214 protein-coding genes and 1 riboswitch (1 of these 215 cut by a window edge) are annotated in these 225,415 nt (G+C 65.5%); of the genes, 133 read left to right on the forward strand and 81 right to left on the reverse strand.

Translation table 11 applies throughout. The features are described from left to right. Positions 1–100: 100 nt before the first annotated feature. Positions 101–448, reverse strand: a complete 348-nt coding sequence (locus tag ASC94_RS18060; protein WP_056398157.1) for a DUF1840 domain-containing protein — start codon at positions 446–448, stop codon at positions 101–103. A gap of 61 nt (positions 449–509) precedes the next feature. Then, positions 510–1,064: a hypothetical protein gene (locus ASC94_RS18065; protein WP_056399606.1), complete on the reverse strand. Its 555-nt coding sequence runs from the start codon at positions 1,062–1,064 to the stop codon at positions 510–512. A 137-nt stretch (positions 1,065–1,201) separates the two neighbouring features. Between ASC94_RS18065 and ASC94_RS18070 the strand changes: the two genes are divergently transcribed. Next, positions 1,202–2,272, forward strand: coding sequence for a hypothetical protein (locus ASC94_RS18070; protein ID WP_056398161.1), 1,071 nt, complete (start codon positions 1,202–1,204; stop codon positions 2,270–2,272). A 9-nt stretch (positions 2,273–2,281) separates the two neighbouring features. Here the strand turns inward: ASC94_RS18070 and ASC94_RS18075 are convergent, their stop codons facing one another. Further along, positions 2,282–3,817 carry a YifB family Mg chelatase-like AAA ATPase gene (locus ASC94_RS18075; RefSeq protein ID WP_056398164.1) on the reverse strand — a complete coding sequence of 512 codons (1,536 nt, stop codon included), beginning with the start codon at positions 3,815–3,817 and terminating at the stop codon, positions 2,282–2,284. A gap of 85 nt (positions 3,818–3,902) precedes the next feature. Further along, positions 3,903–4,148, reverse strand: coding sequence for an accessory factor UbiK family protein (locus tag ASC94_RS18080; RefSeq protein ID WP_056398167.1), 246 nt, complete (start codon positions 4,146–4,148; stop codon positions 3,903–3,905). Positions 4,149–4,390: 242 nt separating this feature from the next. Here ASC94_RS18080 and ASC94_RS18085 point away from each other — a divergent pair, with 242 nt between their 5' ends. From ASC94_RS18085 to ASC94_RS18145, 13 genes are all read left to right on the forward strand, one after another. Then, complete coding sequence (locus ASC94_RS18085; protein ID WP_056398170.1) at positions 4,391–5,149, forward strand: TorF family putative porin; 759 nt, start codon at positions 4,391–4,393, stop codon at positions 5,147–5,149. An 11-nt stretch (positions 5,150–5,160) separates the two neighbouring features. Beyond that, entirely contained in the window at positions 5,161–5,499 is a 339-nt protein-coding gene (locus ASC94_RS18090; protein WP_056398174.1) for a P-II family nitrogen regulator, read from the forward strand. Positions 5,500–5,519: 20 nt separating this feature from the next. Next, the gene (locus ASC94_RS18095; protein WP_056398178.1) at positions 5,520–7,070 is read left to right on the forward strand and encodes an ammonium transporter; all 1,551 of its coding nucleotides are present in this window, start codon (positions 5,520–5,522) and stop codon (positions 7,068–7,070) included. Positions 7,071–7,218: 148 nt separating this feature from the next. Then, on the forward strand, positions 7,219–8,520 hold the full coding sequence (gene gshA / locus ASC94_RS18100; protein ID WP_056398182.1) for a glutamate--cysteine ligase: 1,302 nt from the start codon (positions 7,219–7,221) through the stop codon (positions 8,518–8,520). A 72-nt stretch (positions 8,521–8,592) separates the two neighbouring features. Continuing rightward, positions 8,593–9,546, forward strand: a complete 954-nt coding sequence (gene gshB / locus ASC94_RS18105) for a glutathione synthase (RefSeq protein ID WP_056398185.1) — start codon at positions 8,593–8,595, stop codon at positions 9,544–9,546. Between the two features lie 10 nt (positions 9,547–9,556). Then, positions 9,557–9,958 (forward strand): PTS sugar transporter subunit IIA, encoded by a 402-nt coding sequence (locus ASC94_RS18110; protein ID WP_056398188.1) that lies wholly within the window; start codon positions 9,557–9,559, stop codon positions 9,956–9,958. A gap of 25 nt (positions 9,959–9,983) precedes the next feature. After that, positions 9,984–10,253, forward strand: coding sequence for an HPr family phosphocarrier protein (locus ASC94_RS18115; RefSeq protein WP_056398190.1), 270 nt, complete (start codon positions 9,984–9,986; stop codon positions 10,251–10,253). 45 nt (positions 10,254–10,298) lie between these two features. Next, positions 10,299–12,044: a phosphoenolpyruvate--protein phosphotransferase gene (gene ptsP / locus ASC94_RS18120; RefSeq protein ID WP_056398194.1), complete on the forward strand. Its 1,746-nt coding sequence runs from the start codon at positions 10,299–10,301 to the stop codon at positions 12,042–12,044. Between the two features lie 123 nt (positions 12,045–12,167). Continuing rightward, the gene (locus tag ASC94_RS18125; protein WP_056398197.1) at positions 12,168–13,277 is read left to right on the forward strand and encodes a homoserine O-acetyltransferase; all 1,110 of its coding nucleotides are present in this window, start codon (positions 12,168–12,170) and stop codon (positions 13,275–13,277) included. Beyond that, a complete protein-coding gene (metW, locus tag ASC94_RS18130) occupies positions 13,274–13,882 on the forward strand; it encodes a methionine biosynthesis protein MetW (protein ID WP_056398200.1) in 609 nt (202 codons plus the stop codon). Before ASC94_RS18125 ends, metW begins: the two co-directional genes overlap by 4 nt. Beyond that, complete coding sequence (locus ASC94_RS18135) at positions 13,882–15,144, forward strand: AmpG family muropeptide MFS transporter (protein ID WP_056398202.1); 1,263 nt, start codon at positions 13,882–13,884, stop codon at positions 15,142–15,144. Before metW ends, ASC94_RS18135 begins: the two co-directional genes overlap by 1 nt. Beyond that, positions 15,141–16,043, forward strand: a complete 903-nt coding sequence (locus ASC94_RS18140; RefSeq protein WP_056398205.1) for a M48 family metallopeptidase — start codon at positions 15,141–15,143, stop codon at positions 16,041–16,043. The genes ASC94_RS18135 and ASC94_RS18140 overlap by 4 nt, the downstream gene beginning before the upstream one ends. 1 nt (position 16,044) lies before the next feature. Next, complete coding sequence (locus tag ASC94_RS18145; protein ID WP_056398209.1) at positions 16,045–16,971, forward strand: pseudouridine synthase; 927 nt, start codon at positions 16,045–16,047, stop codon at positions 16,969–16,971. Positions 16,972–16,977: 6 nt separating this feature from the next. Here ASC94_RS18145 and ASC94_RS18150 read toward each other — a convergent pair whose 3' ends face one another. Then, positions 16,978–19,785, reverse strand: coding sequence for an Ig-like domain-containing protein (locus ASC94_RS18150; RefSeq protein WP_056398211.1), 2,808 nt, complete (start codon positions 19,783–19,785; stop codon positions 16,978–16,980). A gap of 86 nt (positions 19,786–19,871) precedes the next feature. Next, on the reverse strand, positions 19,872–20,645 hold the full coding sequence (locus ASC94_RS18155; protein WP_056398214.1) for an exodeoxyribonuclease III: 774 nt from the start codon (positions 20,643–20,645) through the stop codon (positions 19,872–19,874). 47 nt (positions 20,646–20,692) lie between these two features. Between ASC94_RS18155 and pyrE the strand changes: the two genes are divergently transcribed. The 3 genes from pyrE (at position 20,693) to ASC94_RS18170 (ending at position 22,684) form a co-directional block, all read left to right on the forward strand. Further along, positions 20,693–21,358 (forward strand): orotate phosphoribosyltransferase, encoded by a 666-nt coding sequence (pyrE, locus tag ASC94_RS18160; RefSeq protein ID WP_056398217.1) that lies wholly within the window; start codon positions 20,693–20,695, stop codon positions 21,356–21,358. A gap of 97 nt (positions 21,359–21,455) precedes the next feature. Further along, the gene (locus ASC94_RS18165) at positions 21,456–21,827 is read left to right on the forward strand and encodes a hypothetical protein (protein ID WP_056398225.1); all 372 of its coding nucleotides are present in this window, start codon (positions 21,456–21,458) and stop codon (positions 21,825–21,827) included. Beyond that, the gene (locus ASC94_RS18170) at positions 21,827–22,684 is read left to right on the forward strand and encodes an alpha/beta fold hydrolase (protein ID WP_056398228.1); all 858 of its coding nucleotides are present in this window, start codon (positions 21,827–21,829) and stop codon (positions 22,682–22,684) included. Before ASC94_RS18165 ends, ASC94_RS18170 begins: the two co-directional genes overlap by 1 nt. Positions 22,685–22,906: 222 nt before the next feature. Here the strand turns inward: ASC94_RS18170 and gatB are convergent, their stop codons facing one another. The 3 genes from gatB to gatC are packed head-to-tail and all read right to left on the reverse strand — an operon-like array spanning position 22,907 to position 26,200. Next, positions 22,907–24,367, reverse strand: coding sequence for an Asp-tRNA(Asn)/Glu-tRNA(Gln) amidotransferase subunit GatB (gene gatB / locus ASC94_RS18175; protein ID WP_056398232.1), 1,461 nt, complete (start codon positions 24,365–24,367; stop codon positions 22,907–22,909). Positions 24,368–24,392: 25 nt separating this feature from the next. Then, a complete protein-coding gene (gene gatA, locus ASC94_RS18180; RefSeq protein WP_056399620.1) occupies positions 24,393–25,874 on the reverse strand; it encodes an Asp-tRNA(Asn)/Glu-tRNA(Gln) amidotransferase subunit GatA in 1,482 nt (493 codons plus the stop codon). 23 nt (positions 25,875–25,897) lie between these two features. After that, the gene (gene gatC, locus ASC94_RS18185) at positions 25,898–26,200 is read right to left on the reverse strand and encodes an Asp-tRNA(Asn)/Glu-tRNA(Gln) amidotransferase subunit GatC (protein ID WP_056398235.1); all 303 of its coding nucleotides are present in this window, start codon (positions 26,198–26,200) and stop codon (positions 25,898–25,900) included. 275 nt (positions 26,201–26,475) lie between these two features. On the opposite strand from gatC, the gene ASC94_RS18190 reads away from it, so the two are divergent. From ASC94_RS18190 to ASC94_RS18215, 6 genes are all read left to right on the forward strand, one after another. Continuing rightward, positions 26,476–27,519, forward strand: coding sequence for a rod shape-determining protein (locus tag ASC94_RS18190; RefSeq protein WP_056398240.1), 1,044 nt, complete (start codon positions 26,476–26,478; stop codon positions 27,517–27,519). A gap of 102 nt (positions 27,520–27,621) precedes the next feature. Further along, entirely contained in the window at positions 27,622–28,713 is a 1,092-nt protein-coding gene (gene mreC / locus ASC94_RS18195; RefSeq protein ID WP_056398242.1) for a rod shape-determining protein MreC, read from the forward strand. Beyond that, a complete protein-coding gene (mreD, locus tag ASC94_RS18200) occupies positions 28,710–29,222 on the forward strand; it encodes a rod shape-determining protein MreD (RefSeq protein WP_056398245.1) in 513 nt (170 codons plus the stop codon). Before mreC ends, mreD begins: the two co-directional genes overlap by 4 nt. A 19-nt stretch (positions 29,223–29,241) precedes the next feature. Next, positions 29,242–31,398, forward strand: coding sequence for a penicillin-binding protein 2 (gene mrdA, locus ASC94_RS18205; protein ID WP_056398249.1), 2,157 nt, complete (start codon positions 29,242–29,244; stop codon positions 31,396–31,398). A 9-nt stretch (positions 31,399–31,407) separates the two neighbouring features. Further along, positions 31,408–32,523: a rod shape-determining protein RodA gene (gene rodA / locus ASC94_RS18210; protein WP_056398252.1), complete on the forward strand. Its 1,116-nt coding sequence runs from the start codon at positions 31,408–31,410 to the stop codon at positions 32,521–32,523. Next, positions 32,520–33,722 carry a septal ring lytic transglycosylase RlpA family protein gene (locus ASC94_RS18215; RefSeq protein WP_229417331.1) on the forward strand — a complete coding sequence of 401 codons (1,203 nt, stop codon included), beginning with the start codon at positions 32,520–32,522 and terminating at the stop codon, positions 33,720–33,722. Before rodA ends, ASC94_RS18215 begins: the two co-directional genes overlap by 4 nt. A 42-nt stretch (positions 33,723–33,764) precedes the next feature. Here the strand turns inward: ASC94_RS18215 and ASC94_RS18220 are convergent, their stop codons facing one another. The 7 genes from ASC94_RS18220 to argS are packed head-to-tail and all read right to left on the reverse strand — an operon-like array spanning position 33,765 to position 40,060. Continuing rightward, entirely contained in the window at positions 33,765–34,451 is a 687-nt protein-coding gene (locus ASC94_RS18220) for an SPOR domain-containing protein (protein ID WP_056398255.1), read from the reverse strand. A 19-nt stretch (positions 34,452–34,470) separates the two neighbouring features. Further along, on the reverse strand, positions 34,471–35,355 hold the full coding sequence (locus ASC94_RS18225; RefSeq protein WP_056398258.1) for a type III pantothenate kinase: 885 nt from the start codon (positions 35,353–35,355) through the stop codon (positions 34,471–34,473). Beyond that, positions 35,352–36,137, reverse strand: a complete 786-nt coding sequence (locus tag ASC94_RS18230) for a biotin--[acetyl-CoA-carboxylase] ligase (RefSeq protein ID WP_056398260.1) — start codon at positions 36,135–36,137, stop codon at positions 35,352–35,354. Before ASC94_RS18230 ends, ASC94_RS18225 begins: the two co-directional genes overlap by 4 nt. After that, on the reverse strand, positions 36,134–36,913 hold the full coding sequence (locus ASC94_RS18235; RefSeq protein ID WP_056398263.1) for an SDR family oxidoreductase: 780 nt from the start codon (positions 36,911–36,913) through the stop codon (positions 36,134–36,136). The genes ASC94_RS18230 and ASC94_RS18235 overlap by 4 nt, the downstream gene beginning before the upstream one ends. Positions 36,914–36,926: 13 nt before the next feature. Then, positions 36,927–37,598, reverse strand: a complete 672-nt coding sequence (locus ASC94_RS18240; protein WP_056398266.1) for a thiol:disulfide interchange protein DsbA/DsbL — start codon at positions 37,596–37,598, stop codon at positions 36,927–36,929. A 38-nt stretch (positions 37,599–37,636) separates the two neighbouring features. After that, complete coding sequence (locus ASC94_RS18245; RefSeq protein ID WP_056398269.1) at positions 37,637–38,329, reverse strand: SPOR domain-containing protein; 693 nt, start codon at positions 38,327–38,329, stop codon at positions 37,637–37,639. 21 nt (positions 38,330–38,350) lie between these two features. Beyond that, a complete protein-coding gene (gene argS, locus ASC94_RS18250; RefSeq protein WP_056398271.1) occupies positions 38,351–40,060 on the reverse strand; it encodes an arginine--tRNA ligase in 1,710 nt (569 codons plus the stop codon). Between the two features lie 284 nt (positions 40,061–40,344). On the opposite strand from argS, the gene rsmB reads away from it, so the two are divergent. From rsmB to ASC94_RS18300, 10 genes are all read left to right on the forward strand, one after another. Beyond that, positions 40,345–42,015: a 16S rRNA (cytosine(967)-C(5))-methyltransferase RsmB gene (gene rsmB, locus ASC94_RS18255; protein ID WP_082616655.1), complete on the forward strand. Its 1,671-nt coding sequence runs from the start codon at positions 40,345–40,347 to the stop codon at positions 42,013–42,015. 46 nt (positions 42,016–42,061) lie between these two features. Then, a complete protein-coding gene (locus ASC94_RS18260) occupies positions 42,062–42,634 on the forward strand; it encodes a DUF4390 domain-containing protein (protein WP_229417332.1) in 573 nt (190 codons plus the stop codon). Continuing rightward, complete coding sequence (locus tag ASC94_RS18265; RefSeq protein ID WP_056398274.1) at positions 42,635–44,938, forward strand: ATP-binding protein; 2,304 nt, start codon at positions 42,635–42,637, stop codon at positions 44,936–44,938. An 82-nt stretch (positions 44,939–45,020) separates the two neighbouring features. Continuing rightward, positions 45,021–45,740: a response regulator gene (locus ASC94_RS18270; protein WP_056398278.1), complete on the forward strand. Its 720-nt coding sequence runs from the start codon at positions 45,021–45,023 to the stop codon at positions 45,738–45,740. Further along, positions 45,740–46,189: a hypothetical protein gene (locus ASC94_RS18275; RefSeq protein ID WP_056398281.1), complete on the forward strand. Its 450-nt coding sequence runs from the start codon at positions 45,740–45,742 to the stop codon at positions 46,187–46,189. The genes ASC94_RS18270 and ASC94_RS18275 overlap by 1 nt, the downstream gene beginning before the upstream one ends. Before the next feature lie 77 nt (positions 46,190–46,266). Beyond that, entirely contained in the window at positions 46,267–46,524 is a 258-nt protein-coding gene (locus ASC94_RS18280; RefSeq protein WP_056398284.1) for a DUF3567 domain-containing protein, read from the forward strand. 49 nt (positions 46,525–46,573) lie between these two features. Next, positions 46,574–47,407, forward strand: coding sequence for a class II glutamine amidotransferase (locus tag ASC94_RS18285; protein ID WP_082616656.1), 834 nt, complete (start codon positions 46,574–46,576; stop codon positions 47,405–47,407). 59 nt (positions 47,408–47,466) lie between these two features. Next, positions 47,467–48,747: an EAL and HDOD domain-containing protein gene (locus tag ASC94_RS18290; protein ID WP_056398287.1), complete on the forward strand. Its 1,281-nt coding sequence runs from the start codon at positions 47,467–47,469 to the stop codon at positions 48,745–48,747. A 99-nt stretch (positions 48,748–48,846) separates the two neighbouring features. Further along, on the forward strand, positions 48,847–49,908 hold the full coding sequence (locus ASC94_RS18295) for an ABC transporter ATP-binding protein (RefSeq protein WP_056398295.1): 1,062 nt from the start codon (positions 48,847–48,849) through the stop codon (positions 49,906–49,908). Between the two features lies 1 nt (position 49,909). Next, positions 49,910–51,202, forward strand: a complete 1,293-nt coding sequence (locus ASC94_RS18300) for an ABC transporter permease (RefSeq protein WP_056398298.1) — start codon at positions 49,910–49,912, stop codon at positions 51,200–51,202. Between the two features lie 143 nt (positions 51,203–51,345). Here ASC94_RS18300 and ASC94_RS18305 read toward each other — a convergent pair whose 3' ends face one another. Then, entirely contained in the window at positions 51,346–51,732 is a 387-nt protein-coding gene (locus tag ASC94_RS18305; protein ID WP_056398301.1) for an SPW repeat protein, read from the reverse strand. A 66-nt stretch (positions 51,733–51,798) separates the two neighbouring features. Then, positions 51,799–55,581 carry a methionine synthase gene (gene metH, locus ASC94_RS18310; protein WP_056398304.1) on the reverse strand — a complete coding sequence of 1,261 codons (3,783 nt, stop codon included), beginning with the start codon at positions 55,579–55,581 and terminating at the stop codon, positions 51,799–51,801. Positions 55,582–55,708: 127 nt separating this feature from the next. Here metH and ASC94_RS18315 point away from each other — a divergent pair, with 127 nt between their 5' ends. Next, positions 55,709–56,527, forward strand: a complete 819-nt coding sequence (locus tag ASC94_RS18315; protein ID WP_056398310.1) for a glycosyltransferase — start codon at positions 55,709–55,711, stop codon at positions 56,525–56,527. Positions 56,528–56,626: 99 nt separating this feature from the next. After that, a complete protein-coding gene (locus ASC94_RS18320; protein ID WP_056398313.1) occupies positions 56,627–57,034 on the forward strand; it encodes a 4-oxalocrotonate tautomerase in 408 nt (135 codons plus the stop codon). A 20-nt stretch (positions 57,035–57,054) separates the two neighbouring features. Here the strand turns inward: ASC94_RS18320 and ASC94_RS18325 are convergent, their stop codons facing one another. The 3 genes from ASC94_RS18325 to def all read right to left on the reverse strand — a co-directional run bounded on the left by ASC94_RS18325 (position 57,055) and on the right by def (position 59,647). After that, positions 57,055–57,975, reverse strand: a complete 921-nt coding sequence (locus tag ASC94_RS18325; protein ID WP_307718847.1) for a LysR family transcriptional regulator — start codon at positions 57,973–57,975, stop codon at positions 57,055–57,057. A 98-nt stretch (positions 57,976–58,073) separates the two neighbouring features. Next, positions 58,074–59,033, reverse strand: coding sequence for a methionyl-tRNA formyltransferase (gene fmt / locus ASC94_RS18330; protein ID WP_056398317.1), 960 nt, complete (start codon positions 59,031–59,033; stop codon positions 58,074–58,076). A 71-nt stretch (positions 59,034–59,104) separates the two neighbouring features. Further along, on the reverse strand, positions 59,105–59,647 hold the full coding sequence (gene def, locus ASC94_RS18335; protein ID WP_056398321.1) for a peptide deformylase: 543 nt from the start codon (positions 59,645–59,647) through the stop codon (positions 59,105–59,107). A 162-nt stretch (positions 59,648–59,809) separates the two neighbouring features. Here def and ASC94_RS18340 point away from each other — a divergent pair, with 162 nt between their 5' ends. The 5 genes from ASC94_RS18340 (at position 59,810) to ASC94_RS18360 (ending at position 66,056) form a co-directional block, all read left to right on the forward strand. Next, positions 59,810–60,913, forward strand: coding sequence for a LysM peptidoglycan-binding domain-containing protein (locus tag ASC94_RS18340; RefSeq protein WP_056398323.1), 1,104 nt, complete (start codon positions 59,810–59,812; stop codon positions 60,911–60,913). Positions 60,914–60,921: 8 nt separating this feature from the next. Continuing rightward, positions 60,922–62,124, forward strand: a complete 1,203-nt coding sequence (gene dprA / locus ASC94_RS18345) for a DNA-processing protein DprA (RefSeq protein WP_056398326.1) — start codon at positions 60,922–60,924, stop codon at positions 62,122–62,124. 52 nt (positions 62,125–62,176) lie between these two features. Next, positions 62,177–62,641: a DUF494 family protein gene (locus tag ASC94_RS18350; protein WP_056398329.1), complete on the forward strand. Its 465-nt coding sequence runs from the start codon at positions 62,177–62,179 to the stop codon at positions 62,639–62,641. Between the two features lie 187 nt (positions 62,642–62,828). Next, positions 62,829–65,519, forward strand: a complete 2,691-nt coding sequence (locus tag ASC94_RS18355; RefSeq protein ID WP_056398332.1) for a DNA topoisomerase III — start codon at positions 62,829–62,831, stop codon at positions 65,517–65,519. Between the two features lie 120 nt (positions 65,520–65,639). Further along, on the forward strand, positions 65,640–66,056 hold the full coding sequence (locus ASC94_RS18360; protein ID WP_056398335.1) for a hypothetical protein: 417 nt from the start codon (positions 65,640–65,642) through the stop codon (positions 66,054–66,056). On the opposite strand, the gene ASC94_RS18365 is transcribed toward ASC94_RS18360, so the two are convergent. Beyond that, positions 66,040–66,759, reverse strand: coding sequence for a hypothetical protein (locus ASC94_RS18365; protein WP_157201511.1), 720 nt, complete (start codon positions 66,757–66,759; stop codon positions 66,040–66,042). The two genes, ASC94_RS18360 and ASC94_RS18365, sit on opposite strands and share 17 nt — an antisense overlap. Further along, the gene (locus tag ASC94_RS18370; RefSeq protein WP_229417333.1) at positions 66,759–67,349 is read right to left on the reverse strand and encodes a hypothetical protein; all 591 of its coding nucleotides are present in this window, start codon (positions 67,347–67,349) and stop codon (positions 66,759–66,761) included. Before ASC94_RS18370 ends, ASC94_RS18365 begins: the two co-directional genes overlap by 1 nt. Before the next feature lie 122 nt (positions 67,350–67,471). Here ASC94_RS18370 and ASC94_RS32715 point away from each other — a divergent pair, with 122 nt between their 5' ends. The 3 genes from ASC94_RS32715 (at position 67,472) to ASC94_RS18380 (ending at position 70,047) form a co-directional block, all read left to right on the forward strand. After that, entirely contained in the window at positions 67,472–67,639 is a 168-nt protein-coding gene (locus ASC94_RS32715) for a hypothetical protein (RefSeq protein ID WP_157201512.1), read from the forward strand. Positions 67,640–67,850: 211 nt separating this feature from the next. Then, positions 67,851–69,458, forward strand: a complete 1,608-nt coding sequence (locus ASC94_RS18375) for a methyl-accepting chemotaxis protein (protein WP_082616657.1) — start codon at positions 67,851–67,853, stop codon at positions 69,456–69,458. A gap of 169 nt (positions 69,459–69,627) precedes the next feature. Then, positions 69,628–70,047, forward strand: a complete 420-nt coding sequence (locus ASC94_RS18380) for a hypothetical protein (protein ID WP_056399642.1) — start codon at positions 69,628–69,630, stop codon at positions 70,045–70,047. A gap of 10 nt (positions 70,048–70,057) precedes the next feature. Here the strand turns inward: ASC94_RS18380 and ASC94_RS18385 are convergent, their stop codons facing one another. From ASC94_RS18385 to ASC94_RS18400, 4 genes are all read right to left on the reverse strand, one after another. Beyond that, a complete protein-coding gene (locus tag ASC94_RS18385) occupies positions 70,058–73,630 on the reverse strand; it encodes an ABC transporter permease (protein WP_056398345.1) in 3,573 nt (1,190 codons plus the stop codon). Positions 73,631–73,640: 10 nt separating this feature from the next. Next, a complete protein-coding gene (locus ASC94_RS18390; RefSeq protein ID WP_056398349.1) occupies positions 73,641–74,534 on the reverse strand; it encodes an ABC transporter ATP-binding protein in 894 nt (297 codons plus the stop codon). Positions 74,535–74,688: 154 nt separating this feature from the next. Continuing rightward, the gene (locus ASC94_RS18395) at positions 74,689–75,885 is read right to left on the reverse strand and encodes an ABC transporter permease (RefSeq protein WP_056398353.1); all 1,197 of its coding nucleotides are present in this window, start codon (positions 75,883–75,885) and stop codon (positions 74,689–74,691) included. 3 nt (positions 75,886–75,888) lie between these two features. Next, entirely contained in the window at positions 75,889–76,668 is a 780-nt protein-coding gene (locus ASC94_RS18400) for an ATP-binding cassette domain-containing protein (RefSeq protein WP_056398355.1), read from the reverse strand. 98 nt (positions 76,669–76,766) lie between these two features. Between ASC94_RS18400 and ASC94_RS18405 the strand changes: the two genes are divergently transcribed. Then, complete coding sequence (locus tag ASC94_RS18405) at positions 76,767–77,222, forward strand: hypothetical protein (protein ID WP_082616658.1); 456 nt, start codon at positions 76,767–76,769, stop codon at positions 77,220–77,222. Between the two features lie 54 nt (positions 77,223–77,276). Continuing rightward, positions 77,277–77,921, forward strand: a complete 645-nt coding sequence (gene coq7 / locus ASC94_RS18410) for a 2-polyprenyl-3-methyl-6-methoxy-1,4-benzoquinone monooxygenase (RefSeq protein ID WP_056398359.1) — start codon at positions 77,277–77,279, stop codon at positions 77,919–77,921. 62 nt (positions 77,922–77,983) lie between these two features. Here coq7 and ASC94_RS18415 read toward each other — a convergent pair whose 3' ends face one another. After that, entirely contained in the window at positions 77,984–78,406 is a 423-nt protein-coding gene (locus tag ASC94_RS18415) for an OsmC family protein (protein ID WP_056398361.1), read from the reverse strand. Between the two features lie 254 nt (positions 78,407–78,660). Between ASC94_RS18415 and ASC94_RS18420 the strand changes: the two genes are divergently transcribed. The 6 genes from ASC94_RS18420 to erpA all read left to right on the forward strand — a co-directional run bounded on the left by ASC94_RS18420 (position 78,661) and on the right by erpA (position 83,864). Next, positions 78,661–80,850 carry an NHL repeat-containing protein gene (locus tag ASC94_RS18420; RefSeq protein ID WP_056398363.1) on the forward strand — a complete coding sequence of 730 codons (2,190 nt, stop codon included), beginning with the start codon at positions 78,661–78,663 and terminating at the stop codon, positions 80,848–80,850. Between the two features lie 271 nt (positions 80,851–81,121). Next, positions 81,122–81,550: a 50S ribosomal protein L13 gene (gene rplM / locus ASC94_RS18425; protein WP_056398365.1), complete on the forward strand. Its 429-nt coding sequence runs from the start codon at positions 81,122–81,124 to the stop codon at positions 81,548–81,550. Positions 81,551–81,559: 9 nt separating this feature from the next. Further along, positions 81,560–81,952: a 30S ribosomal protein S9 gene (rpsI, locus tag ASC94_RS18430; RefSeq protein WP_056398368.1), complete on the forward strand. Its 393-nt coding sequence runs from the start codon at positions 81,560–81,562 to the stop codon at positions 81,950–81,952. A gap of 123 nt (positions 81,953–82,075) precedes the next feature. Next, positions 82,076–83,113, forward strand: coding sequence for an N-acetyl-gamma-glutamyl-phosphate reductase (gene argC / locus ASC94_RS18435; protein ID WP_056398371.1), 1,038 nt, complete (start codon positions 82,076–82,078; stop codon positions 83,111–83,113). An 18-nt stretch (positions 83,114–83,131) separates the two neighbouring features. Beyond that, complete coding sequence (locus ASC94_RS18440) at positions 83,132–83,461, forward strand: hypothetical protein (RefSeq protein ID WP_056398374.1); 330 nt, start codon at positions 83,132–83,134, stop codon at positions 83,459–83,461. A 37-nt stretch (positions 83,462–83,498) separates the two neighbouring features. Further along, positions 83,499–83,864: an iron-sulfur cluster insertion protein ErpA gene (erpA, locus tag ASC94_RS18445; protein WP_056398376.1), complete on the forward strand. Its 366-nt coding sequence runs from the start codon at positions 83,499–83,501 to the stop codon at positions 83,862–83,864. Between the two features lie 103 nt (positions 83,865–83,967). Here erpA and ASC94_RS18450 read toward each other — a convergent pair whose 3' ends face one another. Next, positions 83,968–85,059, reverse strand: coding sequence for an anhydro-N-acetylmuramic acid kinase (locus ASC94_RS18450; protein ID WP_056398379.1), 1,092 nt, complete (start codon positions 85,057–85,059; stop codon positions 83,968–83,970). Between the two features lie 136 nt (positions 85,060–85,195). Next, on the reverse strand, positions 85,196–86,581 hold the full coding sequence (locus tag ASC94_RS18455) for a M23 family metallopeptidase (protein ID WP_056398381.1): 1,386 nt from the start codon (positions 86,579–86,581) through the stop codon (positions 85,196–85,198). 156 nt (positions 86,582–86,737) lie between these two features. On the opposite strand from ASC94_RS18455, the gene tyrS reads away from it, so the two are divergent. From tyrS to ASC94_RS18520, 13 genes are all read left to right on the forward strand, one after another. Beyond that, positions 86,738–87,973 carry a tyrosine--tRNA ligase gene (tyrS, locus tag ASC94_RS18460; protein WP_056398385.1) on the forward strand — a complete coding sequence of 412 codons (1,236 nt, stop codon included), beginning with the start codon at positions 86,738–86,740 and terminating at the stop codon, positions 87,971–87,973. Continuing rightward, entirely contained in the window at positions 87,970–88,422 is a 453-nt protein-coding gene (gene dtd, locus ASC94_RS18465) for a D-aminoacyl-tRNA deacylase (RefSeq protein ID WP_056398388.1), read from the forward strand. The genes tyrS and dtd overlap by 4 nt, the downstream gene beginning before the upstream one ends. A 13-nt stretch (positions 88,423–88,435) precedes the next feature. Continuing rightward, the gene (locus ASC94_RS18470; RefSeq protein WP_056398389.1) at positions 88,436–89,095 is read left to right on the forward strand and encodes a YbhB/YbcL family Raf kinase inhibitor-like protein; all 660 of its coding nucleotides are present in this window, start codon (positions 88,436–88,438) and stop codon (positions 89,093–89,095) included. A gap of 11 nt (positions 89,096–89,106) precedes the next feature. Further along, positions 89,107–89,748 carry a histidine phosphatase family protein gene (locus ASC94_RS18475; protein WP_056398393.1) on the forward strand — a complete coding sequence of 214 codons (642 nt, stop codon included), beginning with the start codon at positions 89,107–89,109 and terminating at the stop codon, positions 89,746–89,748. Between the two features lie 172 nt (positions 89,749–89,920). Next, positions 89,921–90,937 (forward strand): tRNA dihydrouridine synthase DusB, encoded by a 1,017-nt coding sequence (gene dusB / locus ASC94_RS18480; protein WP_082616659.1) that lies wholly within the window; start codon positions 89,921–89,923, stop codon positions 90,935–90,937. 42 nt (positions 90,938–90,979) lie between these two features. After that, positions 90,980–91,213 carry a helix-turn-helix domain-containing protein gene (locus ASC94_RS18485; protein WP_056398400.1) on the forward strand — a complete coding sequence of 78 codons (234 nt, stop codon included), beginning with the start codon at positions 90,980–90,982 and terminating at the stop codon, positions 91,211–91,213. 98 nt (positions 91,214–91,311) lie between these two features. Further along, on the forward strand, positions 91,312–92,898 hold the full coding sequence (gene purH / locus ASC94_RS18490) for a bifunctional phosphoribosylaminoimidazolecarboxamide formyltransferase/IMP cyclohydrolase (protein WP_056398402.1): 1,587 nt from the start codon (positions 91,312–91,314) through the stop codon (positions 92,896–92,898). 123 nt (positions 92,899–93,021) lie between these two features. Beyond that, the gene (gene ruvC / locus ASC94_RS18495) at positions 93,022–93,570 is read left to right on the forward strand and encodes a crossover junction endodeoxyribonuclease RuvC (protein ID WP_056399647.1); all 549 of its coding nucleotides are present in this window, start codon (positions 93,022–93,024) and stop codon (positions 93,568–93,570) included. A 20-nt stretch (positions 93,571–93,590) separates the two neighbouring features. Further along, positions 93,591–94,169 (forward strand): Holliday junction branch migration protein RuvA, encoded by a 579-nt coding sequence (gene ruvA / locus ASC94_RS18500; protein ID WP_056398405.1) that lies wholly within the window; start codon positions 93,591–93,593, stop codon positions 94,167–94,169. Positions 94,170–94,175: 6 nt separating this feature from the next. After that, positions 94,176–95,231: a Holliday junction branch migration DNA helicase RuvB gene (ruvB, locus tag ASC94_RS18505; RefSeq protein ID WP_056398412.1), complete on the forward strand. Its 1,056-nt coding sequence runs from the start codon at positions 94,176–94,178 to the stop codon at positions 95,229–95,231. Beyond that, positions 95,231–96,013, forward strand: a complete 783-nt coding sequence (locus tag ASC94_RS18510) for a glutaminyl-peptide cyclotransferase (protein WP_056398413.1) — start codon at positions 95,231–95,233, stop codon at positions 96,011–96,013. The genes ruvB and ASC94_RS18510 overlap by 1 nt, the downstream gene beginning before the upstream one ends. A 220-nt stretch (positions 96,014–96,233) precedes the next feature. Continuing rightward, on the forward strand, positions 96,234–97,601 hold the full coding sequence (locus ASC94_RS18515; protein WP_157201513.1) for a DUF4214 domain-containing protein: 1,368 nt from the start codon (positions 96,234–96,236) through the stop codon (positions 97,599–97,601). Positions 97,602–97,613: 12 nt separating this feature from the next. Beyond that, positions 97,614–98,108 (forward strand): YaiI/YqxD family protein, encoded by a 495-nt coding sequence (locus tag ASC94_RS18520; protein WP_056398420.1) that lies wholly within the window; start codon positions 97,614–97,616, stop codon positions 98,106–98,108. Here the strand turns inward: ASC94_RS18520 and ASC94_RS18525 are convergent, their stop codons facing one another. Continuing rightward, positions 98,109–99,029, reverse strand: coding sequence for an OmpA family protein (locus tag ASC94_RS18525; protein ID WP_056398423.1), 921 nt, complete (start codon positions 99,027–99,029; stop codon positions 98,109–98,111). Between the two features lie 200 nt (positions 99,030–99,229). Here ASC94_RS18525 and pqqA point away from each other — a divergent pair, with 200 nt between their 5' ends. Genes pqqA through pqqE form a run of 5 tightly spaced genes read left to right on the forward strand, consistent with a single transcriptional unit; the run spans position 99,230 to position 102,398 of the window. Next, positions 99,230–99,304, forward strand: coding sequence for a pyrroloquinoline quinone precursor peptide PqqA (gene pqqA / locus ASC94_RS34350; protein ID WP_093552962.1), 75 nt, complete (start codon positions 99,230–99,232; stop codon positions 99,302–99,304). Positions 99,305–99,355: 51 nt separating this feature from the next. Further along, the gene (gene pqqB / locus ASC94_RS18530; RefSeq protein ID WP_056399650.1) at positions 99,356–100,276 is read left to right on the forward strand and encodes a pyrroloquinoline quinone biosynthesis protein PqqB; all 921 of its coding nucleotides are present in this window, start codon (positions 99,356–99,358) and stop codon (positions 100,274–100,276) included. Continuing rightward, complete coding sequence (gene pqqC / locus ASC94_RS18535; RefSeq protein WP_056398426.1) at positions 100,273–100,965, forward strand: pyrroloquinoline-quinone synthase PqqC; 693 nt, start codon at positions 100,273–100,275, stop codon at positions 100,963–100,965. Before pqqB ends, pqqC begins: the two co-directional genes overlap by 4 nt. A gap of 19 nt (positions 100,966–100,984) precedes the next feature. Continuing rightward, the gene (pqqD, locus tag ASC94_RS18540) at positions 100,985–101,248 is read left to right on the forward strand and encodes a pyrroloquinoline quinone biosynthesis peptide chaperone PqqD (protein WP_056398430.1); all 264 of its coding nucleotides are present in this window, start codon (positions 100,985–100,987) and stop codon (positions 101,246–101,248) included. Then, a complete protein-coding gene (gene pqqE / locus ASC94_RS18545; protein WP_056398433.1) occupies positions 101,241–102,398 on the forward strand; it encodes a pyrroloquinoline quinone biosynthesis protein PqqE in 1,158 nt (385 codons plus the stop codon). Before pqqD ends, pqqE begins: the two co-directional genes overlap by 8 nt. A 31-nt stretch (positions 102,399–102,429) precedes the next feature. Here the strand turns inward: pqqE and ASC94_RS18550 are convergent, their stop codons facing one another. Together ASC94_RS18550 and ASC94_RS18555 are read right to left on the reverse strand one after the other, a co-directional pair. Further along, on the reverse strand, positions 102,430–102,882 hold the full coding sequence (locus tag ASC94_RS18550; RefSeq protein ID WP_056398436.1) for a DUF2147 domain-containing protein: 453 nt from the start codon (positions 102,880–102,882) through the stop codon (positions 102,430–102,432). A 148-nt stretch (positions 102,883–103,030) separates the two neighbouring features. Next, positions 103,031–105,829 carry a valine--tRNA ligase gene (locus ASC94_RS18555; protein ID WP_056398443.1) on the reverse strand — a complete coding sequence of 933 codons (2,799 nt, stop codon included), beginning with the start codon at positions 105,827–105,829 and terminating at the stop codon, positions 103,031–103,033. A gap of 168 nt (positions 105,830–105,997) precedes the next feature. Here ASC94_RS18555 and ASC94_RS18560 point away from each other — a divergent pair, with 168 nt between their 5' ends. From ASC94_RS18560 to ASC94_RS18570, 3 genes are all read left to right on the forward strand, one after another. Then, a complete protein-coding gene (locus ASC94_RS18560; protein WP_162251440.1) occupies positions 105,998–106,786 on the forward strand; it encodes an alpha/beta hydrolase in 789 nt (262 codons plus the stop codon). Positions 106,787–106,812: 26 nt separating this feature from the next. Continuing rightward, positions 106,813–107,220, forward strand: coding sequence for a hypothetical protein (locus tag ASC94_RS18565; protein WP_056398449.1), 408 nt, complete (start codon positions 106,813–106,815; stop codon positions 107,218–107,220). 121 nt (positions 107,221–107,341) lie between these two features. Further along, a complete protein-coding gene (locus ASC94_RS18570) occupies positions 107,342–107,710 on the forward strand; it encodes a hypothetical protein (RefSeq protein WP_056398452.1) in 369 nt (122 codons plus the stop codon). 124 nt (positions 107,711–107,834) lie between these two features. Here ASC94_RS18570 and cysS read toward each other — a convergent pair whose 3' ends face one another. Next, positions 107,835–109,208 carry a cysteine--tRNA ligase gene (cysS, locus tag ASC94_RS18575; RefSeq protein ID WP_056398455.1) on the reverse strand — a complete coding sequence of 458 codons (1,374 nt, stop codon included), beginning with the start codon at positions 109,206–109,208 and terminating at the stop codon, positions 107,835–107,837. A 372-nt stretch (positions 109,209–109,580) separates the two neighbouring features. Between cysS and ASC94_RS18580 the strand changes: the two genes are divergently transcribed. The 14 genes from ASC94_RS18580 to ASC94_RS18650 all read left to right on the forward strand — a co-directional run bounded on the left by ASC94_RS18580 (position 109,581) and on the right by ASC94_RS18650 (position 124,589). After that, the gene (locus ASC94_RS18580; protein ID WP_056398457.1) at positions 109,581–109,931 is read left to right on the forward strand and encodes a hypothetical protein; all 351 of its coding nucleotides are present in this window, start codon (positions 109,581–109,583) and stop codon (positions 109,929–109,931) included. Positions 109,932–109,977: 46 nt separating this feature from the next. Next, a complete protein-coding gene (locus tag ASC94_RS18585) occupies positions 109,978–110,334 on the forward strand; it encodes a hypothetical protein (RefSeq protein ID WP_056398461.1) in 357 nt (118 codons plus the stop codon). Between the two features lie 200 nt (positions 110,335–110,534). Continuing rightward, positions 110,535–112,100 carry a M20/M25/M40 family metallo-hydrolase gene (locus ASC94_RS18590; RefSeq protein WP_056398463.1) on the forward strand — a complete coding sequence of 522 codons (1,566 nt, stop codon included), beginning with the start codon at positions 110,535–110,537 and terminating at the stop codon, positions 112,098–112,100. Between the two features lie 70 nt (positions 112,101–112,170). Beyond that, positions 112,171–112,272, forward strand: a riboswitch (TPP riboswitch). A gap of 94 nt (positions 112,273–112,366) precedes the next feature. Beyond that, on the forward strand, positions 112,367–114,259 hold the full coding sequence (gene thiC / locus ASC94_RS18595) for a phosphomethylpyrimidine synthase ThiC (protein ID WP_056398466.1): 1,893 nt from the start codon (positions 112,367–112,369) through the stop codon (positions 114,257–114,259). Positions 114,260–114,264: 5 nt separating this feature from the next. After that, positions 114,265–114,468: a sulfur carrier protein ThiS gene (gene thiS, locus ASC94_RS18600; protein WP_056398469.1), complete on the forward strand. Its 204-nt coding sequence runs from the start codon at positions 114,265–114,267 to the stop codon at positions 114,466–114,468. Between the two features lie 90 nt (positions 114,469–114,558). After that, positions 114,559–115,368 carry a thiazole synthase gene (locus tag ASC94_RS18605; protein ID WP_157201514.1) on the forward strand — a complete coding sequence of 270 codons (810 nt, stop codon included), beginning with the start codon at positions 114,559–114,561 and terminating at the stop codon, positions 115,366–115,368. Positions 115,369–115,388: 20 nt separating this feature from the next. Next, positions 115,389–116,312: a hydroxymethylpyrimidine/phosphomethylpyrimidine kinase gene (locus ASC94_RS18610; RefSeq protein ID WP_056398474.1), complete on the forward strand. Its 924-nt coding sequence runs from the start codon at positions 115,389–115,391 to the stop codon at positions 116,310–116,312. Between the two features lie 32 nt (positions 116,313–116,344). Next, complete coding sequence (gene thiE / locus ASC94_RS18615) at positions 116,345–116,980, forward strand: thiamine phosphate synthase (RefSeq protein ID WP_056398476.1); 636 nt, start codon at positions 116,345–116,347, stop codon at positions 116,978–116,980. A 45-nt stretch (positions 116,981–117,025) separates the two neighbouring features. Next, positions 117,026–117,655, forward strand: a complete 630-nt coding sequence (locus ASC94_RS18620) for an ANTAR domain-containing response regulator (RefSeq protein WP_056398479.1) — start codon at positions 117,026–117,028, stop codon at positions 117,653–117,655. 274 nt (positions 117,656–117,929) lie between these two features. Next, on the forward strand, positions 117,930–118,364 hold the full coding sequence (locus ASC94_RS18630; protein ID WP_056398490.1) for a response regulator: 435 nt from the start codon (positions 117,930–117,932) through the stop codon (positions 118,362–118,364). Then, positions 118,361–118,765 (forward strand): response regulator, encoded by a 405-nt coding sequence (locus ASC94_RS18635; protein WP_056398492.1) that lies wholly within the window; start codon positions 118,361–118,363, stop codon positions 118,763–118,765. The genes ASC94_RS18630 and ASC94_RS18635 overlap by 4 nt, the downstream gene beginning before the upstream one ends. A gap of 73 nt (positions 118,766–118,838) precedes the next feature. After that, positions 118,839–119,945: an S-(hydroxymethyl)glutathione dehydrogenase/class III alcohol dehydrogenase gene (locus ASC94_RS18640; RefSeq protein WP_056398494.1), complete on the forward strand. Its 1,107-nt coding sequence runs from the start codon at positions 118,839–118,841 to the stop codon at positions 119,943–119,945. Positions 119,946–120,140: 195 nt separating this feature from the next. Beyond that, a complete protein-coding gene (locus ASC94_RS18645) occupies positions 120,141–122,225 on the forward strand; it encodes a M56 family metallopeptidase (protein WP_056398498.1) in 2,085 nt (694 codons plus the stop codon). Between the two features lie 54 nt (positions 122,226–122,279). Beyond that, on the forward strand, positions 122,280–124,589 hold the full coding sequence (locus ASC94_RS18650; RefSeq protein WP_056398501.1) for a UvrD-helicase domain-containing protein: 2,310 nt from the start codon (positions 122,280–122,282) through the stop codon (positions 124,587–124,589). Positions 124,590–124,595: 6 nt separating this feature from the next. On the opposite strand, the gene ASC94_RS18655 is transcribed toward ASC94_RS18650, so the two are convergent. The 4 genes from ASC94_RS18655 to ASC94_RS18670 are packed head-to-tail and all read right to left on the reverse strand — an operon-like array spanning position 124,596 to position 127,920. Then, positions 124,596–125,696 carry an acyltransferase gene (locus ASC94_RS18655; RefSeq protein WP_229417351.1) on the reverse strand — a complete coding sequence of 367 codons (1,101 nt, stop codon included), beginning with the start codon at positions 125,694–125,696 and terminating at the stop codon, positions 124,596–124,598. Between the two features lie 5 nt (positions 125,697–125,701). Next, on the reverse strand, positions 125,702–126,496 hold the full coding sequence (locus tag ASC94_RS18660) for a BPSS1780 family membrane protein (protein ID WP_056398506.1): 795 nt from the start codon (positions 126,494–126,496) through the stop codon (positions 125,702–125,704). A 9-nt stretch (positions 126,497–126,505) separates the two neighbouring features. Then, positions 126,506–127,462, reverse strand: coding sequence for a homoserine kinase (locus tag ASC94_RS18665; RefSeq protein ID WP_056398509.1), 957 nt, complete (start codon positions 127,460–127,462; stop codon positions 126,506–126,508). 59 nt (positions 127,463–127,521) lie between these two features. Next, positions 127,522–127,920 carry a hypothetical protein gene (locus tag ASC94_RS18670; RefSeq protein ID WP_229417334.1) on the reverse strand — a complete coding sequence of 133 codons (399 nt, stop codon included), beginning with the start codon at positions 127,918–127,920 and terminating at the stop codon, positions 127,522–127,524. Positions 127,921–128,059: 139 nt separating this feature from the next. On the opposite strand from ASC94_RS18670, the gene polA reads away from it, so the two are divergent. The 3 genes from polA to ASC94_RS18685 all read left to right on the forward strand — a co-directional run bounded on the left by polA (position 128,060) and on the right by ASC94_RS18685 (position 132,775). Then, complete coding sequence (gene polA, locus ASC94_RS18675; protein ID WP_056398512.1) at positions 128,060–130,861, forward strand: DNA polymerase I; 2,802 nt, start codon at positions 128,060–128,062, stop codon at positions 130,859–130,861. Between the two features lie 134 nt (positions 130,862–130,995). Then, on the forward strand, positions 130,996–131,880 hold the full coding sequence (locus tag ASC94_RS18680; protein ID WP_056398514.1) for a dienelactone hydrolase family protein: 885 nt from the start codon (positions 130,996–130,998) through the stop codon (positions 131,878–131,880). A 142-nt stretch (positions 131,881–132,022) separates the two neighbouring features. After that, positions 132,023–132,775: a ZIP family metal transporter gene (locus tag ASC94_RS18685; protein WP_056398517.1), complete on the forward strand. Its 753-nt coding sequence runs from the start codon at positions 132,023–132,025 to the stop codon at positions 132,773–132,775. 181 nt (positions 132,776–132,956) lie between these two features. Here ASC94_RS18685 and ASC94_RS18690 read toward each other — a convergent pair whose 3' ends face one another. Genes ASC94_RS18690 through ASC94_RS18700 form a run of 3 tightly spaced genes read right to left on the reverse strand, consistent with a single transcriptional unit; the run spans position 132,957 to position 135,886 of the window. Next, positions 132,957–133,808, reverse strand: a complete 852-nt coding sequence (locus ASC94_RS18690; protein WP_056398521.1) for a sulfurtransferase — start codon at positions 133,806–133,808, stop codon at positions 132,957–132,959. Positions 133,809–133,828: 20 nt separating this feature from the next. After that, positions 133,829–134,752 carry a DMT family transporter gene (locus ASC94_RS18695; RefSeq protein WP_056398523.1) on the reverse strand — a complete coding sequence of 308 codons (924 nt, stop codon included), beginning with the start codon at positions 134,750–134,752 and terminating at the stop codon, positions 133,829–133,831. 33 nt (positions 134,753–134,785) lie between these two features. Next, positions 134,786–135,886, reverse strand: coding sequence for an aromatic ring-hydroxylating dioxygenase subunit alpha (locus ASC94_RS18700; RefSeq protein ID WP_056398526.1), 1,101 nt, complete (start codon positions 135,884–135,886; stop codon positions 134,786–134,788). A 325-nt stretch (positions 135,887–136,211) separates the two neighbouring features. Between ASC94_RS18700 and ASC94_RS18705 the strand changes: the two genes are divergently transcribed. From ASC94_RS18705 to ASC94_RS18730, 6 genes are all read left to right on the forward strand, one after another. Next, complete coding sequence (locus tag ASC94_RS18705) at positions 136,212–136,472, forward strand: exodeoxyribonuclease VII small subunit (protein ID WP_056398529.1); 261 nt, start codon at positions 136,212–136,214, stop codon at positions 136,470–136,472. Further along, entirely contained in the window at positions 136,469–137,362 is an 894-nt protein-coding gene (locus ASC94_RS18710; protein ID WP_056398532.1) for a polyprenyl synthetase family protein, read from the forward strand. The genes ASC94_RS18705 and ASC94_RS18710 overlap by 4 nt, the downstream gene beginning before the upstream one ends. A gap of 2 nt (positions 137,363–137,364) precedes the next feature. Beyond that, the gene (gene dxs, locus ASC94_RS18715) at positions 137,365–139,245 is read left to right on the forward strand and encodes a 1-deoxy-D-xylulose-5-phosphate synthase (protein ID WP_056398535.1); all 1,881 of its coding nucleotides are present in this window, start codon (positions 137,365–137,367) and stop codon (positions 139,243–139,245) included. A gap of 13 nt (positions 139,246–139,258) precedes the next feature. Continuing rightward, positions 139,259–139,786: a gamma carbonic anhydrase family protein gene (locus ASC94_RS18720; RefSeq protein ID WP_056398537.1), complete on the forward strand. Its 528-nt coding sequence runs from the start codon at positions 139,259–139,261 to the stop codon at positions 139,784–139,786. 72 nt (positions 139,787–139,858) lie between these two features. Then, complete coding sequence (locus ASC94_RS18725; protein ID WP_056398540.1) at positions 139,859–140,608, forward strand: M48 family metalloprotease; 750 nt, start codon at positions 139,859–139,861, stop codon at positions 140,606–140,608. 103 nt (positions 140,609–140,711) lie between these two features. Further along, the gene (locus ASC94_RS18730; protein WP_157201515.1) at positions 140,712–141,134 is read left to right on the forward strand and encodes a hypothetical protein; all 423 of its coding nucleotides are present in this window, start codon (positions 140,712–140,714) and stop codon (positions 141,132–141,134) included. A gap of 138 nt (positions 141,135–141,272) precedes the next feature. On the opposite strand, the gene ASC94_RS18735 is transcribed toward ASC94_RS18730, so the two are convergent. Beyond that, complete coding sequence (locus ASC94_RS18735; RefSeq protein ID WP_056398545.1) at positions 141,273–142,508, reverse strand: SGNH/GDSL hydrolase family protein; 1,236 nt, start codon at positions 142,506–142,508, stop codon at positions 141,273–141,275. Between the two features lie 107 nt (positions 142,509–142,615). Here ASC94_RS18735 and ASC94_RS18740 point away from each other — a divergent pair, with 107 nt between their 5' ends. Further along, a complete protein-coding gene (locus ASC94_RS18740; RefSeq protein WP_056398548.1) occupies positions 142,616–143,518 on the forward strand; it encodes a LysR family transcriptional regulator in 903 nt (300 codons plus the stop codon). On the opposite strand, the gene ASC94_RS18745 is transcribed toward ASC94_RS18740, so the two are convergent. Continuing rightward, a complete protein-coding gene (locus tag ASC94_RS18745; RefSeq protein ID WP_056398552.1) occupies positions 143,515–144,075 on the reverse strand; it encodes a cob(I)yrinic acid a,c-diamide adenosyltransferase in 561 nt (186 codons plus the stop codon). The two genes, ASC94_RS18740 and ASC94_RS18745, sit on opposite strands and share 4 nt — an antisense overlap. Before the next feature lie 97 nt (positions 144,076–144,172). On the opposite strand from ASC94_RS18745, the gene ASC94_RS18750 reads away from it, so the two are divergent. The 3 genes from ASC94_RS18750 to glcF are packed head-to-tail and all read left to right on the forward strand — an operon-like array spanning position 144,173 to position 148,090. After that, the gene (locus ASC94_RS18750) at positions 144,173–145,696 is read left to right on the forward strand and encodes an FAD-linked oxidase C-terminal domain-containing protein (RefSeq protein ID WP_056398556.1); all 1,524 of its coding nucleotides are present in this window, start codon (positions 144,173–144,175) and stop codon (positions 145,694–145,696) included. Positions 145,697–145,707: 11 nt separating this feature from the next. Further along, entirely contained in the window at positions 145,708–146,799 is a 1,092-nt protein-coding gene (gene glcE, locus ASC94_RS18755; protein WP_056398559.1) for a glycolate oxidase subunit GlcE, read from the forward strand. Positions 146,800–146,803: 4 nt separating this feature from the next. Beyond that, complete coding sequence (glcF, locus tag ASC94_RS18760; RefSeq protein ID WP_056398563.1) at positions 146,804–148,090, forward strand: glycolate oxidase subunit GlcF; 1,287 nt, start codon at positions 146,804–146,806, stop codon at positions 148,088–148,090. Here the strand turns inward: glcF and ASC94_RS18765 are convergent. The 6 genes from ASC94_RS18765 to ASC94_RS18790 form a co-directional block, all read right to left on the reverse strand. Then, positions 148,060–150,558, reverse strand: a complete 2,499-nt coding sequence (locus tag ASC94_RS18765; RefSeq protein ID WP_229417336.1) for a bifunctional diguanylate cyclase/phosphodiesterase — start codon at positions 150,556–150,558, stop codon at positions 148,060–148,062. The genes glcF and ASC94_RS18765 overlap by 31 nt on opposite strands. A 147-nt stretch (positions 150,559–150,705) precedes the next feature. Beyond that, on the reverse strand, positions 150,706–151,701 hold the full coding sequence (locus ASC94_RS18770) for an HD-GYP domain-containing protein (protein ID WP_056398568.1): 996 nt from the start codon (positions 151,699–151,701) through the stop codon (positions 150,706–150,708). Then, positions 151,698–155,159, reverse strand: a complete 3,462-nt coding sequence (locus tag ASC94_RS18775; protein ID WP_056398570.1) for an MHYT domain-containing protein — start codon at positions 155,157–155,159, stop codon at positions 151,698–151,700. The genes ASC94_RS18770 and ASC94_RS18775 overlap by 4 nt, the downstream gene beginning before the upstream one ends. 47 nt (positions 155,160–155,206) lie before the next feature. Continuing rightward, positions 155,207–155,692: a glutathione peroxidase gene (locus ASC94_RS18780; RefSeq protein ID WP_056398573.1), complete on the reverse strand. Its 486-nt coding sequence runs from the start codon at positions 155,690–155,692 to the stop codon at positions 155,207–155,209. 22 nt (positions 155,693–155,714) lie between these two features. Continuing rightward, entirely contained in the window at positions 155,715–156,851 is a 1,137-nt protein-coding gene (locus ASC94_RS18785) for a PilT/PilU family type 4a pilus ATPase (protein ID WP_056398577.1), read from the reverse strand. Between the two features lie 14 nt (positions 156,852–156,865). After that, positions 156,866–157,909, reverse strand: coding sequence for a type IV pilus twitching motility protein PilT (locus ASC94_RS18790; protein ID WP_056398579.1), 1,044 nt, complete (start codon positions 157,907–157,909; stop codon positions 156,866–156,868). Between the two features lie 68 nt (positions 157,910–157,977). On the opposite strand from ASC94_RS18790, the gene ASC94_RS18795 reads away from it, so the two are divergent. Both ASC94_RS18795 and proC read left to right on the forward strand, forming a co-directional pair. Next, entirely contained in the window at positions 157,978–158,688 is a 711-nt protein-coding gene (locus tag ASC94_RS18795; protein WP_056399658.1) for a YggS family pyridoxal phosphate-dependent enzyme, read from the forward strand. A 15-nt stretch (positions 158,689–158,703) separates the two neighbouring features. Next, positions 158,704–159,609, forward strand: coding sequence for a pyrroline-5-carboxylate reductase (proC, locus tag ASC94_RS18800; RefSeq protein WP_056398582.1), 906 nt, complete (start codon positions 158,704–158,706; stop codon positions 159,607–159,609). An 86-nt stretch (positions 159,610–159,695) separates the two neighbouring features. Here proC and ASC94_RS18805 read toward each other — a convergent pair whose 3' ends face one another. From ASC94_RS18805 to ASC94_RS18815, 3 genes are all read right to left on the reverse strand, one after another. Continuing rightward, a complete protein-coding gene (locus tag ASC94_RS18805) occupies positions 159,696–160,049 on the reverse strand; it encodes a YqjD family protein (RefSeq protein ID WP_056398590.1) in 354 nt (117 codons plus the stop codon). Positions 160,050–160,114: 65 nt separating this feature from the next. Beyond that, complete coding sequence (gene ubiA / locus ASC94_RS18810) at positions 160,115–160,969, reverse strand: 4-hydroxybenzoate octaprenyltransferase (protein ID WP_056398593.1); 855 nt, start codon at positions 160,967–160,969, stop codon at positions 160,115–160,117. Between the two features lie 36 nt (positions 160,970–161,005). Further along, a complete protein-coding gene (locus tag ASC94_RS18815; RefSeq protein ID WP_056398596.1) occupies positions 161,006–161,950 on the reverse strand; it encodes a hydrogen peroxide-inducible genes activator in 945 nt (314 codons plus the stop codon). Positions 161,951–162,097: 147 nt separating this feature from the next. Here ASC94_RS18815 and ASC94_RS18820 point away from each other — a divergent pair, with 147 nt between their 5' ends. Beyond that, a complete protein-coding gene (locus tag ASC94_RS18820) occupies positions 162,098–163,291 on the forward strand; it encodes a PilT/PilU family type 4a pilus ATPase (protein WP_056398602.1) in 1,194 nt (397 codons plus the stop codon). A 12-nt stretch (positions 163,292–163,303) separates the two neighbouring features. Further along, positions 163,304–163,786, forward strand: a complete 483-nt coding sequence (gene rfaE2, locus ASC94_RS18825; RefSeq protein ID WP_056398607.1) for a D-glycero-beta-D-manno-heptose 1-phosphate adenylyltransferase — start codon at positions 163,304–163,306, stop codon at positions 163,784–163,786. Position 163,787: 1 nt separating this feature from the next. On the opposite strand, the gene ASC94_RS18830 is transcribed toward rfaE2, so the two are convergent. The 4 genes from ASC94_RS18830 to ASC94_RS18845 form a co-directional block, all read right to left on the reverse strand. After that, complete coding sequence (locus tag ASC94_RS18830) at positions 163,788–164,249, reverse strand: DUF421 domain-containing protein (RefSeq protein WP_056398608.1); 462 nt, start codon at positions 164,247–164,249, stop codon at positions 163,788–163,790. A 163-nt stretch (positions 164,250–164,412) separates the two neighbouring features. Next, complete coding sequence (locus ASC94_RS18835; protein WP_056398611.1) at positions 164,413–165,204, reverse strand: transposase; 792 nt, start codon at positions 165,202–165,204, stop codon at positions 164,413–164,415. Positions 165,205–165,339: 135 nt separating this feature from the next. After that, complete coding sequence (gene trmL / locus ASC94_RS18840; RefSeq protein WP_056398614.1) at positions 165,340–165,810, reverse strand: tRNA (uridine(34)/cytosine(34)/5-carboxymethylaminomethyluridine(34)-2'-O)-methyltransferase TrmL; 471 nt, start codon at positions 165,808–165,810, stop codon at positions 165,340–165,342. A gap of 35 nt (positions 165,811–165,845) precedes the next feature. Then, positions 165,846–166,715, reverse strand: coding sequence for a ComF family protein (locus ASC94_RS18845; protein ID WP_082616663.1), 870 nt, complete (start codon positions 166,713–166,715; stop codon positions 165,846–165,848). Between the two features lie 58 nt (positions 166,716–166,773). On the opposite strand from ASC94_RS18845, the gene ASC94_RS18850 reads away from it, so the two are divergent. The 7 genes from ASC94_RS18850 (at position 166,774) to ASC94_RS18875 (ending at position 172,577) form a co-directional block, all read left to right on the forward strand. Further along, the gene (locus ASC94_RS18850; RefSeq protein ID WP_056399669.1) at positions 166,774–167,706 is read left to right on the forward strand and encodes a methyltransferase domain-containing protein; all 933 of its coding nucleotides are present in this window, start codon (positions 166,774–166,776) and stop codon (positions 167,704–167,706) included. A gap of 267 nt (positions 167,707–167,973) precedes the next feature. Next, complete coding sequence (gene coxB / locus ASC94_RS18855) at positions 167,974–169,197, forward strand: cytochrome c oxidase subunit II (RefSeq protein ID WP_082616664.1); 1,224 nt, start codon at positions 167,974–167,976, stop codon at positions 169,195–169,197. Between the two features lie 16 nt (positions 169,198–169,213). Further along, positions 169,214–170,824 (forward strand): cytochrome c oxidase subunit I, encoded by a 1,611-nt coding sequence (ctaD, locus tag ASC94_RS18860; RefSeq protein ID WP_056398621.1) that lies wholly within the window; start codon positions 169,214–169,216, stop codon positions 170,822–170,824. Between the two features lie 2 nt (positions 170,825–170,826). Next, the gene (locus ASC94_RS33790) at positions 170,827–170,934 is read left to right on the forward strand and encodes a cytochrome oxidase small assembly protein (RefSeq protein ID WP_229417337.1); all 108 of its coding nucleotides are present in this window, start codon (positions 170,827–170,829) and stop codon (positions 170,932–170,934) included. Positions 170,935–170,941: 7 nt separating this feature from the next. After that, positions 170,942–171,493, forward strand: coding sequence for a cytochrome c oxidase assembly protein (locus ASC94_RS18865; RefSeq protein WP_157201516.1), 552 nt, complete (start codon positions 170,942–170,944; stop codon positions 171,491–171,493). A gap of 10 nt (positions 171,494–171,503) precedes the next feature. Beyond that, positions 171,504–171,707: a DUF2970 domain-containing protein gene (locus tag ASC94_RS18870; RefSeq protein ID WP_056398627.1), complete on the forward strand. Its 204-nt coding sequence runs from the start codon at positions 171,504–171,506 to the stop codon at positions 171,705–171,707. Between the two features lie 9 nt (positions 171,708–171,716). Next, a complete protein-coding gene (locus ASC94_RS18875; protein WP_373888122.1) occupies positions 171,717–172,577 on the forward strand; it encodes a cytochrome c oxidase subunit 3 in 861 nt (286 codons plus the stop codon). Positions 172,578–172,743: 166 nt separating this feature from the next. On the opposite strand, the gene ASC94_RS18880 is transcribed toward ASC94_RS18875, so the two are convergent. After that, positions 172,744–172,947 carry a twin transmembrane helix small protein gene (locus tag ASC94_RS18880; RefSeq protein ID WP_056398640.1) on the reverse strand — a complete coding sequence of 68 codons (204 nt, stop codon included), beginning with the start codon at positions 172,945–172,947 and terminating at the stop codon, positions 172,744–172,746. Between the two features lie 48 nt (positions 172,948–172,995). On the opposite strand from ASC94_RS18880, the gene ASC94_RS18885 reads away from it, so the two are divergent. From ASC94_RS18885 to ASC94_RS18915, 7 genes are read left to right on the forward strand one after another with little or no spacing between them, the layout of a single operon-like run. Further along, entirely contained in the window at positions 172,996–173,730 is a 735-nt protein-coding gene (locus ASC94_RS18885) for an SURF1 family protein (protein ID WP_056398643.1), read from the forward strand. Positions 173,731–173,761: 31 nt separating this feature from the next. Further along, complete coding sequence (locus ASC94_RS18890; RefSeq protein WP_373888125.1) at positions 173,762–174,310, forward strand: SCO family protein; 549 nt, start codon at positions 173,762–173,764, stop codon at positions 174,308–174,310. Positions 174,311–174,319: 9 nt separating this feature from the next. Beyond that, positions 174,320–175,657 carry a heme A synthase gene (locus tag ASC94_RS33795; protein ID WP_056398649.1) on the forward strand — a complete coding sequence of 446 codons (1,338 nt, stop codon included), beginning with the start codon at positions 174,320–174,322 and terminating at the stop codon, positions 175,655–175,657. Then, entirely contained in the window at positions 175,654–176,547 is an 894-nt protein-coding gene (gene cyoE / locus ASC94_RS18900) for a heme o synthase (protein ID WP_056398653.1), read from the forward strand. The genes ASC94_RS33795 and cyoE overlap by 4 nt, the downstream gene beginning before the upstream one ends. Before the next feature lies 1 nt (position 176,548). After that, positions 176,549–177,136 carry an SCO family protein gene (locus tag ASC94_RS18905; RefSeq protein ID WP_056398657.1) on the forward strand — a complete coding sequence of 196 codons (588 nt, stop codon included), beginning with the start codon at positions 176,549–176,551 and terminating at the stop codon, positions 177,134–177,136. A 35-nt stretch (positions 177,137–177,171) separates the two neighbouring features. Next, entirely contained in the window at positions 177,172–178,209 is a 1,038-nt protein-coding gene (locus ASC94_RS18910) for an AI-2E family transporter (protein ID WP_056398660.1), read from the forward strand. Beyond that, on the forward strand, positions 178,209–179,945 hold the full coding sequence (locus ASC94_RS18915; RefSeq protein WP_056398662.1) for a bifunctional diguanylate cyclase/phosphodiesterase: 1,737 nt from the start codon (positions 178,209–178,211) through the stop codon (positions 179,943–179,945). Before ASC94_RS18910 ends, ASC94_RS18915 begins: the two co-directional genes overlap by 1 nt. Here the strand turns inward: ASC94_RS18915 and ASC94_RS18920 are convergent. The 5 genes from ASC94_RS18920 to ASC94_RS18940 all read right to left on the reverse strand — a co-directional run bounded on the left by ASC94_RS18920 (position 179,942) and on the right by ASC94_RS18940 (position 186,644). Further along, complete coding sequence (locus tag ASC94_RS18920; RefSeq protein WP_056398665.1) at positions 179,942–181,282, reverse strand: hemolysin family protein; 1,341 nt, start codon at positions 181,280–181,282, stop codon at positions 179,942–179,944. The two genes, ASC94_RS18915 and ASC94_RS18920, sit on opposite strands and share 4 nt — an antisense overlap. Positions 181,283–181,368: 86 nt before the next feature. Further along, a complete protein-coding gene (locus ASC94_RS18925; protein ID WP_200955784.1) occupies positions 181,369–182,499 on the reverse strand; it encodes an ABC transporter permease in 1,131 nt (376 codons plus the stop codon). Positions 182,500–182,506: 7 nt separating this feature from the next. Then, a complete protein-coding gene (locus ASC94_RS18930; RefSeq protein WP_082616665.1) occupies positions 182,507–183,745 on the reverse strand; it encodes an ABC transporter permease in 1,239 nt (412 codons plus the stop codon). Next, a complete protein-coding gene (locus tag ASC94_RS18935) occupies positions 183,742–185,559 on the reverse strand; it encodes an ATP-binding cassette domain-containing protein (RefSeq protein ID WP_157201531.1) in 1,818 nt (605 codons plus the stop codon). The genes ASC94_RS18930 and ASC94_RS18935 overlap by 4 nt, the downstream gene beginning before the upstream one ends. A gap of 59 nt (positions 185,560–185,618) precedes the next feature. Further along, a complete protein-coding gene (locus tag ASC94_RS18940) occupies positions 185,619–186,644 on the reverse strand; it encodes an HlyD family efflux transporter periplasmic adaptor subunit (RefSeq protein WP_056399677.1) in 1,026 nt (341 codons plus the stop codon). Positions 186,645–186,734: 90 nt separating this feature from the next. Between ASC94_RS18940 and ASC94_RS18945 the strand changes: the two genes are divergently transcribed. Continuing rightward, a complete protein-coding gene (locus ASC94_RS18945) occupies positions 186,735–187,409 on the forward strand; it encodes a CerR family C-terminal domain-containing protein (RefSeq protein WP_056398671.1) in 675 nt (224 codons plus the stop codon). 14 nt (positions 187,410–187,423) lie between these two features. Here the strand turns inward: ASC94_RS18945 and ASC94_RS18950 are convergent, their stop codons facing one another. After that, a complete protein-coding gene (locus ASC94_RS18950; protein ID WP_056398675.1) occupies positions 187,424–188,587 on the reverse strand; it encodes an MFS transporter in 1,164 nt (387 codons plus the stop codon). Between the two features lie 118 nt (positions 188,588–188,705). Between ASC94_RS18950 and ASC94_RS18955 the strand changes: the two genes are divergently transcribed. Then, positions 188,706–189,605: a LysR family transcriptional regulator gene (locus tag ASC94_RS18955; protein WP_056398684.1), complete on the forward strand. Its 900-nt coding sequence runs from the start codon at positions 188,706–188,708 to the stop codon at positions 189,603–189,605. 17 nt (positions 189,606–189,622) lie between these two features. Here the strand turns inward: ASC94_RS18955 and nhaR are convergent, their stop codons facing one another. Then, complete coding sequence (gene nhaR, locus ASC94_RS18960; protein WP_056398685.1) at positions 189,623–190,534, reverse strand: transcriptional activator NhaR; 912 nt, start codon at positions 190,532–190,534, stop codon at positions 189,623–189,625. Positions 190,535–190,646: 112 nt separating this feature from the next. On the opposite strand from nhaR, the gene ASC94_RS18965 reads away from it, so the two are divergent. From ASC94_RS18965 to ASC94_RS19000, 8 genes are all read left to right on the forward strand, one after another. Further along, entirely contained in the window at positions 190,647–191,693 is a 1,047-nt protein-coding gene (locus tag ASC94_RS18965; RefSeq protein WP_056398688.1) for a DUF475 domain-containing protein, read from the forward strand. Positions 191,694–191,781: 88 nt separating this feature from the next. Next, positions 191,782–192,357: a TerD family protein gene (locus tag ASC94_RS18970; RefSeq protein WP_056398692.1), complete on the forward strand. Its 576-nt coding sequence runs from the start codon at positions 191,782–191,784 to the stop codon at positions 192,355–192,357. 2 nt (positions 192,358–192,359) lie between these two features. Continuing rightward, on the forward strand, positions 192,360–193,055 hold the full coding sequence (locus ASC94_RS18975) for a TIGR00266 family protein (protein WP_056398695.1): 696 nt from the start codon (positions 192,360–192,362) through the stop codon (positions 193,053–193,055). A gap of 27 nt (positions 193,056–193,082) precedes the next feature. Beyond that, entirely contained in the window at positions 193,083–193,664 is a 582-nt protein-coding gene (locus ASC94_RS18980; RefSeq protein WP_056398697.1) for a TerD family protein, read from the forward strand. A 298-nt stretch (positions 193,665–193,962) separates the two neighbouring features. After that, positions 193,963–194,694 (forward strand): FadR/GntR family transcriptional regulator, encoded by a 732-nt coding sequence (locus ASC94_RS18985; protein ID WP_056398701.1) that lies wholly within the window; start codon positions 193,963–193,965, stop codon positions 194,692–194,694. Positions 194,695–194,817: 123 nt separating this feature from the next. Further along, on the forward strand, positions 194,818–195,729 hold the full coding sequence (kdgD, locus tag ASC94_RS18990) for a 5-dehydro-4-deoxyglucarate dehydratase (RefSeq protein ID WP_056398704.1): 912 nt from the start codon (positions 194,818–194,820) through the stop codon (positions 195,727–195,729). Between the two features lie 14 nt (positions 195,730–195,743). After that, positions 195,744–197,318, forward strand: coding sequence for an aldehyde dehydrogenase (NADP(+)) (locus ASC94_RS18995; protein WP_056398705.1), 1,575 nt, complete (start codon positions 195,744–195,746; stop codon positions 197,316–197,318). Beyond that, a complete protein-coding gene (locus ASC94_RS19000) occupies positions 197,306–198,190 on the forward strand; it encodes an SMP-30/gluconolactonase/LRE family protein (protein ID WP_056398708.1) in 885 nt (294 codons plus the stop codon). Before ASC94_RS18995 ends, ASC94_RS19000 begins: the two co-directional genes overlap by 13 nt. Before the next feature lie 143 nt (positions 198,191–198,333). Here the strand turns inward: ASC94_RS19000 and ASC94_RS19005 are convergent, their stop codons facing one another. The 5 genes from ASC94_RS19005 to ASC94_RS19025 all read right to left on the reverse strand — a co-directional run bounded on the left by ASC94_RS19005 (position 198,334) and on the right by ASC94_RS19025 (position 206,273). Next, on the reverse strand, positions 198,334–200,193 hold the full coding sequence (locus tag ASC94_RS19005; RefSeq protein ID WP_056398710.1) for a glycoside hydrolase family 28 protein: 1,860 nt from the start codon (positions 200,191–200,193) through the stop codon (positions 198,334–198,336). Positions 200,194–200,215: 22 nt separating this feature from the next. Then, positions 200,216–201,772 (reverse strand): pectinesterase family protein, encoded by a 1,557-nt coding sequence (locus ASC94_RS19010; protein ID WP_082616666.1) that lies wholly within the window; start codon positions 201,770–201,772, stop codon positions 200,216–200,218. Then, positions 201,769–202,659, reverse strand: a complete 891-nt coding sequence (locus ASC94_RS19015; RefSeq protein WP_056398715.1) for a rhamnogalacturonan acetylesterase — start codon at positions 202,657–202,659, stop codon at positions 201,769–201,771. Before ASC94_RS19015 ends, ASC94_RS19010 begins: the two co-directional genes overlap by 4 nt. 15 nt (positions 202,660–202,674) lie before the next feature. Then, positions 202,675–205,365 carry a TonB-dependent receptor gene (locus ASC94_RS19020; RefSeq protein ID WP_056398718.1) on the reverse strand — a complete coding sequence of 897 codons (2,691 nt, stop codon included), beginning with the start codon at positions 205,363–205,365 and terminating at the stop codon, positions 202,675–202,677. Positions 205,366–205,571: 206 nt separating this feature from the next. Then, positions 205,572–206,273 (reverse strand): FadR/GntR family transcriptional regulator, encoded by a 702-nt coding sequence (locus ASC94_RS19025; RefSeq protein WP_056399680.1) that lies wholly within the window; start codon positions 206,271–206,273, stop codon positions 205,572–205,574. Between the two features lie 135 nt (positions 206,274–206,408). Here ASC94_RS19025 and garD point away from each other — a divergent pair, with 135 nt between their 5' ends. Next, positions 206,409–207,971: a galactarate dehydratase gene (gene garD, locus ASC94_RS19030; protein WP_056398723.1), complete on the forward strand. Its 1,563-nt coding sequence runs from the start codon at positions 206,409–206,411 to the stop codon at positions 207,969–207,971. 49 nt (positions 207,972–208,020) lie between these two features. Beyond that, positions 208,021–208,827: an NAD(P)-dependent oxidoreductase gene (locus ASC94_RS19035; protein ID WP_056398725.1), complete on the forward strand. Its 807-nt coding sequence runs from the start codon at positions 208,021–208,023 to the stop codon at positions 208,825–208,827. 6 nt (positions 208,828–208,833) lie between these two features. Here the strand turns inward: ASC94_RS19035 and ASC94_RS19040 are convergent, their stop codons facing one another. The 4 genes from ASC94_RS19040 to ASC94_RS19055 are packed head-to-tail and all read right to left on the reverse strand — an operon-like array spanning position 208,834 to position 213,416. Continuing rightward, on the reverse strand, positions 208,834–211,269 hold the full coding sequence (locus ASC94_RS19040) for a CPBP family intramembrane glutamic endopeptidase (RefSeq protein WP_056398728.1): 2,436 nt from the start codon (positions 211,267–211,269) through the stop codon (positions 208,834–208,836). Then, the gene (locus tag ASC94_RS19045; protein ID WP_056398731.1) at positions 211,266–212,000 is read right to left on the reverse strand and encodes an ABC transporter ATP-binding protein; all 735 of its coding nucleotides are present in this window, start codon (positions 211,998–212,000) and stop codon (positions 211,266–211,268) included. Before ASC94_RS19045 ends, ASC94_RS19040 begins: the two co-directional genes overlap by 4 nt. Then, complete coding sequence (gene lepB, locus ASC94_RS19050) at positions 211,997–212,674, reverse strand: signal peptidase I (RefSeq protein ID WP_056398732.1); 678 nt, start codon at positions 212,672–212,674, stop codon at positions 211,997–211,999. The genes ASC94_RS19045 and lepB overlap by 4 nt, the downstream gene beginning before the upstream one ends. Before the next feature lie 58 nt (positions 212,675–212,732). Continuing rightward, entirely contained in the window at positions 212,733–213,416 is a 684-nt protein-coding gene (locus ASC94_RS19055) for a helix-turn-helix transcriptional regulator (RefSeq protein WP_056398735.1), read from the reverse strand. Positions 213,417–213,492: 76 nt separating this feature from the next. Between ASC94_RS19055 and ASC94_RS19060 the strand changes: the two genes are divergently transcribed. Both ASC94_RS19060 and ASC94_RS19065 read left to right on the forward strand, forming a co-directional pair. Then, positions 213,493–214,641 carry a cytochrome P450 gene (locus ASC94_RS19060; RefSeq protein WP_056398745.1) on the forward strand — a complete coding sequence of 383 codons (1,149 nt, stop codon included), beginning with the start codon at positions 213,493–213,495 and terminating at the stop codon, positions 214,639–214,641. Next, positions 214,638–214,994 carry an antibiotic biosynthesis monooxygenase gene (locus ASC94_RS19065; RefSeq protein WP_056398748.1) on the forward strand — a complete coding sequence of 119 codons (357 nt, stop codon included), beginning with the start codon at positions 214,638–214,640 and terminating at the stop codon, positions 214,992–214,994. The genes ASC94_RS19060 and ASC94_RS19065 overlap by 4 nt, the downstream gene beginning before the upstream one ends. A gap of 101 nt (positions 214,995–215,095) precedes the next feature. Here ASC94_RS19065 and ggt read toward each other — a convergent pair whose 3' ends face one another. The 7 genes from ggt to ASC94_RS19100 form a co-directional block, all read right to left on the reverse strand. Beyond that, positions 215,096–216,847, reverse strand: coding sequence for a gamma-glutamyltransferase (gene ggt, locus ASC94_RS19070; RefSeq protein WP_056398752.1), 1,752 nt, complete (start codon positions 216,845–216,847; stop codon positions 215,096–215,098). 31 nt (positions 216,848–216,878) lie between these two features. Beyond that, positions 216,879–217,319: a hypothetical protein gene (locus tag ASC94_RS19075; RefSeq protein ID WP_157201517.1), complete on the reverse strand. Its 441-nt coding sequence runs from the start codon at positions 217,317–217,319 to the stop codon at positions 216,879–216,881. A gap of 119 nt (positions 217,320–217,438) precedes the next feature. Continuing rightward, positions 217,439–218,338, reverse strand: coding sequence for an RNA polymerase sigma factor RpoH (gene rpoH / locus ASC94_RS19080; RefSeq protein ID WP_056398755.1), 900 nt, complete (start codon positions 218,336–218,338; stop codon positions 217,439–217,441). Positions 218,339–218,752: 414 nt separating this feature from the next. Then, positions 218,753–219,667, reverse strand: a complete 915-nt coding sequence (ftsX, locus tag ASC94_RS19085) for a permease-like cell division protein FtsX (RefSeq protein ID WP_056398758.1) — start codon at positions 219,665–219,667, stop codon at positions 218,753–218,755. Then, positions 219,664–220,347, reverse strand: coding sequence for a cell division ATP-binding protein FtsE (locus tag ASC94_RS19090; protein WP_056398761.1), 684 nt, complete (start codon positions 220,345–220,347; stop codon positions 219,664–219,666). Before ASC94_RS19090 ends, ftsX begins: the two co-directional genes overlap by 4 nt. 22 nt (positions 220,348–220,369) lie before the next feature. Continuing rightward, positions 220,370–221,425, reverse strand: coding sequence for a signal recognition particle-docking protein FtsY (gene ftsY, locus ASC94_RS19095; protein WP_056398764.1), 1,056 nt, complete (start codon positions 221,423–221,425; stop codon positions 220,370–220,372). 110 nt (positions 221,426–221,535) lie between these two features. Beyond that, a complete protein-coding gene (locus tag ASC94_RS19100; RefSeq protein WP_229417338.1) occupies positions 221,536–222,477 on the reverse strand; it encodes a MerR family transcriptional regulator in 942 nt (313 codons plus the stop codon). Between the two features lie 794 nt (positions 222,478–223,271). On the opposite strand from ASC94_RS19100, the gene ASC94_RS19105 reads away from it, so the two are divergent. Together ASC94_RS19105 and ASC94_RS19110 are read left to right on the forward strand one after the other, a co-directional pair. Further along, positions 223,272–224,348 (forward strand): porin, encoded by a 1,077-nt coding sequence (locus tag ASC94_RS19105; RefSeq protein ID WP_056398772.1) that lies wholly within the window; start codon positions 223,272–223,274, stop codon positions 224,346–224,348. Positions 224,349–224,428: 80 nt separating this feature from the next. Further along, positions 224,429–225,004, forward strand: a complete 576-nt coding sequence (locus ASC94_RS19110; RefSeq protein WP_056398773.1) for a hypothetical protein — start codon at positions 224,429–224,431, stop codon at positions 225,002–225,004. A gap of 64 nt (positions 225,005–225,068) precedes the next feature. Here ASC94_RS19110 and ASC94_RS19115 read toward each other — a convergent pair whose 3' ends face one another. Continuing rightward, positions 225,069–225,415: the 3' end of a thiamine pyrophosphate-binding protein gene (locus tag ASC94_RS19115; protein ID WP_056398776.1), read on the reverse strand. 1,354 nt of this gene lie beyond the right edge of the window; 347 of the gene's 1,701 nt are visible here — the last part of the coding sequence; its start codon lies beyond the right edge, outside the window; its stop codon occupies positions 225,069–225,071.

Genomic DNA, 225,415 nt, shown 5'->3' on the forward strand with positions numbered 1-225,415 from the left:
TTGCGCCGATGATAGTGCTGCAACCAGTGTGAAAGTAGGTTATCGTCAGGCTAGTTATAAGCAAAACCCCGCTCAGTGATCTGAGCGGGGTTTTTTGCGTTCAGACGCCCCAAACGATATCGTGGCCGTCCGAGACGGCGGCGCGCAGCATTTCCAGCAGGGGAAACACGCGCGTTGCAAAGCCGACGTGCTGTTTTTCCACCAGCGCCGCGTCGCCTTCAAGCGCGTCGGCGGAGTGGGTGGTGTCTTGGTGGTGCTCGATGTCCTGGTCGGGATGCAGCTTGCTGAGTTCGATTTCATGCTCCAGCGCCGCCAGGGCGCCGGCCGCTTCGGCAGCTGTGATCACACCGCGCGTGGGACTCTTGTTCAACAGCTCAAGAATGCGCTCGGCATGCTCCTTGTACATCATGACCGCAGGAGAGGATTTGGATTTGAATGTGATCAACATGGCGCTTTCCCCACTCTTGTTGTGCGTGTTCAAACGATAACACGACTTCCATCCTTGCACATCAGTTCAGCTTGAATGAACGCATGAACGTTTCGATCTCGTCGTTCACCATGTGCTGGTCCTTGCCTATCACGATCAGCTGATAGACCCGTTTGTCCTTGGCGATAAAGCGGCCCACCAGGCGCAGCGCTTCGCCGTTGCGCGTGCCCTTGGCTTCCACGTCGATGGACTGCTGCTGCTGGCTCACGCCGCCGCTGGCGGCGGCCGCACTGGCCTGTTTCTCCGAGGTGACCGTGCCCCCGATATTGGCCACCATGGTGTTTTTCATCGCCGCGATGGCGGCCTGGGCGTGGGCGGCATCGGCCATTTCGGCGGCCCCCACGGCAAAGGTGACGCCGTCGACTTCGGCGGCGGCCATCTGCATTTTTACGGTTTCGCCGCCCAGGCTGATGCTGCGCGTGTGCGTGGCCGGCTTGCCCGGGAACAGCACGGCGTAAGGCGCCTCGGCGCTGCGGAAGTCGCGCCAATCGAACTTCGGGCTGCAGCCACTGAATGCGGCGGCGGCAACGGCGGCACCCACTGTGGTGCGCAATAGCGTGATGATCTTGGTATGCATGATGCGATGGTAGCAGGCGGCAAGCGCCGGCGCTATCGCCGCCACATATCGCGTAGTGAGATTGCAGGAAGTGGCCAGACGATCCGTGATAGCATTGCAAAAATGCAATTCTTTCTGGTAAAACAAAAGGGACGGCGATGGCGACATATCATGACAAACCACTGGACGAAGTCTGCCGGCGAGGGCAGGTGAATGTGCTGCCGTTTCTCTCGTGGAGCCCGGCGGAGCGGTTCTTCGTTGGCGGACGCGAGGCGTTGCGGACGCTTGGCGACGGCAAGCGTATCGTTGACGAGGAGACGTGCCAGCAGCTGCTTTCCGCCTTGGCGTCCATCAGCATGGCTTCGGACGCCGCGCTGCGCAAGGCCCGGTCGATCACGGTGGGGACCTTCCGCGACTACACCGACCAGCAGCGGCTCAATTTTATCAACGAGCTGTGGGACTTGATCGCGACGCCATATCATTTCGACACGCCTTCGACGGCCATGTACACGCCTGCGGACCGCTCCGGCAGCGGCACCCTGCCGCTGCCCAGCAGCTGGTGCCCGCGCCCGCAGCATCCCGGCAGCTATTACATGCGAACCGCCGGCGACGGCAGGCCCGATCCCTGGATGCATCTGGGGGTAGGGTTCCGGGTCGACGGCACCAAGGAGGAGTCCGCGTTGCGGATCAAGCGTGACGGCATGACGCAGCAGAGCCTCAACGTCAACTTCATGCGCAATACCCGCGGCCTGGTGTTGGAGGGAACGGTCGCGGCCAATCCGGACCGGCCACGCTTCTGGACCGGTAACCAGGACATCTGGAACGAAACCGCGGTCTGCGTCAGCCGCAACTTCTTCGGCGGCACCGCGTTTCCCGAGCGCAGCACGTACCATCGTTCCAATGAGTTCGCGATCTTGTGGGCGGTCGACTGCCGCGGCTTGGTCGGTTTTGACACGGAGGCGGTACAACTGAGCTTTCCGAACGCCCGCAATTGGCGCCCGGGAGAAAAAGCATTCAAGGCGATTCCACCGGACCGCTTGCTGGGATTCGTGAAGATTCGAAAACTGGGGGCGCCCGCCAGAGGGGGCTGGACCTTTGATATTCCTGAAGACGCGGCATGGACACTGGAGGCGGCCCGCTCGCCCGACCAGATCGCCTACATGCAGGCCGAACTGGACGCGTGGCGCGGCTGTCACCACATCAGCGCCGCCTACGATTTCGCCACGTGAGCGCTGCGGCTAGAAATCGAGCAGCGCGCGGCGGAACTGGACGGCTTGCTGGACGTGATGGGCGGTGATGGCCTTCGACCCGTCGAGGTCGGCCACCGTGCGGGCAACCCGCAGCACGCGGTGATAGGCCCGGGCCGACCAGTGAAACTGCAGCATGCTGGCGCGCAGCACGGCTTTGCCTTCCCGGTCGAGCTTGCAATGCCGCTCAATGTCGCGCGTGCCCATCAGCTGGTTGCTCTTGCCCTGCCGTGCCTGCTGGATGTCCCAGGCCTGCTGCACGCGCGCGGCGATCACGGGCGAGGTCTCGCCGTCCGGCGCGGCTTCCAGTTCGTCCAGCGTCAGCGGGTTGACGGAAATCAGCAGGTCCATGCGGTCCAGCAGCGGACCGGAAATGCGGCCCTGGTAGCGCAGGATAACGTCGTGGGGGCAGCGGCACTTGCCGTTGGGATGGCCGTTATAACCGCAGGGGCAGCCGTTCATGGCCGCCAGCAGCTGGAAGCGGGCCGGAAAGTCGGCCCGGTGGGCCGCCCGCGAAATGGTCACCCGGCCGGACTCCATCGGCTCGCGCAGCACTTCCAGTACGCGCCGGTCGAATTCGGGCAGCTCGTCCAGGAACAGTACGCCCTGGTGCGCCATGGAGATTTCGCCCGGATGGGGCACGCTGCCCCCGCCCACCAGTGCAACACCGGAGGAAGTATGGTGCGGCGAGCGGAATGGCCGCGCCTTCCACGTCGCTGCATTGAATTGCCCGCCGAGCGACTGCACCGCCGCCGCTTCCAGCGCTTCCTCGTCCGTCATGGCCGGCAGCAGGCCGGGAAAGCGTGCCGCCAGCATGCTCTTGCCGGTGCCTGGCGGGCCCACCAGCAGCACGCTGTGGCAGCCGGCAGCGGCTACTTCCAGCGCCCGCTTGACCGAGCCCTGGCCCTTGACGTCCGAGAAGTCCGGGTAATCCGGCGGTAGTGCGGGTTCCGCGCCCAGGTGGCGCTGCAGCGTTCCGGGGCCGTTGTCATCGCCCCGCACGGCGAGGTGGGCGCACACTTGCGTGAGCGTGGTGGCAGGGTAGATCCGTGCGTCGCGCACCAGCGCGGCTTCGTCCGCGTTGGCCAGCGGCAGGATGAAGGCACGCCGGCCCTGGCCGTTGCCGCGCGCGGCGCGGTGCATGGCGTAGGTCATGGCCAGCGCGCCGCGGATCGGCCGCAGCTCGCCCGACAGCGAGAGCTCGCCGGCGAATTCATAGTCGCGCAAGGGGGAGGTGGGAATCTGGCCGGAGGCGGCCAGGATGCCGAGTGCGATCGGCAGGTCGAAACGGCCGGATTCCTTGGGCAGGTCGGCCGGGGCCAGATTGACGGTGATGCGCTGGGCCGGCATGTCGTAGCCGGCGTTCTGGATCGCTGCGCGGACGCGGTCGCGCGCTTCCTTCACTTCGGTTTCCGGCAGGCCGACCATGGCGAAGGCGGGCAGTCCGTTGGCCAGGTGCACTTCAACGCTGACTTCAGGCGCTTCCATGCCCGCCAGCGCGCGGCTTCTCAGAACGGCAAGGCTCATGGCGTCCCCCCCCTGCGGCAAAGCGCGATCAGCCATCTTAGCGCGCGGACCGGAGGGCGTTTTGACGCCACTCAAGCGCGAAGTCCTATTTTGGTGCGGCCGATTTCGCTTCCAGATCCGCCAGGCGCATTTCCAGCAGTTCCAGCTTGGCGCGCGTCTTGGCCAGCACTTGCGCCTGGATGTCGAACTCTTCGCGGGTGACCAGGTCCAGCTTGGCGAAACCCTGGGTCATCATCGATTTCACATTTTTCTCGATGTCTTTGGCTGGCGAGTTTTCGATCGCCTGGTTGATCTTGCTTTGCAAGTCGTTGAAGAAATTGTTCATGTCCATGGTATTTCCTAGGTTTTTACGCCGGACCGCACCATTTCGGTGCGATGCCTGCAAATTAAGCATTAATATGGTGCGGAACTGTCGCCGCGCCATGCCGCCGTGCGGGTAATTGCAGCTAACTATCTTACAAGTTTGCAAGAAGTCGGCTGGCACGCATTCTGCTAAAGAGGTGTGGAACGCTTAGGCTTAGCCTGGATTTTAAACCGCAACCGCTACAAAAGTTCAAACTAAAGGATATCGCCATGAATTACATGACCAAGCACCTGACTCTTGCGGCAGCAATCACACTCGCGATGGCTACGCTGGGGGCCGGTGCGGCCCGCGCGGAAGACGCGCCAGCGGCGAAACCGGATAACGAAGTGTCCTTCAATGCGGCGCTGACCACCGACTACCGCTATCGCGGCATTTCGCAGACCCGCCTCAAGCCGGCCCTGCAAGGCGGCGCCGACTGGACGCACAACCCGAGCGGCTTCTACGCCGGCACCTGGCTGTCGACCATCAAGTGGATCGACGACGCGGGCGGCGATGCCAAGGTGGAGTGGGACGTGTACGGCGGCAAGCGCGGCGATCTCGGCGGCGGTTTCAGCTACGACGTGGGCGGCCTGTACTACTTCTACCCGTCCAACGACCTGCATCCGAGCGCAAACACCTTCGAACTGTACGGTGCGGTCAGCTACGGTCCGGCCACGCTCAAGTATTCGCACTCGACCACCAATCTGTTCGGCTTTGCCGACAGCAAGAACAGCGGCTACTTTGATGCGTCGGTGAACCAGGAAATCCAGGACGGCTACATCCTGAACCTGCACGTTGGCCGCCAGAACGTGAAAAACAACAGCGCCTTCAGCTACACCGACTGGAAAGTGGGCGTGACCAAGGATTACGGCGTGGTCACCGTGTCGCTGGCGGCTGTCAAGGCCACCACCGACGTCTACACCTCGCCGCGCAACGGCAAGGATCTGGCCAAGATGGGCGCCGTGCTGACCGTTTCCAAAATTTTCTAAGCGAGGCTTCCATGAAACTCATTACCGCCATTATCAAGCCCTTCAAGCTGGATGAGGTCCGCGAGGCCTTGTCCGCGATTAACGTGCAAGGCATCACCGTGACCGAGGTGAAGGGCTTCGGCCGCCAGAAGGGCCATACCGAGCTGTACCGCGGCGCAGAATACGTGGTCGACTTCCTGCCCAAGACCAAGATCGAGGCGGCGGTGGACGATGCTGTCGTCGAGCAGGCCATCGAAGCGATCGAGGGCGCGGCCCGCACCGGCAAGATCGGCGACGGCAAGATTTTTGTCTACAACCTGGAACAGGTTGTCCGTATCCGTACCGGCGAGACCGGCAACGACGCTCTCTAAGTCCAAGGGGAACTTTTAAAATGAACAAAACTATAACAAAACTGCTGGCTGGGGCCGCTGTCCTGTTTGCCTTTAGCTCGGCCCTGCCCAGCTACGCGCAAGATGCCAAGCCCGCCGAAGCACCGGCCGCCAGCGCACCTGCCGCCGCTGCTCCTGCTGCCGCTGCACCGGCCGCCGCGCCTGCCGCTGCACCGGCCGCAGCTGCCGCCGCCGCGCCTGCGGATGCGCCGGCCGCGCCGGCGCCGGTAGCCAACAAGGGCGACACCGCCTGGATGTTCGTCGCCACGCTGCTGGTGATCCTGATGACCATTCCCGGCCTGGCCCTGTTCTACGGCGGCCTGGTGCGTTCGAAAAACATGCTGTCCGTGCTGCTGCAGGTGTTCATGATCTTCTCGGTCATCATCGTACTGTGGTGCATCTACGGCTACTCGCTGGCCTTCACCGAAGGCGGTTCCTTCTATGGCAAGTTCGACCGCCTGTTCCTGAACGGCATCTGGGATCCGGTCAAGGGCGCCTTCAGCGTTGCCGCCACCTTCAGCAAAGGCGTCGTGATTCCTGAATTCATCTTCGTGGCCTTCCAGGGCACCTTCGCCGCCATCACCTGCGGCCTGATCGTCGGCGCCTTTGCCGAACGCGCCAAGTTCACCGCCGTGCTGGCCTTCATGGTGCTGTGGTTCACCTTCTCCTACCTGCCTATCGCCCACATGGTCTGGTTCTGGACCGGCCCGGACGCCATCAAGGACGCCGCCACCGCCGCTGCTGAAGGCGCGAAAGCCGGCTTCATCTTCCAGAAGGGCGCGCTGGACTTCGCCGGAGGCACCGTGGTGCACATCAACGCCGCAGTGGCAGGCCTGGTCGGCGCCATCATGATCGGCAAGCGCGTCGGCTACGGCCGCGAATCCATGGCGCCGCACTCGCTGACCATGACCATGGTCGGCGCCTCGCTGCTGTGGGTGGGCTGGTTCGGCTTCAACGCCGGTTCGGCACTGGAAGCGGGCGATATCGCTGCGCTGGCCTTCATCAACACCCTGCTGGCCACTGCCTGCGCCACCGTGTCGTGGGTCTTCGGCGAGTGGATCGCCAAGGGCAAGCCTTCCATGCTGGGCGGCGCCTCCGGCGCGGTAGCCGGCCTGGTTGCCATCACCCCGGCCGCCGGTTTCGTCGGCCCGATGGGCGCACTGGTGATCGGCCTGCTGGCCGGCATCGTCTGCCTGTGGGGCGTGAACGGCCTGAAACGCCTGATCGGCGCCGATGACTCGCTGGACGTGTTCGGCGTGCACGGCGTGGGCGGCATCCTGGGCGCCATCCTGACCGGCGTGTTCGCAGCGCCGTCGCTGGGCGGCCAGGGCATCTTCGACTACGTGGCCAACAAGGCGTCGGCCGACTACTCGATCAGCGGCCAGGTGATCACCCAGCTGACCGCCGTGGGCATTACCATCGCCTGGTCCGCCATCGTGTCCGTCATCGCCTACAAACTGGTGGACATCGCCATCGGCCTGCGCGTGCCGGAAGAAGAGGAACGCGAAGGCCTGGACATCACCAGCCACGGCGAATCGGCGTACCACGCTTAAACGCTGTTTTTTCCGCAAAAGTGACGCAAAAGGCACCCTTCGGGGTGCCTTTTTCCATTTCCCGGCCTTTAAATTGGCGTTTTCGCCCCGATTTGGGGAGCTCGCACGGTAAGATTAGACAGTTTCCCCAGTTGTTAAGGATGTAGCCATGGTTCCCCACCTCGTCACGGCCCTGACCGGACCGCTGCTCGACCTCGAAGAAAAAATCCTGGCCGCCACGCCGGCCATTGAGCGCTGGTTCCGCCTGGAGTGGCAGGAACATACGCCGCCGTTTTATTGCTCGGTGGACTTGCGCAACGCCGGCTACAAGCTGGCCCCGGTCGACACCAACCTGTTCCCGGGCGGCTTTAACCACCTGGCCAGCGAAATGCTGCCGCTGTCCGTGCAGGCGGCCATGGCCGCCATCGACAAGTACTGCCCGGACGCGCGCAACCTGCTCTTGATCCCCGAGGTGCACGAGCGCCACCCGACCTACCTGGACAACGTGGCGCGCCTGATGCAGATCTTCCGCCAGACCGGCTTGCACGTGCGCCTGGGTTCGCTGTCCCCGGAAATCACCCAGCCGACCCCGTTGGCGCTGCCTGACGGCAACATGCTGGTGATCGAGCCGCTGGTGCGCTCGGCCAACGGCCGCCGCCTGGGACTGAAAGATTTCGATCCGTGCACCATCCTGGTGAACAACGACCTGTCGGCCGGCATCCCGGACATTTTGCAGAACATCCACGAGCAGAGCCTGCTGCCGCCGCTGCACGCGGGCTGGGCGCTGCGCCGCAAGAGCAACCATTTCACCGCCTACGACGAGGTGGTCAAGAAGTTCGGCAAGCTGATCGGCGTGGACCCGTGGATGCTCAATCCCTTCCACGCCAAGTGCGGCGAGGTGGACTTCCACAGCGGTGAAGGGCTGGACTGCCTGGCCACCAACGTGGACGCGGTGCTGGCCAAGATCCGCAAGAAGTACAAGGAATACGGCATCAAGGACCAGAAACCGTTCGTCATCATCAAGCCGGACGCGGGCACCTACGGCAAAGGCATCATTTCGATCCGCGACGCGGCCGAGCTGAAGGACCTGTCGGCGGCGCAGCGCGACAAGATGGCCGTGATCAAGGACGGGCGCGTGGTGTCGGACCTGAACATCCAGGAGGGCGTGCCCACCTTCGAGAGCATCAAGGACGCGGTGGCCGAGCCGGTGGTCTACATGATAGACCGCTACGTGGTGGGCGGTTACTACCGCGTGCACGCCGAGCGCGGCGTGGACCAGAACCTGAACGCGCCCGGTTCGCAGTACGTGCCGCTGGCGTTCGCGCAGCAGCACGCGGTGCCGGACCTGCGCGCCAAGCCGGGGACGGCCGCGCCGAACCGCTTCTACGTGTACGGCGTGGTGGCGCGCCTGGCGCTGCTGGCCGCGTCGCTGGAGATGGAGCGCACGGATCCGAATCCCGAGGTGTATTGATGTGTAGGGCCGCCGGTCTCGCCATTTTGCAAACTCGGCTAAAATCAGGCATTACCTCGACTGGACGCGCCCATGAAAATTGCATTCCTTGCCGATCCGCTGGCAGGCTTCAAGACCTACAAGGATTCGACTTACGCCATGATGGCGGAGGCGGCCCGCCGCGGCCACGCGGTGTATGCCTTTGAACAGAAAGACCTGGCGCTGTCCGGGGGCAAGGTGACGGCACTGGTGTCGCACATCACGCTCACCGGCGACGCCTACGACTGGTTCCGCGCCGCGCCGCAGGAAGAAACCGGCCTGGACGCCTTCGACGCCGTGATCCAGCGCAAGGATCCGCCGTTCGACATGGAATACGTGTACGGCACCTATCTGCTGCAGCTGGCGGAAAAGCAGGGCGCGCGCGTGTTCAACAAGCCGTCCGCCATCCGCGACCACAACGAAAAGCTGTCCATCGCGCAGTTCTCGGAGTTCACCGCGCCCACCCTGGTCACCTCCAGCGAGGCGCGCCTGCGCGCTTTCCACGCCGAGCATCAGGACGTCATCCTCAAGCCGCTGGACGGCATGGGCGGCACTGGCGTGTTCCGCATCAAGGCCGACGGCCTGAACCTGGGCGCCATCATCGAGACGCTCACCGCCAACGGCAAGACCACCATCATGGCCCAGCGCTACATTCCCGAGATCGTCAAAGGCGACAAGCGCATCCTGGTCATCGACGGCAAACCGGTGCCGTATTCGCTGGCGCGCATTCCGCAGGCCGGCGAGGTGCGCGGCAACCTGGCCGCCGGCGGCACCGGCGTGGCCCAGCCCCTGACCGCGCGCGACCTGGAAATTGCCGAAACCCTCGGTCCGGTACTGGCGGCGCGTGGACTGTTGCTGGTAGGATTAGATGTCATTGGCGATAACCTGACCGAAGTCAACGTCACCAGCCCGACCTGCTTCCAGGAGATCACGCAGCAGACCGGATTCCAGGTAGCGGCCATGTTCATCGACGCGGTCGAAGCCCACAGCCAGGCGGCACAGGTATAAGAAAGCGCATATGGTAGGCATATTGCTTATGACGCACGCGCCGCTGGGGCAGGCCTTTATCGCCGCCTGCAACCACGTGTTTCGCGGCGTGACGGAAAGGCTGGAAGCGATCGATGTGGTGGCCGACCAGGATCTGGAGGAAGTGCAGGTATTGGCGGGCGCCGCGATCAAGCGCCTGGACGAGGGCGACGGCGTGCTGGTGATCACGGACGTGAAGGGCGGCACGCCCGCCAATTGCTGCAACAAGCTGGCCGACGCGGGCCGGGTCGAGGTGATAGCGGGCATCAGCCTGCCGATGCTGCTGCGCGCCATCACCTACCGCCGCGACACGCTGGACGTGGTAGTGGAAATGGCCCTGGCCGGTGCGCAGAGCGGCGCCGTCAGGGTGGACAACCGGATCAGGGTGGTATAGCCCTATTTTGAGACGACTATAAAAAATGATTCAGCAAGAACTCGAAATTATCAACAAGCTCGGTCTGCACGCGCGCGCTTCCGCCAAATTCACCCAGCTGGCAGCAAAGTACAAGAGCGATGTCTGGCTCACCCGTAACGCCCGCCGCATCAACGCCAAGTCCATCATGGGCGTGATGATGCTGGCCGCCGGCAAGGGCGCAAAAGTGACGCTGGAGGCCGACGGCGCCGACGAGAGCGATTGCATCGCCGCCCTGTCCGCGCTGGTCAACGACAAGTTCGGCGAAGGCGAGTAAATGCCGGATGACCGCAGCCATCTCCGCACTCTGACAGGTCCGCCCATGGCATCGTTTACCCTCCACGGCATTCCCGTTTCACGCGGCATCGCGATTGGCCGTGCGCACCTGCTGGCGCCCGCCGCGCTGGACGTCAAGCACTACCTGGTGCCCGAAGAGCAGCTGGAGGCCGAAGTGGTGCGCCTGCAGCAGGCGCTGGCCGCCGTGCACCGCGAGCTGCAGACGCTGTGGAACGAGCTGCCCAAGGACGCGCCGACCGAACTGGGCGCCTTCATCGACGTGCATGCGCTGATCCTGTCCGACCCCCTGATCTCCGAAGCGCCGCTGGACATCATTCGCACCCGCCACTACAACGCCGAATGGGCGCTGCTGACCCAGATCGACGAATTGTCGGCGCAGTTCGACGAAATCGAAGACCCCTACCTGCGCGAGCGCAAGGCCGACATCCAGCAGGTGGCCGAGCGCGTGCTGAAGGTGCTGATGGGCAGCGAGCCGCTGCAGGCGCCGGCCCCCGCAGGCGCAGACGACTTCCAGGCGCAGATGATCGTGGTCGCGCACGACATCTCGCCGGCCGACATGCTCAAGTTCCGCGACCGCTCCTTCATCGGCTTCGTCACCGACGTGGGCGGCCAGAACTCGCACACCGCCATCGTGGCGCGCAGCCTGGACATTCCGGCGGCGGTCGGCATGTCGCAGGCCTCCACCCTGATCGAGCAGGACGACTGGATCATCATCGACGGCGACGCCGGCGTGGTGATCGCCAACCCGAGCGCGCTGGTGCTGGAGCAGTACCGCGAACGCCAGGCCACGCAGGCACGCGCGCGCAAAAAACTCAACAAGCTGCGCAAAACCGCCGCCGTCACCATGGACGGCACCGCCATCACGCTGCTGGCCAATATCGAGCTGCCGGAGGACACGGCGGCCGCCATGGAAGCCGGCGCCAACGGCGTGGGTTTGTTCCGCTCCGAGTTCCTGTTCATGGGGCGCGACGCGCGCATCCCGTCCGAGGACGAGCAGTTCGAACAGTACAAGAAGGCCGTGATGGCCATGAAGGGCCGCCCGGTCACCATCCGCACGCTGGACATCGGCGCCGACAAGCCGCTGGACCAGAGCGAGCACACCGCCCTCAATCCGGCGCTGGGCCTGCGCGCCATCCGCTACTGCCTGGCCGAGCCGCAGATCTTCCTCAGCCAGCTGCGCGCCATCCTGCGCGCTTCCGCCTTCGGCAAGGTGCGCATCCTGATTCCGATGCTGGCGCACGCCTTCGAGATCGACCAGTCGCTGGCGATGATAGAGCAGGCCAAGGCCCAGCTGCGCGAGGCCGGCGTGAAGTTCGACGCCAACGTGGACGTGGGCGCCATGATAGAGATCCCGGCTGCCGCCCTGGCGCTGCCGATGTTCGTCAAGCGCATGGACTTCCTGTCCATCGGCACCAATGACCTGATCCAGTACACGCTGGCGATCGACCGGGTTGATTATGAGGTGGCGCACCTTTACAATCCCCTGCATCCCGCAGTGCTGCAGCTGATCGCCATGACCATTTCGGCGGGCCACAAGGCCGGCATCGACGTGGCCGTTTGCGGCGAAATGGCGGGCGACGTGAAGCTCACCCGGCTGCTGCTGGGCATGGGGCTGCGCGAGTTCTCCATGCACCCGGCGCAGCTGCTGTCGGTCAAGCAGGAGATCCTGAACAGCGATCTCGGGCTGATCGTGCCGCAGACCCGCAAGGTGCTGCGCGCGATGGAGCCGAACGCCATCGCCGACGCTGTCGCCGCGCTGCAGGCGCTGTAAGAAAACCAACGCTAGCCTGCGGAACCCATCCTCGCGGTTCCGCATTGATTATTGGCCCGTGGGGCCGCGCAGTATTTATTCTGACCACCCATGCCTTCCATAGGAATCGTATCGCCGAAAACCATGCATTTCGCGGAGCCGCTGCAGCTGCAAAGCGGCGCGCAGCTGCGCGACTATATGCTCATGTATGAAACCTACGGCACCCTGAACGCGGACAAATCGAACGCGGTCCTGGTGTGCCACGCACTGAACGCCTCCCACCACGTGGCCGGCGTGTATGCCGACCAGCCCAAGAACGTGGGCTGGTGGGACAATATGGTCGGCCCCGGCAAGCCGCTCGACACCGACCGCTTCTTCGTCATCGGCGTCAACAACCTCGGCTCCTGCTTCGGCTCGACCGGCCCGATGCACAACAACCCGGCCACCGGCAAGCCCTACGGCGCCGCCTTCCCCGTGGTGACGGTGGAGGACTGGGTGGCCGCGCAGGCGCGCCTGGCCGACCAGCTGGGCATCGTGCAGTTCGCCGCCGTGATGGGCGGCTCGCTGGGCGGCATGCAGGCGCTGGCCTGGTCCATCATGCACCCGGACCGCCTGCGCCACTGCGTGGTGATCGCCTCCACGCCCAAGCTGTCGGCGCAGAACATCGCCTTCAACGACGTGGCGCGCACCGCCATCCTGACCGACCCGGACTACCGCGGCGGCGACTTCTACGAACACGGCGTGGTGCCCAGGAACGGGCTGAAAGTGGCGCGCATGATAGGCCACATCACCTATCTGTCGGACGACGACATGGCCGAGAAATTCGGCCGCAAGCTGCGCGGCGTGGAGGACTACAAGTTCGGCTTCGGCATCGATTTCGAAATCGAGTCCTACCTGCGCTACCAGGGCGACAAGTTCTCCGAGTACTTCGACGCCAACACCTATCTGCTCATTACCAAGGCGCTGGACTACTTCGACCCGGCGCGCCGCCACGGCGGCGACCTGGCCAAGACCCTGGCCGGCACCAAGGCCAAGTTCTTCCTGGCTTCCTTCACCACCGACTGGCGCTTTTCGCCGGAACGCAGCCGTGAAATCGTGCAGGCCCTGATCAGCAACCGGCGCGAAGTGACCTACGCCGAGATCGACGCGCCGCACGGCCACGACGCCTTCCTGCTGGAGGACGAGCGCTACATGAGCATGGTGCGCGCCTACTACGAGCGCGTCTGGAACGAACAGCAGAAGGAACTGGCATGACATTCGATGATTTGAGCAGCGCGCGGCCGGACCTGGCCTTCATCGCCCATTGGGTAGGGCAGGGCGCGCACGTGCTGGACGTGGGCTGCGGCGACGGCGTCATGATGGACTACCTGCAAAGCGACAAGCGCTGCAGCGGCTACGGCATCGAGATTGCCGACGACGAGGTGCTGGAGAGCACCCGGCGCGGCGTGCAGGTGATCCAGCAGGACATGGAGAACGGCCTGGGCCTGTTCGGCGACAATTCCTTCGACACCGTGCTGTGCCTGTCCTCGCTGCAGATGATGAAGCACGTGGAGCCGCTGCTGCGCGACATCGTGCGGGTTGGCAAGGAGGCCATCGTGTCCTTCCCCAACTTCGCCTACTGGCCGCACCGGGTGGCGCTGCTGAAGGGCCGCATGCCGGTGTCCGAGTCGCTGCCCTACGAGTGGTACGACACGCCCAACGTGCGCTGCGCCACCATCAGCGACTTCCGCGAGCTGGCCGAGGAGCTGGGCCTGGAAGTGATGGAGTGCGTGGCGCTGGCCGAAGGCAAGATCGTCACCGTGCTGCCCAACCTGCGCGGCGAGCTGGCCGTGTTCCGCCTGCGTAAAAAGGCCCACTGATGGCGCACGCCGGCCCGGACCCCAAGGACACGCCGGGCTGGCGCGCCTACTTCAACACGCGCGTGCTGGCGGTGCTGTTCCTGGGCTTCAGCTCGGGCCTGCCGCTGTACACCCTGCTGTACCTCACCCAGGCCTGGCTGGCCAAGTCTGGCCTGGGGCTGAAGGAGCTGGGCCTGTTCGCGGTGGTGATGTTCCCCTACACCTTCAAATTCCTGTGGGCGCCGTTCATGGACCGCTACACGCTGTGGCGCGCCCTCGGGCGCCGGCGCGGCTGGATGGCGCTGACCCAGCTGGGGCTGTTCCTGTGCATGGGCGCCATGGGCATGCTGGACCCGCGCGAACAGCTGGCGCTGGTGGCCGTCGCCGTGGTGGCGGTGGCTTTCCTCTCGGCCAGCCAGGACGTGGTGATCGACGCCTACCGGCGCGAAATCCTGTCCGACAGCGAACAGGGCCTGGGCGCGGCGGTCATCGTCAACGCCTACAAGGCGGCCAGCCTGGTGCCCAGCGCCATCGGCCTGGTGCTGGCCGACAGCCTGCCGTGGGCCACCGTGTTCTGGATCGTGGCCGCCTTCATGCTGCCCGGCCTGGCCTGCACCCTGCTGGCGAAGGAGCCGGCGGTGTACGGCGAGCCGCCGCGCAACCTGCAGCAAGCCATCGTGCTGCCGTTCCGCGAATTCATCCAGCGCGACGGCTGGCGCAAGGCGCTCCTGATTGTCGGCTTCATCCTGCTCTACAAGCTGGGCGACAGCATGGCCACCGCGCTGTCCACCAAGTTCTTCCTCGACCTGGGCTTTTCCACCAAGCAGATCGGCCTGGCGGCCAATGCCACCGGCTTGTGGGCCAGCCTGGCCGGCGGCGTCGTCGGCGGGGTGTGGATGGTCAAGCTGGGCATCAACCGCGCACTGTGGGTGTTCGGCGTGCTGCAGGCGGTGGCCATCCTGGGCTTCGCCTGGCTGGCCAAGGCCGGGCCGGACACCACCTTGCTGGCCGCCGTGTTCGGTTTTGAAGCCTTCGCCAGCCTGGGGCTGGGATCGGCCGCGCTGGTGGCCTTCATTTCGCGTTCCACCGACCCGCGCTACACTGCCACCCAGTACGCGCTGTTTTCCAGCCTGGCCGCCGTGCCGCGCACCTTCATCAACGCCTCCGTTGGGTTCGTTGTATCACAGACCGGCTGGTTTAATTTCTTTATACTGTGCTTCGTGCTGGCGGCGCCTGCGATGATGATGCTGCCTAAAATAGCCCCATGGAATAGTAGAAAATGAAATACCTGAACTTCAAACCCTTTGTGCTGGCGCTGGCCTTCTCCGGTTTCGGCCTGGGCGCCGGCCTGCCGGCCCTTGCTGCGGCCCCCGCGCCTGCGCAGGACGGCATCCCCGTCACCAGCATGTCCAGGCTGCGCGGCCTGGCCAGCGCCGAGGAATTCGACGCCCAGTCCAGGCAGCAATACTTGCAGCTGATGAGCGAAGCCCAGAAAAAGGGCGCGCTGGTGCCCGACAGCGACCCGCAGGTGGTGCGCCTGCGCGCCATCGCGCGCCGCATCGTACCCTTCGCCACGCGCTGGAACCCGGACGCGGCCAACTGGAAATGGCAGGTCAACCTGCTCGACGCGCCCACCGTGAACGCCTTCTGCATGCCCGGCGGCCGCATCGCCTTCTACAGCGGCATCCTCACCAAGCTGAACCTGACCGACGATGAAGTGGCCATGGTCATGGGCCACGAAATCGCCCACGCGCTGCGCGAACACGCGCGCGCGCAGGCCGGCAAGACCGCCACCACGTCCGCGCTGTCGCGCCTGGCGGGCGCCGGCCTGTCGGCATATTTCGGCGTCGATCCGCGCCTGGGCGAAGTGGGCAGCAGCGTGCTGACGCAGGGCCTGTCGCTGAAGTATTCGCGCGACGACGAGCGCGAGGCCGACCTGGTCGGCATGGACCTGGCGGCCCGCGCCGGCTACGATCCGCGCGCCGGCGAAGTGCTGTGGCAAAAGATGGGCCAGCAGAGTTCCGGCGCGCCGCCGGTGTTCATGTCCACCCACCCGGCGGGCAAGGAGCGCATCCAGCGCATGAAAGAATCGCTGCCGCTGGTGATGCCGGTGTACGCGCGCGCCAAGGGCGTGCAGCAGGCCTCGCTGCCGCCGTACCGCACCTCGCCCGCGCCGAACTGACATGCCGCCGCACGACAAGGCGCAGCGCCAGCCGGCGCTGCCGTTGCCGATCCGGGACGGGGTCGCCCCCAGCTATCTGTGGCTGCCGGAAGGGCAGTGGACCAATATGCTGGACTTCCTGGTGGAGCGCTACCCGGCCGTGAGCGCGGACGCGTGGCGCGAGCGCATGGCGCGCGGCGACGTGGTGGACGGCGAGGGCCGCCCGCTGCAGCCGTCCAGCCGCTACCGGCGCGGCCTGCGCATTTTCTATTACCGTGAGCTGGAGCAGGCCGAAACGCCGATTCCGTTCCAGGAAGAGATCCTGTTCCAGGACGAGCACCTGGTGGTGGTGGACAAGCCGCACTTCCTGCCCATGATACCCACCGGGCGCTTCCTGCACGAGACGCTGCTGGTGCGGCTGAAAAAGAAGCTGGACCTGCCCGAGCTCACGCCCATCCACCGCCTGGACCGCGAAACGGCCGGCGTGGTGGTGTTCTCGTCCAATATCGCCAGCCGCGGCGCGTTCCAGTCGCTGTTCCAGAAGCGCGAAGTGCAGAAGGAATACGAGGCGCTGGCACCGCGCCTGCACGGGCGCAGTTTTCCCTTCACCTACCGCAGCCGCATGGTCGATGGCGACAAGTTTTTCGTCATGAAGGAGGAGCAGGGCGAGCCGAACTCGGAAACCGTGATCGACGTGATCGAGCACGGCTACGCGGGCGGAGAGCACACCCTGTACCGGTTGTGGCCGCACACCGGGCGCAAGCACCAGCTGCGCCTGCATCTGGCCTCGCTCGGCATTCCCATCGTGAACGACGCCTTTTATCCGGTAGCCCTGCCGTGCAAGCAGGACGACGTGTCGCAGCCGCTCAAGCTGCTGGCGCGTTCCATCACTTTCCCCGATCCCGTGGGCGGCGGCATCCGCCACTACGAAAGCCGCCGCAGCCTGTAAGCCGCCTTAGAGCAGGCCGGCGATATTATCGACCTGGGGCGAGCCGACCATCATGATGACGTGCGCGTCGGTATTGACGTAGATGTTGTGCCAGCCCAGCAGTTCGCTGAGCAGGTTGAGGCCGAGGCCGAATATATTGTCCGAGTTGACTGCGCGCCAGCCGCTGGTGCCGGCCAGGTCGATATGCGCGCTGCTGGAGCCTTCGACGGTCAGCAGGCTGAAGCCCGAAATCAAGGACCCGGGCAGATCCAGCGCCGCCACGGCCGCCATGCTGCCCAGCGTGAGCGTAACGCCGCTGCCCAGCGCAATGTTCTCGAAGTTCTTGATCTGGCCTGCGGCGCTGGCCAGGTTGAGCGAATTGACCAGCATTAGCGTGTCGTCGCCGGCGCCGCCGTCGAGGTAGCCGGCCACGCCGCCCACCAGGCCCACGCCGTCGTTGCCCGCACCGGCCACCAGCACCGTGCTGGCGGTGGCGGTATAGGAGCCGCCGCTGCTGCTGCCGAACCAGGTCGGAAGCGTGTCCGGGACGTGCGGGTTATCCGCCACGTTGCCCGCCAGGTCGGCCACGCGCAGCGCAATCTTGCCGCTGTCGCCCAGCGCCACGCCGCTCACGCTCCAGGTGCCGTTGGCGGCCGTTGCCGCGCTCCAGTCGGTGCCGTTGAGCGAATACTGGATCACTTCGCCGCTCCGCAGCGTGCCCTGGTAGCTGCCGCTGATGGCGGTGGCGCCCTGGCTGAAACTGCCGGCGCTCAGCACGGCAGCTTCCGGTGCAACGCGGTCCACCGTCAGATTGATTGCCAGGCTGCCGGCGCTGCTTTCCTGGCCTGCGGTGTTGTACTGCTTGACCAGGATTTGGCCGGCCTCATAGCTGCCGTCGTTCGGAATGTCGAAGGTCACGTTGCCGCCGTCCGCATTGCGCTCATCGGAATAGCTTGCGCCGCCGTCCAGCGAATATTTCCAGTGGCTGGCGGTCATGCCGCTGACCGTGATGGTGCCGTTGCTGGTCACGCCGTCGCCGGCCGCGCCGGTGTCGGTGATGGCCAGCGTCGGCGCCAGCGGGATGGCCTGGCCTTCGCCGTTGATCAGGAAGCCCAGCAACTGGGTGTTGCCGGCGTAGGCATTATGCGCCAGGTCCTTGATCTCGCCGACGCTGTACACGCCGTAGCCCTTGCCGGCAGCCAGCGGCGTATGCAGCTTGATGGTCAGCACATGGGTTTCGCTGTCGTAGGACAGGTAGCTGTAGCTGGGGACTTCCTCGCCGGCTGGCGGCGGGGTTTCGAACGTGAGGTCCAGCACAGGATTGTCCTGGTCGTCCACGATGGCGATGCCGTCGCTGGACGACCAGTCGATGTCTTCGCTGAAGGTGAGCGTGATGGTCTGCAGGCCGGGATCGACCGCCGGGCCGTTGGCCGGGGACGTATTGGTGATGGCCGGTCCGGTGGTATCCACTGTCACCTCAAGCGCGGTGCCGGTGGTGGCGCCGCGCACGCCGGCGGCGTCGCTGGCATAGGCCACCAGCTGGTGCGTGCCTTCGGCAAGCGCATGTTCGGCATCGATGTCGATATCGATGCTGCCGCCGTACATGCCGAGGTCGTAGGCGGTCACCGTATGCGTGCCCACCACCTTCTCGCTGGCTTCGTCGTAGATCTTGATGATGTCGCCCGCCAGCAGGCCGGCCACGTGGCCGATGTCAAGGTGTACGGTCGGCGTGTCGTCCTTGGTCAGGCCGTCGTCCGTGTGCTGGCCGGTGTCGCTGCCTGCCTTCAGCGTCACGCTGGTTTCGGCCAGCGAGCCGGGTTTGCGCGTGTAGGTGACGGTATTCCAGTCGCCCGTGCCATAGTTGCCGGCGCCGTCTTTCACGGCGGACGGGTTGAGCGCCACGTCGCCACCCAGCAGGCCTTCGCTGCCCATGGTGACGATGGCGGTCCAGGTCTTGCCGTCGGCGGACGCTTCCAGGCCGCGCAGCAGGCTGTTGTGCTTGCCGAACGCGTCCAGCGTCAGGCCGGTCACTTTTTCCGAGAACACCACGGTCAGCGTGGCCGATTCGCCCACGCTCAGCGCTTCCTTGCTCAGCGAAATGCTGGAAATGACGGGGCCGGTGGTGTCGTAGGTGTAAGCCTGGCTCAGCGGCTCAGTGCTGACGCCCGCGCTGTTGCTCACGCGCGCGCGCAGCGTGCCGCTGGCGGCGATGGTGGCGTCGTAGCTCCAGTTGCCGCCGCTCACGGTGGCGCTGTGCCAGGTGGTGCCGTCGATCGACACTTCCACTTTTTCGCCGCTGTTGAGCGCGCCATTGATGGTGCCGCTGAAATGCTGGGCCGCGATATTGGTCACGAACGGGCCCTCGCTGCCCCAGCTGTACATGGACAGCGAATCGACCACGGCCGTCGGTGCCGGCACGGTTGCCGCGCCGACGGCGAAGTTCAGCTTGGTGGCGTCGGCCAGCCCGGCATAGCTCAGGTTCGATTCGCCCAGCAGCACGCCGCTGCCCATCTGCACACTGTAGCTGACCCCGGCTTTCAGGTCCGAGCTCAGGTTGATGGTCACCTGGCTGCCGCTGATCGTGACCTGGCTGGCGTCGGCGATGCTGATGGTGCGGGTGTCGGTCGCCCCCACCAGGCGCGTGTGCAGCAGGCCGTCGCGGCCCATATAGGTCTGCGTGGCGCCGTCGCTGATGGTGATATAGCCGCTGCCCGCATGCACCGCGCCGCTGAAGTTCAGCACGATATTGGCGCTGGCGCTGACGGCGCCGGAGTTGTCGGCAGGCGTGGCGGAGGTCAGCACCGGTGCGGTGGCCGTGGAGGTAGCGAGGGTCATAGGAATAGAAAAGGCAGAGGCAGGAGCGCTACCGTATAGTATCAATAAAGTAGCGCCACGGCATCATATTTTTCATATGAGAAATATCAATGCGGGTGATAGTCGATGATGAGCGGGGCGTGATCCGAGAAGCGCTCATCCTTGTAGATCGCCACCTGGTGCGCCTTGCTGGCGATGCCCTTGGTTGCCACGTGGTAGTCGATGCGCCAGCCCACGTTCTTCGCGTAGGCCTGGCCGCGGTTGCTCCACCAGGTATATTGTTCTTCGCGCTTGTCCAGGCCGCGGTGCACGTCCACAAAACCCACTTCGTCGAACACGCGGGTCAGCCATGCGCGTTCTTCGGGCAGGAAGCCGGAGTTCTTCTTGTTGCCTTTCCAGTTCTTCAGGTCGATCTCGTGGTGCGCGATATTCCAGTCGCCGCAGATCACCACTTCGCGGCCTTCCGCGTGCAGCGCCTTCAGGTGCTCGATGAAAGACTCCATGAAGCGGAACTTGGCTTCCTGGCGCTCCGGGCCGGACGAGCCGGAAGGGCAGTACACGGAAATCACCGTCAGCGGGCCGAAATCGCAGCGCACGTAGCGGCCTTCCGCGTCGAACTCCGGATTGCCGAAGCCTATCATCACCGCATCCGGCGCGATCTTGCTATAAATGCCAGTACCGGAATAACCTTTCTTCTCCGCGTAGTGGAAGTGTCCATGGTAGCCGCCGGGGTTCAGGAACTCGGGCGTCATATCGGTGGCGACGGCTTTTAGCTCCTGTACGCAGACGAAGTCGGCATCTTGCGTTGCCATCCAGTTGAAGAAGCCTTTGGTGGCGGCGGAACGGATACCGTTCAGATTTGCGGAAATGATTTTTGGCATAGAGGCACAGGGATTAAAATACAGGCACTTACCACTTACGAGGCAATATGAAAAATTTACGGCAAGAGTTTATCGCGTTTTCCGTGGCAACGGGAGTTTTGCGCTTTGGCGAGTTCACCACCAAGGCAGGGCGCCAGTCGCCGTATTTCTTCAACGCCGGCCTGTTCCACGAAGGCGCCACGCTGGCCCAGCTGGCCCAGTTCTACGCGCAGACCCTGCTGGATTCCGGCGTCGAGTTCGACATGTTGTTCGGTCCCGCCTACAAAGGCATCACCCTGGCGTCCGCCACGGCGGTGGCGCTGGCCGGCAAGGGCCGCAACACCTCGTTCGCCTTCAACCGCAAGGAAGCCAAGGACCACGGCGAGGGCGGCACCATCGTTGGCGCCAAGCTCCAGGGCAAGGTCGTCATCATTGACGACGTGATCTCCGCCGGCACCTCGGTGCGCGAATCGGTGGCCATGATACGCGCCGCCGGCGCCGAACCGGCTGCCGTGCTGATCGCCCTGGACCGCATGGAGCGCGGCGCCAAGGATGGCGTGATGTCGGACCTGTCGGCGGTGCAGGAAGTGGCGCAGACCTATGGCATCCCGGTCATCTCCATTGGCAACCTGGACGACCTGTTCACCTATCTGTCCGGCGCGGCGGCCGACCCGGCGCTGCAGCAATACAAGGAAAAAGTGGCGGCCTACCGCGCCCAGTACGGCGTGGCCTGAATATGGAAGAGCGCTGCGCAGGGGCGCGGCGCTCACCTGCCGGTGAGCCTATGCTAGACTGTATTTTCTTTGCTGTAACATTGACGCAGGAGCAACAATGAATATCGCAACACTGAAAGTATATGGCGACGCCGGCGCGCTGGCCGACGTCCGCGACGGCCTGCCGGCCGAGCCGGACAGTGACTGGGAGAAGGGCGATGTGCGGCCGGATGGCCGGGTGCGCATCGATTCCGGCTTTTACGTCAACCTGGCCACCGACAAAAATCCCATGGCCTTGCTCAAGCAAGTGCACGGTTTCCTGATGGAATGCCAGGCGCGTGGCATTTCGTTCAACGCACCGAATATCGAGGCGGAACTGCGCATCGCCTATGTCTGCGATCCCGCACCGGGCTCGCCGACACTGGATTTCTCATTGGCGGAATTGACGCTGCTGATAGAAATGGGCATCACCCTCAGCATTACCTCCTGATGCGTTTCTCCGAAGACCGGCTGGCGCGTTTTAAAGGACGGGACGCAGCCGAGCGCACCATCCACATATGGGAGCCTTCCCAGCCGCGCGCCGTCATCATGGCGCTGCATGGCGCCCTGGCGCATGCGGGCGATTATGTCACGCCGGCCCTGTATTTCCGCAACCACGGTATCGCCACCGCCAGTTTCGATATGTGCGGACATGACGGAAAGCGTCGCGCCGATATTCCCGATTTCGATATTTTCCTGGACGAGGCCGAATTATTCCTGGCCTGGGTGAAGAAGAATTATCCCGACCTGCCGATATTTGTCATGGGCCATTCCATGGGGGCGCTGATTGCCACCCGGTTCGGCCTGGAACGCTTGCGGCGCAGTGATGAAGTGCAGGGCTTTATTCTTTCTTCTCCTTATTATGTTAACGCGGTGAAGATCTCGCCGCTGCTCCAGAAAATGTCGGGCCTGCTGGCGCGGCTGCTGCCGGAAATGAAAGTGCCGCTGGCTTCTTTCACCGATGTGTTAACGCATGATGCCGCTATTACCGCGCGCCATCACGTTGATGAAAGCGATGGCACGCGCGCCACGGAATTAACCGTGCGTTTCGGCCATGCGCTGGCCGAGGCGCAAAAAGGCTTGGCCGAGAAAATGTCCGGCTGGCGCCATCCGATATTTGCAGTGGTGGCCGGCGACGATAAACTGGCGGATGCCCAAGCGGCTGAAGCCATGCTGATGGCGATAGACAGCAACCTGCTGCGCTACAGTTATCAGCTGAAGAATTACCACGAGAATTTCAACGAGACAAACCGCGAAGCAATCTTCGCCGATATCCTCGCCTGGATGCAGCCTCGCATCGGTTCCTGAATCTCTTAGCAGTAAACGGCCCTAAATGGCGGTTTTCGGCCAGTTCATGCCAGATGTTGGCGCGATCGTGCTCATAGATGGCGGGTTACGCTGCGCTAACCCGCCCTACGTGTGCTACGTGAAGGCATCCGTAGGGCGGGTTAGGCGCAAGCCGTAACCCGCCGCGCGCCGCCAATAAAAAAGGCGCCCGAAGGCGCCTTATCACATGACCGCTGAAAGATATCAGCCGGCCAGTTTCTTCTTCAACAGCTCCGTCAGCTGCGCCGGATTGGCTTTACCCTTGGATGCTTTCATGGCCTGGCCAATCAGCGCATTAATTGCCGCTTCCTTGCCTGCTCGATATTGCTCCACCGATTTCTCGTTGGCCGCCAATACATCGTTAACGATGGCTTCCAGCGCGCCGGTATCCGAGATTTGTTTCAAGCCCTTGGCGTCGATAATCGCGTCCACCAGGTTTTCATCGGCCGAATTGGCTTCCCACATGGCGCCGAAAATTTCCTTGGCGATCTTGTTGGAAATAGTGCCGTCCGCGATACGCTTCAGCATGGCGGCCAATTGCTCCGGCTTGACCGGTGCAGCGCCGATGTCGGTATTTTCGCGATTCAAGGTAGAAGAAACATCACCCATCAGCCAGTTGGCGGCGGCTTTTGCATTTTCCTTGCCGGCTTTTGCCACCACGGCTTCAAAATACAGCGCCATGGCTTTGGACGAAGTCAACACAAGTGCATCGTATTCCGGCAGCGCGTATTCTTCGATAAAGCGCGTGCGCATTACGCCCGGCAATTCCGGCATGTCCGCTTTAACGCGCGAAATCCAGTCTTCCGAAATCGCCAGCGGCGGCAGATCCGGGTCAGGGAAATAACGGTAATCCTGCGCGTCTTCCTTGCTGCGCATCTGGCGGGTTTCTTTTTTATCCGGATCGTACAAGCGGGTGGCCTGCACTACGCTGCCGCCGTCTTCGATCAATTCGATCTGGCGGCGTACTTCAACGTGAACCGCCTCTTCAATAAAGCGGAAGGAGTTCAGGTTTTTAATTTCGCAGCGGGTGCCGAATTCGGTGGCGCCTTTTGGACGCACGGACACGTTAATATCGCAGCGGAAAGAACCTTCCTGCATATTGCCGTCGCAAACGCCCAGCCACATCACCAGGCCGTGCAGCGCCTTGCAATAAGCTACCGCTTCGGCCGCGCTGCGGATTTCCGGCTCGGACACGATCTCCAGCAGAGGGGTGCCTGCGCGGTTCAGGTCGATGCCCGACATGCCGTGGTAGTCCTCGTGCAGCGACTTGCCAGCGTCCTCTTCGAGGTGGGCGCGGGTCAGGTTGACGGTCTTGGTGACGAACTTGCCGTCCTTTTCGTAACCGAAGGTCAGCGAACCGCCCTGGACCACCGGATCCTCGAACTGGCTGATCTGATAACCTTTCGGCAAGTCCGGGTAGAAGTAGTTCTTGCGCGCGAAGATGGACTGCGGCGCAATCTTGCCGCCCACGGCCAGGCCGAAGCGGATGGCGCGGTCCACGGCCATTTTGTTCATCACCGGCAGCACGCCGGGCAGCGCCAGGTCCACCGGGCTGGCTTGCGTGTTCGGCTCGGCGCCGAACTTGATCGGCGAGCCGCTGAAAATTTTCGATTCGGTAGTGAGTTGCACGTGGTTCTCAATACCGATGACGACTTCCCATTCCATGTTTCTGTTCTCTCTGTATAAGGGATTAGATGCCGCTCGGGGCTTGCTTGTGCCACTCGGTTGCTTGCTGGAACTGGTGTGCCACGTTCAGCAGCTTGGCTTCCGCGAAATAGTTGCCGATGATCTGCAGGCCGACCGGGCGCTTGCCGTTCTTGTCGCCCTGGCCGAAGCCGCAGGGAATGGACATGCCGGGCAGGCCGGCCAGGCTGGTGGACAGGGTGTAGATGTCGGCCAGGTAGTTGGCCACCGGGTCGGACTTGGAGCCCAGGTCCCAGGCCACGGTGGGGGCCACCGGCCCCATGATCACGTCGCATACCGCATCCGGGCCGTTCAGCACCGCTTCGAAGTCCTGCGCGATCAAGCGGCGGATACGCTGCGCCTTCAGGTAGTAGGCGTCGTAGTAGCCGTGGCACAGCACGTAGGTGCCCACCATGATGCGGCGCTGCACTTCCGGGCCGAAGCCTTCGGCGCGGGTCTTCTTGTACATGTCCTGCAAGTCCTTGTAGCCGTCGGCGCGGTGGCCGAAGCGTACGCCGTCGAAGCGCGACAGGTTGGACGAGGCTTCCGCAGGGGCGATCATGTAGTAGGCGGGGATGGACAGGGCGGTGTTGGGCAGCGAAATGTCGACCAGGCTGGCGCCCAGTTCCACGTATTTCGCCAGCGCGGCGCGTACGGCCGCTTCCACGTCGGCTGCCAGGCCTTCGCCGAAGTACTCTTTCGGCACGCCGATGCGCAGGCCGGCTAGCGGCTGGTTCAGGTCACGCGAGAAATCTTCTTCCACGCCGCCCTGCTCGGGCGTCAGGCTGGTGGAGTCGCGCTCGTCGAAGCCGGCCATGGCGTTCAGCAGCAGGGCGCAGTCTTCAGCGGTCTGGGCCATCGGGCCGCCCTGGTCGAGCGAGGAGGCGAACGCGATCATGCCGAAGCGCGACACACGGCCGTAGGTCGGCTTGATGCCGGTGATGCCGCAGAAGGCGGCCGGCTGGCGGATCGAGCCGCCGGTGTCGGTGCCGGTCACGCCCGGCGCCAGGCGCGCGGCCACGGCGGCGGCGGACCCGCCCGAGGAGCCGCCCGGCACGGCCGCGTGGTCCCAGGGGTTTTTCACAGGGCCGAAGGCCGAGTTTTCATTGGCCGAGCCCATGGCGAATTCGTCGCAGTTCAGCTTGCCCAGCGTGACCATGCCGGCCGCGTTGAACTTCTGCACCACGGTGGCGTCGAAGGGGCTGACGTAGTTGGCCAGCATTTTCGAGCCGGCGGTGGAGCGCCAGCCCTGGGTGACGAAGATGTCCTTGTGCGCGATCGGCACGCCGGTCAGCGGAGTGGCGGTGCCGGCGGCGATGCGCGCGTCCGCTTCGGCCGCTTGCGCCAGCGTCAGCGCGCGGTCCACGTGCAGGAAGGCGTTCAGCTCGCTTTTCTCGATGCGGTCCAGGAAATGCGTCGCCAATTCAGTGGCGGAAATGTCTTTGTTCTGCAGGAGCGTGGACAGCTCCTTAATGGTTTTGGTATGCATGGACATTATTTCTTAATCAATCACTAATCAATTACTTTGGGTACCAGATACAGGCCGTCTTCGGTCTTCGGCGCCACTTTCTGATAGTGCTCTCGTCGGTTTGGCTCGGTAGCCACGTCCTCGCGCAGGCGCAGGGCGATGTTGTTCATATGGGCCGCCAGCGGGTGGCTCAGCGGCGCAACGCCGGCGGTGTCCACGGCCTGCATCTGCTCGGCCAGCGCGAAAATACCGTTCAGCTGGTCCAGGGCGGTTCCCGCCTGGGTTTCGCTCATTTCCAGTTGTGCCAGGTTGGCGATGCGTTTTACGTCGGATAGTGTCAGGGACATGGCGAGAAGCGCGGCGGACCGCGCGGTTGTAGTATTGATAAAGAACTTGTAATTCCGGCTATTTAACCTTGAAAATCCTGCAATTGCCGCGTAATTTACGCGTTGCAGCGTCGCACTTTAGAGCGGATTAATGGTAAATAACATTCGAATTATAAGGTAGAATGGCGGGTTGATGCGTAGCTGGCGCCATGCACATAAATGCACAGGCTGCCGCCGCCTCCACGGATACTCCCTATAACTGCCCGCGCGTGCGGGCAACGCGCCACAGGATACTCATGTTTGGTTTTTTACGCAGGTATATTTCCACCGATCTGGCCATTGACTTGGGCACGGCCAACACCCTGATTTATGTACGCGGTTCCGGCATCGTGCTGGACGAACCGTCGGTAGTAGCGATCCGCCAGGAAGGCGGCCCCAACGGCAAGAAGACGATCCAGGCGGTGGGCAAGGAAGCCAAGCAGATGCTGGGTAAAGTGCCTGGCAACATCGAGGCGATCCGCCCGATGAAGGACGGCGTGATTGCCGACTTCACCGTCACCGAGCAGATGCTCAAGCAGTTCATCCGCATGGTGCACGATTCCAAGTTCTTCCGCCCGTCGCCGCGCATCATCATTTGCGTGCCCTGCGGTTCGACCCAGGTGGAGCGCCGCGCGATCCGCGAATCGGCGCTGGGCGCAGGCGCCTCGCAGGTGTACCTGATTGAAGAGCCGATGGCGGCCGCCATCGGCGCCGGCCTGCCGGTCTCCGACGCTACCGGTTCGATGGTGGTCGACATTGGCGGCGGCACCACCGAAGTGGGCATCATCTCGCTGGGCGGCATGGTGTACAAGGGTTCGGTACGCGTGGGCGGCGACAAGTTCGACGAAGCCATCGTCAACTACATCCGCCGCAACTACGGCATGCTGATCGGCGAACAGACCGCCGAGGCCATCAAGAAGGCCATCGGTTCGGCATTCCCGGGCTCCGAAGTGAAAGAGATGGAAGTCAAGGGCCGCAACCTGTCCGAAGGCATCCCGCGCTCCTTCACCATCTCGTCCAACGAGATCCTGGAAGCGCTGACCGACCCGCTGAACAACATCGTCTCGGCCGTGAAGAATGCGCTGGAACAGACCCCGCCGGAACTGGGCGCCGACATTGCCGAAAAAGGCATGATGCTGACCGGCGGCGGCGCTTTGCTGCGCGACCTGGATCGCCTGCTGATGGAGGAAACCGGCCTGCCGGTGCTGGTGGCCGAAGATCCGCTCACCTGCGTGGTGCGCGGCTCCGGCATGGCGCTGGAGCGGATGGACCAGCTGGGCTCCATCTTCTCCTACGAATGATCTGAGTAAGCGGGGCGGCCAGGAGCCGCCCCGCTGCTTTATAAGCTGGTTTTTCAGGCTAAGGCCGTTCGGTGGCGCGCGAGCGCCGGATTATTGGAAGTCATGGAATACAGTCCTCCGCCACTCTTCAAACAAGGCGCGTCCGCCCGCGTCAAGATGACGCTGTTCGCCTGCATTTCGATTGCACTGCTGTTGGCCGATGCGCGCATGCACGCGCTGACCACGGTGCGGCAGGTGGTCGGCACGGTGCTTTACCCGCTGCAGATGGCGGCGCTGATGCCGCGCGACGCGATCTACGGCGTCGGCGATTACTTCTCTTCGCTGTCCTCGCTGGAAAAGCAGGTGCGCGACCTGCGCCAGCAGCAGATCGTGACCGCGCAAGCCTTGCAGCAGGCGCAGCTCCACAGTACCGAGAACGCGCAGCTGCGCAAGCTGCTGGACGCGCGCGAGCACGTGCCCGGCAAGTCCATGCTGGCCGAAATCCTGTACGACGCGCGTGACAGCGCCAGCCGCAAGGTGGTGCTGGACCGCGGCGCGCAGGCAGGCGTGCAGCTCGGCTTGCCGGTCATCGACAACCAGGGCGTGGTGGGGCAGGTGACGCGGGTGTTCCCGTTCACCTCCGAAGTCACACTGCTGACGGACAAGGAACAGGCCATCCCGGTGCAGTTGCTGCGCAACGGCTTGCGCAGCGTGGCCTATGGACGCGGCCAGAGCGGCCAGCTGGACCTGCGCTTCATGGCGCCCAACGCGGACGTGCAGGTGGGCGACATCCTGATCACCTCCGGCATCGACGGCGTGTATCCCGCCGGCCTGGCGGTGGCGCGCGTGTCGCAGGTGGAGAGCAACGGCAACGGCGCTTTCGGGCGCGTGGTGTGCCAGCCGCTGGCCGGCATCCAGAACCACCGCCAGCTGCTGATCCTGATGTCGCCGCCGGACCTGCCGCCGCGGCCGCCGGAGGAAGAACCGATCAAGCCGGGCAAGAAGGGCAAGGCTGCCAGGGAGGCCGCTGCAGCTGCGGCCACCGCCGCTCCCGCGCCTGCCGCTCCTCCGGGCGCCGCGCCGGCCGCCATCCCCGGTGCCGCAGCTGCGGCCGCCACGGGCGCTGCCCCCGCTGCCGTCCCCGGTGCTGCCATTGCACCCGCCGCACCCGCCGCCAAGCCGGCCGCCGCCGAACCCAAGAAAGACACGCGATGAATCGCCCACATTACATCCTGCTGCCGGTCAGCCCGCTGTTCATCGCGTTCAGCCTGCTGTGCGCCTTCCTGCTCAACCTGCTGCCATGGGGGCACTTCGTCGGCGCGCCGGACTTCGTGGCGCTGACGCTGGTGTTCTGGGGCGTGCACCAGCCGCGCAAGGTCGGCATCGGCACCGCCTTCTTCCTCGGCCTGCTGATGGACGTGCACGACGCCACCCTGCTGGGCGAGAACGCGCTGGCCTATACGCTGCTGTCCTACTTCGCCATCATGATGCACCGCCGCGTGCTGTGGTTCCCCATGATGACGCAAGCCATCCACGTGTTCCCGCTGCTGCTGATGGCGCAGCTGGTACAGCTGATGGTGCGCTTCTTCGTGTCCGGCAAGTTCCCCAGCTTCTGGTACTTCATCGAGAGCGCGGTGGCGGTGGTGCTGTGGCCGGTGATCTCCATGCTGCTGCTGGCGCCGCAGCGCCGCGCGGTGGACAAAGACCACACGCGCCCGATCTAGGGCCTGGATTTACCCTGCAATGACTGAACTTAAGAATACCGAACGCGAACTGCACCTGTTCCGCCTGCGCCTGTCCGCGCTTGGCCTGCTGGTGTTCATTTGCTTTGCGCTGCTGCTGGCGCGCTTTGTCTGGCTGCAGGTGCTACACCATGACCACTACATGACGCAGGCGGAGGAAAACCGCATTGCCTTCGTGCCGGTGGTGCCGAACCGCGGCCTGATCGTGGACCGCAACGGCGTGGTCCTGGCCAGCAATTACTCGGCCTATACGCTGGAGATCACGCCGTCCAAGCTGCGCGTGCCGCTGGAGCAGGTGATCGACGACCTGTCCAAACTGGTGTCGGTGGAGGCCAAGGACCGCAAGCGCTTCAGGCGCCTGCTGGAGGAAACCAAGAGCTTCGAGGGCGTGCCGCTGCGCACCCGGTTGACGGACGAGGAAGTGGCGCGCTTCTCGGCGCAGCGCTTCCGTTTCCCCGGCGTGGAAATCCAGGCGCGCCTGTTCCGCCAGTACCCGCTGGGCGAAACGGCATCGCACGTGCTGGGCTATATCGGCCGCATCAACCAGAGCGAAGCAAAGGTGATCGAGGCCGGCGACGACGCGCGCAACTACAAGGGCACCGAACATATCGGCAAGGAAGGCCTGGAGAAGAGCTACGAGAAGCAGCTCCACGGCATCACCGGCTACGAGGAAGTGGAAGTGTCGGCCGGCGGACGCGCGGTGCGCACCTTGTCGCGCACGCCCGCCACGCCGGGCAACAACCTGATCCTGTCGATCGACATCAAGCTGCAGCAGGTGGTGGAGGAAGCGTTCGGCGAATGGCGCGGCGCGCTGGTGGCCATCGAACCGGAAACCGGCGACATCCTGGCTTACGTGTCGCGCCCCGGCTACGACCCCAACCTGTTCGTGGACGGCATCGACACGCAAAGCTGGAATGAGCTGAATACCTCGCTCGACAAGCCGATGGTGAACCGTCCGCTGTCCGGCACCTACGCTCCCGGCTCGACCTTCAAGCCCTTCATGGCGCTGGCCGCGCTGGAGCTGGGCAAGCGCACGCCGAGCCAGGCGATCGGCGATCCAGGCTTCTTCTACCTCGGCACCCACAAGTTCCGCGACGACGTGGTGGGCGGGCACGGCACGGTGGACATGCGCAAATCCATCGTCGTGTCCTGCAACACCTACTACTACGTGCTTGGCCGCGACATGGGCATCGATGCGATCCACGACTTCATGAAGCCGTTCGGGTTCGGCCAGCCGACCGGCATCGACCTGGACAACGAGAAGACCGGTGTGCTGCCGTCGCAGGAATGGAAGCGCAACCGCTTCAAGAAGAATCCGCAGGCCGGCAAGTGGGTGGGCGGCGACACCATTTCCATCGCCAACGGTTCCGGCTACAACGCCTATACGCCGCTGCAGGTGGCGCAGGCCGTGTCGATCCTGGCCAATAACGGCGTGGTGATGAAGCCCCACCTGGTCAAGATCGTGGAAGACGGCGCCACCCGCGCGCGCACGCTCACGGTGCCCAAGGAAAGCTACCGCATTCCGCTCAAGCAGGAGAACGTGGACTTCATCAAGAACGCCATGGTGGGCGTGACCAGCGAACCTGGCGGCACCGCATACCGCGCCTTTACCAACGCCGGCTACGCGGTGGGCGGCAAGACCGGTACCGCGCAGGTGGTGGCGATCAAGGCCAATGAGAAGTACAACGCAGCCAAGATCGACGAGCGCCTGCGCGACAATGCGTGGTTCACCGCCTTTGCGCCAGCGGAAAAGCCGAAGATCGTGCTGGCCATGATCGTGGAGAACGCGGGCTTCGGCGGCGCGGTCGCCGCGCCCATCGCGCGCAAGGTGCTGGACTACTATTTGCTGGGCAAGCTGCCCGAGAAGGACACCACCAAGGTGCCGAAGGAAGATGCCGAAGCCTTCGAGCCGGTGCTGGATCCGGCCGATGAGGAAGCGGCCGCCGTCGTCAATGAACAGCGCCGCGCCGCGGACGGCGCCGCGGCGCCGGCAGCCGGCGCTGCTGCCGCCCCGGCCAAACCGCAGCCGCTGCAGAACCCGCCGCTGATCCAGACCCCGCCGCCGCAGGCGCCCGTGGCGCCGCGCAAGCATGCCACCGTGGTGCCGCCGGGCGCGCAGCCGCCTGCGCCGCCCGCGCAGCCGCGCAAGAAAGAATAAGGGACGCGTATGCGCATTAACGAAAGGCGTTCGCTGTGGCGCCGCATGAAACCCTATCTGACCGTGTTCGACGGTCCGCTGATGCTGATCATCACCTTCCTGCTGGGCACCAGCCTGGTCACGCTGGTGTCGGCCAGCATGGGCATACCCGGCAAGATCGAGGACCAGGTGCGCAATATCTGCATGTCCTTCCTCATGATGTGGATGGTGGCCAACGTCTCGCCGCAGATGATGATGCGCATCGCGCTGCCGGCCTACGTGGTCACGCTGGCGCTGCTGGTGGCGGTGGCGGCGGTCGGCACCATCAAGCTCGGTGCGCGGCGCTGGCTGCACATCGGCGTGATCGACATCCAGCCGTCCGAGTTCGCCAAGATCGCCGTGCCGCTGATGCTGGCCTGGTTCTTCCAGCAGCGCCAGGGCACGCTGCGCTGGCATTCCTACGCCATCGCGGCGGTGCTGCTGCTGCTGCCGGTGTTCCTGATCGCGCGCCAGCCCGACCTGGGCACCGCGCTGCTGGTGGTCATGGCCGGCTTCTGCGTGATCTTCCTGGCAGGCCTGTCCTGGAAGGCCATCCTGGCCCTGGCCATTGCGGCCGGCGCCAGCCTGCCGGTGGCCTGGTCCATGATGCACGACTACCAGCGCGAACGCATCATGACCCTGATCGACCCCACCACCGACCCGCTGGGCAAGGGTTTCCACATCATCCAGGCCACCATCGCGGTCGGCTCCGGCGGCATGATGGGCAAGGGCTGGAAAGAGGGCACGCAAGCCCACCTCGAATTCATCCCCGAGCGCACCACCGACTTCATTTTCGCGGTCTACTCGGAAGAGTTCGGACTGATGGGCAACCTGTTCCTGATGCTGCTGTACCTGCTGCTGATCGGGCGCGGGCTGATGATCGCCGCCAACGCCCCCAACTTCTTTACGCGCCTGCTGGCAGGCGCTGTCACCATGATTTTCTTCACCTATGCATTCGTCAACATGGGCATGGTCAGCGGCATCCTGCCGGTGGTCGGCGTGCCGCTGCCGTTCATGAGCTATGGCGGCACGGCGCTGCTCACGCTGGGCCTGGCGTCGGGTATCCTGATGAGTATCCAGCGCCACCGCAAGCTGGTGCAGACATGATGCGCCGCCTGAACCTGCAAGGCGCGCTGCCGGCGGCGGTCCTGGCCGCGTTGCTGGCGCTGGCCGGCTGCGGCACCACGCCGCTGGAACCGGCGCCGTCCGGCCGTCCCGCCCCTGCCGGCAAGCCGCCAGCAAAGCCCCAGGAGCCCGGCGTGCCGGTGCTGCCGCCAGCGAACTCCGGCCGCGGCGGCTACTACCAGGACGATGGCCCGGGCGAAAACCCGCCGCCCAACCTGATGGCCACGCCGGACGCGGAGGTACGCAACGAACCGCCCAATCCCCGCAACAACAAGCCCTACGTCGTTTTCGGCAAGACCTATACGCCGATCACGGACTTGAATAAGCCCTTTGTGCAGCGCGGGCTCGGCACCTGGTATGGCAAAAAATTCCACGGCCAGCGCACCTCGTCGGGCGAGATCTATGACATGTACAAGATGTCCGCCGCCCATCCGACGCTGCCGATTCCGTCCTATGCCAAGGTGACGAACCTGGACAACGGCAACCAGGTGGTGGTGCGCATCAACGACCGCGGCCCGTTCCACTCGACGCGGGTGATCGACGTTTCCTATACGGCCGCCTTGAAGCTGGGATTGCTGGGCAAGGGCAGCCACCAGCTGGAGGTGGAGCGCATCCTGCCGGCGGACGTGGAGCGTTTCAATGCCGCGAAATCCCAGGACGGCGGCAAGGAGAAGCCGGCCGCTGCCGCCGCCGCGCCGCTGCCGGCGGCACCGCCCAAGCCGCGCGCGGCTGCGGAGACGGCGGCCATGCTGTACCCTGCGCCGCCTGCCGGCCCCGCTCCTGCCTCCGCCCCTGCACCGGATCCGGCGGCGGCCACCGGCCTGTCCTTGCAGCCCTTGCAGGCGATGCCGCGCGCGGCGCCGCTGATCCTCACGCCGGTGGCCGGGTCCGAAACCTCGGCGTCGCCGGCGGCGGTGACCGTGCCGGGAGCCGGCGCGGCTGCAGCCGTCGCCGCCAGCGGCTTCTATCTTCAACTGGGTGCCTATGGCCGCAAGGAGAATGCCGAAGCGGTGCGCGCCAGGCTGGCCATGGACGGCGGCCTGAGTGGCCTGGAAATTGTGCCGTCGGGCGAGGTGCACCGCCTGTACGCCGGCCCCTACGCCACCCGGCAGGAGGCGGCGCAAGCCATTCCGGCTCTGCCGTCCTCGATGGGCCTAAAGCCGCTGATTATCCAGCGCTAGCCGGCGCTATCAACGCCATCGACGCCATCAACGCTACCTGAGTTACTTGCAGCTGCGGCCTTCCTGGTTCGGGAAGGCTTGCAGCTGCTCGTCCAGTTTTGCTTTCACGTCGCTGCCAATGTCGCGGAACTGGAAGGCCAGCAGCTTGCTCGCGCTCATGCGCGGCGCCACGCGGGCGCTGTGCACGCCTTGCTTCTGCAGCATGGCCAGCTGGGTCTGCGCCGCCGCTTCGGACTTGAACACGCCCAGGGAAATGGCGTAGCGCATGGCGGGGTTGTCCGACATGACGAAGTAATTCGTCACGCCCAGCGCGCGCAGCTCGGCGGTTTTCTTGTCGGCCGCTTCCTTGCTGCCCTGCGAGGGGATGTGCACGATATAGCTGGAGATTTCCGTGCCCGGCAGATTGCGGCGCGCCTGGCGGTCGCCCAGCTCCAGCGGCGCCACGGCCGCTTCGAAGCGGCGTGCCTCGGCCAGCACGAAGTTGCCCACTTCATAGCAGGCCACGGTGCCGGTCTGCTTCTCGTCGGGCGCGCCGGTCTCGGACTTGAGCGCAGCGGCTGCGGCATTGGCCTTGGCGGCCGGGATCACCACCAGCTTGTCGCCGTTCTGCTGGTTCTTCAGGCGCGCCGGTTCGCGCTCGTTGCCGCTGAAATGGCCGAGATAGCCCTGTCCGTAGGCGTACAGGACGCCGTTCACAGCAAGCAGCAACCAGAAGATGAGTTTCAGCACGGGTGTTCCTGGAAGTCGGTTAAGGCCGCGCGCTGGCGGCGGCAGCCTGCAAGCCGATCAGCACGATATTGTCCACCAGGCGGTGCGGGAGGTGTGCCGGCAGGGCAGGGGCGATATATGCCGCCGCCCCGCCTGAAATTAGGCAGGCCTGGGCCTGGTGCAGCGCGCACGCGTGTTCAATGGCGCCCGCCTGCGCCGCCAGCAGGCCGCTCAGGATGGCGTCGTCCGTGTTGTCGGCGAATCCTGAGGGCAGCTTACCGCCTTGCGCTATCTGCGGCAACTGCGCCGTGTTGCGCGCCAGCGAAGTGGCCATCAGGCCCAGGCCGGGCAGGATCATGCCGCCCAGGAAGCGGCCGTCGGCAGTCACCGCGTCGATGGTGGTGGCGGTGCCGCAATTGGCCACGATGACGGCGTGGCCGGGCGCCAGCGCGTGCGCGCCGATGGCGGCGGCGAAGCGGTCGCAGCCCAGCTGGGCGGGGTTGCGGTAGCCGTTCTTCACGCCCGCGCGCTCGGGCACGGAGGCGAACCATTCGATGGCGTCCGGCGCCACCCGCAGCGCGGCGGCGGGCGTGCTTTCCGATGGCAAGGCAGCGGCGCCCGCGCCCGCGGGACCGGTGGCGGCGCCGGCGCCGGGCGCGTCGGCGCCCGTGGCCAGCATGTGCGTGAGGCGGTCGCGCAGCGCGGCGCCGGCCACGTTGGCGGCCAGCACGCGGCTCACGGCAGCGTGGCCGGCGGCCACCAGCGCGGCATGTGCGGCGTGCCAGGCGGCGGGCAGCCGGGCGGCGTCGGCATGCATCACCGCGCCGTAGTCCAGCCACGTGCCCAGCGCGGCGGCCGGTGCGGGCGGGGAGGCAAGCAGCGCCCATTTGATGCGGGTGTTGCCGGCGTCGATCAGCAGGATCATGGCGCCAGCCTCAGCGACACGTCGCCCGACAGCACCGCCACCTGGCCCTGCGCGGTGTCGAGCAGCAGGCGCCCCGAGCCGTCCACGCCGGCGCTCAGGCCCTCGTGCAGCGTGTCGCCGTGGTCCAGGATGCGCACGGCCTGGCCGCGCCAGGCCTGCAGGCGGTTCCAGCGCTCCGTGAAGGCCGCGAAACCGGTGTCGTCGAATTCGGCCAGCACCGAGGCCAGGCGGTTCAGCAGCGCGGCCAGCAGTGCGTTGCGGTCCATCTGCGCCAGCCAGGGCGCGGACGCCACGTCGCGGCCGATGTCCGCCTCCAGCTGGTCCGGCATCAGCAGGTTGATGCCGGCGCCGATCACCGCCCAGATGGCGCCGTCCTGCGCGGCCTGGGTTTCAACCAGGATGCCGGCCAGCTTGGCGCCGTCCTTCAGCAAGTCGTTGGGCCACTTCAGCTGCACCGGCACGCCCAGCGCCGTCATGGCTTCGGCCAGCGCCACGCCCACCGCGAGCGGCAGGCCGACCAGGTTGTGCAGCGGCCCCTTGAAGCGCCAGGCCAGCGAGAAGGTGAGGCTGGAGCCGGGCTGGGACAGCCACGTGCGCCCGGCGCGGCCACGGCCGGCGGTCTGGCGCTCGGCAATCAGCAGCACCGGGCCGCGCATGGCGTTCACGCGCTGCAGCAGGTCGATATTGGTGGAGCCGGTTTCGGCCACCACTTCGATCGCCACGTGGCTGGCGCACTCGGCGCAGTGGCGCGCGATGGCGGCCGGGGTGATATGCAAGGTCATGGTGCTTTGTTGTTCAGCCGGGCCTTGTGCGGCGCCCTGGCAAAGGCGGCATCGTACACGGCGTTGGGCAGCAGGCGCAGCACCTTGGCCACCACGCCCATCTGCCAGGGGATGACGGCGTAGCTGTCGCCGCGCTCGATGGTGCGCATTGCCGCCGCCGCGAACTTGTCCGGCGCCATCAGGAAGGGCATGGGGTAAGCATTACGCTGGGTCATGGGGGTGTCGATATAGCCGGGTGAAATCGTCACCACGCCGATGCCGTGTGGTTTCATTTCCAGCCGCAGCGATTCGCAGTAGCTGATCACCGCCGCCTTCGAGGCGCTGTAGGCCGCCGCGCCGGGCAGGCCGCGGATGCCCGCCACGCTGCCGATGCCCACCAGCCGCGTGGGCGTCTTCTGCAGCTTCATCGCGGCGATGAAGGGCGCGAACGTGGCCACGGTGGCGTTCAGGTTGGTGGCGATGATGGATTCGAACACCGGCAGGTCTTCCGCGTATTCGGTGAGCGTGCCGTGCGAGATGCCAGCGTTGGCGATCACGATGTCGGCGCCGCCGGTGTGTTCGATGAAGTCCATGGCGGCCGCGCGGATGGCCGCGTGGTCGCGCACGTCCACCGCGTAGGCGCGGTGTTTTTCAGGGTAGGGCAGGGTGGCGATCAGCGCCTGCAGGGATTCTCCGCGCCGGGCCAGCAGCCCGAGCGTGGCGCCGTGCTGCGCATAACGCAGCGCCAGCGCGGCGCCGATGCCGCTCGACGCGCCGGTGATGAATACGCGTTTCAACGGCGGCCCATGCTTATTTCTTTTCCGCTTTCGCCTTGGCGACGAGGAAGTCCATCACTTGCAGCGCGGCGGCCTGCAGCTCGGCTTCAGTGGGATTGCCCTGCATGCCGGCGGCTGCCAGGTGCGGCGAGGCCTGGAAACGGCCGTCGACGACCAGCGTCGGCCAGGAGTCGATCTTGTAGGAGTCCATCATGCCTTCGGTGCGCTTGACCTTGGCCTGTACGCCGAAGGAGCGGTAAGTGTCGATGAACTTCTGGCGGTCGATGCCGTTGGCGGCCACCCAGTCAAACACCTGCTCGTCGCGGTTCAGGCGGTTGCGCTCCACGTGCATCGCGTGGAACACCTTCTTGTGGTATTGCGGCAGCAGGCCCATGGCATCGAGCGTGTAGAACAGCTTCTGCTGCGGCAGCACGCTCTCGTCGCGCGACACGTGCACGCGCTTGAAGACGATGTTGTCGCCCTGTTTCTTGACCCAGGCTTCCAGCATGGGCTCCAGGTTGTTGCAATGCGGGCAGTAGTAAGCGAAGAATTCGATCACCTCGATCTTCTTGCCGGTGTCGGTCGGCTGGGCCGTGGCCAGCGTCTGGTATTCCACGCCGCTGATGGGCGCGGCCGGGGACGCGGCGGCGGTAAAAGCCACGCTGCACAGTGCTACCACGCTCAACAGCTGCTTCAGGATACGCATGCGGTTTTCCTTGTTTTTGCTTGTTTACTTGTGCTTGCTTACTTTTGATTACGCACCACTGCCACGTCGATGCCGTTCTCGGACAGTTTGCTGCGCACCTTGTTCATCGTTTCCACCTGATTGTATGGACCCATGCGCACGCGGTGCAGCACGCCGGTATCGGTGGTGCGGTCGGACACGGTGGCCTCGAAGCCCAGCAGGGCCAGCTTGGCGCGCGTGTTCTCGGCGTCCGCCACTTCGCGGAAAGCGCCAGCCTGCAGATAATATACAAACTTGTCTTCGCCCGCTGCCGCCCCCGGTCCCGCCGGCGTCGGCTGCACATTGGTGGCGCCCGGCTTGGCCTTGCTGGCCGCCTCGATCTTGTCCACCACCTGCTGCAGCTCGTCCACCGCAGGCTTGGACGGCGCGGCCGGCACCGGCACTGCCGGCGCTGCCGGCGCGGCAGGGGCAGCCGGAGCAGCCGCCGAGTCGCGCGACAGGTCGCGCGCCGCTTCGCGCGCGGCGTCCTTGTTGCCGTACATCGGCTTGTTGGGATCGGACACTTGCCCCGCCGTCGGCTCCGTCGACTTGCCCACCTTGCCGGATTTGTCGGTGAACGGCGTGGCGCCCTTGGTAATCACCAGTGCCACGACGACCGCGATAACCAGGCCGATCACGAGGCCGATGATGATGCCCACCAGCGTGTTGCCCTGCTGGCGGTCCAAAGAGATGGGACGGGAACGGAAACTCATTGTGCGGGATATCCTTCGCAATTACATTTTGTTTGGCGCCGAGACGCCGATCAGCGCCAGGCCGTTGCGCAGCACCTGGCGGGTCGCCACCATCAGCGCCAGGCGCGCCAGCTTGGTCGCTTCGTCGTCCACCAGCACCTTTTCGGCGAAGTAGAAGCTGTGCAGCGCGGCGGCCAGGTCGCGCAAATAGAAGGCCACCTGGTGCGGGCCCAGTTCGGCCTGCGCGCGCGCCAGCGCTTCAGGGTAGGCCGACAGCGCGGCCAGCAGCGTCGCTTCGGACGGCGCGGTCAGCGGCGACAGGTCCACGTTGGCCAGCGATGCTTCGTCGCCGTTCCACAGCTCCAGCATGCGGCAGATGCGCGCATGGGCGTACTGCACGTAATAGACCGGATTCTCGTCCGAGGTCTTCAGCGCCACGTCCACGTCGAACACGAATTCGGTGTCGGCCTTACGCGAGATGAGGAAGAAGCGCACCGCGTCGCGGCCCTTGGTGATGTCGCCGCCGCCGGACCATTCAATCAGGTCGCGCACGGTAACGTAGGAGCCGGCACGCTTGGAGATCTTCACCTCGGCGCCGTCCTTCATCACGGTGACCATCTTGTGCAGCACATAGTCGGGGTAGCCCTGCGGGATGCCCAGGTTCACCGCCTGCAGGCCGGCGCGCACGCGCGCGATGGTGCCGTGGTGGTCGGAGCCCTGGATGTTGATGGCCTGGTCGTAGCCGCGCTGGAACTTGACGATGTGGTAAGCCACGTCCGGCACGAAGTAAGTATAGGTGCCGTCGGACTTGCGCATCACGCGGTCCTTGTCGTCGCCGTAGTCGGTGGTTTTCAGCCACAGCGCGCCTTCCTGTTCGTAGGTCACGCCGGCCTTCACCAGCGATTCCACGGCGGCGTTCACCTTGCCGTCCTTGTACAGGGATGATTCGAGGTAGTAATTGTCGAACTTCACGCCGAAGGCTTGCAGGTCGATGTCCTGCTCGTTGCGCAGATAGGTCACGGCGAAGGCGCGGATCGATTCGATGTCGTCGACGTTGCCCGAGGCGGTGGCCGGCGCGCCGTCCGAGGCGGACACGGTTTTTTTCGCCAGGAAGTCGTCGGCGATGTCCTGGATGTAGTCGCCGTTGTAGGCCGATTCGGGCCATTCGGCGTCGCCCGGCTTGAAGCCGCGCGCGCGCGCCTGGACCGAGGTGGCCAGGGTCTGGATCTGCACGCCGGCGTCGTTGTAGTAGAACTCGCGGGTGACCTTGTAGCCCTGCGAGCCGAACAGCGACGACAGCGCGTCGCCCAGGGCCGCCTGGCGGCCGTGGCCCACGTGCAGCGGTCCGGTCGGGTTGGCGGACACGAATTCGATGATCACTTGCTTGCCGCTGCCGGCCTCGCTGCTGCCGAACTGCGCGCCCTGCGCCAGCACGGACTTGACCACGGCCTGCTTGGCCGCGTCGGTCACGCGCAGGTTGATGAAGCCGGGGCCGGCGATCTCGGCCGCAGCAACGATGTGCTTGCCGGCCGGGTTGTCCAGCAGCGCGGCGACCAGTTTGGTGGCCAGTTCGCGCGGGTTCATCTTCAGCTGCTTGGCGAGCTGCATGGCGATATTGCAGGCGACGTCGCCGTGCGAAGCGTCGCGCGGGCGTTCCAGCACGACGTTGGCGTTCACGCCGGAACCGTCGAGGATGGGCGCCAGGGCGGCGTTGAACAGGGCGATGATCTCTTGTTTCTGTTGGGCGAGCATGTGCGTGGGTGGCGGCCGGGCCGCGCTAAGTATCTTGTAAAAGCGCTTCTGAAAGCGAAACGGCCGGCAGCTTTGCGCCGGCCAAACAGCGGTAATTATACTGGTTTGCAAGAGTGATGAAACGTTTGCCCGGCGCACGCGCGGCGACAGGGGCGTACTTTGCTGCGGGAGTTGTCCACAACCCGGTTACAATCTCACCTTTATAGAATTTCCGCGATTTTTGCGGCCCGGCGGGCCGCTCGGCCCTGCCATGGGCTGACGCGAGCCATTACGGATACAACAAGATGACCAAAGAGCGCCCTGTCCTGAAACTGAAAACCCCTGCCGCGCCGGCTAAATCCGCCGCCGGCAAGGCGCCCTACAAGGGTGCTGCGGGCAAGGCGCCATACAAGGGGGCGGCAGGCAAACCGGCATACGCCAAGCCGGCCGGCGCAGTGGGAGCAGGAGCGGGAGCGGGCCCGGCGGCAGCCAAGCCGCGCCCGGCGCAGGAGCGCCGTCCGGTCACCGAGGATGCGACCAGCGCAGCGGCAGTGTGGGCCAAGGCCGCCCCGAAACAGCGCAAGGCGCCCGAGCCCAAATTCGCGCCGCCGCGTGCCAAGCCCGAGTTTCGCGAAAGCCACCACCGCGACCTGAAGCCGGCGCTGCAAATCGGCTTCAAGACCGACCTGCCGCCCGATTCGCTGGCCTTTTCGCTGCTGGGCGCGGCCCTTGCCGTGGCCCAGGTGCGCACCGGCACGGCCCTGCCGCAGGCGCTGGCCGGCGTATTCGCCAGCACCAACGCGTTGCCGCAGGCGCGCGGCGCGATGCAGGACATCGCCTACCGCGCCATGCGCGCCCTCGGCCACAGCGATGCGCTGATCGCCCTGATGGCGCCGAAGGCGCCCGAACCGCTGGTCGCGGCCTTGCTGGCCTGCGCGCTGCCGCTGATGCAGCCGGACGCCGACGGCAGCCTGGCCTATGAACAGTTCACCCTGGTCGACCAGACCGTGTGGGCGGCCTGGGCCCATCCGGACACCGAACGCGCCAAGCCCATGGTGAATGCGGTGCTGCGCCGCTTCCAGCGCGAGCGGCAACAGCTGCTGGAGGCGGCCGCGCTGCAGCCGGTGGCCAAGTGGAATTACCCACAGTGGTGGATCGACGCCGTGCGCGCGGCCTACCCGGACCAGTGGCAGGCCGTGCTGGCCACCGGTAACCAGCCGCCGCCGCTGACGCTGCGCGTGAACGCGCGCCGCAGCTCGGTGGCCGACTATCTGGCAACGCTGGAGCAGGCCGGCATCGCCGCCGCCCAGATCGGCCCGCAGGCGGTGCGCCTGGCCAAGCCGGTCGGCGTGCACCTGATCCCCGGTTTCGACGCCGGCGTGGTGTCGGTGCAGGACGCGGCGGCCCAGCTGGCCGCGCAGCTGCTCGATGTCCAGGACGGCATGCGCGTGCTGGATGCCTGCGCCGCGCCCGGTGGTAAAACCTGCAACATCCTGGAGCTGGCCGACGCCGACGTGACCGCGCTGGACGCGGACGCCAAGCGCCTGGCGCGCGTGGGCGAAAACCTGGAGCGCCTGGGCCTGCACGCCACCCTGAAAGCGGCCGACGCCCAGCACCTGGACTGGTGGGACGGCCAGGCCTACGACCGCATCCTGGCCGACGTGCCGTGCACGGCGTCCGGCATCGTGCGCCGCCATCCGGACATCCGCTGGCTGCGCCGCAAGGGCGACGCGCTCCAACTTGCAACACTTTCCGGCAAAATACTAGACAACCTTTGGCAGATGCTTGCCCCCAATGGTAAATTGCTATTCGTGACATGTTCGTTGTGGCCGCAAGAATCCGAGGCGCAGGCGGCCGCTTTCGCGGTGCGCCATGGCGCCACCCGTCTCGATGCGCCCGGTCAGTTGCTGCCCACCGGCAGTGCCGAACAGGATCACGATGGATTGTTTTACGCGTTATTCCAGAAAAATGCGTAATCGATGTGTGAAAACCCCATGCGTGCAAACTAGTACCGGCCCACTCGTGACGCGACGATTTTTTCGACTCCTCGCCTGGCAGTTGCTGCTGATGTTCGCGTGCGCGCTGACGCCGGCGCGCGCCTCGGACGAGACGGTTGAAATCACCCGCGCCACCATCGAAGCGGCCGAAGAGGGCTACCGCCTGTCGGCCGCGTATTCCTTCGAACTGAACCACGGCCTGGAGGACGCGCTGCAGTTCGGCGTGACCCTGTACTTCACCACCGAAGTCGAATTCACGCGTCCGCGCTGGTACTGGGTGGACGAGAAGGCCGTCAAGGTCAAGCGCACCTTCAGCATCAACTACAACGTGCTCACGCGGCAGTACCATGTGGGGCCGGTCAGCGGCGTGCGCCAGAGTTTCTCCACGCTGGAAGACGCGCTGTTCCTGCTGCGCCGCCCCAGCCGCTGGGTGGTGGCGCCGCGCGGCGCGCTCAAGGTGGGCGAGGTCTACAACGTCACCCTGCGCATGGGCATGGACCGCGACTACCTGCCCAAGCCGATCCAGGTCAACGCTTTCAACAACAGCGAATGGCGCCTGGCGTCGAATAAAAAAACCTTCCTGTACAGGGCTGAATAAGTGACGCCGGCTTTGCGGTATCTGTTTGTCGTTGCCGGCGCCACGGTCAGCATCCTGCTGTTCCTGCTCGCTTCCGCGTCGGACAACTCCGGCCTGTTCGACCGCTATTACGGCTGGCTGCTGGGGCTGAACGCGGCCGTGGCGCTGGCGCTGCTGATCCTGGTGGGCGTGTCGCTGTTCCGCCTGTATTCGCGCTACCGGGCCGGCAAGTTCGGCTCCAAGCTCATGACGCGGCTGGTGCTGCTGTTTGCCGCCATCGGCGTGCTGCCTGGCCTGGTGATCTTCCTGGTGTCGGTGCAGTTCGTGTCGCACTCCATCGATTCCTGGTTCAACGTGCGCATCGAGGAAGCGCTGGACGCCGGCCTGAACCTGGGCCGCGACGCGCTCGACAAGGCGGTGGCCGACCTCAACGCGCAAACCAAAAAGACCGCCGGCGTGCTGGCCGAGGAACAGTTCTACACCGCGCCAGCCATCCTGGCGCGTTTCGTGAAAACGCATCCGGGCACACAAAGCGCCATCATTGTCGACGCCGAGGGCGGGCTGATCGTCTCGGCCACCGGCCCGCAGCGCATCAACCTGTCGGCCGACCTGCCCAACGCACCCATGCTGGCGGTGGCCAAGAGCGAGGAATCCTACGCCCAGGCCGAAGGCGGCAGCGAACTGCGCGACGACCGCGTGGGCGCGCCGCCGCCGCCGTTGCCGGACGCCTCCAACGTGCTGCGCGTGCGCGTGCTGATGGCGATACCGGACCCGGTACAGCCCAACGGCGCCCACCTGGCGCCGCGCTTCCTGCAGATCATCCAGGCGGTGCCGCCCAAGCTGGCCGCCAACGGCGAAATGCTGCGCACCGCCTACAGCGAATACAAGGAGCGCTTCGTGGCCCGCGTGGGCCTGCGCAAGATGTACATCGAAACCCTGACGCTGACCTTGCTGCTGGCCGTATTTGGCGCCATCGCGGCCGCCTTCCTGATCGCCAACGACCTGGCCCAGCCGCTGCTGCTGCTGGCCGAGGGCACGCGCGCGGTGGCTGGCGGCGACCTGTCGCCGCGCCCCATCGTGGCCAGCTCGGACGAGCTGGGCACCCTGACGCAATCGTTCAACACCATGACGCGCCAGCTGTCGGACGCGCGCATCGCGGTGGACAAGAACCGCGCCGCGCTGCAGAACGCCAAGGCCCACCTGGAATCGGTGCTGGCCAATATGTCGGCCGGCGTGATGGTGCTGGATGGCGAATTCCGCCTGGTCAGCTGCAACGACTCGGTCGAGCGCATCCTGCAGCATGCGGGCGTGACCATGATAGGCCAGCAGCTCACCGAGATCGAAGGCTTGCAGGAATTCGCCAACGCCATCGTGGCCGCGTTCTCGGCGCAAAGCGCGCACTCGGCTGCCGGCCGCAACGTGCAGCGCCTGCACTGGCAGCGCCAGATCGAAATTCCGCGCCCGGCCAACAGCGCCAATCCGGACGAGCACGACCTGACCCTGCTCACGCGCGGCTCGCGCCTGCCGGTGGAAAACGGCAGCGGCTACATCGTGGTGTTCGATGACATTACCGACGTGATCTCGGCCCAGCGCTCGGTGGCCTGGGGCGAGGTGGCGCGCCGCCTGGCGCACGAGATCAAGAACCCGCTGACGCCCATCCAGCTGTCGGCCGAGCGGCTGCAGATGAAGCTGGAATCCAAGCTGGACCAGCAGAACGACATCGACCTGCTCAACAAGGCCACCGGCACCATCGTCAACCAGGTGGCAGCCATGAAGCGCATGGTGGACGACTTCCGCGACTATGCGCGCACCCCGCCGGCCGTGCTCGATCCCCTGGACGTGAACGCGCTGGTGGAGGAAATCCTGAACCTGTACCTGACCGGCGAGGGCAGCGACATCATCCACCTGGCGCTGGCGCCGCAGCTGCCGCTGGTGATGGGCGATGCCACCCAGCTGCGCCAGGTGATCCACAATTTATTGCAGAACGCGCAGGACGCGCTGCTGGACCACCCGCCGGCCGGCGCGCTGCCGCGCATCGACGTGATCACCGAGGCCATCCATTACCAGAGCGCCGACGGCGGCACCCGTGTCGCGGTGCGCCTGGCGATTTCGGACAATGGCCCCGGTTTCGCCCCCAAGATCCTGGCGCGCGCCTTCGAGCCCTACGTGACTTCCAAGGCGCGCGGCACCGGTCTCGGGCTGGCGATGGTGAAAAAAATTATCGACGAACATGGGGGCCGGATTGATATCCAGAACCATGTCGATAGAAGTGGCGCTTCGGTACTGATTTTGCTGTTAAAGTTGGCACCGGTGCAGTTGGCATAATATTGGAAGACTAATAAAATTATTGCTAGCATGCAGGCTTACAATGCCGGCATGACCGGCAGATGAAAAAAGGCAGGGATAGATGGCAAACATTCTGGTAGTGGATGATGAAATGGGTATCCGCGAGTTGCTCTCGGAAATTTTGAGCGACGAAGGACACGCAATACAGCTTGCCGAAAACGCGCAGCAGGCGCGCGAGGCGCGTGCACAAGGCGCGCCGGATCTGGTCCTGCTCGACATTTGGATGCCGGACACGGACGGCGTCACGCTGCTGAAGGAATGGCAGCGCGACGGCTTGCTGACCATGCCCGTCATCATGATGTCCGGCCACGCCACCATCGATACGGCGGTGGAAGCCACGCGCATCGGCGCGCTGAATTTCCTGGAAAAGCCGATTGCCATGCAGAAACTGCTGAAGGCAGTGCAAGCCGGCCTGACGCGCGCGCAGGAAACCGTGCGTTCGCCGGCGCTGGCGCCGCGCCCGGCAGTGGCGCCGCCGCCCGAAGACGGCGCCGTGGCTGCCGGTGCGCCGTTCAGCGCCGCCCTGCCGCAAGCCCACGCCTTGGTGCGCGGCGCGGGCGCCACGGTGGGCGAGGGCCATACGTTCAGCCTGTCGTTCGACCTGCCGCTGCGCGAAGCGCGCGACGCTTTCGAGCGCATGTATTTCGAACACCACCTGGGCCGCGAAGGCGGCAGCATGACCCGGGTGGCCGAAAAAACCGGCCTTGAGCGTACCCACTTGTACCGCAAGCTCAAGCAACTGGGCGTGGAGCCGGGCAAGCTGGCCAAGAAGAACCAGTAATGGCCGCCGCTGGAGCCGATCCCGGCGCTGCCGGGATCGGCGCCGGCGCTTCCCCCTCCGCCCGCACCCGCACCACGCTGGTCACCGGCCCGCGCGCGGCCGTGCGCGAAGCGGCCGTTGCCGCTGCGCTGGCCGCCCTGGGCGGTGGGGCGCAAACTCCGCCGCAGTCCGCCGCCGTCATCCTCGAAGGCCTGGCGGACGCCAATTCCCCCCTTGAATCCGACCCCGGCACAGGCTTGCAGGTGCTCCGGATTGCCCCCGGCTGCCTTTGCTGCGCGGGAAATCTCGTATTGCGGGTAACATTGAATCGACTGCTGCGCCGTCCGCCAGCGCAGTTGTTCATCAGCCTGGCAAGTGCGGAGCACGTGGATCAGTTGCGCAGCATGCTGCTGGCAGCTCCGTATGGCGATTTGCTGGACCTGGCTGCCGATTTGCAAGCCGAGGCTTGAAAAGCGGCGCCCGGTCCCCACTTCAATATGGACCGGCGGAACAACCCAGCTTCCGCCCCAAGCGTGAAGGAAGCAATATGAACCTGATCTACAACAGCGAGCAGTACAGCGTGGTTGAATTCGGTGCGGACCGCGACCTGGAAGCCCTGCGCTTTGGCGGCTATGAAATTGTCGATAAAGGCTGCAAGCGCGAGATCTTCATCGCGGGCGTGCTGGCGCAAAGCTTCCGGCGCGACGTCAACCAGCTGATCGCCAGCGAGCCGACCATGGAGGAAATCGATGAATTCCTTGGCAGCTACGAGTCCCTGATGAGCCAGCCCGTCCTGCTGCATTAAAGCCCGCAAGCATGGTAAGGTGGGAGTCTGTCGCAGATTTCCCCTTATTATGTGCCAATTACTTGGAATGAACTGCAATGTCCCGACCGACATTGTGTTCAGCTTCACCGGCTTTGCCCTGCGCGGCGGCCGCACCGATACCCACCATGATGGCTGGGGCATTGCCTTTTTCGAGGGCGCCGGCGTGCGCCATTTCGTCGACCACCAGGCCGCCGTCGAATCGCCGATTGCCGAGCTGATCAAACGCTACCCGATCAAGTCGCGCAACGTCATCGCCCATATCCGCAAGGCCACGCAGGGCCAGGTGGCGCTGGAAAACTGCCATCCCTTCGTGCGCGAGCTGTGGGGGCGCTACTGGGTGTTCGCCCATAATGGCGACCTGAAGGAATTCCATCCGGCGCTGGACGGCGCCTTCCGCCCGGTGGGCAACACCGACAGCGAACGCGCTTTTTGCTACATCCTGCAGTCGCTGCGCGCGCGCTTCGGCGACCTGCAGCCGGAGCGCGAGGCATTGCGCGCCGTGCTGCAGGAACTGGTGCATGGCATCGCCGCGCACGGCACCTTCAATATGATGCTCTCCAGCGGCAACGAGCTGTACGCGCATTGCTCTACCCATCTGTACTACCTGGTGCGCCAGTATCCCTTCCTCACCGCCGAGCTGTCCGACGAGGACATGAGCGTGGACTTTTCCGAGGTGACCACGCCCGACGACCGGGTCGCCATCATTGTCACCCAGCCGCTCACCACCAATGAACAATGGACTGCGTTCGCGCCGGGAGAACTGAAAGTATTTCTGGATGGCATACCCGATGCCCAGGGTTCACAAAAATTGTCCGCGACAATGTCGCTGAATGATGCCAAAATATCAGGTAAAACCGCGTAAAAACAGCGGGTTAGTTGCCCATCGGCACCACCGCATGACAAAACAGAGATGACGCTTCCATGATCGACCTTTCGACCAACGATACAACTTCCAAGAGCTTGCGCGTGCGCGAGTTCTACCTTGGCCGTCAGCCGATGCTGGACCGAAATCAGGCACTGTTCGGTTACGAGCTGCTGTTCCGCAACGCGCCCGTGGGGCCCGCCAACATCACCAGCGACATAGGCGCCACCGCCTCGGTCATCGCCCATGCCTCGCAGCTGGGCATGGAAAAGGTGATCGGCGACGCGCTCGGTTTCGTCAATGTCGATGCCGACGTCATCATGAGCGACATCTTCCGTTTCCTGCCGCGCGAAAAAGTGGTGCTGGAGATTGTCGAAACCATGGAGGCAACGCCGCCGGTACTGGCCCGCATGGCCGATCTGGTGAGCCACGGCTTCAGCTTCGCGCTGGACGACGTGACCGCCGAAACCGGCAACGTGCAAACCCTGCTGCCGATGATCGACTACGTGAAGATGAGCATGCGCAGCATGCCGCTGCCCACGCTGATGAAGCTGGCGCCGCGTTTCAAGCAGGACGGCAAGAAGCTGGTGGCGGAAAAGGTGGAAACGCGCGACGAGTTCAAGAATTGCCTGGACCTGGGCTTCGATTACTTCCAGGGCTATTACTTCGCCAAGCCGGTCATCATGAGCGGCAAGAAGCTGTCGCCCTCGCAGCTGGCCGTCATGGAGCTGATGACCCTGGTCACCTCCGAGGCGGACAACCTGGAAATCGAGCGCGCCATCAAGCGCGACGTGTCGCTGGCGCTGAACCTGCTGCGCCTGGTGAACACGCCTGCCGTGGGGGCGCGCCAGCGTATCGACTCGCTGAGCCAGGCGGTCACCATTTTGGGCCGCCGCCAGCTGCAGCGCTGGCTGCAGATCATGCTGTACGCCGAACCGAGCAAGCGCGGCCACAGCATGACGCCGCTGCTGATGCTGGCCACCACCCGCGGCCGCCTGCTGGAGCTGCTGGCGCACAAGCTGCGCCCAAGCCAGCACCATGCGGCCGATATCGCCTTCACGGTCGGCATCATGTCGCTGATGGACACGCTGTTCGGCATCCCCATGTCCGAAATCCTGGCGCAGATCCCGGTCATCGACGAAGTGCAGGACGCGCTGATGTTCCGCAGCGGCTTCTTCGGCGACCTGCTCAAGCTGGCCGAATGCATCGAGCAGATCGAGGATATGGAACACAAGATCGTGCCCACGCTGCGCGACCTGGCCGTGTCCACCGACGAGCTGGTGGAACTGGAAATGGCGGCTTTCGAGTGGAGCGACAACGTGGTGCGCTACGCTTTGTAACCGGCACAACAAGTCGCACCAAGTCATGACACTTGTCACTTGCTAGAAGGCTAACAGACGCGATACGCTTGCGATTCTTTCAACGGATCGCAACGCGCCATGTCCACAGTCCTGCTCAGTGTCAATCAACTCAGTAAATCCTACGGCGGCCGCCAGGCCGTTGATGGCGTCTCCTTCCAGGTGAAGCACGGCCAGACCGTGGGCCTGATCGGCCCCAACGGCGCCGGCAAATCCAGCACGGTCAGCATGATCTGCGGCCTGCTGCGCAGCGACGGCGGCAGTGTCGAGCTGGAAGGGCAGGTCATGGCCCAGGGCCAGAATGGCGCCAAGCTCAAGATCGGCCTGGTGCCGCAGGACCTGGCGCTGTACGAAGACCTGTCCGCCATCGAAAACCTCAAGCTGTTCGGCGCGCTGTACGGGCTGAAGGGCGCGCTGCTCAAGGAGCGCTGCACGCAGGCGCTGGACATGGTGCGCCTGGCCGACCGCGCCGGCGACAAGCCCGCCACTTTCTCTGGCGGCATGAAGCGCCGGCTGAACATCGCCGCGGCGCTGCTGCACCAGCCCAAGCTGCTGATCCTGGACGAACCCACGGTCGGCGTCGATCCGCAAAGCCGCAACGCCATCTTCGACACGCTGGAAGCGCTCAAGGCCAAGGGCATGGCGCTGATCTACACCAGCCACTACATGGAAGAAGTGGAGCGGCTGGCGGACCATATCGTGATCATCGACCACGGCAAGGTGCTGGCCGACGAGAGCCCGGCCGACCTGTACCGCCGCCTGCCTGCGCAAGCCGCGTTGCGCGCCGAGCTGGCGCAAGCGCTGCCGCCGGCGCGCATGGCCGAGCTGCTGGCGGGCCTGCGCGGCCTGCCGGGCGTGAGCGCCGTGCGCGAGCTGGGCCGCGCAGCGGCCGCTACCGCTGCCGGCACGGCCAACGCCATCGCTGCCACTGCTGCCGCCGGTGCGGATCGTGCCTCCTTCGGTGCGGACGATGCCGCCGGCGCCGGCGCCGTGCTTGAAATCGGCCTTGCCGCCACTGCGCACGCCGCGCCCGTGCTGGCCTGGCTGGACGCCCAGGGCTGCGCGCTGCAGCACTTCGCCACCGCCAAGACCAATCTCGAAGACATCTTCCTCAACCTCACCGGCCGCAGCCTGCGCGATTAACATGACAGCCTTCCTCGCACTGGTCCGCAAAGACCTCATCCTCTACCTCGGCGACAAGCGCGCGCTGCTGATCAACCTGATGCTGCCCATCGTGCTGGCGGCCTTCTTCGGCTCGCTGTTCGGCGGCGGCGGCGAAGGCAACACCGGCAAGATCGACGTCGGCCTGGTGCTGCAGGACAGCAGCACCGCAGGCGTCAAGATCGCCGAGGGCCTGAAGGCGGACGCCGCGCTGCGCATCGTCGAACTGCCGCTGGAAGAAGCGCAAGCCAGGGTTCGCTCCGGCAAGCTGACGGTGGCGGTGGTCATCCCGCCGGGCTTCGGCGACGCCGCAGGCAAGGCCCTGTTCAATGCGGCCGCCAAGCCGGACATCCCGCTGTTTTACGATCCCTCGCAGTCCACCACGCTGGCCATGGTGAAGGGCATGCTCACGCAGCAGGTGATGCAGATCGTCAGCGCCGAAATGTTCGGCGGACAGACCGGTGAAAAATTCATGGACAGCAGCCTGCAAGAGCTGGAACGGGAAGCGGCACATGGCAAGGACAGGCCTGCGCTGCGCGACATGCTGGCCAGCGTGCGCAAGTTCCAGCAGGCGCAGCAGACCACTCCGGCCAAGGCCGGCGCGGAAGGCGGGCAGGCCAAGGCCGGCCTCAGCATGCCTTTCGCCACACGCGACGAGGCGCTCAGTTCGGGGCCCAAGTACAACGCCTACGCGCACTCCTTTGCCGGCATGAGCGTGCAATTCATCCTGTTCATGGGAGTGGACATGGGCATCGGCATCCTGCTGGCGCGCCGTTTGGGCATCTGGAACCGCTTGCTGGCCGCACCGGTATCGCTGACGTCCGTGCTGCTGGCGCGCGCCGTCTCGGCCGCCGTGATCGCCTGCGGCCTGCTGGTGGCCATCTTCCTGTGCGCCATGCTGATCTTCAAGGTGCAGATCGCCAATCCGCTGGGCTTTGTTGGCGTGGGGTTGTGCTTCGCGCTGATGACGGCCGGTTTCGGCCTGCTGGTTGCGGCCTTCGGCAAAACCCCGGAAGCGGCGCGCGGCATCGCGGTGTTCGCGACGCTGATCATGGTGATGCTGGGCGGAGCGTGGGTGCCGTCTTTTGTCTTCCCGGCCTGGATGCAGCAGTTGACGTTCGCCATCCCCACCCGCTGGGCGGTGGATGGCTTTGACGCGGTGACGTGGCGCGGCCTGGGCATGGAGGGCGCGCTTGCGCCGATGGCGGTGCAGCTGGCTTTTGCGCTCGCCTTCGCCGGCCTGGCGATCTGGAAATTCCGCAGCGATCAGCGCTAGCGGTGCGGCGGGTTACGCGCGCTGCGCGCTAACCCGCCCTACGGCCCACAGGCGGCCCACGTAGGGCGGGTTAGCGCGCAGCGCCTAACCCGCCAAGAGCGCCGCCAAGAGCGCCGCCAAGAGCGCCGCAAGAGCGCCGCCGATCAAGTCTGCGCCGCCCCCGGCCAATGCGTGCGCAGTTCCGGATCGGTGCGCATTTCCCACAGCGCCAGCACCGCAACCGCCACGCCGACCACGACGTTGTTCCACATCGCCGTCTGCGGCACGGTGACTTGCTCGGCCCGCGCCAGCACCCAGGGCGATACGGCCACCCAGATCCCGACCAGCAGGTTCAGCACCACGGCCCAGAAATAGGTTTTGTACAGGTCAAACGCCGCCAGCGCCGCCATGACCGCGCCGGTAACGAAGGCATTCCACGCCAGCTGCGAAGGAACGCCGTATTCAAATACCCAGGGCGTGATGAACTGCCACAAGCCGAGCAGCAGGATCAGCTGATCCTGCCAGCGTTTGATTGCGACTTTGATTTCCATATGGCCTCCATGATGTAGTGAGTCACACCATGCTTAGGCCATCGCAGCGCGCGAAGGTTCCGTTTTTTACAGGTTGGGCGCCAGGTAGCGTTCCAGTTCCACCTTGTCGATATTGCGGCGCGCCGCCATGTCTTCGAACTGGTCGCTGCCGATTTTTCCAACCGTGAAATACTTCGATTGCGGATGCGCGAAATAGAAGCCGGACACGGCCGCGCCAGGGAACATGGCGAACGACTCGGTCAGCTCCATGCCGATCTCTTCCGCCTGCAGCACCTTGAACATATCGGCTTTCACCGTGTGCTCGGGGCAGGCCGGGTAGCCCGGTGCCGGGCGGATGCCGGCATATTCTTCGGCGATCATCTGCTCGTTGCTCAGCGTTTCGGCGGCGGCATAGCCCCACAGGTCCTTGCGCACGCGCTCGTGCATGTACTCGGCGAAGGCCTCGGCCAGGCGGTCGGCCAGGGCCTTCAGCATGATGGACGAGTAGTCGTCGTGCGCGTCTTCAAAGCGCTGCTCGTATTTCTCGATGCCCAGGCCCGAAGTCACGGCGAACATGCCGATGTAGTCCTTGATACCGGACTCCTTCGGCGCGATGAAATCGGCCAGGCACTGGTTGGGGCGCTGCACGCCGTCGATAATCGGCTTCACGCCCTGCTGGCGCAGGCCGTAGTAGGTGAAGGCCACGGTGTCGCGCTGGTCGTCGGTATAAACCTCGATGTCGTCGTCGTTCACGCTGTTGGCGGGCAGCAGCGAGACCACGCCGTTGGCGGTGAGCCAGCGGCCGTCGATCAGTTTTTTCAGCAGCGCCTGGCCTTCTTCGAACACCTTGGAAGCGGCTTCGCCCACCACGTCATCGGTGAGGATGGCAGGGAAGGGGCCGGCCAGGTCCCAGGTCTGGAAGAACGGGCCCCAGTCGATGTAGTTGGCCAGCAGCGCCAGGTCCACGTTCTTGAACACGCGGCGGCCGATGAACTTCGGCTTGACCGGCTTGAATTCCAGCTTGGCCTTGTTGGCGCGCGCGGCGGCCAGCGAGACGGTGGGCAGCGCCTTCTTGTTGGCGTGCTGCTCGCGGATGCGCACGTAGTCCTGCTCGATCTCGGCGATGTACTGGTCGCGGCTCTCCGGCGTCAGCAGCGACTGCGCTACCGACACGGAACGCGACGCGTCCGGCACGTACACCACGGGGCCCTCGTAGTTGTGCGAAATCTTCACCGCCGTGTGGGCGCGGCTGGTGGTGGCGCCGCCGATCAGCAGCGGGATCTTCAGCATGCGGAAGTGCTCGTCGCGCTGCATTTCCTTGGCCACGTGGGCCATTTCTTCCAGCGACGGCGTGATCAGGCCGGACAAGCCGATGATGTCGGCATTTTCCAGCTTGGCGCGCGCCAGGATCTCGGAGCAGGGCACCATCACACCCATGTTCACCACTTCGAAGTTATTGCACTGCAGGACCACCGAGACGATGTTCTTGCCGATGTCGTGCACGTCGCCTTTGACGGTGGCGATCACGATCTTGCCCTTCGGTTTGGCGACGATGCCGGTGCGCTTTTCCTCGGCCAGCTTTTCCTCTTCGATATAGGGGATCAGGTGGGCCACGGCCTGCTTCATCACGCGCGCCGATTTCACCACCTGCGGCAGGAACATCTTGCCCTGGCCGAACAGGTCGCCGACGATGTTCATGCCGTCCATCAGCGGGCCTTCGATCACGTGGATCGGGCGGCCGCCCGAAGCCAGCACCTGCTGGCGCATCTCTTCGGTGTCGTCGGTGATGAACTGGGTGATGCCGTGCACCAGCGCGTGCGCCAGGCGCTTCTCGACGATGGCGTTGCGCCACTCCAGGTTCTGTTCCTGCGCCTTGCCGCCGGCCTTCAGCGTGCCGGCGATTTCGATCATGCGCTCGGTGGCGTCGTCGCGGCGGTTCAGCACCACGTCTTCCACGCGCTCGCGCAGCTCGGCCGGCAGGTCGTCATACACGCCCACCATGCCGGCGTTGACGATACCCATGGTCATGCCGGCCTTGATGGCGTGGTACAGGAACACGGTGTGGATCGCTTCGCGCGCCGGGTCGTTGCCGCGGAAGGAGAAGGACACGTTGGACACGCCGCCCGAGATCTTCGCGTGCGGCAGGTTGTCCTTGATCCAGCGCGTGGCGTTGATGAAGTCCACCGCGTAGTTGTTGTGCTCTTCGATGCCGGTGGCGATGGCGAAGATGTTCGGGTCGAAGATGATGTCTTCCGGCGGGAAGCCGACCTGCTCGGTCAGCACCTTGTAGGCGCGTTCGCAGATCTCGATCTTGCGCTCGAAGGTATCGGCCTGGCCCTTCTCGTCGAAGGCCATGACGATGACGGCGGCGCCGTAGCGGCGGCACAGTTTGGCCTGGCGGATGAATTCCTCCAGGCCTTCCTTCATCGAGATGGAGTTGACGATGGATTTGCCCTGCACGCATTTCAGGCCTGCTTCGATCACGCTCCACTTGGAGGAGTCGATCATGATGGGCACGCGCGAGATGTCCGGTTCCGACGCGATCAGGTTGAGGAAGCGGGTCATGGCGGCCAGCGAGTCCAGCATCGCCTCGTCCATGTTGATGTCGATCACCTGGGCGCCGTTCTCCACCTGCTGGCGCGCCACCGACAGCGCTTCGTCGTACTGCTCGTTCAGGATCATGCGCGCAAACGCTTTCGAGCCGGTGACGTTGGTGCGCTCGCCCACGTTGACGAACAGCGAGTCGTCGTCGATGGTGAACGGCTCCAGGCCGGACAGGCGTTGCGCTACTTTCACTTCCGGCAGCACGCGCGGCTTGGTGTCCTTCAGCAGCGCGGCGATGGCGGCGATATGGTCCGGCGTAGTGCCGCAGCAGCCGCCGGCCACGTTGATGAAGCCCGCGTCGGCGAACTCGCGCAGCAGGGCCGAGGTGTCGGCCGGCAGTTCGTCGAAGCCGGTGTCACTCATCGGGTTGGGCAGGCCGGCGTTGGGGTAGATGCAGACGAAGGTGTCGGCGATCTGCGACAGCTCTTCGGCGTAAGGGCGCATCAGTGCAGCGCCCAGCGCGCAGTTCAGGCCAATGGTCAGCGGGCGCGCGTGGCGCACCGAGTTCCAGAACGCAGGCACGGTCTGGCCGGACAGGATGCGGCCGGATGCATCGGTCACGGTGCCGGAGATCATCAGCGGCAGGCGCTCCTGCTCCGGGCGCTCTTCGAAGTACTGGTCGATGGCGAACAGCGCGGCCTTGCAGTTCAGGGTGTCGAAGATGGTTTCCACCAGCAGCACGTCGGAGCCGCCGTCCACCAGGCCGCGCACTTGCTCGTAGTAGGCGGCGACCAGCTGGTCGAAGGTCACGTTGCGGGCTGCGGGGTCGTTCACGTCGGGCGAGATCGACGCGGTCTTGGGCGTCGGTCCCAGGGCGCCGGCCACGAAGCGCGGCTTGTCGGCGCTGCTGTACTTGGCGGTGGCGGCTTTCGCCAGCTTGGCCGCTTCCACGTTCATCTCGTAGGCCAGGTGGCCCATGTGGTAGTCGTCCTGCGCGATGGAGGTGGCGCCGAAGGTGTTGGTTTCGATCAGGTCCGCGCCGGCTGCCAGGTAGCGTTCGTGGATTTCCTGGATCACCTGCGGCTGCGTCAGCGTCAGCAGCTCGTTGTTCCCCTTCACGAACAGCTCGCGCGCACCGCTGCCGGCAGGCGCGGCGAAGTCGGCAAAGCGGCCGGTGGGGCCGCCGCGGTAAGCCATTTCATCCAGCTTGTACTGCTGGATGATGGTGCCCATCGCGCCGTCCAGGAACATGATGCGCTTGGCGAGCATGTCGCGCAATTGGGCTTCGGTCTTGGAATAGCGTGGCTGGCTGGCTTTGTTGTTCATTTCGTACTTTCGCGACGTGGCTGGGTGGAGGCCGGGTGATGCGATACCGGGTCTAAAATTATACGGCATTGCAGCATCGGCGGCATAAGCTGGAGCAATACCGCCGTTGTTCCGGTAACATTGCGCCATGAAGATCACCGTTATCATCTCCGCGCACAAAAAGCGCCGCGAAATGGAGTTTGTCCTCACCGGCTACGCCGCCCAGACCCGCATGCCGGACGAAATCATCGTTTCCCAGGACGGCGAGTTCCCCGAGATCGCCGAAGCGGTGGAGAGCTGCCGCCACCTGGACCTGCCGCTGATCCACCTGACCCAGGAACACCGGGGCTTCGGCAAGTGCCGCGCCCTGAACAAAGCCATTTTGCGCGCCAGCGGCGACCTGTTGCTGTTTACCGACGGCGACTGCATTCCGCGCGATGATTTCGTCGAAACCTACCTGCGCCTGAGCCGCCCGGGGGCCTTCCTGGCCGGCGGCAGCCATATCAGCGTGCCGGAACCATACCATTTGCATAACGACCTGCGGCCCGCAATCCTGGACCAGAGCCTGTTCGACTATGCCTTCCTGAGCACCATCCCCGGTTTCGACAAGAGCCGTAACCGGCTGCTGCGCAACCCGCGCCTGCAGCGCTTCTACGATTTCCTCTCCCCGCGCAACGCCTTCAGCGGGGCCAACAGCTGCGCCTTCCGGCACGACGTGCTGGAAGTGGGCGGCTTCGACGAGAGCATGGCCTACGGCGGCGAGGACCTGAACATGGGCCTGCGGCTCAACAACATCGGCGTGCGCGGCGTGCGCGCGCGGCACTCCATCGTCAGCCTGCACCTGGACCACGGGCGCGGCTACTACGACGCCGCCCTGCACCAGGCCAACCAGGACTGGAACAAGGAAGTGCGCAGCCAGCGCCACGTGTTCCCGCGCGTGTCTCCGATCCGCCAGCTCAAGCCCTGACTGTGCGCGGCGCGCACAAATCCTGTGCGCCTGGACGGCTGGTGCGGGCAGGGCGGGCGGCCTACCATGGGTTCACTGTCAACCCACCGGAGATCCGAAATGCCCATCCTGAACCTCACCCTGTCCACCGCCCCGAGCGCCGAACAATCGCAGCGCGCCGCCGCCATCCTGCTGCGCCTGACCAACGACATCCTGCACAAGGCGAAGCCGCTGACGTCCATCGCCATTTCGCACGTGCCGCAGCAGCACTGGTACATCGGCGAGCAATCGCTGGCGCAGCAGGAGCGGGCCAGCTTCTTCCTCGACATCAAGATCACCGACGAGACCAACACGGCGATAGAAAAGGCGGCCTACATCAAGGCCGTGTTTGACGAAATGGCCGGCCTGCTTGGCCCGCTGCATGACGTCAGCTATGTCCACATCGACGACGCCCGCCCCGCCGCCTGGGGCTACGGCGGCCTCACCCAGCAATACCGCGCGGTGAAGAAAATGGAGCAGGCTGCGTAGTTGCAGCCGCAGCCGCAGCCTCAGGCCCAGCCGCGCTCGCGGTAGTGGGCGGCGGCGAAGTCCACGAAGGCGCGCACTTTCGGCGACAGGTGGCGGCTCTGCGGATAGAGCGCGTACAGTTCGCGCGGGCGTTGCGGGTAGCCCGGCAACAGCGCGGTCAAGGCGCCGCGCTGCACGTCCTCATGCACGATGAAGGCGGCGGCGCTGATGATGCCGAGGCCCGCCAGCGCGGCCGCGCGCAGGGCGACGCTGGTGTTGGCTTGCAGGCTGCCCTGCACGCTGACCGTCTCAGGCGCGCCATCCGGGCCGTTGAACGTCCATTCGCGCGGGTCCCGGGCCTGCGTGTAGGCCAGGCAGTTGTGCCCGCGCAGCTCGGCCGGCGTGGCGGGCGTGCCGTGCTGTTTCAGGTAGGCCGGGCTGGCGGCCAGCAGCAGCGGGCTGTCGGCCAGTTTTTTGGCCACCAGCGTTGAATCGGGCAGGCCGCGCGTCAGGCGCAGCGCCACGTCGAAACCGTCTTCGATCAGGTCGACGATGCGGTCGTTGCAGACCAGGTCCACCTTCAGTTCCGGGTATTGCGCGATGAAGGCGGGCAGCCAGCCGGCCAGTTCCAGGGTGCCGAACGCCATCGGCGCGTTGATGCGCAGGCTGCCGGAGGGCCGCGCCTGGTGCCGGCCGACGGCGCGGTCGGCGTCGTCCAGGGCGTCGAGGATCTGGCGGCTGGCTTCGTAGTACTGCTTGCCCGCGTCGGTGAGCGCGAAGCGGCGCGTGGTGCGGTTCAGCAGCTGGGCGCCCAGGTGGGCTTCGAGCTGCTTGATCTGGCGCGAAACGGCGGTGTGGCTGAGGTCCAGCGCCTCGGCGGCAGCCGTGAAGCTGCCCAGTTCGACCACGCGGCGCAGCGCGCGCAGCGCAGCCAGCTGGTCGATGCGGGCCGGCTCAGCCAAGCGAAGTGCCCGCTGCGCACCGTGCGGGTAACCGGGCCGGAATGCGCGCCGCAGCCGGCGACTGGCGGCGCAGCGGGCGCATGCGGCGCATTGCCGCCTCAGGCGAAGCGCAAGCCATCCAGCGCGAAGCCCTTGATGAACTCGGCCGCCGGCAGGCGCTTGCCGCCCGGCTTTTGCAGCTCGGTCAGGCGCAGCGAGCCGCCGCCACCACAGGCCACCACGATGCCGTGCTGCGCGTCCGCCGCCAGCACCTGGCCGGCCGGGGCCGGGCTGTCGGCGTCCAGCACCTCGGCGCCCCACAGCTTGACGGTCACGCCGTTCACGTCGCTGTGCGCGCCGGGGAAGGGATTGAAGGCGCGGATCTTGCGGCCGATCTCGCGCGCGGACTGGCTGAAGTCCAGCGCCGCCTCTTCCTTGCTGATCTTGGCGGCGTAGGTGACGCCCGCTTCGGGCTGCGGCACCGCCTCGACGATGCCGTGCTCCATCTTCTGCATCACCTTGACGATCATGCGCGCGCCCATGGCGGCCAGCTTGTCGTGCAGCACGCCGGTGCTGTCCTGCGGGCCGATGGGCAGGCGCTCGATCAGCAGCATGGGGCCGGTGTCCAGGCCTTCTTCCATCTGCATGATGGTGACGCCGGTTTCCGCGTCGCCCGCTTCGATGGCGCGGTGGATGGGCGCGGCGCCGCGCCAGCGCGGCAGCAGCGAACCGTGGATGTTGATGCAGGGCTTGATGTCGAGCGTGCTGCGCGGCAGGATCAGGCCGTAGGCGGCCACCACCATGGCGTCGTAGTCGGTGGCCAGCAGCAGCTCATGGGCTTGTTTGGCTTCGGCGGCGCGCTGCGGGTCCTTGCTGTCCATGCGCAGCGACAGGGGCTGCGCCACGGGAATGTTGTGCGCCAGGGCGTACTGCTTCACGGCGGAAGGGTGCAGGTGCATGCCGCGTCCGGCCGGGCGGTCGGGCTGGGTCAGCACCAGGGGGATCTCGAAGCCCGCTTCGTGCAGGCTTTGCAGCGCAACGGCTGCGAATTCGGGTGTGCCCGCGAAGATTATTTTCATTTTTTTCCTCTTGAGTTGGCACTAAGCCGCATGGCCGGGCGGTGCCGGCCTTGCAGGGTCCATCAGCTGCGTCAGATACGGCGGCCCTGCTCGCACAGCGCTTTCTCGCGCGCCATGCCGCGCTCTTCCTTCATCATGCGCGTCTTGATGCGGTTGCGCTTCAGCGGCGACAGGTATTCCACGAACACCTTGCCCATCAGGTGATCCATTTCGTGCTGGATGCACACGGCCAGCAGGCCGTCCGCTTCCAGCTCGAATTGCTCGCCCTTGACGTCGAAGGCGCGCACTTTCACCTGGGAAGGGCGTTCCACGCCGTCGTACACGCCGGGCACCGACAGGCAGCCCTCATCGTACACCTGGCGCTCTTCACTGGCCCAGGTGATTTCCGGGTTGATGAGGGCGATCAGGTTGCTCTTGTCTTCGGTAATGTCGATGACAACAATGCGCTCATGGACGTCCACCTGGGTGGCGGCCAGGCCGACGCCCGGTGCGTCGTACATGGTTTCAGCCATGTCGCCGACCAGCTTGGCCAGGCGTGCATCGAAGGCGGTGACGGGCTTGGCGATCTTGTGCAGGCGCGGGTCGGGATAGCGGAGGATATTCAGTATGGACATGCGGATTAGTCGTGTGACTTAAAAATGCAACAGGCGCACCCTGCTGCGCAGCGTGGTTTCTCTTGCTAGTTCAGGGTATTATGGGCAGAATTTGATTCAGCAGGGCAACCTTCAGGTCGCGATCCAGCCTTTCGTCCATGCCCGCCTTTAACGGACATCTCAATGAAAAATTTTAGCACAGTCGGCGCACGCCTGTTGATCGCGACACTCATTTCCAGTGCGGCCGCCGCGTCGGCGCAGACCATGCACTGCGAATTCCGGCCCAACGCGCCGGACCAGCACGTGGTGGTCAAGGGCGATACCCTGTGGGATATTTCCGGCAAATTCCTGGAACGGCCCTGGTGCTGGCCCCAGGTGTGGGGCATGAACCGCGAGGAAATCCGCAATCCGCACTGGATCTATCCGGGCCAGATCGTCTACCTGGACCGCGCAGCGGGGCGCTTGCGCCTGGGCAACCGTGTCGGCGGGGCCGGCGCCGGTTCGGGCGACCCTTCCGCCTTGCGCCTGTCGCCGCAGCTGCGCATGGAAGGCCTGGGCAAGGATGCCGTGCAATCGATCCCGACCGGCGACATCGAGCCCTTCCTGACCCAGCCGCTGATCATCGAGGACGATGAGCTGAAGAACGCGCCCCGCATCATCGCGGCGCAGGAAGGCCACGTGTTCCTCGGCAAGGATGAAAAAGCCTATGTGCGCGGCGACCTCAAGGGCGGCACCTCCTTCCAGGTGTTCCGCCCGGGCAAGCCGCTGAAGGACCCGGTCACCAAGGCCGTGATCGGCCAGGAAGCTTTCTATTTAGGCACGCTCAAGCTGGTGGCGCCCGCCAAGGCCGGTTCGGAAGTGCACACCTTCACGGTGGCCACGTCCAAGGAAGAAATGGGCAAGGGCGACCTGCTGATGCAGGCGCCGCCCACGCCCCTGCAGAACTACGTGCCGCACCCGCCCGAGCGCCAGGTGCAGGCTGCCGTGGTGGCCATCTACGGCGGCGTGAGCCACGCGGGCCAGAACCAGGTTGTCAGTATTAATCGCGGAAAGCTTGACGGACTCGATATCGGATCCGTGCTGCAGCTGTACCATAAAGGGCAGACGGTGACCGATCCAGGCGCCAGCAAAGGCTGGCACAACCTGGGGAAACCGCAGGTCAAGCTGCCGGACGAGGAAGTCGGCAGCTTGTTTATCTTCCGCGTGTTCAAGCATATTTCGTACGGCCTGATCATGCAGGTGACCGCGCCAGTGGAAGTGGGCGACGTCGCCAAGTCGCCGGAGTAAGCCCCGCCGTGCAAGCCACGGATACCCCCGCCCCCGCCCCGCAGCCTGTGGGCCGCGCGGCACTCGCCAGTTGGCTGCGCCTGCAGCTGACGCCCGGCGTCGGCGTGACTGCCGGCGCCGCGCTGATCGCTGAACTGCGCCATCCCGACCGCGTGTTCGATGCCGGCCCCGACCGGCTGGGCGGCATCTTGTCCGAGGTGCTGGCCGACAGCCTGGTGCCAGCCGCCGTGCAGGCCCTGCGGGCGCCTTCCGCCGCCTTGCTCGATGAGGCGGCGCGCCTGGCGGACGCCGCGCTGGGCTGGCTGGCGCAGCCCGGCCACCAGCTCATGGCGCTGGACGATCCGGCCTTTCCGCCGCTGCTGCGCGAAATCCCCGCCGCGCCGCTGCTACTGTATACAAGAGGGCGGCGCGAACTGCTGTACCGGCCTGCCGTGGCCATAGTCGGCAGCCGCAACGCCAGCGCCCAGGGCGTGGCCAACGCGGACCGTTTCGCCGAGGCGCTGGCCGCTGCCGGGCTGACCGTGGTGTCCGGGCTGGCGCTGGGCATCGACGCGGCCGCCCACGCGGGCGGCCTGGCGGGCGGCGGCGGCCAGGGCGGCGCCGGCACGGTGGCTGTGGTCGGCACCGGCATCGACCGCCTGTATCCGGCCCGCAACCGCGAGCTGGCGCTGCGGATCGCCGCCGAGGGCTGCGTGGTCAGCGAGTATCCCCTGGGCACGGCGCCGCTGCCGGACAACTTCCCGCGCCGCAACCGCATCATCAGCGGCCTGGCGCGCGGCGTGCTGGTGATCGAGGCTGCCGCGCAGTCCGGTTCGCTGATCACGGCGCGCTACGCGCTCAACCAGGGGCGCGACGTGTTCGCCGTGCCCGGTTCCATCCATGCCACCCTGAGCAAGGGCTGCAACGCGCTGATCCGCGAAGGCAAGGCCAAGCTGACCGAGTGCGCCGCCGACGTGCTGGTGGATTTGCTGCCCGAGGCGCCGTCCGGCGCCGGCGCCGAGCGCCTGCAGGCCACCGCCCAGGTGCGCGCCGAGCTGGAAGCGGTGCTCAGCGCGCTTGGCCACGACCCGGCCCATGCCGACACCCTGGCCCGGCGCGCCGGCCTGTCCGCGGCGGACGCCCAAAGCCATTTGCTGGCGCTGGAACTGGCCGGCCTGGTCGAACGATTGCCGGGAGGCATTTTCCAGCGCCTGAGCCGGGCGGCCCGGTAAGGATGCGGTGCAGGGCTTGTGTTTCGCCGTTCTTAACTGTTAGAGTAGCGCCATGTTCGACATCCTTGTTTATCTCTACGAGACGTATTACCGCCCCGACGCGTGCCCGGAACCGGCCGCATTGGCGAGGAAACTGTCGGCCGTCGGTTTCGACGATGAAGAGATATCCGAAGCGCTGGTGTGGCTGACCGACCTCAATGAAATGGCCGGTGTCGAGCAGACGCTGACAGCCGCCTCCACCGGCACCCGCTACTACGTGGAAGAGGAGCAGGACGCGCTGGGCACGGCCGCCATCGGCTTTATCCAGTTCCTTGAAAGCGCTCAGGTGCTGTCGCCGCTGCAGCGGGAAATCGTGATTGAGCGCGCGCTGGCGCTGGATGAAATTCCAGTATCGCTGGGCAAGCTGAAGGTCATCGTCCTGATGCTGCTGTGGAGCCAGGGCAAGGAGCCCGACGCCCTGATGTTCGACGACCTGTTCGGTTCCGACGAAGATCAGATGCCGCGCCTGCTGCACTGAGCCCGCTTCCCGTTTGTTCCCCGCTTGCATGCCGCAAGACGACCAGATTACCCTATGCAGTGCCAGGCCGCCATACGGCGGCAACCATGCCGGGATTGCAAAAGTTCAGCATGCGGTATAAAAATTGTCTGTATGATGCGCATGCTGCGCCAAATCCAGAGTAAAAAAACAAGAGAATACGAAAACTATGAGCAAAACCCTCATCATCGCCGAGAAGCCATCTGTCGCGAACGACATCGCGAAGTCGCTGGGCGGCTTTACCAAGCACGATGAGTACTTTGAGTCGGACGAATACGTGCTGTCCTCGGCCGTGGGTCACCTGCTGGAAATCGCGGTCCCCGAAGAGCACGACGTCAAGCGCGGCAAATGGAGCTTCGCGCACCTGCCGATGATCCCGCCGTACTTCGCGCTGAACCCGATCGCCAAGACCGAGTCGCGCCTGAAAGTGCTCAACAAGCTGATCAAGCGCAAGGACGTCACCGGCCTGATCAACGCATGCGACGCGGGCCGCGAAGGAGAACTGATCTTCCGCCTGATCGCGCAGAACGCCAAGGCCAAGCAGCCGGTGCAGCGCCTGTGGCTGCAGTCGATGACGCCCAACGCGATCCGCGAAGGCTTCAACAACCTGCGCTCGGACGATGAAATGCTGCCGCTGGCCGATGCCGCACGCTGCCGTTCGGAAGCGGACTGGCTGATCGGCATCAACGGCACCCGCGCCATGACCGCGTTCAACTCGAAAGAGGGCGGCTTCTACCTGACCACCGTGGGCCGCGTGCAGACGCCGACCCTGTCGATCGTGGTCGAGCGTGAAGAGAAAATCAAGAAATTCGTCTCGCGCGACTACTGGGAAGTGCGTGCCGAGTTCATCTGCGCGGCCGGCGTGTACGAAGGCCGCTGGATGGATTCCAGCTTCAAGAAGGACGAGAACGATCCCGAGAAGCGCGCCGAGCGCCTGTGGTCCAAGGCCGCCGCCGACAGCATCGCACTGGCCTGCAAGGGCAAGCAGGGCAACGTCACCGAAGAATCCAAGCCGACCACCTCGATGGCGCCTGGCCTGTTCGACCTGACCAGCCTGCAGCGCGAGGCCAACGGACGCTTCGGCTTCTCGGCCAAGAACACGCTGGGCCTGGCCCAGGCGCTGTACGAGAAGCACAAGGTGCTGACCTATCCGCGTACCGATTCGCGCCACCTGCCGGAAGACTACCTGGACACCGTCAAGGAAGTGCTGGGCGTGCTGGGCCAGAACAATAACTACCATACCTTTGCCAAGCAGATCCTGGCCAAGGGCTGGGTCAAGCCGAACAAGCGCATCTTTGACAACAGCAAGATCTCGGACCACTTTGCCATCATTCCGACCGGCATCGCCCCGAAGAACCTGTCCGAGCCGGAGCAGAAGCTGTACGACCTGGTGACGCGCCGCTTCATGGCCGTGTTCTTCCCGGCCGCCGAGTTCCAGGTCACCACCCGCTACACCGAAGTGTCCGGCCACCAGTTCAAGACCGAGGGCAAGGTCATGACCAACGCCGGCTGGATGGCCATCTACGGCAAGGACGTGGCCGGCGACGACGACAAGGAAGGCAGCGGCATGCTGGTGCCGGTGGCCAAGGGCGAGAAGGTGCACACCGAGAAAGTCACGCCCAACGGCCTGGTCACCAAGCCGCCTGCCCGCTACACGGAAGCGACGCTGCTGTCCGCCATGGAAGGCGCCGGCAAGCTGGTCGATTCCGACGAGCTGCGCGACGCCATGGCCGGCAAGGGCCTGGGCACGCCGGCCACGCGCGCGGCCATCATCGAGGGCCTGCTGGGCGAGAAATACCTGCTGCGCGAAGGCCGCGAACTGATGCCGACCGCGAAAGCGTCGCAGCTGATGACCTTGCTGCGCGGCCTGGGCGTGAACGAACTGACCGCCCCGGAGCTGACCGGCGAATGGGAATACAAGCTGTCGCAGATGGAAAAGGGCCGCATCTCGCGTGAAGAATTCATGCGCGAAATCGCCCAGATGACGCAGATCATCGTCAAGCGCGCCAAGGAATACGACAACGACACCATCCCCGGCGACTACGCCACCCTGACCACGCCGTGCCCGAACTGCGCCGGGGTGGTGAAGGAGAACTACCGCCGTTTCGCCTGCACCAAGTGCGAATTCTCGATGAGCAAAACGCCGGGCAGCCGCCAGTTCGAGATCGCCGAAGTGGAGCAGCTGCTGAAGGACCGCACCATCGGCCCGCTGCAGGGCTTCCGCTCCAAGATGGGCCGTCCGTTCGCGGCCATCCTGCGCATCGTGCGCGACGAGGACATCAGCAATTTCAAGCTGGAGTTCGACTTCGGCCAGAACGACGAGGAAGGCGAAGATGGCGAGGGCGTGGACTTCACCGGCCAGACCCCGGTCGGCCCCTGCCCGAAATGCGCGGCCAACGTGTATGAGATGGGCCTGGCCTACGTGTGCGAGCACAGCGTGGCCAAACCCAAGACCTGCGACTTCCGCAGCGGCCGCATCATCCTGCAGCAGGAAATCCTGCCTGAGCAGATGAGCAAGCTGCTCAACGAGGGCAAGACCGACTTGCTGCCGGGCTTCGTTTCGCAGCGCACGCGCCGTCCGTTCAAGGCCTTCCTGGTCAAGGGCAAGGACGGCAAGATCAGCTTCGAGTTCGAAGAGCGCAAAGCCAAGCCGGGCGCCAAGCCGAAAGCCGGCAAGGCCGACGCGGCGGAAGGCGCCGAGGGGGCGGAAGGCGAAGCGGCAGCGGCAGCGCCGGCCAAGAAAGCCGCCGCCAAGCCGGCAGCGAAAAAAGCCGCAGCGAAGCCGGCAGCCAAAAAAGCTGCAGCCAAGCCGGCAGCGAAAAAAGCACCGGCCAAGAAAGCCGCCGCCACCGTGGAGTAAGCGGCGGCACAAGCGAACGGGACCTTCGGGTCCCGTTTTTATTTCAGGTTTCACAGCAAGCGCATCGCCGCTTCACATTCCTTTTCTATGCTTGGCTGATTGTCGTCATGGGGAACTGGTATGAAAGTCTTCGCTTCGGTGGTTGGCCTCTTCACGCGCTTGAGCTGTCTGCTGCTCGGCTTCGGCATTCCGCTTGTCTCCATTCCGCTGGCGCTGCTGGCAGGCGCGGTTCCGCAGGGAGAACCGTTCACGCCGGCCTGGCAGCTGGCGCTGTTTGTCATCGGCTGTGCCGGGCTGATCGGGGCTGGCTTTGCGATGTTCGCCGTGGGTTGGGGCGGGCGCTTCGATCGGCCGCTGTATCGCGGTGTGACCTTCGTGCTGCTGCTGATTCCGTTTGCGCTGGGGTGGGAGCTGATGGGGAGCCCGGTTCAGTTTCCGCCGACGCAGCTGGCTGTGGCGCTGACCGTCTTCACCGGGTGGGTGCTGCTGCTGTGCGTGCGTCCGGCCTTGCTGGCGCCGTCTAAGCCAGCGCTGTGACGCGCCAGTGGCCCGGTGCAAAGGGCAGGGTGGTGATCTCCGCCAGCGCGAAAGGCTGCGCCGCCAGGGCATCCGCATCGGGCACGTCCAGGCCCTCCTGCCAGGCGTGGTTGGAGCCTGCAACGCGCCAGCCGCCGCCCTTGTGCAGCACGGTGAATTCGCCCCAGGAGCCGGCGTCCGGCGCGGCCGGGGAAAAAGCGTCGCCAGGTCTACCGCAAGCCCAGGCCATCCAGCGTTCGCCGATGATCAGGTAGGCAACCGGTCCGCCTGCCGCCGAGCTTGCCGACTCCAGCCGCACGCCGCGCATGGGTGCCGAGGCCATGCGCACCCAGTCTTCCTCATAGCTGTTGTCGATGCCGGTTTCATGGACGGCGTCCTCGCTGTCGAAGCGCATCCAGCCCGCGTCCAGGTCGGCACTCAGGGCAGGGAAGGCGATCTCGGGCCGCCATTCGCAGCGTTCGCCAGCCACCATGGTCTTGCCAGCAAAGCCGGTCTGCGCGCTGAAACGCGCTTGTTGGACAGGCGACAGCGTGGCCAGCTGGGCGCGGCTGTCCATGGAAGGGCGGTCGATGGGGACACGCAAATCGATGTGGAAACTTGCTGACTGGAACCACCAGACTTGCGTGCTCAGGTCACTGGTGCCATTGCTGCGCCAGATACCGGTGCGTCGCCACAAGCCTTGATAGATCGCAGGAACTGTCATCACCGCAAGTCTTCGGTATAGAAGTAGACCGTGCCGCGTATGGCGGACGGAACTGCCTGCAGCGCGGCGGCTAGCGCCCTGGCGTCCGGTTCGGCCATGCCGCTCTTGGCGATGGTAACCGGTGCATAAGGCGCATGCGATGCTGCACGGTAAGAAACAATATGATCGAAATCAGGCCGGCTGTCGATCTCCTTGATGAGATATCGCTGTTTTCCGTTGCCTATTTGCACATAAGTTGCTCTAGGGTTTAGTTTTTCGGCCGGAGACAGCTGTCGGAACAGTAGAACTTTGTCCACCACCAACGTTGCATCGCTGTATTGCGTCTTGCCGCCTTGCTCGAAATGGCCTAGTACCAGCTGGGCTTTGAACTGCCGCAGCGGGTCGGCCGCGCCGGGCGCCAGCCGGTCCAGTTCGAACTTTTCCGGGTCCACCGTCCACAGCGCCGTCTTGCCGTCCAGCCGGCTTCGCAGCGCGGCGTCCAGCCTGGCGTCCGCCACATGCAGTTGTAGTACCACCTGGTAATCGTGCGGCGCATGGAACATGGGCAAATGCGAGGCATACAAGCCCTCCTTGCCGCCGAACAGTGCCATGCCGTGCACGCCGAAAGTAGGGCCGGCGGCCATTGCCGAAGCGGCAAGCGACCAGGCCACAGCCGTCATGGCTGCTGCGCGCGGCCACATTGTATGGATGAGTGTTTTCATGCCGCCATGGTATGCCGGTTCGCCCGTCCGTGCACAGCCTGTGCAAAGGCGCCTTCCATCCTGTCGTCCTGTCGTCCTACTGGGGCGGCACCCTCAAGACCCTGCCCAACCGCGCCGGCGTGGCCGCCAGCGCCAGTTTCGACGGCGCCGTGCCGGGCGCGTTGGAGGCTTATGCATAAAACTACGTAGTTTCCACTAGGCATTTTTTTGTGACTTCGTGTTAGAATCGTGGTCTTCCCTAGTAGTTCAGTCAATACCAAGTGCACCTGCGCAGGCTGCACGCTGTCACATCGTAGCAATCGTCACTTTCCCATGGACGCACTGGCACCAGTTCTCAGCCGGGGCGCGGTTGATCCGCCTGTGTCCCATACGTAGTTTTTGAGAGAAAAAATGAAAAACTTGAAAATCGGCACCCGCCTGGCCGGCGGCTTTGGACTCGTGCTGCTCCTCACTATGTTGATGACCTGGATAGGCTTGAGCCATATGCGCTCGGTCGCCGACGCCACCAGCGACATGATGCAGCAGCCCTTGGCCAAAGAACGCATGATTTCGGACTGGTATCGCCTGATCCACACCAGCGTGCGCCGCACCACCGCCATTTCCAAGTCCAGCGACCCCAGCCTGGGCCCCTTCTTCGCTGCCGACACCGCCGCTTCCACCAGCGAAGTGAACGAGTTGCAGAAGAAGGTCGAGCCGCTGCTGGAAAGCGACGCGGAAAAGAAGCTGTTCGCCGACATGGTGGCGGCGCGCAAACGCTACATTGCTTCACGCGACGCGATTGTGGCCTTGAAGAAGGAAGACAAGTTCGAGGAGGCGGCCGCCGTCCTGGAACAGCGTTTCATCCCCGACGGCAAGGCTTACCTGGACGCCCTCCACGGCCTGCTGACCATGCAGCGCCAGAGCATCGATGCCAATGCGGCCGGCATCAACGCCGACTACCAGGCCAACCGCCGCTTCATGCTGGCCTTCGCCGCCGTGGTGCTGGCGCTGGGCGGCATTTGCGCCTGGCGCCTGACGCGCGGCATCACCCAGCCGCTGGGCCGCGCTGTGGAAATCGCGTGTGCCGTGGCATCCAACGACCTGCGCAGCCATATCGTGGTCGACAGCACCGATGAAACCGGCCGCCTGCTGCAGGCGCTGAAGACCATGAACGACGGCCTGGCCCGCATCGTGGGCGAAGTGCGCGCGGGCACCGACCAGATCGCCACCGCGTCCGGCCAGATCGCCGCCGGCAACCAGGACTTGTCGGCCCGCACCGAACAGCAGGCGGGCAGCCTGGAAGAGACCGCTTCGTCCATGGAAGAACTCACCGCCACCGTGAAGCAGAACGCCGACAACGCGCGCCAGGCCAATCAGCTGGCCGCGGCCGCCGCGCATGTCGCCGAGCGCGGCGGGGCGGTGGTGGGGCAGGTGGTGGACACCATGGAATCGATCAACGCTTCGTCGCGCAAGATCGTGGACATCATCAGCGTGATCGACGGCATTGCTTTCCAGACCAATATCCTGGCGCTGAACGCGGCAGTGGAAGCGGCGCGGGCAGGCGAGCAGGGCCGTGGCTTTGCCGTGGTGGCCACCGAAGTGCGCAACCTGGCGCACCGCAGCGCTGCTGCCGCCAAGGAAATCAAGCTGCTCATCGACGACTCGGTGGGCAAGGTCGGCGCGGGCAGCCAGCTGGTTGAGCAGGCCGGCATGACCATGAGCGAAGTGGTGGACAGCATCAAGCGCGTGACCGGCATCATGGGCGGCATCACTACCGCCAGCGTGGAGCAGAGCGCCGGCATCGAGCAGGTGAACGAGGCGATGATACAGATGGATCATGTGACCCAGCAGAACGCCGCACTGGTGGAGGAAGCGGCCGCTGCGGCCACCGCGTTGCAGGAGCAGGCGGAATCGCTGGCGGACGTGGTGAGCGTGTTCAAGCTGTCGGAAGGGTACAGTCATGCGCCTGGGCTGGCTGTGCGCGGCACCGGCGTGCAGGCTTTGCGTCTGCGGGCCTGAGGCTTGGCGGGTTACGCACTGCGTGCTAACCCGCCCTACGGAACAATGTCCCTGGGCGGCGTAGGGCGGGTTAGCGCGTCAGCGCGTAACCCGCCAGCTCTGCAGTGTGCGCTGCAAATTTCCGAAAATGTGTAGAGTGTGACAACAACTACATGCTTTGGGAGAAATGATGCGAAATACCTTACTGAAACTGAGCGCCCTGTGCGCCGCGCTGCTGCTGTCTGCCTGCCAGACCTCGCCCACCTCCAACACCGCCGCCCAGGATGAGGCGCCTTCGCCGAAGAACCCCGAGTTCACCTCCGAGATGGCGAAATTCAACGCCCAGTTCCCGAATCCGAAAGTCAGCAAGTACGAGGACGAATCGATCGCCTACAACAATGCGCAGAAGTTTGACGAGCGCGGCAATTGCCACGGCAAGTCCAAGTACCCGGTCACCATCATGCTGCTGCTGGACGCGAACGGCAAAGTCACCAACACCGTCACCGACGTGGAGAACAGCAAGGCGGCCTGCTTCCGCCAGACCTACGCCGCCGTGCAGTTCCCCAAGCCGCCCATCGCGCCTTACCGCAAGGCGATCTTGCTGAAATAAACCCCGCCGCCTACTGCTCGACGGCGATCATATTGTCGTCGGGCTTGCGGTCGATCAGCTTGTTGTCCGGGTCGATGCCGGCCTTCGCCGGCCGGCCATTCACCACCAGCGTATACACGCCTTCCTTCTGCGCCATCAGCTTGCGTTCGCGCAGCAGGCTGTTGCCGTCCTTGTCGTCCACGCCCACGTCGATCAGGTCGCGGATCGGCACTTCCTTCTCGGCCCCCAGTTCATCCGCCCGCAGCTTGCTGGCGTGGACTTTCAGGGTGACCTCATACTTGCCGTCGGCCCGCTTGCGCGCGGTGGCGCTCAGCGCGCGGTTGTCGTGCAGCACGATGGAATTGAACAGGTCGTCGATCAGATAGGCCTGCTCGGGCGGGGCGATGCGGCGCAGCGCGTCCACCAGCACCGTCACGCTCGGATAGGGCGCGGTGTTGAATGCGTGCTTGGCCAGCAAGCCCTTCAGCACGGCGTTCACCTTGTCCTCGCCCAGGATGTCCTGCAGCTGGTACATGGCCAGGCTGCCCTTGCGGTAATGGATGTAGGGCTGGTTCTCGTTGTCCGCCAGCGGCAGCTCCTTCTTGTTCTCCAGCGCGCGGCCCAGCAGGTATTTGTTCAGGTCGTAGCGCAGGAAGCGGCGCATCTTGTCCGGGCCGTACTGCTTTTTCATCACCATCAGCGCCGAGTATTCCGACAGGGTTTCGCTCAGCACGGTGGCGCCGCGCGTGTCGCCGCCCACCAGCTGGTGCGCCCACCACTGGTGCGCCACTTCATGCGCCGTGATGTAGAAGGGATAGTCGATGTCCTTCGGATTCTTGTCGTCCACCTTGGCGATGAAACCCACGCTTTCCGAATACGGTATCGTGTTCGGGAACGATTGCGCAAACTTGGCGTAGCGCGGAAACTCGACGATGCGCACCACCTTGTGCTGGTAGGGGCTGTAGTTCTTGCTGTAGTAGTCCAGCGCATCCTTCACGCCCTTGGCCATGCGGTCCAGGTTGTATTCGTGGCCCGGGTGGTAGTAGATCTCGATGCCCACGTCCTGCCACCAGTCGTGCTTGACCGCGTAGCGCGCCGACTGGAAGGCGTAGAAGTTGAGGATGGGCTTGTCCATCTTGTAGTGGAAGTAGCGCCGGCCCTTGGCTTTCCATTCTTTCTCCAGGCTGCCCGGCGCCACGGCGATCTGGTCGGCGCTGGTGCTGATGGTGGCATCGAAGGTGACCCAGTCGGCGTCGTTGCCGAGGTAGTTGTTGGCCAGGCCCTTGGGATCGTCGCGCGGCAGTGCCCGCTCCTGCGCCGGCAAGCCGTGGCGCTTGCGGTCGCGCGGGTCGGTCAGCTCGGCCTGGCGCTGGTAGCCGATGTGCGGCAGCACGGTGTTGTTGAAGAAGGTGCCGTTGCCCACCACCGGCGTGTCCTGGCCCAGGCCGAGCATGCCCTTGGGCGCGTACTCGAGCTCGAATTCCAGCGGCATGCGGGCGCCCGCGGCCAGCGGCGTGGACAGGGTGTAGCGGTATACGCCCAGGTCTTCGTCTTTCATTTTCAGGTGCGCCACCTGGCCGAAGCGCAGCGGCCGCAGGTCGGCCGTGGTGTCCTGGGTGATGTAGATGTCGGTGATGGGCTGGCCGCTCTTGTTCTCCAGCATGTAGCGGCCCTTCACTTGCAGGCTGCGCTTTTCCGGCTCGATGGCCACGCCCAGCTGCACGTCGGTGATGCGCGGCTGCGCCAGGCCCGCCAGCTGCTTGTATTTGCGCTCGTAGTCCGCGCGGTCGGCCAGTTTCTGGTAGGTGGATTTATAGCAGTTGGCGATGTGCAGGTTGTAGAACAGCACGCCGCCCGCGCCCAGCACGATGCTGGCGCCCAGGGCCAGGGCAGCCAGCACCGGCATGGTCAGCGCATGGCGCGCGAGGGAGATGCGCTGGCGCCATTCATCGTTGTTGCCGCGCGCCCAGAACAGCAGCGACAGCACCACCAGGATCAGCGCGGCGCCACCCCAGTACAGCTCGAACCAGCGTTCGCGCACCAGGTAGTGGCCGTAGCCGTTCATGGCCGAGTAGACGAAGCTGGGCGAGGTGCCATACACCAGCAGCGGGTGCTCGATGCCCAGCGAGGGCAGGGTGATGCTGGCCACGTAGTACACGATCATGGCAAAGTGGGCCATGTACTTGTGGTTGATCAGCACTTGCGCGGCAATAGCCAGCACGGCCACTGCCGCGTAGGCCGGCAGCTGGATGGTGAACAGGTGCTGGAAATACAGGCCGGGCTCGAACTGGAAATAGCCGTTGAAGACCTGGATCGCCATGCCGCACAACATCACCACCAGCATCAGCAGGGCCTGCAGGCCGATCAGCGCGAACAGCTTGGACAGCATGGGCAGCCAGCTTGGCACCGGCAGCGCATCCAGCATTTGCGCCATGCGGTTCTCGCGCTCGCGCCACACCAGCTCGCCCGCGTAAAACGTGGTGATCACCAGCATGAACAGGGCGAAAGTATCGGTCACCATTTCCAGCACCATGTAGGTCACCGGGTAAGTCTTGGTGCCGTACATGGAACCCATGTCCAGCGCGCCGGCGAACATGGTTAGCACGCCGGCCAGCACGATCACCAGGAAATAGACGTTCTTCACCGTTTCGCGCAGGTTCAGCCAGCTCATCTTGGCCAGCAGCAGGCCCAGGCTGCGCGACTTGAAGTCCGGCGCCTCGTGCGTGTGGCTGGCCGAGTGGCTGATGCGCAGCGCCGGTTCTGCGTCGCCGCGCGCGTCGGCCTTGCCGCTGTCGATGCTGCTGACGAAGCGGAAGCGCCAGTAGCCCAGCAGCAGAACCACCAGCGAGAACGAGGTCCAGATCACGCGATTCAGCAGGTACACGCCTTCCGGCAGCACCAGGCGCGTGTTGCGCTCGGCGATGGGCCAGTATTCGGTGAGATTGATGGCGGCTGCCGTGCCGAAGGGGTCGATCAGCGCGGCCAGGGTCTTGTAGTCCAGGTCGCGCGCCAGGCCGGGCGCGACGATGTAGCCGATCAGCATCACCACGCTGGAGATATAGACCGGCAGCATGCGCCGCGTCAGCGCGGCCAGCACGAAAAAGATGGCGCCGAAGATGAACAGGTTGGGCAGCAGTGTGGTGAAGTAGGGGATCAGCCAGGCCGCCAGCGGCGGGTTGCCCAGCCGCTCGGGATCGATGCCGGGGATGAACGTACCCAGCCAGGCGCCCAGCAGGATGGAGGAGAACACCACGGCCAAGGTCAGGTAGGCGCCGATGAAGCGGCCCAGCATGTACTGGTATTTGCGGATCGGCGCGCTGAAGAAGAAGTGGTGCATGTCGTATTCAAAGTCCTGCTGCACCGAGCGGCCCATCATGGCGGCCACCACGATCACGCCCAGGCAGCCGAGGAAACTGGCCGTGAACATGATGGAGCGCGGCGCGTTGATGAAGACGCGGCCGCCGAAGGTGACGGTGGCTTCCTTGAATACGCCGCCGGCGGCCGCCATCCACAGCAGGGCCAGCAGCAAGAACATGCCGAAATAAACCCAGGTGGACAGCATTTTCAGGCGCTGGCGCGCTTCGAACAGGGCGATGGCGAACATGGCGGCCGCCTTAATCGCAGCGGTCGGCTGCGCTGTGGCGGCCGGCGATGGTGGCGAAGTAGAGGTCTTCCAGGTCGCCGATGGCTTCCTCGAAGCCGTCGCCCGGATCGTCGTCGCTGTAGACGTGGATCAGGGTGCGGCCGGACAGCAAACGGGTGGAGATGACGGCGTGGCGGGTCTGGAACTGCTGCAGGTCTTTCTTGTCCACGAAGCGCGCCCAGATCTTGCAGCTGACATCGTCGATCAGCTGCTGGGTCTGGCCGGCCAGCAGCAGATGGCCTTTGTTGATGATGGCCATGTTGGCGCACAGGTCGGCCACGTCGCTCACGATGTGGGTGGACAGGATCACGGTGCGGTCTTCGCCGATGTCCGACAGCAGGTTGTGGAAGCGCACGCGCTCCTGCGGATCCAGGCCGGCGGTGGGTTCATCGACGATGATCAGCTTGGGGTCGCCCAGCAGGGCCTGGGCAATGCCGAAACGCTGGCGCATGCCGCCCGAATACGTGCCCAGCTTCTGGTGGCGCACTTCGAACAGGTTGGTCTGCTGCAGCAGGCCGTCCACCACTTCGCGCCGGCGGGCGCGGTTGGACAAGCCTTTCAGCACGGCGAAGTGGTCCAGCATTTCGTAGGCCGACACCTTGGGGTAGACGCCGAAGTCCTGCGGCAGGTAGCCCAGCAGGCGGCGGATCTCGTCCTTTTCGTCCAGCACGTCCAGCTCGCCCAGGAACACCGAACCCGAATCGCATTCCTGCAGCGTCGCCAGCGTCCGCATCAGGGTGGACTTGCCGGCCCCGTTAGGGCCCAGCAAGCCGAACATCCCGGCCGGTATCGTGAGCGAAATATTGTCCAGCGCCACCACCCCGTTGGCGTAAGTCTTGGACAAGTTGCGGATGCGTAATTCCATGCTGACTCCTATTGTGTCCTGCTGCGCTGCAACAGGACATACCACTATTCAATGTTGGCATTGTATTGAAATTGCGGCTGAGCGGTGGCTTCATTGCGACAGTCGGCAAAATCGGGGTTCCAGATTGCCGAATGCAGGCGCTTTGCCATGGAGATTAATTTCGAAACAGCACCTGTTCACGGCTGAACCACCAGCGGCACAGGGCCAGCAGGGCGCCGGCCGTCAAGGTGGTCGAGACCAGGATCACGGCGAACATGCGGTAGTCCATGGTGCCTTTCACCAGTTCCTTCATGGCCAGCGACACATTGGTGAGCGGCACCATGGCCCAGAACCAGTTCAGCTCCACGCCCGGCAGCAGGGCCACCATCACCGGCAGCAGGGACAGCAGCATCAGCGGCGAGATCAGCCCGGCCGCCTCCTTGTAGCTCTTGGCGTAGATCGACAGCGACAGCAGCACCGAGGCGAAGATGGCGGCCGTGGGCGCCAGCATCAGCGCCAGCATGGCCATGTCCAGCACGCCGATCGCGCGCACCATGGCGGCCAGGTCGGGCGAGGCGGTGGCGCCGAAGATGAACAGCAGCACGCTCATGCTGGCCACCATCAGCACCGACGAGGTCAGGCCGACCGTAAACAGCACCAGGAACTTGGCCAGCACGATGGCGCTGCGCGGCACCGGTGCCAGCAGCAGCGTTTCCAGTGTGCCGCGCTCCTTTTCGCCGGCGCCCAGGTCGATGGCGGGATACATGGCGGCCATCAGGCAGCCCATCAGCAGCAGATAGGGCAGGATGCCGCCCAGCATGGCGCCCATTTTCTCGCGCTTGCCGGCGGTGGAGCGCTCTTCCAGCGTGACCGGGCTGAGCGCGAAGCGCAGCTGGTTCTTGCTCAGGTTGAGCGCCGACAGTTCCTGTTCGCGCAGCTCGGCGTTCAGCGCATCGAGCTCGGCCGAGACGCGCTTGCGGATGACGTCCACCATCACCGCGCTGTTGTAATGCAGCACCACGCCGGCTTGCTGCTTGCGGTCCAGCTGCTGCTGGAACTGGGGCGGGATCACCAGCGCGAACTTGATCACGTCCTTGTCGATGGCGTTGCGGATCTCGTCCGGCGAGCTTAGCGCCACTTCGCGGAAGCCGCGCTCGGCGGTGAAGCGCTGGCTCAGGCCGGGCGCGTGCTGCTTGCCGAACACCGCGTACGTCAGCTCGGCGGTGCGCGCCTTGTTGAACATATTGGTGGACAGGTAGCTGAAGCCGCCCAGTATCAGCGGCATGGCCAGCACCGGGATCAGCACGGTGAAGATGAAGGTCTTGCGGTCGCGCGCCAGCTCCAGGATTTCCTTCAGATAAATGGTCCACATGGCTCAGCCCTCGCGGTTGATGACGTCGATGAAGGCGTCGTACAGGTCGGCGCTGCCGCCCAGGTGGCGCAGCTGGTCGACCGTGCCGTTGAAGGCGGTCTTGCCGTGGTTGATGATGCAGACCCGGTCGCACAGCTTTTCCACTTCGTGCAGGTGGTGGGTGGAAAACACCAGCGGGATGCGCAGCGCCTTGTAGCTGGCAATGAAGTCCAGCAGGATCTTGGACGACATCACGTCCAGCCCGGTGGTCGGCTCGTCCAGGATCACGATCTGCGGGTTGTGCACCACCGTGCGGGCGATGGCGCACTTCTGCTTCATGCCGGTGGACAGCTGGTCTGCGCGCTTGCCGCCGTAGTCCTGCATCTGCAGCAGCTCGAACAGCTCGTCGCAGCGGCGCTTCAGGTGGGCCGCGTCCATGCCGTGCAGGCGGCCGAAGTACTCGACGTTTTCGCGCGCCGTCAGGCGCCCGTACAGGCCGGTGGAGCCGGACAGGAAGCCGATCTGCTGGCGCGCCAGCAGCGGGTTCTGCAGCAGGTCCACCCCGTTCACCAGGGCCTTGCCCGCGTCCGCCGTCAGCGCGGTCGACAGCAGGCGCAGGGTGGTGGTCTTGCCGGCGCCGTTGGGCCCGAGCAGGCCCAGCACTTCGCCGGGGGCGCAACTGAAGCTCACGTCGCGCACCGCGTGGAACCAGCCGTCGTGGCCGCGCGGATCACGCGTTGCCGGCGCCTGCCCCTTGTTTCCATGCAGAGGAAAGCGCTTGGCCAAGCCCTGAACTTCGAGCATTTTGTTATCCTGTTGTAAAGATGGTGAGCAAGGGTAGCATGCCAAAATTCTGGCGTGCAAGGTACAAAAGCGTTTTGTCTTGCTATAGTCAAACCACCATGAAAAACAGCCAGCTGATCGATAGCGCAACCAAAGAAAAAATCCTCGCCGTTACGCGCAGCGGCACCACCGTGTCCGAGGCCACCGGCTTTTTCCGCGTGGCGCTCGGCCTGCATTATCTGTCCGGCCTGATGACCAAGGAAACCCTGGATTTCAAGAAGCTGGACAAGGAATACAACCGCTTCATCTACCACGCCATCGGCAAGGGCCACAGCATCACCAGCATCCTGCAGTACATGAGCGGCGAGAAAGTGATCAAGGTCGTCGATTCGCCGCGTTTCCTGCGCGCCTTTGGCGAGCACTGCGACGGGGTGCCGGTGGACAGCATTCCCTTCCTGCTGGGGCTGAACCTGGGCGTGGCCAAGGACCTGTCGGGTATTGACGTGCGCGGGCCGGTGGCCGACTGGATCGAACGCCAGCGCATCCTGCGCGAAGAGCGGGAAGGCGCGGCCTGAGGCCAGGCATGAGGCTTATAATGATGTCTTCTGAACCAGCAAGAGCAGAACATCATGGCAGCAAACCATTTCCACACTCCCCTGGACCGTTTCATTGCCGGCGCCGACAAGGCGCTGCGCGTCATGGCCGGCGTGGCATCGGCCTCGCGCCCCAACCCGGCCGCGCACGCGGCGGACGCCGCGCTGACGGAAGCCGAGCAGCGCCATGCCGCCGGCCTGATGCGGGTAAACCACGTGGGCGAAGTGATGGCGCAAGCGCTCTACAACTCGCAAGCCCGCTTTGCGCGCAGCGACGACATCCGCCGCCAGTTCGAGCACGCATCGCGTGAAGAAGAAGACCACCTGGCGTGGACTGCGCAGCGGCTGGGCGAGCTGGGCTCGCGGATCAGCGTGCTCAACCCCTTGTTTTACGCCGGTGCCTACGCGCTGGGCACCGTGGCTGCCGTGATGGGCGACGCGCGCAGCCTCGGCTTTGTGGTGGAAACGGAACGCCAGGTGGAAAAGCACCTGAGCAGCCACCTGGACAAGCTGCCGCCGCAGGACGCCAAGTCGCGCGCGATTGTCGAGCAGATGCGGGTGGATGAAGTGGCGCACGGCGCGGCGGCGCAGCAGATGGGGGCGGAAACCGCGCCGCTGCCGGCGCGGCTGGCCATGACCGCCATGGGCAAGCTCATGACCGGCACCGCGTATTACATTTGAACGCGGACAAGGGATCGAAGTACCGTAGGGCGGGTTAGTGCGCAGCACGTAACCCGCCAATCTCAGCCTTCCACAATCTCGTAAGAATGCGTGATTTCGGCCGTCTTCGCCAGCATGATGGACGCCGAGCAGTACTTGTCGTGCGACAGCGACACCGCGCGCTCCACCGTGGTCTGCTTCAGATTCTTGCCGGTGACGGTAAAGTGGAAATGAATCTTGGTAAATACCTTGGGATCGGTGTCCGCCCGCTCGGCCTTCAAGGTCACCTCGCAGCCGCGCACGTCTTCCCGGCCGCGCTTGAGGATCAGCACCACGTCATACGCGGTGCAGCCGCCCGTGCCCAGCAACACCATCTCCATCGGGCGCGGCGCCAGGTTGTGGCCGCCGCCATCCGGCGCGCCGTCCATGGTCACCAGGTGGCCGGAGCCGGTCTGGGCCAAAAAGCTCATCCCTGACGGGCCGTTCCAGCTGACTTTGCATTCCATTTCATCTCTCCGTAAAAAATCTTCGCCACTATTGTAATGGAGCAAAGCCTGCCGCGCTGCGCGCCGGCCGCCGCGTGCTGGTGCGGCGCAGCATGTTTGCATGCTGCAGTGCGCGCTACGAGTGGATTGCCGTGGGTAGCCGCATGCAACGCACTGCAACATAAACATTGCTCCCTGCCACGCAATCTCGCATACTTGAGGGCTGGGTTTCCCCTTTTGCTTCGTGTCCATCCCTTTCAAACAGGTAGGTACAAATGAGCCACATCGCTGCCCCCGAGACCAATTTCAAGCACCTGTGCCATTACGGCGAGCTGGCGTTGCCCGGCACGACCCAGAGCGGCCAGCTGCCCGACAACTTCACCTTAAACTCGCCGGTCGGCGTTGCGCGCGACAACTACAACCACGTATGGGTGTGCGATACCGGCAACAGCCGCGTGCTGGTGTTCACCGCGGACTTTGAAACGCTGCTGCACGTGATAGACGGCGTGCCCGGCAGCACCGGCCTGGACCAGCGCCTGCTGATGCCTTTCCACCTGTGCCCGCACCCCACCGACGACATCATGTACTGCACCGACATGGGCAACGGCCGCGTGGTGGCGTTCGAGTACGACGAGCACAGCGCCGGCTTCCAGTTCGCCTTCGGCAACGTGGCCAGCAAGAGCTTCATGCCGCTGTCCGACCCGAACGGCATCACCATCGTCAAGGAAGCCGACGGCGAGCACTACCTCTACGTGGCCGACGAGTTCTTCCATACCGAAGGCGACGTGCGCAGCCGCTGCGTGAAATTCACGCTGGAAGGCGAGTTCGTGCTGCAGTTCCGCTCGGTGAAAGACCTGGACAGCACCCACGACCTGCTGTGGCCGCAAGGCTTGGCCAGCGACTCGAAAGGCAACCTCTACCTGGCCAATACCGGCTACTACGAGATCCTCAAGATCAACACCGCCTGGCCCGTCAAGAACGACACCGTGCAGGCCACCAGGGAAACCGCCTTGCTGCACGGCTTCGGCCAGCCCACCGGCATCGGCAAGTTCAACGTGATGCGTTCAGTGTGCGTGATCGACGACTACGTTTTCGTGCCGGGCCAGGTGGAAAACGCCATCATGATCTACAACCCGGAAGGCAAGCTGCAGGAAAAGGTGATGGGCATGCTGCCCATGTGGAACCACGAACCCGAACCCGTGCATTCCTACACCGACCTGATCTACGGCGCGCTGGAAGACAGGGTCTTCGTCGGCCCCTACCAGATCTGCGCCGGCAAGGAAAAGAACACCTATTACATCAGCGAACCCTTTGCCTCGACGGTGCTGCACGTGAGCATCAACATCATCGACGACAGCCTGCCCACCGTGGCGGTGCTGCTTGATTCGGTCGGCCACCGCCGCGACAACGCCTCGCACGCGCTCTCCACCTCGCAGTTCAACTGCATGACCTCGGTGATCCGGGTCGACCCCAACCGCAAGGGCTCGGGCGTGCTGCCGGTCAAGAACTGGTGGGACGGCTGGGCCAAGACCACGGCCGGCGCCTACCAGTACTGGTACGACCACGTGCTCAAGCCCGCCGGGCTGGACCCGCTGGCCCACGTCGGCACCGCCTCGTACAACATCGATTCCGGCAACTGGTGCCTGAAGACCTTCAACACCGCCGTCAATCCCTACGCCCAGCTGCAGGACATGGTGCGCGGCTTCTTCACGCCGGGCGACATCGCCATGACGGCCTACTATCCGTCCCAGCCGCTGCTGGGCCAGGTCTGCCCCGGGACGCCGCTGATCTTCATCACCAACTTCAATATGTGCACGGTGTCCATGTACCAGTACGGTCCCAACGGGCATTTGCTGAACTACGGCATGCCCTTCGGCCGCGAAGGCGTGGGCGGCGACGGTACCTTGAAGGCGCCCCAGGGCATCACCGTCAACAGCCATGGCGAAATCTACATCGCCGACTCGCTCAACAACCGTATCTCCATGTGGCAGCTGCAAGCGACCGGCATCGTTACCTTCGTCAAGAACTTCGTGTGGGAAGAGGGCGGCAAGCCGCTGGCCTCCTTCACCCCGTGCGACATGGACGTGGACTCGCAGGACCGCCTGTTCGTGTGCGACCAGTTCAACAACTGCATCCGCGTGTTCGACCGCCGGGGCAAGAGCCTGTGGAGCTACGGCCAGGCCGGCTACTGCGACGACCTGGAAAAGGACTATGAAAACTTCTACCTGCCGGCCAGCCTGTGCATCGACGAGGACGACAACCTCATCGTCAACGACCTGGTGAACCGGGCGCTGAAGGTGTTCAAGATCACCGGCAACACGCTGGCCTACAAGACCGGCGACCTGGTGTTCAAGAAATACCCGGAAGCGGGCGGCGTGTGGATGCCCTTCTTCATCTACGCGCACAAGGGCAACGTGTACGTGCCCGACACCACTTTCAACGTGGTCAATGTGTACAGCTATTGATCCGGCGGGTTACGCGCGTGCCGCGCTAACCCGCCCTACGGCAGCGTGGCAGGCGCGGTTGGCACGGTGGGTGCGGTGGGTGCGGTGGGCGTAGGGCGGGTTAGGCGGCACGCCGTAACCCGCCAAACGGCTTGACCGCAGCACGCAAGCCGGGCTATAATTGCCGGCTTTCCCATTCGCTCAGGGAAAGTAAACAACAAGGATGCGTCCGCTGCAACACCGGGGCGGAACCACCAGATGAGCGTTTTTATCTTTCACAGAAAGTCATAACATGAAAACTTTTTCCGCTAAGGGCCATGAAGTCCAGCGCGATTGGTTCGTGATTGACGCGACGGACAAAGTCCTCGGCCGTGTTGCCAGCGAAGTGGCACGCCGACTGCGCGGCAAGCATAAGCCAGAGTTCACCCCGCACGTCGACACCGGTGACTTCATCGTCATCATCAACGCAGGCAAACTGCGCGTGACCGGCACCAAAGCAACCGAGAAGACCTACTACCGTCACTCGGGCTACCCAGGTGGCATCTACGAGACGAACTTCCTGAAAATGCAACAGCGTTTCCCAGGCCGCGCTCTGGAAAAAGCCGTCAAAGGCATGCTGCCAAAAGGCCCACTGGGCTACGCAATGATCAAGAAGCTGAAAGTGTACGCCGAGGGTTCGCACCCGCACGCTGCTCAGCAACCTAAAGCACTCGAAATCTAAGGAACTGACATGATCGGTAACTACAACTACGGCACCGGCCGTCGCAAGAGTGCAGTGGCTCGCGTGTTCATCAAGGCAGGCACTGGCCAAATCATCGTTAACGGCAAGCCAGCGGCTGAGTACTTCTCCCGCGAAACCGGCCTGATGGTGATCCGTCAACCACTGGAACTGACCGGCAACGTTGAGCGTTTTGACATCAAAGTCAACGTCCACGGCGGCGGCGAGTCCGGCCAGGCGGGTGCTGTGCGCCACGGCATCACCCGCGCACTGATCGACTACGATGCAGCTCTGAAGGGCGACCTGGCACGTGCCGGCTTCGTCACTCGCGATGCGCGCGAAGTTGAACGTAAAAAAGTTGGTCTGCGCAAAGCACGTCGCGCAAAGCAATTCTCGAAGCGTTAATTTGCTTCGTACAGCGTGCGCTGCGGCGCATGCTGGCCAGAAAGCCGCCCGGTACGCCGGGCGGCTTTTTTTCAGCCCTGCTAAAATGGGCGTCCCCTCTTCATTTACTCCCAAGGAAAGAACATGATCAAAGTTGGCATCGTCGGCGGCACCGGATACACCGGAGTGGAACTGCTGCGATTGTTGGCCGTCCACCCTCAAGTGCAGCTGACGGCAATCACGTCGCGCAAGGAGGATGGTGTGCCGGTGGCTGACATGTATCCTTCCCTGCGCGGCCGCGTGAACCTGGCGTTTTCCGCACCGGACAAGGTCGACCTGGCCCAGTGCGACGTGGTGTTCTTCGCTACCCCGCACGGCGTGGCGATGGAGCAGGCGCCGGCGCTGCTGAAAGCGGGCGTGAAAGTGATCGACCTGGCGGCGGACTTCCGCATCAAGGACCAGGCCGTATTTGAAAAGACCTACAAGATTCCCCACACCGCGCCGCAGCTGATCGAGGAGGCGGTGTACGGCCTGCCGGAGCTGAACCGCGAAGACATCAAGGGCGCCAGGCTGATCGCCAACCCTGGCTGCTACCCGACCACCATGCAGCTGGGCTTCGTGCCGCTGCTGAAGGCCGGCATCATCGACGCCGGCAACCTGATCGCCGACTGCAAGTCCGGCGTGTCCGGCGCCGGTCGCAAGGCCGAGATCGGCATCCTGTTCTCCGAGTCCAGCGACAACTTCAAGGCCTACGGCGTGTCCGGCCACCGCCACACCCCGGAAACGGTAGCCCAGCTGCAACGTTTCAGCAACGACAAGGTCAACCTGATCTTCTCGCCGCATCTGGTGCCGATGATACGCGGCATGCATTCCACGCTGTACGCGCGCCTGACCAAGGACGTGAGCAACGAGGAACTGCAGGGCCTGTTCGAAGACGCCTACAAGGATCAGCCCTTCGTGGACGTGATGCCGTTCGGCTCGCACCCGGAAACCCGCAGCACGCGCGGCGCCAACATGCTGCGCCTGGCGCTGCACCGTCCGGACAACGGCAACACCGTCATCGTGCTGGTGGTGCAGGACAACCTCGTCAAAGGCGCGTCCGGCCAGGCCGTGCAGTGCATGAACCTGATGTTCGGCCTGGAAGAAGGCATGGGCCTGGACAACATCGCGCTGCTGCCGTAATCCGGGCTTGAAAAACGCGTGAAAAGCGGCAAATGGAAGGGACGCGGCGCATCGGCGCCGGAAACCGTACTGGTGGAGCAAAAAGCGCCGCTGCTCAAGCGCCTGGGCGCGATTGCCGTGGTGCTGGCGCTGGCCGGCGTGCTGGTGGTGTGGGGCGTGGACCTGGGCGGGCGCATCTTCGGCGCCAGCCGGGGCGCACCCACGGCGCAACAGCAGCTGGAACTGGTGCAGGCCGAACTGGTCCGCGTCACCGCCGAGCGGGACGCGCTGCTGGAGGCGGCGAAGAAGGCCGGGCAACAACAGTCTGAACCGCCAAAATCGCCACCCGACAGCGCGAGTCCCCACTAAGGTCTATAATGGCCGTATGAATTTTTAGGAGTAGCACATGAATGCAGTAGCCGAAGTGCAAGACGAAGTCATCCCGGCCCCTATCGTGTTCACCGACAGCGCCGCGCAGAAAGTTGCGCAGCTGATCGAAGAAGAGGGTAATCCAGACCTGAAACTGCGCGTGTTCGTGCAGGGTGGCGGCTGCTCGGGCTTCCAGTACGGTTTCACCTTCGATGAAATCGTCAACGAAGACGACACCACCATGGACAAGAACGGCGTGCAGCTGCTGATCGACTCCATGAGCTACCAGTACCTGATCGGTGCCGAAATCGACTACAAGGACGACCTGGAAGGCGCGCAGTTCGTCATCAAGAACCCGAACGCCCAGTCCACCTGCGGCTGCGGTTCCTCGTTCTCGGCTTAAGCCAGCGATGGCGGGTTACGGCTACGCCTGACCCGCCCTACGTTCCTACGTGCCCGCTTGCGGCGCATTGTAGGGCGGGTTAGCGCAGCGTAACCCGCCAGCCTCAGCGCGGATACAGCGCCCCCAGCACGCGCTCCCCGCGCGCACCCGTCACCGCCGGCAGATTGCCTGCCAGCCGCTCATTGAAGCGGAACGCCAGCCACGCAAACGCCAGCGCCTCCATCCGGTTCGGCTCCACACCCAGCGCAGCGGTCGACTCCACCGGCACGCCCAGCGCCGCCGCCAGGCTGCGCATCAGCAGCCCGTTATACGCCCCGCCGCCGCAGATATACACCGCCTCGGTCTTCGGCGCGTGCTCCCTGATTGCATCCGCCAGCGACGCCACCGTCAGCTGCGTCAGTGTCGCCTGCACATCCTGCGGCGAGGCCGACGCGTACGGCGCCAGCTGCGCATCCAGCCAGTCTGCGTGGAACAGGTCGCGGCCCGTGCTTTTCGGCGCCGGCAACGCAAAATACGGCGCGCGCAGCATGGCGTCCAGCAGCGGCTGGATCACCTGGCCGGACGCCGCCCAGGCGCCGTCCTCGTCGTATGCCTTGCCCTGGTGGCGGGCGATCCACGCATCCATCAGCACATTGCCGGGGCCGGTATCGAAGCCGGTCGCCTTGCCGTCGCCGCGCAGCACGCTGATATTGGCGATGCCGCCGATATTGGCCACCACCCGCGTCTTGCCCGGTTGGCTGAACATCGCCTGGTGAAAAGCCGGCACCAGCGGCGCGCCCTGGCCGCCGGCCGCCACGTCGCGGCTGCGGAAGTCCGCCACCACATCGATGCCGCACAGCTCCGCCAGCAGTGCCGGGTTGCCGGTCTGGCGCGTAAAGCCCAGCTCAGGCCGGTGCCGTATGGTCTGCCCGTGCGAACCGACGGCGCGCACATCGGCCGGCTTCATATCGGTCTGCGCCAGCACGTCCGCCACGCACTGTGCGTAAAACTCGGCCAGCCTGTTGGCCGCCAGCGCCTCGCGTTCCAGCTCGTTCGGGCTGGCCGCCTGCAGCGCCATCAGCTCCTCGCGCAGCGCCGGCGGGAAGGGCACATACGCCGCCGCCAGGGTGCGCGCCGCGCCGGCCCAAAAATCCACCAGCACCCCATCCACCCCATCCAGGCTGGTCCCCGACATCAAGCCGATATACAAGCTCATACGCTCCTCCCACATAGATTCCCCTATTGTGCCTCACCACAGCGAAAATGGGGTCAGGGTTAATTTTCCAGGCAATATTTCCGGGAAAATTAACCCTGACCCCATTTTCGGGTTGGGCTGGGCCGCGCGCGGCGGCTTATTTGGCGGCCAGGCTGGAGGCGTTGGCGTTGGTGGGGCGCAGCAGGGCGAAGCGGTGCATCATGTCGCCGGAGACCATCTTGAAGCGCGACAGCTCGGCTGCGGTCAGTGGCGCTTGCGCTTGCACGTTCAGCTTGCTCGGGTCCTTGGCTTCGCCGCCGACGCGGAATTCGTAGTGCAGGTGGGCGCCGGTGGACCAGCCGGTGCTGCCGACGTAGCCGATCACGTCGCCCTGGCTGACCTTGCTGCCCTTTTTGATGCCGGGAGCGAAACGGCTCATGTGCGCGTAGGCGGTGGTGTAGTTGGACCAGTGCTTCAGCACCACCAGGTTGCCGTAGCCGCCCTGGGTGCCGGCGAAGTCCACCACGCCGTCGCCGGAGGCGCGGATCGGGGTGCCGGTGGCGGCCGCGAAGTCGATGCCCTTGTGGGCTTTCCAGTTGCCCGAAATCGGGTGCACCCGCATCGAGAAGCCGGACGAGATGCGCGAGAACTCCAGCGGCGATTTCAGGAAGGCCTTTTTCAGCGATTTGCCGTCGAAGCTGTAGTAGCCGCCGCCCTGGCTGCTGTTCGGGTCTTCAAACCACACCGACTGGTAGGTCACGCCGCGGTTGGTGAACTCGCCGGCCAGGATGCGGCCTGCGCGGATGAACTCGCCATCCTGCCAGAAGGTTTCGTAGACCACGTTGAAATGGTCTCCGCGCTTCAGGTCGGAGCGGAAGTCGATATTGGTGGAGAACATTTCCACGATCTGGCGCACCACGGAGTCGGGCAGCTTGGCGCCGTCGTTGCTGGCGTCGGTGGCCGCGTACAGCGAGGAGGAGTTGATGGTGCGCGCGTGCATTTCCACGCGGCGCTCGAGCTTGGCCGCCTCTTCGCTGGCGGTGAAGCCTTCGCCCTTGCGGCTGACCAGGATGTTCTTGACCGGGGTGTCCTGGCTGTCAACCACGGTGGCGCGCAGCCACACGAGGTTGCCGTTCTCGTCCGTCTGCGCCTGGACGCGCTTGCCGGTTTTCAGCTGCATGACACCTTTGGCGACCTTGTCCTTCTTGATGAAGGTTTCGGCTGCGTCATCCTCCACGCCGAGACGGGTCATCAGCGTGGCGAGCGTGTCGCCGGCGCGGATGCGTTCTTCGTGGACGTATTTTTCGGTGGATTCTTGCTGTTCGAGGGCGCCGATTTGCGCGGAGATGTTCGGAAGTTCGAGGGCGGTGGAGACAGACTTGACCGGTAGATCCGCCGCGTCGGGCGCGAGCGGCGCGACGCCGGCCGCACCAAAGGCGCACACAGCAAGGAAAATTGCCGATGCACTCATGATGCGCGCCTTGCGCGTCGAACCTAGCAAGTTGACCAAGCCTTGGCTTGTGAATTTGTTTATAGGGTTCATGCAATCAGTTAAAATTTACCGCTTGAACTGTTCCGAACTTTGATGTTTTTGTAATTGTCGTCTTATCGAGTTTTCATGCGGCAAGATTGATGGGATCGCGAATTATATCAAACTATCGGACTCATCCTACATTTTCACGAGAATTGTGCCTCCCTTATGGTAACTGCAACCCCCACCGCTCTGCCGCTGTCCGACCGCGTGCAGGAAGCGCTCGCCATCACCAAACGCGGTGTCGATGAGCTGCTGATCGAATCCGAATTCGCGCAAAAGCTGGCGCGTTCCGAACAGAGCGGCGTGCCGCTGCGCATCAAGCTGGGCCTGGACCCGACCGCGCCGGATTTGCACCTGGGCCATACCGTGGTGCTCAACAAGATGCGCCAGCTGCAAAACCTGGGTCACCAGGTGATTTTCCTGATCGGCGATTTCACCTCCATGATCGGTGACCCGTCCGGGCGCAACGCCACCCGTCCGCCGCTCACGCGCGAGCAGATCGAAGCGAACGCCGCCACCTACTTCAAGCAAGCCTCGCTGGTGCTGGACCCGGCCAAGACCGAAATCCGCTACAACTCCGAGTGGTGCGACCCGCTCGGCGCGCGCGGCATGATCCAGCTGGCCTCGCGCTACACCGTGGCGCGCATGATGGAGCGCGACGATTTCACCAAGCGCTTCAAGAACGGCACGCCGATTTCCGTGCATGAGTTCCTGTACCCGCTGATGCAGGGCTACGACTCGGTGGCCCTGAAGGCCGACCTGGAACTTGGCGGCACCGACCAGAAATTCAACCTGCTGGTGGGCCGCGAACTGCAAAAAGACTGGGACCAGGAGCCTCAGTGCATTTTGACCATGCCGCTGCTGGAAGGTTTGGACGGCGTTGAAAAAATGTCGAAATCGAAGAACAATTACATCGGCATTACCGAGCCGGGCAACACCATGTTCGCCAAGATCATGAGTATTTCCGACGTGATGATGTGGCGCTACTATGAACTCCTGTCCTGGAAATCGATCGAAGACGTTGCGGCACTGAAGCGCGCCGTGGAGCAGGGCGGCAACCCGCGCGACGCCAAGGTGGCGCTGGCGCAGGAAATCGTCGAGCGCTTCCATTCGCGCCAGGCGGCCGAGGATGCGCTGGCCGACTTCGTGAATCGCTCCAAGGGCGGCATCCCGGACGACGTGCCGGAAATTACGCTGGCCGGCGCCCCGGCCGGCATCGCCCAGCTGCTCAAGCAATCCAACCTGTGCGCCTCGGTGTCGGAAGCGACGCGCATGGTGGACCAGGGCGGCGTGCGCGTGGACGGCACCGTCATCAGCGATAAGGCGCTGAAGCTGGAAGCCGGCACCTTCGTGCTGCAGGTGGGCAAGCGCAAGTTCGCGCGCGTGACCCTGACCGCATGATAGGGCTGCTGCAACGCGTCAGCAGCGCTGCCGTGGTGGTCGACGGCGAGCGGATCGGCGCCATCGATGCCGGCCTGGTGGTGCTGGTGTGCGCCGAGCGCGGCGACAGCGAGAAGGAAGCGGACGCCCTGCTGCACAAGCTGCTGGGCTACCGCGTGTTTGCCGACGAGGCGGGCAAGATGAACCGCAGCGTGACGGACGTGGCCGGCGGCCTGCTGCTGGTGCCGCAGTTCACGCTGGCGGCCGACACCAAGTCCGGCACCCGCCCCTCGTTCACGCCGGCGGCGGCGCCGGCGGACGGCGCGCGGCTGTTCGACTATTTCGTGCGCCAGGCGCGCCTCAAGCACCCGCAGGTGGCCACCGGGCGCTTTGGCGCCGACATGAAGGTGTCGCTGACCAACGACGGCCCTGTCACGTTCTGGCTGCAGGTGGAGCCCAAACAATCATGAAACGGAGGCGGCGGTGAAACTGTGGAGCGATTCATTCAAGAAAGGCGGCAGGATCCCGGCCGAGTTCGCGTTTGCCGAAGCCGATCCGCTCAGCCCGCAAAGCCGCATCCGCCTGGCCGCCAACCGCAACCCGCACCTGGCCTGGAGCGAGGTGCCGAACGGCACCGAGTCGCTGGTGCTGCTGTGCATAGACGGCGATGCGCCGGCCCAGGCGGCCAAGGTCAACCAGGAAGGCCAGACGCTGGACGCTTCCGACGAGCGCGCCGACTTCTACCACTGGGCGCTGGTGGACATCCCGCCCGCGCTGGCGTCCATTGCCGCCGGCCAGCTGGCCGACGGTGTCGTGCCGAAGGGGAAACCGGGCCCGGAGTCGGCCCTGCGCATGCCGGACGGCGCGCTGCACCGCGTGCGCCAGGGCGTGAACGACTATACCGGCTGGTTCGCGGGCGACCCGGGCATGGCGGGCGATTATTTCGGTTATGATGGCCCCTGCCCACCGTGGAACGACTTGCTGGCGCACCACTACGTGTTCCGCCTGTACGCGCTGGACGTGGCGCGCCTGCCGGTCGACGGCCGTTTCACCTGCCTGCAGGCGTGCGAAGCCATGCGCGGCCACATATTGGACGAAGCACAAATCATCGGCGCCTACAGCCTGAATCCCCAGGCGCGCTAGACCAGGGTTACATGACTACCAGCATCCTACTGATACGCCACGGCGAAACGGCGTGGAACGCCGTGCGCCGCCTGCAAGGCCACATTGACATCCCCTTGAACGAAGAAGGGCAGCGCCAGGCCGAGGCCCTGGCGCGCGCGCTGGCCGCCGAGCCGCTGCACGCCATCATCTCCAGCGACCTGCAGCGCGCGCTGCAAACCGCGCAGGCAGTGGCCGGGCCGCAGCGCAAGGTGCAGCAGGACGCGCAGCTGCGCGAGCGCTGCTACGGCGTGTTCGAAGGCATGCTGTACGCCGACATCGAACGCAGCTACCCGGCCGAATTCGCCGCCTGGCAGGCGCGCGACATCGACGCCGTGATGCCGGCCGGCGAGCGCGTGGCCGAGAGCTTTCGCCAGTTCTTCCAGCGCAGCACGGGCGCCATTGCCGCCTGGGGCGCGCGCCATCCGGGCCAGGCCATCGCCATCGTGGCCCACGGCGGCGTGCTTGAATGTGCCTACCGCGCCGCCACCGGCATGACCCTGGACAGCCCGCGCGACTTTCAGGTGAAGAACGCCAGCATCAACCGTTTTACTTTTGCCAATGGCAAACTTACGCTGCAAAGCTGGGGCGAAACCGCCCACCTCGAACAGCTCGTCCTGGACGATATTATCTAAGTGGCAAGCTCAGGCTCCCTGGCACGTCCGTGCACATAAATTCCCACCGGAAACTGAGTTTCATAACTGCCAAGCTGCACAAGCGTGGGAATCAGAATAAATAGTGCTTATTATTTGTGCACACCTTCGGTTAGAATACACGGTTTCCCCGCTCCATTTTCAGGCTCACCCAGTGCAAATCGGTCCCCACATCCTCCGCAACAATGTGTTCGTCGCCCCTATGGCGGGCGTGACGGACAGGCCTTACCGCCAGCTGTGCAAGGAGCTGGGCGCGGGCTACGCGGTGTCGGAGATGGCGGCCTCGAACCCGCGCGTGTGGGCCTCGGAAAAGAGTGCGCGCCGCCTCGACCATGCCGGCGAAATGGAGCCGAAAGCCGTGCAGATCGCCGGCTCGGACCCGCAGGAACTGGCCGATTGCGCAAAATACAACGTTGACAAGGGTGCCCAGATCATCGATATCAACATGGGCTGCCCGGTGAAAAAGGTCTGCAACAACTGGTGCGGGTCGGCCTTGCTGCCGCACGAAGACCTGGTGGCGCGCATCCTGCACGCCGTGGTGGGCGCGGTGGACGTGCCCGTCACGCTGAAATTCCGCACCGGCTGGGACCGCGAAAACAAGAATGCGCTGCGCATTGCGCGCATCGCCGAGCAGGCCGGCATCCAGATGCTGACCCTGCACGGCCGCACCCGCGCCGACGGCTACACCGGCGACGCCGAATACGACACCATCGCCGCCGTGAAGGCCTCGGTCGGCATTCCCGTGGTCGCCAACGGCGACATCACTTCGCCCGAGAAAGCCCGCTTCGTTCTGGACAAGACCGGCGCGGACGCCGTCATGGTCGGCCGCGCAGCCCAGGGCCGCCCGTGGATTTTCCGCGAGATCGACCATTACCTGCGCACCGGCACGCATCTGCCCGCGCCGCTGGTGGCCGAGGTGGCCGAACTGATGGACGAGCACCTGCAGGCGCACTACGCCTTCTACGGCGAGCGCAAGGGCATGCTGACTGCGCGCAAGCACATCGGCTGGTATGTGCGCGACCTCGAAGGCGGCGAGGAATTCCGCCAGCGCATGAACCGCCTGGAGTCCACGCAGGAACAGTTGCTCTCGGTAAAAGAATTTTTCGAATCCCAATGGAAGTATGGCGAGCGGTTACAATACCGCCTCGCCGAAGAAAAGCTGGCCGCCTGAACGGCGCCCACGTGGCAGATCAATTAGCAGAAATATATAAAAATGAGCAAAGAAAGCATTCAGGAAGTCGTCCAGAAATCGCTGGAAGATTACTTCAACGATTTGGGCGAGCAGCAGGCGTCGAACATCTATGACATGGTCGTGCTGACCGTGGAACGTCCGATCCTCGAAGTGGTCATGACCCGCGCCGACGGCAACCAGTCGCATGCCGCGCAGATGCTGGGCATCAACCGCAACACCCTGCGAAAGAAATTGCAGGAGCACGGCCTGCTGTAAGGTCCGCTGACGTCCCGGCTTGCATGGCTGTGACCGGCCAATGCGGCCGGTGAGTTGTCCTTTGTCTCCACAGAACATTCAACAACCTAGCCACAGCCATGATTAAACAAGCTCTCATCTCCGTTTCCGACAAGACCGGCGTCCTGGACTTCGCCCGTGCCCTGTCCGCCATGGGCGTCAACATCCTGTCCACCGGCGGCACCGCCAAGCTGCTCGCCGACAACGGCGTTGCCGTGACCGAAGTGGCCGACTACACCGGCTTCCCGGAAATGCTGGATGGCCGCGTGAAGACGCTGCACCCGAAAGTGCACGGCGGCATCCTGGCGCGCCGCGACTTCCCTGAGCACATGGCCAAGCTGGAAGAGCACGGCATTCCGACCATCGACATGGTGGTGGTGAACCTGTACCCGTTCCAGGCCACCGTGGCCAAGGACAGCTGCACCCTGGACGACGCGATCGAGAACATCGACATCGGCGGCCCGGCCATGCTGCGCTCGTCGGCCAAGAACCACAAGGACGTGGTGGTGATCTGCGACCCGTCCGACTACGGCCACGTGCTGGCCGAGATGAAGACCACCGACAACGCGCCTGGCTACGTGTCCTACGAAACCCGCTTCATGCTGGCCAAGAAGGTGTACGCGCACACCGCGCAGTACGACGGCGCCATCGCCAACTACCTGTCCAGCCTGGGCCCGGACCGCGAGCACGCCACCCGCGCGGCTTACCCGCAAACGCTGAACGCGCACTTTGAAAAAGTGCAGGACATGCGCTACGGCGAAAACCCGCACCAGTCGGCCGCGTTCTACCGCGACCTCGCGCCGGTGGCCGGCGCGCTGGCGAACTACACCCAGCTGCAGGGCAAGGAACTGTCGTACAACAACATCGCCGACGCGGACGCCGCGTGGGAATGCGTGAAATCGATGGGCGGCTTCGACCAGAGCGCCGCGTGTGTGATCGTCAAGCACGCCAACCCGTGCGGCGTGGCGCTGGGCGCCAACGCGGCCGACGCCTACAAGCGCGCGCTGCAGACCGACCCGACCTCGGCCTTCGGCGGCATCATTGCCTTCAACGTGGAAGTGGACGGCACCGCCGCCACCGAACTGGCCAAGCTGTTCGTGGAAGTGCTGATCGCGCCGTCCTTCACCGCCGAAGCCAAGCAGATCCTGTCGGCCAAGCAGAACGTGCGCCTGCTGGAAATCCCGCTCGGCAACGGCGTAAACGCCATGGACTTCAAGCGCGTGGGCGGCGGCCTGCTGGTGCAGTCTGCCGACTCGAAAAACGTGCTGCTGGCCGACCTGAAAGTGGTGACCAAGCTGCAGCCAACCCAGCAGCAGCTGCAGGACCTGATGTTCGCCTGGCGCGTGGCCAAGTACGTCAAGTCCAACGCCATCGTCTTCTGCGGCAACAACATGACCCTGGGCGTGGGCGCCGGCCAGATGAGCCGCATCGACTCCGCGCGTATCGCTTCCATCAAGGCGCAGAACGCCGGCCTGGCCCTGGCCGGTTCGGTGGTGGCGTCCGACGCCTTCTTCCCGTTCCGCGACGGCCTGGACGTGGTGGTGGACGCGGGCGCGACCTGCGTGATCCAGCCGGGCGGCTCCATGCGCGACCAGGAAGTGATTGACGCCGCCGACGAGCGCGGCGTGGTGATGCTGTACACCGGCACCCGCCACTTCCGCCATTAATTCAGTCTAGCGTCCCGGAAACGGGGCCGGACGGGGAAACCTGTCCGGCCCCGTTTTTATTGCACTGTGCATATGTACAGCTTTTGCTGCTTGTCAGCCATGTTGTTGATGTACAATCCGAGCATGATTATTCTCGGCATCGACCCTGGCTTGCGCACCACCGGCTTCGGCGTCATCCACAAGCAAGGCGCGAAGCTGCGCTATATCGCGTCCGGCACCATCAAGTCCGGCGAAGGCGACCTGCCGGCCCGGCTCAAGGTCATCCTGGACGGGGTGGGTGAAGTGGCCGCCACCTACCAGCCGGACTGTTCGGCCATCGAAAAAGTTTTCGTCAACGTCAATCCCCAATCGACCCTGCTGCTGGGCCAGGCCCGCGGCGCGGCCATCTGCGCGCTGGTGAGCAATGGCCTGTCCGTGGCGGAGTATTCGCCCACCCAGCTCAAGCAGGCCGTGGTCGGCACCGGCAAGGCCGCCAAGGCCCAGGTGCAGGACATGGTGGCGCGCCTGCTGGCGCTGCCGGGCCTGCCCGGTTCGGACGCGGCCGACGCGCTTGGCGTGGCCATCTGCCACGCCAACAGCCATGATGCGCTGGCGCTGATCAGCCTGGCCGGCGGCACCGCCGCCAGCCCGCTGGCCGGCCTGCGTATGCGCCGCGGCCGCCTGGTCGATTAAACCCTACTGAAGGTTCCCACATGATCGGACGTCTCTCCGGCATCCTGCTTGAAAAAAATCCCCCGCAACTGCTGGTCGACGTGCAAGGCGTGGGCTACGAGGTTGACGTTCCCATGAGTACGTTCTACAACCTGCCCGGCGTGGGCGAGAAGGTAGTACTGTTCACCCACCAGGCCATCCGCGAGGACGCGCACCTGCTGTTCGGCTTCGGCAACGCCGAGGAGCGCGCCGTGTTCCGCCAGCTGATCAAGATCAGCGGCGTGGGCGCACGCACCGCGCTGTCCATCCTCTCCGGCATGTCGATCGCCGACCTGGCGCAAGCGGTCACGCTGCAGGAATCGGGCCGCCTGGTGAAGGTGCCCGGCATCGGCAAGAAGACCGCCGAGCGGTTGCTGCTGGAGCTGAAGGGCAAGCTGGGCGCGGACATCGGCGCCGGCCACGCCCACCCGGTGCACGACGCGCAAGCGGACATCCTGAACGCGCTGATCGCTTTGGGGTATTCTGACAAGGAAGCGCTGCTGGCGCTGAAGACCGTTCCCGCCGGCGCCGGCGTGTCCGACGGCATCAAGCAAGCGTTGAAAGCGCTGTCCAAAGGTTAATCAGGCATGAGCATCCAGACCGATAATTTCACCGAGCAGCGCATCATCGACGCCGCCCCTTCTTCGCCGAACGAGGAGGCGATTGAACGGGCGCTGCGCCCCAAGCACCTCGATGAATATGTCGGGCAGGCCAAGATCCGCGACCAGCTGGAAATCTTCATCGCCGCCGCGCGCGGGCGCAAGGAGGCGCTGGACCACACCCTGCTGTTCGGCCCTCCCGGCCTGGGCAAGACCACCCTGGCCAACATCATCGCGCGCGAAATGGGCGTGAACCTGCGCCAGACCTCCGGCCCGGTGCTGGAGCGCCCGGGCGACCTGGCCGCCATCCTGACCAACCTGGAAGCGAACGATGTACTGTTCATCGACGAGATCCACCGCCTGTCGCCGGTGGTCGAGGAGATCCTGTACCCGGCGCTGGAAGACTACCAGATCGACATCATGATAGGCGAGGGCCCGGCGGCGCGTTCCGTGAAGCTGGACCTGCAGCCGTTCACGCTGGTGGGCGCCACCACCCGCGCCGGCATGCTGACCAATCCGCTGCGCGACCGCTTCGGCATCGTGGCGCGGCTGGAGTTCTACACCGTGCCGGAATTGACCAAAATCGTCAGCCGCAGCGCCGCGCTGCTCAAGGCCAGCATCGACGTGGAAGGCGCGGCCGAAATCGCGCGCCGCGCGCGCGGCACGCCGCGTATCGCCAACCGCCTGCTGCGCCGCGTGCGCGACTTCGCGGAAGTGAAGGGCAACGGCGACATTACGCGCGACGTGGCCGCCGCCGCGCTGGTGATGCTGGACGTGGACACTGTCGGCTTCGACGTGATGGACCGCAAGCTGCTGGAAGCGGTGCTGTACAAATTCGGCGGCGGCCCGGTCGGCATCGGCAACCTGGCCGCCGCCATCGGCGAAGCGGCCGACACCATCGAGGATGTGCTGGAGCCGTATTTGATCCAGCAGGGCTACCTGCAGCGTACGCCGCGCGGCCGCGTCGCCACGGCAACGGCCTACCAGCACTTTGGCGTAACCCCGCCGCGCACCAATCCAACCGGCGACTTGTGGGATCAATAATGCGTAACGCAACTTTCAATACGGCGGCGCGCCTGGCCGCCGCGCTGGCGCTCGGTTTGGCGCCCTTGGCCGCGCAGGCTGCCGTGCCCGTGTACGGCTACGAAATCAAGCGCAGCTACCCGCACGATCCGCAGGCCTTCACGCAAGGCTTGCTGTTCCAGAACGGCATCCTGTACGAGAGCACCGGGCTGAACGGCCGCTCCTCGGTGCGCAAGGTGGCGCTGGAAACCGGCAAAGTGCTGCTGAAGACCGACATTCCCCAGCAGTTCTTCGGCGAAGGCATCACGGCAGTGGGCAACGTCATCATCGGCCTGACGTGGACCAGCCAGACCGGCTTCATCTTCGACAGCGAAACCCTGCAGCTCAAGCAGACGTTCAGCTATCCCGGCGAGGGCTGGGCCCTCGCCACCGACGGCGAGCGGCTCTACATGAGCGACGGCACCGCCACCATCCGCGTGCTGGACCCGAAAACCATGCAGCAGACGCGCCGCATCCGCGTGACCGCCGACGGCGAGCCGGTGACCCAGATTAACGAGCTGGAATGGGTGGAAGGCCAGATCTACGCCAACATCTGGCAGACCGACAAAATCGCCCGCATTGACCCCTTCAGTGGCCGCGTGCTGGGCTGGATCGACCTGAGCGGCCTGGCTGCCAAGGCCGGCATTGAGGCGGGCAGCGACAACGTCCTGAACGGCATCGCCTACGACAGCGCTAAGCGCCGGTTGTTTGTAACCGGAAAGCTATGGCCCAAGTTGTTTGAAATTGAACTGAAACGCAAATAACGAAGTGGCAACAGGCGATAACACGTCGCCAACACCTTGCCAGCACTGGGCGTACGTGCGCCCGGTCGCGTTGTGGATGCGTTGCGACAGTAACTAATGGTAATTCCCGTGCGTCATTGAATGTTGCGGGGCAGCCGGTTAACCTGATGAATATTGCCGTACGGCACTACCTGGCTCAGCCAGCTGCCGCCACTTCTTCAGTTCGATCGGATACTCCCCCATGGACATTACCGTACCCCGTCTCGTCAGCTTTTCCATGTCATCCACGCTGGACCTCAGCCTCGGCCAGCGCAACCTGTCGCTGCGCGTCGACGCGCGCGACGAACTTGGCGGCTCCGGCCCCGGCTGGGCGCAGGTGTGGATGCAGCAGGCCGTGATTTCGCCGCTCGGCCCCAGCCAGGTCATCAGCATCGGCCTGCCGGGCAGTGCCGATCCGTTGAGCGACGGCTCGGCCAGCAGCGTGTTCGCCGTCAGCACCGCCACGCCGCCAGGCGTGTACCGCATCTATGAAGTTGCCGTGTTCGATATGGCGGGCAACGTCAAGCACTACTTCGACACCGACCTGGTTGCCATGGGCTACAACACCGCCGTGACCGTCACCGGCGGCGTGCCCGACACCACGGCGCCCGTGCTCACCGGACTGGTGCTGCCGGCCGTGATCGACCTGAGCAGCGGCGCCAAGGAACTCAGTTTCACCGCCCATGCGCAGGATGGCGCCGGCAGCGGCGTGGCGGGCGTGGACCTGTTCTTCGACCATGACTTCTATCTCGACACCTTCACCGGCCCGGCCGTCTCCATCGGCGGCATCGCCGGCGGCAGCGACACCTTCTTCGACGGCACCCTGAACAGCGGCGCCTACACCGGCACCCTGTCTGCGGACACCGAGCGGGGCACCTACAACCTGCTGAGCGCCGTGGTTACCGACCAGAGCGGCAACGCCACCGAATACACGGCGGCCCAGCTGGCCGCCATGGGCATTTCGACCCAGTTCGTGGTGCAGGACGGCGCGCCGATGGGTGGCCCGGCGCCCAGCGCCGCCATCATCCAGGGCAGCGACGGCCTGGACGAGGTGACGTATGCCAAGGCCAGCACCGAGTTCACGCTGCGCAAGTCGGGCGGCAGCTTTATCGCCACCGACGGCCAGGGCATCAACAACACGCTGGTCAATGTAGAACGCGTGGCGTTTTCCGACCAGACTATCGCGCTGGACGTGGACGGCACGGCCGGCCAGGCTTACCGCCTGTACCAGGCCGCGTTCGACCGCCAGCCCGACCTGCCTGGGCTGGGCTTCTGGATTTCCCATCTCGATGAAGGCTGGACGCTGCTCGATGTTGCCGGCCGCTTCCTGAACAGCGCCGAATACGGGCGGCTGTACGGTACTGGCTTGCAGAACCAGCAGTTCGTCACGGAGCTGTATCATAACGTGCTGCACCGGGACCCGGAGCAGGCCGGCCTCGCGCACTGGATGACGAAACTGGACCAGGGCGCCACGCGCGCCGAGCTGCTGGTTGGCTTCAGCGAAAGCGCGGAAAACATGGCACAGGTGATAGGCGCCATCGAGAACGGCATGGCCTATATTCCTTTTTAAAGAAAGCAGTACATGCAAATTTGGGTGGACGCGGACGCTTGTCCGGCCGTGATCAAGGAGATCCTGTACCGCGTGGCCGAGCGCGCGCAGATGAATGTGACCCTGGTGGCAAACCAGCTGCTGCGCGTGCCGCCGTCGCGCTTCATCCGCTCGGTCCAGGTGCCGTCCGGCGCGGACGTGGCGGACCAGGAAATCGTGCGCCTGCTGGCGCCCGGCGACCTGGTCGTCACGGGCGATATCCCGCTGGCGTCGGACGTGCTGAAGAAGGGCGGCCTGGCGCTCAACCCGCGCGGCGAGTTCTACACCAATGACAACATCGCGCAGATGCTGACCATGCGCGCCTTCATGGACGAGCTGCGCAGCGGCGGCGTCGATACCGGCGGCCCGGCGCCGTTCAGCCAGTCGGACCGCCAGAGCTTTGCCAACGCGCTGGACCGGCACCTGGCCAAGGTCAAGGCGGCCAGCCTGCGCAGCCCCGGCCCCGGTTCCGATCCCGCTTCCACGTAGTTACTGCTCCACCAGCTCCACGCGCCGGTTCCTGGCGCGTCCGGCCTCCGTGCCGTTGGACGCGACCGGCGCCAGGCTGGCCACGCCGCGCGCCATTAGCCGCTTGCTGTCGATCTTATAGGTGCCCGCCAGCGCCGCCACCACCGCCTCGGCGCGTTTTTGCGAAAGCGTGCCGTTCGCTTCCAGGCTGCCCTGGTTGTCCGTGTGGCCGACGATGGCCACCTTCAGCTGCTTGTTCTGCGTCAGCAGCTTGCCCATCTCGTCCAGCTGCGTTTTCGACTCCGGCTTAAGTTCGGCCTTGCCGGTGTCGAAGTACACGCCGTACAGCGCGATCTTGCCCTCCGCCGCCAGGCCCTTGCCCAGCTCATCCGCACTGACCGTCACGTTGCCGGCTTTCATGCCGCCCGATTCAATCACCTGCAGGAAATACGGGCTGCCGACGCCGTTGTCCTTTTGCGTGCTGGAGGGCGGCTGGACCGTGAGGATGGCCGTCACATTGCCTTCCGGCCGCGCCAGCTGCGCCACCAGGTAGCGCGGCGGGTAATTGCCGTTCTCGCCCAGGCGCGTAATGGACGAGTAGCCGCCCACGAACGATTGTGGTTTCTCCGACCAGCTGGCCGCGTAGGCGCCCAGCTTCTGGCGGGCGCACTGTTCCGGCGCGTCGCAGGCGTAGAGGATTTTGAACCGGCTGCGTTCCAGCGCCGCCTGGTAGCTGCGGAATACTTCCAGATCGCCGATGTTCGCCGGCGCCACATAATAATAGTTATGGAACTTGCCTTCCAGCGTGATGGTCTTGCCGTCGCCGAGCGGCACCTGGGCCTGCTCGAAATTGATGGTGCCGGCGTTGGCCAGGATGGAGCCCTGGAAGCGGCTGAGCAGCGGATAGTCCTTGGCGCCGGGTTTGCGCCGCCCGCCGCGCACGGCTGGGCTGCTTCACTGCGGTGTTTCACTGCGCTGTCCCATCCTGGAACAACTGTTTCGAAACGTCTCACTGCGCAGAGGAAGGATGGGGCGTCTGCGCCGCGCAACTGCACGGCACGGAAGTTGCGAGGATAAGGAGGAACGTTCCGGGGCAGCACGCTGCGGGACTTCAATCCATCCCTATCCATAAGGAGACTGTCATGCAATGGAGCAAACCTGAGTTCATCGACTTCCGTTTCGGCTTTGAAATCACCCTGTACGTGTTCAATCGCTAAGCCTTGCTGCGGCTGCCGGCTTCGGCAGCCGCAGCGTCATCGGAAGCCATCATGAAAATCATCGTACTCGGCTCGGCAGCGGGCGGCGGCTATCCGCAGTGGAACTGCAACTGCCGCAACTGTGCCGGCCTGCGCCGGGGCACCCTCCGCAGCAGCCCACGCACCCAATCGTCCATCGCCATCTCGGCCAACGGCAGCGACTGGCTGCTGGTCAATGCCTCGCCCGACATCCTCACCCAGATCCGCGCCACGCCCGCCCTGCAGCCGGCCCGCGCCGCGCGTGACAGCGGCATTGCCGCCGTGCTGTTGATGGACGCGCAAGTGGACCACGTAACCGGCTTGATGATGCTGCGCGAAGGGCGCCGTATCCCGCTGTACTGCAGCGCGCCGGTGTGGCAAGACCTGCAGGGCGGCTTTCCGCTGGCGAAGGTGCTGGCGCACTACTGCGGCGTGGACTGGCGCGAGCTGGCCGTGGCGGACGGCGAGCGTTGCAGCTTCGCCGTGCCGCAACTGGAAGGCATCCGCTTCACGGCGGTGGCGCTCGACAGCAAGGCGCCGCCTTATTCGCCGCACCGCGGGCAGCCCGAAGCCGGCGATAACATCGGCCTGCTGGTGCACGACCAGATCACCGGCAAAAAACTGTTCTACGCGCCCGGCCTGGGCGCCATCGCGCCGCACACCGCCGCCGCCATGCGCGAGGCCGACTGCCTGCTGGTGGACGGCACCTTCTGGAGCGAGGATGAAATGATCGCGCTGGGCTTCTCCGGCAAGCCCGCCGCCGCCATGGGCCATCTGCCGCAATCCGGACCCGGCGGCATGATGGACGTGCTGGACGGCCTGCCTGCCAGCCGCAAAATCCTTGTCCACATCAACAACACCAATCCCATCCTCGATGAAGACTCGCCCCAGCATGCCGCGCTGCGCGGGCGCGGCATCGAGCTGGCCCACGACGGCATGGAGATACTGCTATGAACATGGCGCCCCGCTGGGACCAGGCCACCTTCCAGGCGCAATTGCTGGCCAAGGAAAAGCACTACCACATCCACCATCCCTTCAACGTGCGGATGCAGGAAGGCAGCCTGGCGCCGGAGCAGATCCGCGGCTGGGTGGCCAACCGCTTCTACTACCAGCTCCGTATTCCGCAAAAGGACGCCGCCATCCTGGCCAACTGCCCGGACCGCGAAACGCGCCGCCGCTGGCTGCTGCGCATACTCGACCACGACGGCTGGGGCGACAACGCGGGCGGCATCGAAGCCTGGTCGCGGCTGGGCGAGGCGGTCGGCATCCCGCGCGCCGAACTGTGGTCCCTGCAGCACGTGCTGCCGGGCGTGCGCTTCGCGGTGGACGCCTACGTCAACTTCGCGCGCCAGGCTCCCTGGCAGGAGGGTGTGTGCTCCTCGCTGACCGAGATGTTCGCGCCCAGGATCCACAAGGACAGGCTGGCCAGCTGGCCGCGCAACTACCCGTGGATCGACTCCGAGGGCCTGAACTACTTCCGCAGCCGGATCTCGCTGGCCGAGCGCGACGTGGAGCACGGCCTGCAGGTCACGCTGTCGCACTTCGCCACCCGCCTGCAGCAGGAGCGGGCGCTGGAGATATTGCAGTTCAAGCTTGATGTGCTGTGGTCGATGATGGACGCCATCGACCGCGCCTACGGCTAATTTACCAGGTGAGGCAAGCATGGAAACGATGATGGAGCACCCCAGGCTGTCGCGCCTGTACCGGCTGCAGTGGGAAGCGGCGCAGCACGCGCACGTGCTGCTGTACCCGGAAGGCATGGTGAAGCTGAACGGCAGCGCCGCCGAGATCCTCAAGCGCTGCGACGGCCGCAGCAGCCTGCCGGACATCGTGGCGCAGCTGGAGCAGGCCTTTAGCGCCAGCGGGCTGGCAGCGGACGTGCAGGCCTTCGTGGCCGACGCGCGGCAGCGGGGCTGGCTTGTCTGACGCGGCCCTCCGGCAGGCTGGCGAGGCGCCGGTGGCGCCGCCCTTGTGGTTGCTGGCCGAGCTGACCTACCGCTGCCCCCTGCATTGCGCGTTCTGCTACAACCCGGTGGACTACGCCGCCAACCGCGCGGAGCTGAGCACCGCGCAATGGCTGGACGTGCTGCGCCAGGGGCGCGAGCTGGGCGCCGCGCAGCTGGGCTTCTCGGGCGGCGAGCCGCTGCTGCGCGATGACCTGGAAGAGCTGGTTGCCGAAGGGCGCCGGCTGGGCTACTACACCAACCTGATCACCTCCGGCATCGGCCTGACCGAGGCGCGGCTGCGGCGCCTGTCCGAAGCGGGGCTGGACCACATCCAGCTGTCGTTCCAGGATTCCACGCGCGAGATGAACGACTTCCTCAGCAGCACCCGCACCTACGAACTGAAGTCGCGCGTGGCCGCGCTGATCAAGCGCTTCGACTACCCGATGGTGCTGAACGTGGTGCTGCACCGCTACAACCTCGACCACGTGGACCGCATCATCGACATGGCGCTGGAGATGGGGGCCGAATACCTGGAGCTGGCCAACACGCAGTACTACGGCTGGGGCCTGGTGAACCGCGCGCAGCTGATGCCGACGCAGGAGCAGCTGCGCCGGGCGGAGGCGGTGGTGCAAGGCTACCGCGCGCGGGTGGGCAACCGTTTGCGCATCCTGTTCGTAGTGCCGGACTATTTCGAGGGCCGGCCCAAGGCCTGCGTGAACGGCTGGGGCTCGATGTTCATGGCGGTGGCGGCGGACGGCGCCGCGCTGCCCTGCCATGCGGCGCGCAGCATACCGGGGCTGGCGTTCCCGCACGTGGCCGAGAGCAGCCTGCGCGAGATCTGGTATCGCAGCGAAGCGTTCAACAAGTTCAGGGGCGAGGCATGGATGAAGGAGCCTTGCCGCAGCTGCGACGACAGGCACAAGGACTTCGGCGGCTGCCGCTGCCAGGCGCTGGCGCTGACCGGCGACGCGGCCAACGCCGATCCGGTGTGCGCCAAATCGCCCCGGCACGGCGAGCTGAAAGAGATTGTGGTGCACGCCCACCGCGCGCAGGCGCAGGGGACGCTGCAGCCGCTGGTGTTCCGCAGCGACGCCAATTCGCTGCGGCTGTCCGGCAAGGCCAAGGCCTAGCGCGGCGGGCTGGCTGGGTGGCTGTTGTGGCTTACTCCTGGCGCACCCAGGTCTGCGAGCGGCCCAGCATCGGTACGCCGATATAGCCGCGCACCTTCAGCTTCTTGCCGCCATCGGCCAGCTCCATCTTGCTCTTGTAGACCTTGCCGTTGTCCGGGTCCAGGATCTCGCCGCCGGTGTATTCATCGCCGTCCTTCTTGAGGCCGGACATGAAGACCATGCCGAGGATGGGCTGGTCCTTGCGCGCGTCGGTGCACTTGTCGCACTTGGGATTCTGGTCCTGGTCGGCGGGGCGGAACAGCTTCTCGATCTTGCCCTGCAGGACGCCGTTGCTCTCGCTGATGCGGATCAGCGCCTTCGGCTTGCCGGACACATCGTCGATATTCTTCCACAGGCCGACCGGCGAGCTGTCGTCGGCGAAGGCAGGGGCCATGGCCATGGCGGCGGCAGCGGCCAGGGCGCCGGCTTTGATCCAGTTTTTCATCAGGTGGTCTCCAGAGTTATGGTTGTCTCCGGAGTGTAGCCGTAAAAAATAGAGTAGTCGTTCGATTTTGTAACTGAAAATGGGGTCAGGGTTAGTATTTCGCACAGCGAAATACTAACCCTGACCCCATTTTCGGGGCCGGGAGGCTTTAGGCAGGCAGCTTGGCCAGCTGTTCGCGCATCTTGTCGATGGTGGCGGTGAAGTTGGCCAGGCGGTCTTTTTCCTGGGCCACGACGGCCGCCGGGGCGCGCGCGACGAAGCTTTCGCTGGACAGCTTGGTGCTGGCCTTGGCGATTTCCGCGTCGATGCGGGCGATTTCCTTCGACAGGCGCTCGCGCTCGGCCGCCACGTCGATCTCCACTTTCAGCATCAGCTTGGTGGTGCCGACGATGGATACCGCCGCCGTGGTTTCCGGCAGCGCGTCGACGATGCTCACGTCGGCCAGCTTGCCCAGCGCCTGGATGTAGGGCGCGTACACCGCCAGGCGCTCCTTGTCGGCAGCGGACGACGCTTCCACGATCAGCGGCACGCGCAGCGACGGCGCCAGCTTCATTTCGCCGCGCAGGTTGCGGGTGGCGTCGGTCAGCGTTTTCAGCTCGCCCATCCAGGCTTCGGCCGCTTCGTCGATGCAGGCCAGGTTCGGCAGCGGGTATTGCTGGGTCATGATCGATTTGCCGGCGCTGTCCTTGCCGGCCAGCGGCGCCACGGCCTGCCACAGTTCTTCGGTCACGAACGGGATGATCGGGTGCGCCATGCGCAGCACCACTTCCAGCACGCGCAGCAGCGTGTGGCGGGTGGCGCGCCGCTGGCCTTCGGTGCCGTTCTGCACCTGCACCTTGGCCAGTTCCAGATACCAGTCGCAGTACTCGTCCCACACGAACTTGTAGATGGTGCTGGCGATGTTGTCGAAGCGGTAGTCTTCAAAGCCCTTGACCACGTCCGCCTCGGCCTTCTGCAGCAGCGAGATGATCCACTTGTCGGCCTGCGACAGGTCCGCTTCGCTGGCGCTGCAATCCTTGCCTTCGGTGTTCATCATCACGAAGCGGGTCGCGTTCCACAGCTTGTTGCTGAAGTTGCGGTAGCCTTCGCAGCGGCCCAGGTCGAAGTTGATGTTGCGGCCCAGCGAGGCGTAGGACGCCATCGTGAAGCGCACCGCGTCGGTGCCGTAGGCGGCGATCCCTTCGGGGAATTCCTTGCGCGTGGCCTTGGCGATCTTTTCGGCCGCTTTCGGGTTCATCAGGCCGGTGGTGCGTTTTTCCACCAGCGCGTCGATGCCGATGCCGTCGATCAGGTCGATCGGGTCCAGCGTGTTGCCCTTGGACTTGGACATCTTCTGGCCGGTCGAGTCGCGCACCAGGCCGTGCACGTACACGGTGTTGAACGGCACCTTGCCGGTGAAGTGCGCGGTCATCATGACCATGCGCGCCACCCAGAAGAAGATGATGTCGAAACCGGTCACCAGCACGGACGATGGCAGGAAGGCCTTCAGGTCAGGCGTTTCTTCCGGCCAGCCGAGGGTGGAGAAGGGTACCAGCGCGGACGAGAACCAGGTGTCGAGCACGTCGTTGTCGCGGTGCAGGGCGCCGGTGCTCCCGGCCGCCTGCTGCTTGGCCACGGCGTCGGCTTCGGTGCGCGCCACGAAGATGTTGCCCTGCTCGTCGTACCACGCAGGGATCTGGTGGCCCCACCACAGCTGGCGCGAGATGCACCAGTCCTGGATGTTGTTGAGCCACTGGTTGTAGGTGGTGTTCCAGTTTTCGGGCACGAACTTGATTTCGCCGCTGGCCACTTTTTCCAGCGCCACGTCGGTGATCGATTTGCCCGGGTTGAACGTGCCTTCAGGCGCCGGCTTGCTCATGGCGACGAACCACTGGTCGGTCAGCATCGGTTCGATCACGACGCCGGTGCGGTCGCCGCGCGGCACCATCAGCTTGTGCGGCTTGACCTGCTCCAGCAGGCCTTGCGCGTCCAGGTCGGCCACGATCTGCTTGCGGGCGGCGAAGCGGTCCATGCCCACATAGGCGGCCGGCGCGTTGTCGGCGATCTTCGCGTCCAGGGTCAGGATGGTGATCATTTCCAGCTTGTGGCGCTGGCCCACTGCGTAGTCGTTGAAATCGTGCGCGGGGGTGATCTTCACGCAGCCGGTGCCGAAGGCCTTGTCGACGTAGGAGTCGGCGATGACGGGGATTTCGCGGCCGCTCAGCGGCAGCTTCAGCATCTTGCCCACCAGCGCTTCATAGCGCTCGTCGGTCGGGTCCACGGCCACGGCCACGTCGCCCAGCATGGTTTCAGGACGGGTGGTGGCCACGGTCAGCGAGCCGCTGCCGTCGGCCAGCGGGTACTTGATGTACCACATGGAGCCGTCTTCTTCTTCCGACACCACTTCCAGGTCCGACACGGCCGTGCCCAGCACCGGATCCCAGTTCACCAGGCGCTTGCCGCGGTAGATCAGGCCCTGCTCGAACAGGCGCACGAACACTTCGGACACCACTTTCGAGCGCGGTTCGTCCATGGTGAAGTATTCGCGGGCCCAGTCCGGGGAGGTGCCCATGCGGCGCATCTGGCCGGTGATGGTGGAGCCGGATTTCTCTTTCCACTCCCAGACTTTTTCGATGAACTTTTCGCGGCCCAGGTCATGGCGGGACACCTTCTGCGCGTCCAGCTGGCGCTCCACCACGATCTGGGTGGCGATGCCGGCGTGGTCGGTGCCCGGGATCCAGGCGGTGTTATGGCCCAGCATGCGGTGGTAGCGGGTCAGGCCGTCCATGATGGTCTGGTTGAACGCGTGGCCCATGTGCAGCGTGCCGGTCACGTTCGGCGGCGGCAGCTGGATGCTGAAGGAAGGCTTGGACAGGTCGAGGGAGGCGGCGTAGTAACCGCGCTTCTCCCACTCGCTGCGCCAGAACTGTTCAATGTCGGCGGGCTCGAAAGACTTGGCTAATTCCATGATGTTGGGCTGTGTTGTAGGCGAAAACGACCATTATAAAGGGGCAATGCCCCCTGCGCATGCCGCCGGCACCGCAGTGCACAATTTTTTCGCCATATAATGCTGTCATATTGATAATCAGGGTGCGGTATGGGCTTGCTTGGTCCGGGAAGTGCAGTTGACTCCGGTATGGCGAGGCGGCGTTCTGCCGCGCTGCGCTGGATTCGGCGCGCTTTCCTGGTCTGGGCGGCCGCTTCAAGCCTCTGGCTGGCCAATTCCTACCGTACCCAGGGGGTGGACAGCCATGATCTGCGGGCGGACGCGCGCGTTGCGCTGCGCGAGGACGCGGCTACGCTGGCGTTCCAGCCAGCCGCCCCGGGCGCCGCAGCCGCACTGCTGTTCTTTTGCGGCTCGGGCGTGGCGGCGCAGGCCTACGCGCCCTTGCTGCGGCCCGTGGCCGAGGCGGGCTTCCCTGTTTACGTCGTCAAGCTGCCTTACCGCTTCGCGCCGCTGGAATCGCACAGGCTGGAAGCGCTGGCGCGCGCCGCCCGCACGATGGCGGCGCATCCGGACATTACGCGCTGGGTGGTGGCCGGGCATTCCCAGGGCGGTGCCCTGGCGGCGCGCTTTGCCAGCGGCGAAGGGGCGGGCGCTGCGGCACTGGTGCTGATTGGTACCACGCATCCGAAAGCGCGCAGCCTGGCCGCATTGCCGATCCCGGTGGCCAAGATATACGCCACTAATGACGAGGTGGCGCCGCCAAGCCGGGTGCTGGCCAACAAGGCCTTGCTGCCGCCGCAAACGGAATGGGTGGAGGTTGTGGGCGGCAACCATGCGCAGTTCGGTCACTATGGCCGCCAGCTGGGCGACGGCGCAGCATCGATTACGCGCGAGGCGCAGCAGGAGCAGGCGCGTGCGGTGTTGCTGAGGGTACTGCAGGGCGTGCAAGCGGCAGCGCGGCGGCCGGGCGCCACCTGAGGCGCTCGCGGTGCTAAGATCCGGCCATGTCCACCCCGCGTTTTGTTCCCCGCTTGCTGCGCTACGCCTGGGCTTCTCCCTGCACGGCGCTGGGTTTGTGCCTGGCCGCTCCCGCCTTCCTGGTCGGTGCCAGGGCGCGCATCGCGGACGGCGTGGTGGAGGTTTCGCTGTCGCGGCACGGGCAGGAGGCCTGGCTGAGCAAGCTGCCGTTTGTCGCCATCACCTTCGGCCATGCCGTCATCGGCACCACGGCGCAGGAACTGGAGCGCCTGCGGGCGCACGAGCATGAGCACGTGCGCCAATATGAAAGGTGGGGGCCGGCCTTTCTCGCCGCCTATCCCCTGGAAAGCCTGTGGCAGATGCTGCGCGGCCGCCGCGCCTATTTCGATAACCGCTTCGAGCAGCAGGCGCGCGCCAGGGAAGGCCACCTGTAAGCAAATACAGCAAGTTGTAAGCACGTGTAAGGTTCGTCAACTGCATCGATGCGGCGCGCGTTTTTCGCTCAGTGACACGGCAAACGTGCCCGACCCAACAACTTGATAGAGGACTCTGAACATGAAAAACGTAATCGCTACCCTGATCGCCGGCCTGTTCGCTACCGCAGCATTTGCTCAGACCCCAGCTCCTGCCGCTACGCCTGCAACGCCAGCCACCCCGGCTACCGCGGCAGTACCGGCCGCCAAGGCTGAAGCCAAAGCGGTGAAGGCCGACGCCAAAGAGCACAAGGAAGTGGTGAAGGCCGATGCCAAGGAAGCCAAGGCAGTGGCCAGCGCCCACGAAGAAGTGGCTAGCGCGAAAGCCGATGCCAAGGTAGAGAAAGCCAAGGCGCACGAGAAGTCGGCAAAAACCAAGGCCAAAGCCAAAGCCAAGGCCGACAAGGAAGTGAAGCCGGCCGACGTTGCTGCCGCCCCAGCCGCCAAGTAATCAGGCCCCGCTTCAAACGAATCCCCGCTGCTGCGGGGATTTTTTTTGCCGGTACGGTCGGCATCAACGCCGGCAGCCGGTCATGATGCCTCCCAATCTGCGCGTTTCCGGCGGCGCGCCGTGGCTATCTCGGCTCGACTATCGTTCCAGCCGCCGTGTCGCGCACCGTGTATCCCGCCGCCTCGATGGCCAGGCGCGTGGCATCGGCGTCAGCCCAGCGCCTCTCCGACCGCGCCAGGTCGCGCGCGGCGGCCAGCCCACGGATCGGTTCCGGTATCGCGTGCCGTGGCGGCGCCCACGCATCCAGGCCCAGGCCCAGTACCTGGTCCAGCCAGCGCAGGGTGGCTTTCTGCACGTCGCCTGGCAGCCGCGATTTCAGCAGCTCCCACATCAGGGCCAATACCCTGGCGGTGTTCAGGTCCTGGTTCAATTCGGCCTGCATGGCTTGCCGGTAGCCGGCGTCGGCCTGGCCGCCGTCCGGCAGGCGGTGATAGGCCTGGCGCAAACGGCCCAGTGCCGTCTGCGCGGCGTCGAGCGCGTGCCACGAAAAGGCCAGCGGCGAGCGGTAGTGGGCGGACAGCACCAGGTAGCGGTAGGCCAGCGGGTCGTAGTCACGATCCCCCAGCGCGGCTAGCCGAAGGAAACTGCCGTCGGACTTCGACATCTTGTCGCTGCCTTCGAGCTTCAGGAAGGCGCCGTGCAGCCAGTAGCGTGCCGGCGGGTGGCTGTGGCAGGCCTCGTGCTGGGCGATCTCGTTGGTATGGTGGACCGGTATATGGTCTTCGCCGCCGATATGGATATCGAACAGCGCACCCAGGTAGCGGGTCGACATGGCGGAGCACTCGATGTGCCAGCCGGGGAAGCCGCGGCCCCAGGGGCTGTCCCATTCCATCTGGCGCTGTTCCGGACCGCTGAATTTCCATAGCGCGAAATCGGTCGCGGAGCGCTTGTCGCGTATGTCCACGCGGTGCCCGGACTGCTGCCCGGCGATGTTAAGGCGCGCCAGGTGGCCGTAGCGCTCCAGGCGCTGCGTGTCGAAGTAGATGCCGTCCGCCGTGCGGTAGGTGTAGCCGTTGCGCTCGATGTCGGCAATGAACGCGATCTGTTCCTGGATGTGCTCCGTGGCGCGCGCCCACACACCCGGCGCCTGGATGTGCAACTGCGCGAGGTCGTGCTGAAAGGCCCTGGTGTAGAACTCGGCGATATCCCACGCGGACTGGCTGGTGCGGCGGCTGCCTTTTTCCATCTTGTCTTCGCCGGTGTCGGCGTCCGACGTGAGGTGGCCGACGTCTGTGATGCACAGAACGTGCGCGACTTCATAACCGTTCAGCGCAAGCACGCGGCGCAGGATGTCGCCGAACAGGTAGGTGCGCAGGTTGCCGATGTGGGCGTAGTCGTAGACGGTCGGGCCGCACGCGTACAGGCCGGCCTTGCCGGGTTGGAGAGGCTCGAAGGGGCGCAGCTTGCGCTCGTAGGTGTCGTACAGCATTAGCTCCATGGTGGACTCCAAAAAGACAAAAGGCCACAGGAGCAAAGACTCGCTGTGGCCGATAGAAAACTGAGGATGTGTGGGGTGAACGCGATCAGCAGGCTTCTATGGCCTGCGGCGACATGCTGCAAAGTGAGGGGATGTCTTGAACATGCCTGGATACTAGCACGAGTCGCGGCGAGGGTGCCAACTGTAAGCAATTACAGCGAGTTGTAAGCACGTGTAAAGGCCGTCAACTGCCGGGATGCGGGGCGCGTTTTCTGCTCAGTGACACGGCAAATGTGCACGAGATAGAGGAAGCAGCAAAGCCAGCTGCCCCTGCAGTGAAGTAAGCAGTAAAAACACACTAAACCGTTTATATCATTACAGAGGAAATACATCATGACCAAGACCATCGCTACCCTGATCGCCGGCCTGTTCGCTACCGCAGCTTTCGCTCAAACCCCGGCTCCAGCGGCCGCACCAGCACCTTCGGCCAAGACCGAAGCGGTTGCCGCCAAGGCTGAAGTGAAGGAAGCGGCCAAGACCGATGTCAAGGCGGAAGCCAAGGCCGAGCCAGCGAAGGAACACAAGAAGGCCGTGAAGAAGGCGCAGCACGCCAAGACCGGTAAGGAAGCCAAGCCTGCAGAAAAAACCGCGAGCGCCCCGGCTGCAACTCCGGCAACCCCGGCCGCTCCGGCCACGCCAGCAGCACCGGCAGTCGCAGCGGCCACCGCGCCGGCAGCGAAGTAATCGCAGCACAGAATACATACCCCAACACTGAACAAGGAAAACTATCATGACCAAGACCATCGCTACCCTGATCGCCGGCCTGTTTGCTACCGCTGCATTCGCTCAATCGCCAGCCCCTGCCGCCGCAGCAGCGCCTTCGGCCAAGACCGAAGCCAAAGCTGTCAAGGCTGAAGCCAAGGAAACCAAGGAAGCCGTGAAAGCGGAAGCCAAAGCGGAGAAGGCCGACAAGCCGAAAGAGACGACGCATGCCAAGGACGGCAAGCATGCCGAGAAAGCTGCGCACGCGGCCACCCCGGCGACTCCGGCCATCCCGGCGACGCCTGCATCGGCCGGCACGGCTGCCGTGCCCGCAACGGCTGCGACGCCGGCCGCACCTGCCGCGCCTGCGCACGTCAAGAAGTAATTCCCGGCGCTTCGCGTCAGCCCCGCTTCGGCGGGGCTTTTTCGTTTCAGGATGGCGCCCGCGCCCGCAGCCTCCAAGCCTGTCAAGCCTGTTAAGCCTGAGACATCGCGCGCGGGCGTGTCTATTTTTGTAATTTTTTTGACTCCGCCACCGCCACTGTTTAACTTGGGCCGCCTGAAAACGGACCCTTGGAGACAGACATGGCAGCTCGTATCAACGCATTGATCGTGGCCGGCTTGCTGGCCGGCGCAACCGCCAGCGCCTGCGCGCAGAACGGCACGATCTGGATCACCGTGGGCGACGCCGCCTACGCACAGCTCAAGAAGGACGCGCCACAACTGGTCAAGCGCGAGAGCCGCGCCACCATGGTCACCAGCTCCGCAGCCGCCAACGGCATCGCCGCCGCGCAGGAAAAGGTGCACCTGGTGGAAGTGAGCGAGCAGCAGATGCTGGCCCTGTCGGCAGCGGTGCACAAGGAACTGCACCGCTGCGGCGGCTTCATGGCGCACGCCAGCGAAGCGGCCGGCATCACCGCGCTGGCGCCCAAGGCCACGCTGGCCGCGCTGGCGGTGCCGCGTCCGTCCTACGTGATCGACCAGCAGACCGTCATCAATCCGCTGCTGCCGCAGATGCAGGGCTCCAACATCGCCCAGACCATCATCGACCTGTCCGCGCACACCAACCGTTACTACACCACCGCCAGCGGCGTGGCGGCGTCGAACTGGCTCAAGCAGAAGTGGGCCAGCATGGCCGCCGGCCGCAGCGACATCAGCGTGACCCAGTTCACGCACGCGGCCTATCCGCAGAAATCGGTGATCGCCACCATCGCCGGCACGGACAACGCCGCCGAAGTGGTGGTGCTGGGCGGCCACCTTGATTCGATCAACGGCAGCGGCACCGGCGAGACGACCCGCGCGCCCGGCGCGGACGACGACGCATCCGGCATCGCCAGCATGACCGAGGTGCTGCGCGTGATCATCGCCAGCGGCTACAAGCCGCGCCGCACCATCAAGCTGATCGGCTACGCGGCCGAGGAAGTGGGCCTGCGCGGATCGCAGGAAATCGCGCAGTACCACAAGAACAACAACGTCAACGTGGTGGGCGTGATGCAGCTGGACATGACCAACTACAAGGGTTCGCCGTCCGACATCTACCTCTACACCGACTACACCGACAGCCAGCAGAACAGCTTCGTCGCCAACCTGATCACCACCTACCAGCCCACGCTGACCATCGGCTACGACAAGTGCGGCTACGGCTGCTCGGACCACGCTTCCTGGACCGCGCAGGGCTACTGGGCCTCGATGCCGTTCGAGACCTCCTTCACCCAGGACAACCCCTACATCCACACCGCCAACGATACCTACGCCAACAGCGGCAACCAGGCCGACCACGCACTCAAGTTCGCGCGCCTGGGTCTGAGCTTCGCGGTGGAGCTGGGCAGCGACGGTCCCGGCGTGGTGCCGCTGCCCGACAAGGTGGAGACTTTCAGCGGCAGCCTGACGCGCGGCCAGACCCGCAGCTTCGGTCCCTTCAAGGCCGGCGCCGGCAGCTTCAAGGCGTCCACCACCGGCAGCGGCGACGCCGACCTGTACGTGCGCAAGGCCAGCGTGCCCACCACCGGGACCTATGACTGCAAATCGGACGGCGCCACCAGTACCGAGAGCTGCACCATCACCATGGCCGCCAGCGGCGACGTGTACGTGCTGCTGAACGGCTACGCCGCCTCCAGCTATACGCTGACGGTAACGTACCGCCCGCAATAAGGACTATTGTTTCAAATATAAGTTGAACGCGGCGATGGGAGATGTATAATTCGATTCGCTGCCGCAAGGCGGCACACGCTAGGGGTCCTGCGTCGCGAAAGCGCGCGGGTGAGAAATACCCTCCGAACCTGATCTGGATAATGCCAGCGAAGGGAAGCTTTAGGCCTCCATCCGCCACGCCGCGCGCCCGCACTTTGGGTGGTCCGGCGCTGCACGGATTTGCCGAACCCTCCTTTGCTGGCTCCTGTAGCCAACAAAGGAGCCAAATGAACGCCAATCCGAAATTCCTGTCCGCCACCGCCGAAGTGGACAGCGCAGCCATCGCGCCGCTTCCTAATTCCCGCAAGATCTACGTCGAGGGCAGCCGCCCGGATATCCGCGTGCCCATGCGCGAGATCTCGCAGTCCGACACGTCCGCTTCGTTCGGCCACGAGAAAAATCCGCCCATCTACGTCTACGACACCTCCGGCCCGTACACGGACCCGGACGTGCAGATCGATATCCGCTCCGGGCTGGCCACGCCGCGCCTGCCGTGGATACTGGACCGCGACGACACCGAGGAACTGGACGGCCCGACTTCCGACTACGGCAAGGAGCGCCTGGAAGATGCTTCCCTGGCCGAGCTGCGCTTCAACCTCACGCGCAAGCCGCGCCGCGCCAAGGCTGGCCCGAACGGGGTAGGCAACGTCTCGCAGATGCACTACGCGCGCAAGGGCATCATTACGCCCGAGATGGAATTCGTCGCCATCCGGGAGAACCTGCGCCGCAAGGAATATCTGGAAGAGCTGAAGGCGTCCGGCCCGATGGGCGAACGCATGGCCGAGATGATGGGCCGCCAGCACCCTGGCCAGAACTATGGCGCTTCCATCCCTGCCGAGATCACGCCTGAATTCGTACGCGAGGAAATCGCCCGCGGCCGCGCCATCATCCCCGCCAACATCAACCACCCGGAAGTGGAGCCGATGATCATCGGCCGCAATTTCCTGGTCAAGATCAACGCCAACATCGGCAACTCCGCCGTCACCTCGTCCATCGGCGAGGAAGTGGAGAAGATGACCTGGGCCATCCGCTGGGGCGGCGACAACGTGATGGATCTGTCGACCGGCAAGCATATCCACGAAACGCGCGAATGGATCATCCGCAACAGCCCGGTCCCGATCGGCACCGTGCCGATCTACCAGGCGCTGGAAAAGGTGAACGGCAAGGCCGAGGACCTGACCTGGGAGATCTTCCGCGACACCTTGATCGAACAGGCGGAGCAGGGCGTGGACTACTTCACCATCCACGCCGGCGTGCTGCTGCGCTACGTGCCGCTGACGGCCAAGCGCCTGACCGGCATCGTCTCGCGCGGCGGTTCCATCATGGCCAAGTGGTGCCTGGCGCACCACAAGGAATCCTTCCTGTACACGCACTTCGAAGAGATCTGCGAAATCATGAAGGCCTACGACGTGTCCTTCAGCCTGGGCGACGGCCTGCGTCCCGGTTCGATCTACGACGCCAATGACGAGGCCCAGCTGGGCGAATTGAAAACCCTGGGCGAGCTGACCCAGATCGCCTGGAAGCACGACGTGCAGGTGATGATCGAAGGTCCGGGACACGTGCCGATGCAGCTGATCAAGGAGAACATGGACCTGCAGCTGGAGCAGTGCAGCGAGGCGCCGTTCTACACGCTGGGCCCCCTGACCACCGACATCGCGCCGGGCTACGACCACATCACCTCCGGTATCGGCGCAGCGCTGATCGGCTGGTACGGCACCGCCATGCTGTGCTACGTCACGCCGAAAGAGCACCTGGGCCTGCCGAACAAGGACGATGTGAAGGACGGCATCATCACCTACAAGATCGCGGCCCACGCGGCCGACCTGGCCAAGGGCCATCCGGGGGCGCAGATCCGCGACAACGCCCTGTCCAAGGCGCGCTTCGAGTTCCGCTGGGAAGACCAGTTCAACATCGGCCTGGACCCGGACAAGGCGCGCTCCTTCCACGACGAGACGCTGCCGAAAGACAGCGCCAAGGTGGCGCATTTCTGTTCCATGTGCGGTCCGCATTTCTGCTCCATGAAGATCACCCAGGAAGTGCGCGACTACGCTGCCCAGGGCATGCAGGAGAAGGCGGTGGAGTTCGTGAAGAAGGGCGCGCAGCTCTACAGCAAGGCGTGAGCGCGATGATCCCGATTGAACTGAACGGCGAGCCGCGCAGCGTGCCGCCGCAGCACAGCCTGCAGGCGCTGGTGGAGGAGCTGGGGCTGGCGCACCAGGCGCTGGCGCTGGCGGTGAACCGCACCGTGGTGCCGCGCCAGGCGTGGGGCGAGCGCGCCCTGCAGGCGCAGGACAAGGTGGACATCGTGCGCGCCATCGGCGGCGGCTGAGTTCGGCGGACCGATGCCTGTTTCGTAGGGCGGGTTAGCGCAGCGTAACCCGCCATTGCGCGGCCTACCAATACAACTTGGAGAATGAATATGCGTGACCAGAACCAGAATCAGAACGTCAGCGACGACCTGCTGACCATCGCAGGAAAAAGCTACAACTCGCGCCTGTTGGTAGGCAGCGGCAAGTACAAGGACCTGCAGCAGACCCGCGAGGCGACCGACGCCGCGGCGGCGGAAATCATCACCGTGGCGATCCGCCGCGTGAACATCGGCCAGGACCCGAAGGCGCCCAGCCTGCTGGACGTGCTGCCGCCGTCGCAGTACACCATCCTGCCCAACACGGCCGGCTGCTACACGGCCAGGGACGCGGTCTACACGCTGCAAATGGCGCGCGAGCTGCTGAACGGCCACAAGCTGGTGAAGCTGGAAGTGCTGGGCGACGAGAAGACCCTGTTCCCCAACATGCCGGAAACGCTGGTGGCGGCGAAGGAGCTGGTGCAGGACGGCTTCGACGTGATGGTGTACTGCAGCGATGATCCGATCCAGGCGCGCATGCTGGAGGACATCGGCTGCGTGGCGGTGATGCCGCTGGCGTCGCTGATCGGCTCCGGCATGGGCATCCTCAATCCCTGGAACCTGTCGCTCATCATCGAGCAGGCCCGGGTGCCGGTGCTGGTGGACGCGGGCGTGGGCACGGCCTCGGACGCAGCCATCGCCATGGAACTGGGCTGCGACGGCGTGCTGATGAACACCGCCATCGCCGGCGCGCAGGACCCCGTGCGCATGGCGCGCGCCATGAAGCTGGGCGTGCAGGCCGGCCGCGAGGCCTTCCTGGCCGGCCGCATCGCGCGCAAGTTCGCTGCCTCGCCGTCGTCGCCGATGGCGGGCCGCATGGTATGACGGCGGGCGCGGCTAGCCCCATGCAGGACGGACCCGTCGGCGACGCCGGGCCGCGGCAGCGCTGCGTGCTGGTGTTTTCAGGCGCCGACCCGTCCGGCGGCGCCGGCATCGCGGCCGACATCCTGGCCATCCACGCGCAGGGGGCGCATGCGCTGCCCGTGATTACCGCGCTCACGGTGCAGGACAACGACCGCGTCTACGAGGTGCTGCCGGTGGAGCCAGAGCTGGTGCTGCGCCAGGCCCGCGCGCTGGCGGCCAAGGGCAGCATCGACGCGGTGAAGATCGGCATTCCCGGCAGCGCCGCCAACGCGCGTGCCATCGCGCAGCTGATCCGGGAGCTGCGCGCGCTGCCTGGCGGGCGCGCGGCCAGCCTGCCCGTCGTGCTCGATCCGGTGCTGGCCAGCGGTCACGGCGACCTGCTCTCGCGCGGCGACGCGGTGCAGGCGCTGGCGCCGCTGCTGCCGCTGGTCACGCTGCTCACGCCCAACGGGCTGGAAGCGGCGGCGCTGGCGTCGGCCTACGGCAGCGCCGGCGCCGTAGCCGAAGCTGCAGCCCACGCCCACGCCGGCGACGAGGCGTCGGCCCGGCACGCGGCGCAGGTGTTGCTGGAGCAGGGCTGCCGCCACGTGCTGGTCACCGGCGGCCATGGCAGCGGCGACATCGTCATCAACCGCTGGTTCAGCGCGGCCGCAGGGCAGGGCGGCGCCGGCCCGTTCCAGGGCCATGCTTACAACCAGGGCCAGGGCCAGGGCCACGGCTGGAGCTGGGCGCGCCTGCCGGGCGGATTCCACGGCAGCGGCTGCACGCTGGCCGCCGCCATTGCCGGCCTGCTGGCGCACGGCTTCCCCATGCAGCAGGCGCTGGCGCGCGCGCAGGGCTACACCCACCGCGCGCTGGCCGCCGCCTTTGCCATCGCCCCCGGCCAGCGCATCCCGCAGCGCTAGCCGCCACATCATCCAAGAAAGTGAGACACGCCATGCAAGGACTTTATCTGGTAACCCCCGACTGGGACGACACTTCCCGCCTGCTCGACGTGAGCGAGCAGGCGCTGGCCGAAGGCGTGGCACTGCTGCAGTACCGCCACAAGGAAGCCTGCGCCGAGCTGCGCATGGAGCAGAGCGTGGCGCTGCTGGCGCTGTGCCGCCGCTACCGAGTGCCGTTCATCGTCAACGACCACGTTGACCTGTGCCTGCTGATCGGCGCCGACGGCGTGCACCTGGGCGGCACCGACGCGCGCATCGGCCAGACCCGCGCGCTGCTGGGGCCGGGCGCCATCATCGGCGCTTCCTGCTACGGCGAGATGCAGCTGGCGCTGGACGCGCAGGACGCGGGCGCCACCTATGTGGCCTTCGGCGGCTTCTATCCTTCGCGCGTGAAGCAGTACGCCGTCACCACCCAGCCGGCCATCCTGGACGAGGCGCGCCGGCGCATCGCGCTGCCGCGCGTGGTCATCGGCGGCATGACGCCGCAGAACGCCGCGCCGCTGGTGGCGCGCGGGGCGCAGATGGTGGCCTGCGTGAGCGGCGTCTACATGGCGCCGGAGCCGGCCCGCGCCGTGCGCGATTTCAACGCCCTGTTCGCGTCGGAAGAAATTCGCTCCAACGCGGCGTGATCGTTTTATAATCGGTCGCATTATCTTCCGCTCAAGGTTGCGACCATGAATGCACCCACCCCGGCGAAGCGCCTCATCCTGATAGTCGACGACGACCAGCTGCTGGCCGCCTTCCTCAGCGAAGTGCTGCGCCACGCCGGTTACGACACGGTGCAGGCGTATTCGGCAGACCAGGCGCTGGCCCAGGTGGCCGAGCGCGAACCCGACATGGCGCTGCTCGACATCCACATGCCCGGCATGTCCGGCCTGGAACTGGCCAAGCAGCTCAACCGCAACACCTCGGTGCCGTTCATGTTCCTGTCGGGCCGCGGCGACAGCGACGCGGCCAAGCAGGCCGCCGCCTATGGCGCGGTGGGCTTCGTGGTCAAGCCGGTGGACGAGCAGCACCTGATGCCGGCCTTCGAAGCCGGCCTGGCGCGCGCCGACGAGATCCGCCAGTTGCGGCGCACCGAACTCAACCTGAACGCCGCGCTGGCGGCCGGGCGGGAAACCAGCCTGGCGGTGGGCTTGTTGATGTGCAAATTCCAGACCGACCGCAACACCGCTTTCGAAGTGCTGCGCGACCATGCGCGTTCCAGCCGCCGCAAGATCAACGAAATCGCCGACCAGTTGCTTACCGCCGAGGAAACCTTGAATGGATTGCATGCGGCGTTTAATACACGGTTAAAAAAATAAGATCTGCTTCTTTTCGGAAATACGCTAAACTAGCAATACAGTAACGAGCAACACAGTAACTAGCAACATCGCCCCGGGGTCCTGAACCGCCCCGCCGGCTTTCCCCTTCAGCGCGCCCTTCCCCTGCCGCTGTATCAGAATTTCGGCCCAGCTCCGCCGACCCTGCACCCTGAACCCATCGATCCGGCAGCGCCTTGTTGCGCGCGCCACATCCGGTTCCAGGCTCTGCGCCATAAAAACACCGCGGCCACAGCGGCCGCAGGCGGAGAAAAAGATGAAAGACGATCTGAACACCCTGGACGACGTCCTGGTAGAACTGGCAGCCGTGTACCAGGAAGTGCCGCGCGTGCTGCACGTCGACGGCGACGGCGATTCGGCCCTGGTGCTGGCCACCTTGCTGGTGCCGGAAACCGAAGTGCACCACGCGGCCACCCTGGCCGACGCCGTGCGCGCCGTGGAGCAGGCCAGCTTTGCGCTGGTGGTGCTCGATCCGGACCTGCCCGACGGCGACGGCAACGACCTGCTGCTGCGCCTGAAGCAGCAGCCCGACAGCACCCCGGTGCTGCTGTATTCTGCCCGCCATCCCGGCCTGCGCACGCAGGCGCATGCCTTTCTGCCCAAGCCCTGGACTTCGCCGCGCCAGCTGTGGCGCACCGTGTCGCACATGCTGGGCATCGAGCCGGCGGTGATGCAGGACGACGCCACATGAGCGGCGAGCTCAGCAGCATCCTGTATGTGGAGGACGACCCGCATCTGCGCGGCGTAGCCAAGATGGCGCTGGAAGTGATGGGCCGTTTCACGGTGCGTGAATGCGCTTCCGGCCAGACGGCGCTGCTGGCGGCGGCCGATTTCCAGCCCGACCTGATCCTGCTCGACGTGCAGGCGCCGGGCAGCGGCGGCGTGGCCACGCTGGCGCAGCTGCGCAGCCTGCCGCACCTGTGCCGCATCCCGGCCATGTTTGTCACCGGCCGCGTGTCGGGCGCCGACATGGCGCTGTACGTGGCGGCCGGCGCGGCCGGCATCATCGCCAAGCCGCTGGAACCGCTGCGCCTCGCGGGCCAGGTGCGCCGGCTGTGGGATGAGCAGATCGCAAACTTGCTGCCGGTGTAAGCTTGTAATCCTTGTTATGATGCGGGTATCCCGATTATCACGGTAACCCCCCCGACATACACAGGACACAAGCATGAAAACCAAAGCAGCCGTTGCATGGAAATCCGGCGCACCGCTGACCATTGAGGAAGTGGAACTGGGCGGCCCTCGCGAAGGCGAGGTGCTGGTGGAAATCAAGGCCACCGGCATTTGCCATACCGACTACTACACCCTGTCCGGCGCCGACCCGGAAGGCATCTTCCCGGCCATTCTCGGCCACGAAGGCGCCGGCGTGGTGGTGGACGTCGGCCCCGGCGTGAAAACGCTCAAGAAGGACGACCACGTCATTCCGCTGTACACGCCGGAATGCCGCCAGTGCAAATTCTGCCTGTCGCAAAAAACCAACTTGTGCCAGTCGATCCGCTCGACCCAGGGCCGCGGCCTGATGCCGGACGCCACCAGCCGCTTCTCCATCGACGGCAAGCCCATCTTCCACTACATGGGCACCTCCACCTTCTCCAACTACATCGTGGTGCCGGAAATCGCGCTGGCCAAGATCCGGTCGGACGCGCCGTTCGACAAGGTCTGCTACATCGGCTGCGGCGTCACCACCGGCGTGGGCGCCGTGCTGTTCACCGCCAAGGTGGAGGCGGGCGCCAATGTGGTGGTGTTCGGCCTGGGCGGCATCGGCCTGAACGTGATCCAGGCGGCCAAGATGGTGGGCGCGGACAAGATCATCGGGGTGGACATCAACCCGGCGCGCGAAGAGATGGCGCGCAAGTTCGGCATGACGCACTTCGTCAACCCGACCAAGGTGGAGAATGTGGTGGACGCCATCGTCCAGCTCACCGACGGCGGGGCCGACTACAGCTTCGAGTGCATCGGCAACACCACCACCATGCGCCAGGCGCTGGAGTGCTGCCACAAGGGCTGGGGCCAGTCCATCATCATCGGCGTGGCGGCGGCCGGACAGGAAATTTCCACCCGTCCGTTCCAGCTGGTGACCGGCCGGGTGTGGAAGGGCTCCGCCTTCGGCGGCGCGCGCGGCCGCACCGACGTGCCGAAGATTGTCGACTGGTACATGGAAGGCAAGCTCAACATCGATGACCTGATCACCCACAAGCTCAAGCTGGAAGACATCAACCAGGGCTTCGACCTGATGAAGTCCGGCGAATCGATCCGCTCCGTGGTCGAGTTCTAAGCGCCGCAGTTCCCCCGCCATTCCGCCGCCTGCTCCGCGCAGGCGGCATTCTGTCGCAAATCCCTCGCTCCTGCGCCTGCCGTGCGCTACCTTCAAGCTCCGCCACCTTTCCTGCACGGCTGGAAGTAGAAAAAAAGTTCTAGACAGTGCGTTCTAGATCATTTAATCTACATTGCATATTTCAAGGAGTTCTCCATGGCCGAGTTGCTGTCCCTGCTGATGCCTGCCATAGGCTGGTCGCTGCTGCACTTTGTCTGGCAGGGCCTGCTGGTCGGCTGGGCGGCCTCGCTGGCGCTGCAGCTGCTGCGCAACGCCCGCCCGCAGGCGCGCTACGCCGTGGCGTGCGGCGCCTTGCTGCTGTGCGCGGCCTTGCCGCTGGCCGGCATCATCTGGCGCGTGCTGGACGCTGCCGGCGGGGCGCCCGCCGCCGACCCGGCAGTGCTGCTGATGGCCGGCTCGGGCATGCTGGACGGCTCTGCCGTGGCGGTGCCCGCGCTGATGGACGACGGCTGGCTGGTGTCGTGGCAGTACCTGCTGCAGCGCCAGCTGCCTTGGCTGGTGCTGCTGTGGGCCAGCGGCGCGGCCTTTATGACGGTGCGCCTGTCGCTCGGCCTGATGTGGGTGCGCGAACGCACGCTGGAGGCGCAGCAGATGCCGAATGCGCATTGGCAGCAGCACCTGGACCGCCTGGCGCTGCGCCTCGGCCTGGAGCGGCCCGTGCGGCTGGCGGTGGCCGAGCACCTGGAGTCGCCCATGACGGCGGGGTGCTGGAAGCCGGTGGTACTGGTGCCGGCCTCGCTGTTGACCGGCATGCCGGCGGACTTGCTGGAGGCGCTGCTGGCGCACGAGCTGGCCCACATCAAGCGCCACGACTACCTGGTGAACCTGGTGCAGAGCGCGATCGAGATTTTGTTGTTTTACCACCCGAGCGTGTGGATGCTGTCACGGCATATCCGCAACGAGCGGGAACAGATTGCAGATGATTTAGCCGCAAGCATGCTTGGCGAACCGCGGCGCCTGGCCCTTGCATTGTCCGAACTGGACCGCTTCCAGTTCGCTACCCCCCAGCCCGCGCTGGGGGCTCAAGGAGGAAACCTCATGTCCCGTATCAAACGCCTGGTCCGTCCGGACAGCCAGCCACTGAGCTGGAAGATCGCCGCGCCCCTGTTCGGCCTGTGCACCGCGTGCGCCATGCTGTACGCCCACGCCGCGCCGCAGCCGCCCGCCGTGCCGCCTGTCCCTGCCGCCCCTGCAGCCATGGCCGCGCCGCCAGCGCCGCCAGCCCCGGCCGCGCCTGCAGCGCCCGTAGCCCCGGCCGCGCCGCCAGCCCCGGCTGTGCCCGCAGCGGCCGCAGCCCCCGCAGCCCCCGCAGCCCCCGCAGCCCCCGCAGCCCCCGCAGCCCCCGCAGCCCCCGCAGCCCCCGCAGCCATGGCCGCGCCGCCGGCCCCGCCAGCCCCCACGCTGTCCAGTGACGCCACCACGGCCCGTACTCCCGGCCGCGTCCGCATGACCTTTGGCCGCTTGACCATGAACGACAACGCCAAGGACGCCTACGGCATCAGGCGCGGCGACGGCTACACCGCGATTTACTCCGGCCGCAAAGACATGGCCGAACTGAGCCGCCTGGAAAACGCCGTGAAGGGTGATTTCATCTGGTATCGCGACGGCGACCACGCTTGGCTGATCAAGGACCCCGCCTTGCTGGCCAAGGTCAGCGCCGCCTGGGCGCCCGCCGACGCCCTGAACCTGCAAATGAAAGAACACAACAAAGCCATGGAGCAGCACAGCAAGGCCATGGAAGCGCTGGGCGACAAGATGCAGGCAGCGTCCGAGCAGTCCGAACGCGCCGGGCGCGGCTTACAACACGACAAAATCGACCAGGTAGCGCGGCAGCAGGAAGCCGTCGCGCGCAGGATCGAAGCGGTGGCGCGCAGGATGGAGCGCAGCCGCGACGCCGGGGGCACCGACCGCGAAGCGCTGCAGCGTGAAATGGACGCCCTAAAGACGCAAATGGAGCCGTTCAAGCAGCAAATGAAGGAATTGACCGCCGAATTCGCGAAAACGCACGCCGAGGTGGCCGCCAAAAGCGCGCCCATGGAGGCACTGAGCGCGCAAATGCGCGAGGCCAGCAAACCCATGAAGGAGCTGGGACGCAAGCTGGGTGAGCTGGGCCGCGAGCAGGGCAGGCTGAGCCGGGAAGCCGACCGTACCGTGCGCGAACTGATCCAGAAAGCCGTGCGCAACGGCCAGGCCGAGGCGATGCCAGCGCCCAAGGGCTGATTGGATATCCAGTGTTTTATACCGGGCCGCCAGCGGCCCCGGTATAATCACGGGATGCAAAATCTCCTCCACAACCTCAATCCCGAGCAACTTGCCGCCGTCACGCTGCCCGCGCAGAGCGCCCTGATCCTGGCCGGCGCCGGCTCCGGCAAGACCCGCGTCCTGACCACGCGCATCGCCTGGCTGATCCAGACCGGGCAGGTGTCGCCGGCCGGCATCCTGGCGGTCACGTTCACCAACAAGGCGGCGAAGGAAATGCTGACGCGTTTGTCGGCCATGTTGCCGATCAATACACGCGGCATGTGGATCGGCACCTTCCACGGCCTGTGCAACCGCCTGCTGCGCACCCATTACCGCGACGCCGCGCTGCCGCAGACTTTCCAGATCCTCGATTCCCAGGACCAGCTGTCGGCCATCAAGCGCCTGCTGAAGGCGTTCAATATCGACGACGAGAAGTTCCCGGCCAAGTCGGTGATGTATTTCATCAACAGCGCCAAGGACGCCGGCCTGCGCGCCGCCGACGTGGAAGCGTACGACGCCAACGAGCGCAAGATGGTGGAGCTGTACGGCCTGTACGACGACCAGTGCCAGCGCGAAGGCGTGGTGGATTTTGCCGAACTGCTGCTGCGCAGCTACGAGCTGCTGAGCCGCAACCAGCCGCTGCGCGAGCACTACCAGCAGCGCTTCAAGCACATCCTGGTGGACGAGTTCCAGGACACCAACGACCTGCAGTACAAGTGGCTCAAGCTGCTGTCCGGCCAGGGGCAGAGCCAGGGCAGCAGCGCGCTGTTCGCGGTGGGTGACGACGACCAGAGCATCTACGCTTTCCGCGGCGCCAACGTGGGCAATATGCGTGCCTTCGAGCAAGAGTTCAACGTCAAGAACCTGATCAAGCTGGAGCAGAACTACCGCTCGCACGGCCACATCCTGGACGCGGCCAATATGCTGATCGCCAACAACAGCAAGCGCCTGGGCAAGAACCTGCGCACCGACGCCGGGCACGGCGAGCCGGTGCGCGTGTACGAAGCCAGTTCCGACCTGCAGGAAGCGCAGTGGATCATCGAGGAGACCAAGAGCCTGATCGCCGAGGGCGCGTCGCGCAGCGAGATCGCGGTGCTGTACCGCTCCAACGCGCAGTCGCGCGTGATCGAGCACGCCTTGTTCTCGGCCGGCATTCCCTACCACGTGTACGGCGGCCTGCGCTACTTCCAGCGCGCCGAGGTCAAGCACGCCATCGCCTACTTGCAGCTGATGGACAACCCGCACAACGACTCGGCCTTCCTGCGCGTGGTGAACTTCCCCACGCGCGGCATCGGCGTGCGCACCATCGAGAATTTGCAGGGCGCGGCGCAGCAGTACGGCATTTCGCTGTACGCGGCCGTGCCTTATATGACGGGCAAGGCCGGCTCATCGCTGGCCGGCTTCGTCAAGATGATCGAAGGCATGCGCTTTGAAACGCAGCAGATGGCGCTGCCCGAACTGGTGCGCGTGGTGCTGGAGGGCAGTACCCTGCTGACCCACTACGCCACCGAGAAAGAGGGCGCGGACCGCATCGAGAACTTGGAGCAGATGGTCAGCGCGGCCACGCAGTTCGTGTCCGAGGAAGGATACGGCCAGGGCGCCCCGGCGCACCTCGGCCCGCGCGCGGACGCGCAGGCCGGCGCGCCCATCGTCAACCAGGACGGCATCGAGATCCTGGACGCGGACGCGCCCCTGGCCACCGTCATGTCGCCGCTGTCGGCCTTCCTGTCGCACGCCTCGCTGGAAGCGGGCGACAACCAGGCGCAAGCCGGCCAGGACGCGCTGCAGATGATGACGGTGCACTCGGCCAAGGGCCTGGAGTTCGACAACGTCTTCATCACCGGCCTGGAAGAGGGCCTGTTCCCGCACGAGAGCAGTTCGAAAGAGGAGGGGGGCGTGGAAGAGGAACGGCGCCTGATGTACGTGGCCATCACGCGCGCGCGCAAGCGCCTGTACATGTGCTTCTCGCAGACCCGCATGCTGCACGGCCAGACCCGCTACAACATGAAGTCGCGCTTCTTCGACGAGCTGCCGGAAGAGTCCTTGAAGTGGCTCTCGCCCAAGGTGCAGTCGCACTGGTTCGCCAACAAGAAGTCGGCCTGGGACGAGGCGCCGCTCAACCTGGGCAGCGACAACGCGCTGGCCCAGCGCATGGCGCAGAAGACCGCCGGCGGCAGCGGCTGGCGCATCGGCGAATCGGTCGCGCACGGCAAGTTCGGCGAAGGCGTGATCGTCAACATCGAAGGCAGCGGCACCAACTGCCGCGCGCAGATCAACTTCGGCAGTTGCGGCATGAAGGTGCTGGACCTGAGCGTGGCCAAGCTGGAGCGGCTGGGCCGCTAGCGGACGCTAGGCCCGCAGAGCCGACTCGCCGGCCGGGCGGCGGGCGGCGAGCCAGCGCTGCGCCATTTTCATGGCGGGCGCTTCAACGTAGTGCCAGCTGAGCATGGCCAGGGGCGCGGCCAGCAGCAGCGACAGGGCCAGCAGCTGCAGGGCGGCTAGCTGCGGCAGCGCCGTCTTCAGCATCAGCATGATGGGCCAGTGGCACAGGTAGAGGCCGTAGGAGTAGTCGTGATGGCGCAGGTGCCGCCAGCCGCGCAGCTGCGCGCTCCCCGCCCACAGCGCGACGGCGCCGGCGGCCAGGGCGATGCCGAACCAAGTGAAGCTGTTGCCCGCCTGATCCGCTCCGCGCGTAAAATTTAACGCTACGAGGGTACAGGCGCTGGCCGCCTGCACGGGGCCGATGCGCAGTCGCGCCGCCAGCGTGCAGCACAGCATACCGGCCAGGAACATCGACCACAGCCGTTGTTCCCAAATGTAGTTGCCCGCCACGTCCGGAAACAGGCTGGCTGCCAGCAGCAGGAAGGCGGCCGTTCCCATCAGCCACTGCCGCAAGGGCAGGGCGGCGGCCACGCCCAGCAGGGCCACCATCACGTACATGCGGCCCTCCCAGTACAGAGTCCACAGCGAGCCGTTCAGCGACTGGCCACCCAGCACGCCGGCAATCTGCCATTCCGTGTCCGGTATCGCGTAGCGCAGGCCGTGCAGCGAGACATTGCCCAATATATATTGCCAAGTCGGCAGGCTGAACAGGCCGCCCGCGCCGGGACTTGAAAACCATAGCACTGCGGGGACGGTGGTCAGCAGCACCATTGCTATCAGGCCCGGCAGGATGCGGGCGGCGCGGCGCACCGCGAAGCGCAGCAGGTGCGGATCGTGCATCCAGCTGCGGGTGATGAAGAAGCCGCTGATCAGGAAGAACACGGCCACCATCAGGAGGCCAAGGTTGGTGACCGGCTTGAGCAGGCGGCTGACGGGGTCGTCGCCGGGAGAAACGGGCGCCAGCAGGTAGGCATGGTGGACCACCACGCCCAAGGCGGCAGCCAGCCGCACCAGGTTAAAACCGTTGTCGCGGGCTGCTGCCGCGTCAGCGAGGGTGCGCGGCGGCACCAGCGTCAAGGCGCATCTTCCGGGCGCACATCCCGCGGCGTGTCTTTTGCTGCAGCAGGGTTACCGAAGATCTGCCTATAGCTGGCGTAAAAGGCGCAGTGGAACAGCACCGAGAACAGCACCAGTACGATCTGCATCACCATTACCTGCAGGGTCGGACTGCGGCCGAAGACCAGGGTGACGATCTGTGTCAGCAGCAGCATCAGGCCGAACTGGCTGACGGCAAACACCACGAAGGTCTTGAAGGCGCGCAGCACGCCGAAGAAGCTGAAGAAGATGGCTTTGCCCACGCCCATGTTCTGGAAGTAGACCAGCGGCGCGGCAAAGCAGAAGGCCATGGCGGCAGGCAGGCCGATGGCCATGATCAGCATCAGCGAGCTGCCCAGGCTGGCATTGCGCGCCTCCGCGGAATCGTGCGCCACCTTGCCGGTGAGTAGCTTGACCAGCATGCCGTCGCTGGCCAGCGAGGCCAGGCCGATCGCCAGCGCAGCGGCCGACACGTACAGCAGCCCCACCGCCAGCAGCTTGGGGAAGGCCGGCTTGCGGAAGCCGGACAGCAACAGCGCCGGCATCACCCGCTTGCCCTGTTCCACGTCCGCGCAGCCCTGCATGAAGGCCACCGAGAAAGCCGGAATCAGCACGATGGCGGCCAGCTGCCCGACCAGCGGAATAATGCTGAGCACCAGGTTGAGCATGGCGTACAGCATGGCCAGCGAGGTCAGGCCGCCAGGCTGCTGCCTGAACAATTCAAAGCCCTGTTTGATCCAGAGCCAGCCGGTGCTTGCGGGGAGTTTGCCCATGTCGGTTTTTCAGTACAGTGCGGGTGCCGCAACGGCGATGCGCTCGCGCAGGATGCGTTCAAAGTGGGTGGGATCGTGCGGCGTGAGCATTTCCGCTTCGCGCGGCAGGTGCAGGTCGTACAGGCGCGAGAGCCAGAAGCGCAGGGCGCCGGCGCGCAGCATGGGCTGCCACGCGGTCTGCTCCGCTGCGGTGAAGGGGCGCACGGCGTGGTAGGCGTCCAGCATGGCGCGTACGCGCGCCGTGTCCAGCACGCCGGTGTCGAGGTCGATGCACCAGTCGTTGACCGTCACCGCCACGTCGAACAGCCAGCTATCGCAGCCAGCAAAGTAGAAGTCGAAGAAGCCGGTGAGCTTGTCGCCGTCGAACATCACGTTGTTGCGGAACAGGTCGGCGTGCACCGGGCCTTGCTGCAGCAGCTTGTAGGTGTCGCAGCCGTAGAACGCTTCCTGGAAATGCATCTCCGCGCGCAGCAGGTGGGCTTCGGCGTCGGACAAGAACGGCAGCACTTGCGGCGTGGCCCAGTTCCACCAGTCCAGGCCGCGCAGATTGGGCTGCTGCGCCGGGTAGTCCAGCGCGGCCACGTGCATTTTCGCCAGCATGGCGCCCACTTCGGCGCAATGCACCGGCTGCGGGTCCATCTGCGACTTGCCGACCAGCTTGGTGACGATGGAGGCGGGCTTGCCGTGCAAGGCCACCACCAGCTCGCCTTGCGCGTTGGCGACCGGGGCGGGCACGGCCACGCCGCGCTCGGCCAGGTGGCGCATCAGGTTCAAATAGAAGGGAAGCTGCTCGAAAGACAGGTTCTCAAAAATCGTGAGGACGTAGTCGCCGCTCTCGGTAGTGAGAAAGAAGTTGCTGTTTTCGATGCCGGAGGCGATGCCTTTGATCGCCACCGGTTTGCCGAGAGGAAATTGCGTGATCCACTGGCTGACGTCATCCAGGCTGACCGGGGTAAAAACTGCCATGAGAAGCGATTAAGTTGAATTAAGCTGCGGAAGCAAGAAGCTGCTGACTCAGCGCAGGCTCAGCGTTTGGCTGGCGGTGGCGGGGCGGGCGTGTCGTCGGCCGCCTCGTCTTCCTTCTGCTTGGTCTTCTTCTTGCCGATGTCGAATTCCATCACGGTCCACTGCGGGCCGCGGTTGGCCTGGCCGGCGGCGTCGCCGGGCAGGGCCGTGGTGCTGGTGGTGTTTTGCGCCTTGACGGTGTAGGTGCTGGGGCCGCTCTTGACCTTGGCCTCCGTCACCCGCCCGCCTTCGCGCTTTTCCGTGACCTTGCGTTCGTTGGCCGGCTTGGTGGTAACCGTGATCGGCGTATCAACTTCTTCGATTTTGTCGAGTTTGGGGGGCGCGGCCGAAGGCGTTTGTGCCTGGGCGACGCTGCTCAGGGCGAGAACGAGAACTGGCCAGATTATGGATGCACGCATGATGAATACCGCCCTGTTAGGTGAATTGCTAGTTTCTGTATGTGCCCATTGTAACAAACCGACACGGTTCCGGTTTTAAAATAGTCTGCGATAATGGCCGACTACTTAGTGATAACGCCGCAACGCTTAATTTTCTCATATGCAAAAGACCCTGCTGCTGGTTGACGGTTCCAGCTACCTCTACCGAGCCTTCCACGCGCTGCCCGACCTGCGCAGCCCGGACGGCCATCCGACCGGTGCCATGCACGGCATGGTCAACATGCTGCGCCGCCTGCGCGCCGATTTCCCCGCCGCCTACATTGCCTGCGTGTTCGACGCCAAGGGCAAGACCTTCCGCGACGATATGTATCCGGAATACAAGGCCACGCGCGCCTCCATGCCGGACGACCTGCGCCTGCAGATCGAGCCCATCCACGAGGCGGTGCGCGCCATGGGCTGGCCCATCCTGATGGTGGAGGGCGTGGAGGCGGACGACGTGATCGGCACCTTGTGCGTGGACGCGGTGAAGGCGGGCCTGGACGTGGTGGTGTCCACCGGCGACAAGGATCTGGCCCAGCTGGTCAACCCGCACGTCATGCTGATCAACACCATGACCAACGAGAAGATGGACGAGCCGGGCGTGCTGGCCAAGTTCGGCGTGCCGCCCAACCGCATCATCGATTACCTGACCCTGATCGGCGACACGGTCGACAACGTGCCTGGCGTGGCCAAGTGCGGCCCGAAAACCGCGCTCAAGTGGCTTACCGCCTACGATAGCCTGGACGGCGTGATGGCCAACGCGGACAAGATCACCGGCGCGGTCGGCGAGAACCTGCGCGCCGCGCTGCCCTGGCTGCCGAAGGGCCGCGAGCTGATCACCGTGAAGACCGACTGCGACCTGAGCGCGCACATGATGTCGATCTCGGAAACCCTGGTGGCGCGCGGCGAGGACAAGGAATCACTGCTGGCCTTCTTCTCGAAGTACGGCTTCAAGACGCTGCTGCGCGAACTGGGCGGCCTGACGCCGGCTGCGCCCATCGGCGCCGGCGGGGCGGGCGCGCCGTCCGCAGCCACCGGCGCAGGCGCAGCGGGCGCGCCGTCGGGCGCGATCGCCGCCGGCGGTGCGAATGGGGACTTGTTTGCCGCCGCACCGGCCAGCGTCAGCTACGAAACCGTGCTCACCGAGGCGGACCTGGACCGCTGGATTGCCCGTATCGAAGCGGCCGAACTGACGGCGGTGGACACCGAAACCACCTCGCTGGAGCCGATGACGGCGGAAATGGTGGGCATCTCGCTGGCCACCGAGCCGGGCCAGGCCTGCTACATCCCGGTGGCGCACCGCTACCAGGGCGTGCCGGAGCAGCTGAGCCGCGAACTGGTGCTGGAGAAGCTCAAGCCCTGGCTGGAGGACGGTTCCAAGCCCAAGGTCGGCCAGAACCTGAAGTACGACGCGCACATCTTCGCCAACCACGGCGTGGCGCTGCGCGGCATCGTGCACGACACGCTGCTGCAGTCCTACGTGTTTGAATCGCACCGCACCCATGACATGGACAGCCTGGCCCTGCGCCACCTGAACCACACCACGATTCCCTTCGTGGACGTGTGCGGCAAGGGCGCCAAGCAGATCACCTTCGACCAGGTGGAAATCGGCCGTGCCACCGAGTACGCGGCGGAAGACGCCGACATCACGCTGCGCCTGCACCTGGCCATGCACGGCAACGTCTCGTCCGACGACAAGCTGACCCACATCTACAGCAAGATCGAGCTGCCGACCGCCATCGTGCTGCAGAAGATCGAGCGCAACGGCGTGATGATCGACGCGGCCCTGCTCAAGACGCAGTCCGAGGAACTGGGCGCGCGCATCGTCGAGCTGGAAGCCAAGGCGCACGAGCTGGCCGAGCAGCCCTTCAACCTCGGCTCGCCCAAGCAGATCGGCGAAATCTTCTTCGAGAAGCTGAAGCTGCCGGTGGTGAAAAAGACCCCCAGCGGCGCCCCCTCCACCGACGAGGAAGTGCTGCAAAAGCTGGCCGAGGATTATCCGCTGCCGAAAGTGCTGCTGGAATACCGCGGCATGGCCAAGCTGAAGTCCACCTACACCGACAAGCTGCCGCTGATGATCAACAAGGCCACCGGCCGCGTGCACACCAATTACGCGCAGGCGGTGGCGGTGACGGGCCGCCTGGCCTCCAACGACCCGAACCTGCAGAACATCCCGATCCGCACGGCCGAAGGGCGCCGCATCCGCGAAGCCTTCGTGGCGCCGCCTGGCAGCCATATCGTCTCGGCCGACTATTCGCAGATCGAGCTGCGCATCATGGCGCACATCTCGGAAGACGAGAACATGCTGCGCGCGTTCGCCGAAGGCGAGGACATCCACCGCGCCACCGCCGCCGAGATCTTCGGCGTGGCGCCGGCCGAAGTCACCAGCGAGCAGCGGCGCTACGCCAAGGTGATCAACTTCGGCCTGATCTACGGCATGAGCGCCTTCGGCCTGGCCGCCAACCTGGGCATCGACCGCACCGCCGCGCAGAACTATATCGACCGCTACTTCGCGCGCTTCTCCGGCGTGAAGGCCTATATGGACGACACCCGCCTGCAGGCCAAGGCCAAGGGCTACGTGGAGACCGTGTTCGGCCGCCGCCTGTGGCTGCCCGAGATCAATTCGCCGAACGGCCCGCGCCGCCAGGGCGCCGAGCGCGCGGCGATCAACGCGCCGATGCAGGGCACGGCGGCCGACCTGATCAAGCTGGCCATGATCGCGGTGCAGGACTGGCTGGAGCAGGACGGCCTGAAAACCCGCATGATCATGCAGGTGCACGACGAACTGGTGCTGGAGGTGCCGGACGACGAGCTGGCGCTGGTGCGCGAAAAGCTGCCGCAGCTGATGGCCGGCGTGGCGCAGCTGAAGGTGCCGCTGCTGGCGGAGGTCGGCGTGGGCAAGAATTGGGAGGAGGCGCACTGACGGCGGGTTACGCGCTGCGCGCTAACCCGCCCTACGGTCCGCCGCCGCAACAGGGGGCCGTAGGGCGGGTTAGGCGCAGCCGTAACCCGCCGTGGTCCGCCGCACACTGTGACGTAACCACTGGAGGGAAACAGATGAAAGATTTGTTGAACGACGCGGCAAGCCTGAACGAAAAACACCTGAACGACGGCGTACCCCGCCGCGATTTCCTGAAAGTGGCGCTGGGCACCGGCTTCGCTGCCGCCGCGCTGCCGGTGATGGCGCAGAACGTCGTCAAGACCGACACCGAGGGCCTGACCGCCGGCACCGTCACGGTCACCGTGAACGGCACCGCCGTGCCGGTCTACCGCGCCCAGCCGGCCGGCAAGACCGGCCTGCCCGTGATCCTGGTGATCTCCGAAATCTTCGGCGTGCACGAGCATATCGCCGATGTGGCGCGCCGCTTCGCCAAGCTGGGCTACCTGGCGCTGGCGCCGGACCTGTTCGTGCGCCAGGGCGACGCCACCAAGGCGCCGTCGCAGGCCGAGCTGATGAAGAACATCGTCGGCAAGACGCCGGACAGCGAAGTGCTGGCCGACCTGGACGCCGTGGTGGCCTGGGCCAAGGCCAACGGCGGCAACACGGACAAGCTGGGCGTCACCGGCTTCTGCTGGGGCGGCCGTCAGACCTGGCTGTACGCCGCGCACAACCCGAACGTGAAGGCCGGCGTGGCCTGGTATGGCCGCGTGGTGGGCGAGAAAAGCGCCATCAGCCCCGTGCATCCGATCGACGTGGCCGACAAGATCAAGGCTCCCATACTGGGCCTGTACGGCGCCAAGGACACCGGCATCCCGGTGGAATCGCTGGACAAGCTGAAGGCGGCGCTGGCGGCGGCCGGCAACACCAAGTCCACCATCGTGGTCTACCCCAACTCGGGCCACGCCTTCCACGCCGACTACCGTCCCAGCTACAACGAAGCCGACGCCAAGGACGGTTTTGCGCGCGCCGTGGCCTGGTTCAAGGCCAATGGCGTTGCATAACTGAGCAGAAAATCGGGCCGGGCGGTAAAATGCCCGGTTTGCGCCGGCATCCAGGCGCGGAACGCGGCAGGCGCCGGGCCCCGGCTGCGTTCCCAGGCAGTGCTCAAGAGGCAATAAAATCGATTCCACACTCATCTCCATCCTGCTGGCCACCACTATCGGCGGCGTGATCAGCCTGACGGCCGCGGCCATCTTCTCGTTTACCCTGCTGTCCAAGGTGGTCGAGCGCATGGTCAGCCTGTCGGTGGGCATCATGCTGTCCACGTCGCTGCTGCACGCGCTGCCGGAAGCGTTCGAGTCGAGTGCCGACCCGCGCACCCTGTTTGCCACCCTGCTGGGCGGGCTGCTGGCTTTCTTCATGCTGGAAAAGCTGGCCATCCTGCGCCATTCGCACCACCACGAGCACGACGGCCACCACCACCACCATGGGCACGACAAGCGCGAGGCGGGCAAGGCGGGCTGGATGATCCTGGTGGGCGACGGCATGCACAACTTCACCGACGGCATCCTGATCGCGGCGGCCTTCCTGGCCGACCCGGGCCTGGGCCTGGTGACCGGCCTGGCCATCATCGCGCACGAGATCCCGCAGGAGATCGGCGACTTCATCGTGCTGCTCAACGCGGGCTTCTCGCGCACGCGGGCCTATGTCTACAATCTGCTGTGCAGCATGATGGCGATCGCCGGCGGCCTGCTGGGCTACTACACGCTGGACCAGGCCAGCAACCTGATTCCCTACGTGCTGGTGTTCGCCTCGTCGGGCTTCATCTACATCGCCGTGAGCGACCTGATGCCGCAGATGCAGCGCCGCGCCACGCTGCGCGAAACCATCCCCCAGGTGCTGCTGATCGCCGCCGGCGTGGCGATCGTGCTGTTCCTCACCGCCCACCGCCACTAAGCGCCGCCAGGCCGCCTTGTGGCCGCGCAAACCGCGCGCGCCGGCCTTGGGCGCCTGGCGGAACTGTGCGAGCGCACGCCCCTGGAAACCCTGTATTTCGTTCAGCGGGACGGGTTCGACGAGACTGAAGACAGCATCCGTGAAACCCTGCTAGCCGAGCCCGTGGCGCCAGCGGGACTGATCAGGCGCCGGTGGCGACCGGGCGGGCCGGGTTGGCGCACCATTCGCTCCAGGAACCGGGGTACAGCGAGGCGCCGTGCAGGCCCGCCACTTCCATTGCCAGCAGGTTGTGGCAGGCCGTGACGCCCGAGCCGCATTGCATGATGGCGGTGCCCGGGTTGCTCAGCAGCGGCGCGAATTCCTGCTTCAGCTGCGGTCCCGGCTTGAAGCGCCCGTCCGGCAGCAGGTTGTCCTTGAAGAAGCGGTTTTTGGCGCCCGGGATATGGCCGCCCACCGGATCGATGGTTTCGTTCTCGCCGCGGAAACGGTCCGGCGCGCGTGCGTCCAGCACGGTGCGGCGGTGGGTGCTCAGATTTTCCACCACGTCCGCCACACTCGCGGTATGCGCCAGGCTGGGGCGCTCGGTGATGTGGCCGCGCGCGCGCTGCGCCACCGGCGTCACCAGCGGCAGGCCCTGCGACTGCCACGCGGCCAGGCCGCCGTCCAGCACCGCTACGGCCGGGTGGCCGATCCAGCGCAGCAGCCACCACACACGCGCCGCGAACATGCCGCCGTGCGCGTCGTAGGCCACCACTTGCGTGTTGTCGTTGATGCCCCAGCCACGCAGCGTGTCGATCAGCGCGCCGCGCTCGGGCAGCGGATGGCGGCCCGTGAACTGCGCACCCGGCGCTGCCTTGGCGCCGGACAGGTCGTCGTCGATGCTGGCGAACTGCGCGTTCTGGATGTGGCCGATGGCGTAGCCGTCGCGGCCCGCGTTCGGATTCATCAGGTCATGGCGGCAGTCCAGGATGACCCAGTCCGGGTCGGTCAGGTGCTGCGCGAGGTCGGCGGCGTTGATCAGGGTGGTGTGCATGGCGCTCCTCTACTGGTTTTTTACACTTCGCTGGCGATCGGATCGGTGGTGGCAATGGCCTTGCCGCGCTCCGTACTGCGGGTATTGTAAAACGTTGCGGCCACGCCGGAGGCGAGAATGACGGCAATGCCCAGCCAGCTGTGCCAGTCGAAGGAATCGCTGAACACCACCACGCCCCAGAAGCTGGAAAACACGATGCCGGTGTACTGCAGGTTGGCCACCACCAGCGTCTTGCCGACCCGGTAGGCGCGCGTCATGGCCATCTGGGCGGCGGTGGCGGACAGGCCGATCCCCAGCAGCAGGAAGAATTTATACCACGTGTCGACCGCATGCCAGACCACCGGCCCGGCGCCCGCTTCCAGGATATTGCCGCCCACGCCGGCCAGCAGGTTGCCGATCGAGAAATAGAACACCACGCGGTATTCGGGCTCGCCGGCCAGGCCCAGCTTGCGCACCTGCATATAGGCCATGGCCGACAGCATGCTGGAGATCAGCGCCACCAGCGCGGGACGGAACTGGTTGGAATCGAAGGCCGGCTGCAGCAGCAGCGTGACGCCGACAAAGCTCATGAACACGGCCAGGATCAGTGGCCACTCGACGCGGTTCTTGGCGTGCCACCAGCCGTGCATGAACAGCCATAGCGCGATCCAGATGGGCGCCATGTAGTTCAGCGTCATGGCGGTGGCCAGGGGCAGGTTGGCGATGGCGTAGAACCACAGCCAGAGGGAGACCACGCCAATGAAGCCGCGCCACAGGTGGGCCAGCGGCATGGTGGTCTTGAAGCTGCCGCCCTGGAGGCGGATCATGCAGAACAGGACTGAAACCCCGATCACGCCCCGGCACAGCACAATCTCGGAGGTAGTGTAGATTTCCGAGGCCAGTTTCACGCAAACGCCCATGGCGGCGAACATGAAACTGGCGAACAACATCCAAAGCGATTGCATTACATTCCTGTTTCTGCCGCCCTGGCGGCTGGGTTACAAGGCTACTTTACTGCGGTACCACTCGTGGAAGTGCTGCATGCCGTCTTCCATCGGCGACTGGTAGGGCCCGGCGTCGGTTTCGCCGCGCTGCATCAGGATCTTGCGGCCGGCGTCCATGCGCAGGGCGATTTCATCGTCCTCCACGCAGGTTTCCATGTAGGCCGCGCGCTCGGCGTCGACAAAGTCGCGCTCGAACAGCACGATTTCCTCGGGATAGTAGAACTCCACCACGTTGCGGGTCTTCTGCGGGCCGTCCGGCCACAGGGTGGACACCACCAGCACGTGCGGATACCACTCGACCATGATGTTGGGGTACAGCGTGAGCCAGATGGCGCCGAATTCCGGCGGCTCGCCGCCGCGGAACTTGAGCACCTGCTCGTGCCATTTCTGGTAGACCGGCGAGCCGGACTTGCGCAGGCTGCGGTTTACGCCCACGGTCTGCACGCTGTAGTCGGCGCCGAATTCCCAGCGCAGGTCTTCACAGTTGACGAAGCCGCCCAGGCCGGGGTGGAAGGGCTCGACGTGGTAGTCCTCCAGGTAGACCTCGATGAAGGTCTTCCAGTTGTAGTCGCACTGGTGCACTTCCACGTGGTCGAACATATAGCCGCTGAAGTCCAGGTCCTTGGAGACCGACATCTGCTTGAGCTTTTCCATGACGTTGTAGCCGTTCTGTTCGAACAGCAGGCCGTTCCAGCTTTGCAGCCCGGTCTTGGGCAGGTTCAGGCAGGGCGTCTCGGGGAAGTGCGGCGCGCCGATCAGCTCCCCCTTCAAGTCATAGGTCCAGCGGTGCAGCGGGCACACGATGGTATTGCTGTTGCCGCGCCCATTGAACATGAGCGCCTGGCGGTGACGGCAGACGTTGGACAGGAGCTCAAGGCCATTGGCGTTGCGCACCAGCATGCGCCCTTCGTTTTCGGAAACAAGGGTCGCAAAGTCACCGGCGTTCGGCACCATCAGTTCATGCCCGACATAGCGCGGGCCTGGCTTAAACAGTTGCTGCATTTCACGCTGCAGTAGCGTTTCGTCAAAATAGACGTTAACCGGAAGTTGCGCGTTGGAGCGCGCTAGCTTGGCGTGGGTAGCCAGATCGGACATCCCAACCCCCCTTAATTAATGTGCCGCAAACCAAGAAGAGACAGAATCCGTAAAGACCTGAATTCAATTTTTGAAACGGTATTTCGGACAGAACCGGAGATTATACCGTGAAACGCCTATATTAGACCGGCTTTCCTGAGGAATCATTCACCCCTGCGCCCAATTGCCGCGCCGACAGGGTAGACTTGTTTGCAACGGTGTAAGTGCCGGTGGCGCTTGTGCTGGACTGTTAATTCCACTGCATTGGTTGGTTTGATCTAAAATAACGGGCTACACTGGGCTGGCGGCCCCCGAACGCCGCCTGGCCTTACCGATTTGAGTGCATATGTCTAAGAAATTGAATGCTGAATCCGCGAGTGCGCTGCCGGCCCCCGCTTCCTTCGAGGAAGCGATGGCGGAGCTTGCGCAACTGGTAACGCAAATGGAAGCGGGCCAGCTGCCGCTGGAAGCGTCGGTTGCGGCCTACGCGCGCGGTTCGGAACTGGTGAAATACTGCGCCGGCCAGCTCGACAAGGTGGAAGCCCAGGTCAAGGTGCTGGAAGGCGGCATGCTCAAGCCGTTCAACGACACCGAGGAGCTGGCATGAGCGCCTTCCACGACTGGATGAAGACCATCCAGGCCGGCATGGAGCAGGACATGGGCGGATACCTGCCTGCCGCCGGCGCCGTGCCCGCCAAGCTGCATGACGCCATGCGCTACGCCCTGCTGGGCGGCGGCAAGCGCGTGCGCCCGCTGCTGGTGTACGCGGCCGGCGCGCTGTTCGGCGCGGACGCCGCTGTGCTCAGCCGCGCCGCCGCCGCCGTTGAAATGATCCACGCCTATTCCCTGGTGCACGACGACATGCCCTGCATGGACGACGACGCACTGCGCCGCGGCAAGCCGACCGTGCACGTTGCCTACGACGAGGCCACCGCGCTGCTGGTCGGCGACGCGCTGCAGTCGCAGGCCTTCCTGGTGCTGGCCGACGCTGCCGGCGCAGCGCTGCCGCCGGCGCGCCTGGCGGCCATGCTGCGCCTGCTGGCGCACGCGTCCGGCTCGGCCGGCATGTGCGGCGGCCAGGCCATCGACCTGGACAGCGTGGGCCTCAGCCTGACGCTGGAACAGCTCGAACGCATGCACCAGCTCAAGACGGGCGCCTTGCTGCGCGCGTCCGTGGTGCTGGGCGCGCTGGCCGGCAAGGACCTGGACGGCGCCGAACTGGCCGCCCTGGACGATTACGCGCGCGCCATCGGCCTGGCTTTCCAGGTGGTGGACGACGTGCTGGACGCCACCGCCGATTCGGCCACGCTGGGCAAAACCGCCGGCAAGGACGCGGCCGACAACAAGCCGACCTATGTGTCCATCCTGGGCCTGGAACCGTCGCGCGCGCTGGCGGAAAAATTGCGGCTCGACGCGCACGCAGCGCTCGCGCCGTTTGGAGAAAAAGCTCTGCGGTTACGCGAACTCGCGGATCTGATCGTGCAGCGGAAGGCATAAGAATGAACTTGCTAGACAATATCAATGACCCGGCGGACCTGCGCAAGCTGCCGCGCACCCAGCTCACGCCGCTGGCGCACGAACTGCGCAACTACCTGCTCGATTCCGTGTCCAAGACCGGCGGCCACCTGTCGTCCAACCTGGGCACGGTGGAGCTGACCGTCGCGTTGCACTACGTCTTCAACACGCCGCACGATCGCATCGTGTGGGACGTGGGCCACCAGACCTACACCCACAAGATCCTGACCGGCCGCCGCAACAAGATGCATACGCTGCGCCAGCTGGACGGCATCTCGGGCTTCCCGCGCCGCGTGGAAAGCGACTACGACACCTTCGGCACGGCGCACTCCTCGACCTCGATTTCGGCCGCACTGGGCATGGCGCAGGCGGCCAAGATCAAGGGCGAGCACCGCCACGCCATCGCCGTCATCGGCGACGGCTCCATGACCGCCGGCATGGCCTTCGAGGCCCTCAACAACGCCGGCGTGCAGGACGACGTGAACCTGCTGGTGATCCTGAACGACAACGACATGTCGATCTCGCCGCCGGTGGGCGCGCTGAACCGCTACCTGGCGCGCCTGATGTCGGGCCAGTTCTACGCGGCCGCCAAGAACGTCGGCAAGCAGGTGCTGCCCGGCCCCGTGCTGGAGCTGGCCAAGCGTTTCGAGGAACACGCTAAGGGCATGGTGGTCCCGGCCACCATGTTCGAGGAGTTCGGCTTCAATTACATCGGCCCGATCGACGGCCACGACCTCGATTCGCTGATCCCGACGCTGGAAAACATCAAGAAGCTCAAGGGCCCGCAGTTCCTGCACGTGGTGACCAAGAAGGGCCAGGGCTATAAGCTGGCCGAGGCCGAGCCGGTGCTGTACCACGGCACGCCGAAATTTAATCCGGCCGAAGGCATCAAGCCTGCCCCGGCCGGCAAGATCACCTACACCGAAGTGTTCGGCAACTGGCTGTGCGACATGGCCAAGGCCGACAAGCGCCTGGTGGGCATCACGCCGGCCATGCGCGAAGGCTCGGGCATGGTGCGCTTCGAGCAGGAATACCCGGACCGCTATTTCGACGTCGGCATCGCCGAGCAGCACTCGGTCACCTTCGGCGCCGGCCTTGCCTGCGAAGGCCTCAAGCCGGTGGTGGCGATCTACTCCACCTTCCTGCAGCGCGGCTACGACCAGATGATCCACGACGTGGCGCTGCAAAACCTGGACGTGACGTTTGCGCTGGACCGCGCGGGACTGGTGGGTGCCGACGGCGCCACCCACGCCGGCAATTACGACCTGGCGTTCATGCGCTGCATTCCTAACATGGTGGTGATGGCGGCCTCGGACGAAAACGAATGCCGCCAGATGCTCACCACCGGCTACCAGTACCCGGGCCCTGCCGCGATCCGCTATCCGCGCGGCGCGGGCATCGGCGCGGCCATCGATCCGGCGCTGTCGGCCATCGAAATCGGCAAGGGCGAGATCAAGCGCAAGGGCGAAAAGATCGCCATCCTGGCTTTCGGTTCGATGGTGGCGCCATCGGTGGCGGCGGGCGCCCAGCTGGACGCCACCGTGGCCAATATGCGCTTCGTCAAGCCGCTGGACGTGGCGCTGGTGAAGCAGCTGGCCGCCGAACACGACTACCTGGTGACGGTGGAAGAGGGCTGCATCATGGGCGGCGCCGGTTCGGCCGTGGCGGAAGCGCTGGCCGAGGAAGGCATCGTCAAGCCGGTGCTGATGCTGGGCCTGCCGGACAAGTTCATCGACCATGGCGACCCGGCCAAGCTGCTGGCCAGCGTGGGCCTGGATGCGGCCGGCATCGCCGCCTCCATCAGGGCGCGCTTCGGCGCCGACGCCGCCGGCGAGCCGCGCCTGGTGGTGGTCAACAAGGGCTGAGGGTAAGCGCACCATGCCAGTCAGTTCCTACCTCGACACCGCGCCCGAGCTGGGCGAGGGCGTTTACCTGCACGACACCGCGCAAGTGATCGGCGACGTGCGCATCGGCCGCGATTCCTCCGTGTGGTGCAACACCGTGCTGCGCGGGGACGTGAACCGCATCACCATCGGCGAGTGCAGCAATGTGCAGGACTTCGCCATGGGCCACGTGTCGCACAAGAACGCGGCCAAGCCGGACGGCTCACCGCTCAAGATCGGCAACTACGTCACCGTCGGCCACTCGGTGATCCTGCACGGCTGCGAGATCGGCGACGAGTGCCTGATCGGCATGGGCTCCATCGTCATGGACGACGTGGTGGTGAAAAAGCACGTCATGATCGGCGCGGGCAGCCTGGTATCGCCCGGCAAGGTGCTGGAAAGCGGTTACCTGTACGTTGGCCGCCCGGTCAAGCGCGTGCGCAAGCTCAGCGACGAAGAAATCGCCTACCTGAAGTATTCGGCCGAACACTACGTCCGCGTCAAAAACAACCACGCGAAGTAAGTCCGCCTTGCGGCGGCGCATGCGCTCTCCTATATTGGTATAAACGATTTATGCCAATGTGGGGAGGTTGCCATGCGCCATCCGGCCTGCTCTGCGGTGCTGCTTGCCGCCTGTTTCCTGCCGCAAGCCGCCCCGGCCCAGGTGCCCGATTCCGGGCGCTGGCAGGAGCTGCGCTTTGGCGCGGAGGAAGTCGGCCGGCACATGGAGGACCGCTACATCGAGCAAGTGGTGGACCTTGCCGCCGCCGGCAGGCTCGATGCGGACCGCGCGCTGCTGCACCGCTTGCGCTACGTGAGCGCCGAGCTGATTGCCGCCGCTGTCGGGCTGAAGCCGGAGGCGGCGTCCTGGGCGTGGGAAGTGCACCTGGCCGCCGGGCCGGATATCGACGCGGTGTGCCTGGCGGGCGGCAAGCTGCTGGTCGGCGCGGACTTCGTGCGGCGCCTGGACCTGACGGACGACGAACTGGCCGTGCTGCTCGCGCACGAAGTGGCGCACGCCATCGCCGAACATACGCGCGAGTTCCTGTCCGAAGCGCAGCTGGCGTACCGCCCGCTGGTGCCGGTGGAGGTGGTGATGCTGCGGCTCGACAGCGACCTGTCCCTGCAACTGCGCCTGTCCTCGCTGTCCCGCATGCAGGAGCGCGAGGCGGATCAACTGGGCATGGTGATCGCGCACCGGGCAGGGTGGCCGGTATCTGCCATGCTCAGCTTCTACCGCAAGCTGGCGGAAGCCGAAGACGGCGAGCCCTTGATCGCCAGCCATCCCTCCCACGCCTCGCGCATCAGCATGTCGCGCGGCATGGCGCGGCTGCTGGAACCGTGAACCGCTGCCGGTGAGCTGGCATCATGGCGGCATCACTGGGGAGATGTTAAATTGATACTATCTTCATCGCTAAGGCATGCAGGGAATACAAGTGATAAAAAAAATGATGGCATCGATTGCCGCAGCCACCTTCATCTGCTCCCCATGCGTCGGCGAGGAAGGCTCACGAGCGCAATATCAAGCGGTGTGCAATTTTATTGGTGCCCACCTGTATCAGGTGGAGACTCAGCTTGATGAGAAAGAGCAGCCGAATACTGGCGAGAGCAACGTCAATTCGTACCTGGGCAGGTCCTTGGAAGTCAAATTTGCGGTACGGGGAAAAAAGAAAATCATCCTGTCGGCCAGGTTCAGCAAGGATCACTTCGACAGCGAAATCAGGAAAAAGGACGTTTTCCTATCGATCCTCTTAAGGGATCATTGGGCGGGACATGAGTTCAGCAGCGCATGTGATGGCAACAGTCTAAGAGTGAAATTCGAGCGTGGCGAAGTTCGCGAGGTATTGATCACCTCCGATTATGTAGATTAGCTTGATGAGGCAGGGTGGCGGCGGCTCTGCAATGGCGCCAATCGCCCGGCATGGCGCTGCTGCTCGGACCGCAGGCCGTAGGGCGGGTTAGCGCAGCGTAACCCGCCGCGAGCCGCCATGGACCATCGCGCCGGCGGGTTACGGCGTGCCGAGCACGTCATACGCAGCCTTGGCCATCGCTTCGTAGCCGGCGTCGCCAGGGTGCAGGTGGTCGCCGGAGTCGAAGGCGGGCAGCAGGCGCGAGGGATGCGCCGGATCGCGCAGCACGGCGTCGAAGTCCACCACCGCATCAAAGGCGCCGCTAGCGCGTATCCAGTCGTTCACCTTGCGCCGCACCGCATCCTTGGCGGGACTGTAATGGTCCGACAGCGGCGTGCCTTGCAGCGCGTTCTCGAACGGCGCCATGGTCGCCCCGATCACCCTCAGCTTGCGCTCCCTGGCGCGGTCGATCAGCTTGCGGTAGCCGGCGATCAGCGTCTCCGCTTCCATAGCCGGGTCGTGCGGCGCAAACGCGCTGCCGGGCCAGCCGATATCGTTGATGCCCAGCGCGATAATCACGCTGCGCGCGCCGGGTTGCGCCAGCACGTCCTGCTCAAAGCGCGCCGCCGCCCGTTCGCCCATGCGGTCCGCCAGCACGCGCGCCCCGGAGATCCCCGCGTTCGCCACGCCCATGCCGCGCGCTGCCGCCAGTGCCGCCAGGTAGTCCGGCCAGCGGCGGTCCTGGTCCGGGGTGGAGCCATTGCCGTCCGTGATCGAGTCGCCCAGCGTGACCACGGTGCCGGGCACGGTGCCTGCGCCCGCCGCTGCCGTGCCGCCGCTCACATGCACCGCGCTCAGGAACACACGCCCGTGCAGCGCTTCGGCTCCTGAGAGTTCACGCGCGGCGGTCTGGTTGCCGGCGGCGATATAGCCGGTCTGCTGCGCGCCCCAGTGGAAGGTGGACGGGACCGCACGCCGCGGGAAATAAGTCGATACGCTGAGCCGCTCAAGCGGCTGCACGCTGAAATCGAGCGCATCGCTGACCGCCTGCCGGCCTGGCGCCACCGTCACCGAGCGCTTGCCGCCGAAGGACAACAGCGCGCCCTCCGTAGCGCCGGTCCGGACCCGCGCCAGCCGCGCCTCCCCGATCACCAGCGGCTCCAGGCCGTAGCGGTTCGACAGCACCACCCGCACGCGCTGCCCGCCCGCGCTGAGACGCAACGTCTCCCGCACGGTCTGATCCTGCAAGCCAGCCGGCATATTGGTCGGCAGCGCGAAGCCCGCGTCCCAGCCCGGCTGCGGCGCCGCATACCAGCTGGCCTGCCATTGCTCCGATGCCGTGGCGGGCGCTGCGACCGCAGCGGCCAGGGCCAGGGTGGAAATCGTCTTGAACATGGTCTGCTCCTTGAATGAAGTGTGCAGCCATCTTCATTCATTCCACAGTTGAGCGGAAGACGGGAAAATGGACTATGCTTCATTCCAATATCGAATGAGATACCGCCATGGACACGATCCGCTCCCTGCAATACTTTGTGCGCGCTGTGGAACTGGGCAGCCTGTCGGCCGCCGCGCGCGAACTCGGCACCACGCAGCCCACCGTCAGCAAGGCCGTCGCCGCGCTGGAAGACAGCCTCGGCGTGCGCCTGCTTGAGCGCAGCACATCCAGCCTGTCGCCCACCGTGCAGGGTCAGCGCTTCTACGAGCGCAGCAAGGGCGTACTGGAAGACTACGCCGAAGCCGTGGCGGACGCGCGCGGGGAAACCCAGGCAGCGGCCGGCCTGCTTCGCGTGAACGCCCCGGTCGCGCTGGGGCAGTTCCTGCTCAACGCGCTGGTGCAGGAATTTCTCGCGCAATACCCGCAAATGGAAATCGAACTGATACTGAACGACCGCATGGTCGACCTGGTGGAAGAGGGCGTCGATGTCGCGCTGCGGCTGGGCAGCGAACTGCCGCCCAACGCCATCGCCCGCAAGATCGCCCGTTCGCCGCGCTGGCTGGTGGCCGCGCCGGCGTATCTGAAGCGCCACGCCAGGCTGCGCCAGCCCGAAGACCTGGCCGCGCACAACTACGTGCGCTTCGCCTGGCTCAGCACCGGCGGCACGGTGGAACTGCACAATGGCGACCGTTATGTACAGGTGCAAACGCAGGGCCGCTACCGCGTCAACAACGCCCTGGCCATCCGTGAAAGCCTGGCTACGGGCGGCGGCGTTGGCTTGTGTCCCGCCTGGCTGGTGCAAGACCTGCTGGCAAGCCGCAAGCTCACCCGCGTGCTGCCCGAATGGCAAGGCGCAACGCAAGACCTCAGCCTGATCTACCCCTCCCGCCGCCACCAGCCCCTGCGCGCCCGCCTGTTCATGGACTTCCTTCAGGTGCAGCTGGCGCAACTCGACGGCTTCGAAACCTAGCCCTTCTTGCTCTTGCGCTCATGCTGCCATAGCACGTCGCTGCCGCCGGCGAAGCGGTTCAGGACGCGGGCCAGCACGAACATCAGGTCGGACAGGCGGTTGACGTACTGGCGCGGGTGTTCGTGCAGCGCTTCGGCCTTGCCCAGGGTGACGATGCTGCGCTCGGCGCGGCGGCAGACGGTGCGGCAGACGTGGGCGATCGCGGCGGCGCGCGAGCCGGCCGGCAGGATGAACTCGGTCAGCGCGGGCAGGGTGGCGTTGTACTTGGCCAGCAGCGCGTCCAGCTTTTCCACGTGCTCCTCCTTAATCATCTGGTAACCCGGGATGCACAGCTCGCCCCCCAGGTCGAACAGGTCGTGCTGGATGCCGACCAGCTCGTCGCGCAGGTCGTCCGGCATGGCTTCGCTGAGCAGCAGGCCGAGGTTGGAGTTGAGCTCATCCACGTCGCCAATGGCGTGGATGCGCAGGCTGTCCTTGTCGGTGCGGCTGCCGTCGCCCAGGCCGGTGGTGCCGTTGTCGCCGGTGCGGGTGGCGATTTTCGAGAGTCGGTTGCCCATGGTATTGCCCCTTATTCCTTGAATGACAGCGAGCATACGATAAATTCAGCCGGGGTGCCTTACAATCAGTACTTCATCGGCGATATGCTCTACTCCCATGACCACAGCCACCCAAGCAGCTCCGCAGGCAACCCCGCAGGCAGCCACGCCGCCGGCCTTCACGGCCGCGCGCCAGCACAGCGTGGCCGCAGCCCTGCGCGCGGCGCTGCCGGCAGCCAGCATCCTGTCCGAACTGGAAGACACCCGGCCCTATGAATGCGACGGCCTGTCGGCCTACCGCCAGCCGCCCATGATCGTGGCGCTGCCGGCGGACGAGGCGCAGGTGCTGGCGGTGCTCAAGGTGTGCCGCGAGATGAACGTGCCCATCGTGCCGCGCGGCGCCGGCACCGGCCTGTCCGGCGGTGCCATGCCGATTGCCGACGGCGTAGTGCTGTCCACGGCGCGCATGAACCAGATTGTGCGCATGGACGCGTACTCGCGCACGGCCGTGGTACAGCCCGGGGTGCGCAACCTGGCCATTTCGGAGGCGGCGGCGCAGCACGCACTGTATTACGCGCCCGATCCGTCCTCGCAGATCGCCTGCACCATCGGCGGCAACGTGGCGGAGAACTCCGGCGGCGTGCATTGCCTGAAGTACGGGCTGACGGTGCACAACGTGCTGCGCGTGCGCATGGCCACCATCGAGGGCGACGTGGTGGAACTGGGCAGCGAGGCGCTCGACGCGCCTGGCCTGGACCTGCTGTCGGCCTTCATCGGCTCGGAAGGCATGCTGGGCATCGTCACGGAAGTGGCGGTCAAGCTGGTGCCCAAGCCGGCGTGCGCGCGCGTGATCATGGCCTCGTTCGGCGACGTGGTCACCGGCGGTAACGCGGTCGCCAAGGTGATCGCGGCGGGCATCATCCCGGCCGGGCTGGAGATGATGGACCGCACCTCCTCGCGCATGGTGGAGCCATTCGTGAAGGCGGGCTACGACACGGACGCCGCCGCCATCCTGCTGTGCGAGGCGGACGGCACGCTGGAGGAAGTGGAGGAAGAGATCGCGCGCATGACGGCGGTGCTGGAGGCGGCAGGCGCCAGCGCCATCCAGGTGTCGCAGAGCGAGGCGGAGCGCCTGAAGTTCTGGTCCGGCCGCAAGAACGCCTTCCCGGCTGCGGGCCGCATTTCGCCGGACTACTACTGCATGGACGGCACCATCCCGCGCAAGCACCTGGCGCAGGTGTTGACCGGCATCGAGCAGATGGAAGCGAAGTACGGCCTGCGCTGCGCCAACGTGTTCCACGCGGGCGACGGCAACCTGCATCCGCTGATCCTGTTCGACGCGAACCAGCCGGATGAGCTGGAGCGCGCGGAAGCCTTCGGCGCGGAGATCCTGGCGCTGTGCGTGGAAGTGGGCGGCACCATCACCGGGGAGCATGGCGTAGGCATCGAGAAGATCGATTCCATGTGCGTGCAGTTCAAGCCTGCCGAGCTGGCGGCCTTCTTCAGCGTCAAGCGCGCGTTCGACCCGGCCATGCTGCTCAATCCGAACAAGGCCATCCCCACCCTGAACCGCTGCGCGGAATTCGGCAAGATGCGCGTGACGGCGGGGCTGTTGCCGCATGCCGGCCTGCCGCGTTTTTGAATCGGAGCCTCATGCAAACCATGGTAGAACAATTCCGCAGCCAGGTGCTGGCGGCAGTCGAGACGGGAAAGCCCTTGCGCTTGCGCGGCGGCGGCACCAAGGACTGGTACGGCAACGCGCAGGGCCCGGCTTCGCAAGCGGCCGTGCTGGATACGCACGCTTATACCGGCGTGGTGGATTACGAGCCGACCGAGCTGGTGATCACGGTGCGCTGCGGCACGCCGCTGGCGGAGGTGGAGGCGCTGCTGGCGGCCCATGGGCAGATGCTGGCGTTCGAGCCGCCGCGCTACGGTGCGGCGTCGACCATCGGCGGCGTGGTGGCCAGCGGCCTGGCGGGGCCGCGCCGCGCCAGCGCCGGCGGCGTGCGCGATTTCGTGCTGGGCGCTACGCTCATGGACGGCAAGGGCGAGGTGCTGCGCTTTGGCGGGCAGGTGATGAAGAACGTGGCGGGCTACGACGTGTCGCGCCTGCTGGCGGGATCGATGGGCACGCTGGGGCTGATACTGGAGGTGTCGCTCAAGGTGTTGCCGCTGCCGGTGTGCGAGGCAACGCTGCGTTTCGGAATGAGCGAGATCGATGCGCTGCGCCGCCTGAATGAATGGGCCGGGCAGCCATTGCCGCTGTCGGCCAGCTGCTGGCACCAGGACGTGCTGACGGTGCGCTTGTCGGGCGCGGACGCGGCCGTGCGTGCCGCGCTGGCCCGCATGGGGGCGGCAAGCGCTTCCGGCGTTCGCCTCGGCGAGGCGGAGGCAGCCGGGTTCTGGGCCGGCCTGCGCGACCAGTCGCACGGCTATTTCGATGGCGGCGCGCTGTGGCGGCTGTCCGTGCCGCCGGCGGCCAGCGCCATCGTCCTGAAAGGCGAGCAGCTGATCGAATGGGGCGGCGCGCAGCGCTGGCTGAAGCTCGACGCGGCGGCGGGCGCCGGCGCGGCGCAGGATATCCGCCGCGCGGTGGCGGCGGCGGGCGGCCACGCCACGCTGTTCCGCGCGCAGGACAAGGGCCCGGGCGCGTTCCATCCGCTGGCGCCCGCCGTGGCCAAGATCAACCAGCGGCTCAAACAGGCTTTCGACCCGGCCGGGATTTTCAATCCGGGCCGCATGTAAAACTATGCAAACCAACCTGGCAGACTTCATCAAGAATACGCGCGACGGCGACGAGGCCGAAGCCATCCTGCGCGCCTGCGTGCACTGCGGCTTTTGCACGGCCACCTGTCCCACCTACCAGCTGCTGGGCGACGAGCTCGATGGCCCGCGCGGACGCATCTACCTGATCAAGCAGGTGCTGGAAGGTGCGCCCGTCACGCAGAAAACCCAGACCCACCTGGACCGCTGCCTCACCTGCCGCAACTGCGAGAGCACCTGTCCGTCCGGCGTGCAGTACGGGCGCCTGGCCGACATCGGCCGCAAGGTGGTCGAGCAGCGCGTGCGGCGGCCGCTGGCCGACCGCGTGAAGCGCTATGTGCTGAAGGAGGCCTTGCCGCGCCGCTGGCTGTTCACGCCTGCGCTGGCCATGGGGCGCCTGTTCAAGCCGGTGCTGTCGCCGGCCTTGCAGGACAAGCTGCCGCCGGCTGCGGCGGCCGGGCGCCGCCCTTCGCGCAGCCACGCGCGCAAGATGCTGGTGCTGGAGGGCTGCGTGCAGCCCGGCATGGCACCGAACATCAACGCGGCCGCCGCGCGCGTGCTGGACGCGCTGGGCGTGCAGCTGATCGCCGCGCCCAAGGCTGGCTGCTGCGGCGCGTTGCGCTACCACCTGAACGACCAGGATGGCGGGCTGGATGACATGCGCCGCAATGTCGAAGCGTGGTGGCCCTATGTGTCGGGCGAGACCGGCGGGGCCGGTAGCGAGCAGGTCGAAGCGATCGTAATGACCGCATCCGGCTGCGGCGTCACCGTCAAGGAATATGGCCACTTGCTGGCGCATGATCCGGCCTACGCGGAGAAGGCGCGGCGCATTTCGGAACTGACCAGGGACTTGAGCGAGGTGCTGCCGGCCTTCGAGGCGGAACTGGTGCAGCGCCTGGGCGAACGCCATGGGCGGCCGGCTGGCCAGCCCGCCGGCGAGCGCGTCGTCTACCATCCGCCCTGCACCTTGCAGCATGGGCAGCAGATACGCGGCAAGGTGGAGGAGGTGTTGCGCGCCGTGGGCGTGGACGTGGTGCTGTGCGCGGAAAGCCATCTGTGCTGCGGCTCGGCAGGCACCTATTCCATGCTGCAGCCTGAGCTGTCCAGGCAACTGCGCGACCGCAAGCTCGAAAGCCTGGAAGCAGCGGGGGCGGCGAAGATCGTGTCGGCCAACATCGGCTGCCTGGCGCACCTGCAATCTGGCACCGAGATGTCGGTGCAGCACTGGATAGAACTGCTGGATCAGTTGCTGGCCGCCGGCAGGGCGGGGTAAGGGCTGGGGGCGCCGTCCAAGGCGCCCACGCCGCTCACGCCGCTCACGCCGCTCACGCCGTCCACCGGCAGCAAGCCGGCCCGCTGCCAGGCCGGCGCGACGGCGAAGCTGGCGGTCCAGGGCAGCACCTCGCCGGCCGGCATGGGCCGCGCAATGCCATAGCCTTGCGCCAGGTCGCAGCCCAGGCGCATCAGCTGGGCGCCGTGTTCCACCGTCTCCACCCCTTCCGCGATCACGCTGCGGTTGAAGGCGCGCGCCAGGCCGATCACGGCCGACACCAGGTGCAAATCGTCGCGGTCCACCAGCATGTTGCGCACGAAGCTCTGGTCTATCTTCAGCACTTCGGCCGGCAGCCGCTTCAGGTAGGACATGGACGAGTAACCGGTGCCGAAATCGTCCAGCGCGAAGCGGATGCCGAGCGCCTGGCATTCCAGCATGATGCTGCGCACGTGGCCGATGTCCGCCAGCGCCGACGATTCCAGGATTTCCAGCTCCAGCATGCGCGGCGGCACGCCGGGGAATTCGGCCAGGATGGCGGTCAGGCGCGCCACGAAATCGGTGCGCTGGAAATGGCGCGCGGCGATGTTCACGCTCACCACCCAGTGCGGATGGCTGGCGCGCCACAGCTCCAGCTGGCGCAGCGCGTGGCGCAGCACCATGTCGCCGATTTCCACGATCAGGTCGGTGTGCTCCACCACCGGCAGGAACTCCATCGGCCCGACGATGCCGCGCTGCGGATGGCGCCAGCGCAGCAGCGCCTCCATGCCGATGATGCGGCCGGCGCGCATGTCCAGCTTGGGCTGGTAGTACAAGCACAGTTCCTCGGCGCGCAGCGCATTGCGGATCTCGGTGCGGCGGTTGTGGTGGGTGCGCACCTGCTCGTCCAGGTGCGCGTCGAAGTAGTGCACCTTGTTGCGGCCGGTGAGCTTGGCCTGGTACAGCGCCTGGTCGGCGTGGCGCAGCAGGTTGTCGGCGCTGATGTCGCCGCCCTGGTAGAGCGTGACGCCGGCGCTGGCCGGCACCGAGATGGTCTGGGTCTCGCAATGGTAGGGCCGCGCCAGCAGCGCGAGCAGCTGCGCCAGGGTGCGCTCGACGGCCGCCTGGCCCGGCTGGTCCGGCAGCAGCAGCGCGAATTCGTCGCCGCCCAGGCGCGCGGCGTAGTGGCGCGGCCCGGCAAAGCTGTGCAGACGGCCGGCGGCCTGCTTGAGGATTTCGTCGCCCAGCGCATGGCCGCCGCGCTCGTTTACCTGCTGGAAGTGGTCCAGGTCCAGCATGCACACGGCCAGCATGGCATTGCCGTCGCCGCCCTGGCGCGCCAGTTCCAGTTCGTGCTCGAAGCGCGCCGCCAGCGCGCTGCGGTTGGGCAGGCCGGTCAGCAGGTCATGCTGGCTTTGCCAGGACATCTGCTGGATCAGCTGCTTCTTCTCGCTCACGTCGCGGAACACCAGCACCGCGCCCTGCACCGCGCCTTCGCGGCCTTTCTCGTTGCGGCGGATGGCCGCCACCGTGTACTCGATGACGAAACTGGCGCCGGACTGCTGGCGCAAGGTCTGGTTCTTCGCGCGCACCACCGGACCGCCGGCGTAGATGCTCTGCATGGTGCGCTTGAGCGCCTGGTGGCCGAAGTTGTTGGCCAGCGTGAACACGGCGTGCAGCTGCTTGCCGCGCGCCTGCTCTTCGCTGTAGCCGGTGAGCTGCTGCGCCGCCTCGTTCATGCTGCCGATGCGGCCATCGAGGCCGGTGGCAATGACGGCTTCGCCGATCGACGACAGCGTCACTTCGATGCGCTCCTTCTGGTCCTGCAGCGATTGCACCAGCGCCTGCACCTGGCTGGCCATGCTGTTGAAGGTGCTGGCCATGGTGCGCGCTTCGGGCGAACCGCTGACCGGCATGCGCACGCCCAGGTCGCCGTTCTGGAAGCGGCCGGTAGCGCTCTCAAGGCGCAGCTGCATGCGCCGGTTCAGGAAGATCAGCAGGCCAAGCAGCACGTAGATGGTGATGATGTTCAGCGCGGAGATTACCGCCTGCTGGCGCAGGGCGCGCCACACGCGGTTCAGCGGCTGGGTGGGGTGGAACCACAGCGACAGCGTGCCCGGGGGCAGGGCGGCGCTGCCGGTTCCAACCTCATGCAGCGGCACGCGCAGGTTCAGGTAGAGCGGCTCGATGGCGGTCAGCCTGCCCAGCCAGGCGGGGGGCATGGTGTCCTGCTGGGGCGGGACGCCGGCCGAGGCGGCCACCGCGCCGGCATGCTCCCAGCGCACCATGGCCAGGTCCGGGTCGTGCGCGGCGGCGCCGGCCAGCAGGGCGGCGATGGCGACGTCGTTGCGTTCGCGCTGCAGGGGCTTGAGGGCGGCGGCCAGATATTGGCCCAATTGCTGGGCCTCGATTTCGTAGCGCTGGCGCGCGGCGGCCGATTCGGATTCGGTCATCAGCGTGTAGCGCACGCTGACGATGATAGTTACTAGCAATAGAATAGGGATGAAAAGCCTGGCATAAATCCCCATGCGCATCCACAAAGACAGCAATTTCCCCAACAGTGGCATAGGTTTCCGTCCAGCCCTAAATCGTTCCCATTCACATTATTACGTAAAAGGCACAATGCCAAGCCCATTATTTTAACGTTCGGCCCATTTTTCCATGATTTCAGCGACAGCGGGCAGCTGGGTCAGGAACAAATCCACCAGATGCGGATCGAAGTGCAGGCCGCGCTGGGCGCGCAGATAGTCGCAGGCTTGCTCCACGCTCCAGGCCTGCTTGTAGGGGCGCACCGAGGTGAGCGCGTCGAACACGTCGGCCACGGCCACGATGCGGCCGGCCAGCGGAATCTGTTCGCCCTGCAGGCCATGCGGGTAACCGCTGCCGTCCCATTTCTCATGGTGGTTCTGCGCCACCTGGCAGGCCACGGCCAGCATGCCGGTGGCGTGCCGGCCGATGATGTCGGCGCCGATGGTGGGGTGGCCCTGCATCACGCGCCATTCCTCCTCGTCCAGCTTGGCCGGTTTTTGCAGGATGCGGTCGGGGATGCCGATCTTGCCGATGTCGTGCATGGGCGCGGCGTTGAACAGGTCGTCCACGTCGTCCTCGTCCAGGCCGCAGGCGATGGCGAGCAGGCGCGTGTAGTGGCTCATGCGGATCACGTGCAGGCCGGTTTCATTGTCCTTGTATTCGGCCGCCAGGCCCAGGCGCTGCACGATTTCCAGCCGGCTCGCCTTCAGTTCGTCCAGCCGCACCAGGGACAGGTGCAGGCGCACGCGTGCCTTCACTACGGCCGGGCTGACCGGCTTGGTGATGTAGTCCACCGCGCCCGCTTCGAAGCCGTCCACTTCGTCGGTGCTGTCGGTGAGCGCGGTGACGAAGATGACGGGAATGCCTTCCGTGGCCGGATCGGCTTTCAGGCGGCGGCAGACTTCATAGCCGGTCATGTCCGGCATCATCACGTCCAGCAGGATCAGGTCGGGCTGCTCCTTGGCGGCCAGCTCCAGCGCGCGCGGGCCGTCCTTGGCGAACAGCAGGCTATAGCGGTCCTGCAGGATCTGGCGCAGCAGCTGGAGGTTGGTCGATTCATCGTCCACGGCGAGGATGACGGGAAGGCGTTTGGCGGGCTGGTTCATGGTGTGCTCCCGGCCGGGGCGGACAGGCAGGAGGCCAATAGTGCCTCCAGCCGCGCCTGGGCCGTGCTGAAATCGAAATCGTTAATGGCTTGCTGCAGTTCCTGCAGGTGCCGGGGCGCGGCATGCGCGTCCAGGGCCTGCGCCAGCTGCTCCATGGCCGCTTCGTCGAAGGCGCCGCTGTCGATGGAGCGCGCCAGCGTGGCGCCCAGGCGGCGCACCAGCGCGTCGTCCAGCGGGGCGGGGGCGGCTGCGCCGGCCGTGGACGAGGGCGCATCGGCGGCGTCGGCGGCAGCGGCGGCATCCCCGGCGCCAGCGCCGGCGGGCGCCGCTGCAGGCGTGACGGCCAGCAGCGCGTCGATGGCCGCGATGGCCGCGCCCAGGCGCTGCTCCACGGCGTGCAGCAGCGGGGCTGTTTCGGCGGGCGTGGCCGCACCGCCGCGCCATTTGTACTCGAGCCGGTCCAGTGCCATGGCCAGCTGCTCCAGGCCCAGGTTGCCGGCCGCGCCCTTGAGCTGGTGCGCCAGCGCCGCAGCGGCGGCCAGGTCGTCATCCGGTCCGTCGTGGCTGCCGGCCAGCTGGCGCAGCTCGGCGGTGGCATTGGCGCGCTCGGCCGCGAAGCTGCGCAGCGCGCGGTGATACACGCGCTCGTCGCCGGCCCAGCGGTGCAGCGCGTGCGCGTGGTTCAGCACCTGCAGCAGGGTGTCGCTGCTTTCCTGCACGGGCTCGTCGATGGCAATGCCCAGCACCGCAGCCAGCTCGCGGCCCAGCACGTGCATGTCCACCGGCTTGGGCGCGAAGCCCTCCATGCCGGCCGCGCTGGTTGCTTCGCGGTCCTTTTCCAGTACGCTGGCCGTCATGGCAATGATGGGCACGCGCGGACGGCCCAGCTGCACTTCCTGGGCGCGGATGCGGCGGGTGGCCTCCAGGCCGTCCATGCCGGGCATTTGCACGTCCATCAGGATCACATCGAAGCGGCCCTCGGCGGCCAGCTGCACGGCGATGACGCCGTCGCTGGCGCCGGTGATCCTGTGGCCCTGCTTGCCGAGCAGCAGGGTGAGCAGCTCCAGGTTCTGCGGTACGTCGTCGGCCGCCAGGATGTTCAGCGGCGGCAGCTTGATGGACGGCGCGGCACGCTGCTGCGCCGGCTGGCTGACGGCCGGCGCGAGCGGCAGCACCACGTGGAAGGCGCTGCCGTGGCCCTCGGTGCTGGTGGCCCAGATCTGGCCGCCCATCAGTTCGGCCAGCTGCTTGCAGATGGTGGTGCCCAGGCCGGTGCCGCCGAAGCGCCGGTTCATCGAGGCGTCGGCCTGGGTGAAGGGTTCAAAAATGGCGGCCAGGCGGTCGGCCGGAATGCCGATGCCGGTGTCGCTCACCATGAAGTGCACGCTGTCGCCGTCCGGGCCGTTCTCGCGCGTCACCGCCAGCGTGACGCTGCCCTTGGCGGTGAACTTGATGGCGTTGCCCAGCAAATTGCTGAGCACCTGGCGCACCCGCAGCTCGTCGCCGTGCAGGCAGTGCGGCATGGCCGGGTCGTAGGCGACGGCCAGCTTCAGCCCTTTCGCGCTGGCGTTGCTGCCCATGGTGGAGGACAGCTCGTCGATCAGGGCCAGCAGGTTGTAGTCGGACAGCTCCAGTTCCACCGCGCCCTTGTCCAGCTTGGCCGTGTCGAGGATTTCATTGAGCAGGCGCAGCAGCGAACGGGCCGAGTTGCGCACCGTGTTCAGGTGGCGCCGCTGGTCGCTGGCCAGTTCGCCCTGCAGCAGCACGTCGGTGAAGCCGAGAATGGCATTCATCGGCGTGCGGATTTCGTGGCTCATATTGGCCAGGAAGGCGGCGCGCGCGGCGGCGGCCTGCTCGGCGCGCTCCTTGGCCGCGCGCAGCTCCTCTTCCATGGTGCGGCGCCCGCTGATGTCCAGGATCACCCCGTCCAGCCACTGCACCTTGCCCTGCTCGTTGAAGATGGCGCTGCCGTTTTCCCACATCCAGCGCGTGCTGCCGTCCTTGTGCAGCAGGCGGTATTCGAGGATGAAGGGCTGGCCCAGTTCCACCGCCGCGTCCAGGCCGCGCGCCACCTGCTCATGGTCGTCCGGGTGGATCAGGTCGCCGAAGCAGCGCGCGGGCGGCGAGCCGAGGAAGTCGGCGGCCGGATAGCCGGTCAGGTTCTCGACCGCCGCGCTGACGAACACCATGGGCCAGCCCGGCGCCATCAGGCTGCGGTAGGAAATGCCGGGGATGTTGCCGATCAGGGAGCGGAACTGCTGTTCGCTGGCGCGCAGCTGCTGCTCCATGGCCTTGCGCTCGCTGATGTCGGTGACGAAGCAGACGTATAAATCCTTGTCGGCCAGGCGCGCGTGGCCGTAGGCGTTGCGGATGGGGACGTGGGCGCCGCTCTTGTGCAGGCCCAGCACGTCCTGGCTTTCGCCGATCACGCCTTCGGTGCCGTCGTTCAGGTGGCTGAGCAGGCCGTCGCGCTGCGAGCGCGCCGGGTCGGCAATCAGCAGGCGCACGTTGCGGCCCAGGATGTCGGCGCGGCGCCAGCCGAAGATGCGCTCGGCCGCCGCGTTGAATTCGCGGATGGTGCCGTCCGCCTCCAGGGTGATGACGCCATCCACCGCCGTGGCTAGCAGCGCGCGCATCCACGATTCGCTCTGGCTCAGCTGGAAGAACAGCGCGCGGTAGCGCAGCATGCCGTTGGCCGACAGCACCAGCAAGGTGAAGGACACCGTGATCAGGGTGATGGCCAATGCCAGGAAGTTGGCGTTGCTGACGCCGCCGGCCGAGCCGGGCGGCACGGTGCCGACGAAGCGCGCGGCGGCCATGCCGGTGTAGTGCATGCCGGCGATGGCGCAGCCCATGATCACGCCGGCAATCACCAGCCGCGTGGTGCCGCTGAGGCGGCCGCGCAGCGCGCTCAGGCCGTAGCGCACCCACAGCGCCAGGGTGGCCAGCGCCACCGCCACCACGATGGACAGCGCGAACATGGCCGGGTCGTAGCGCAGTTCCAGCGCGGTGCGCATGGCGGCCATGCCGGTGTAGTGCATGGCGCCGATGCCGGCCCCCACCAGCACGCCGCCCGCCAGCAGCTGCCAGCGGCCGATTTCCTGGCGGCTGATGACGGCCAGCGCCACGAAGGATGCCGCCACGCTGGGCAGCATGGACCAGATGGTGATGACGCGGTCGTAGTCGACGCTGGTGCACAGGTCGAAGGCCAGCATGCCGATGAAGTGCATGGCCCAGACCCCGCTGCCCAACGCCAGGCTGCCGGTCAGCAGGGCGGCGCGGCGCAGGCGCGTGCTGGTGGCGGCGGCCGCCTGGCCCGCCATCTGCAGGCCCATCCAGGAAGAGAAGGAGGCCACCAGCACGGACAGCGCCACCAGCCACGGATCGTAGATCCCGTAGCTCAGCATGCTGGGATCGGTGGGGGGCGAGAACAGCTGCGCCAGGTAGTCAGTAAACATGATGTGCGGGCGGGGGCGGGCCCCGCCGGGGTAAAGCCGGGACGGACCTATTCGGCCAGCAGGCGCGCGATGTCGTCCGCCAGTTCTTCCGGCTTGGTGGTGGGGGCGTAGCGCTTGTAGACGGTGCCGTTCTTGCGGATCAGGAACTTGGTGAAGTTCCACTTGATGCCTTCGGTGCCCAGCAGGCCGGGCGATTCCTTTTTCAGGTACTGGTACAGGGGATGGGCGCCGCTGCCGTTCACGTCCACCTTGGCGAACATGGGGAAGCTCACGCCGTAGTTCTTTTCGCAAAAGGCGCCGATCTCGTCGGCCGAGCCGGGCTCCTGGGCGCCGAACTGGTTGCAGGGGAAGCCCAGCACCACCGCGCCCTGGTCCTTGAACTGCTGGTACACCGCTTCCAGGCCCTGGTACTGCGGCGTGAAACCGCACTTGCTGGCGGTGTTCACGATCAGCAGCACCTTGCCCCGGTACTGCGCCAGGTCGGCGGGCGCGCCGGCCAGGGTGTCGGCCTTGAAATCGAATACCGTGCTCATGTGCTTCCTTTCATGTGCTTCCTTAAATGATGTTCAGGTGCTCGGTGCCGGCCGACAGGTCGCGCGTCTTGGCGGCCTTGCCTTCCAGCTTGATGGCCAGGCGCAGGTCGTTGACGGAATCGGCATTGCGCAGCGCGTCCTCGTAGCTGATCACGTCCGCCTCGTACAGGTCGAACAGCGACTGGTCGAAGGTCTGCATGCCCAGCTCGCGCGACTTTTTCATCAGCTCCTTGATCTCGTGCACCTGGCCCTTGAAGATCATGTCCGAGATCAGCGGCGAATTGAGCATGATCTCGATGGCCACCGCGCGGCCCTTGGTTTCCTTGCGCGGCACCAGGCGCTGCGACACCATGCCTTTCAGGTTGAGCGACAAGTCCATCAGCAGCTGCTGGCGGCGCTCCTCGGGGAAGAAATTGATGATGCGGTCGAGCGCCTGGTTGGCGCTGTTGGCGTGCAGGGTGGCCAGGCACAGGTGGCCGGTTTCGGCGAAGGCGATGGCGTGGTCCATGGTCTGGCGGTCGCGGATCTCGCCGATCTGGATCACGTCCGGCGCCTGGCGCAGCGTGTTCTTCAGCGCCACCTCCCAGTCGTCCGTGTCCACCCCCACTTCGCGCTGCGTAATGATGCAGTTGCGGTGCGGATGCACGAATTCCACCGGGTCCTCGATGGTGATGATGTGGCCGTAGCTGTTCTCGTTGCGGTAGCCCACCATGGCCGCCAGGGTGGTCGACTTGCCCGAACCGGTGGCGCCCACCATGATCACCAGGCCGCGCTTGGACATTACCACGTCCTTTAGCACTTCCGGCAGGCCCAGTTCCTCCAGCTTGGGAATCGCGGAGTTAATCGTGCGCAGCACCATGCCCACGGCGCTCATCTGCACGAAGGCCGACACGCGGAAGCGCCCCAGGTCGCCGGGGCTGATGGCGAAGTTGGCCTCCTTGGTCAGCTCGAAGCCGGCGGTCTGCTTGTCGTTCATGATGGAGCGGGCCAGGTCCGAGGTGTGGGCCGCGGTCAGCGGCTGGGCCGACACCGGGGTCATCTTGCCGTCGATCTTCATGGCCGGCGGGAAGCCGGCCGTGATGAACAAGTCCGAACCGTTCTTGCTGACCATCAGGCGCAGCAGGTCGAACATGAATTTTGAAGCCTGGTCGCGTTCCATCTCGTGTGCTTTCGTCAGCCCGGGAAGTTGTCGGGGATCTTGGCGGCGTTGCGCGCGGCGGCCGGCGAGATCAGGTTGCGGCGCACCAGGTCGGTCAGGTTCTGGTCGAGGGTCTGCATGCCGACGTTGCTGCCGGTCTGGATGGCCGAGTACATCTGCGCGATCTTCGCTTCGCGGATCAGGTTGCGGATGGCCGGCGTGCCGACCATGATCTCGTGCGCGGCCACGCGGCCGGAGCCGTCCTTGGTCTTGAGCAGGGTCTGCGAAATGACCGCCTGCAGCGATTCCGACAGCATGGCCCGCACCATCTCCTTTTCCTCGGCCGGGAACACGTCCACGATGCGGTCGATGGTCTTGGCGGCGGACGAGGTGTGCAGCGTGCCGAACACCAGGTGGCCGGTTTCGGCGGCCGACAGCGCCAGGCGGATGGTTTCCAGGTCGCGCAGCTCGCCCACCAGGATGGCGTCCGGGTCTTCCCGCAGCGCCGAGCGCAGCGCGTTGTTGAACGACAGCGTGTGCGGTCCCACCTCGCGCTGGTTGATCAGGCATTTTTTCGAATCGTGCACGAACTCGATCGGGTCTTCGATGGTGAGGATGTGGCCGTACTCGTTTTCGTTGAGGTGGTTGACCATGGCCGCCAGGGTGGTGGACTTGCCCGAGCCGGTCGGCCCCGTCACCAGCACCAGGCCGCGCGGCTTGAGCGCGAACTCGGCGAAGATCTTGGGCGCGTTCAGTTCTTCCAGGCTGAGGATCTTGGACGGAATCGTGCGCAGCACGGCGGCCGCGCCGCGTTCCTGGTTGTAGGCGTTGACGCGGAAGCGCGCCAGGCCGGGAATGGCGAAGGAAAAATCGCACTCCAGCATTTCCTCGTAGGCCTTGCGCTGGCCGTCATTCATGATGTCATAGATCATGCCGTGCACGTCCTTGTGCTCCAGCGGCGGCAGGTTGATGCGGCGCACGTCGCCGTGCACGCGGATCATGGGCGGCAGGCCGGCGGACAGGTGCAAATCGGAGGCTTTGTTCTTGACGGAGAATGCGAGTAATTCGGAGATGTCCATTTATAATCCCAGTGCTGCGTTTCGGGGGAAGGCCTGCGGAACCGGCCCAACCAGCCAGCCCGATGATTATGTCCAGAATAGCCCAGAACTTGCAAGCAGTGATCAGTACAATTGTTGCCTCCGAGCACGAGGCGGGCCGCCCGGCGCAGTCCGTGCGCCTGCTGGCCGTGTCCAAGACGTTCGGGCCGGAGGCGGTACTGGAAGCGGTGCAGGCGGGGCAGCGCGCCTTTGGCGAAAACTACCTGCAGGAGGGCGTGGACAAGATCCGCGCGCTGGCTGCGGCCACGCCCATGCCGGACCAGGCACTGGAGTGGCATTTCATCGGGCCTATACAAAGTAACAAGACGCGGCCCATCGCCGAGCATTTCGACTGGGTGCACACGGTGGAGCGCGAGAAGATCGCGCTGCGCCTGAACGAGCAGCGCCCGGCCGGGCTGGCGCCGTTGAATATATGTTTGCAAGTGAACATCAGCGGCGAAGCGAGCAAGAGCGGCGCGGCGCCGGACCAGGTGCTGGCGCTGGCGCAAGCGGTGGCCGGGCTGCCGAACCTGCGCCTGCGCGGGCTGATGGCCATCCCGGAGCCGGAAGACGATTTCGACAAGCAGCGCGCGGCATTCCGCCGCGTGCGCGAACTGTGTGACGCGCTGCGCGCGCAGGGCCTGGCGCTCGACACGCTGTCCATGGGCATGTCCGGCGATTTGCGGGCGGCGGTGCTGGAAGGCGCCACCATCGTGCGGGTGGGCAGCGCCATTTTCGGCGCGCGCAACTACGCTATCTAAAAGGACAGGACAAGTATGAAAATTGCATTCATCGGCGGCGGCAATATGGCCGCCGCACTGATCTCCGGCCTGGCCGGCAAGCTGACCGCCGGCGCCAACATCCACGTGGTGGACCCGAACGCGGCGGCGCTGGACAAGCTGCGCGCGCAGTTCGGCGTGAGCACCTCGGCTGCGCTGCCGGGCGCGCCGCATGCGCCGGACGCCGGCGTGGCGGCAAGCGACGAGGCCGCAGCCGCAGCTGCGGCGGCCTACCAGGCCGTGGCCAGCGCGGACGTGATTGTGCTGGCGGTGAAGCCGCAGAGCATGCGCGAAGTGGCGGAGCAGCTGCGGCCGCTGCTGCCGGCCAAGGGTGTGGAAGGCGGGCCGCTGCTGGTGTCGATTGCGGCGGGCATCCGCGCGGCCGACCTGTCGCGCTGGCTGGGCGGCTATGCGGCCATCGTGCGCTGCATGCCGAACACGCCGGCGCTGATCGGCATGGGCATTACCGGCATGGCGGCGTCGGACGGCGTGAGCGCGCAGCAGCAGGCGGCGGCCGATGCCATCATGAAAGCGGTGGGCGGCACGGTGTGGCTGGACGATGAAAGCAAGATCGACGCGGTGACGGCGGTCTCGGGCAGCGGTCCGGCGTATGTGTTCTATTTTATCGAGGCGATGCAGAAGGCGGCCGAAGAACTGGGCCTGAGCGCGCAGCAGGGCAAGGAGCTGGCGCTGGCCACCTTCGCCGGCGCGGCGCAGCTCGCGGCGCAGTCGGACGAGCCGGTGTCGCTGCTGCGCGAGCGGGTGACGTCGAAGGGCGGCACCACGTACGCGGCGCTGAGCAGCATGGCCAGCGACGGGGTGGCCGAGGCGATCGGACGCGCCATGCAGGCCGCGGCCGCGCGCGGACAGGAGCTGGGCCGCGAGTTTGGCGGGGGAGGTTAGGCCGGTTGCGGCGCTGGCGGGTTACGCGTGGCGTGCCACGCTAACCCGCCCTACATGGGACGTGACGCTGGGACGTGACGCGCGGGTTAGCGCTGGGTGGCGCCGATCAGCAGGCCGGCCAGCACGCCGACTGCGGCGCCCACCGCCACCGCGCCCCATGGATGGTCGTGGACATAGGTGTCGGTGGCCTTGGCGGCCAGCTTGCTGCGCGCCAGCATGCTGTCTTCCAGCCGCAGCAGGTCGGTCTTGGCGGTCTGCAGGGTTTCCTTGAAGGCCGTCTTGGCGTGTTCGATCTCGGCGCTGCCGTCCTTGACGGCCGTGTTCAGCCATTGTTCGGCGTCGGTGACGGCGTCGCGCAGGTGGCTCAACAGGCGTTCGCGGTCGGCGCTGGTGTCATCGCGCAAGGTGCTGCCGCTGGCGTGCTTGGTAGTCTGGTCCATGGATAGCCTCTATGCTGTGGTGGATAAGCCAGGGATGGCCTGCCTGCCTGTCGCGGTCCCGGCGCCTACCTCAGCGCGTAGTCCAGCGCGATGCCCGCAAACACTGCCGCCCCCAGCCAGTTATTGTGCCGGAACGCGGCAAAGCAGGGCGCACGTTCGCGGCCGCGTATCAGCGTGTAATGGTAGGCCGCGATGCCGGCCGCCACCGCCAGGCCCAGGTGGAAGGGCCAGCCCAGGCCGAACTGGCGGCCCGCCACCAGCAGCATGCCCAGGTTCACCGCGTAGCACAGCATGACGATGGCCACGTCGTAGCTGCCGAAAGTGATGGCCGAGGTCTTGATGCCGATCTTCAGGTCGTCGTCGCGGTCCACCATGGCGTATTCGGTGTCGTACGCCACGGCCCAGAACACATTGGCCGCCAGCAGCCACCACGCCACGGCCGGCACCGCGCCCTGCACGGCGGCAAACGACATCGGAATGCCGAAGCCGAAGGCGATGCCCAGGTAGGCTTGCGGGATGGCGAAGAAGCGCTTGAAATAGGGGTAAGTGCCGGCAATGACGACGGCTGCCACGCTGAGCTGCTTGGTCAGCGCGTTGAGCGGCAGGATCAGCAGGAAGGCCAGCACGGCCAGGGTGGCGGCCACGGCCAGCGCTTCCTTGCCGCTGATGCGCCCGCTGGTGATGGGGCGTTCCGCGGTGCGCTTGACGTGGCGGTCGAAATCCTGGTCGGCGTAGTCGTTGACGGCGCAGCCGGCCGAACGCATCAGCAGGGTGCCCAGCGAGAAGATCAGCAGCAGGCGCCAGTCCGGCACGCCGCCGCTGGCCAGCCATAGCGCACTCAAAGTGGGCCACAGCAGCAGCACCGTGCCGATGGGTTTGTCGAGGCGTACCAGGCGGAAGTAGAGCTGCAGCTTGTTCATCGCGTTCACGTCAGGGCAAAAGCGCGATTATAGACCTTAAGCGGACGGCTCATCCTGGCAAAGCGGCGTGACGCCCGACAGCTCGCACTGGGCCACGGCGCTGCAGATGGCGTCGATGGCGGCCTTGCGCGTAAAACTCTTGCGCCACAGGATGACCACGCGGCGCGAGGGCTCGGGCTGGTCGAAATGGCGGAACTGCAGCATGCCGTCCTTCACGCCCATGTCCGGCACCGAGGCGCGCGGCAGCACGGTCAGGCCGATGCCGCTGGCCACCATGTGGCGGATGGTCTCCAGGGACGAGCCCTCGAAGGTGCGCTGCATGCCGTTGCCCGGCGAGGAAAAGCGCGCCATCTCCGGGCACACTTCCAGTACCTGGTCGCGGAAGCAGTGGCCGTTGCCCAGCAGGAGCATGGTTTCGGTTTTCAAGTCTTCGGCCGGAATGCTGTTGCGCGCGGCCCACGGATGGGCGCGTGGCATGGCCACCACAAACGGTTCGTCGTACAGCACCTGCATGGCCATGCCATGGTCGGGCAGGGGCAAGGCCATGATGGCGGCGTCCAGCTCGCCCTGGCGCAGCATCTCCAGCAGCTTGACCGTGAAGTTTTCCTGAAGGATGAGCGGCATTTGCGGCACATTCTCTATCATTGCCTTCACCAGCGGCGGCAGCAGATAGGGGCCGATGGTGTAGATCACACCCAGGCGCAGGGGGCCGGCCAGCGGGTCCTTGTTCTGCTTGGCCAGTTCCTTGATGGCGGCAGTCTGTTCCAGCACCCGCTCGGCCTGGGCCACGATCTGCGCGCCCAGCGGGGTGACGGAAATTTCGGCGCCGCCGCGTTCAAACAGGACGACACCCAGCTCGTCTTCGAGCTTCTTGATGGCAACCGAGAGCGTGGGCTGGGCGACGTAACAGGCTTCGGCGGCGTGTCCGAAGTGTTTCGCTCGCGCAACAGCGACGATGTATTTCAGTTCGGTCAGTGTCATAAATGTATTTGAACACAGGCAATGAATGGGTGCAATGCCGAAATCTGGCCGGCTGTTCAGCCAACAATTGGTATTGTAGCGTAAGGGCATGGCTATAATTGCCCGACCGGCCGCGGCCAGCGGGCCGGATAACCAGGCGAGGCAAGCATGTCATCCACTTTTGGCCACGAAGAAGCGCAGGCCTACATCCACAAACTGCTCAAGGTGATGCACCAGACCGGCGGTTCGGACTTGTTCATCTCCGCGGATTTCCCGCCCAGCATCAAGTCGCAGGGCGCCATGAAGCCGCTCAGCCAGCAGCGGCTGACGGGCGAAGTCACGCGCGCGCTGGCCATGGCCATCATGAACGACAAGCAGCGCAACGAGTTCGCCGCCGAGATGGAATGCAATTTCGCCATTGCGCTGCCGGACGTGTGCCGCTTCCGCGTCAACGTCTTCGTGCAGCAGCAGAACGTGGCCATGGTGATCCGCACCATCGCCTCCGAAATCCCGAACTTCGAGAAACTGGACCTGCCCGAGGTGCTCAAGGAAGTCATCATGACCAAGCGCGGGCTGGTGCTGGTGGTGGGCGGCACCGGGTCCGGCAAGTCGACCACCCTGGCGGCCATGATCGACTACCGCAACAGCAACTCGGCCGGCCACATCATCACGGTGGAAGACCCGGTCGAGTACGTGCACAAGAACAAGGGCTGCCTGGTGACGCACCGCGAAGTGGGAGTGGACACGCATTCCTGGCACAACGCGCTGAAGAACACCCTGCGCCAGGCGCCGGACGTGATCCTGATCGGCGAGATCCGCGACACCGAGACCATGGAGCACGCCATCGCCTTCGCCGAAACCGGCCACCTGTGCCTGGGCACGCTGCACGCCAACAACGCCAACCAGACCATGGACCGCATCATCAACTTCTTCCCGGAAGAGCGGCGCAACCAGCTGCTGATGGATTTGTCGTCCAACCTGAAAGCCATCGTGTCGCAGCGCCTGGTACGCACCGAGGACGGCAAGGGGCGCAAGGCCGCGATTGAAATCCTGCTCAACACGCCGACCATTGCCGAGATGATCTTCAAGGGCAATTTCCACTCGATCAAGGAAATCATGGCCAAGTCGCGCGAGCTGGGCATGTGCACGTTCGACCAGGCGCTGTACGAGCTCTATAATAAGGGCTACATCTCCTACGAAGAGGCGCTGCGCAATGCCGACTCGGCCAACGGGCTGCGGCTGCAGATCAAGCTGCGCGGCGACCGCAAGGAACCGGGCGAGGGCGGCGGCACCAGCCGCGCTGCCGGCGAGCTGAGCATGCAAATCGACGAGGAAGAAGAAGACGCCGAGCCCGGCCATTAACCGACGGAACCCATGCCCCAATTCGAAGAAAAAATCTGCAGCCGCGCCGACCTGAAGGCGCGCGTGGCTGCCCTGCCCAAGCCGGTGGTGCTCACCAACGGCGTGTTCGACATCCTGCACCGCGGCCATGTCACCTACCTCGCGCAGGCGCGCGCGCTGGGCGCCTCGCTGGTGGTGGCGGCCAATACCGACGCATCCGTGAAGCGCCTGGGCAAGGGCGACGACCGCCCGCTGAACGCCTGCGCAGACCGCATGGCGGTGCTGGCCGCGCTGGAAGCGGTGAGCCTGGTGGTGCCGTTCGACGAAGACACGGCGCTGGAAGTGGTGCAGGAAGCGCGGCCCGACATCTACGCCAAAGGCGGCGACTACGACATGACGGCCATCCCCGAAGGCAAGGCCGTGATTGCCTACGGCGGGCAGGCGGTGGCGATCGACTTCGAGCACGACCGCTCCACCACCAAGCTGCTGGCCAAGGTGCGCACCTTCGGCGGCTGAGTTATTTTTTCTTGAGGATGGTGATCTTGCCGTCCGCTTCCAGAAAGGCGCATTGCATCTCGCCGAGGTCGCAGTCCTGCTCGCGCATGGCCTGCTCGACGTCGCCCTCGGCCACGCGGTTTTTCTTTACCACCTCATTGAAGATCTTGCCGTCGCGGCCCAGCAGGACCGGGGTGCCGTCGATCAGCTCGGCCGCCTTGCGGCTGCGCGAGGTCAAAAAGGCGATGACGATGTTCAGGCCGATCAGCGTGGCCGCGATCAGCAAGCCGCCGGGAATGGACTCATCGCCGCCGGACAGGGCGTTGGACACGGACTCGCTCAGCAGCATGACGACCAGCAGATCGAACGGCGTGAACTGCCCGACGGTGCGCTTGCCGGCCACGCGCACCATTACCAGCAGCACGGCGTAGATAATCGCCCCGCGCGCCACCAGCTCCCACCACGGCAACTCCATCTCAAACATACGTCCTCCCTGCGGCGACCGATACGTCCTTATACGACGAAGCGCTCAGCCACGCCAACACCTTAGGGCCGAGCAAGCTGAGCCGCATTTTCCCCCACTTCGGGGTCTGACCCCGAATGAAGGCAAAATGCGGCTCAGCTTGCTTGTAGGATGCCGGGTGGTGCTATGGGAGTTTTCTGAGCCGGCGGAGCAAACGCATCAGTGTGCGCGGGGAAAGGTGGAGATACGACGCGATGGCGCGGATCGAATAGCTGGATGATAAATAGGCGCGCAGGGCCGCTTCCTGCCAACTGGTGAAGCGGGCGAAGTAGTGTTCGATGGGTTCGGGTTGCGGGCTTGCCGCAGCGGGGCGGCGGCGAGCAGCCTTGGCTGCTGCGCGCGCTGGGGCAAGTGGATCCGGCAGGCCGCGCCCCTGTTCGACAAATTCGGCATACGCGTCGACACGCCGATCGCCGCTGCCGTTTCCAAACTGGCTCAGTACCCAGTCCGCGTGCAGCCAGTCCGGCGTGCTGACCAGACCCAGCATGGCCCGGTGGCTGCTCCATTCCCACGACGCTGCGGCTGCGGCCAGCTCGGCCCTGACCGGGTTCAGAACAATGTAACGGGCCAGCTCCAGCAGATATTCCTCGCGTCGCACCAACTCCGAGTGATATCTGCTTTGCGAAACGTAGCCGAGGTGGCGGTATTTGCGGTTGAAGTACTGGAAATACTTGCCGTTCAGGTAGCGCATGCCGGCAGCGATATTGCCAAGCGGGGTTTCCACCGCCAGGTGGAAATGGTTTGGCATCTGGCAGTAGGCATGGATGATGAGCTGAAACCGCGCGGCCGCCTCGCCGAGGATGCCGAGCCACACCCGGTAATCGTTGCTGTCCACGTAAATCGTGCTGCGGCGCACGCCGCGCGCCGTGACGTGGTAGATGGCGCCGCATGCCTGGGTACGAAGTGGTCTGCTCATCACCGCAATATACCGCCTTGGTCCGGCAATATATTGACGACGCTCAACGCCCCCGCTCAGCGAGCTGAGCCGCATTTTCCCCACCCCGGGGTCTGACCCCGAAGTGGGCGAAATGCGGCTCAGGCTGCCTCATTATTAGGCGCCGCCGGCGTAGCCGTTTTGGCGCCAGGCTTCGAAGACGACCACGGCGACCGTGTTGGAGAGGTTGAGGCTGCGGTTGTCGGGGCGCATGGGCAGGCGGATGCGCTGGCTTTCCGGGAAGCGGTTGCGCAACGCGGGGTCCAGACCGCGTGTCTCCGAGCCGAATACGAAGTAGTCGCCGGGCTGGAAGCGGCATTGCGCGAACGGCGACGAGCCGTGCGTGGTCATGGCGTACATGCGCGCGGGGTCGGGTTGCTCGGCCGACAGGAAGTCGTCCCAGCTTTTGTGCACTTGCATGCTGGCGTATTCATGGTAGTCGAGGCCGGCGCGCTTCAGTTTGCTGTCTTCCAGCGGGAAGCCGAGCGGTTCGATCAGGTGCAACTGGGCGCCGGTGTTGGCGCACAGGCGGATCACGTTGCCGGTGTTGGGGGGGATTTCGGGGTTGACCAGGACTACATGGAACACAGTTGCTTCTCCTTTTATACGTGTTGCTTGGTGCTTTAATGCGGCGGCGTGCGCGCGAAGACCAGGCAGGTGACGCGGGCGGCGCCGTGCCGCTTGAATGTGGCGGCCAGTTCATCCAGCGTCTGGCCGCTGGTCATGACGTCGTCGACGATGCCGACGTGGCGCCCTTCGACCTGCGCCCGGTCCGGCACCGCGAACGCATGCGCGATGTTGGCGCGCCGCGCGGACGGCTGCACCAGGCTTTGCGCCAGCGTGTCGTGCACGCGGACCGCCAGGCGCGGGGCGACCGCGATGTCCAGCCTGCGCCCCAGCGCGCGGGCGATTTCCAGCGCCTGGTTGAAGCCGCGCCCGGCCAGGCGCTGCGGACCCAGCGGCACCGGGCACAGCAGGGCGGGACGCGTGAAGCCGGGCGCGGCCTGGGTCGCGTCGGCCAGCGCGCGGCCGAACAGCGCCGCCAGCGCCAGGCGGCCGCCGAATTTTAACTGCAGCACCAGCTGGTCTTGCGGCATGGCGTAGTCCACGGCGGCTACCGTGGCGTCGAACGCGGGCGGGTGCGCCAGGCAGCGGCCGCAGATTTCGCTGCCCCCGGGCTGTCCTGCGGCGCCGTCTCCGTGCCAGGCGCCGGGCAGCGGGTTGGCGCATGTCCGGCATCGCGGGCGCGCCGCACCGAACACCTGCGCGTGGCAGCCCGGGCACGTTTGCGCGCCAGCCCCGGCCTCGCCGCCGCACAGCACGCAGGCGCCCGGCAGCAGCGCGTGGCCGGCGCGCGCCAGCAGCGACGACAGCCGGGCCAGCGTCGACAGCGGCGCGGCCGGCGGCTGCACCGCGCCGGCAGCCGCGGGGACAGCGCTAGCAGTCGCCGCGGCTGCAGCAGGTATGTCCGGTCCGGATTGGGCGCCAGGCATCGCACTTTCCCTTAACCATGTAAACTGCCGCCATTATCTCACCCATCCTGCCATGACCATGCAAGTTCCCGCCAAGCCGCCTAAACTGAGCGCGCCCATCGATATCGAGCGCGTGCGCGCGCTGTTTTCCCGTCCCGGGCGCATCGCGCCGTCCGATTTCCTGCGCCGCGAGATTGCGTCGCGCATGCAGGACCGCCTGCAGCTGGTGAAAATCGTGCCGCAGCGGGTGCTGGACGCGGGCTGCGGCGCCGGGGCGGATTTGCCGATGTTGCAAAAATTGTATGCCGCCGCGCAGATCCTGGGCGTGGACGCGTCCGAGCCCATGGCGCGCGTGGCCGCGGCGGCCGCCGGCACGGCGCCCCGGGGCGGCTTCAACCAGCTGATCAGCAAGCTGTTGCCGTCGAAAACCGGGGTCGACCTGGTGTGCGGCGATTTCGCCGAGCTGCCGCTGGCGCTGCACAGCATGGACCTGGTGTGGTCCAACCTGGCGCTGCACTGGCATCCGCAGCCGGACCGCGTGTTCGCCGAGTGGCGCCGGGTGCTGCGGGTGGAGGGCTTGCTGATGTTTTCCTGCTTCGGCCCGGATACCTTCTCCGAGCTGCGCACCGCCTTTGCCGAGGTGGACCTGTTCCCGCACGCGCTGCCTTTCGTGGACATGCACGACTTCGGCGACCAGCTGGTGGAGGCGGGCTTTTCCACCCCCGTGCTGGACATGGAGAAGATCACCGTCACCTACGACACGCCGCAGGCCCTGCTGGCCGACGTGCGCGCCTGGGGCGGCAATCCGCTGGCGACCCGCCGCCCCGGCCTGCTGGGCCGCGCGGGGCAGGCGCGGCTGCTGGCCGGCCTGGAGCGCCAGCGCCGTCCGGACGGCAAGCTGGGACTGACGTTCGAAGTGCTGTACGGACATGCTTTCCGCCCGGCACCACGCACCACCAGCCAGGGCGAGTCGATTATCCGCTTCGACCTGCCGCGCAAGCCGCCTAAATAAGCAAGCTCATGTGAAATAGCCTCCGGCATATGTGGCAAATAACGCCAAAGCACTGAAGTTTGGGCTTGCGTAACAGATAATTTCCTTGATGCCCCTAGGGGTGTTGACTATAATCCTTGACTAATTTTGCCATCATTTCGTCTTGTATAAGTATCACCAAAATACAGGGTGGGGGGACTTTAGGTGTTGTAGCGTACGGCGGCTATTCAGAACATCGGACGGCTGCCTTTAAAAATATTAATTATTTCTTGGGTGGTTGGGGAAAACATGAAACATGCAAAGCGATTTCAATCGTTGATGCTCGCGCTGTCGATGACAGCCGCCGCGGTCCCGTCCTGGGCAGCGGAGACGGCTGGAGCGGTTACTGAATACTCGAAGGCCACCGGCGGTACCGGCGGTCCCATGGTCAACCAGCTGAACCTGCAGGCGCCTGCCACCGCCATCGCGTCGGAAATCTACAGCCTGCACAACCTGATGATGTACATCTGCCTGGCGATCTTCATCGCCGTGTTCGGCGTGATGTTCTACTCCATCCTCAAGCACCGTAAATCGCTGGGCCACAAATCGGCCTCCTTCCACGAGTCCACCGCAGTGGAAATCGCCTGGACCGTGGTGCCTTTCCTGATCGTGATCGGCATGGCGCTGCCGGCCACCAAGACCGTGGTGGCCATGAAGGACACCTCCAACGCCGACATCACCATCAAAGCCACCGGCATGCAGTGGAAATGGGGCTACGACTACCTGAAGGGCGAGGGCGAGGGCATCACCTTCATCTCCAACCTGACCACCCCGCGCTCGCAAGTGGGCGCGCCCGGCGTGGCGCCGACCGAGAAGCGCAGCGACACCTACCTGATGGAAGTCGACAATGAAGTGGTGGTGCCGGTCAACAAGAAGATCCGCATCGTCACCACCGCCAACGACGTGATCCACGCCTGGACCATCCCGGCCTTCGGCGTGAAGCAGGACGCCATCCCCGGCTTCGTGCGCGACACCTGGTTCAAGGCGCAGCACACCGGCGTCTACCGCGGCACCTGCGTGGAACTGTGCGGCAAGGACCACGCCTTCATGCCTATCGTGGTGCGCGTGGTCACCGCCGAGGAGTACACCGCCTGGGCCGACAAGAAGAAAAAGGAACTGGCCGCACTGGCGGACGATCCCAACAAGACCTGGACCATCGATGAACTGAAGACCAAGGGCGAGAAAGTGTACTCGGCCAACTGCGCGGTGTGCCACCAGGCCAACGGCAAGGGCGTGCCGGGCGCGTTCGCCGCGCTGGACGCCTCGCCTGTGGTGAACGGCGAGAAGGCAGCGCAGATCCACGTGCTGCTGAACGGCCAGAAGAGCGGCAAGTTCCCGGCCGAGATGCCGGCCTGGAAGCAGCTGTCGGACACCGACATTGCCGCCGTTATCACCTACACGCGCAACAGCTGGTCGAACAAGCCGGCCGAAAACATCGTTCAACCGGCCGAAGTCCTGGCTGCACGCAAGTAATTAGGAGTTGCACATCATGAGCACGACTATCGATCACGCACACGATCACGCGCACGGCCACGACCACGGTCATGACCACGCCCACGATCACCCAAGCGGCTATCAGCGCTGGCTGTTCGCCACCAACCACAAGGATATCGGCACGCTGTACCTGTGGTTCTCCTTCATCATGCTGCTGTCCGGCGGCGTGCTGGCGCTGATGATACGCACCGAGCTGTTCCAGCCCGGCCTGCAGTTCTTCCAGCCCGAGTTCTTCAACCAGCTCACCACCATGCACGGCCTGGTGATGGTGTTCGGCGCCATCATGCCGGCCTTCGTCGGCTTCGCCAACTGGATGATTCCGCTGCAGATCGGCGCCTCCGACATGGCCTTTGCGCGCATGAACAACTTCTCGTTCTGGCTGCTGCCGCCTGCCGCGCTGCTGCTGGCCGGCTCGTTCTTCGTGCCGGGCGGCGCCACCGCCGCCGGCTGGACGCTGTACGCACCGCTGTCGACCCAGATGGGCCCCGGCATGGACATGGGCATCTTCGCCATGCACATCATGGGCGCGTCCTCGATCATGGGTTCGATCAACATCATCGTCACCATCCTGAACATGCGCGCGCCCGGCATGACCCTGATGAAGATGCCGATGTTCTGCTGGACCTGGCTGATCACCGCCTACCTGCTGATCGCCGTGATGCCGGTGCTGGCAGGCGCCATCACCATGACCCTGACCGACCGCCACTTCGGGACCTCGTTCTTCAACGCCGCCGGCGGCGGCGACCCGGTCATGTACCAGCACATCTTCTGGTTCTTCGGCCACCCCGAGGTGTACATCATGATCCTGCCGGCCTTCGGCATCGTCTCGCAGATCATCCCGGCCTTCGCCCGCAAGACCCTGTTCGGCTACCACTCGATGGTGTACGCCACCGCGTCCATCGCCATCCTGTCCTTCATCGTCTGGGCGCACCACATGTTCACCACCGGCATGCCGGTGACCTCGCAGCTGTTCTTCATGTACGCCACCATGCTGATCGCGGTGCCGACCGGCGTGAAAGTGTTCAACTGGATCGCCACCATGTGGAAGGGCTCGATGACCTTTGAAACCCCGATGCTGTTCGCCGTGGGCTTCATCTTCGTGTTCACCATCGGCGGCTTCACCGGCCTGATCCTGGCCGTGACCCCGATCGACATCCAGCTGCAGGACACCTACTACGTGGTGGCGCACTTCCACTACGTGCTGGTGGCAGGTTCGCTGTTCGCGCTGTTCGCCGGCTTCTACTACTGGGCCCCGAAGTGGACCGGCCATATGTACAACGAAACCATGGGCAAGACCCACTTCTGGCTGTCGCTGGTGACCTTCAACGTCACCTTCTTCCCGATGCACTTCCTGGGCCTGGCCGGCATGCCGCGCCGCTACGCCGACTACGCGGCGCAGTTCACGGACTTCAATGCGATTGCCTCGATCGGTGCCTTCGGCTTCGGCCTGAGCCAGGTGTTCTTCCTGTTCTTCGTGGTGCTGCCGACCATCCGCGGCGGCAAGCCTGCGGCCGACAAGCCATGGGAAGGCGCGGAAGGCCTGGAGTGGACCGTGCCGTCGCCGGCGCCGTTCCACACCTTTGAAACGCCACCGCAAGTGAAGTAATCATGGCCACCCCGAAAAAGCAGGGCAATCTGCGGCTGGCGCTGATCCTGGGGGCGATCGCCCTGGTGTTCTTCCTGTCCGTGTTCGTCAAGCGCGGCTGGCTGGGCTGAGATGAGCATGGGCAGCGTCAAGGCCGAGAATCTGCGCATGCTGCGCAAGCTGATCATCATCGCGGTGATGATGTTCGGCTTCGGCTACCTGCTAATCCCGGTGTACAAGCATATTTGCGAAGTACTCGGGATTAACGTGATCACGCAGAAGGACGGCACGGCCGCGCTGGACCCGAAGAATACCCAGGTCGACAGCAGCCGGCTGGTGACGGTGGAACTGGACAGCAATGCGCACGGCCCGTGGCGTTTCCGCGCCACCCAGCGCAGCATCCAGGTCCACCCGGGCGAGCTGGCCACGGTGGTGTACGAGGTGGTGAACACCCAGCCGCGCACGGTGAACGCGCAAGCGATCCCGAGCTACGCGCCGAACAGCGCCACGCCGTACTTCAAGAAAGTGGAATGCTTCTGCTTCCAGCAGCAGACCATGAAGGCCAACGAGGCGCGGCAGATGCCGGTGGTGTTCTTCATCGATCCGGCGCTGCCGAAGGATGTGAAGACCATTACGCTGTCGTACACCTTCTTCGAGATCGCGGGATTGGACAAGACTGCCTCAAACTAAGGGGGGCGAGATGGAAGAGAAGAAGCAAACAGCTTCTTTCATGTATTCGATGAAAGCGGTGATCTGGTCGTTTTTCGGCCTGCGCAGGAAGAAGGATTTTGACCAGGACGGGGCCAGGCTGAATCCCTTCCACGTCATCATCGCTGCCCTGATAGGCGTGGCGCTGTTCATCGGCTTGCTGATAACAATAGTGAAGTTCGTAGTTTCACAGTAATTTTAGGAGATGAAGATGAGTTCACATAACGCGGCACCGTACTATTTCGTGCCTGGTCCGTCCCGCTGGCCCATGCTGGCCGGCATTTCGCTGCTTATCACCATGATAGGCGCGTCGGCCTGGGTCAACGACGCCTCCTGGGGTTCCACCGTCAACATCATCGGCATCCTGGCCACGCTGACGGTGCTGTACTTCTGGTTTGGCGACGCCATCAAGGAATCCGAGGGCGGCTTGTACAGCAAGCGCATCGACCATTCGTACCGCTGGTCCATGGGCTGGTTCATCTTCTCCGAGGTGATGTTCTTCGGCGCCTTCTTCGGCGCGCTGTTCTACGCCCGCACCATCACGCTGCCATGGCTGGGTGACCTGGACCATAAATTCATCTGGCCGGATTTCGCTGCGCAGTGGGGCAACACCCCCGCCGGCGTGGTGGAATCGTTCACCGCCATGGGCCCGTTCCCCATCCCGACCATCAACACCGCGCTGCTGCTGCTGTCCGGCCTGACCCTGACCATCGCCCACCACGCGCTGATCGCGGGCAAGCGCAGCAAGACCGTCGGCTGGCTGGCCGCCACCGTGGCGCTGGGCGCTGTCTTCATGTGCTTCCAGGTGTACGAATACATGCACGCGTACAGCGAGCTGAACCTGAAGCTGACCTCGGGCATCTACGGTTCCACCTTCTTCATGCTGACCGGTTTCCACGGCTTCCACGTGACCATGGGCGCCATCATGCTGGCGGTGGTGATGGTGCGCGTCATGAAGGGCCACTTCACGCCCGAGCACCACTTCGGCTTCGAAGGCGCGGCCTGGTACTGGCACTTTGTGGACGTGGTCTGGCTCGGCCTGTACGTGGTGGTGTACTGGCTGTAAGCGCTATAATCTGCGGCGGACGGGGCTTCGGCCTCCTGCCGCCGCAATGAAAAAAGCCGTGCGCAGGTGAACCCGCGCACGGCTTTTTTCTTGGCGCCGGATCGCCCGACGGAATACCGGCGCACCGTAGGGCGGGTTAGCGCGGAACGCGCGTAACCCGCCGCTGCTAGCGGATCCCGGTCGGCTGGATATACCCCAGCTTGTGCGCCACCAGGATGGCGATGAACAGCGCGATCGAGAAGCCCACGCGCATGGCCAGCGAACGCACCATGCGCTGGTCGTTCTTGCCCTTTTGGCGCATCATGTAATACAGGGCCGAACCCAGGCTGGCGAGGATCAGGATGAAGGCAATGGCAACGAGGATTTTCATGGAATTGGCAGCACCGCAGGTCGGGGCGCAGGTCGGTAATAAGGCACCATTGTAATGGCCTTCCGCTTCAAATGGATTCCCTTCGCCGCCACCGTGCTGGTGGTGGCGCTGGGCGTATCGCTGGGCCGCTGGCAGGACCGCCGCGCCGCCGGGAAGAGCGCGGCCGAGGCGCGCCTGCAGGCCGGCCAGGCCGGCGCGCCGCTGGTGCTGGGCGCAGCCGCGCTGCCGGCCGCCGAGGCCGCGCAGATCGAGTATCGCCGCGTGCGCGTCACCGGCGAGTTCGTGGCGAACTGGCCGCTCTACCTGGACAACCGCCCGTCCCCGAAAGGCGTGGGCTTCTACCTGCTGATGCCGTTCCGCATTGCCGGATCCGACCAGCACGTGCTGGTGGCGCGCGGCTGGCTGCCGCGCAATATGGCGGTGCGCGAGCAGCTGCCGCCCTACGGCACGCCGGCCGGCACCGTCACGCTGGAAGGCGTGGCGCGCCTGCACCCGGGCCACGTGATGCAGCTGGGGACCGCGCCCGCGCTCGCGCCGGGCGCCATCGTGCAGAACGCCACGGCGGCCGAGGTGGCCGCCGCCAGCGGCTTGCGCATGCAGCCCTTCATCATCGAACAAAGCGCGCCCGCCAATGCGCAGGACAGCGGCCTGTCGCGCGACTGGCCGGCCCCGGCATCGGGCGTGGACAAGCACCGCGGCTATGCCTTCCAGTGGTATGCACTGGCGGCCATGGCCGCTCTCTTTTTCGTCGTAACAGGATTCAGACGTGGAAAACAAAACTGAACAATCGCGCGCCCGCGGCCGCTGGAAGCTGATGGCCGTGCTGGCCGTGTGCGCGGCGCCGCTGATCGCCTCCTACATCACCTATTATTTCATCAAGCCGGAAGGGCGCACCAACTACGGCGCCCTGATCGACCCGCGCCAGTACCCGATTCCCGCCATGGCCAGCGCCACGCTGGACGGCAAGCCAGCCGGGCTGGACGCCTACAAGGGCAAGTGGATCATGCTCAAGGTGGGCGGCTCGGACTGCCAGCAGGCTTGCCAGGACCAGCTGTTCGCCATGCGCCAGCTGCGCACCATGCAGGGCAAGGAGATGGAACGCATCGAGCGGGTCTGGCTGATCACCGACCAGGAGCCGCTGGAGACCGTGCTGCTGCGCGTGAACGACGGCACCCGCATGCTGCGCGCCCCGGCCGCAACGGTGGCCAAGTGGCTGCCGGTGGAGCCGGGCGGCCAGGCTTCCGACCATATCTACCTGATCGACCCGCTGGGCAACCTGATGATGCGCTTCCCGAAGGATCCGGATCCGGCCAAGGTGAAGAAGGATATCGCCAAGGTGCTCAAGGCCTCGGCCATCGGTTGAGGGGACGCGATGCATCACACCACGCTGGCCCAGATGGCCATCACCGGACTGCTGGTGGCGCTGCTGCCGCTGTCCATGGTCTGGGTATCGTCGGACGAGAACAAATACCGCAAGCTGGTCTGGATCAGCGTGTTCCTGACCTTCGACCTGATCGTGTTCGGCGCCTTCACGCGCCTGACCGATTCCGGCCTGGGCTGCCCGGACTGGCCGGGCTGCTACGGCTTGGCCAACCCCTTCCTGGCGCACGCTGAAATTGCCGCCGCCGAGGCCCTGCAGCCGAGCGGCCCGGTCACCGTGTTCAAGGCCTGGGTGGAAATGATCCACCGCTACCTGGCCATGGGCATCGGAGTGCTGATCGTGGCCATGATGGCGGTGGCGCTGCTGCAGTCGCGCAAGGCGCGCAAGCTGGCCGCGCAGCCGGTGCAGCAGGGCGCCGCCGCCACGGCCGCCGCCGTGGCCCGCGCCGCCGCCATGCGCTGGGCCTACGCCCCAGGCCTGCCGGTGGCGCTGTTCTTCTTCGTCTGCCTGCAGGGCGCGTTCGGCGCCTGGACCGTCACGCTCAAGCTGCAGCCGGTGATCGTCACCATGCACCTGCTGCTGGGCATGGGCCTGCTGGCCATGCTGGCGTGGTTCGGCTGCCGCCAGGATACCGTGCACGGCGCGCTGCTGGCCGCCGGCGCGGCGCTGCAGCCGCTATCGCAACCGCCATCGCAGCCGCCATCTCAACCGCCATCGCAGCCGCCATCCGCGCAGCAGGCGTCCCCGCAGCCGCCGCGCCGCGCCTTCGCGCACGCGGGGCCGATCGCGCCGCTGCCGGTGCTGCGCACCATCCGCTGGCTCGCGCTGGCGGCCGGCGCGGCGCTGCTGGTGCAGCTGGCCCTGGGCGGGTGGGTGAGCACTAACTACGCCACCCTGGCGTGCACCGAGTTCCCGACCTGCGGCGGCAAGCTGGTGCCGGAGATGGATTTCGAGCACGGCTTCCACCTGTGGCGCGAGCTGGGCAAGACCGCTGCCGGCCACTACCTGCCGTTTTCCGCGCTCACCGCCATCCACTGGGTGCACCGCAATTTCGCCTTCGTGGTGCTGCTGCTGGCCGGCTACGCGGCCTGGCGCGCCTGGAACCTGGCCGGCATGACCCGGCTGGCGCGCGGCATCGCGGCCGTGCTGGCGCTGCAGACGGCCAGCGGCCTGGCCACCATTTACCTTAGTTTTCCGCTGGCGATCGCGGTGCTGCATAACGCCGGCGCAGCGCTGCTGGTGCTTTTGCTGACCATGTTAAACTATCGGGCTAAGCACCAACTCGACACGGCCCGGCACGACGCTGCGCCAGCCAGACACCGCCAATGACGACCCACTCAGCACTTCATAAACCGACCAACCGCATCGCCCAGTACTGGGCGCTGACCAAGCCGCGCGTGACGCAGCTGGCGGTGTTCTGCGCCGTGATCGGCATGTTCCTGGCCACCGACGAACTGCCCAGCTGGCGCGTGGTGGTGGCGGCCACCTTCGGCATCTGGCTGCTGGCCGGCGCCGCCTTCGCGGTGAACTGCCTGGCCGAGCGCGAGATCGACGCGCGCATGGCGCGCACCGCGCGCCGCCCCATGGCGCAGGGCGAAATCAGCGTCACGCAGACCGCCGTGTTCTCGGCCGTGATCGGCGGCCTGGGCATGTGGATACTGTACGCGCTGGTCAACCCGCTCACCATGTGGCTGACCTTCGTCACCTTCGTCGGCTATGCCGTCATCTACACCATGATACTCAAGCCGGCCACGCCGCAGAATATCGTCATCGGCGGCCTGTCCGGCGCCATGCCGCCGGCGCTGGGCTGGGCCGCCGTGGCCAACGACGTGCCGATGCAGGCCTGGCTGCTGGTGATGATCATCTTCATCTGGACGCCGCCGCACTTCTGGGCGCTGGCCATGTACCGCCGCGACGACTACGCCAAGTCCGGCCTGCCCATGCTGCCCGTCACGCACGGCATGACCTTCACCGGCTTCCACGTCTGGCTCTACTCCATCGCGCTGGCCGCCACCACCTTGCTGCCGTTCGCGGTGAAGATGAGTGGCCTGATCTACCTGGTCAGCGCCATCGCGCTGAATGTGGTGTTCCTGTGGCACAGCTGGCGCGTGCACCGCCACTACACCGACCTGGTGGCGCGCAAGGCGTTCACCTGGTCCATCATCTATCTGTCCCTGCTGTTCGCCGCGCTGCTGGTGGACCATTACGTGAAGATCTGACATGAAAAAACTTTTCGCCGTGCTGTGCATCGCGCTGGCCCTGGGCGGCTGCCAGAAGCAGGCCCCCGGCTCCGGCCTGGCCTTCAAGAACACCGACCTGACGGGCCTGAGCTATGCCCAGGGCTTTGAACTGAACGACCACACCGGCAAGCCGGTCACGCTGGACACGTACAAGGGCAAGGTGGTGGTGATCTTCTTCGGCTACACCCAGTGCCCGGACGTGTGCCCGACCACCATGGCCGAGATGTCCGGCGTGATGAAGGAACTCGGCCCGCAGGCCGACCAGGTGCAGGTGCTGTTCATCACCCTGGACCCGGCGCGCGACACCAAGGAACTGCTGTCCCAGTACGCGCCCACCTTCGATCCGCGCTTCGTCGGCCTGTACGGCACCCCCGAGCAGACCGCCAAGGTGGCCAAGGAGTTCAAGGTCATCTACAACAAGGTTGAAGGCAAGACGCCGGACAGCTACACCATCGACCACACGGCGGGCAGCTATGTGTTCGACAAGAACGGCAAGATCCGCCTGTTCCTGCGCCACGGCCAGGGCCCGGCCCCCATCGCGCATGACCTGAAACTCCTGCTTTCCTGATAAGCTAGCCCCCGATACAACAATTCGAGGGCCAGATGGAAAAACGTTTTCAACCGTACAGCCGCCTGGCTGCGATCGTCTTCCTGGTGATCGGCTGCCTGGCGGTGCTGCGTCCCTTCCTGGCCGCGATCCTGTTCGCCGCCGCCATCACCATTTCCAGCTGGCCGCTCTACCTCATGCTGCTGCAGCGCTGCCGCCAGCGGCACACGCTGTCGGCCATCATCATGACCTTGTCGCTGATCCTGGTGATCATCCTGCCGCTGGCCCTGGTCACCTGGAACATTGCCGACAGCGCGCGCGAAGCCTACGAGCACCTGCGCACTGCGATTGACGAAGGCACCGTGGCGCCGCCGTCCTGGCTGCGCGAAGTGCCCATGGTGGGCGAGGCGGCGGACGCCTACGTGCGCAAGATCATCGGCAGCCGCGAGGAACTGGTGGCGCTGGCCAAGCGCTACATGGAGCCGGCGCGCCAGTTCCTGCTCGGCAGCGGCGTGGTGCTGGGCAGCGGCGTGGCGCAAGTGAGCCTGGCCGCCTTCGTCAGCTTCTTCCTGTACCGCGACGGCGCAGCCATCCTCGGCGCGCTGCGGGTGGGCATGGACAAGATCATGGGCGAGCACGCGGTGGAGGTGGCGGACACCGTCAGCCGCACCGTGCGCGGCGTGATGTACGGCCTGCTGGGCACAGCGCTGGCGCAGGCCGCCGTGGCCTGCATCGGCTTCCTGATCGCCGGGGTGCCGGCCGTGGCGCTGCTGTCGGTGGCCACGTTCCTGTTCTCGCTGGTGCCGGTGGGCCCGCCGCTGATCTGGGGCGGCGCGGCGCTCTGGCTGTTCAACCAGGGCAGCACCGGCTGGGGCATCTTCATGCTGGTGTGGGGCGTGTTCGTGATCAGCGGGGTGGACAACGTGGTCAAGCCCATGATCATCAGCCGCGGTTCCAGCCTGCCGTTCCTGCTGGTGCTGCTGGGCGTGATGGGCGGCGTGCTGGCCTTCGGCTTTGTCGGCCTGTTCATCGGCCCGACCCTGCTGGCGGTGGCGCTGGGCCTGCTGCGCAACTGGACCGGGAAGCCCGCCTGATGCGCACCCTGCGGCGCAAGGACACGGCAACGCTGCTGGCCGAATGCGAGGCGCGCTACAGGGCGCTGATGGAGCTGGTGCCCGACGCGGTGTGGATCCACAGCGGCGGGCGCATCGTGGCGCTGAACGGCGCCGCGCAGCGCCTGTTCGGCGCCGACTCGGCCGCCGTCCTGCTGGGCAGCGAGGCGGACGCGCGCGTGCCGCCCGGCTGCCGCGCCCAGCTGGAGCAGGGCCTGTACGGCGACCTGGCGCTGGCCCAGCTGCAGCCGCGCCGCGCGGTGCAGCTGCTGCGGTTGGACGGCGCGGCGGTGGACGTGGAGTACTTCGGCTGCCGCCTGTGGTTCGAGCATGGCGAGGCGGTGATGTGCGTGGCGCGCGACCCGGGCGAACGGCGCCATGGCACGCACGACGCGCTGACCGGCTTGCCGAACCGCGCGCTGTTCCTGGACCGCCTGGCGCACGCCATCCGGCGCGCCGAGCGCCGCAAGGAGCGCCTGGCCGTGGTGTTCCTGAACCTGGACAAATTCAAGCAGGTCAACGACACGCTGGGCCACGCCGCCGGCGACGAGCTGCTGCGCCTGGTGGCCGCCACCCTGCGCGGCAGCGTGCGCGACTTCGACACCGTGGCGCGCCTGGCCGGCGACGAGTTCGTGCTGCTGCTCGACAGCCCGCTGGCCGGCATCACGCCCGGCATGATCGCCGAGCGCATCGGCGAGCAGCTGGCGCGCCCGGTCCTGCTGGCCGGCCAGGAGCACGTGATCACCGGCAGCATGGGCCTGAGCCTGTATCCGGACGACGGCACCCAGGCCGAGAGCCTGCTGCGCCAGGCCGACATCGCCATGTGCCGCGCCAAGGAGGCCGGCCGCAACGGCTTCCAGTTCTTCACGCCGGAAATGCAGCAGCGCGTCGATGCGCGCGTGACGCTGGAGCAGGGCCTGATGCGCGCCCTGCAGCGCGACGAATTCGTGCTGCACTACCAGCCGCAGGTGGACCTGGCCAGCGGCAAGGTGATCGGCCTGGAAGCGCTGCTGCGCTGGCAGTCGCCGGATCTGGGGCTGGTGCCCCCGCTGCAGTTCATCCCGGTGGCCGAGGAAAGCAATCTGATTGTGGCCATCGGCAGCTGGGTGCTGGACAAGGTATGCGCCACGCTGCGCGCCTGGATCGACGCCGGCGTACCGGTGGTGCCGGTGGCCGTGAACGTGGCCGCCGCGCAGTTCGCGCAGCAGGACATGGAAGCCATGGTGCGCGAAACGCTGCAGCGCCACGCGCTGGAGCCCGGCCTGATCGAACTGGAACTGACGGAGAGCATCCCGCTGGTGGATCCGGAAGCCTCGATCGCGCTGATGCACCGCCTGAAGGCAATCGGCATCACCATGTCGATCGACGACTTCGGCACCGGCTATTCCAACCTGAGCTACCTGAAGCGCTTCCCGGTGGACAAGCTGAAGATCGACCAGTCCTTCACGCGCGGCGTGGCCAGCGATCCGGAGGACCGTTCCATCGTGACGGCGGTGATCAGACTGGCGCACAGCCTGGGCTTGCGCGCCATTGCGGAAGGGGTGGAGACGGAGCGCCAGGTGCGGCTGCTGGCGCGCCAGGGCTGCGACGAGATCCAGGGCTACTACTTCAGCCGTCCCCTCGCGGAAGACGGCATCGTGGCCATGCTGCGCAGCGGCGCCGCGCTGGAGCTGCCGCCGGGCGGCATCGGCGGGCAGCACGTGCGCATGGCCGGTTAGTCCTGGTCGTCGGACTCGCTATGGCGGGGCTGGCGCGGGATTACCTTCACCAGCAGGATGCGCGGGCCGGTCATTTTCTTGACCACGATGTCGAAGCCGTTGAACTCCACGCGCTGTCCCTGTTTCGGAATGTCGCCCAGTTTCAGCATCACCATGCCGCCTACCGACTCGATGTCCTCCAGGCCCATTTCCTCGTTCTCGATATCCAGTCCCAGCGCGCGTTCCAGCGACACGATCGGCAGGCTGGCCTTGCCCACCAGGGCGCCGTCGGGCTGCTTGAGCCAGTCGTTTTCGTTGAGGCGGAATTCGTCGTGGATCTCGCCCACCATGGCGCCCAGCAGGTTGTCCAGCGTGAGGAAGCCCACCGGGCGCTTGCCCTTTTCGCCGATCAGCGCGAAGTGCGGCGCACCGTCCTTGAAGCGGCGGAACAGTTCCAGCGCAGGGGTGCGCGCCGAATAGGTTTCCACCGGGCGCAGGAAGGGCATCATGGAGGTGATGGCCTTGCCGGACTGCTCGGCGAAGAACAGGTCCTTCAGGTGCACCATGCCGAGCACGGTCTCGCCGTCCGCGTCGTAGTAGGGGTAGCGGCTGAAGCGGTTGCGCACCACGGTTTGCAGGTTTTCCTCCAGCGACTTGGCGGCGTGCAGCGCAATCACTTCATGGATCGGGCGCATCAGGTCCGACACCGACAGCTGGCTGAAATCGAGCGAGTGCGCCAGGATGTTGCGTTCGTCCTTGTTGAACTTCTCGCCGGGCTGGCTGGTGCGCAGGATCAGCTTCAGTTCCTCGGTGGAGTAGTGCGAATCGCCATGGCCGGCGCCGGACAGGCCGGCCAGGCGCAGCACCATGTTGGCGCTGGCGTTCAGCACCCAGATGGCGGGGTACATGGCCCAGTAGAAGCCGTACAGCGGGATGGCGCTCCACAGGCCCACCGCTTCGGGCAGGCGGATGGCCAGCGACTTCGGGGCCAGTTCGCCCACCACGATGTGAAGGAAGGAGATGGTGACGAAGGCAAAGATGAAGGAGACGCCGTGGATCAGTTGCTGGGACGTGACGCCGAGGATACCGAACACCGGTTCCAGCAGCGAGGCGAAAGCCGGTTCGCCGACCCAGCCCAGGCCCAGCGATGCGAGGGTGATGCCCAGCTGGCAGGCCGACAAATACGCATCGAGTTCACCGTGGACCTTGGCCAGGATGCGGCCGCGCAGGCCTTGCGTCTTGGCGATGGCGCGCACGCGGGTGCGGCGCAAGGTGACGATGCCGAATTCGGCGGCAACAAAGAAACCGTTCAGCGCTACCAGGAATAGCGCCAGCAGGACCAGCAGTAAATTAGCCATATAAATCGCTTGCGCGACCGTAGTTGAAACCTACATCTTATCCGACGCGGGCGATGCGGGCGCAAAATTGCCTTCTGGCTATGGATTCAGGCGAGGCGGTTGCGGAACAGCCAAGCCGCCAGCGGCAGCGTCAGGGCGGCGATCAGCAGCATGGGCAGCAGGTCCAGCGCCACCACGCGCAAGCCCACGCCTTCCAGGTAGACGCGCTGCACCAGGTCGATGGCGAAGCGCAGCGGATTGGCCAGGGTGAGCGTTTGCAGCAGCGGCGGCATGTTGCGCACCGGCGTGGTGAGGCCGGACAGCAGCATCATGGGCATGATGAGGACAAAGGTGTACAGCATGGCTTGCTGCATATTGAGCGACACCGCCGATATCGACAGCCCGATGCCGACGCAGGCCAGCGTGAACAGGGCCAGTCCGGCGTACAGCGTGAGCAGCGACCCGGCCAGCGGCACCTTGAACCACAGCGCCGTCACTAGCAGGATGATGGTCGATTGCGCCAGCCCGATCAGCACCGGCGCGAGCGCCTTGCCGGCCAGGATCTCCAGCGGCGACATGGGCGTGACCAGCAGCTGGTCGAAGCTGCCCTGTTCGCGCTCGCGCGCCACCGACAGGGCGGACAGCAGCAGCGTTTGCAGCATGCTCAGCGCCGCCACCATCCCGGGCAGCATGTACCAGCGCGTTTCCAGGTTCGGGCTATACCAGGCGCGCGCCTCCACCGTGAGCGCCGGGCCGCTGCCGCCGTGGCGCCGCGCCCAGTCCTGGTTGTAGGCGGCAGCCACCTGTCCCACGAAGCCGGCGGCCGATCCTGCCGTGTTGGAGTTGCGCCCGTCCAGTATCAGCTGCACCGGCGCGCGCTCGCCGGCGTAGAGCTGCTGCTCGAAGCGGGGGCCGATGTGCACGGCCAGCATGGCTTGCTGCGTTTCGATGGTGCGGGCCATGGCTTCCTGGCTGTGCAGCGTGGCCACGCGGCGCAGCACGCCGCTGCCTTCCAGCCTGGCGACCAGTTCGGCCGAGGCGGCGCTGCGGCTCTGGTCCAGCAGCACGTAGGGCGCATCGGTGAGGTCGAAGGTAGCGGCGTAGCCGAACAGCATGCTTTGCACCAGGGCCGGTACGAACAGGATGGCGCGCGTTTTCGGATCCTTGACCACGGCCAGGAACTCCTTGCGGCACAGATTGGCGATGCGGCGCAGCGACGCCATGAAGCTTGCGGACATGATGGCCTCAGTCGAGTTTTTTGCGGGTGACGGCGCGCGCCACGCCCAGCAGCAGCACAGCGTAGGCGGCCAGGATGGCGCAGTTCTTGAAAATCAGCGGCCACACGTTCCCGGCCAGGAACAGTGTCTTGATCAGTTCCATGAAGTAGGTGGCCGGCAGGGCGTTGCCCACGTACTGGATGGCGCGCGGCACGCTGCGCAGGTCGAACAGGAAGCCGGATAGCATCAGCGAGGGCATGAAGCTGCTCAGCAGCGCGACCTGGCTGGCCAGGAACTGGTTGCGCGTGACGGAGGAGATCACCAGGCCCAGGCCAACCGCCACGAACAGGTAGAGCATGGATGCCAGCACCAGGATGGCCAGCGAACCTTGCATCGGCACGTGGAACAGGAAGCGCGCGGCCAGCAGGCAAAGCGCCAGGCCCGCCATGCCGACAGTGAAGTAGGGGATGATCTTGGCCAGCAGGATCTCGGCCGGGCGCACCGGCGTGACGAACAGCGCTTCCAGCGTGCCGCGCTCCCATTCGCGCGCCATCACCAGCGCGGTGAGGAAGGCGCCCACCAGCGTCATGATGAGGACGATCAGTCCTGGCACCAGGTACCAGGTGCTGGTGTTGGCGGCGTTGTACCACATGCGCTGCTCGATGGCGACCGTGCCGGCGGCCGGCGTCCCCGCCGCTGCTGCCGTTGTTGCCGCTGCCCCTGCGGCGCGGCCTTGGCGGTCGGCCTGGATGGCGCTCCACTGCGCCAGTGCGCCGCTGGTGTATTGCAGGATGATGGCGGCACGGTTGGCGTCGGTGCCGTGCACCAGCACCTGCACGCGCGCGCCGCCCTGCGCCAGGCGGCGCGAGAAGTCGGCGGGAATGCGCACAATGCCGTCCACGCGGCGCTCGGTCATCAGCTGTTCGGCTTCGTGCATGGAGCCCAGCAGGACCGGCGCGATGGCCGTGCTGTGCAGCAGGCCGGCCACGGCGTCGGCGGCGGTAGGGGAGGCGTCTTCCATCACGACCGCCACAGGCGCATTCTTCACGTCCAGCGACAGGCCGTAGCCGAAAATCAGGATCAGCACGATGGGCAGGGCGATGCCGATGGCGAGGTTGCTGGCGTCGCGCACCAGCTGGCGGAACTCCTTGCGCACCAGCGCGCGCAGCCTGGCCGCGCTGGCGCTGGCGCTGGCGCTGCCGCTGCCGTTAGCGCCGGCGCTCGTGCTTGCGTCCGCGGCCGGGGGCGCGTCCTTGTGCGGCGTCATGGCTGGCCTCCCTGCCGGTTGCGCTCCACGATGCCGATGAAAGCCTGCTCCATGCCCGCCGCGCCGCCGGCCTGTTCGCGCACCTGCTGCGGCGTGCCGATGGCGAGCAGCTTGCCGGCATCCTGGATGACGATGCGGTCGCAGTACTCGGCCTCCTCCATGAAGTGGGTGGTGATGACCACCGTGACCCCGGCCGCTGCCAGCGCCGTGATGCGGCGCCAGAACTCGCGCCGCGCCAGCGGATCGGCGCCGCTGGTAGGCTCGTCCAGGAACAGGATCTCCGGCGAGTGCAGCAGGCCGACCGCCATCGCCAGCCGCTGCCTGAAGCCGCCCGGGAGCTGGCCGCTGGCCATGTCCTCCTGGCCGGCGAGCTGGAACTGCGCCAGCACTTCGCCGGTGCGAAGGCGCAGGCGTTCGCCGTGCAGGCCGTAGGCTTCGCCGAAGAACTTCAGGTTCTCCGCCACAGTGAGGTTGCCGTACAGGGAGAACTTCTGGGCCACGTAGCCAACTTTGCGGCGCGCCGCGGCGCGCGCGTGGCGCAGGTTCACGCCGGCCACCTGCAGGAAGCCGCTGCTGGCGGGCAGAAGGCCGCACAGCATACGGAAGGTGGTGGTCTTGCCCGCGCCGTTGGGGCCGAGCAGGCCGAAGATTTCACCGCGCGCCACGCTGAAGCTGGTGCTGGAGACGGCCGTGAAATCGCCGAACTTGCGCACCAGGTCGCGCACTTCGATGACGGCGCCGTCGGCCGCTGGCGAGCCATCGCCGATTGCGGGAGCGGTGTTGACGGATGCCGCGTTGACGGACGCTGCGTTGACGGATGCTGTGCTGCCGGCTGGCCCGGCGCCCGCCGGGAGCAGTCCGCCGCCGTTTTGGCTGGCCGTGTCGCCGCCGGTCTGCTGGCGCAGCATCAGCATGAAACCATCTTCAAGCCTGGCCTCGGCGGGGACGGTGGCCGCACCGTCGAGCAAGCCAGCCAACGCTTGCGGCGCGGCATCCCTGCGCGCGATGTATCGCACCTTGCCGCCTTCCGGCACAGCGTCCACGACGCTCTCGCCGGCATCCAGCAGCCTGGCCTGCAGTGCGCGGGCCGACATGCCGGCCGGCGGCGTGGCCATGTGGCACAGGCCGTGCGCGCCGCTGCGGATGGACTCCGGCGTGCCCGATGCCAGTACCCGTCCCTCGTGCAGCACGCACACATGCGCGCAGCGCTCCGCCTCGTCCAGATAGGAAGTGCTGACCACCACCGTCAGCCCCTGCTCGTCCACCAGTTGCTGCACAATGGACCACAGTTCGCGCCGCGACAGTGGGTCCACGCCCGCCGTGGGCTCGTCCAGCAGCAACAGCTCGGGCGAGCGCACCAGCGTGCAGGCCAGGCCCAGTTTCTGCTTCATGCCGCCGGAGAGCTGGCCCGCCAGGCGGCTTGTAAAGCGCTGCAGGTCGGTCATGCGCAGCAGCCGCTCGAAGCGCGCGCGCCGCACAGCCGCCGGTACGCCATGCAGGTCCGCGTACAGGTCCAGGTTCTCCTGCACGCTCAAGTCCTCATACAGGCCAAAGCGCTGCGGCAGGTAGCTGATGCGGTCCTGCACCCGCTGCGGCTGGCGCGCCACGTCGATGCCGAGCACTTCCAGTTGGCCGGCGCTGGGCGCCATCAGCCCGGCGGCCAGCCGCAGCAGCGTGGTCTTGCCCGCGCCGTCCGGTCCCACCAGCGCCGTCAGGGCGCCGGCCGGTACCGCAAGCGACACGCCGCGCAGCGCCTCCACCGTGCGCCGGGTTTCCTTGACGAGGAAGCGCTTGTGCAAGCCCGTCCCTGACATGGCGGGACCGCGCGCGCCGGGCACCCCGGGCGCTGCAGCGGGAGGCGCCGCGCGGGTATTCATCTCTGAGCCTGCGCGGCAGGGCGCGCGATCCGCACCGTGGCGGGCATGCCCAGGCGCAGGCGGTCGTCCTTGTCCTCCGCCAGTATCCGCACTTCATATACCAGGCTGGTACGCAGGTCCTCGGTCTGCACGGTCTTCGGCGTGAATTCGGCCACCGAGGAGATGTAGCCCACCTTGCCCGCAATTGCCTGGCCAGGCAGGCTGTCGATGGCGATGCTGGCGGCCATGCCGGGCTGCACCAGCCCGAGTTCCGTCTCGCGCACATACGCCCGCACCCATTTGGGGTCCGTGATGGCCAGGGTGTACACCGGCCGCTGCGGCGAGGCCATGTCGCCCGCTTCCATCAGGCGCGCACGCACCACGGAGGCGATGGGCGCGCGCAGTTCCGCGTCCGCCAGCTGCTGCGCCAGCACGGCTGTTTGCGCCTGCGCCGCTGCCAGCTGCGCTTCGGCCTGCGCGATGTCCTCCTTGCGCGCGCCGGCCTGCACCAGCTCCTGCGCCTTGCGCGCACCTTCCAGCCGCGCCTGCGCAGCCTTGCTGCGCGCGGCCGCGTTGTCCACATCCTGCAGGCTCACGGCGCGCCCGACTGGGCCTTGCGCCAGCCCTTGCAGGCGGACCAGGCTCTTGGCCGCCAGGTCCGCCTCGGCCTGCGCCTCGGCCGTCTGCGCGCGCGCCTGGCTCACTTCCTGCGGCCGGCTGCCGGCGCGCAGCCGGGCCAGCGTCTGTTCCAGGGCGCCGGCCCGCGCGCGCGACTCGGCGATGCGCAGTGCCAGCGTGGTGGTGTCCAGCTTGCCCAGCACCTGGCCCGGGCGCACGCGGTCGCCTTCCTGCACCGACAGGCTGGCAATGCGCTCGCTGCCGTTGAACGCCAGCGACACCTGGCGCAGGTCCACGTTCCCGTACAGTAGCAGCCCCTCGGCGGCAGGGGGACGCATGGCGTACCACGCCGCCGCAGCAACAGCAGCCAGCACCAGCACCAGCACCAGCACCAGCACTGTGGCGATAATGATTTTCTTGTTCATGTTGCAGCCCTCCGGCGCCAAGTATGCGAGAATTCTACATCAAATTTAAATTTGAATTTGAATTAATGAATTCCTCTACAATACCGCCCCATGACTACTGCCAAGCCCAAACCAACCGCCGCCCCGGCGCGCGCCGCGCGTTCGGACGGCGACGCCACGCGCAGCGCCATCCTCGACGTTGCCGGGCAGGTGTTCGCGCAGCGCGGCTATGCGGACGCCACCAGCAAGGAGATCTGCGCCCGCGCGGGCGTGAACATGGCCTCGGTGAACTATCACTTCGGCAGCCGGGGAGGCCTGTACCAGGCGGTGCTGGTGGAGGCGCACAACCATTTGCTCCGGCTGGAAGAGATGCAGGCGCTGGCCGCCGGCCCGGCCGCGCCGCGCGACAAGCTGCGCGCTATCGTCGGCCGTATCGTCGAGCATGTGACGGGCCCGCGCGCGCACTGGGGCAGCAGGGTGGTGGTGCGCGAGCTGCTCTCGCCGAGCGAGCACGCGCCGGTGCTGGTGCAGCAGGCGATCGCGCCCAAGGCCAGGATATTGATCGGCATCGTGAGCCAGATCGTAGGCTTGCCGCCGACGCACCCGGCCATGCAGCGCAGCCTGTTCTTCACCGTGGCGCCCTGCCTGGCCATGCTGCTGGCGCCGGCCGAGTTGCGCACGCAGGTGCTGCCCGGCCTGGGCGGCGACCCGGCCCAACTGGCGGACGACTTGCTGCGCTACGCGCTGGCGGGAATGGATGCCCTGGCCGCGCAGTACAGGGCCTGAAACTCCGTTGAAACTCAGCGCGCCGGGAACGCGTGCCGGTTCGAGCGCGCCGCGATCGCCAGCGCTGCCGCCAGCAACAGGCACAGGGTCCACGGCAGTGATCCCGCGCCCGCGGCGCTCAGCAGCAGTCCGCCAAACAGGCCCCCGCCCGCAATGGCCAGGTTCCAGCTGGTGACCAGCAGCGACTGCGCCACATCGGCCGCGCTGCCCGCCACGTTCGCCAGCGCCGTCTGGAAGAAAGTGGGCGCCCCGCCGAAGGCCAGCCCCCACACGCCGACCGCAACGTAGACCGCCGCCGGGTGCGTGCCCCACAAGCCAAGCGCCGCTGCCGCCAGCCCGAACGCGGCAGTGCTGCCCAGCACCATGGCGCGCAGGCGGCGGTCGATCAGCAGGCCTGCCAGCCACAGGCCCCCGATGGACGCGGCGCCGAAGATGAACAGCACCGCATCCGCCTTGTGTTCCAGGCCGGCAGGCGCCAGGAAGGGCGAGATATAGGTGTACAGGATGTTGTGCGCCAGAACGTAGGCAAAGGTAGTGGCGAGCACCGCCTTCACGCCGCTGATGCCCAGCACCTGGCTGACCGGTGCGCGGCGGGCGCCGCCCTGGCCTGGAAAGTCCGGCACTGCGGCCATCACCCAGCCGATCAGCACCAGCGCCAGGACGCTCATGATGGCGAAGGCGTACTGCCAGCCCAGCGTGGCGCCAAGCAGCGTACCGGCCGGCACGCCGAGCGACAGGCCGACCGGGATGCCGGCCATTGCCACGGCCATGGCGCGGCCTTTGTGCTGCGGGTCCACCATGCGCACGGCGTAGCCGGCCAGCAGCGCCCACAGCATGCCGGCAAACACGCCTGCCGCGAAGCGCGCCGCCATGGTGAGCAGGTAGCTGGTGGAGAGGGCGGTAACGCAGTTCACCAGCGCGAAGCCGGCGATGGTGGCCAGCAGCAGCGGCTTGCGGCGCAGACCCTGCGTGGCGGCGGTGAGCGGGATGGCGCACAGCAGGGAGCCGAGCGCATAGCTGGTGACCAGCTGGCCCACCATGGCGCCGCTGGCATCGAGGCTGGCGCCCATCTGCGGCAGCAGGCCGGCGGGCAGCGCTTCGGTGAGGATGGTGATGAAGCCCGCCATGGCCAGCGCGAGCAGGCCGGAGAGCGGAAACGGAGAGGAAGGTGTGGTCATTGTGTGGCCTTGTGATGGGAGGTCCGGCCACAGTAGCGCCCATGCGGAGGAAGAAAAAGTGGGCTAGACTTCCTGTCTTTAAGGACTCCCTTGTCCTGAATGGGGGGCGGAAGCGGAAATGAAGTCGGAAAGTCTGAGCGGGTTCAATGTCTTCGTGCAGGTGGCCGAGACGCGCAGCTTCGTGGCGGCCGGGCGGGCGCTCGGCGTCTCCGCCTCTGCCATCGGCAAAAGCGTGGCGCGGCTGGAAGAGCGGCTGGGCGTACGGCTGTTCCACCGCAGCACGCGCAGCATGACCCTGACGGCGGAGGGGACCATGCTGCTCGAACGCAGCCGCCGCGTGCTGGCCGAGATCGAGGCGGCCGAGCAGGAATTGTCGCAGTCGGCCAGCATGCCGCGGGGCAGGCTGCGCGTCAGCCTGCCCATGGTGAGCGGCCTGGTGCTGCCGCTGCTGGCCGATTTCATGCGCGCCTATCCGGCCGTGGAACTGGACCTGTCGTTCACGGACCGCATGGTGGATGTGGTGGAGGAGGGCTATGACGCGGTGGTGCGCACCGGCGAGCTGCTCGATTCGCGCCTGTCCTCGCGCCAGCTGGGCAGTTTCGGCACCGTCATCGTCGGCTCGCCGGCCTACTTCGCGAAAAACGGCGTGCCGCAGCGCCCGGCCGACCTGGCTAGCCACCCCTGCCTGCACTACCGCTTCCCGAACTCGGGCAAGCTGGAAGTGTGGCCCTTGCTGCGCAAGGACGGCGAGCCGGATGGGGAGCCAAATCTACGCCTGCCCACTTCCATGATCTGCGATAACGCGGAAACCCGGGTGTGGTTCGCCCTGCAGGGCCTCGGTATCGCCTGCCTGCCCGAGTTCGCGGTGCGCGCCGAACTGGCGGCCGGCACGCTGCGCACGGTGCTGGACGACTATGTCGACCGCACCATCACCTTCCGCCTGCTGTGGCCATCGAGCCGCCACCCCGCGCCCAAGCTGCGCGCCTTCATCGACTTCATGGCGGCGCGCGGCCTGTAGCCGCGCCGCCCGTGCGCTCAGCCGTCGCTGGTGAAGGCGCCCGTGTGCAGCTGTTCCAGGATGGCTTCCACCGCCGGGTGCTTGATTTTGCGCTCGTTCGAGATGGCGTAGAACTGTTCCTTCAGCTCGGGCGCGTCGCCCACGTGGACGGCGCCGAACTGTTCCTGGATGTCGTGCCCCAGCACCGAGGGCGCGAAGAACAGGCCCATGCCGTTGCGGCCGAAGGTGTTCAGCATGGCGTTGTCCTCGAATTCCCCAACCACGTCCGGCCGCACGCCATGCCGCACGAACCAGGCGTCAATGCGGCCGCGCAGGGCGTTGTTGCGGGTCGGTAGCAGCAGCGGCGCGCCGTTCAGGCTGTGCGGGAAGTTGCGCCGGTATTTCGCCGCCAGCTTGCGCGCGCCGAACAGCTGCATCTCGCTTTCCAGCAGCAGGTGGCTGAACACGCGCAGGCTGGGCGAGGCGCGCACCGCGCGGTCGGTCAGCACCACGTCCAGCTTGTTCAGCGCCAGGTCGCCCAGCAGGGAATCGAATTCATTCTCCATGCAGATCAGCTTGACCTTCTTGCTCAGGTGCTGCGTCATTTCCAGCAGGCGGTAAGCCACCAGCTTGGGCAGCGAATCGGAAATGCCGACGGTGAGCCGCATGCGGCCCGCGTCCACGTCCGTGAGCGCCTGCTGCAGCTGGTCCTCCAGCTGGAAGATCTGGTCCGCATAGTCGAGCGCCACGCGGCCGGCCTCGGTGGGCACCAGGCGCCGGCCCTGCTGCTTGAGCAGGGCCGTGCCGAGCTGCAGGTCGAGCTGCGTCAGCTGGGTGCTCACGGTCTGCACCGCCAGACCCAGGCGTTCGGCGGCGCGCGTGACGCTGCCTTCCTTGGCCACGGTCCAGAAAAAAAACAGGTGCCTGAAGTTGATGCCGGCGGTTTTCATGTGTTTCGTCCATCCTGCTTTTCCGAAGTAATACTTCGATTATCTTCTATTTTTAAAAGAGAGGGAAATCTCTACACTGCATGACATTCATCAATAAGAAAGGAATATGCAGATGAAACACTTCAGAGTGTCATTCATCGTCTCCTTCATCTGCCTGGCAGTCGCAGGCTGGTGGGGCTACGAACATACGGGCTGGGGCGGCGCGCTCACGGCCCTGGGTATCGCCACGATTCTGGCGGTGATGGAAGTATCGCTGTCGTTCGACAACGCGGTGGTCAACGCTTCCGTGCTGAAAACCTGGGACGCCTTCTGGAAGAAGCTGTTCCTGGGTGTGGGCATCATCATCGCGGTGTTCGGCATGCGCTTGCTGTTTCCGCTGGTGATCGTGGCGGTGGCGGCGGACATCAGCATGGCCGAAGTCTGGACGCTGGCGCTGAACGACCCGAAAGCGTACTCCACGCACCTGACCAACCACCACGCTGAAGTGGCGGCATTCGGCGGCGCCTTCCTGCTGCTGGTGTTCCTGAACTTCCTGCTGGATAAGGACAAGGAAACCCACTGGCTGGGCAACGTCGAGAAGAAACTGGGCTCGCTGGGCAAGATGTCGTCGGTTTCCGTCATGGTCACCATCGGCGCGCTGCTGGCCTGCCTGGGCATGGTGGAAGAGGGCCAGAAGCTGATCGTGCTGATCGCCGGCCTGTGGGGTGTGCTGATCTACGTGGCGGTGGACGGCTTGAGCAGCCTGCTCGAATCGGAAGAAGAAGGCACCAACGTGGGCGACATGGTCAAGCGCGGCGGTATCGGCGGCTTCCTGTACCTGGAGGTGCTGGATGCTTCGTTCAGCTTCGACGGCGTGATCGGCGCGTTCGCCATCACCAACGACGTGGTCATCATCATGCTGGGCCTGGCCATCGGCGCGATGTTCGTGCGCTCCATGACCATCTTCCTGGTCGAGAAGGGCACGCTGGACGAATTCGTCTACCTGGAGCACGGCGCGCACTACGCGATCGGCATCCTGGCGGTGATCATGCTGGCCAGTATCAAGTTCCACATTCCCGAAATCTTCACGGGTCTGATCGGTGTGGCGTTCATTGCGGCTTCCATCTGGTCGTCGGTACGCCACCGCAAGCAGCAAGAAGCGCTCGGCGTCACTGCCTGAGCGGTGTAAAGAAAACGCGGCGCGCCCATAGAACACCGGCCCGCCGCGCATGCAGCAAGGTGTTCAACTACTTTAGGAGTCACAAATCATGGCAATCAGTCTGCAAAAAGGCGGTAACGTTAATCTGAGCAAAGAAGCTCCGGGCCTGTCGAAGATGGTCGTAGGCCTGGGCTGGGATATCCGCAACACGGACGGCGCGGCATTCGACATCGACAGCTCCGCCTTCCTGCTGAAGGTTGACGGCAAGGTCCGCGCCGACAACGACTTCATCTTCTACAACAACCTGAAATCGAGCGACGGCTCGGTGACCCACTCGGGCGACAACCGCACCGGTGCCGGCGACGGCGACGACGAAACCGTCACCATCGAACTGTCCAAGGTGCCGGCCGAAGTGGACCGCATCGCGATCTGCGTCACCATCCACGAAGCCGATGCACGCCGCCAGAACTTCGGCCAGGTGCAGAAAGCCTTCGTGCGCTGCGTGAACGCGGCCGGCAACACCGAGATCGCCCGTTTCGACCTGTCCGAAGACGGCTCCACCGAGACCTCGCTGGTGTTCGGCGAGGTGTACCGCAACGGCGGCGACTGGAAGTTCCGCGCCGTCGGCCAGGGCTACAAGGGCGGCCTGGGCGCGCTGGCTTCCTCCTTCGGCGTCGCGGTGTAACCATGCCGGTGTTCACCGTTACAGGGGATGTCGATCCCTTCCTGCACGTCTCGCTGCGGCAGGGCGAAAAGATCTACTGCGAATCCGGCGCCATGGTGATGATGGAATCGGCGCTTGAGCTGAAAGGCAAGATCACAGGCGGTATCGGCAGCGCCATCATGCGCACCTTTGCCAACGGTGAATCGTTCTTCCAGCAGCACATCGAAGCGGTGCGCGGCAACGGCGATTGCCTGTTGTCGCCCACCTTGCCGGGTGCGATGCAGGTGGTGGACGTCGGTCCGCGCCAGTACATGATCAGCGACGGCGCCTTCGTGGCGGCGACCTCCGGCGTGGAGCTGAAGGTGCGCACGCAAAGCCTGGGCAATGCGCTGTTCGCGCAGAGCGGCGGCTTTTTCATCACGGAGACGCAGGGCAGCGGACAGCTGGCGGTGTCGGGCTTCGGTTCGATCTCGCAGCTGGAAGTGGAGCCGGGCAAGGACGTGACCATCGATAACTCGCACGTGGTGTGCTGGGACAGTTCGCTGCGCTACGAGATGTCGGTGGCGACCTCGCAAAGCGGCGGCTTCCTGAGCAATCTGGTGAACAGCCAGACCAGCGGCGAGGGCATGGTCCTGCGCTTCTCGGGCCAGGGCAAGATTTTGGTGTGTTCGCGCAGCCGCCAGGGCTTCCTGGGCTGGGTGCGGGGCACCGGACAGTAATCGGAACAAACAAGCAAGGAGTTAGCTATGTCAGTCAATTTGCAAAAGGGCCAGAAGATCTCTCTGGACAAGGAAGCCGGCAGCGCGCTGTCGCGCGTGGTGATGGGGCTGGGCTGGGACGCCGTCAAGAGCAAGGGCTTCTTCGGCTTCGGCGGCGGTAGCGCGGAAGTGGACCTGGACGCCTCGTGCGTGCTGTTCGACACCGAGAACCGTCCGCTGGACGTGGTCTGGTTCCGCCAGCTCAAGAGCCAGGACGGCAGCGTGGTGCATAGCGGCGACAACCGCACCGGCGCCGGCGACGGCGACGACGAGCAGGTCACCGTCTCGCTGAACAGCGTACCGGCCAACGTGAAGAGCATTGTCTTCACGGTGAACAGTTTCACCGGCCAGACCTTCGAGCAAGTGCAAAACGCCTACTGCCGCCTGATCAACGCCGCCGACGGCAAGGAAGTGGCGCGCTTCAACCTGTCCGTGCAGGGCAAGCACTCGGCCCAGATCATGGCCAAGCTGTACCGCCACAACGGCGAATGGAAGATGCACGCGATCGGCGAAAACGGCACCGGCCGCACCTTCGACGACCTGCTGCCGCAGATCGCGCCGCACCTGTAACACGCGGCTGTCACGAGCAAGTGTCGTACCGGGCGCCCGGCAGGCCGGTCTGTCGGGCGCCCACCCCATGTTTGCTTCCCGGTGCGTGTTACCCATGGCACGCGCCTTTTACACGGCAACCTGATCCAGGTTGCCGTTTTTTTATGGCCGCGCGCGCTGCGCGCCAGGGCGGGCGCAAGAGCAGGGCGTAAGAACGGGGCTTAAGAGCGGGGCTTAATAGCGGGGCTTAAGAACGGTCGTCATACAACTGCTATAATGGGCGCTTCAATATCCAGGCTTCATTTGAATCCGCCCAGCCATGAACGACATCGCCGCAGCCAACGCCTTGCAGCCACCCAAGAAGCGCCACCGCAACCTTGCGCAGGGCGTGGTGGAGAGCATTACCGCCAGCATCACCGGCGGGCAGCTCAAGCCGGGCGACAAATTGCCGACCGAGTCCGTGATCATGGAGATGCACGGCGTGAGCCGCACCGTGGTGCGCGAGGCGATTTCGCATCTGCAGGCCGCAGGCCTGGTGCAGACCAAGCACGGCATCGGCACCTTCGTGCTGGAGCCGCAGCCCGGCGCGCTGCGCATTTCGCCGGACACCGTGCGCACCATCGGCGACGTGCTGGCCATCCTTGAGCTGCGCATCAGCCTGGAAACCGAAGCGGCCTGGCTGGCCGCCGCCCGCCGCAGCGAGGCGCAGCTGGCCGCCATGGGCGAGGCGCTGCAGCGCATCCTGGAGGGCGGCTCGGTGGAGGCTGACGTGCAGTTCCACCTGCTGATCGCGCAGGCCACCAACAACCGCTATTTCGTCGACATCCTGACCGACCTGGGCACCACCATCATCCCGCGCGCCCGCGTCAACTCGGCCCAGCTGGCGCACGACGACCCGGCGCACTACCTGGAACGCGTGAACCGCGAGCACGAGAACATCTACAACGCCATCGCGCGCCAGGACCAGGAAGGCGCGCGCGCCGCCATGCGCACCCACCTGAGCAACAGCCGCGAACGTCTGCGGCGCGCCCAGCAGGAAGTGGCGCCGTAACCGTTTCCTGATAGCCAAGGACTAAAAAGCCACATCAAAACGCTTGCCCGACTTCGATTATAGTTGTACGATGTCATACAACAACTCGGCGCTAGCCGCTTTTTAGTCCACACTGGAGAAGACATGCATCCTAATGACCTCAAAACCATCCTCTCGTCCGGCCTGCTGTCCTTCCCGGTCACCGACTTCGACGCACAGGGCAACTTCCGCGCCGACACCTACGCCAAGCGCCTGGAATGGCTGGCACCGTACGGCGCCAGCGCGCTGTTCGCCGCCGGCGGCACCGGCGAGTTCTTCTCGCTGACCCCGAACGAATACAGCGACGTCATCAAGACCGCCGTCGACACCTGCAAAGGCAAAGTGCCTATCCTGGCCGGCGCCGGCGGTTCCACCCGCGCCGCCATCGGCTACGCGCAAGAAGCCGAGCGCCTGGGCGCGCAAGGCGTGCTGCTGCTGCCGCACTACCTGACCGAAGCGAGCCAGGACGGCCTGATCCGCCACGTGGAAGAAGTGTGCGCCTCGGTGGACTTCGGGGTTGTGGTCTACAATCGCAACGTCTGCCGCCTGAACGCGGACTCGCTGGAAAAGCTGGCCGACCGCTGCCCTAACCTGATCGGCTTCAAGGACGGCCTGGGCGACATCGAACTGATGATGCAAATCTGGCGCCGCATGGGCGACCGCTTCAGCTATCTGGGCGGCCTGCCAACCGCGGAAGTGTACGCAGCTGCGTACAAGGCGCTGGGCGTGCCGGTGTACTCGTCGGCCGTGTTCAACTTCATGCCGAAGCTGGCCATGGACTTCTACCACGCCATCGCCAACGACGACCACGCCGCGCAGAACAAGATGCTGGACGAGTTCTTCCTGCCGTACCTGGAGATCCGCAACCGCAAGTCGGGCTACGCAGTATCGATCGTCAAGGCTGGCGCCAAGATCGCCGGTTACGACGCCGGTCCGGTGCGCGCGCCACTGACCGACCTGACCGAAGAAGAATGTGCAATGCTGGAAAAACTGATGCGCGCACAGGGCGCGCAATAAACTAAGGAGTAGTTATGCAAGTATCCGGTGAAATGATTATCGGCCGTAGCGTAGTACGCGGCCAGGAAGGCACGATCAAAGCGACCGATCCTTCCCGCAACGAGCAAATCGAACCGGCCTTCGGGCTGGGTGGCGAAGCCGAGCTGCAGCAAGCTTGCGCGCTGGCCGAACAGGCGTTCGACCGTTATCGTGAAACCGGATTGGAGCAGCGCGCCCGCTTCCTGGAAACCATCGCCGACCGCATCATGGACATCGGTCCAGCGCTGATCGAGCGCGCGATGCAGGAAACCGGCCTGCCGCAAGCCCGCCTGGAAGGCGAGCGCGGCCGCACTTGCAACCAGCTGCGCCTGTTCGCCAAGGTGGTGCGCGACGGCCGCTTCCTGTCCGCCACGCTGGACTCGAAGCTGCCGGACCGCACCCCGCCGCGCTCGGACATCCGCCTGCGCAAGATCGGCCTGGGCCCTGTGGCCGTGTTCGGCGCCAGCAACTTCCCGCTGGCCTTCTCGGTAGCGGGCGGCGACACTGCGTCCGCGCTGGCGGCAGGCTGCCCCGTGGTCGTGAAGGCGCACTCCGCGCACCTGGGCACTTCCGAACTGGTGGCGCGCGCCGTGCAAAAAGCCGCCATCGAATGCGACATGCCCGAAGGCGTGTTCTCGATGCTGATCGGCTCCGGCGTCAGCGTGGGCCAGAACCTGGTCGCCCATCCTGCGATCAAGGCTGTCGGCTTCACCGGCTCCCGCGCCGGCGGCACCTCGCTGATGCGCACTGCCGCAGCGCGCCGCGAACCGATTCCCGTGTATGCTGAAATGAGCAGCATCAACCCGGTGTTCCTGCTGGCAGGCGCACTGGAAAACAGCAAACTGCCGCAAGCCTTTGTTGATTCGCTGACCCTGGGTGCAGGCCAGTTCTGCACCAACCCGGGCCTGCTGATCGGCGTGGACGGCCCGCTGCTGCAAGCGTTCACCGAAGGCGTGGCAACCGCGCTGGCCGCCAAGGCCCAGCAGACCATGCTGACCCCCGGCATCCACCAGGCTTACTCGTCGGGCGTGGCCAAGCTGGCCGCAATCCCTGGCGTGAAGCTGGTCGGCCAGGGCATGACCGGCGCCCTGCCATGCGGCGCGCAAGCTGCGCTGTATGAAGTGGCTGCTGAAACCTTCCTGTCCAATCCGGACCTGGAAGGCGAAATCTTCGGACCGGCCTCGCTGCTGATCCGCTGCCGCAACGAAGACGAAGTGGTGCGCGTGGCCGAACACCTGGAAGGCCAGCTGACCGCCGCCGTGCACGCCACCGCAGCCGACCTGGCGTTTGCCAAGCGCCTGATGCCGACGCTGGAGCGCAAGGCCGGCCGCGTGCTGTTCAACGGCTTCGGCACCGGCGTGGAAGTCTCGCACGCCATGGTGCACGGCGGCCCGTTCCCGTCCACCTCGGACAGCCGCAGCACTTCCGTTGGCGCCTCCGCCATCGACCGTTTCCTGCGTCCTGTGAGCTATCAGGACGTGCCGGCAGAGCTGCTGGCTGCCGAGCTGGCCGACGGCAACCCGCTGGCGATCCCGCGCGTGGAAAACGGCGACCTGGTATGGAACGCGTAAGCGGCATCCAATGCAAGGTAGGTGAAAGCCCGGTCTGGGACGCGCACAGCGCGGCCTGGTACTGGGTGGACATCGCCGGCAAGCGCGTGTGGCGCCTGGACGGCGAAGGTGGTGGCCGGGGCGCACTGCGCTCCTGGACCACCTCCGAAATGGTCGCGTGCATCGCGCCCAAGGAAAGCGGCGGGCTGATCGCCGGCATGGAAACAGGCCTGTTCAGCCTTGCGCTGGGCGAAGGCGGGCAGGCCGGGGAAACCTGGCTGGCGCGCCCCGCCTCGCTGGGCGAAGGCATGCGCTTCAACGACGGCCGCACCGACCGCCAGGGGCGCTTCTGGAGCGGCACCATGTTCATGGACATGTCGGCCGCGCGCGCCATCGGCGAGCTGTATAGCTACAGCGCGGAGCAGGGCTTGTCCGCGCCGGTGGTGTCCGGGCTGGTGACGCAGAACGGGCTGGCATGGTCGCCCGACGGGCGCACCATGTACTTGTCCGACTCGCATCCGAGCAGCCGCTTGATCTGGGCGTTCGACTACGACACCGCTACCGGCGTGCCGTCGAACCGGCGCGTGTTCGCCGACCTGAACCAGCACGTGGGCCGTCCCGACGGCGCAGCGGTGGACGCCGAAGGCGGCTACTGGACCTGCGCCAACGACGCCGGCTGCCTGCTGCGCTTCACGCCGGACGGCAAGTTCGACCGCCGGGTCGACGTACCGTTCGCCAAGCCCTCCATGTGCGCCTTTGGCGGCGCCGACATGGCAACGCTGCTGGTCACCTCCATCCCGTCCGGCAAACCGGAAGACGCGGAATGGGGCGGCGCAGTCGTGCTGCTACGGCCCGGCATCAAAGGCCTCGTGGAAACACGTTTCAAAGCATAAGCAAAAGCAAAAGCAAAAGCGCCTTCACGGCGCTTTTTTTTTTGCCCCGAAGCAGCGACCTGAGCCGCATTTTCCCTCACTTCGGGGTCAGACCCCGAAGTGAGGGAAATGCGGCTCAGGCTGCTTGTAGGAAGGCCGGGAAGTTAGCCGGATAATTCCGAGTTGTGGATGGTGCCGCCGATGGTGACGTTCTTCAGCTTGAGGCTTTTCACGTTGTACAGGAACCACGGCGATTCGGTGCTGGCCGGGGTGCCGAAGTCGCAGTCGCTGATGGTGACGTTGCTGACCGGGACAATGGTGGGCATCGGCGCGCTGCCGTTGTAGTCGGACGCGACCGGGCCCAGGATCACCACGGCCTGGTAGCACGAGGCCTGCTTGCCGTTTTTCGCGGTCACGTTGCCCACCTTGACGTTGGAGATGTGGATGTTCTCCACCACCGGGGGACGGGTGCGCACCGTGTCGGCGATCGGCGCGTAGTCGCAGTCGAAGGTCACCACCGCGCCGGCCGCCGTGGCCACCGTGCGCGACTGGATCGGCGAGCCTGGCAGCGAGGCGTAGAAGGAGGGGCTGGTCTGCACGCCGTTCGGGATGCTGATGTTGCGCACGTAGAAGTTGCGCAGGTAGCCGCCGCGGTTCAGGTTGGTCTTCAGGCGGATGGCGGTGTTGAGCGGGTTGGTTTGCCAGTGCGCGTTCTGGAACACCAGGTTTTGCGCGTAGACGTTCTGGATGCCGCCCGCCATTTCGCTGCCCAGCGTGACGGCGCCGTGGCCGCTGTGCATGATGCAGTCCTGGATCACGATGTTCTGCGACGGGCCGAACTGCGTGTCCTGGTTCTTGCCGGCCTTGATGGCGATGCAGTCGTCTCCCGCGTCGAAGGTGCAGCCTTCCACCAGCACGTGGTCGCATGCTTCCGGATCGAAGCCGTCGCTGTTCGGGCCATGGCTGACGGCGTGCACTTTGCGGATGACGATGTTGCGGCAGTGGACCGGGTGGTGCTGCCAGAACGGCGTGTGCTGCACCTGGTAGCCCTGCAGCAGCACGTTGGTGCAGCTGACGATGTGCACCATGGACGGGCGCAGATAGTGCCCCAGGCCGAACACGCGCCTGGCCAGCGGCACGCCCGCTTCGGACAGCGCCGGCAGGTATTGTTCGTCGGCGCGCCATTTGCCGCCTTCGCCCTGGATCTGCAGGCGTTCTTCTTCGGTCAGCTGGGGCGCCACCTCGGCCATCGAGGCCGGGTTGGCGGGGTTTTCGATGTTGCCGGCCAGTTTGCCGGGGCCGAAGTTGGGTACCGAGTTTTCCGCCACCGAGTTCTTGGTGCGCGTTTTTCCTTTCCAGGTCCACCAGCAGTCGCCTGCGCTGTTGAACGGCACACCGCCCTGGCCGTCGATGATGCTGGTCCAGTCTTCCCCGGTGAGCGCGATATTGTCCTGGCCGTAGGCGTAGATCGGGGACGAGAAGTTCAGGCAGTCGTTGCTTTGCCAGCGCGTGATCACCAGCTTGCCGTTCTTGCCGCAGTCGAAGTCGCCGTATTTCGCGTAGTCGGACGGCTGGTTGCTGAAGTAGATGTGGGCGCCGGCTTTCAGGTGCACGTGCACGTTCGACAGCAGCACGATGGGGCCTGCGCAGAACCAGTTACCGGCCGGGATCACCACGCGGCCGCCGCCGGCCTTGCTGCACGCGGCAATGGCGGCGGCGAAGGCGGGGTAGCTGTCCTTGGAGCCCGGCGCCGGGGTGTTCATCTCGTCCTGCTCTTCGAACGATTTCCAGGCTTTGACCTTGACCAGCTTGCAGGTGGCGGCGCCATACTTGGTGACGTCGAAGTCCTGCTTGCGGAACACCAGCGGCTTGGACAGGCGCTTGACGATGTCCGCCGCGCGTTCCCACGGGTCCACGGCGGTGGCGGCGCCCGCCAGCGACGGCACGCCGCCCGCCAGCGCCAGGCTGGTGGCGGATGCGGCTTTCATCACGCTGCGGCGCTGCTGGTTGATGGTCTTGTTCATTCGTTCTCCGATTTTATGCATGTTACTCATAGGTGTTGTTGTATTCCGCCAGATAGCTGTCGGCCGGCACGGGCTGCCCGCCATAGCCGAGGTCTTTCACGGGGTCGATGCCGGCCGCTTTCAGGTTGGCCCAGTAGTCGTCCGAGTTGAACTGCGCCGCGCGGTAGGACAGCGTGCCGTTGCGGTTCCAGTCCGACCACGGCGCGCTGCGGTTGATGTGCGCGCCGATGCGGGAATTGAGCACCGCCATTTTGCCGACCGTTTCCAGCACAGTGGGCGTGATGGTGCCGGCCGGGGACTGGAACTGGCTGGCCGCGCCCAGCACGCAGCTGTAGCCGGGCAGCGGAACTTTGCCGTAGGGCGTGCAGCGCGCGCTGTGGAACCATTGGCGCGCCAGGTAGAACCTGCCGGCCAGCGCGAACGGCGAGCCGTCGTGCGTGAAGCGGCACCGGTCGAACACCAGGCCGTAGCGGGTCTTGTGGTTGGTGTTGGGCGCGCCGACGTAGGAGGTGCTGCGGTCGCCCAGGGATTTGATTTCGGTGTCGCGGAAGAAGGCGGTGCTGTCGCCGAAGATGAAGTCGACGTCGCCTTCGATGTAGGACTTGTTGAAGAAGCTGCGCACGGTGACGCGGGTGTCCGCGGCGCGCAGGAACAGGGTGTCCTGGAAGCCGATCAGGCGGACGTTCTCGAATTGCACCTTGTCCGCGCCTTCCACTTGCAGCGCCACGGCCTGGTGGTGCACCACGTTCTTTTGCGGGTCGACGTCGGTCTTGCCGCAGGGGCGCTCGCCGCATTCTTCGCGCGCGTTGCCGGTGTCCTTGTTGTAGCCGTTTTCGATGGTGAGGTTGCGGGCCTGGAAGCCGTTGTTGCGCACCCACATGGTCATGGAGCCGAAGGTGCCGATGTTGCCCGCGCCGGCGCGTTCCTTGACGATGGCGTGCATGGCCTGGATGGCGGGATCGGCGGCCGCGAACTGGGCGGCGTATTGGGCGGTGTAGCTGGCGCCTGTGGTGGCGGCGTCCAGCCTGGCGGTGATTTTCGTGGCGGCGGCGCTGGCGCCTTCGCCGTACAGCGTGAGCGGCGCGGTGGCGGCGGGGACGTAGACCAGTTCCTGGTACACGCCGGGCTTGACCAGGATGTAGACCCGCTCGCGCTGGCCGGAGGCGGCGGCGCGGCTGACTGCCGCTTGCACGGAATTGAAGGTCTTGACGCCGTCGGCCCTGGCGCGGGCGTCGACGGTGTAGGTGGGCTTGAAGGCGGCGCCCTGGGCCAGCGGGTCGGCCAGCGGGTCCCAGGGATCGATGCGCTCGTTGCCGGCGGGGCCGGCGTATTTCAGCACCTCGCCATAGGCGTAGTACGCCGCCTGCGCGGCCGTCAATTGGGGTCGGGCGCTGCCGCTGCTGGCCGTGGCCCGCGCGGCGGTGCTGCTGTCCGCTACGGCTTCGCGGGATGCTGCCGGCGCCGGCGCCGGCGCCTGTGCTGCGCAGGGCTGGGCAAGCAGGGCGGCCAGCGGCAGGACGGCGGCCAGCATGGCGGCGCGCGCAGCGCCGGCGGGCCAGCGGGCAGCGCGCTGCATCATTGCTGGCCCTCCGCGCGGAACTCGCGGGCGACAGCGGGGATGACGGCTTTCAGCTCGTCTTCCACCATGCGCGCGAAGTAGGCGGCACCCTTGGCGCCGAGGTGGGTGCGGTCAAAGGCGCTCTTGGGCGCGCCCTGCGGCTCGGTGGCGGCGGCCGTGGCGCCAGCGGGCGCGCCGGCGGCGGCCCCTTGGGCGGCAGGCGCGGCGCCCGGCAGGACGGCGGGCGCCATGTAGTTGGCGGGACGCGGCACCACGGCCAGCGTGTCGGCTTCGTCCTGGCCCATGGCCTGGACGGCGGCATGGCTTTTCGCGTTCAGGTCCAGCAGCGGCACGCCTTCCTGCGCCGCCACCTTGCGGACCACGTCGGCCCACGGCTGCAGGTTGTTTTCCAGGGTGTCCCCTTTGAAGGTGCGGCGCGTGAGCGGGGTCACCAGCACGGGCACGCCGCCCAGCGCTTTCACTTCCTGCGCGTAGCGTGCCATGTTGGCGGGGAATTCGGTGGCCAGGTCGGTCGAGCGTCCGGGCTTGCCCGGCTGGTCGTTGTGGCCGAACTGGATCAGTACATAGGTGGCGCGATAGGCGGCCGAGCCGCGCAGCAGGCCTTGCACCTCGTCCCAGCGGCCTTCGGCGCGGAAGCTGCCGGAACTGCGGCCGCCCCTGGCCAGGTTGATGCAGGTGTCGCTGCGGTTGATGCGGGCGCACAGCGCGTCGCCGTAGCCGCTGCTGTTGGCCATGGTGGAGTCGCCCACCAGGATGAAGCGCACGGGCTTGGTTTCGGCCGCCATCGCAACTGGCGCCGCCGCCACGAGGGCGGCGGCGCTCAGCGCCAGGGCCGCTGCGGCCCCGGCAATGTGGCGACGGGAACCAGTGCTGGAAATACTGGTCATCGTCTGTCTCCTGGTTTAGAAGTTGTAGGTGCCACGCAGGTTGAACGAACGGCCGATCGGGCTGGCCGCGCTGCTCAGGTAACCGTTGGAATAACCACTGTGGTTCGTCACCGGCGGATTGGTGTCGAACAGGTTGGTGATGCCGGCGGTGATCTGGATGTTCTTGAACCCTTTGTACGACGTGGTCAAGTTCCACACTTTATAGGATTCGATGTCGCGCCAGTACTGCTGCGCCACCAGATTCTGGTCTTCGTAGCTGGAGTTGTAGTTCTGCGTCATCTGCGCCGACCAGTCGCCCTTGCTCCAGCCCAGTTTCAGCGTGTGCTTCCAGCGGTAGGTGATGATGGGGAAGCTGCTGGTTGTGCCGTTGCTGGCCAGGCCGAAGCGGCCCACGTTGGACACGAACTCGCTGTCCTTCTCCAGCTGGTTGTCGAACTGGGTCAGGTAGGTGCCGTCCAGCTGCACCTTGAAGTTGCCGTAGTCGTTGCGCGGGAAGTCGTACGTGGCCGACACGTCGATACCGGCCGCTTTCTGGCCGCCCAGGTTCATCGTCACGTTGCGGATGTAGTTGATGGTACGGTCCGGATTGCGCACGATCAGCGACTGGTATTTTTCCGGGTTCAGGAAGTAGACCTGCTCCGGCAGGTTGGCCAGCATGTCCTTCATGCGGATGTTCCAGTAGTCGAACGACAGCGTCAGCGACTTGACCGGTTCCAGCACCACGCCCAGCGTGTAGCCGCGCGATTTTTCGGGCTGCAGGTCGGCGTTCGAGCCCACCTGCTTCGGCAGCGCCACGTTGCACACTTCCGACGCCACGAAGCCCGGCAGCGCCGTGCCGGTGCCGGCCACGCCGGGCTTGCCGCCAGGGCACAGCAGCGGGTCGTCCCACTTGGCGCTGGTCTTGCCGGTGGCGCCGGGCAGGCGGTAGCCGTAGGCGTCGAACAGGGTCGGCGCGCGGAAGCCGGTGTTGGCCGAGCCGCGGAACATCAGCTGTTTCGACGGTTCGTAGCGGAAGCTCGCTTTTGGATTGAAGGTGTTGCCGAAGTCGCTGAAATAGTCGTCGCGCACGGCCAGGTTAACGTTCAGCTGCTTGGTCAGCGGCATGTCCAGCTCGGCGAACGCGGCGTACACGTTGCGCGCGCCTTCGCCGTGCGACGCGGTGGAGTTCAGGTAGGTGACCGAGTTCTGGATCGCCAGCTTGTCGTCGCGCGTGGTGTCGCGGTGGATGTCCGCGCCTACCGCCAGCGCCATGTCGCCGCCGGCCAGGGCCATCAGCGTACGGCTGGCGTTCACGTCCACGCCGGTGAAGGTGGAGCGCGAGTCGCGGTTTTTCTGGCCGTCCACCGAGATCGATTTCAGGTAGTCGCGGCCGGCCTGGTCCTGCAGGCCGAAGGGATTGAGGGCGCCGGATTTCAGGCCGTCCAGCAGGCCCTGGCCGGTGAAGAAGCCGTTGTCGTAGTAGTTCTCGCGGTCGCTCCAGCCGATCACCAGGCCGCTGCGCACGTCCCACTCGCCGAAGCGGTTTTCATCCGCCACGGCGATGCGCTGGTTGACCTGCTTGTCCTTCTGCACGGCCACGCCGTAGTCGGCCACGGCCCAGGTCACGGTCAGCGGTTCGCCTTTCAGGCCGGCCACTGCGGGCACGCCGCCGGCGCCGCCCGGATACCATTTGCTCGACGACGGCAGGATGGCGTTCACGCCGTTCACCGCCACCGCATTGGTCGGATTGCGCGCAGCGCGGATGAATTCCTGGCCGCGCATGTAGTCGATGCTCAGGGTGTGATCTTCATTGAAACGCTTGGTGCCGCGCGCGTAGAAGGTGATCTGCTCGTTCTCGTGCAGCGCGGTGCCGTACTCCTGGTTGTTCAGGATACAGGTGTTCTTGCCGCCGATGATGGAGTAGGGCGCCACGCAGCCGGACGCGAAGTACGGGTTCTGTGCGGTCTTGTTGGTGGCGGTGGTGAAGTTGGCCGGCATGGCGTTGCCGCCGCTGCCCAGGGTGGGCGCGCGGCCGATGCTGGTCAGCAGTTCGGCGGAGCTCAGCTCGGCGCGGTCCTTCTGCGCCAGGCGGCTGCGGCGGTGCGCGTCGACGCTGGCGTAGACGTTCCAGCCGTCCTTGGCCAGGTTGCCTTTGCCCATGGTCAGGGTGAGGCGCTGTTCGTCGCCGCCGCCGTGTTTTTCAGGCTGGATGTACTGCGCGGTGACGGAGGCGCCTTCGAAGTCGCGCTTGGTGATGAAGTTGACCACGCCGCCGATGGCGTCCGAGCCGTAGATCGACGACGCGCCGTCGCGCAGGATTTCCACGCGCGACAGGGCGCTCATCGGAATCACGTCCAGGTTGGCGTAGCCGTCGGAGATGGCTTCATTGGCCAAACGGCGGCCGTTCAGCAGCACCAGGGTGCGGTTCACGCCCAGGCCGCGCAGGTTGATGTTGGTACCCGAGCCGGCGTTCGACGGCGCCAGCGAGGCCGACTGCGGCAGCGCCATCATCACGTCCGCCAGGGTGGTCATGCCGCGTTCGGCGAATTCTTCCGCCTTGATGGTCGATACCGGCAGCGCCGCTTCGGTGGCCAGGCGCTTGATGCTGGAGCCGGTCACTTCCACGCGTTGCATTTCCTGTGCGGTGGCACTGTTCATCAGCGCGAGCACGGCCAGGGTGATGGACGAGAGCAGCAGGCGCGGCTGCGCTTTGTCGAATGTGTTCATGAAGCTAAGTCTCCTGATGTTTCAAATGAAGTTATGCGGCGCGCATGCTGCGGCCGCAGGTAGAGCACCTCGCGTGCTCCGTGCCGCTGCGAGGAGGGCTGCGCGGTGAAGCGCGGCCTAGCTCGCAGGCGGTGGACAAAACTTATTTGCCGGGCGCCGCCCTCTGCGGGGCGGACGTCTTCCGGAAGTTGAATGGCAGTGGCGCGCTATCCCCTTGAAAAAGTCCGGGTCACGCGCTCAAGGTGGGCGCGCATGGCCTTCCTGGCGCCCGCTGGATCGCCGGCGGCGATCGCTTCGAGGATGCGGCGGTGGTCCTTCAGCGTTTCCTGCCGCAGTTCTTCGGTCTGGAAATGCTCTTTCAATTTGTGCCACAGGCGGCCGCGCTGGTTCCACAGGTAATCCAGCCCGCCCACCAGCGCGCTGTTGCCGGTGGCGCGCGCGATGGCCAGGTGGAAGGCGCGGTCGGCCTGTTCGTTGCTGGCCTTGTTGGCGTGGCTCGCTTCCATCTGCTCCACCGCCTTCAGGATCGCGTCCACGTCGGCCGGCGTCGCCACACGGGCGGCAATGGCGGCCACTTCGGCTTCGATCAGGCGCCGTGCGGCCAGCACTTCAAACGGTCCGGGGCCGGCTTCGGGCAGCGCCGTCTCGGCCTCCGGCAATTCGGTCACGTACACGCCGGAGCCGCCGCGCACTTCGATCACGCCGCCCAGGTCCAGCGCGATGAGCGCTTCGCGCAGCGAGGCGCGGCTGACATTGAGCTTGGTGGCCAAGTCGCGTTCGGACGGCAGGCGCGCGCCGGCGGCGATGCCTTCGCTGGCGATGAGCTGCTGGATGCGGTCCGCCACCACGCGGTACAGGCGCGGCTCGTGGCTGGCGGCGTCCGGGGTCAAAGCGGCTTTTTTCTGGATCACGGTAGGTCCCGCTGTGTTCGTTTGGTCAGACCATTCTAAGGTGGTCTGACCAAATAATCAATCTGGACTAGCCAAATTTTTTTTAATCTGCCATACTGAATTGGACAGCAGGTAACCATTAAGGACGTAAAAATGACGACAGAGCCGAGCGCGAACAGCCCGCGCTACATCCTCATGCATGAGAACGACAATGTAGCCATCGTCGTCAACGACGGCGGTCTGCCGGCGGGCGCCGTGTTCCCCAGCGGGCTGGCGCTGCGCGAGGCCGTGCCGCAGGGGCACAAAGTGGCGCTGCGCGCCTTCGCCAAGGGCGACCCCATCATCCGCTACAACGTAACTATCGGTTTCGCCTCGCGCGACATCGAGGCCGGCAGCTGGATCGCCGAGGCGCAGGTGGAAATGCCGGCCGCGCGCGAGCTGACCGGTTTGCCGATCGCCACCGTGAAGCCGCCGCCTCAGGAACCGCTGGACGGCTACACCTTCCAGGGCTACCGCAATCCGGACGGCAGCGTGGGCACGCGCAACATCCTGGCCATCACCACCACCGTGCAATGCGTGGCGGGCGTGGTGGAGCACGCGGTGCGCCGCATCAAGGCCGAGCTGCTGCCGAAATACCCCAACGTGGACGACGTGGTGGGCCTGGAGCACACCTACGGCTGCGGCGTGGCGATCGACGCCCCCAATGCCGACGTGCCGATCCGCACGCTGCGCAATATCAGCCTCAATCCCAATTTCGGCGGGCAGGCCATGGTGGTCAGCCTGGGCTGCGAGAAGCTGCAGCCGACGCGGTTGTTTCCCAAGGGTTCCATCCCGATCCAGAACGCCGGCGGCGCCGATCCGGCCCACGTGTGCCTGCAGGACCAGGGCCACGTCGGCTTCCAGTCGATGATCGATTCCATCATGAACACCGCCGACGCGCAGCTGAAGGTGCTGGACCAGCGCCGCCGCGAAACCGTGCCGGCCTCGGAACTTGTGGTTGGCGTGCAGTGCGGCGGCAGCGACGCCTTCTCCGGCGTGACCGCCAACCCGGCCGTCGGTTTCGCCACCGACCTGCTGGTGCGCGCCGGCGCCACCGTGATGTTCTCGGAAGTGACCGAAGTGCGCGACGGGATCGACCAGCTGACCTCGCGCGCCGTGAACGAGGAAGTGGCGGCCGCCATGATCCGTGAGATGGACTGGTACGACCAGTACCTGAAACGGGGCGGCGTCGACCGTAGCGCAAATACCACACCGGGCAACAAGAAGGGCGGCTTGTCCAATATCGTTGAGAAAGCCATGGGCTCCATCGTCAAGAGCGGCAGCGCGCCGATCTCCGGCGTGCTGGCCCCGGGCGAGAAGCTCAAGCAGAAGGGCCTGATTTACGCGGCCACGCCGGCCAGCGATTTCATTTGCGGCACGCTGCAGCTGGCGGCAGGCATGAATCTGCACATTTTCACCACCGGCCGCGGCACGCCATACGGCCTGGCCGAAGTCCCGGTGATCAAGGTCGCCACCCGCAACGAGCTGGCCGCGCGCTGGCACGACCTGATGGACGTGAACGCCGGCCGCATCGCCAGCGGCGACGCCTCCATCGCGGACGTGGGCTGGGAGATGTTCCACCTGATGCTGGAAGTGGCCAGCGGCCGCAAGACCTGGGCCGAGCAATGGAAGCTGCATAACGCTTTAGTGCTGTTCAACCCTGCACCGGTGACCTGAATTCGCTGTATCATACGACATCGTACAACTGCACTGGGACGGACTTTACATGAGCAAACCATTTAAACGCATCCTGCTGACCGGCGCGGCCGGCGGCTTGGGCAAAATCCTGCGCGACCGCATCAAGCCCTGGGCGGACGTGGTGCGCCTGAGCGACATCGGCGACATGGGCGAGGCGCGCGAAGGCGAGGAAATCGTCCGCTGCGACCTGTCCGACAAGCCGTCGGTGCTGACGCTGCTGGAAGGCGTGGACGCGGTGCTGCACTTCGGCGGCATTTCGACCGAAAGCAATTTCGAAGCCATCATGGCGGCCAACATCCAGGGCACCTACAACCTGTACGAGGCCGCGCACAAGGCCGGCACCCGCCGCATCATTTTCGCCAGCTCCAACCACACCATCGGCTACCACAAGGTGACCGAAGTGCTGGATGCGGACAGCCCGACCCGCCCGGACAGCATGTACGGCATCAGCAAGGTGTTCGGCGAACAGCTGGCGCGCTACTACTTCGACCGCACCGGCATCGAGACCGTGTGCCTGCGCATCGGCTCGTCCTTCCCCGAGCCGAAGAACCCGCGCATGATGCGCACCTGGCTGAGCTACGACGACCTGGTGGAAGCGCTGCGCTGCTCGCTGATGGCGCCGCGCGTCGGCCACGCCATCCTGTACGGCCAGTCGAACAACGAAGCCGTATGGTGGGACAACAGCAAGGCCGCCTTCATCGGCTTCAAGCCGAAGGACAGCTCGGAGCAGTTCAAGCACCTGTTCCCGGACACCGGCGTCTATCCGGACAAGGACGACGTGGCCACCACCTACCAGGGCGGCGGCTTCCTCAACGACGGCCCGCAGTACATCTAGCTTCGTCTACAGCGCCGCCTGCACGCCCAGCACCATGGCGTTGTAGGCGGCGTGCACCAGCATCGGCGCCAGCAGCGATTTGCTGCGCTCATAGGCCCACGCGGCGCACAATCCCAGCACCAGTACCGGCACCATCGCCAGCGGCGGATGCACGATGGCGAACAGCGCCGCGCTGCCTGCTGCCGCCGGCAGCGCCCCCGTCAGGCGGCGCAGGCCGCCGAAAATCAATCCCCTGAAGATGAATTCCTCGAACAGCGGCGCGGCCAGCACCGTCAGCGGCAGCAGCGCGCGCAGCGTGGCGGCCGGCGCTGCGCGGCGCGGCCACCACGGCGTGTCGCGCAGCAGCCACATATAGGCGGCGCCGAAGGCGCAGGCGGCAGCGGCGCCCGCGACGCTGGTGATGAGCGCGTGGCGGGCGGCAGCGGCCGCGCCGCCGTGGTGCTGTGTATTCAGCACGGCGGGTACCCCGGCGGTCTTGTGGCGCCAGTACAGGTAGCGCATCAGCAGGTAGACGACGGCGCCGGCGCACACGAAGGCGATCACGCCGCTTGCCAGGCCGCCGGCGCCGCTTCCGCGGCTTCCGCCGCGCAGCGCCAGGCCCACCAGCAGCTGCAGCACGAAGAACAGCGTGGCGGCGATCAGGCCGTCGGACAGGGCCACGCGCGCGGGCGGCGCGGCGGCCGGGTCCAGCAGGTAGGGCAGTTCGTCGCGCGCCTTCTGCCACAGCGCCAGCGCGAGCGAGGCGGTGAGGATCATGATAGCCACCGTCTGCAGCCAGGTGGTGGCGTACAGCGCGAAGATGTAGAGGCTGGACAGCATCATGTACAGATAGGCGTAGGTGGGGCGCACGCGGGCCTGGGCTTCCTGCGCATGCGGGTCGCTGGCGAATACGCCCAGCGAGACGGCGATCAGCGCGTAGACGGGAATGCCGGCCATGACCACCACGAACCACCACAGCAGGCGCCAGTTGAAGTCCGGCGTGAAGTACAGGCCGGCGGCGAAAATCAGCAGCGGGTAGAGCGCGGCCAGCGCGGTCCACAGCTGGGCTTTTTCCCTGAGCATGCTGTCGATGCGGCGCGGGAAGGTGTACAGCATCCACAGCGCGTTGCCTTCGGTGTTGATGGCCTGGAAGGCCGACAGCAGCAGCACGTAGCTGCCGATGCCGAAGGCGATCACGGCCATCAGCTGCTGGTTCTGGCCGAGCAGCGTGATGCTGGACAGCTGGCCGCTGACCAGCAGCTGGCTGGCGATGATGACCACCGGGATCAGCAGGCTTTGCGCGAGGAAGTTGCGGTCGCGGCTGAGCAGCATCAGCTCGCGCCGCTGCAGGATGGTGCCGATGCGCCAGCCCGGCCTTGTTGCGGATGCCGCCTCGGGGGCCTGGCCCGCCTGCGCGGCGCGGCCGGTGCTGGCGCTGGCGGCAGCGTTGGCGGTGGCTCTGGTGCCGGCCTTGGCGGCTTCGCGCGCGCCGCTGGCCACCACGCCATGGCGCAGCTGGCGGTGCAGCAGGGCCATGCCGGCCATCAGCAGCACGGCCGCTTGCGCCAGCATCAGGGCGGCCGCCTGCGCGGCGCCTGCGGCGGAGGGCGAGGTGAGCATCTGCACGGCGAGGCCGGGCGGCGTCCACAAGGTCCACGCGGGGAAGCTGCGCGCCCAGTCCAGCGTGAAGGAGTTGTTCGACCACATGGAGTATGAAATCCCCACATACATCAGCGGCATGCTGAGGATGGACGCCAGCGCCTGCAAGTTACGCAACTGGGACGCGGGCAGCGACAGCCGCAGCCCGGTGTCGGCCAGGGTGCGCAGCATGGCGGCCAGCATCAGCAGCGGCAGCGCGGCCAGGATCCCCAGCGGCAGCGCGAGCCAGCCGTGCTTGCCGTACCAGGCCAGCACCACGCACAGCGGCCCCAGTGCCAGCACGCCGACGGGATTGGCCACGCTGCGCTCCAGCACCCTGGCCCACAGCAGGGCGCCGCGCCGCACGGGCAGGGTCACCAGCCACTCCAGGTCCCAATCCTGCTGCGCCAGCTCGCGGCTGCCCAGGGGCATGAGCAAAGCCACCAGCCACATCATCAGCATCATCAAGGTCATGGCGGCGGCCAGCGCAGTGGTGAAGGGTGCCGCGTGCAGGTGCGCCGACGCGGTCTCCGTCATGCTGCCGACCGAGTGTGCCTTGGCCAGCGTGGCGCAGGCGCCGGGCATGTCGATCTTGCAGTGCAGGTTCAGCAGCGAGGTGCGTGCGATGTGGGTGAAACTGTACAGCATGCCCAGCCCCACCAGCGCCGCCAGCAGCCAGCGGCTGCTGCGTTTACCGTGCGAGGCGGCGCGGCTCTTGGTGTGGGCGGCTTTGCCGAAGCGCAGCGTGCCGGTCATGTTGAGCAGGCGCAGCAGGCGCAGGCGCGCCAGCAGCCAGATGGCGGTGGCCTGCGAGGGCGGCTTCATGCCGGCTCGCCGGCTTCGTCGGTAATCTTCAGGAAGACTTCTTCCAGCGAGCTGTCCGCCGAGGCCGCGCCGCGCAATTCGTCCAGCGTGCCGCTGGCCACCAGCGCGCCGCGGTGGATGATGCCCACGCGGCTGCACATGCGCTCTGCCATGTCCAGCAAGTGGGTGGACACGAAGATGGTGGTGCCCTGCGCGGCCGCCGCCAGCAGGCGCTCCTGCACGTCGCGCGCGGCGCGCGGGTCGAGGCCGTTGATCGGTTCGTCCAGCACCAGCACTGTCGGGTTGTGCACCAGCGCGCAGGCCAGGCCGAGCTTCTTCTTCATGCCCAGCGAGTAGTTCACCGCGAATTCCTCGGTGGCTTCTTCCAGCCCCAGTTCGCGCAGCAGGCGGTGCGCGCGGCCGGCCGCTTCGGAGCGCGAGTAGCCGTGCATCTCGGCGACGAATTGCAGGATCTCGCGGCCGCGCAGATAGTCGTAGAAAATCGGCGTGTCGGGCAAGTAGCCCACGTGGCGCTTGACCTCCGCCGCGTCCGCGTGGCAATCGAGGCCGTTCACCAGCACCCGGCCGGCGCTGGGCACGAGTATGCCCATCAGCATGCGGATGGTGGTGGTCTTGCCCGCCCCGTTCGGCCCCAGGAAGCCGTAGACCTCGCCGCGCGGCACGGTCAGCGTCAGCGGCTTGACGGCTTCATGGCCGCCGTAGGATTTCGCCAGTTCCTGGAATGCGATCATGGGCTGCCGAGCGCCATGCCGAAACGCTCGGTGCGCGGCATCCAGTTGCCGACGATGTCGGCCGACACCAGCACGCGCTCGGCGCGGCCGATCAGCATCTCGCGCGGCACCAGCCCGATGTAGCGCGAGTCCAGGCTGTTGTTGCGGTTATCGCCCAGCATCAGGTAGCTGCCCTGGGGGATGGTCATGGGCGGGAAGTCGCGCTTGCTGGAGGCCACTTGCGGCAGCAGCTGGATGCGGCGCTCGCTGGCGCCGGATTTTTCCGTCAGCTGCAGGGCCTGCAGCGTGCCCACGTGCTCGATCGCTTCCACGGCGTTGGCTGGCATGCTGTAGCCGGCCGGCTGGCCATTGATGATCAGCTGGTCCTTCTGCATGGCGATGGTGTCGCCGGGCAGGGCGATCACGCGCTTGATCAAGCGGGTCTTGTCCAGCGGCGAGGAGAAGGTGACGATGTCGCCGCGCTGCGGTTCCCCCAGGTGCGCCAGCACCACGTCGGTGAGCGGCACTTTCAGGTCGAAGGCGAGACGGTTGACGAACACCACGTCGCCTTCCAGCAGGTTGGGGTGCATGGACGCGGAAGGGATGGGGTTCCAGTCCGCCACGGCGGTGCGGAACAGTCCGAACAGCATCAGGAAGGCGATGAAGCCCTTGTTCGCGCGCAGCCAGCTTTTCATGTTTTTCTCCCCAGTGATTAAGATGATAACAAACTCATAGCATCATCCAACGGGAATCTTAAACCTCGCTTAGACCAAAGGCGGCCAGCATGCGGCGCTGTGCCTTGGGCGGCACGGCCAGCGCGCGGCTGTCCATGTCCTGCTCCACCCAGCCTTTTTCCAGCGCGAGTTTCAGCAGCGCCGCGCCCAGTGCGCCGCCCACGTGCGGCTTGCGTTCGCTCCAGTCCAGGCAGGGACAGGCAAAGCGGCGGCGCAGCTTGCGCAGCGCGCCGGTGTCGATGCCGAGCGCGCGGATGCCTTGTTCGCCGGCGGGCGTGAGCTGGTATTCGCTGCTGTCCGGGGCCAGCCAGCCTTGCGCGGCCATGTGGTCGTGCAAGCGCACCGCCACGGTGCCGGCCATGTGGTCGTAGCAGGTGCGGGCGTGGCGCAGCCGGTCGGGGGTGTTGGGCTTGAAGGCGGGCCGCGGCAGGCCGGCCACCACCAGCAGCGCCTCCAGCGCGGCGGCCACGTTGGCGTCGGCCAGCTGGTAGTAGCGGTGCTTGCCCTGCGCGAGCAGCTGCACCAGCTGTTCTTCCTTCAGGCGCGCCAGGTGGGCGCTCGCAGTGGACGGGCTTACTTCGGCCACGACCGACAGTTCGGTGCTGGTGCGGGCATGGCCGTCCAGCAGGCAGCACAGCATGCGGGCGCGTGCCGGTTCGGCGATGGCGCCCGCGATGCGGGCGAGGTGGTTGTCTGCATCCATGGTTCGGGCTGGAGCGAAGTGTGGTGGCGTGTTTTTCAGGATACTGCACTCCATCGACATATGCAAAGGGGAGAACATGGACGCCATCGCAGCGGTAACGCACGCCGATCCTTATCCGTATTACGCCGCGCTGGCTGCGCGGCCAGGGCTGTTTTTTGACGCCGGCCTGAAGCTGTGGATCGCGGCCGGCGCGGCCGACGTGGCGGCGGTGCTCGGCCATGCGGACCTGCGCGTGCGGCCGGCCGCCGAGCCGGTGCCGGCGGCCATTGCGGGCGGCAGCGCGGGGCAGGTGTTTGGCGCGCTGGTGCGCATGAACGACGGCGAGCGGCACGCGGCACCCAAGCTGGTGTTGCAGCGTGCATTGGCTAGCCTGGACCTCGCTGCCGTTCACGCCCGCGCCAGCGAAGTGGCGAACGCCGGCATAGCGGCTGCGCGCCCTGGCGTGGGCGGTGCGGGCGGCTCGGGCAAGGAGGACGATTCGCGTGTCCCGGCGCGCTGCTGGCCGATGCCTGGCGCATTATCGGCCTGGATGTTGGGCGTGCCGGTGCGGACTGTCGCCAGCCTGCTGGGCTTTCCAGATGCGCAGTTGCCGCAAGTGGCGGCGTGGATGGGCGAGTTTGTGGCCTGTTTGTCGCCACTCAGCAGCGCGGAGCAGGTGGCACGCTCACATGGCGCCGCGCTGGCGCTGCTGGACAGCTTCAAGGCGATGCTGCAGGCTTCCGGCGCGCTGCCCGGCAGCCTGCTGGCGAAGGTGCTGGCCGAAGCTGATGCGGCCGGGTGGAACAATGCCAATGCCATCCTGGCCAACCTGGTCGGCCTGCTGTCGCAGACCTATGAGGCTACGGCCGGGCTGATCGGCAACAGCGTCGTGGCGGTGCTGCGGGAGCCGGCCAGGGCCGGGCTGCCAGCTGCCGTGCTGGTGGCGAACGTGATGCGCGACGATCCGCCCATCCAGAACACGCGCCGCTTCGCCGCGCATGCCGTGGACATCGGCGGCGCGCGCGTCGAAGCGGGGCAGGCGATACTGGTACTGCTGGCCGCTGCGAACAAGGGCTATGGGCAGGGCGTACACGCCTGTCCCGGCCAGGCGCTGTCGCAGACCATCGCTGCCGCTGCGGTAGGCGTGCTGCTGCGCGACGGTCCGATTGCACCCATGGCGTGGCGCTATCGGCCTTCCGTGAACGCCCGCATTCCCGAATTTATTGACGCCCAGGGGAACGCATGATTGCCGTGATATTTGAAGTCTGGCCCAAGGCCGAGCATAAGCAGGAATACCTCGACATCGCCGCCAGCCTGCGGCCCTTGCTGGAACAGGTGGACGGGTTTATTTCCATCGAGCGCTTCCAGAGCCTGAGCGAGCCGGGCAAGCTGCTGTCGCTGTCCTTTTTCCGCGACGAGGCGGCGATCGCGCAGTGGCGCCAGCTGGAGGCGCATCGCGCCGCGCAGTCGGCGGGCCGCGCCGCCATCTTTGAGGATTACCGCCTGCGCATCGCCGGCGTGGTGCGCGACTATGGCCTCAACGAGCGCGCGCAGGCGCCAGCGGACAGCCGCGCGCGGCACGGCGCAGGCCAGGCGTAGATGCGGGCGAGGGTGCGGGCGCGGGCGCAACCGGGCGGCAGGCGGGACGAAGCTGGCCGCAGGCGGGCCGCAGCGCTGCGGCCGCGTGACCGGCCCCCTCCTCAGTGCCCTTTCTTCTGCACCAGTGCACTGCCCACGCCGTGGCGCTTGCCTTCGCTCACGGCGGTCACGGTGCCGTCGGCGTTGAACAGCAGCGCATTGGCCGCGCCGATCTCCTGCGGGGCGGGGCTCCAGCGCTGGCCGTATTTTTCCAGCGCCTTGGACGCATCGCTGCCACCGAAGCCCGGTTCGATATCGGTGACCGCGTTGTTGCGCTCGGACAGGCGCGGCGCGTCCACCGCCTGGTCCATGCTCATGCCCAGGTCCACGTGGTTGACGATGGTTTGCAGCACCGTGGTGATGATGGTGGAGCCGCCCGGGCTGCCGATCGAAAAGGCCGGTTTGCCGTCCTTGAACGCCAGCGTCGGCGACATGCTGCTGCGCGGACGCTTGCCCGCTTCCGGCACGTTGGGATGCGGGCCGCTGAAGTCGAAGTCCGTCATCTCGTTATTCAGCAGGAAGCCGTAGCCCGGCACCGTGATGCCGCTGCCGCCCCAGGACTCGATGGTGAAGGTGTAGGAAACGATGTTGCCCTCCTTGTCCGACACGGTCAGGTGCGTGGTGTGCGCGCTCTCCGACAGCAGCTTGGCGTTGGCCGGGCGCAGCGGCACGCTCTGGTCGTTCTGGAAGGGGTAGGGATCGCCCGCCTCGGCGCGCGCTGCGGCGCGCTGCGGATTGATCAGCTCCCGGCGCCGCGCGGCGTAGTCCTTGCTCATCAGGCCGGGCACCGGCGCCTCCACGTACTCAGGATCGGCCAGGTAGGCGTTGCGGTCGGCAAAGGCCAGGCGGCTCGCTTCCAGGTAAAGGTGTTCCACCTTCTCGCGCGGCATGGTTTTCAGGTCGAAGCCTTCCAGGATGTTGAGCGCTTCGGCCACCGCCACGCCGCCGCTGCTGGGCAGGGGCATGCCGTAGATGTCGTAGCCGCGGTAGGTGGAGCGCAGCGGCTGGCGGATGCGGGCCTCGTAGTTGGCCAAGTCGGCCATGGTCATCGCGCCGGCGCGCACCCCGGCGCCCGGCTGGTTCACGGCGTCGACGATGGCGCGCGCAATTTTGCCTTCATAGAAAACCTTGATACCGCCCGCCGCCAGCTCGCGGTAGGCCTTGGCCAGGTCCGGGTTGCGCAGCAGGCTGCCTTCCGGCAGGGCCTTGCCGTCCCTCAGATACAGCCTGGCCGTGGCCGGGAACTGCTTGAATTTGCCCTCGTTGGAGGCCACCAGGCGCGAGAAATTGCCGTTCACGCGGAAGCCCTCCGCAGCCACCTTGACGGCCGGCTGCAGCACCTTTTTCAGCGGCATCGAGCCGTAGCGGTCCAGCGCCTCGTGCCAGCCGCGCACCGTGCCCGGCACGCCGACCGACATGCCGCTGGCCACGGCCTGTTCAAAGTCCAGCTCCTTGCCGTCCTGCTGGAAGATGGTGGGCTTGAAGTTGGCGGGTGCGGTTTCGCGGTGGTCGATGGTGATCACGCGCTTGTCCTTGGCCAGATAGATCATCATGAAGCCGCCGCCGCCGATGCCGCAGCTGAACGGATCGGTCACGCCCAGCGTGGCTGCCGCTGCCACGGCCGCGTCAACCGCGTTGCCGCCCTGGTTCAGGATGGTCATGGCCGACTGGCTGGCCTGTTCGCTGATGGTGGCCACGGCGCCGCCGGTGCCGGTCGCCACCGGGCTCTTGGCCCAGGCGGCCGGCGCGGCGGCGATGATGATGATGGAAGAAACTAGCAGGGAAGGGAAGGCGCGGCAAGGGCGTGAGGTCATGTGCTCTCTTATCGGTGGCGAAGCTCGGTGGCTAGGAAACATCCACCCGCAAGCTTACCCGATAAGTTGGCGCCGGAGCATTCAGTGCCGGCGGGTCGGCCGGCTCCACGCCGCCCAGCGTGAAGCGCAGGCCCTGCTGGGTGGCGGTATTGCTACCGCCCGGCATCTTCTCCGCCAACACGAAATTGCTCGAATTGCCATTGTTGGTGAGCACAAAGCTGTAGCTGATATAGCCTTCCCACACGCAGACCGCGCCGGTCTTGCAGCGGCTGTCGTTGATGCGTTCCAGTTTCAGGGTGGCGGTAGGCGTCAGGGCCACGCTCTGGCCGGCGGTCAGGGTATAGGTGGCGCTCTTGCGCTGCGGTGCGGGTGCGGGCGCATCCCCGCCGCCGTTCTGCGCCACCACGCTGCACGCGGCAACGATGCCGAAACCGGCGAATGCGGTCAGTAAGCTGATGATTCTAAGCTGCATATTCATTCTCCTGTATGGATCAAAATATTAGCTAAAACACATCAAATGTGGCGCACGCGTGAAAATGGGGTCAGGGTTAGTTTTTAATTAACCCTGACCCCATTTTATTGTGTGGCGCTTTATACGTAGGCGGCGAGCGCGCCTTTCATTTTCTTCAAGGCGGCAGCTTCGATCTGGCGGATGCGCTCGGCGGAGACGCCGAATTCGTCGGCCAGGGTGTGCAGCGTGGCGCCGGAACCGTCGTCGTTGGCCAGCCAGCGGGCTTCCACGATGCGGCGCGAGCGCGGGTCGAGCTTGCCCAGCGCCGTTTCCAGGCCTTCGGAATGCAGGCGCGTCACTTGCTCGGCTTCCAGCACGCGGGTCGGCTCGCTTTGATCGGAGGACAGGTAGGCGATGGGCGCGAACTTGTCGTCTTCGTCGTCGGTCGGCGATTCCAGCGCGATGTCGCGGCCGCTCAGGCGCGTTTCCATTTCGATCACTTCTTCACGCTTCACGTCCAGCAGCTTGGCCAGCTGGTCGATCTGCGCCGGCGACATGGCGTCCAGGCCCTGCTTGTGGCTGCGCAGGTTGAAGAACAGCTTGCGCTGGGCCTTGGTGGTGGCCACTTTGACCAGGCGCCAGTTCTTCAGGATGTATTCGTGGATTTCAGCCTTGATCCAGTGCATGGCATACGACACCAGGCGCACGCCCTGGTCGGCGTCGAAACGCTTGACGGCTTTCATCAGGCCGATGTTGCCTTCCTGGATCAGGTCGGCGTGCGGCAGGCCGTAGCCCAGGTAGCCACGCGCGATCGAGACCACCAGGCGCAGGTGCGACAGCACCAGCTCCTGCGCGGCGCCCAGGTCGTTGTTGTCCTTGAGGTTGCGGCCCAGACGCTTTTCGTCTTCAGGCGTGAGCATAGGCAAGCGGTTGACCGCCGAAATGTAGGCGTCCAGGTTGCCCAGGTTGCCAGTGAATCCCAGTCCCAGTGCCATGGCATTTTTATTGGTGGGTACCAATGCGGCAGGTGCGGTCATCATAGTCATTTTTGTTTCCTCGCTCGTCGAACACGGAATGTTTCGGATTCTTGCATCTTGCGGGACACTTCTTAAACTCAGCTTAATATTGCATTTCAGCATGAGTTGAGGTATCGGTTGGACATATATTAGCACTCTCAATCGGAGAGTGCCAATTGCCGGATCAAATGACCCTGATAGCCGTAATGCTATGGGCTGATTCTATTCGATGGCTTTTGGCAAAGGCGTGGCAGGCCGCATTGTGTTTGCGAAACGTCAATGCGGACAGGATAACGGGGGGAGGATGACGGAACTGTGCGCGAACGCACGCTGCGGCGGGTTACGCGCTGCGCGCTAACCCGCCCTACGCCATCGCCCATCACCCGGGCCCGGGCCCGGGCCTGTAGGGCGGGTTAGCGAAGCGTAACCCGCCGGATCTCAGTTCAGCCGGGCAAGATGGCGCTGCACGGACAGCACGGCGCCGATCAAACCCAGCGTGGCCGACACGGCCAGCAGGCCGGCCATGGGCAGCGGCTCCAGCGGGGCCAACTGGAATTCCGAAGCGTACAAGCGGGCGAACTCGGCAATGGCCTTGTTGAGCGGCTGCAGCGCCAGCGCCACCGCGCCCAGCGCCACGCCGCCGGCGCACAGGCCGAGCAGGGCGCCGGTGTAGTAGAAGGGGCGGTGGATAAAGGTGTCGGTGGCGCCGATCAGCTTGGACACTAGGATTTCCTCGCGCTGCGTGAGCACCTGCAGCCGGATGGTGTTGAACACCACCGCCACCACCACCGTGCCCAGGGTGGCGGCCAGCAGCAGCAGGGCCAGCTTGAGGATGCCGATCAGCGCGGCCAGGCGCTTGACCCAGGCCGAATCAATCTGCACCGTATCCACGCCGGGCAGGCCACGCATCTGCTCGGCCAGCAGGTCCACGTCGAGGCCGGCGGCGGCGCTGCGGAAGGCGTCCAGCTTGACGATGTAGCTGTCCGGCAGCGGGTTTTCGCCCAGGGTGGCGATCACGTCCGACAGTCCGCTCTTGTCTTTCAGGTTGTCCAGCGCCTTTTCGCGCGGCACGAAGATGATCTTGGCGTCCTTCATCAGCTCGCGCAGCGGCGTGGCCAGCGCGGCAGCCTGCTCGCGCGTCACGTCCTGCTTCATGAACAGGCTGATTTCGGGATCGACCGACATCTGTTCGGACAGCGGCCGCACATTGTCCAGCAGGGTCAGGCCCATGAAGGGCAGCGCCAGGGCGATGGCCACCACCAGGATGTTGAACAGGAAACTGCCGGGCGCCTTGCGCAGGTGCACCAGGGCAGCGCCGAGCGCGAAGCCATGTTGACGGAACCAGCTGGTCATGCCGCCACCTCCTGCCGTGGCGCATCGCCTTCGATTTGCAGCTGGCCCTGTTTCAGGTGGATCACGCGCGCCGCGCCGGCCAGCACCTGGTCGTCATGGGTGGAGATCAGACAGGTCACGCCCACCGAGTGAAAGGCGCGCAGGGCGTCCAGCACGCGGTCGGCGCTGGCGCGGTCCAGGTTGGCGGTCGGCTCGTCGGCCAGGATGATCTGCGGACGGTTGACGATGGCGCGCGCGATCGATACGCGCTGCTGTTCACCGCCGGACAGGGCCAGCGGCGAAGCGTTGGCGCGGTCGCCCAGGCCCACCTTGTCGAGCGCGGCGCGGGCGCGCTGCTCGGCCTGGGCGCGCGGCTGGCCCGTCACCATCAGCGGCATCATGACGTTGGCGAGGATGGAGCGGTCGGCCAGCAGGCGCTGTTCCTGGAAGATCAGGCCCAGGTTGCGGCGCAAAAACGGCACGCCGGCCGGTTTCAGCTTGCCGATGTCCTGGCCGTTGACGATCACCTTGCCCGAGCTGGGGCGCTCCATGGCCGCGATCATCTTGAGGAGGGTGGACTTGCCGGCGCCGGACGGGCCGGCCAGGAACACCAGTTCGCCCTTGCCGACGGTCAGCGAGACGTCGCGCAGTGCGGTGGCGTCGGCAGAATATTGTTTGCTAACGTGCTGGAATTCAATCATGGGCGGGCGCCGTCCTTATCCATTATCCAAGCAGGGCTTCGACAAATTCCGTGGCGTTGAACGGCTGCAGGTCTTCGATGCGCTCGCCGATGCCGATGAAGTACACCGGCACCGGGCGCACGCGGGCAATCGCCGCGATCACACCGCCCTTGGCCGTGCCGTCCAGCTTGGTGATGATGAGGCCGCTCAGCTGCAGCGCGTCGTCGAAGGCTTTCACCTGCGCCAGCGCGTTCTGGCCGGTGTTGCCGTCGATCACCAGCAAGGTTTCATGCGGTGCGCCTTCCAGGCCCTTGCCCAGCACGCGTTTGACCTTTTTCAGCTCTTCCATCAGGTGCAGCTGGGTCGGCAGGCGGCCGGCGGTGTCGATCATCACCACGTCGATGCCCTTGGCCTTGGCCGACTGCACCGCGTCGTAGGACACGGCGGCTGGGTCGCCGGACTCCTGCGAGATGACGGTGACGTTGTTGCGCTGGCCCCACACCATCAGCTGCTCGCGCGCGGCAGCGCGGAAAGTGTCGCCGGCGGCCAGCAGCACGGACTGGCCGTGGCCCTGCATGTGCTTGGCCAGCTTGCCGATGGTGGTGGTCTTGCCGGCGCCGTTGACGCCGGAAATCATCATCACCAGCGGCTGGTGGCGGCCCAGCTCGAACGGCTTCTGCAGGGGCGCCAAGAGGTCGATCAACAGGGTTTTCAGCGCGGCCTTGACGGCGGCCGCGTCCAGCAGCTTGTCCTCCTTGACCTTGCGCTTGAGGGCGTCCAGCAGGAATTCGGTGGCGTCGATGCCGGCGTCGGACATCAGCAGGGCCGCTTCCAGCTCGTCGTAGAGCGCGTCGTCGATCTTCGCGCCGACGAACAGCACGGACAGGTTGGCGGAAGTCTTGGACAGGCCGGCTTTCAGGCGTGCCATCCAGTTCGGCTTGTCCTGCTCGGCGCCGGGGGCGCTCAGCGGGGCCAGAGCGGCCGGCAGCAGCGTGTCGGGGGCTGGCGCGGGGGCGACCGTGGGAGCGGGGGCGGCTGCCGTGGGCAGGGCGGGGGGAGTCTCAGGCTGGACAGGTTTTTTCTTGAAGAAGCTAAACATGGGTGTGCGGTAGAGGGCTTCAAGCGAAGGTCCGGCGGCGCCGGACGGGGGAAATCTGCCGGTATTCTACCAGAGCGCGGGCGGCCAGCCGCAGCGGGGTTGTTCGATGATCAACCTATCGGCAAGGCCTGGGTGCGCACGCGCACGCGCCAGTCGGCGATGCCGCCGGCGATTTCGGCCAGCTGGAACACACGCACGAAGGCGGGCGGGCGCTTGCGCAGCGCCGAGCAGTTGCCGCCGGCCCAGATTTCCACGGTGTCCGGCAGGCGCGCGCGCAGCTCCTTGAGGCCGTCCAGCGCCTGGCGCGGGTTCATCGAGGCCGACAGCGACAGCGCCACGATGTCCACGCCCAGGCTGCGGGCGGCATCGGCGATGTCGGGCACCGGGGTCTGGATGCCGAGCGAGATGGCGTGCGCGCCTTCGGCGGCAAACAGCGCTTCGGCCATCAAGAGGCCCAGGCCGTGGCGTTCCTGCGGCAGGGTGGTGAGCAGGATGCGCGGGCGCGGCGCGCCGTTGTGGCTGGCGTTCGCCTGCGGCACGGAAAAGATGGCGCTGCGCATCACCATCTGCAGCGATTCGGCGAACAGATGTTCTTCAAACACGGCAAAGCGGCCGGAGGCCCAGGCGTCGCCCACCATGACGGTAAGCGGGGTGACCAGTTCGATGACGAAGCTTTTCAGGCCCATCACCAGCAGCGCCTGCGACAGCTTGCGGCGCAGCGCGTCCATCTGGTGCGCCTTGCACAAGTCGAGGTAGACCTGCAGTTCCGGGTGGTGCGCGCGGCTGCGCGCCTTGTTGCTGTCGGCGGCCTTCTCGGCCAGGGCCTGCAGCTCTTCCGGGCTGTACTGGATGACTTTACCGGGGCGGAAGCCGAGATCGATCAGCCTTTTCACCAGGCGCAGCTTGACCACCTGTTCGGTGGGATAGACGCGCTCGCCGAACGGGTCGCGCAGGGGCTGCGGAAAATCGTAGCGGCGCTCCCAGACGCGCAAGGTTTCCTTGGCCACGCCGGTGTCGCGCTCAACGTCGCTGATGGTACTGGGGACTGTCAAAGAGGGGGCCTCAGTGTTCATTTTGCCTAAGCGGCCACGTGTTCGGGGTGGCCGCGCTTTCTGTGCGGACGGACTTGCGCCGGGGCCGCGATTTGCATTCTACAATCGTTTCGATAGAGAAAGTGTCCCGTCCCGGCAGGGGGGCGCTCCCCGAAACTTCCCTATGACAGACCTTGTCCACGACACAGGCGAGCCAGCCTGAACAATGTTGATGATTCCGCCGGAAGTGCTTGATTTGTCGTAGACAATAAAAGTCAACTTTTTCGAAAAAAAATTTCTGCAAGTGTTGTATCGAAGAAGCGCTTCGGCACAGGCTAGCGGCAGCGGAAGCGGCCTCGTCAGGTAAACCATAGGCGCTCCGCCGGCGCCGTCAAGGGCGCGCCGCAGAAGGCTCGGGGACAGGGGTTTTTGGCCCAACATTCTATTGTGGAAATTACTTATAACTAACAAGTCCGAGCAGAATCTGCCCGTTTGCTGTATAAATAATGTTGTTTGGTTCAGCTTGCAGTTCAGTCTACGGTGCACACTGGACGATTCATAACACTTGCTGGATTAGCAAACGGCCAGTATAGTGCCGCCTCCAGAGCCGACCGCTCTGTGACAAAGCCGGCAACAACGAGCGGCAGCCTATATAAGTGACGCGTTTCTTATCCGAAATCGCAGTGCGGCAATCGGGGATTGCCCTCACAAATTACAAAGTGTGGTGCTTGCGAAGCAGGCGCCGACAAGCACAAGAATTGAGCCGTGGTTCCAGCTTTACCCTTTTATGCAACACAAACTGAAGGAAACTCGTAATGAAAAAAACTCTGATCTCCATCGCAGTTCTCGGTGCAATGAGCAATGCTGCTTTTGCCCAATCGAACGTCACCATCTACGGTATCGTTGATGCCGGCCTGGTCTCCGAGCGTGGCGGCAAAGCAGGTAACGTAACGAAAGTGGCCAGTGGTGTTGCCAGTACCTCGCGTATCGGCTTCCGCGGTACCGAAGACCTGGGTGGCGGCCTGTCCGCAGTGTTCCTGCTGGAATCGGGCTTCGCAGCCGACACCGGCGTGGGCGACGCATCCGGCCTGTTCCAGCGTCAATCGTACGTAGGCCTGGTGTCGAAAGAAGCCGGCTCGCTGACCCTGGGCCGCCAGTACACCCCGCTGTACAACACCCTGGTGCAAGTTGCCGATCCATTCCAGGCTGGCCTGGCTGGTTCCGCTAAAAACCTGTTCTCCGCTTCGGGCGCCAGCGTGCGTATCTCGAACTCGGTCAACTACAAGACCCCAACCTACAGCGGCTTCAGCGGTGAACTGCAGTACGGCGTAGGCGAACAAGCCAAAGCCGACGCTGGCCGTCAACTGGGCGTGTCCGCTGGCTACAGCAACGGTCCTCTGAACGTACGCGTCGCTTACAGCGCACGCAACAACGACACCGCAACCGCCGGCGTGCCAGTGGTGAACCGCGACTACGCGCACAACACCCTGATCGCTGCGAACTACGACTGGACCGTGGTAAAAGGCTACCTGGCATACGCCAAGGACAAGGGCCCAACCTCGTCGCCTATCCCTAACCCAACCGCGTTCACCGCGACCGCCGTTGCCGCTTCGACCAACAGCGACACCACCCTGATCGGCGCAACCGCTCCGATCGGCGGCGCAGGCACCCTGATGGCTTCGTACATCCGCAAGGATGACAACGAAGTGGCAAACCGCGATGCTGACCAGTGGGCACTGGGCTACTCGCACGCCCTGTCGAAGCGTACCAGCACCTACGTTGCTTACGCCAAGATCAAGAACAAGCGCGGCGCCAGCTACACCGTTGGCAACAACGCTGATGCCGGTTCGGGCGACAAAGCCTTCAACGTGGGCATCAAGCACACCTTCTAATTCCCTTTAAACGGAATGGAATGCTGAGAACGGCGGCCTGCGGGCCGCCGTTTTCTATTCCGATGCTAGAATTGCACCCCATGAAAATTGCCCATCTCACCTATCAAGTTGCGTGTTTCTCCCTGCTGGCCGCCAGTGCCGCGATCGCCGCCCCCAAGACGGCCGGCAAGCCCGGCGCGCCCGGCCTGCCGCGCTACGGCATGGCGGTGTATTCGGACTTGTGCGTGCACCCGGAAAGCGGGGAGTTCGGCGGCCAGCGCATCAGCGTGCAGCGCTTTGCCGAAGTGGATACGGTGATTTATGAATTCACGGCGGGCGGCCTGAGCTGGCCGCTGGTGGCGGGCGACGTCAACATCGACCCGCAGGGCAGGCAGATGTATTTCACGGTGCGGGTGGACGAGGAAGAGCGCACCATAAGCGGAAAGTTCGCAGACAAAGGCGACACCTTGGTGCTCGATGGCGGCTATTGCGGCCAGCCGGACGTGCCGGCCAGGCTCAGGAAGGTGAAAGATTTCGGGCGCGCCGCGCCAGCGTGCAAGCCGTGCCCGGCGGCCAAGCCGGCTCCCCTGGAGCCGGAAGATGCAGCGCCTGCGGTGCCGAAGATGCCGCACGAAGCACCCGTCAAGCAAGCCGCGCCGCAGCCGCAGCAGGCTTGAGGGGAGGGGCGGCGCTGCGACTGGCGGGTTACACGTGCCGCTCGGCGCGCTCCGCTAACCCGCCCTACGAGCTACGAGCCGCCTCGGCGTTCTTGCGGATGGTGTCCAGGGTCGCGCCAGGCGTAATCAGGTTGCCGTCATAGCGCAGCTCTATCACTGCCGGCAACTGCTTGCCGCGCGTATGCTCCAGCGCCCGCTTGAGCGCAGGCGCGAACTGCGCCGTCTCGGTCACCACGTCGCCATGCGCGCCGTAAGCCTGCGCCAGCGCAGCGAAGTCCGGGTTATGCAGCTCCGTGCCCGACACGCGCCCCGGATAGTTCTTCTCCTGGTGCATGCGGATGGTGCCGAACATGCTGTTATTGAACACGATAATGATCACGCCCGCCTTGTACTGCACGGCGGTGGCCAGCT

The sequence above is a fragment of the Massilia sp. Root418 genome (assembly GCF_001425265.1).
GTDB lineage: Bacteria > Pseudomonadota > Gammaproteobacteria > Burkholderiales > Burkholderiaceae_D > Rugamonas.

Excerpts from the sequence above, each read along its gene's own strand:
- cysS (WP_056398455.1), bottom strand. The coding sequence starts at position 109,208 with ATGGAGCTAATGCTGTACGACACCTACGAGCGCAAGCTGCGCCCCTTC.
- ASC94_RS18930 (WP_082616665.1), bottom strand. The coding sequence starts at position 183,745 with ATGACGCCGCACAAGGACGCGCCCCCGGCCGCGGACGCAAGCACGAGC.
- ASC94_RS18975 (WP_056398695.1), top strand. The coding sequence starts at position 192,360 with ATGCCGGTGTTCACCGTTACAGGGGATGTCGATCCCTTCCTGCACGTC.
- lepB (WP_056398732.1), bottom strand. The coding sequence starts at position 212,674 with ATGAAAAGCTGGCTGCGCGCGAACAAGGGCTTCATCGCCTTCCTGATG.
- ASC94_RS18145 (WP_056398209.1), top strand. The coding sequence starts at position 16,045 with ATGCCGCCGCACGACAAGGCGCAGCGCCAGCCGGCGCTGCCGTTGCCG.
- ASC94_RS18405 (WP_082616658.1), top strand. The coding sequence starts at position 76,767 with ATGAAAAACAGCCAGCTGATCGATAGCGCAACCAAAGAAAAAATCCTC.
- purH (WP_056398402.1), top strand. The coding sequence starts at position 91,312 with ATGATTAAACAAGCTCTCATCTCCGTTTCCGACAAGACCGGCGTCCTG.
- ASC94_RS18845 (WP_082616663.1), bottom strand. The coding sequence starts at position 166,715 with ATGCCTGGCGCCCAATCCGGACCGGACATACCTGCTGCAGCCGCGGCG.
- ASC94_RS19035 (WP_056398725.1), top strand. The coding sequence starts at position 208,021 with ATGAGCAAACCATTTAAACGCATCCTGCTGACCGGCGCGGCCGGCGGC.
- ASC94_RS19045 (WP_056398731.1), bottom strand. The coding sequence starts at position 212,000 with ATGATCGCATTCCAGGAACTGGCGAAATCCTACGGCGGCCATGAAGCC.
- erpA (WP_056398376.1), top strand. The coding sequence starts at position 83,499 with ATGAATGCAGTAGCCGAAGTGCAAGACGAAGTCATCCCGGCCCCTATC.
- rplM (WP_056398365.1), top strand. The coding sequence starts at position 81,122 with ATGAAAACTTTTTCCGCTAAGGGCCATGAAGTCCAGCGCGATTGGTTC.
- gshA (WP_056398182.1), top strand. The coding sequence starts at position 7,219 with ATGGTTCCCCACCTCGTCACGGCCCTGACCGGACCGCTGCTCGACCTC.
- pqqB (WP_056399650.1), top strand. The coding sequence starts at position 99,356 with ATGAAAATCATCGTACTCGGCTCGGCAGCGGGCGGCGGCTATCCGCAG.
- ASC94_RS18230 (WP_056398260.1), bottom strand. The coding sequence starts at position 36,137 with ATGACCTTGCATATCACCCCGGCCGCCATCGCGCGCCACTGCGCCGAG.
- ASC94_RS18520 (WP_056398420.1), top strand. The coding sequence starts at position 97,614 with ATGCAAATTTGGGTGGACGCGGACGCTTGTCCGGCCGTGATCAAGGAG.
- coq7 (WP_056398359.1), top strand. The coding sequence starts at position 77,277 with ATGGCAGCAAACCATTTCCACACTCCCCTGGACCGTTTCATTGCCGGC.
- ASC94_RS18665 (WP_056398509.1), bottom strand. The coding sequence starts at position 127,462 with ATGGCAGTTTTTACCCCGGTCAGCCTGGATGACGTCAGCCAGTGGATC.
- kdgD (WP_056398704.1), top strand. The coding sequence starts at position 194,818 with ATGCATCCTAATGACCTCAAAACCATCCTCTCGTCCGGCCTGCTGTCC.
- ASC94_RS18170 (WP_056398228.1), top strand. The coding sequence starts at position 21,827 with ATGCGTTTCTCCGAAGACCGGCTGGCGCGTTTTAAAGGACGGGACGCA.
- dtd (WP_056398388.1), top strand. The coding sequence starts at position 87,970 with ATGATAGGGCTGCTGCAACGCGTCAGCAGCGCTGCCGTGGTGGTCGAC.
- ASC94_RS18590 (WP_056398463.1), top strand. The coding sequence starts at position 110,535 with ATGGCAGCTCGTATCAACGCATTGATCGTGGCCGGCTTGCTGGCCGGC.
- ASC94_RS18775 (WP_056398570.1), bottom strand. The coding sequence starts at position 155,159 with ATGTTTACTGACTACCTGGCGCAGCTGTTCTCGCCCCCCACCGATCCC.
- rpsI (WP_056398368.1), top strand. The coding sequence starts at position 81,560 with ATGATCGGTAACTACAACTACGGCACCGGCCGTCGCAAGAGTGCAGTG.
- ASC94_RS18905 (WP_056398657.1), top strand. The coding sequence starts at position 176,549 with ATGAAAAAACTTTTCGCCGTGCTGTGCATCGCGCTGGCCCTGGGCGGC.
- glcF (WP_056398563.1), top strand. The coding sequence starts at position 146,804 with ATGCAAACCAACCTGGCAGACTTCATCAAGAATACGCGCGACGGCGAC.
- ggt (WP_056398752.1), bottom strand. The coding sequence starts at position 216,847 with ATGACCTCACGCCCTTGCCGCGCCTTCCCTTCCCTGCTAGTTTCTTCC.
- garD (WP_056398723.1), top strand. The coding sequence starts at position 206,409 with ATGACGACAGAGCCGAGCGCGAACAGCCCGCGCTACATCCTCATGCAT.
- thiE (WP_056398476.1), top strand. The coding sequence starts at position 116,345 with ATGCAAGGACTTTATCTGGTAACCCCCGACTGGGACGACACTTCCCGC.
- ASC94_RS18450 (WP_056398379.1), bottom strand. The coding sequence starts at position 85,059 with ATGAGCTTGTATATCGGCTTGATGTCGGGGACCAGCCTGGATGGGGTG.
- ASC94_RS18635 (WP_056398492.1), top strand. The coding sequence starts at position 118,361 with ATGAGCGGCGAGCTCAGCAGCATCCTGTATGTGGAGGACGACCCGCAT.
- ASC94_RS18630 (WP_056398490.1), top strand. The coding sequence starts at position 117,930 with ATGAAAGACGATCTGAACACCCTGGACGACGTCCTGGTAGAACTGGCA.
- ASC94_RS18735 (WP_056398545.1), bottom strand. The coding sequence starts at position 142,508 with ATGTTCAAGACGATTTCCACCCTGGCCCTGGCCGCTGCGGTCGCAGCG.
- gshB (WP_056398185.1), top strand. The coding sequence starts at position 8,593 with ATGAAAATTGCATTCCTTGCCGATCCGCTGGCAGGCTTCAAGACCTAC.
- ASC94_RS18270 (WP_056398278.1), top strand. The coding sequence starts at position 45,021 with ATGGCAAACATTCTGGTAGTGGATGATGAAATGGGTATCCGCGAGTTG.
- ASC94_RS18945 (WP_056398671.1), top strand. The coding sequence starts at position 186,735 with ATGACTACTGCCAAGCCCAAACCAACCGCCGCCCCGGCGCGCGCCGCG.
- ASC94_RS18935 (WP_157201531.1), bottom strand. The coding sequence starts at position 185,559 with ATGTCAGGGACGGGCTTGCACAAGCGCTTCCTCGTCAAGGAAACCCGG.
- ASC94_RS18835 (WP_056398611.1), bottom strand. The coding sequence starts at position 165,204 with ATGAGCAGACCACTTCGTACCCAGGCATGCGGCGCCATCTACCACGTC.
- rsmB (WP_082616655.1), top strand. The coding sequence starts at position 40,345 with ATGACCAAAGAGCGCCCTGTCCTGAAACTGAAAACCCCTGCCGCGCCG.
- ASC94_RS18670 (WP_229417334.1), bottom strand. The coding sequence starts at position 127,920 with ATGCGTGCATCCATAATCTGGCCAGTTCTCGTTCTCGCCCTGAGCAGC.
- ASC94_RS18650 (WP_056398501.1), top strand. The coding sequence starts at position 122,280 with ATGCAAAATCTCCTCCACAACCTCAATCCCGAGCAACTTGCCGCCGTC.
- ASC94_RS18415 (WP_056398361.1), bottom strand. The coding sequence starts at position 78,406 with ATGGAATGCAAAGTCAGCTGGAACGGCCCGTCAGGGATGAGCTTTTTG.
- ASC94_RS18275 (WP_056398281.1), top strand. The coding sequence starts at position 45,740 with ATGGCCGCCGCTGGAGCCGATCCCGGCGCTGCCGGGATCGGCGCCGGC.
- ASC94_RS18585 (WP_056398461.1), top strand. The coding sequence starts at position 109,978 with ATGACCAAGACCATCGCTACCCTGATCGCCGGCCTGTTTGCTACCGCT.
- ASC94_RS18400 (WP_056398355.1), bottom strand. The coding sequence starts at position 76,668 with ATGCTCGAAGTTCAGGGCTTGGCCAAGCGCTTTCCTCTGCATGGAAAC.
- ASC94_RS18300 (WP_056398298.1), top strand. The coding sequence starts at position 49,910 with ATGACAGCCTTCCTCGCACTGGTCCGCAAAGACCTCATCCTCTACCTC.
- ASC94_RS18740 (WP_056398548.1), top strand. The coding sequence starts at position 142,616 with ATGGACACGATCCGCTCCCTGCAATACTTTGTGCGCGCTGTGGAACTG.
- ASC94_RS18090 (WP_056398174.1), top strand. The coding sequence starts at position 5,161 with ATGAAACTCATTACCGCCATTATCAAGCCCTTCAAGCTGGATGAGGTC.
- ASC94_RS19060 (WP_056398745.1), top strand. The coding sequence starts at position 213,493 with ATGGACGCCATCGCAGCGGTAACGCACGCCGATCCTTATCCGTATTAC.
- ASC94_RS18510 (WP_056398413.1), top strand. The coding sequence starts at position 95,231 with ATGCGTAACGCAACTTTCAATACGGCGGCGCGCCTGGCCGCCGCGCTG.
- proC (WP_056398582.1), top strand. The coding sequence starts at position 158,704 with ATGAAAATTGCATTCATCGGCGGCGGCAATATGGCCGCCGCACTGATC.
- ASC94_RS18060 (WP_056398157.1), bottom strand. The coding sequence starts at position 448 with ATGTTGATCACATTCAAATCCAAATCCTCTCCTGCGGTCATGATGTAC.
- ASC94_RS18720 (WP_056398537.1), top strand. The coding sequence starts at position 139,259 with ATGCCAGTCAGTTCCTACCTCGACACCGCGCCCGAGCTGGGCGAGGGC.
- ASC94_RS18550 (WP_056398436.1), bottom strand. The coding sequence starts at position 102,882 with ATGAAAAACTGGATCAAAGCCGGCGCCCTGGCCGCTGCCGCCGCCATG.
- ASC94_RS18515 (WP_157201513.1), top strand. The coding sequence starts at position 96,234 with ATGGACATTACCGTACCCCGTCTCGTCAGCTTTTCCATGTCATCCACG.
- ASC94_RS18695 (WP_056398523.1), bottom strand. The coding sequence starts at position 134,752 with ATGCAATCGCTTTGGATGTTGTTCGCCAGTTTCATGTTCGCCGCCATG.
- argS (WP_056398271.1), bottom strand. The coding sequence starts at position 40,060 with ATGCTCGCCCAACAGAAACAAGAGATCATCGCCCTGTTCAACGCCGCC.
- ASC94_RS18970 (WP_056398692.1), top strand. The coding sequence starts at position 191,782 with ATGGCAATCAGTCTGCAAAAAGGCGGTAACGTTAATCTGAGCAAAGAA.
- ASC94_RS18340 (WP_056398323.1), top strand. The coding sequence starts at position 59,810 with ATGAAAAATTTTAGCACAGTCGGCGCACGCCTGTTGATCGCGACACTC.
- ASC94_RS18770 (WP_056398568.1), bottom strand. The coding sequence starts at position 151,701 with ATGAACCAGCCCGCCAAACGCCTTCCCGTCATCCTCGCCGTGGACGAT.
- coxB (WP_082616664.1), top strand. The coding sequence starts at position 167,974 with ATGAAACATGCAAAGCGATTTCAATCGTTGATGCTCGCGCTGTCGATG.
- ASC94_RS18980 (WP_056398697.1), top strand. The coding sequence starts at position 193,083 with ATGTCAGTCAATTTGCAAAAGGGCCAGAAGATCTCTCTGGACAAGGAA.
- pqqD (WP_056398430.1), top strand. The coding sequence starts at position 100,985 with ATGGAAACGATGATGGAGCACCCCAGGCTGTCGCGCCTGTACCGGCTG.
- ASC94_RS18360 (WP_056398335.1), top strand. The coding sequence starts at position 65,640 with ATGAAAGTCTTCGCTTCGGTGGTTGGCCTCTTCACGCGCTTGAGCTGT.
- ASC94_RS18880 (WP_056398640.1), bottom strand. The coding sequence starts at position 172,947 with ATGAAAATCCTCGTTGCCATTGCCTTCATCCTGATCCTCGCCAGCCTG.
- ASC94_RS32715 (WP_157201512.1), top strand. The coding sequence starts at position 67,472 with ATGCCGGTTCGCCCGTCCGTGCACAGCCTGTGCAAAGGCGCCTTCCAT.
- ASC94_RS18135 (WP_056398202.1), top strand. The coding sequence starts at position 13,882 with ATGGCGCACGCCGGCCCGGACCCCAAGGACACGCCGGGCTGGCGCGCC.
- ASC94_RS18950 (WP_056398675.1), bottom strand. The coding sequence starts at position 188,587 with ATGACCACACCTTCCTCTCCGTTTCCGCTCTCCGGCCTGCTCGCGCTG.
- ASC94_RS18370 (WP_229417333.1), bottom strand. The coding sequence starts at position 67,349 with ATGGCACTGTTCGGCGGCAAGGAGGGCTTGTATGCCTCGCATTTGCCC.
- ASC94_RS18560 (WP_162251440.1), top strand. The coding sequence starts at position 105,998 with ATGGCGAGGCGGCGTTCTGCCGCGCTGCGCTGGATTCGGCGCGCTTTC.
- ASC94_RS18995 (WP_056398705.1), top strand. The coding sequence starts at position 195,744 with ATGCAAGTATCCGGTGAAATGATTATCGGCCGTAGCGTAGTACGCGGC.
- ptsP (WP_056398194.1), top strand. The coding sequence starts at position 10,299 with ATGGCATCGTTTACCCTCCACGGCATTCCCGTTTCACGCGGCATCGCG.
- ASC94_RS18725 (WP_056398540.1), top strand. The coding sequence starts at position 139,859 with ATGCGCCATCCGGCCTGCTCTGCGGTGCTGCTTGCCGCCTGTTTCCTG.
- ASC94_RS18190 (WP_056398240.1), top strand. The coding sequence starts at position 26,476 with ATGTTTGGTTTTTTACGCAGGTATATTTCCACCGATCTGGCCATTGAC.
- ASC94_RS18295 (WP_056398295.1), top strand. The coding sequence starts at position 48,847 with ATGTCCACAGTCCTGCTCAGTGTCAATCAACTCAGTAAATCCTACGGC.
- ASC94_RS18365 (WP_157201511.1), bottom strand. The coding sequence starts at position 66,759 with ATGACAGTTCCTGCGATCTATCAAGGCTTGTGGCGACGCACCGGTATC.
- ASC94_RS18710 (WP_056398532.1), top strand. The coding sequence starts at position 136,469 with ATGAGCGCCTTCCACGACTGGATGAAGACCATCCAGGCCGGCATGGAG.
- ASC94_RS18700 (WP_056398526.1), bottom strand. The coding sequence starts at position 135,886 with ATGTCCGATCTGGCTACCCACGCCAAGCTAGCGCGCTCCAACGCGCAA.
- ASC94_RS18830 (WP_056398608.1), bottom strand. The coding sequence starts at position 164,249 with ATGTTTGAGATGGAGTTGCCGTGGTGGGAGCTGGTGGCGCGCGGGGCG.
- ASC94_RS18115 (WP_056398190.1), top strand. The coding sequence starts at position 9,984 with ATGATTCAGCAAGAACTCGAAATTATCAACAAGCTCGGTCTGCACGCG.
- ubiA (WP_056398593.1), bottom strand. The coding sequence starts at position 160,969 with ATGAACAAGCTGCAGCTCTACTTCCGCCTGGTACGCCTCGACAAACCC.
- ASC94_RS19110 (WP_056398773.1), top strand. The coding sequence starts at position 224,429 with ATGAAAATTGCCCATCTCACCTATCAAGTTGCGTGTTTCTCCCTGCTG.
- rpoH (WP_056398755.1), bottom strand. The coding sequence starts at position 218,338 with ATGATGACCGCACCTGCCGCATTGGTACCCACCAATAAAAATGCCATG.
- ASC94_RS18285 (WP_082616656.1), top strand. The coding sequence starts at position 46,574 with ATGTGCCAATTACTTGGAATGAACTGCAATGTCCCGACCGACATTGTG.
- ASC94_RS18565 (WP_056398449.1), top strand. The coding sequence starts at position 106,813 with ATGTCCACCCCGCGTTTTGTTCCCCGCTTGCTGCGCTACGCCTGGGCT.
- ASC94_RS18125 (WP_056398197.1), top strand. The coding sequence starts at position 12,168 with ATGCATTTCGCGGAGCCGCTGCAGCTGCAAAGCGGCGCGCAGCTGCGC.
- ASC94_RS18240 (WP_056398266.1), bottom strand. The coding sequence starts at position 37,598 with ATGCGTATCCTGAAGCAGCTGTTGAGCGTGGTAGCACTGTGCAGCGTG.
- ASC94_RS19055 (WP_056398735.1), bottom strand. The coding sequence starts at position 213,416 with ATGGATGCAGACAACCACCTCGCCCGCATCGCGGGCGCCATCGCCGAA.
- ftsY (WP_056398764.1), bottom strand. The coding sequence starts at position 221,425 with ATGTTTAGCTTCTTCAAGAAAAAACCTGTCCAGCCTGAGACTCCCCCC.
- ASC94_RS18555 (WP_056398443.1), bottom strand. The coding sequence starts at position 105,829 with ATGGAATTAGCCAAGTCTTTCGAGCCCGCCGACATTGAACAGTTCTGG.
- ASC94_RS18790 (WP_056398579.1), bottom strand. The coding sequence starts at position 157,909 with ATGGACATCTCCGAATTACTCGCATTCTCCGTCAAGAACAAAGCCTCC.
- ASC94_RS18150 (WP_056398211.1), bottom strand. The coding sequence starts at position 19,785 with ATGACCCTCGCTACCTCCACGGCCACCGCACCGGTGCTGACCTCCGCC.
- ASC94_RS18085 (WP_056398170.1), top strand. The coding sequence starts at position 4,391 with ATGAATTACATGACCAAGCACCTGACTCTTGCGGCAGCAATCACACTC.
- pqqC (WP_056398426.1), top strand. The coding sequence starts at position 100,273 with ATGAACATGGCGCCCCGCTGGGACCAGGCCACCTTCCAGGCGCAATTG.
- ASC94_RS19040 (WP_056398728.1), bottom strand. The coding sequence starts at position 211,269 with ATGAAGCCGCCCTCGCAGGCCACCGCCATCTGGCTGCTGGCGCGCCTG.
- ASC94_RS19010 (WP_082616666.1), bottom strand. The coding sequence starts at position 201,772 with ATGATGCAGCGCGCTGCCCGCTGGCCCGCCGGCGCTGCGCGCGCCGCC.
- ASC94_RS18080 (WP_056398167.1), bottom strand. The coding sequence starts at position 4,148 with ATGGACATGAACAATTTCTTCAACGACTTGCAAAGCAAGATCAACCAG.
- thiS (WP_056398469.1), top strand. The coding sequence starts at position 114,265 with ATGATCCCGATTGAACTGAACGGCGAGCCGCGCAGCGTGCCGCCGCAG.
- ASC94_RS18580 (WP_056398457.1), top strand. The coding sequence starts at position 109,581 with ATGACCAAGACCATCGCTACCCTGATCGCCGGCCTGTTCGCTACCGCA.
- mreC (WP_056398242.1), top strand. The coding sequence starts at position 27,622 with ATGGAATACAGTCCTCCGCCACTCTTCAAACAAGGCGCGTCCGCCCGC.
- ASC94_RS18320 (WP_056398313.1), top strand. The coding sequence starts at position 56,627 with ATGCCCATCCTGAACCTCACCCTGTCCACCGCCCCGAGCGCCGAACAA.
- ASC94_RS18280 (WP_056398284.1), top strand. The coding sequence starts at position 46,267 with ATGAACCTGATCTACAACAGCGAGCAGTACAGCGTGGTTGAATTCGGT.
- ASC94_RS18095 (WP_056398178.1), top strand. The coding sequence starts at position 5,520 with ATGAACAAAACTATAACAAAACTGCTGGCTGGGGCCGCTGTCCTGTTT.
- ASC94_RS18795 (WP_056399658.1), top strand. The coding sequence starts at position 157,978 with ATGTCCAGAATAGCCCAGAACTTGCAAGCAGTGATCAGTACAATTGTT.
- polA (WP_056398512.1), top strand. The coding sequence starts at position 128,060 with ATGCAAAAGACCCTGCTGCTGGTTGACGGTTCCAGCTACCTCTACCGA.
- ASC94_RS33795 (WP_056398649.1), top strand. The coding sequence starts at position 174,320 with ATGCATCACACCACGCTGGCCCAGATGGCCATCACCGGACTGCTGGTG.
- ruvB (WP_056398412.1), top strand. The coding sequence starts at position 94,176 with ATGAGCATCCAGACCGATAATTTCACCGAGCAGCGCATCATCGACGCC.
- ASC94_RS18620 (WP_056398479.1), top strand. The coding sequence starts at position 117,026 with ATGAATGCACCCACCCCGGCGAAGCGCCTCATCCTGATAGTCGACGAC.
- ASC94_RS18705 (WP_056398529.1), top strand. The coding sequence starts at position 136,212 with ATGTCTAAGAAATTGAATGCTGAATCCGCGAGTGCGCTGCCGGCCCCC.
- ASC94_RS18065 (WP_056399606.1), bottom strand. The coding sequence starts at position 1,064 with ATGCATACCAAGATCATCACGCTATTGCGCACCACAGTGGGTGCCGCC.
- ASC94_RS18605 (WP_157201514.1), top strand. The coding sequence starts at position 114,559 with ATGCGTGACCAGAACCAGAATCAGAACGTCAGCGACGACCTGCTGACC.
- ASC94_RS19065 (WP_056398748.1), top strand. The coding sequence starts at position 214,638 with ATGATTGCCGTGATATTTGAAGTCTGGCCCAAGGCCGAGCATAAGCAG.
- ASC94_RS18305 (WP_056398301.1), bottom strand. The coding sequence starts at position 51,732 with ATGGAAATCAAAGTCGCAATCAAACGCTGGCAGGATCAGCTGATCCTG.
- ASC94_RS18965 (WP_056398688.1), top strand. The coding sequence starts at position 190,647 with ATGAAACACTTCAGAGTGTCATTCATCGTCTCCTTCATCTGCCTGGCA.
- ASC94_RS18290 (WP_056398287.1), top strand. The coding sequence starts at position 47,467 with ATGATCGACCTTTCGACCAACGATACAACTTCCAAGAGCTTGCGCGTG.
- ASC94_RS19075 (WP_157201517.1), bottom strand. The coding sequence starts at position 217,319 with ATGCAGCTTAGAATCATCAGCTTACTGACCGCATTCGCCGGTTTCGGC.
- ASC94_RS19000 (WP_056398708.1), top strand. The coding sequence starts at position 197,306 with ATGGAACGCGTAAGCGGCATCCAATGCAAGGTAGGTGAAAGCCCGGTC.
- ASC94_RS18075 (WP_056398164.1), bottom strand. The coding sequence starts at position 3,817 with ATGAGCCTTGCCGTTCTGAGAAGCCGCGCGCTGGCGGGCATGGAAGCG.
- ASC94_RS18910 (WP_056398660.1), top strand. The coding sequence starts at position 177,172 with ATGGAAAAACGTTTTCAACCGTACAGCCGCCTGGCTGCGATCGTCTTC.
- ASC94_RS18385 (WP_056398345.1), bottom strand. The coding sequence starts at position 73,630 with ATGTTCGCCATCGCCCTGTTCGAAGCGCGCCAGCGCCTGAAAATGCTG.
- nhaR (WP_056398685.1), bottom strand. The coding sequence starts at position 190,534 with ATGAAAACCGCCGGCATCAACTTCAGGCACCTGTTTTTTTTCTGGACC.
- ASC94_RS18915 (WP_056398662.1), top strand. The coding sequence starts at position 178,209 with ATGCGCACCCTGCGGCGCAAGGACACGGCAACGCTGCTGGCCGAATGC.
- gatA (WP_056399620.1), bottom strand. The coding sequence starts at position 25,874 with ATGCATACCAAAACCATTAAGGAGCTGTCCACGCTCCTGCAGAACAAA.
- ASC94_RS18455 (WP_056398381.1), bottom strand. The coding sequence starts at position 86,581 with ATGAACCCTATAAACAAATTCACAAGCCAAGGCTTGGTCAACTTGCTA.
- ASC94_RS18610 (WP_056398474.1), top strand. The coding sequence starts at position 115,389 with ATGCAGGACGGACCCGTCGGCGACGCCGGGCCGCGGCAGCGCTGCGTG.
- ASC94_RS18680 (WP_056398514.1), top strand. The coding sequence starts at position 130,996 with ATGAAAGATTTGTTGAACGACGCGGCAAGCCTGAACGAAAAACACCTG.
- ASC94_RS18225 (WP_056398258.1), bottom strand. The coding sequence starts at position 35,355 with ATGATCCTGCTGATCGACGCCGGCAACACCCGCATCAAATGGGCGCTG.
- ASC94_RS18875 (WP_373888122.1), top strand. The coding sequence starts at position 171,717 with ATGAAGATGAGTTCACATAACGCGGCACCGTACTATTTCGTGCCTGGT.
- glcE (WP_056398559.1), top strand. The coding sequence starts at position 145,708 with ATGCAAACCATGGTAGAACAATTCCGCAGCCAGGTGCTGGCGGCAGTC.
- ASC94_RS18475 (WP_056398393.1), top strand. The coding sequence starts at position 89,107 with ATGACTACCAGCATCCTACTGATACGCCACGGCGAAACGGCGTGGAAC.
- ASC94_RS18730 (WP_157201515.1), top strand. The coding sequence starts at position 140,712 with ATGATGGCATCGATTGCCGCAGCCACCTTCATCTGCTCCCCATGCGTC.
- ASC94_RS18870 (WP_056398627.1), top strand. The coding sequence starts at position 171,504 with ATGGAAGAGAAGAAGCAAACAGCTTCTTTCATGTATTCGATGAAAGCG.
- ASC94_RS18110 (WP_056398188.1), top strand. The coding sequence starts at position 9,557 with ATGGTAGGCATATTGCTTATGACGCACGCGCCGCTGGGGCAGGCCTTT.
- ASC94_RS18140 (WP_056398205.1), top strand. The coding sequence starts at position 15,141 with ATGAAATACCTGAACTTCAAACCCTTTGTGCTGGCGCTGGCCTTCTCC.
- ASC94_RS18355 (WP_056398332.1), top strand. The coding sequence starts at position 62,829 with ATGAGCAAAACCCTCATCATCGCCGAGAAGCCATCTGTCGCGAACGAC.
- ASC94_RS18780 (WP_056398573.1), bottom strand. The coding sequence starts at position 155,692 with ATGAGCACGGTATTCGATTTCAAGGCCGACACCCTGGCCGGCGCGCCC.
- cyoE (WP_056398653.1), top strand. The coding sequence starts at position 175,654 with ATGACGACCCACTCAGCACTTCATAAACCGACCAACCGCATCGCCCAG.
- ASC94_RS18785 (WP_056398577.1), bottom strand. The coding sequence starts at position 156,851 with ATGGAACGCGACCAGGCTTCAAAATTCATGTTCGACCTGCTGCGCCTG.
- thiC (WP_056398466.1), top strand. The coding sequence starts at position 112,367 with ATGAACGCCAATCCGAAATTCCTGTCCGCCACCGCCGAAGTGGACAGC.
- ASC94_RS18245 (WP_056398269.1), bottom strand. The coding sequence starts at position 38,329 with ATGAGTTTCCGTTCCCGTCCCATCTCTTTGGACCGCCAGCAGGGCAAC.
- ASC94_RS18375 (WP_082616657.1), top strand. The coding sequence starts at position 67,851 with ATGAAAAACTTGAAAATCGGCACCCGCCTGGCCGGCGGCTTTGGACTC.
- ASC94_RS18820 (WP_056398602.1), top strand. The coding sequence starts at position 162,098 with ATGTCATCCACTTTTGGCCACGAAGAAGCGCAGGCCTACATCCACAAA.
- pyrE (WP_056398217.1), top strand. The coding sequence starts at position 20,693 with ATGAAAAATTTACGGCAAGAGTTTATCGCGTTTTCCGTGGCAACGGGA.
- ASC94_RS19105 (WP_056398772.1), top strand. The coding sequence starts at position 223,272 with ATGAAAAAAACTCTGATCTCCATCGCAGTTCTCGGTGCAATGAGCAAT.
- ASC94_RS18350 (WP_056398329.1), top strand. The coding sequence starts at position 62,177 with ATGTTCGACATCCTTGTTTATCTCTACGAGACGTATTACCGCCCCGAC.
- ASC94_RS18485 (WP_056398400.1), top strand. The coding sequence starts at position 90,980 with ATGAGCAAAGAAAGCATTCAGGAAGTCGTCCAGAAATCGCTGGAAGAT.
- ASC94_RS18315 (WP_056398310.1), top strand. The coding sequence starts at position 55,709 with ATGAAGATCACCGTTATCATCTCCGCGCACAAAAAGCGCCGCGAAATG.
- ftsX (WP_056398758.1), bottom strand. The coding sequence starts at position 219,667 with ATGACCAGCTGGTTCCGTCAACATGGCTTCGCGCTCGGCGCTGCCCTG.
- ASC94_RS18985 (WP_056398701.1), top strand. The coding sequence starts at position 193,963 with ATGAACGACATCGCCGCAGCCAACGCCTTGCAGCCACCCAAGAAGCGC.
- gatC (WP_056398235.1), bottom strand. The coding sequence starts at position 26,200 with ATGTCCCTGACACTATCCGACGTAAAACGCATCGCCAACCTGGCACAA.
- ASC94_RS18890 (WP_373888125.1), top strand. The coding sequence starts at position 173,762 with ATGGCCGTGCTGGCCGTGTGCGCGGCGCCGCTGATCGCCTCCTACATC.
- ASC94_RS18805 (WP_056398590.1), bottom strand. The coding sequence starts at position 160,049 with ATGGACCAGACTACCAAGCACGCCAGCGGCAGCACCTTGCGCGATGAC.
- ASC94_RS19020 (WP_056398718.1), bottom strand. The coding sequence starts at position 205,365 with ATGAACACATTCGACAAAGCGCAGCCGCGCCTGCTGCTCTCGTCCATC.
- ASC94_RS19015 (WP_056398715.1), bottom strand. The coding sequence starts at position 202,659 with ATGACCAGTATTTCCAGCACTGGTTCCCGTCGCCACATTGCCGGGGCC.
- ASC94_RS18660 (WP_056398506.1), bottom strand. The coding sequence starts at position 126,496 with ATGGGCAAACTCCCCGCAAGCACCGGCTGGCTCTGGATCAAACAGGGC.
- rfaE2 (WP_056398607.1), top strand. The coding sequence starts at position 163,304 with ATGCCCCAATTCGAAGAAAAAATCTGCAGCCGCGCCGACCTGAAGGCG.
- metH (WP_056398304.1), bottom strand. The coding sequence starts at position 55,581 with ATGAACAACAAAGCCAGCCAGCCACGCTATTCCAAGACCGAAGCCCAA.
- ASC94_RS19090 (WP_056398761.1), bottom strand. The coding sequence starts at position 220,347 with ATGATTGAATTCCAGCACGTTAGCAAACAATATTCTGCCGACGCCACC.
- tyrS (WP_056398385.1), top strand. The coding sequence starts at position 86,738 with ATGGTAACTGCAACCCCCACCGCTCTGCCGCTGTCCGACCGCGTGCAG.
- argC (WP_056398371.1), top strand. The coding sequence starts at position 82,076 with ATGATCAAAGTTGGCATCGTCGGCGGCACCGGATACACCGGAGTGGAA.
- ASC94_RS18390 (WP_056398349.1), bottom strand. The coding sequence starts at position 74,534 with ATGGAATTACGCATCCGCAACTTGTCCAAGACTTACGCCAACGGGGTG.
- ruvC (WP_056399647.1), top strand. The coding sequence starts at position 93,022 with ATGATTATTCTCGGCATCGACCCTGGCTTGCGCACCACCGGCTTCGGC.
- mrdA (WP_056398249.1), top strand. The coding sequence starts at position 29,242 with ATGACTGAACTTAAGAATACCGAACGCGAACTGCACCTGTTCCGCCTG.
- ASC94_RS18920 (WP_056398665.1), bottom strand. The coding sequence starts at position 181,282 with ATGGCTAATTTACTGCTGGTCCTGCTGGCGCTATTCCTGGTAGCGCTG.
- ASC94_RS18940 (WP_056399677.1), bottom strand. The coding sequence starts at position 186,644 with ATGAACAAGAAAATCATTATCGCCACAGTGCTGGTGCTGGTGCTGGTG.
- ASC94_RS18420 (WP_056398363.1), top strand. The coding sequence starts at position 78,661 with ATGAGCCACATCGCTGCCCCCGAGACCAATTTCAAGCACCTGTGCCAT.
- dxs (WP_056398535.1), top strand. The coding sequence starts at position 137,365 with ATGAACTTGCTAGACAATATCAATGACCCGGCGGACCTGCGCAAGCTG.
- ASC94_RS18955 (WP_056398684.1), top strand. The coding sequence starts at position 188,706 with ATGAAGTCGGAAAGTCTGAGCGGGTTCAATGTCTTCGTGCAGGTGGCC.
- ASC94_RS19005 (WP_056398710.1), bottom strand. The coding sequence starts at position 200,193 with ATGAACAAGACCATCAACCAGCAGCGCCGCAGCGTGATGAAAGCCGCA.
- ASC94_RS18380 (WP_056399642.1), top strand. The coding sequence starts at position 69,628 with ATGCGAAATACCTTACTGAAACTGAGCGCCCTGTGCGCCGCGCTGCTG.
- gatB (WP_056398232.1), bottom strand. The coding sequence starts at position 24,367 with ATGGAATGGGAAGTCGTCATCGGTATTGAGAACCACGTGCAACTCACT.
- ASC94_RS18215 (WP_229417331.1), top strand. The coding sequence starts at position 32,520 with ATGATGCGCCGCCTGAACCTGCAAGGCGCGCTGCCGGCGGCGGTCCTG.
- ruvA (WP_056398405.1), top strand. The coding sequence starts at position 93,591 with ATGATCGGACGTCTCTCCGGCATCCTGCTTGAAAAAAATCCCCCGCAA.
- ASC94_RS18645 (WP_056398498.1), top strand. The coding sequence starts at position 120,141 with ATGGCCGAGTTGCTGTCCCTGCTGATGCCTGCCATAGGCTGGTCGCTG.
- mreD (WP_056398245.1), top strand. The coding sequence starts at position 28,710 with ATGAATCGCCCACATTACATCCTGCTGCCGGTCAGCCCGCTGTTCATC.
- ASC94_RS18165 (WP_056398225.1), top strand. The coding sequence starts at position 21,456 with ATGAATATCGCAACACTGAAAGTATATGGCGACGCCGGCGCGCTGGCC.
- ASC94_RS18395 (WP_056398353.1), bottom strand. The coding sequence starts at position 75,885 with ATGTGGACCATTTATCTGAAGGAAATCCTGGAGCTGGCGCGCGACCGC.
- ASC94_RS18640 (WP_056398494.1), top strand. The coding sequence starts at position 118,839 with ATGAAAACCAAAGCAGCCGTTGCATGGAAATCCGGCGCACCGCTGACC.
- ASC94_RS18750 (WP_056398556.1), top strand. The coding sequence starts at position 144,173 with ATGACCACAGCCACCCAAGCAGCTCCGCAGGCAACCCCGCAGGCAGCC.
- ASC94_RS18865 (WP_157201516.1), top strand. The coding sequence starts at position 170,942 with ATGGGCAGCGTCAAGGCCGAGAATCTGCGCATGCTGCGCAAGCTGATC.
- ASC94_RS18690 (WP_056398521.1), bottom strand. The coding sequence starts at position 133,808 with ATGCACACCACCCTGATCAACGCCGCCGACCTCGCGCAGCACCTGACC.
- def (WP_056398321.1), bottom strand. The coding sequence starts at position 59,647 with ATGTCCATACTGAATATCCTCCGCTATCCCGACCCGCGCCTGCACAAG.
- ctaD (WP_056398621.1), top strand. The coding sequence starts at position 169,214 with ATGAGCACGACTATCGATCACGCACACGATCACGCGCACGGCCACGAC.
- ASC94_RS18815 (WP_056398596.1), bottom strand. The coding sequence starts at position 161,950 with ATGACACTGACCGAACTGAAATACATCGTCGCTGTTGCGCGAGCGAAA.
- ASC94_RS18570 (WP_056398452.1), top strand. The coding sequence starts at position 107,342 with ATGAAAAACGTAATCGCTACCCTGATCGCCGGCCTGTTCGCTACCGCA.
- rodA (WP_056398252.1), top strand. The coding sequence starts at position 31,408 with ATGCGCATTAACGAAAGGCGTTCGCTGTGGCGCCGCATGAAACCCTAT.
- ASC94_RS18155 (WP_056398214.1), bottom strand. The coding sequence starts at position 20,645 with ATGCCAAAAATCATTTCCGCAAATCTGAACGGTATCCGTTCCGCCGCC.
- ASC94_RS18070 (WP_056398161.1), top strand. The coding sequence starts at position 1,202 with ATGGCGACATATCATGACAAACCACTGGACGAAGTCTGCCGGCGAGGG.
- ASC94_RS33790 (WP_229417337.1), top strand. The coding sequence starts at position 170,827 with ATGGCCACCCCGAAAAAGCAGGGCAATCTGCGGCTGGCGCTGATCCTG.
- ASC94_RS18745 (WP_056398552.1), bottom strand. The coding sequence starts at position 144,075 with ATGGGCAACCGACTCTCGAAAATCGCCACCCGCACCGGCGACAACGGC.
- metW (WP_056398200.1), top strand. The coding sequence starts at position 13,274 with ATGACATTCGATGATTTGAGCAGCGCGCGGCCGGACCTGGCCTTCATC.
- fmt (WP_056398317.1), bottom strand. The coding sequence starts at position 59,033 with ATGAAAATAATCTTCGCGGGCACACCCGAATTCGCAGCCGTTGCGCTG.
- ASC94_RS18850 (WP_056399669.1), top strand. The coding sequence starts at position 166,774 with ATGCAAGTTCCCGCCAAGCCGCCTAAACTGAGCGCGCCCATCGATATC.
- ASC94_RS18925 (WP_200955784.1), bottom strand. The coding sequence starts at position 182,499 with ATGTCCGCAAGCTTCATGGCGTCGCTGCGCCGCATCGCCAATCTGTGC.